212 protein-coding genes, 1 other RNA gene, 4 pseudogenes, 1 riboswitch and 3 other annotated features (1 of these 221 cut by a window edge) are annotated in these 230,686 nt (G+C 40.3%); of the genes and pseudogenes, 183 read left to right on the top strand and 34 right to left on the bottom strand.

Features of this window, described 5'->3' with window-relative positions:
- Positions 1-104 precede the first annotated feature (104 nt).
- The 13 genes and pseudogenes from MHB45_RS15960 to minD all read left to right on the top strand — a co-directional run bounded on the left by MHB45_RS15960 (position 105) and on the right by minD (position 14,109).
- On the top strand, positions 105-674 hold the full coding sequence (locus MHB45_RS15960; protein WP_048688933.1) for a Maf family protein: 570 nt from the start codon (positions 105-107) through the stop codon (positions 672-674).
- A 59-nt stretch (positions 675-733) separates the two neighbouring features.
- Positions 734-1,273 (top strand): annotated as a pseudogene (radC, locus tag MHB45_RS15955) (RadC family protein); the annotation flags it as partial.
- A 131-nt stretch (positions 1,274-1,404) separates the two neighbouring features.
- On the top strand, positions 1,405-2,496 hold the full coding sequence (locus MHB45_RS15950) for a tyrosine-type recombinase/integrase (protein ID WP_161922296.1): 1,092 nt from the start codon (positions 1,405-1,407) through the stop codon (positions 2,494-2,496).
- Positions 2,493-4,385, top strand: a complete 1,893-nt coding sequence (locus MHB45_RS15945; RefSeq protein ID WP_161922297.1) for a tyrosine-type recombinase/integrase — start codon at positions 2,493-2,495, stop codon at positions 4,383-4,385. The genes MHB45_RS15950 and MHB45_RS15945 overlap by 4 nt, the downstream gene beginning before the upstream one ends.
- Positions 4,386-4,748 (top strand): DUF6262 family protein, encoded by a 363-nt coding sequence (locus MHB45_RS15940; RefSeq protein WP_161922298.1) that lies wholly within the window; start codon positions 4,386-4,388, stop codon positions 4,746-4,748.
- Between the two features lie 83 nt (positions 4,749-4,831).
- Entirely contained in the window at positions 4,832-6,769 is a 1,938-nt protein-coding gene (locus tag MHB45_RS15935) for a site-specific DNA-methyltransferase (RefSeq protein WP_338566096.1), read from the top strand.
- Positions 6,766-9,378 carry a DEAD/DEAH box helicase family protein gene (locus tag MHB45_RS15930; protein ID WP_161922300.1) on the top strand — a complete coding sequence of 871 codons (2,613 nt, stop codon included), beginning with the start codon at positions 6,766-6,768 and terminating at the stop codon, positions 9,376-9,378. The genes MHB45_RS15935 and MHB45_RS15930 overlap by 4 nt, the downstream gene beginning before the upstream one ends.
- A gap of 292 nt (positions 9,379-9,670) precedes the next feature.
- A pseudogene (locus MHB45_RS15925) lies at positions 9,671-9,811 on the top strand (JAB domain-containing protein); the annotation flags it as partial.
- Positions 9,812-9,959: 148 nt separating this feature from the next.
- Positions 9,960-10,979 carry a rod shape-determining protein gene (locus tag MHB45_RS15920; protein ID WP_034308871.1) on the top strand — a complete coding sequence of 340 codons (1,020 nt, stop codon included), beginning with the start codon at positions 9,960-9,962 and terminating at the stop codon, positions 10,977-10,979.
- A gap of 136 nt (positions 10,980-11,115) precedes the next feature.
- On the top strand, positions 11,116-11,988 hold the full coding sequence (gene mreC, locus MHB45_RS15915) for a rod shape-determining protein MreC (RefSeq protein ID WP_034308869.1): 873 nt from the start codon (positions 11,116-11,118) through the stop codon (positions 11,986-11,988).
- Positions 11,985-12,503, top strand: a complete 519-nt coding sequence (mreD, locus tag MHB45_RS15910; protein ID WP_048688936.1) for a rod shape-determining protein MreD — start codon at positions 11,985-11,987, stop codon at positions 12,501-12,503. Before mreC ends, mreD begins: the two co-directional genes overlap by 4 nt.
- A 116-nt stretch (positions 12,504-12,619) precedes the next feature.
- The gene (gene minC / locus MHB45_RS15905) at positions 12,620-13,303 is read left to right on the top strand and encodes a septum site-determining protein MinC (RefSeq protein WP_048688939.1); all 684 of its coding nucleotides are present in this window, start codon (positions 12,620-12,622) and stop codon (positions 13,301-13,303) included.
- A gap of 2 nt (positions 13,304-13,305) precedes the next feature.
- Complete coding sequence (gene minD / locus MHB45_RS15900) at positions 13,306-14,109, top strand: septum site-determining protein MinD (protein ID WP_034308862.1); 804 nt, start codon at positions 13,306-13,308, stop codon at positions 14,107-14,109.
- A gap of 128 nt (positions 14,110-14,237) precedes the next feature.
- Here the strand turns inward: minD and MHB45_RS15895 are convergent, their stop codons facing one another.
- Positions 14,238-14,681: a S1 domain-containing RNA-binding protein gene (locus tag MHB45_RS15895; protein WP_034308861.1), complete on the bottom strand. Its 444-nt coding sequence runs from the start codon at positions 14,679-14,681 to the stop codon at positions 14,238-14,240.
- Positions 14,682-14,938: 257 nt separating this feature from the next.
- Here MHB45_RS15895 and MHB45_RS15890 point away from each other — a divergent pair, with 257 nt between their 5' ends.
- From MHB45_RS15890 to MHB45_RS15840, 11 genes are all read left to right on the top strand, one after another.
- Positions 14,939-15,688: a M23 family metallopeptidase gene (locus MHB45_RS15890; RefSeq protein ID WP_072273329.1), complete on the top strand. Its 750-nt coding sequence runs from the start codon at positions 14,939-14,941 to the stop codon at positions 15,686-15,688.
- Positions 15,681-16,547: a M50 family metallopeptidase gene (locus tag MHB45_RS15885; RefSeq protein WP_072273328.1), complete on the top strand. Its 867-nt coding sequence runs from the start codon at positions 15,681-15,683 to the stop codon at positions 16,545-16,547. Before MHB45_RS15890 ends, MHB45_RS15885 begins: the two co-directional genes overlap by 8 nt.
- Before the next feature lie 42 nt (positions 16,548-16,589).
- The gene (locus MHB45_RS15880) at positions 16,590-18,062 is read left to right on the top strand and encodes an Rne/Rng family ribonuclease (RefSeq protein WP_161922303.1); all 1,473 of its coding nucleotides are present in this window, start codon (positions 16,590-16,592) and stop codon (positions 18,060-18,062) included.
- Positions 18,063-18,137: 75 nt separating this feature from the next.
- Positions 18,138-18,221, top strand: a sequence feature (ribosomal protein L21 leader region).
- Positions 18,222-18,234: 13 nt separating this feature from the next.
- On the top strand, positions 18,235-18,543 hold the full coding sequence (gene rplU / locus MHB45_RS15875) for a 50S ribosomal protein L21 (protein ID WP_034308849.1): 309 nt from the start codon (positions 18,235-18,237) through the stop codon (positions 18,541-18,543).
- Between the two features lie 13 nt (positions 18,544-18,556).
- Positions 18,557-18,889 (top strand): ribosomal-processing cysteine protease Prp, encoded by a 333-nt coding sequence (locus MHB45_RS15870; protein ID WP_048688952.1) that lies wholly within the window; start codon positions 18,557-18,559, stop codon positions 18,887-18,889.
- A 12-nt stretch (positions 18,890-18,901) separates the two neighbouring features.
- Positions 18,902-19,192, top strand: coding sequence for a 50S ribosomal protein L27 (gene rpmA, locus MHB45_RS15865; RefSeq protein ID WP_048688955.1), 291 nt, complete (start codon positions 18,902-18,904; stop codon positions 19,190-19,192).
- Positions 19,193-19,729: 537 nt separating this feature from the next.
- Positions 19,730-20,269: a Spo0B domain-containing protein gene (locus MHB45_RS15860; protein ID WP_048688958.1), complete on the top strand. Its 540-nt coding sequence runs from the start codon at positions 19,730-19,732 to the stop codon at positions 20,267-20,269.
- Between the two features lie 48 nt (positions 20,270-20,317).
- A complete protein-coding gene (gene obgE / locus MHB45_RS15855; protein ID WP_048688961.1) occupies positions 20,318-21,607 on the top strand; it encodes a GTPase ObgE in 1,290 nt (429 codons plus the stop codon).
- Between the two features lie 40 nt (positions 21,608-21,647).
- Positions 21,648-22,097, top strand: a complete 450-nt coding sequence (locus tag MHB45_RS15850; RefSeq protein ID WP_034308837.1) for an ACT domain-containing protein — start codon at positions 21,648-21,650, stop codon at positions 22,095-22,097.
- Positions 22,098-22,605: 508 nt separating this feature from the next.
- Positions 22,606-23,481 (top strand): prephenate dehydratase, encoded by an 876-nt coding sequence (pheA, locus tag MHB45_RS15845; RefSeq protein ID WP_034308835.1) that lies wholly within the window; start codon positions 22,606-22,608, stop codon positions 23,479-23,481.
- Between the two features lie 316 nt (positions 23,482-23,797).
- The gene (locus MHB45_RS15840; protein ID WP_072273327.1) at positions 23,798-24,496 is read left to right on the top strand and encodes a DUF6944 family repetitive protein; all 699 of its coding nucleotides are present in this window, start codon (positions 23,798-23,800) and stop codon (positions 24,494-24,496) included.
- Positions 24,497-24,549: 53 nt separating this feature from the next.
- Here the strand turns inward: MHB45_RS15840 and MHB45_RS15835 are convergent, their stop codons facing one another.
- Both MHB45_RS15835 and MHB45_RS15830 read right to left on the bottom strand, forming a co-directional pair.
- A complete protein-coding gene (locus MHB45_RS15835; RefSeq protein WP_048688970.1) occupies positions 24,550-25,080 on the bottom strand; it encodes a transcription repressor NadR in 531 nt (176 codons plus the stop codon).
- 49 nt (positions 25,081-25,129) lie between these two features.
- The gene (locus MHB45_RS15830; RefSeq protein WP_063594284.1) at positions 25,130-26,257 is read right to left on the bottom strand and encodes an IscS subfamily cysteine desulfurase; all 1,128 of its coding nucleotides are present in this window, start codon (positions 26,255-26,257) and stop codon (positions 25,130-25,132) included.
- Between the two features lie 103 nt (positions 26,258-26,360).
- Here MHB45_RS15830 and nadB point away from each other — a divergent pair, with 103 nt between their 5' ends.
- The 5 genes from nadB to MHB45_RS15805 all read left to right on the top strand — a co-directional run bounded on the left by nadB (position 26,361) and on the right by MHB45_RS15805 (position 31,417).
- Positions 26,361-27,944: an L-aspartate oxidase gene (gene nadB / locus MHB45_RS15825; protein ID WP_072273326.1), complete on the top strand. Its 1,584-nt coding sequence runs from the start codon at positions 26,361-26,363 to the stop codon at positions 27,942-27,944.
- Positions 27,925-28,776 (top strand): carboxylating nicotinate-nucleotide diphosphorylase, encoded by an 852-nt coding sequence (gene nadC, locus MHB45_RS15820; RefSeq protein WP_072273325.1) that lies wholly within the window; start codon positions 27,925-27,927, stop codon positions 28,774-28,776. Before nadB ends, nadC begins: the two co-directional genes overlap by 20 nt.
- Positions 28,773-29,879 (top strand): quinolinate synthase NadA, encoded by a 1,107-nt coding sequence (gene nadA, locus MHB45_RS15815; RefSeq protein ID WP_072273324.1) that lies wholly within the window; start codon positions 28,773-28,775, stop codon positions 29,877-29,879. The genes nadC and nadA overlap by 4 nt, the downstream gene beginning before the upstream one ends.
- A 306-nt stretch (positions 29,880-30,185) precedes the next feature.
- The gene (locus MHB45_RS15810) at positions 30,186-31,133 is read left to right on the top strand and encodes an IS110 family transposase (protein ID WP_340908005.1); all 948 of its coding nucleotides are present in this window, start codon (positions 30,186-30,188) and stop codon (positions 31,131-31,133) included.
- Between the two features lie 92 nt (positions 31,134-31,225).
- Positions 31,226-31,417 carry a hypothetical protein gene (locus tag MHB45_RS15805; protein ID WP_199777166.1) on the top strand — a complete coding sequence of 64 codons (192 nt, stop codon included), beginning with the start codon at positions 31,226-31,228 and terminating at the stop codon, positions 31,415-31,417.
- Between the two features lie 470 nt (positions 31,418-31,887).
- On the opposite strand, the gene ypfJ is transcribed toward MHB45_RS15805, so the two are convergent.
- A complete protein-coding gene (gene ypfJ, locus MHB45_RS15800) occupies positions 31,888-32,733 on the bottom strand; it encodes a KPN_02809 family neutral zinc metallopeptidase (protein ID WP_072273323.1) in 846 nt (281 codons plus the stop codon).
- Positions 32,734-33,068: 335 nt separating this feature from the next.
- Between ypfJ and safA the strand changes: the two genes are divergently transcribed.
- From safA to MHB45_RS15780, 4 genes are all read left to right on the top strand, one after another.
- Positions 33,069-35,621 carry a SafA/ExsA family spore coat assembly protein gene (safA, locus tag MHB45_RS15795; protein WP_340908004.1) on the top strand — a complete coding sequence of 851 codons (2,553 nt, stop codon included), beginning with the start codon at positions 33,069-33,071 and terminating at the stop codon, positions 35,619-35,621.
- Positions 35,611-36,558 carry a phosphotransferase gene (locus MHB45_RS15790; protein WP_072273321.1) on the top strand — a complete coding sequence of 316 codons (948 nt, stop codon included), beginning with the start codon at positions 35,611-35,613 and terminating at the stop codon, positions 36,556-36,558. Before safA ends, MHB45_RS15790 begins: the two co-directional genes overlap by 11 nt.
- A gap of 102 nt (positions 36,559-36,660) precedes the next feature.
- Positions 36,661-37,260, top strand: a complete 600-nt coding sequence (locus tag MHB45_RS15785; protein ID WP_161922306.1) for a YhcN/YlaJ family sporulation lipoprotein — start codon at positions 36,661-36,663, stop codon at positions 37,258-37,260.
- Between the two features lie 100 nt (positions 37,261-37,360).
- Positions 37,361-37,870 (top strand): BofC C-terminal domain-containing protein, encoded by a 510-nt coding sequence (locus MHB45_RS15780; RefSeq protein ID WP_373689759.1) that lies wholly within the window; start codon positions 37,361-37,363, stop codon positions 37,868-37,870.
- A gap of 81 nt (positions 37,871-37,951) precedes the next feature.
- On the opposite strand, the gene MHB45_RS15775 is transcribed toward MHB45_RS15780, so the two are convergent.
- Positions 37,952-38,113: a hypothetical protein gene (locus MHB45_RS15775; protein ID WP_176702869.1), complete on the bottom strand. Its 162-nt coding sequence runs from the start codon at positions 38,111-38,113 to the stop codon at positions 37,952-37,954.
- Positions 38,114-38,168: 55 nt separating this feature from the next.
- Here MHB45_RS15775 and ruvA point away from each other — a divergent pair, with 55 nt between their 5' ends.
- The 6 genes from ruvA to yajC are packed head-to-tail and all read left to right on the top strand — an operon-like array spanning position 38,169 to position 42,567.
- Positions 38,169-38,783: a Holliday junction branch migration protein RuvA gene (gene ruvA, locus MHB45_RS15770; protein WP_048683713.1), complete on the top strand. Its 615-nt coding sequence runs from the start codon at positions 38,169-38,171 to the stop codon at positions 38,781-38,783.
- A gap of 11 nt (positions 38,784-38,794) precedes the next feature.
- On the top strand, positions 38,795-39,793 hold the full coding sequence (gene ruvB / locus MHB45_RS15765) for a Holliday junction branch migration DNA helicase RuvB (RefSeq protein ID WP_048683716.1): 999 nt from the start codon (positions 38,795-38,797) through the stop codon (positions 39,791-39,793).
- A complete protein-coding gene (locus tag MHB45_RS15760; protein WP_048683720.1) occupies positions 39,790-39,996 on the top strand; it encodes a DUF2905 domain-containing protein in 207 nt (68 codons plus the stop codon). The genes ruvB and MHB45_RS15760 overlap by 4 nt, the downstream gene beginning before the upstream one ends.
- Positions 39,997-40,034: 38 nt before the next feature.
- Positions 40,035-41,063: a tRNA preQ1(34) S-adenosylmethionine ribosyltransferase-isomerase QueA gene (gene queA, locus MHB45_RS15755; protein WP_340908003.1), complete on the top strand. Its 1,029-nt coding sequence runs from the start codon at positions 40,035-40,037 to the stop codon at positions 41,061-41,063.
- A gap of 36 nt (positions 41,064-41,099) precedes the next feature.
- Positions 41,100-42,239 (top strand): tRNA guanosine(34) transglycosylase Tgt, encoded by a 1,140-nt coding sequence (gene tgt, locus MHB45_RS15750; RefSeq protein WP_034308807.1) that lies wholly within the window; start codon positions 41,100-41,102, stop codon positions 42,237-42,239.
- Positions 42,240-42,282: 43 nt separating this feature from the next.
- Entirely contained in the window at positions 42,283-42,567 is a 285-nt protein-coding gene (yajC, locus tag MHB45_RS15745) for a preprotein translocase subunit YajC (protein ID WP_048683727.1), read from the top strand.
- A 46-nt stretch (positions 42,568-42,613) separates the two neighbouring features.
- On the opposite strand, the gene MHB45_RS15740 is transcribed toward yajC, so the two are convergent.
- Positions 42,614-42,985 carry a TIGR04086 family membrane protein gene (locus tag MHB45_RS15740; RefSeq protein ID WP_096337820.1) on the bottom strand — a complete coding sequence of 124 codons (372 nt, stop codon included), beginning with the start codon at positions 42,983-42,985 and terminating at the stop codon, positions 42,614-42,616.
- Between the two features lie 194 nt (positions 42,986-43,179).
- Here MHB45_RS15740 and MHB45_RS15735 point away from each other — a divergent pair, with 194 nt between their 5' ends.
- Entirely contained in the window at positions 43,180-43,836 is a 657-nt protein-coding gene (locus MHB45_RS15735) for a DUF421 domain-containing protein (RefSeq protein WP_048683772.1), read from the top strand.
- A gap of 29 nt (positions 43,837-43,865) precedes the next feature.
- On the opposite strand, the gene spoVB is transcribed toward MHB45_RS15735, so the two are convergent.
- Positions 43,866-45,428 (bottom strand): stage V sporulation protein B, encoded by a 1,563-nt coding sequence (gene spoVB, locus MHB45_RS15730; protein ID WP_048683730.1) that lies wholly within the window; start codon positions 45,426-45,428, stop codon positions 43,866-43,868.
- Between the two features lie 170 nt (positions 45,429-45,598).
- On the opposite strand from spoVB, the gene MHB45_RS15725 reads away from it, so the two are divergent.
- The 6 genes from MHB45_RS15725 (at position 45,599) to dtd (ending at position 54,361) form a co-directional block, all read left to right on the top strand.
- Positions 45,599-45,904, top strand: coding sequence for a post-transcriptional regulator (locus MHB45_RS15725; protein ID WP_034308797.1), 306 nt, complete (start codon positions 45,599-45,601; stop codon positions 45,902-45,904).
- Between the two features lie 196 nt (positions 45,905-46,100).
- Positions 46,101-48,362, top strand: a complete 2,262-nt coding sequence (gene secDF, locus MHB45_RS15720; RefSeq protein WP_048683737.1) for a protein translocase subunit SecDF — start codon at positions 46,101-46,103, stop codon at positions 48,360-48,362.
- 145 nt (positions 48,363-48,507) lie between these two features.
- Positions 48,508-50,883: a single-stranded-DNA-specific exonuclease RecJ gene (gene recJ, locus MHB45_RS15715; RefSeq protein ID WP_072273318.1), complete on the top strand. Its 2,376-nt coding sequence runs from the start codon at positions 48,508-48,510 to the stop codon at positions 50,881-50,883.
- Positions 50,874-51,386: an adenine phosphoribosyltransferase gene (locus MHB45_RS15710; RefSeq protein ID WP_034308789.1), complete on the top strand. Its 513-nt coding sequence runs from the start codon at positions 50,874-50,876 to the stop codon at positions 51,384-51,386. Before recJ ends, MHB45_RS15710 begins: the two co-directional genes overlap by 10 nt.
- A 317-nt stretch (positions 51,387-51,703) precedes the next feature.
- The gene (locus MHB45_RS15705; RefSeq protein WP_034308787.1) at positions 51,704-53,902 is read left to right on the top strand and encodes a RelA/SpoT family protein; all 2,199 of its coding nucleotides are present in this window, start codon (positions 51,704-51,706) and stop codon (positions 53,900-53,902) included.
- A gap of 15 nt (positions 53,903-53,917) precedes the next feature.
- On the top strand, positions 53,918-54,361 hold the full coding sequence (gene dtd, locus MHB45_RS15700; RefSeq protein WP_072273317.1) for a D-aminoacyl-tRNA deacylase: 444 nt from the start codon (positions 53,918-53,920) through the stop codon (positions 54,359-54,361).
- A 64-nt stretch (positions 54,362-54,425) separates the two neighbouring features.
- Here dtd and MHB45_RS15695 read toward each other — a convergent pair whose 3' ends face one another.
- Positions 54,426-56,195 carry an SH3 domain-containing protein gene (locus MHB45_RS15695; RefSeq protein ID WP_072273316.1) on the bottom strand — a complete coding sequence of 590 codons (1,770 nt, stop codon included), beginning with the start codon at positions 56,193-56,195 and terminating at the stop codon, positions 54,426-54,428.
- A 129-nt stretch (positions 56,196-56,324) separates the two neighbouring features.
- Here MHB45_RS15695 and MHB45_RS15690 point away from each other — a divergent pair, with 129 nt between their 5' ends.
- The 4 genes from MHB45_RS15690 (at position 56,325) to ssrS (ending at position 60,241) form a co-directional block, all read left to right on the top strand.
- On the top strand, positions 56,325-56,498 hold the full coding sequence (locus MHB45_RS15690) for a hypothetical protein (protein ID WP_053535815.1): 174 nt from the start codon (positions 56,325-56,327) through the stop codon (positions 56,496-56,498).
- 79 nt (positions 56,499-56,577) lie between these two features.
- Positions 56,578-56,816 (top strand) — a binding site (T-box leader).
- Positions 56,817-56,915: 99 nt separating this feature from the next.
- Complete coding sequence (gene hisS / locus MHB45_RS15685; protein WP_072273315.1) at positions 56,916-58,187, top strand: histidine--tRNA ligase; 1,272 nt, start codon at positions 56,916-56,918, stop codon at positions 58,185-58,187.
- 12 nt (positions 58,188-58,199) lie between these two features.
- A complete protein-coding gene (gene aspS, locus MHB45_RS15680; RefSeq protein ID WP_072273314.1) occupies positions 58,200-59,969 on the top strand; it encodes an aspartate--tRNA ligase in 1,770 nt (589 codons plus the stop codon).
- A gap of 86 nt (positions 59,970-60,055) precedes the next feature.
- Positions 60,056-60,241: non-coding RNA, 6S RNA (gene ssrS / locus MHB45_RS15675), on the top strand.
- Positions 60,242-60,263: 22 nt separating this feature from the next.
- On the opposite strand, the gene MHB45_RS15670 is transcribed toward ssrS, so the two are convergent.
- Both MHB45_RS15670 and MHB45_RS15665 read right to left on the bottom strand, forming a co-directional pair.
- Positions 60,264-60,431, bottom strand: coding sequence for a hypothetical protein (locus MHB45_RS15670; protein ID WP_340908002.1), 168 nt, complete (start codon positions 60,429-60,431; stop codon positions 60,264-60,266).
- A complete protein-coding gene (locus MHB45_RS15665; RefSeq protein ID WP_253349708.1) occupies positions 60,409-60,618 on the bottom strand; it encodes a hypothetical protein in 210 nt (69 codons plus the stop codon). Before MHB45_RS15665 ends, MHB45_RS15670 begins: the two co-directional genes overlap by 23 nt.
- A gap of 122 nt (positions 60,619-60,740) precedes the next feature.
- Here MHB45_RS15665 and MHB45_RS15660 point away from each other — a divergent pair, with 122 nt between their 5' ends.
- The gene (locus MHB45_RS15660) at positions 60,741-61,712 is read left to right on the top strand and encodes an NERD domain-containing protein (RefSeq protein WP_072273313.1); all 972 of its coding nucleotides are present in this window, start codon (positions 60,741-60,743) and stop codon (positions 61,710-61,712) included.
- Here the strand turns inward: MHB45_RS15660 and MHB45_RS15655 are convergent.
- A complete protein-coding gene (locus tag MHB45_RS15655; protein ID WP_340908000.1) occupies positions 61,669-62,118 on the bottom strand; it encodes a hypothetical protein in 450 nt (149 codons plus the stop codon). The genes MHB45_RS15660 and MHB45_RS15655 overlap by 44 nt on opposite strands.
- Positions 62,119-62,266: 148 nt before the next feature.
- On the opposite strand from MHB45_RS15655, the gene MHB45_RS15650 reads away from it, so the two are divergent.
- From MHB45_RS15650 to MHB45_RS15595, 12 genes are all read left to right on the top strand, one after another.
- Positions 62,267-63,373: a M20 family metallopeptidase gene (locus MHB45_RS15650; protein ID WP_340907999.1), complete on the top strand. Its 1,107-nt coding sequence runs from the start codon at positions 62,267-62,269 to the stop codon at positions 63,371-63,373.
- Between the two features lie 111 nt (positions 63,374-63,484).
- Positions 63,485-64,246, top strand: a complete 762-nt coding sequence (locus MHB45_RS15645) for a tRNA threonylcarbamoyladenosine dehydratase (RefSeq protein WP_054400119.1) — start codon at positions 63,485-63,487, stop codon at positions 64,244-64,246.
- Positions 64,247-64,432: 186 nt separating this feature from the next.
- The gene (locus MHB45_RS15640) at positions 64,433-65,623 is read left to right on the top strand and encodes an ABC transporter substrate-binding protein (RefSeq protein ID WP_072273312.1); all 1,191 of its coding nucleotides are present in this window, start codon (positions 64,433-64,435) and stop codon (positions 65,621-65,623) included.
- Positions 65,624-65,699: 76 nt separating this feature from the next.
- Entirely contained in the window at positions 65,700-66,578 is an 879-nt protein-coding gene (locus MHB45_RS15635; RefSeq protein ID WP_034308761.1) for a branched-chain amino acid ABC transporter permease, read from the top strand.
- A gap of 13 nt (positions 66,579-66,591) precedes the next feature.
- Positions 66,592-67,563: a branched-chain amino acid ABC transporter permease gene (locus MHB45_RS15630; protein ID WP_072273311.1), complete on the top strand. Its 972-nt coding sequence runs from the start codon at positions 66,592-66,594 to the stop codon at positions 67,561-67,563.
- On the top strand, positions 67,538-68,317 hold the full coding sequence (locus tag MHB45_RS15625; RefSeq protein ID WP_053535808.1) for an ABC transporter ATP-binding protein: 780 nt from the start codon (positions 67,538-67,540) through the stop codon (positions 68,315-68,317). The genes MHB45_RS15630 and MHB45_RS15625 overlap by 26 nt, the downstream gene beginning before the upstream one ends.
- Complete coding sequence (locus tag MHB45_RS15620; RefSeq protein WP_072273310.1) at positions 68,317-69,024, top strand: ABC transporter ATP-binding protein; 708 nt, start codon at positions 68,317-68,319, stop codon at positions 69,022-69,024. Before MHB45_RS15625 ends, MHB45_RS15620 begins: the two co-directional genes overlap by 1 nt.
- A 549-nt stretch (positions 69,025-69,573) precedes the next feature.
- Positions 69,574-70,752 (top strand): ABC transporter substrate-binding protein, encoded by a 1,179-nt coding sequence (locus tag MHB45_RS15615; protein ID WP_072273309.1) that lies wholly within the window; start codon positions 69,574-69,576, stop codon positions 70,750-70,752.
- A 163-nt stretch (positions 70,753-70,915) separates the two neighbouring features.
- On the top strand, positions 70,916-71,794 hold the full coding sequence (locus tag MHB45_RS15610; protein ID WP_072273308.1) for a branched-chain amino acid ABC transporter permease: 879 nt from the start codon (positions 70,916-70,918) through the stop codon (positions 71,792-71,794).
- Between the two features lie 13 nt (positions 71,795-71,807).
- The gene (locus tag MHB45_RS15605; protein WP_072273307.1) at positions 71,808-72,773 is read left to right on the top strand and encodes a branched-chain amino acid ABC transporter permease; all 966 of its coding nucleotides are present in this window, start codon (positions 71,808-71,810) and stop codon (positions 72,771-72,773) included.
- Positions 72,745-73,527: an ABC transporter ATP-binding protein gene (locus tag MHB45_RS15600; RefSeq protein ID WP_034308746.1), complete on the top strand. Its 783-nt coding sequence runs from the start codon at positions 72,745-72,747 to the stop codon at positions 73,525-73,527. The genes MHB45_RS15605 and MHB45_RS15600 overlap by 29 nt, the downstream gene beginning before the upstream one ends.
- Positions 73,527-74,234 (top strand): ABC transporter ATP-binding protein, encoded by a 708-nt coding sequence (locus MHB45_RS15595; RefSeq protein ID WP_072273306.1) that lies wholly within the window; start codon positions 73,527-73,529, stop codon positions 74,232-74,234. The genes MHB45_RS15600 and MHB45_RS15595 overlap by 1 nt, the downstream gene beginning before the upstream one ends.
- A gap of 78 nt (positions 74,235-74,312) precedes the next feature.
- Here MHB45_RS15595 and MHB45_RS15590 read toward each other — a convergent pair whose 3' ends face one another.
- A complete protein-coding gene (locus tag MHB45_RS15590) occupies positions 74,313-74,447 on the bottom strand; it encodes a hypothetical protein (RefSeq protein WP_318260746.1) in 135 nt (44 codons plus the stop codon).
- A gap of 767 nt (positions 74,448-75,214) precedes the next feature.
- On the opposite strand from MHB45_RS15590, the gene MHB45_RS15585 reads away from it, so the two are divergent.
- Positions 75,215-77,098: a S8 family serine peptidase gene (locus tag MHB45_RS15585; RefSeq protein ID WP_340907998.1), complete on the top strand. Its 1,884-nt coding sequence runs from the start codon at positions 75,215-75,217 to the stop codon at positions 77,096-77,098.
- 286 nt (positions 77,099-77,384) lie between these two features.
- Here MHB45_RS15585 and MHB45_RS15580 read toward each other — a convergent pair whose 3' ends face one another.
- The 3 genes from MHB45_RS15580 to MHB45_RS15570 all read right to left on the bottom strand — a co-directional run bounded on the left by MHB45_RS15580 (position 77,385) and on the right by MHB45_RS15570 (position 78,370).
- The gene (locus tag MHB45_RS15580; protein ID WP_340908160.1) at positions 77,385-77,765 is read right to left on the bottom strand and encodes a helix-turn-helix domain-containing protein; all 381 of its coding nucleotides are present in this window, start codon (positions 77,763-77,765) and stop codon (positions 77,385-77,387) included.
- Between the two features lie 180 nt (positions 77,766-77,945).
- A complete protein-coding gene (locus tag MHB45_RS15575; protein ID WP_340907997.1) occupies positions 77,946-78,053 on the bottom strand; it encodes a VOC family protein in 108 nt (35 codons plus the stop codon).
- 125 nt (positions 78,054-78,178) lie between these two features.
- The gene (locus MHB45_RS15570) at positions 78,179-78,370 is read right to left on the bottom strand and encodes a hypothetical protein (protein ID WP_048681418.1); all 192 of its coding nucleotides are present in this window, start codon (positions 78,368-78,370) and stop codon (positions 78,179-78,181) included.
- A gap of 1,040 nt (positions 78,371-79,410) precedes the next feature.
- Between MHB45_RS15570 and MHB45_RS15565 the strand changes: the two genes are divergently transcribed.
- Positions 79,411-79,881, top strand: coding sequence for an SGNH/GDSL hydrolase family protein (locus tag MHB45_RS15565; protein WP_340907996.1), 471 nt, complete (start codon positions 79,411-79,413; stop codon positions 79,879-79,881).
- Positions 79,882-80,138: 257 nt separating this feature from the next.
- On the opposite strand, the gene MHB45_RS15560 is transcribed toward MHB45_RS15565, so the two are convergent.
- Positions 80,139-80,456, bottom strand: a complete 318-nt coding sequence (locus MHB45_RS15560) for a helix-turn-helix domain-containing protein (protein WP_340907995.1) — start codon at positions 80,454-80,456, stop codon at positions 80,139-80,141.
- Positions 80,457-80,920: 464 nt separating this feature from the next.
- On the opposite strand from MHB45_RS15560, the gene MHB45_RS15555 reads away from it, so the two are divergent.
- From MHB45_RS15555 to galE, 13 genes are all read left to right on the top strand, one after another.
- On the top strand, positions 80,921-81,601 hold the full coding sequence (locus MHB45_RS15555; protein WP_340907994.1) for a YveK family protein: 681 nt from the start codon (positions 80,921-80,923) through the stop codon (positions 81,599-81,601).
- A 38-nt stretch (positions 81,602-81,639) separates the two neighbouring features.
- Positions 81,640-82,317 (top strand): CpsD/CapB family tyrosine-protein kinase, encoded by a 678-nt coding sequence (locus tag MHB45_RS15550; protein ID WP_340907993.1) that lies wholly within the window; start codon positions 81,640-81,642, stop codon positions 82,315-82,317.
- A gap of 134 nt (positions 82,318-82,451) precedes the next feature.
- Entirely contained in the window at positions 82,452-83,216 is a 765-nt protein-coding gene (locus MHB45_RS15545; protein WP_340907992.1) for a tyrosine-protein phosphatase, read from the top strand.
- 106 nt (positions 83,217-83,322) lie between these two features.
- The gene (gene galU, locus MHB45_RS15540) at positions 83,323-84,198 is read left to right on the top strand and encodes a UTP--glucose-1-phosphate uridylyltransferase GalU (RefSeq protein ID WP_340907991.1); all 876 of its coding nucleotides are present in this window, start codon (positions 83,323-83,325) and stop codon (positions 84,196-84,198) included.
- Positions 84,199-84,227: 29 nt separating this feature from the next.
- Complete coding sequence (locus MHB45_RS15535; RefSeq protein WP_340907990.1) at positions 84,228-84,908, top strand: sugar transferase; 681 nt, start codon at positions 84,228-84,230, stop codon at positions 84,906-84,908.
- A 213-nt stretch (positions 84,909-85,121) separates the two neighbouring features.
- Positions 85,122-86,240 carry an EpsG family protein gene (locus MHB45_RS15530; protein ID WP_340907988.1) on the top strand — a complete coding sequence of 373 codons (1,119 nt, stop codon included), beginning with the start codon at positions 85,122-85,124 and terminating at the stop codon, positions 86,238-86,240.
- A gap of 22 nt (positions 86,241-86,262) precedes the next feature.
- Positions 86,263-87,264: a glycosyltransferase family 2 protein gene (locus tag MHB45_RS15525; protein ID WP_340907987.1), complete on the top strand. Its 1,002-nt coding sequence runs from the start codon at positions 86,263-86,265 to the stop codon at positions 87,262-87,264.
- Between the two features lie 24 nt (positions 87,265-87,288).
- On the top strand, positions 87,289-88,248 hold the full coding sequence (locus MHB45_RS15520) for a hypothetical protein (RefSeq protein WP_340907986.1): 960 nt from the start codon (positions 87,289-87,291) through the stop codon (positions 88,246-88,248).
- A gap of 6 nt (positions 88,249-88,254) precedes the next feature.
- A complete protein-coding gene (locus tag MHB45_RS15515; protein ID WP_340907985.1) occupies positions 88,255-89,166 on the top strand; it encodes a glycosyltransferase family 2 protein in 912 nt (303 codons plus the stop codon).
- Between the two features lie 247 nt (positions 89,167-89,413).
- A complete protein-coding gene (locus tag MHB45_RS15510; RefSeq protein ID WP_340908159.1) occupies positions 89,414-90,517 on the top strand; it encodes a glycosyltransferase family 4 protein in 1,104 nt (367 codons plus the stop codon).
- Positions 90,518-90,995: 478 nt separating this feature from the next.
- Complete coding sequence (locus MHB45_RS15505) at positions 90,996-92,261, top strand: oligosaccharide flippase family protein (protein WP_340907983.1); 1,266 nt, start codon at positions 90,996-90,998, stop codon at positions 92,259-92,261.
- A gap of 91 nt (positions 92,262-92,352) precedes the next feature.
- The gene (locus MHB45_RS15500) at positions 92,353-93,684 is read left to right on the top strand and encodes a UDP-glucose dehydrogenase family protein (RefSeq protein WP_340907982.1); all 1,332 of its coding nucleotides are present in this window, start codon (positions 92,353-92,355) and stop codon (positions 93,682-93,684) included.
- 137 nt (positions 93,685-93,821) lie between these two features.
- The gene (gene galE / locus MHB45_RS15495) at positions 93,822-94,862 is read left to right on the top strand and encodes a UDP-glucose 4-epimerase GalE (protein WP_340907981.1); all 1,041 of its coding nucleotides are present in this window, start codon (positions 93,822-93,824) and stop codon (positions 94,860-94,862) included.
- A 3,581-nt stretch (positions 94,863-98,443) separates the two neighbouring features.
- On the opposite strand, the gene MHB45_RS15490 is transcribed toward galE, so the two are convergent.
- Positions 98,444-100,174, bottom strand: coding sequence for a hypothetical protein (locus MHB45_RS15490; protein WP_340907980.1), 1,731 nt, complete (start codon positions 100,172-100,174; stop codon positions 98,444-98,446).
- 1,747 nt (positions 100,175-101,921) lie between these two features.
- On the opposite strand from MHB45_RS15490, the gene MHB45_RS15485 reads away from it, so the two are divergent.
- The 20 genes and pseudogenes from MHB45_RS15485 (at position 101,922) to tagH (ending at position 130,919) form a co-directional block, all read left to right on the top strand.
- Positions 101,922-103,085 carry a nucleotidyltransferase domain-containing protein gene (locus MHB45_RS15485; RefSeq protein WP_340907979.1) on the top strand — a complete coding sequence of 388 codons (1,164 nt, stop codon included), beginning with the start codon at positions 101,922-101,924 and terminating at the stop codon, positions 103,083-103,085.
- 839 nt (positions 103,086-103,924) lie between these two features.
- Complete coding sequence (locus tag MHB45_RS15480; protein WP_340907978.1) at positions 103,925-105,862, top strand: lasso peptide isopeptide bond-forming cyclase; 1,938 nt, start codon at positions 103,925-103,927, stop codon at positions 105,860-105,862.
- 14 nt (positions 105,863-105,876) lie between these two features.
- Positions 105,877-106,011, top strand: coding sequence for a paeninodin family lasso peptide (locus MHB45_RS15475; RefSeq protein WP_340907977.1), 135 nt, complete (start codon positions 105,877-105,879; stop codon positions 106,009-106,011).
- 93 nt (positions 106,012-106,104) lie between these two features.
- Positions 106,105-107,040, top strand: a complete 936-nt coding sequence (locus MHB45_RS15470; RefSeq protein WP_340907976.1) for an aldolase — start codon at positions 106,105-106,107, stop codon at positions 107,038-107,040.
- Positions 107,034-107,333 (top strand): lasso peptide biosynthesis PqqD family chaperone, encoded by a 300-nt coding sequence (locus MHB45_RS15465; protein ID WP_340907975.1) that lies wholly within the window; start codon positions 107,034-107,036, stop codon positions 107,331-107,333. Before MHB45_RS15470 ends, MHB45_RS15465 begins: the two co-directional genes overlap by 7 nt.
- Positions 107,334-107,378: 45 nt before the next feature.
- Positions 107,379-107,867 (top strand): lasso peptide biosynthesis B2 protein, encoded by a 489-nt coding sequence (locus tag MHB45_RS15460; RefSeq protein ID WP_397330404.1) that lies wholly within the window; start codon positions 107,379-107,381, stop codon positions 107,865-107,867.
- 361 nt (positions 107,868-108,228) lie between these two features.
- The gene (locus MHB45_RS15455) at positions 108,229-110,028 is read left to right on the top strand and encodes an ABC transporter ATP-binding protein (protein ID WP_340907974.1); all 1,800 of its coding nucleotides are present in this window, start codon (positions 108,229-108,231) and stop codon (positions 110,026-110,028) included.
- A gap of 208 nt (positions 110,029-110,236) precedes the next feature.
- On the top strand, positions 110,237-113,209 hold the full coding sequence (locus tag MHB45_RS15450) for a hypothetical protein (RefSeq protein WP_340907973.1): 2,973 nt from the start codon (positions 110,237-110,239) through the stop codon (positions 113,207-113,209).
- A 253-nt stretch (positions 113,210-113,462) separates the two neighbouring features.
- Positions 113,463-113,819: pseudogene (locus MHB45_RS15445) on the top strand (ATP-binding cassette domain-containing protein); the annotation flags it as partial.
- Positions 113,820-114,220: 401 nt separating this feature from the next.
- A riboswitch (cyclic di-GMP riboswitch) is annotated at positions 114,221-114,304 on the top strand.
- 18 nt (positions 114,305-114,322) lie between these two features.
- Positions 114,323-114,427 carry an anti-repressor SinI family protein gene (locus MHB45_RS15440; protein ID WP_082162823.1) on the top strand — a complete coding sequence of 35 codons (105 nt, stop codon included), beginning with the start codon at positions 114,323-114,325 and terminating at the stop codon, positions 114,425-114,427.
- Between the two features lie 1,437 nt (positions 114,428-115,864).
- Positions 115,865-116,977 (top strand): non-hydrolyzing UDP-N-acetylglucosamine 2-epimerase, encoded by a 1,113-nt coding sequence (wecB, locus tag MHB45_RS15435; protein ID WP_048681347.1) that lies wholly within the window; start codon positions 115,865-115,867, stop codon positions 116,975-116,977.
- 179 nt (positions 116,978-117,156) lie between these two features.
- Complete coding sequence (locus MHB45_RS15430; RefSeq protein ID WP_202187060.1) at positions 117,157-118,413, top strand: glycosyltransferase family 4 protein; 1,257 nt, start codon at positions 117,157-117,159, stop codon at positions 118,411-118,413.
- Complete coding sequence (locus tag MHB45_RS15425) at positions 118,410-119,714, top strand: glycosyltransferase (protein WP_260089048.1); 1,305 nt, start codon at positions 118,410-118,412, stop codon at positions 119,712-119,714. Before MHB45_RS15430 ends, MHB45_RS15425 begins: the two co-directional genes overlap by 4 nt.
- A complete protein-coding gene (locus MHB45_RS15420; RefSeq protein WP_048681331.1) occupies positions 119,698-120,090 on the top strand; it encodes a hypothetical protein in 393 nt (130 codons plus the stop codon). Before MHB45_RS15425 ends, MHB45_RS15420 begins: the two co-directional genes overlap by 17 nt.
- Positions 120,090-122,249 (top strand): CgeB family protein, encoded by a 2,160-nt coding sequence (locus MHB45_RS15415; protein ID WP_340907972.1) that lies wholly within the window; start codon positions 120,090-120,092, stop codon positions 122,247-122,249. Before MHB45_RS15420 ends, MHB45_RS15415 begins: the two co-directional genes overlap by 1 nt.
- 11 nt (positions 122,250-122,260) lie before the next feature.
- Positions 122,261-124,387, top strand: coding sequence for a glycosyltransferase (locus tag MHB45_RS15410; protein ID WP_048681323.1), 2,127 nt, complete (start codon positions 122,261-122,263; stop codon positions 124,385-124,387).
- A 26-nt stretch (positions 124,388-124,413) separates the two neighbouring features.
- Positions 124,414-127,158: a heparinase II/III domain-containing protein gene (locus MHB45_RS15405; protein WP_340907970.1), complete on the top strand. Its 2,745-nt coding sequence runs from the start codon at positions 124,414-124,416 to the stop codon at positions 127,156-127,158.
- A 50-nt stretch (positions 127,159-127,208) separates the two neighbouring features.
- A complete protein-coding gene (locus MHB45_RS15400; RefSeq protein ID WP_072273267.1) occupies positions 127,209-128,486 on the top strand; it encodes a nucleotide sugar dehydrogenase in 1,278 nt (425 codons plus the stop codon).
- The gene (locus tag MHB45_RS15395; protein WP_340907968.1) at positions 128,483-129,286 is read left to right on the top strand and encodes an ABC transporter permease; all 804 of its coding nucleotides are present in this window, start codon (positions 128,483-128,485) and stop codon (positions 129,284-129,286) included. Before MHB45_RS15400 ends, MHB45_RS15395 begins: the two co-directional genes overlap by 4 nt.
- Positions 129,287-129,302: 16 nt before the next feature.
- On the top strand, positions 129,303-130,919 hold the full coding sequence (tagH, locus tag MHB45_RS15390; protein WP_340907967.1) for a teichoic acids export ABC transporter ATP-binding subunit TagH: 1,617 nt from the start codon (positions 129,303-129,305) through the stop codon (positions 130,917-130,919).
- Positions 130,920-131,151: 232 nt separating this feature from the next.
- On the opposite strand, the gene MHB45_RS15385 is transcribed toward tagH, so the two are convergent.
- Both MHB45_RS15385 and MHB45_RS15380 read right to left on the bottom strand, forming a co-directional pair.
- On the bottom strand, positions 131,152-132,186 hold the full coding sequence (locus tag MHB45_RS15385) for a serine acetyltransferase (protein WP_340907965.1): 1,035 nt from the start codon (positions 132,184-132,186) through the stop codon (positions 131,152-131,154).
- 75 nt (positions 132,187-132,261) lie between these two features.
- Positions 132,262-133,635: a right-handed parallel beta-helix repeat-containing protein gene (locus tag MHB45_RS15380; protein ID WP_340907964.1), complete on the bottom strand. Its 1,374-nt coding sequence runs from the start codon at positions 133,633-133,635 to the stop codon at positions 132,262-132,264.
- Between the two features lie 490 nt (positions 133,636-134,125).
- Between MHB45_RS15380 and MHB45_RS15375 the strand changes: the two genes are divergently transcribed.
- The 4 genes from MHB45_RS15375 to MHB45_RS15360 all read left to right on the top strand — a co-directional run bounded on the left by MHB45_RS15375 (position 134,126) and on the right by MHB45_RS15360 (position 136,737).
- Positions 134,126-134,521, top strand: coding sequence for a triple tyrosine motif-containing protein (locus MHB45_RS15375; protein ID WP_063594221.1), 396 nt, complete (start codon positions 134,126-134,128; stop codon positions 134,519-134,521).
- 1,218 nt (positions 134,522-135,739) lie between these two features.
- Positions 135,740-135,877, top strand: a complete 138-nt coding sequence (locus tag MHB45_RS15370) for a hypothetical protein (RefSeq protein ID WP_153246104.1) — start codon at positions 135,740-135,742, stop codon at positions 135,875-135,877.
- A gap of 260 nt (positions 135,878-136,137) precedes the next feature.
- On the top strand, positions 136,138-136,269 hold the full coding sequence (locus tag MHB45_RS15365) for a hypothetical protein (RefSeq protein WP_255294649.1): 132 nt from the start codon (positions 136,138-136,140) through the stop codon (positions 136,267-136,269).
- Between the two features lie 276 nt (positions 136,270-136,545).
- Positions 136,546-136,737, top strand: coding sequence for a hypothetical protein (locus MHB45_RS15360; protein ID WP_340907963.1), 192 nt, complete (start codon positions 136,546-136,548; stop codon positions 136,735-136,737).
- A gap of 631 nt (positions 136,738-137,368) precedes the next feature.
- Here the strand turns inward: MHB45_RS15360 and tagU are convergent.
- A complete protein-coding gene (gene tagU, locus MHB45_RS15355; RefSeq protein WP_048681289.1) occupies positions 137,369-138,298 on the bottom strand; it encodes a polyisoprenyl-teichoic acid--peptidoglycan teichoic acid transferase TagU in 930 nt (309 codons plus the stop codon).
- Positions 138,299-138,953: 655 nt separating this feature from the next.
- Here tagU and MHB45_RS15345 point away from each other — a divergent pair.
- Complete coding sequence (locus MHB45_RS15345; RefSeq protein ID WP_340907962.1) at positions 138,954-139,163, top strand: hypothetical protein; 210 nt, start codon at positions 138,954-138,956, stop codon at positions 139,161-139,163.
- 141 nt (positions 139,164-139,304) lie between these two features.
- Complete coding sequence (locus tag MHB45_RS15340) at positions 139,305-139,721, top strand: hypothetical protein (RefSeq protein WP_340907960.1); 417 nt, start codon at positions 139,305-139,307, stop codon at positions 139,719-139,721.
- A gap of 322 nt (positions 139,722-140,043) precedes the next feature.
- On the opposite strand, the gene MHB45_RS15335 is transcribed toward MHB45_RS15340, so the two are convergent.
- Positions 140,044-141,315: a replication-associated recombination protein A gene (locus MHB45_RS15335; protein ID WP_340907959.1), complete on the bottom strand. Its 1,272-nt coding sequence runs from the start codon at positions 141,313-141,315 to the stop codon at positions 140,044-140,046.
- 317 nt (positions 141,316-141,632) lie between these two features.
- Between MHB45_RS15335 and cymR the strand changes: the two genes are divergently transcribed.
- The 22 genes from cymR to MHB45_RS15225 all read left to right on the top strand — a co-directional run bounded on the left by cymR (position 141,633) and on the right by MHB45_RS15225 (position 164,824).
- Complete coding sequence (cymR, locus tag MHB45_RS15330; RefSeq protein WP_034308657.1) at positions 141,633-142,052, top strand: cysteine metabolism transcriptional regulator CymR; 420 nt, start codon at positions 141,633-141,635, stop codon at positions 142,050-142,052.
- Between the two features lie 60 nt (positions 142,053-142,112).
- Positions 142,113-143,258, top strand: a complete 1,146-nt coding sequence (locus tag MHB45_RS15325) for a cysteine desulfurase family protein (protein WP_340907958.1) — start codon at positions 142,113-142,115, stop codon at positions 143,256-143,258.
- A 29-nt stretch (positions 143,259-143,287) separates the two neighbouring features.
- Positions 143,288-144,403 (top strand): tRNA 2-thiouridine(34) synthase MnmA, encoded by a 1,116-nt coding sequence (gene mnmA / locus MHB45_RS15320; RefSeq protein WP_340907956.1) that lies wholly within the window; start codon positions 143,288-143,290, stop codon positions 144,401-144,403.
- A gap of 121 nt (positions 144,404-144,524) precedes the next feature.
- Positions 144,525-145,190: a tetratricopeptide repeat protein gene (locus tag MHB45_RS15315; RefSeq protein ID WP_048681430.1), complete on the top strand. Its 666-nt coding sequence runs from the start codon at positions 144,525-144,527 to the stop codon at positions 145,188-145,190.
- A gap of 36 nt (positions 145,191-145,226) precedes the next feature.
- Positions 145,227-147,632: an SF1B family DNA helicase RecD2 gene (gene recD2, locus MHB45_RS15310; RefSeq protein ID WP_340907955.1), complete on the top strand. Its 2,406-nt coding sequence runs from the start codon at positions 145,227-145,229 to the stop codon at positions 147,630-147,632.
- 81 nt (positions 147,633-147,713) lie between these two features.
- Positions 147,714-148,283: a LemA family protein gene (locus tag MHB45_RS15305; RefSeq protein WP_372464783.1), complete on the top strand. Its 570-nt coding sequence runs from the start codon at positions 147,714-147,716 to the stop codon at positions 148,281-148,283.
- Positions 148,283-149,056 (top strand): TPM domain-containing protein, encoded by a 774-nt coding sequence (locus tag MHB45_RS15300; RefSeq protein WP_202187075.1) that lies wholly within the window; start codon positions 148,283-148,285, stop codon positions 149,054-149,056. The genes MHB45_RS15305 and MHB45_RS15300 overlap by 1 nt, the downstream gene beginning before the upstream one ends.
- Positions 149,057-149,195: 139 nt before the next feature.
- Positions 149,196-149,654, top strand: a complete 459-nt coding sequence (locus MHB45_RS15295; protein WP_202187076.1) for a PRC-barrel domain-containing protein — start codon at positions 149,196-149,198, stop codon at positions 149,652-149,654.
- Entirely contained in the window at positions 149,644-149,859 is a 216-nt protein-coding gene (locus tag MHB45_RS15290; protein WP_034311361.1) for a hypothetical protein, read from the top strand. The genes MHB45_RS15295 and MHB45_RS15290 overlap by 11 nt, the downstream gene beginning before the upstream one ends.
- A gap of 226 nt (positions 149,860-150,085) precedes the next feature.
- Positions 150,086-151,162: an AI-2E family transporter gene (locus MHB45_RS15285; protein WP_095389837.1), complete on the top strand. Its 1,077-nt coding sequence runs from the start codon at positions 150,086-150,088 to the stop codon at positions 151,160-151,162.
- Between the two features lie 308 nt (positions 151,163-151,470).
- Positions 151,471-154,107 carry an alanine--tRNA ligase gene (gene alaS / locus MHB45_RS15280; protein ID WP_323066134.1) on the top strand — a complete coding sequence of 879 codons (2,637 nt, stop codon included), beginning with the start codon at positions 151,471-151,473 and terminating at the stop codon, positions 154,105-154,107.
- A 65-nt stretch (positions 154,108-154,172) separates the two neighbouring features.
- Positions 154,173-154,442 (top strand): IreB family regulatory phosphoprotein, encoded by a 270-nt coding sequence (locus tag MHB45_RS15275; protein ID WP_034311358.1) that lies wholly within the window; start codon positions 154,173-154,175, stop codon positions 154,440-154,442.
- The gene (gene ruvX, locus MHB45_RS15270; RefSeq protein ID WP_034308633.1) at positions 154,442-154,867 is read left to right on the top strand and encodes a Holliday junction resolvase RuvX; all 426 of its coding nucleotides are present in this window, start codon (positions 154,442-154,444) and stop codon (positions 154,865-154,867) included. Before MHB45_RS15275 ends, ruvX begins: the two co-directional genes overlap by 1 nt.
- Before the next feature lie 11 nt (positions 154,868-154,878).
- Entirely contained in the window at positions 154,879-155,169 is a 291-nt protein-coding gene (locus MHB45_RS15265; protein WP_034308630.1) for a DUF1292 domain-containing protein, read from the top strand.
- 1,260 nt (positions 155,170-156,429) lie between these two features.
- Complete coding sequence (gene mltG / locus MHB45_RS15260) at positions 156,430-157,566, top strand: endolytic transglycosylase MltG (protein WP_370021597.1); 1,137 nt, start codon at positions 156,430-156,432, stop codon at positions 157,564-157,566.
- A 257-nt stretch (positions 157,567-157,823) separates the two neighbouring features.
- Positions 157,824-158,489 (top strand): O-methyltransferase, encoded by a 666-nt coding sequence (locus MHB45_RS15255; RefSeq protein WP_034308624.1) that lies wholly within the window; start codon positions 157,824-157,826, stop codon positions 158,487-158,489.
- Positions 158,476-159,405 (top strand): peptidase U32 family protein, encoded by a 930-nt coding sequence (locus tag MHB45_RS15250; protein WP_048682757.1) that lies wholly within the window; start codon positions 158,476-158,478, stop codon positions 159,403-159,405. The genes MHB45_RS15255 and MHB45_RS15250 overlap by 14 nt, the downstream gene beginning before the upstream one ends.
- A 32-nt stretch (positions 159,406-159,437) precedes the next feature.
- Complete coding sequence (locus MHB45_RS15245) at positions 159,438-160,709, top strand: peptidase U32 family protein (RefSeq protein ID WP_034308621.1); 1,272 nt, start codon at positions 159,438-159,440, stop codon at positions 160,707-160,709.
- 1 nt (position 160,710) lies between these two features.
- Complete coding sequence (udk, locus tag MHB45_RS15240; RefSeq protein WP_034308619.1) at positions 160,711-161,349, top strand: uridine kinase; 639 nt, start codon at positions 160,711-160,713, stop codon at positions 161,347-161,349.
- A gap of 302 nt (positions 161,350-161,651) precedes the next feature.
- A complete protein-coding gene (gene greA / locus MHB45_RS15235; protein ID WP_034308617.1) occupies positions 161,652-162,128 on the top strand; it encodes a transcription elongation factor GreA in 477 nt (158 codons plus the stop codon).
- 124 nt (positions 162,129-162,252) lie between these two features.
- A complete protein-coding gene (locus tag MHB45_RS15230; protein WP_048682763.1) occupies positions 162,253-164,004 on the top strand; it encodes a peptidoglycan D,D-transpeptidase FtsI family protein in 1,752 nt (583 codons plus the stop codon).
- Between the two features lie 88 nt (positions 164,005-164,092).
- On the top strand, positions 164,093-164,824 hold the full coding sequence (locus tag MHB45_RS15225) for a YrrS family protein (RefSeq protein WP_072273249.1): 732 nt from the start codon (positions 164,093-164,095) through the stop codon (positions 164,822-164,824).
- Between the two features lie 71 nt (positions 164,825-164,895).
- Here MHB45_RS15225 and MHB45_RS15220 read toward each other — a convergent pair whose 3' ends face one another.
- Entirely contained in the window at positions 164,896-165,108 is a 213-nt protein-coding gene (locus MHB45_RS15220) for a DUF2536 family protein (protein WP_048682770.1), read from the bottom strand.
- 154 nt (positions 165,109-165,262) lie between these two features.
- On the opposite strand from MHB45_RS15220, the gene MHB45_RS15215 reads away from it, so the two are divergent.
- From MHB45_RS15215 to MHB45_RS15190, 6 genes are all read left to right on the top strand, one after another.
- Positions 165,263-165,901, top strand: a complete 639-nt coding sequence (locus tag MHB45_RS15215; RefSeq protein ID WP_048682774.1) for a class I SAM-dependent DNA methyltransferase — start codon at positions 165,263-165,265, stop codon at positions 165,899-165,901.
- Positions 165,902-165,917: 16 nt separating this feature from the next.
- A complete protein-coding gene (gene mtnN / locus MHB45_RS15210; protein ID WP_048682777.1) occupies positions 165,918-166,613 on the top strand; it encodes a 5'-methylthioadenosine/S-adenosylhomocysteine nucleosidase in 696 nt (231 codons plus the stop codon).
- A gap of 94 nt (positions 166,614-166,707) precedes the next feature.
- Positions 166,708-167,631, top strand: coding sequence for a PLP-dependent cysteine synthase family protein (locus MHB45_RS15205; protein WP_048682779.1), 924 nt, complete (start codon positions 166,708-166,710; stop codon positions 167,629-167,631).
- 1 nt (position 167,632) lies between these two features.
- Positions 167,633-168,769, top strand: coding sequence for a bifunctional cystathionine gamma-lyase/homocysteine desulfhydrase (locus MHB45_RS15200; protein ID WP_048682783.1), 1,137 nt, complete (start codon positions 167,633-167,635; stop codon positions 168,767-168,769).
- Positions 168,770-168,882: 113 nt separating this feature from the next.
- Positions 168,883-169,149, top strand: coding sequence for a YrhC family protein (locus MHB45_RS15195; RefSeq protein WP_048682786.1), 267 nt, complete (start codon positions 168,883-168,885; stop codon positions 169,147-169,149).
- 682 nt (positions 169,150-169,831) lie between these two features.
- Positions 169,832-169,972, top strand: a complete 141-nt coding sequence (locus tag MHB45_RS15190) for a YrzI family small protein (RefSeq protein ID WP_072273247.1) — start codon at positions 169,832-169,834, stop codon at positions 169,970-169,972.
- 150 nt (positions 169,973-170,122) lie between these two features.
- On the opposite strand, the gene MHB45_RS15185 is transcribed toward MHB45_RS15190, so the two are convergent.
- On the bottom strand, positions 170,123-170,293 hold the full coding sequence (locus tag MHB45_RS15185; RefSeq protein ID WP_161802088.1) for a hypothetical protein: 171 nt from the start codon (positions 170,291-170,293) through the stop codon (positions 170,123-170,125).
- Between the two features lie 341 nt (positions 170,294-170,634).
- Between MHB45_RS15185 and sigK the strand changes: the two genes are divergently transcribed.
- Together sigK and MHB45_RS15170 are read left to right on the top strand one after the other, a co-directional pair.
- Positions 170,635-171,357 (top strand): RNA polymerase sporulation sigma factor SigK, encoded by a 723-nt coding sequence (gene sigK, locus MHB45_RS15175; protein WP_048682796.1) that lies wholly within the window; start codon positions 170,635-170,637, stop codon positions 171,355-171,357.
- 652 nt (positions 171,358-172,009) lie between these two features.
- Entirely contained in the window at positions 172,010-173,800 is a 1,791-nt protein-coding gene (locus MHB45_RS15170) for a M3 family oligoendopeptidase (protein WP_340907952.1), read from the top strand.
- 64 nt (positions 173,801-173,864) lie between these two features.
- Here MHB45_RS15170 and pssA read toward each other — a convergent pair whose 3' ends face one another.
- On the bottom strand, positions 173,865-174,404 hold the full coding sequence (gene pssA, locus MHB45_RS15165) for a CDP-diacylglycerol--serine O-phosphatidyltransferase (RefSeq protein ID WP_048682807.1): 540 nt from the start codon (positions 174,402-174,404) through the stop codon (positions 173,865-173,867).
- A 145-nt stretch (positions 174,405-174,549) separates the two neighbouring features.
- Here pssA and MHB45_RS15160 point away from each other — a divergent pair, with 145 nt between their 5' ends.
- The gene (locus MHB45_RS15160) at positions 174,550-175,335 is read left to right on the top strand and encodes a phosphatidylserine decarboxylase (RefSeq protein WP_048682810.1); all 786 of its coding nucleotides are present in this window, start codon (positions 174,550-174,552) and stop codon (positions 175,333-175,335) included.
- Positions 175,336-175,388: 53 nt separating this feature from the next.
- Here the strand turns inward: MHB45_RS15160 and MHB45_RS15155 are convergent, their stop codons facing one another.
- Positions 175,389-175,529: a sporulation histidine kinase inhibitor Sda gene (locus MHB45_RS15155; RefSeq protein WP_034311351.1), complete on the bottom strand. Its 141-nt coding sequence runs from the start codon at positions 175,527-175,529 to the stop codon at positions 175,389-175,391.
- A gap of 466 nt (positions 175,530-175,995) precedes the next feature.
- Between MHB45_RS15155 and MHB45_RS15150 the strand changes: the two genes are divergently transcribed.
- The 8 genes from MHB45_RS15150 to MHB45_RS15115 are packed head-to-tail and all read left to right on the top strand — an operon-like array spanning position 175,996 to position 181,009.
- Positions 175,996-176,517, top strand: coding sequence for a YqeG family HAD IIIA-type phosphatase (locus MHB45_RS15150; RefSeq protein ID WP_034308582.1), 522 nt, complete (start codon positions 175,996-175,998; stop codon positions 176,515-176,517).
- Positions 176,514-177,623, top strand: coding sequence for a ribosome biogenesis GTPase YqeH (gene yqeH / locus MHB45_RS15145; RefSeq protein WP_222619913.1), 1,110 nt, complete (start codon positions 176,514-176,516; stop codon positions 177,621-177,623). The genes MHB45_RS15150 and yqeH overlap by 4 nt, the downstream gene beginning before the upstream one ends.
- Before the next feature lie 20 nt (positions 177,624-177,643).
- On the top strand, positions 177,644-178,486 hold the full coding sequence (aroE, locus tag MHB45_RS15140; RefSeq protein WP_048682814.1) for a shikimate dehydrogenase: 843 nt from the start codon (positions 177,644-177,646) through the stop codon (positions 178,484-178,486).
- Positions 178,480-178,770: a ribosome assembly RNA-binding protein YhbY gene (gene yhbY, locus MHB45_RS15135; protein ID WP_034308574.1), complete on the top strand. Its 291-nt coding sequence runs from the start codon at positions 178,480-178,482 to the stop codon at positions 178,768-178,770. Before aroE ends, yhbY begins: the two co-directional genes overlap by 7 nt.
- 11 nt (positions 178,771-178,781) lie before the next feature.
- The gene (locus MHB45_RS15130) at positions 178,782-179,351 is read left to right on the top strand and encodes a nicotinate-nucleotide adenylyltransferase (RefSeq protein ID WP_048682820.1); all 570 of its coding nucleotides are present in this window, start codon (positions 178,782-178,784) and stop codon (positions 179,349-179,351) included.
- Positions 179,341-179,913 carry a bis(5'-nucleosyl)-tetraphosphatase (symmetrical) YqeK gene (gene yqeK / locus MHB45_RS15125; RefSeq protein WP_048682826.1) on the top strand — a complete coding sequence of 191 codons (573 nt, stop codon included), beginning with the start codon at positions 179,341-179,343 and terminating at the stop codon, positions 179,911-179,913. The genes MHB45_RS15130 and yqeK overlap by 11 nt, the downstream gene beginning before the upstream one ends.
- On the top strand, positions 179,913-180,269 hold the full coding sequence (gene rsfS, locus MHB45_RS15120) for a ribosome silencing factor (RefSeq protein WP_034308569.1): 357 nt from the start codon (positions 179,913-179,915) through the stop codon (positions 180,267-180,269). The genes yqeK and rsfS overlap by 1 nt, the downstream gene beginning before the upstream one ends.
- Positions 180,266-181,009, top strand: a complete 744-nt coding sequence (locus MHB45_RS15115) for a class I SAM-dependent DNA methyltransferase (RefSeq protein WP_048682831.1) — start codon at positions 180,266-180,268, stop codon at positions 181,007-181,009. Before rsfS ends, MHB45_RS15115 begins: the two co-directional genes overlap by 4 nt.
- 97 nt (positions 181,010-181,106) lie before the next feature.
- On the opposite strand, the gene comER is transcribed toward MHB45_RS15115, so the two are convergent.
- Entirely contained in the window at positions 181,107-181,937 is an 831-nt protein-coding gene (comER, locus tag MHB45_RS15110; RefSeq protein WP_226990443.1) for a late competence protein ComER, read from the bottom strand.
- Positions 181,938-182,047: 110 nt separating this feature from the next.
- Between comER and MHB45_RS15105 the strand changes: the two genes are divergently transcribed.
- From MHB45_RS15105 to MHB45_RS15095, 3 genes are all read left to right on the top strand, one after another.
- Positions 182,048-182,683 (top strand): helix-hairpin-helix domain-containing protein, encoded by a 636-nt coding sequence (locus MHB45_RS15105; protein ID WP_053087384.1) that lies wholly within the window; start codon positions 182,048-182,050, stop codon positions 182,681-182,683.
- A gap of 68 nt (positions 182,684-182,751) precedes the next feature.
- Positions 182,752-183,312, top strand: a complete 561-nt coding sequence (locus tag MHB45_RS15100; protein WP_048682834.1) for a ComE operon protein 2 — start codon at positions 182,752-182,754, stop codon at positions 183,310-183,312.
- Positions 183,313-183,330: 18 nt separating this feature from the next.
- Entirely contained in the window at positions 183,331-185,637 is a 2,307-nt protein-coding gene (locus MHB45_RS15095) for a DNA internalization-related competence protein ComEC/Rec2 (protein ID WP_340907951.1), read from the top strand.
- A 76-nt stretch (positions 185,638-185,713) separates the two neighbouring features.
- On the opposite strand, the gene MHB45_RS15090 is transcribed toward MHB45_RS15095, so the two are convergent.
- Positions 185,714-185,848 (bottom strand): YqzM family protein, encoded by a 135-nt coding sequence (locus tag MHB45_RS15090; protein WP_034308559.1) that lies wholly within the window; start codon positions 185,846-185,848, stop codon positions 185,714-185,716.
- Positions 185,849-186,187: 339 nt separating this feature from the next.
- Between MHB45_RS15090 and holA the strand changes: the two genes are divergently transcribed.
- Entirely contained in the window at positions 186,188-187,201 is a 1,014-nt protein-coding gene (holA, locus tag MHB45_RS15085; RefSeq protein ID WP_048682840.1) for a DNA polymerase III subunit delta, read from the top strand.
- A gap of 89 nt (positions 187,202-187,290) precedes the next feature.
- Here the strand turns inward: holA and rpsT are convergent, their stop codons facing one another.
- A complete protein-coding gene (gene rpsT, locus MHB45_RS15080; RefSeq protein WP_034308554.1) occupies positions 187,291-187,557 on the bottom strand; it encodes a 30S ribosomal protein S20 in 267 nt (88 codons plus the stop codon).
- A 274-nt stretch (positions 187,558-187,831) separates the two neighbouring features.
- On the opposite strand from rpsT, the gene gpr reads away from it, so the two are divergent.
- The 13 genes from gpr to deoC all read left to right on the top strand — a co-directional run bounded on the left by gpr (position 187,832) and on the right by deoC (position 202,996).
- Positions 187,832-188,950 (top strand): GPR endopeptidase, encoded by a 1,119-nt coding sequence (gene gpr, locus MHB45_RS15075; RefSeq protein WP_072273242.1) that lies wholly within the window; start codon positions 187,832-187,834, stop codon positions 188,948-188,950.
- Positions 188,951-189,036: 86 nt separating this feature from the next.
- Complete coding sequence (gene spoIIP, locus MHB45_RS15070; RefSeq protein WP_072273241.1) at positions 189,037-190,236, top strand: stage II sporulation protein P; 1,200 nt, start codon at positions 189,037-189,039, stop codon at positions 190,234-190,236.
- Positions 190,237-190,257: 21 nt separating this feature from the next.
- Positions 190,258-190,581, top strand: a complete 324-nt coding sequence (locus MHB45_RS15065; protein ID WP_048682851.1) for a YqxA family protein — start codon at positions 190,258-190,260, stop codon at positions 190,579-190,581.
- A gap of 176 nt (positions 190,582-190,757) precedes the next feature.
- Positions 190,758-192,593, top strand: a complete 1,836-nt coding sequence (gene lepA / locus MHB45_RS15060; protein ID WP_034308543.1) for a translation elongation factor 4 — start codon at positions 190,758-190,760, stop codon at positions 192,591-192,593.
- An 89-nt stretch (positions 192,594-192,682) separates the two neighbouring features.
- Positions 192,683-193,834: a radical SAM family heme chaperone HemW gene (gene hemW, locus MHB45_RS15055; protein WP_072273240.1), complete on the top strand. Its 1,152-nt coding sequence runs from the start codon at positions 192,683-192,685 to the stop codon at positions 193,832-193,834.
- A 124-nt stretch (positions 193,835-193,958) separates the two neighbouring features.
- Positions 193,959-194,987 carry a heat-inducible transcriptional repressor HrcA gene (gene hrcA, locus MHB45_RS15050; protein ID WP_048682856.1) on the top strand — a complete coding sequence of 343 codons (1,029 nt, stop codon included), beginning with the start codon at positions 193,959-193,961 and terminating at the stop codon, positions 194,985-194,987.
- Between the two features lie 99 nt (positions 194,988-195,086).
- Positions 195,087-195,677: a nucleotide exchange factor GrpE gene (gene grpE, locus MHB45_RS15045; protein WP_318260715.1), complete on the top strand. Its 591-nt coding sequence runs from the start codon at positions 195,087-195,089 to the stop codon at positions 195,675-195,677.
- A gap of 38 nt (positions 195,678-195,715) precedes the next feature.
- Positions 195,716-197,548 carry a molecular chaperone DnaK gene (gene dnaK / locus MHB45_RS15040; RefSeq protein WP_034308533.1) on the top strand — a complete coding sequence of 611 codons (1,833 nt, stop codon included), beginning with the start codon at positions 195,716-195,718 and terminating at the stop codon, positions 197,546-197,548.
- Positions 197,549-197,835: 287 nt separating this feature from the next.
- A complete protein-coding gene (gene dnaJ, locus MHB45_RS15035) occupies positions 197,836-198,951 on the top strand; it encodes a molecular chaperone DnaJ (RefSeq protein WP_048682866.1) in 1,116 nt (371 codons plus the stop codon).
- 37 nt (positions 198,952-198,988) lie between these two features.
- The gene (gene prmA, locus MHB45_RS15030; RefSeq protein WP_034308530.1) at positions 198,989-199,930 is read left to right on the top strand and encodes a 50S ribosomal protein L11 methyltransferase; all 942 of its coding nucleotides are present in this window, start codon (positions 198,989-198,991) and stop codon (positions 199,928-199,930) included.
- Between the two features lie 138 nt (positions 199,931-200,068).
- Positions 200,069-200,821: a 16S rRNA (uracil(1498)-N(3))-methyltransferase gene (locus MHB45_RS15025; RefSeq protein WP_034308528.1), complete on the top strand. Its 753-nt coding sequence runs from the start codon at positions 200,069-200,071 to the stop codon at positions 200,819-200,821.
- Between the two features lie 6 nt (positions 200,822-200,827).
- Entirely contained in the window at positions 200,828-202,165 is a 1,338-nt protein-coding gene (gene mtaB, locus MHB45_RS15020) for a tRNA (N(6)-L-threonylcarbamoyladenosine(37)-C(2))-methylthiotransferase MtaB (RefSeq protein ID WP_072273238.1), read from the top strand.
- 159 nt (positions 202,166-202,324) lie between these two features.
- On the top strand, positions 202,325-202,996 hold the full coding sequence (gene deoC, locus MHB45_RS15015; RefSeq protein WP_048682875.1) for a deoxyribose-phosphate aldolase: 672 nt from the start codon (positions 202,325-202,327) through the stop codon (positions 202,994-202,996).
- A gap of 531 nt (positions 202,997-203,527) precedes the next feature.
- On the opposite strand, the gene MHB45_RS15010 is transcribed toward deoC, so the two are convergent.
- Complete coding sequence (locus MHB45_RS15010; RefSeq protein ID WP_072273237.1) at positions 203,528-204,460, bottom strand: Na/Pi symporter; 933 nt, start codon at positions 204,458-204,460, stop codon at positions 203,528-203,530.
- A 236-nt stretch (positions 204,461-204,696) separates the two neighbouring features.
- Between MHB45_RS15010 and rpsU the strand changes: the two genes are divergently transcribed.
- The 5 genes from rpsU to MHB45_RS14985 all read left to right on the top strand — a co-directional run bounded on the left by rpsU (position 204,697) and on the right by MHB45_RS14985 (position 208,504).
- Complete coding sequence (gene rpsU, locus MHB45_RS15005; RefSeq protein ID WP_028391853.1) at positions 204,697-204,870, top strand: 30S ribosomal protein S21; 174 nt, start codon at positions 204,697-204,699, stop codon at positions 204,868-204,870.
- 14 nt (positions 204,871-204,884) lie between these two features.
- Entirely contained in the window at positions 204,885-205,328 is a 444-nt protein-coding gene (locus MHB45_RS15000) for a GatB/YqeY domain-containing protein (RefSeq protein WP_048682886.1), read from the top strand.
- A 299-nt stretch (positions 205,329-205,627) separates the two neighbouring features.
- A complete protein-coding gene (locus MHB45_RS14995) occupies positions 205,628-206,947 on the top strand; it encodes an NfeD family protein (protein WP_397330407.1) in 1,320 nt (439 codons plus the stop codon).
- A 50-nt stretch (positions 206,948-206,997) separates the two neighbouring features.
- The gene (gene floA / locus MHB45_RS14990) at positions 206,998-207,987 is read left to right on the top strand and encodes a flotillin-like protein FloA (protein ID WP_373567482.1); all 990 of its coding nucleotides are present in this window, start codon (positions 206,998-207,000) and stop codon (positions 207,985-207,987) included.
- Between the two features lie 22 nt (positions 207,988-208,009).
- A complete protein-coding gene (locus tag MHB45_RS14985) occupies positions 208,010-208,504 on the top strand; it encodes a hypothetical protein (RefSeq protein WP_048682893.1) in 495 nt (164 codons plus the stop codon).
- Between the two features lie 284 nt (positions 208,505-208,788).
- On the opposite strand, the pseudogene MHB45_RS14980 reads toward MHB45_RS14985, so the two are convergent.
- Together MHB45_RS14980 and MHB45_RS14975 are read right to left on the bottom strand one after the other, a co-directional pair.
- A pseudogene (locus tag MHB45_RS14980) lies at positions 208,789-209,034 on the bottom strand (recombinase family protein); the annotation flags it as partial.
- 64 nt (positions 209,035-209,098) lie between these two features.
- Entirely contained in the window at positions 209,099-210,265 is a 1,167-nt protein-coding gene (locus tag MHB45_RS14975; RefSeq protein WP_142398460.1) for a cupin domain-containing protein, read from the bottom strand.
- Positions 210,266-210,501: 236 nt separating this feature from the next.
- On the opposite strand from MHB45_RS14975, the gene MHB45_RS14970 reads away from it, so the two are divergent.
- Positions 210,502-210,816 carry a recombinase family protein gene (locus tag MHB45_RS14970; protein ID WP_081088669.1) on the top strand — a complete coding sequence of 105 codons (315 nt, stop codon included), beginning with the start codon at positions 210,502-210,504 and terminating at the stop codon, positions 210,814-210,816.
- Here MHB45_RS14970 and MHB45_RS14965 read toward each other — a convergent pair.
- The 3 genes from MHB45_RS14965 to MHB45_RS14955 form a co-directional block, all read right to left on the bottom strand.
- Entirely contained in the window at positions 210,809-211,195 is a 387-nt protein-coding gene (locus MHB45_RS14965) for a recombinase family protein (RefSeq protein ID WP_340907949.1), read from the bottom strand. The genes MHB45_RS14970 and MHB45_RS14965 overlap by 8 nt on opposite strands.
- A 799-nt stretch (positions 211,196-211,994) precedes the next feature.
- Positions 211,995-212,480 carry a hypothetical protein gene (locus tag MHB45_RS14960; protein ID WP_142953095.1) on the bottom strand — a complete coding sequence of 162 codons (486 nt, stop codon included), beginning with the start codon at positions 212,478-212,480 and terminating at the stop codon, positions 211,995-211,997.
- Between the two features lie 1,545 nt (positions 212,481-214,025).
- Positions 214,026-214,241: a hypothetical protein gene (locus MHB45_RS14955; protein ID WP_048686960.1), complete on the bottom strand. Its 216-nt coding sequence runs from the start codon at positions 214,239-214,241 to the stop codon at positions 214,026-214,028.
- Between the two features lie 102 nt (positions 214,242-214,343).
- Here MHB45_RS14955 and yqfC point away from each other — a divergent pair, with 102 nt between their 5' ends.
- The 17 genes from yqfC to rpoD all read left to right on the top strand — a co-directional run.
- Entirely contained in the window at positions 214,344-214,628 is a 285-nt protein-coding gene (yqfC, locus tag MHB45_RS14950; protein ID WP_034308511.1) for a sporulation protein YqfC, read from the top strand.
- A 15-nt stretch (positions 214,629-214,643) separates the two neighbouring features.
- Positions 214,644-215,831, top strand: a complete 1,188-nt coding sequence (yqfD, locus tag MHB45_RS14945) for a sporulation protein YqfD (protein WP_072273235.1) — start codon at positions 214,644-214,646, stop codon at positions 215,829-215,831.
- 3 nt (positions 215,832-215,834) lie between these two features.
- Positions 215,835-216,797, top strand: coding sequence for a PhoH family protein (locus MHB45_RS14940; RefSeq protein ID WP_034308506.1), 963 nt, complete (start codon positions 215,835-215,837; stop codon positions 216,795-216,797).
- 190 nt (positions 216,798-216,987) lie between these two features.
- Positions 216,988-219,153 carry an HD family phosphohydrolase gene (locus MHB45_RS14935; RefSeq protein ID WP_048685713.1) on the top strand — a complete coding sequence of 722 codons (2,166 nt, stop codon included), beginning with the start codon at positions 216,988-216,990 and terminating at the stop codon, positions 219,151-219,153.
- Positions 219,150-219,626, top strand: coding sequence for an rRNA maturation RNase YbeY (ybeY, locus tag MHB45_RS14930; protein ID WP_034308501.1), 477 nt, complete (start codon positions 219,150-219,152; stop codon positions 219,624-219,626). The genes MHB45_RS14935 and ybeY overlap by 4 nt, the downstream gene beginning before the upstream one ends.
- On the top strand, positions 219,604-219,981 hold the full coding sequence (locus MHB45_RS14925; protein ID WP_048685711.1) for a diacylglycerol kinase family protein: 378 nt from the start codon (positions 219,604-219,606) through the stop codon (positions 219,979-219,981). The genes ybeY and MHB45_RS14925 overlap by 23 nt, the downstream gene beginning before the upstream one ends.
- 39 nt (positions 219,982-220,020) lie before the next feature.
- Positions 220,021-220,419, top strand: coding sequence for a cytidine deaminase (locus tag MHB45_RS14920; RefSeq protein WP_048685709.1), 399 nt, complete (start codon positions 220,021-220,023; stop codon positions 220,417-220,419).
- Positions 220,412-221,341 (top strand): GTPase Era, encoded by a 930-nt coding sequence (era, locus tag MHB45_RS14915; protein ID WP_034308493.1) that lies wholly within the window; start codon positions 220,412-220,414, stop codon positions 221,339-221,341. The genes MHB45_RS14920 and era overlap by 8 nt, the downstream gene beginning before the upstream one ends.
- A gap of 98 nt (positions 221,342-221,439) precedes the next feature.
- Positions 221,440-221,583, top strand: coding sequence for a YqzL family protein (locus MHB45_RS14910; protein ID WP_065310843.1), 144 nt, complete (start codon positions 221,440-221,442; stop codon positions 221,581-221,583).
- 33 nt (positions 221,584-221,616) lie between these two features.
- Positions 221,617-222,369, top strand: coding sequence for a DNA repair protein RecO (gene recO, locus MHB45_RS14905; protein WP_048685708.1), 753 nt, complete (start codon positions 221,617-221,619; stop codon positions 222,367-222,369).
- A gap of 58 nt (positions 222,370-222,427) precedes the next feature.
- Positions 222,428-222,603 (top strand) — a binding site (T-box leader).
- 98 nt (positions 222,604-222,701) lie between these two features.
- Positions 222,702-223,598, top strand: a complete 897-nt coding sequence (gene glyQ / locus MHB45_RS14900) for a glycine--tRNA ligase subunit alpha (protein WP_034308488.1) — start codon at positions 222,702-222,704, stop codon at positions 223,596-223,598.
- A complete protein-coding gene (gene glyS / locus MHB45_RS14895) occupies positions 223,585-225,654 on the top strand; it encodes a glycine--tRNA ligase subunit beta (RefSeq protein WP_048685706.1) in 2,070 nt (689 codons plus the stop codon). The genes glyQ and glyS overlap by 14 nt, the downstream gene beginning before the upstream one ends.
- Before the next feature lie 161 nt (positions 225,655-225,815).
- The gene (locus MHB45_RS14890; RefSeq protein WP_034308483.1) at positions 225,816-226,454 is read left to right on the top strand and encodes a helix-turn-helix transcriptional regulator; all 639 of its coding nucleotides are present in this window, start codon (positions 225,816-225,818) and stop codon (positions 226,452-226,454) included.
- A 28-nt stretch (positions 226,455-226,482) separates the two neighbouring features.
- Positions 226,483-227,292 (top strand): pyruvate, water dikinase regulatory protein, encoded by an 810-nt coding sequence (locus MHB45_RS14885; protein WP_048685721.1) that lies wholly within the window; start codon positions 226,483-226,485, stop codon positions 227,290-227,292.
- A 512-nt stretch (positions 227,293-227,804) separates the two neighbouring features.
- Complete coding sequence (locus MHB45_RS14880) at positions 227,805-228,260, top strand: YaiI/YqxD family protein (RefSeq protein WP_048685719.1); 456 nt, start codon at positions 227,805-227,807, stop codon at positions 228,258-228,260.
- Positions 228,261-228,311: 51 nt separating this feature from the next.
- Positions 228,312-230,117, top strand: coding sequence for a DNA primase (dnaG, locus tag MHB45_RS14875; RefSeq protein WP_105718784.1), 1,806 nt, complete (start codon positions 228,312-228,314; stop codon positions 230,115-230,117).
- A 35-nt stretch (positions 230,118-230,152) separates the two neighbouring features.
- Positions 230,153-230,686: the beginning of an RNA polymerase sigma factor RpoD gene (gene rpoD, locus MHB45_RS14870; RefSeq protein ID WP_034308477.1), read on the top strand. Its footprint extends 600 nt past the window's final position; 534 of the gene's 1,134 nt are visible here — the first part of the coding sequence; the start codon lies at positions 230,153-230,155; its stop codon lies off the right edge, out of view.

Raw genomic sequence — 230,686 nt, 5'->3', positions numbered from 1 at the left:
TACAGGCATTTGTCGATTCCTAGTAAACAATAATTGTGGATTGCACCATTATTTGATAGGATAGATATGTATCTCCCTATGTAAAGAAAGGTGACTTTTATATTATGCAGCCATTGATTTTAGCTTCTTCATCACCACGTCGTAAAGAACTTCTGCAATTTCTTCAAATCCCCTTTGAAAGCATGAATTCCAATGTTGATGAAAGTATTGATGAAAACATGTGTCCTGATGCAGCGGTGAAAGAACTGGCATCCCGTAAAGCGGAAGCCATCGCAGCAAAATTTCAGGATAGCTGGGTAATCGGCTCGGATACCGTTGTAGTCCTTGATGGTGAGATCTTGGGTAAGCCGGTAAGCAGGGCCGACGGAAAAAGAATGCTGGAAATGTTATCAGGACGGACACATGAAGTATACACAGGTGTCGTCATCCTGTTCGGCAAGCATCGCAGAGTATTCGCAGAAAAAACGGAAGTGACATTTTGGGAGCTGCCAGAAGCTGAAATCGAACGATATCTGGATAGCGGGGAACCTTTTGACAAAGCTGGCGGCTATGGGATTCAAGGATACGGATCTCTTCTTGTCAAACAAATCAAAGGGGACTATTTCTCAGTCGTCGGGCTTCCGGTCTCAAGGCTGGCCCGGGAACTTAAAGCGATGCAGGAAGAGTTAGGATAATCTGATTTCCTCTGGCATCTTCCCTTTTCTAAGGAAGGGTTGATCTTTTGAGCGAAAAAATGTTAATACGGGATTACCCGAAAGAAGAGAGGCCGCGCGAAAGGTTTCTACAGGACGGGCCACAAAGTCTTTCCAATCAGGAATTGCTTGCTTTGCTATTGAGGACAGGATCAAGGGAAGAATCAGTCCTGCAACTATCCGGCAGACTCATCAATTCCTTCAAGGGCCTGCGCCTGTTAAAAGAAGCCTCAGTGGAAGAACTGACCGTGATAAAAGGGATTGGTGAAGCAAAAGCGATACAAATCCTGGCCTCCGTCGAACTTGGCAGGAGAATTAACAATTTGAATGACCAAGACCGTTATGTGATTCGATCTCCTGAAGATGGAGCTAATTATTGCATGGAGGAAATGCGGTTTTTATCACAGGAACATTTCGTCTGTCTCTATTTAAATACGAAAAATCAAGTGCTACAAAAAACTACGGTATTCATCGGGAGCCTCAATGCCTCGATCGTGCATCCGCGCGAGGTCTTTAAAGAGGCTTTCAAAAGGTCAGCTGCCTCTATCATTTGTCTTCATAACCACCCCTCCGGAGACCCCTTAAACATAGTATCCTAAACTAGAGTGCTCTAAGTATTCAAGGTTTAGGTTTTTTTATTTTTGGTTCTTTAGCTACGAAATATATAATGGTAATATTAATAGTAGTTAAAGTACTTAAGGTTGGTGTGGAAATGAAGGTACAAAAGGTGTTAGTAGAGGACAAACAGTATCCACTATTTATACTGTTGGATAAGAACTATGAAGTTGTAGAACCGGTATTGAGATATATAAAATTTTTAGACAATACAGGGAAAGCTCCAAATACGATAAAAACATACTGTTATCATTTAAAACTGTTTTACGAATATATGGACCAAAAGGAAATTACATTAGGGAATCTTAACTTTGAAGAGCTGGCAGGTTTTATTGGGTGGCTAAGGAATCCAACGGGGGATGTAAAAGTAATCAACTTACAACCTAAAGAAGCAAAAAGAGAAGAAACAACGGTTAATTCAATACTCGATGCTACAGTTAGCTATTTAGAGTACTTAGGGCGTTCAGGGGACTATAAAACAGTTAATATGTCTAAAGAAGCAAGGGGTAATAACTTTAAAGGACTTTTACACCATATTAACAAGGGGAAATCATATCAGAAAAACATACTGAAATTAAGGGTTAAAAAGAAAAAACTTAAGACATTGGGGCATGAAGATGTTAAAACTCTTGTGAATGCATGTTATACAAAAAGAGATAAGCTGCTCATTATGTTGATGTATGAAGGCGGATTACGTATAGGAGAAGTGCTATCTCTTTGGCTTGAAGACATTGTTACTTGGGATAATGAGATTCGTATCACACCAAGAGAGGAAAATGAAAACGGAGCTTACATAAAGCAGAGAAATGAAAGAGTAATACATGTTAGTAAAGAATTAATGACGCTATATACAGACTATATAGTACATGAATATGGAGACGATTTAGAACATAACTACATTTTTATTAATCTTAAAGAATCTTACTTCGGAAAGCCATTAAAGTATCAAAGTGTATTGGATCTTATTCGGAGGTTGTCCAAACGAACAGAGATACCATTTACTGCTCATATGCTTCGTCATACACATGCCACAGAACTAATTAGAAGTGGCTGGGATACGGCGCATGTGCAAAAGAGATTGGGACATGCTCAAGTGCAAACAACACTCAATACCTACGTTCATCTCTCTGACCAAGATATGAAAAAAGAATTCAAAAAATATCTACAGGAGAGAGATGAAAAACAATGAAACCATCAACCAACCGTAAACTTATAAGCAGCACAAGTATTAATAAAAAAATTGCTGAAATGAATAGTTCATTGCAAGGGTTTTGGGCTTCAGATAGTTGGGATATAAGACTTTGTCCACATCCTAGTGCTATTGAATTATGTAAAAATCCAACTTTGAGAAATAGGTGGGTAAGATTCGGAAAAGTGGAAAACATCTGGTTAAGAACGGAATTAAAATACTTTTTTTATGTTCATTTAATTAATGGAACTTGGAACGCAAAAGCTGTTTGGATTAGAAAAGGAACTGTCATAAATAGAATGTTGGGGTTTCTGAATTTAAAATATCCCAATATTAATTCCATTACTGATGTTCCAATTAGTAAAGCTATGACTGAATATCGCACCTACTTATCAGAAAGAGGTGTGAGAACGACCATTACAAACTACAAACTTGACGTTAATCAAAATAAAGTTCCTGTACTGGCAAACTCTTATTATGTCACTAATCTTAAGCAATTTATGGAGTATTTTGAGGATTTTTATTTTGATGGAGAGGAATGGGATAAAGACGTTTGGGACAGAAGAAAACTCTCTATACCAGTAGATAAGGTCAATCCTACATCCTATGGGTACAAAGTCAACTTTAAAAACTTTGAAAGTGATTATTTTAAAGAGATTGTTAAACGTTATTGCAAACTTAAGTTAAACACTGTCAGTTTTTCTCATGTACATGATTTTGCCTCAAGATTAAAAGAGTTTTTTAATTTTATTAGTAAAAATTATAAGGAAATCCGTAGAATTAAACAGCTTACGAGAAAAGAGATTGAAGCCTATTTATCGGTAGTGAATCAAATGGGGTTAAGTTCAAGCACTATTACGGGGAGAATATCCTGCTTAGAAGTATTCTTCTCAACGATAAATAGATTTGAATGGGAGGATTCTCCTTCTAAAATGCTAATCTTTCCGGAGGATTATCCGAAATTAGTTAGGGCACAACCTCGTTATATAGACGAATATGTACTTGAACAGTTGAATGGGAAATTAGATAAATTAGAACCCTATATTGCAACTATGGTTATGGTTTTACAAGAATGCGGAATGCGTATAAGTGAACTTTGCACTCTCAAAAAGGGCAGCATTATAACAGACACCGAAGGTGATTATTTTTTAAAGTATTATCAGTGGAAAATGAAAAAGGAACACGTTATTCCCATTTCGAGAGAGGTTGCAGCATTACTTGAGTATCAAGAAAATTTTGTGACAGACAACTGTGAATATGTGTTTCCGCGAAAAGATGGCTCTCCACTAAAACAGGATACTTTTAGGCGTAAATTAAATGAATTAGCCTATGCTGAGAAAATAACTGATAGAGCTGGAAATATTTTTAGATTCCATGCACATGCCTTTCGGCATACAGTTGGAACTAGTATGATTAATAACGGAGTCCCTCAGCATATTGTACAAAAGTTTCTGGGGCATGAATCCCCAGAAATGACGGCTAGATATGCTTATATTTTTGATGAAACATTAAAAAAAGAATTTTCGAAATTCAAAGAAACACTTGTTACTAATAACGGTAGCATTCTTGATCTGGAGCAACTGGAAAGTGAAGCTGATAGCACTGATCTTCAGTGGTTTAAAAAGAATATCAATGCACAAGCCCTTCCTAATGGTTTTTGTCGTCTGCCGGTTATCGCGGGGCCTTGTCCACACGCGAATGCTTGTTTAGATTGCACAAACTTTTGTACAAGCAAACAGTTTTTGGGAGAACATGAAGAACACTTAAAACGTACTAAACTGTTATTGGACAAAGCAAAAGTAAATCAATGGAAACGTCAAATTGAAACGAATGAACGTGTTAAAGATAGATTAGAGACAATTATCCACACTTTAAAGGAGTCCAAATAAGTGGAAAAGCGTAATACAAAAGAGATTGTTAAATTAGCAAAAGAAAAATCGGATAAAACTAAAACAAAAGTAGAAAAAACAATATCGGAAATGGCAATAAAGAGCGAAACGATTAATTTTAATTCTGTATCCATTAGAGCAAATGTATCAAAATCCTGGTTGTATAAAAATAAAGACATTCGGGATAGGATCGAAACATTACGTAACCAACAGGTCAGAAAAGTGATGAGCCTGAAAAATAAGAAGAACTCACGTTCGGAGAGTATTTTGATTAAGTCTTTAAAAGAACGCATAAAGACTCTCGAGGCTGAAAACAGGGATTTAAAGCATGAAGTGGAGAAACTATATGGAAAGTATTTTTAGTTTGTCTTTGGGCTTATATAGAGCTTAGTACTACTTTCCTGATAAGTCATTATCTAAATAATAAAGAATTAGGGAGTTTTGAAATGGAAACTAAATTATTATTACAGGTAAAAAAAGTTCTTTCTACATTTCCACAATATTGGGATGGAGAGACATTAATAAAAACAAAAGTAATTGAGGATATAAGGAGTTATAAACAAGAGCTTTTCGAACGTCTTCTTGAAAACGAATTGGTTAATAAAACATATTCTCTTAACTTTAAAGGTGGTCATGTTTTTAAAACTGATGAATTTATAAGTATGTTACGTTATAAAAATTATTGGGATAACAGCTATACAAAGTTCAGTAATGAAATTGGATTAACGAGTAATGAAAAATATTTAAAATACAATACTGATATTGTACTAGACTTCCCATATAAAGATTGTGTCCTTGAGGGTGGAATGACAAAAGAAAAGCAGGGAAAGAAAGAGTTGTATTATCACAAAGTCTTAGCTCGAGAAGAAATTGATGTAATGTTGGCGCCAAAAGTGTTTTCAAAGATTAAAAGATTCAGTGAAAATGGGATAGATCCAGTAACCAACTTTGATATCAATGATAATTTCGTTATTAAAGGAAATAATTTAATAGTATTACATACTTTAAATGAAAGGTTTGCAGGACAAGTAAAATTAATCTATATCGATCCACCTTATAACACTGGTGATGATAGCTTTAAGTATAACGATCGTTTTAGTCATGCATCATGGTTAACTTTTATGAAAAATAGATTAGAAATAGCATCAAAGCTTCTTCGGGAAGATGGGCTAATTTTAATCTCTATAGATGACGGAGAACAGGCAGAATTGAAATTGCTTTGCAATGAGATTTTTGGGAAAGGGAATTTCTTAGCTAACCTGGTTTGGAATTTAAAAACAGGAACGCAAGCAGGACACTTTACGAGATCCCATGAATATGTTTTAGCATTCGCCAAGAATAAAGCAAAACTACCGAATTTTGAAGGTGGAGAAGGCTTTATAGAGCATAGTGCTCTAAAAAAAATAAGTGTAAAAAACCCATCAAGTACATTTACCTTTCCTAAAGGAACAAGGTTTGATGCCGAAGATGGAACGGAACTTATTGATTCTTGGGGTGATAGCGAAAAGACTTTTCTGATTTCAGGTAGAATGAAAGCAAAAGATGGAGTTTTAGAAGAAGAGGTTGAGCTTGAAGCAGGATGGGCTATGAAAACCCAAATGAAAAATTGGTTCAAAGGTGAAAACACATTTGATTCTAAAGGTCAAAAAGTAGTTGAGTTTTATTTTAACAAAAGTGGCATTCTGAAATATAAAAAAGAAAGAGGAGTTATTAATCCTAAAACTGTATTAGATGATGTTGGATCTACTAAAACTGGAACTAACCACTTAAAAGAGTTGTTTGATGAATCTGATACGTTTGCATTTCCAAAAAACGAGTTATTAATTGAGCGATTAATATCTCTTACAACAAAAGAAGGAGATTTGTTCCTTGACTTTTTTGTTGGTAGTGGTACGTCTATCGCTGTTGCAAATAAATTAGGGAGAAGATACATTGGCGTTGAACAAATGGATTATATTGAAAATATTACAGTCGAAAGATTAAAAAAAGTTATTGATGGTGAAATGGGCGGTATATCTGTAAGTGAAAACTGGTCAGGCGGTGGAAGTTTTGTTTTTGCAGAACTTAAAGAATTAAATCAACAATTTGTAAATCAAATTCAATTGTTGGAAACAACTGATCAATTAATTAGTCTACTCAACGATATTAAAGAAAAGGCTTTTTTCGATTATAGGGTGTCACTTGATGTTTTAACAAATGATGACAGTGAATTTAAAAGTCTAACTTTAGATGAACAGAAAAAAATAGTTATAAATTCTCTAGATGCTAATCAACTCTATCTCAACTATTCTGAAATAGATGATACTGATTATGATGTTTCTGATATAGAAAAAGAATTCAATCGAACTTATTATTCTAATACTACACAAGGTAAGCAATCATGAGCGATGAAATTTTATACACACAAATAAAAAAGCAGTTTAACTTATTTGTTAACCCTCCAACTATACCTAATTATATTATCAATAATCTAAATCATGAAATACGTCCATATCAGGAAGAGGCCTTGCAACATTTCATATTTGTTCAGGATTCTGATAATGCTGACATGTCGTTTAATCATTTGCTGTTTCATATGGCAACAGGTGCTGGTAAAACTTTAGTTTTAGCAGCAACGATACTGTATTTATTTAAAGAAAAGGGACAACAAAATTTTATTTTCTTTGTAAATAGTGATGCTATTATCAAAAAAACATATGACAACTTAACTAATGTAGCTTCACCTAAGTTTCTGTTTAAAAGTTCTGAGATAGAAATTGACGGGGAACAAGTTTTGTTACAAATTGTAGATGTGTTTCCGATAACGCCTTCCGAAAATACAATCTATTTAAAATTAACGACTATTCAAAAGTTGCATATTGATCTAACAAATCCAAAGGAAAATAGCCTTACCTATGATTCTTTAGAAAATATGAAGATTGTCTTATTAGCTGATGAAGCTCATCATATTAATTCTATGACCAAAAGTGATAAGCGAAAATTAAACACAAAAGAAGCTGAGGAACGTACGTGGGAAAATACTATTAGTCGTTTATTGAGATTGAACCCAGCCAATCGACTGATTGAATTTACAGCAACCATTGACTTAAACAATGATGCCCTATTCAACAAGTATAGTAATAAAATTGTATATCAATATGATTTAAAACGGTTCATGGAAGATGGATACTCAAAAAACGTTGTTCTGTTACAAACAAATGAAGATGATTTAAATAAGATGTTAAGTGCTATGTTATTAAGTCAATATCGTAAATATGTAGCTCGAGACAATGGAATAGACTTAAAACCAATTATTTTGTTTAAATCCAATAAAGTTGCCACCTCTATGAATGCAAACATAGAATTCTTAACGTTGGTTGAGAATATAACTATAGATCAATTACAAGATATTATTCAAAAGGGTCTTATTATCCATCAAAGTGAAAAAAGTATTTGGCGTAAAATGTATAGTTATTATGATGGTAAGGATTTAGAACAAGTTATACGTGACTTAAAATGGGACTTTACAAAAGAAACGACATTAAATGCAAATGAACAGTCTTTATTATCCGAAAATAATGCATTGCTTCTGAATACCTTAGAGGACTTAAATAATCCTATTCGTTCTATATTCGCCGTAGCAAAGCTAAATGAAGGTTGGGATGTATTAAACCTTTTTGACATTATTCGTATCAGTGAAGGGGCTGCAGGAACGAAAACAGCAACAGATAGTGAAGCGCAATTAATTGGTCGTGGAGCTCGTTACTATCCTTTTGTTCTTGAGGGGGAAAAATCATATCTAAGACGATTTGATTTTGCCGGAAGCGATCTAAAAATTATCGAAACCCTTCATTATCACACCATTAATGAGAGTGCCTATATTAAGAACTTAGAACAGTCTCTTGCTGCTGCTGACATACAAGTTAAAGAAGATAAATATTACCGTTTAGAGGCAAAGGTTAAACCAAAAATCCGTAAATTAGAAATGTTTAAAAACGGAAAAATTTATATTAATAGGATTACTCCTACAACTTCTGGTGACTATCAATCATTTAAAGATTACGATGTTTCAACCTCCTATGAGGTAGAATATGACGCTGCTGTTGAAAAACAATATGGTTCCAAGTACGAAACTTTATCCGGAACTAAGAGACACGAAGAACAACTATTAGTTAGCGTAGCTATATTACAAAAAGCTCTTCAACGAAATAAGTTTTTTCGATTTAACAATTTAAAAAATTATGTTCCTAGCATTTCAAGCATGAAAGAATTTATTGTAAGTAATAATTTCTTAGGTGCTCTAACGATTAAGCTATCATTACCGGTAGGTCTTTCTGTGAATGAGCTATCTCCAAAAGAACGATTAAATGTTGTTGAAAAGTTTTTGTCTAATGCTGAAAGTAAGATTCGATTAAATTACATGAAAGAACGTGGAACACCAGTATTTGAAGGCGTAGCCTTCTCTCAACTAATAGATGATTATGTTGTTGAAATAAGTACAGTTTCTCATACAAGTCAAATCATTGAATCACGTCCTATGGGGAATTTTGACTGGTATGTCTTTGATAATGCTATTGTAAATGGTCTAGAAAAAAGCATGCTTGATTTTATTATTGATTATATAGAACAATTAAAAGCAGTTTATGATGAAGTCTATTTAATTCGTAACGAGCGTAAAGTGAAAATTGTTGAAATAGATGGAGTAAGAGGGTTCATGCCTGATTTCTTGTTGTATTTGAAAGACACTGATTATACTTATCAAGTTTTTTTAGAACCTAAGGGAGATGACCGAATAATTCAAGATAAGTGGAAAGAGGATTTTCTACTGTCCCTATCTACAAACCCTGATGTTGAAGTTTTAAGCGAAAATGAAAATGTCCGGATACTTGGAATAAAGTTTTACACATCAAATTCAGATTTAAAACGTGAGTTTAAAGAAGATTTCACAGAAAAATTGTTAGACAATAAACTTGAAAAGGTTGAGTTTAATTCCGATGATATTGATTTAGACTGATGCTTTATTTATTTTTATGTAAGTTAAGTCAATTGTCTAATTGCAGAAGTTCTAGAGCTTTTTAAAATTTTTATTAATTAGAAGTTCTACGATTTAGTTAAGGCGGAGAACAGAACGTTTCATTAATCAATATAAATATTAGGAAAAAAAGCTATATTGATACATAATAAATGTGAAACGTGAGGTTGAAATGGGGTTGATGTTTAATATGAGAAAAAGAAAAACGTTGAGGATATGTAGTTAAAGTAAAAATCTTAATTTAATAAGATTTTTACTTCTTTACTATTGATAAGACCCATCTCCCAGCAGAGAAGATATTGAAGTGACGAAAAGGTTAGTCGAATGTGGTAAAATAATCGGGATTGAAGTATTGGACCATATCATCATCGGGGAACATAAATATGTTAGCTTGAAGGAAAAAGGTTATTTATGACACTATCAAAATTTTTGACGATACGATATAATATTGTTTATGATTTTTAAAAGAGGAAACTTTTTCAAAACTCTTATTGTCAAAAAACGACAAATTATTATTTGAACTTATAAAAAGGCATTTTTGTTTACGAAAGGGAGATACCATAATGTTTGGAATTGGAGCAAGAGATATAGGGATTGATTTAGGAACGGCGAATACGCTTGTATATGTGAAGGGAAAAGGCATCGCAGTACGTGAACCATCGGTTGTAGCGGTGCAAACAGATACAAAGCAAATCGTTGCAGTCGGAAACGATGCGAAAAACATGATCGGCCGTACACCTGGTAACGTGGTTGCCCTGCGCCCGATGAAGGACGGAGTAATTGCCGATTATGAAACGACGGCTACCATGATGAAGTACTATATGAAGGAAGCTCAAAAGAAGGGCGTATTCGGCAACAAGCCATATGTCATGATTTGTGTGCCTTCTGGAATTACGGCAGTCGAGCAGCGTGCAGTCATCGATGCAGCAAGACAAGCTGGAGCCCGTGACGCATATCCTATCGAAGAACCGTTTGCAGCAGCGATCGGTGCGGATCTTCCCGTTTGGGAGCCTACAGGCAGCATGGTCGTTGATATCGGCGGAGGAACGACGGAAGTGGCCATCATTTCCCTTGGCGGAATCGTTACAAGCCAATCGATCCGTATTGCCGGTGACGAAATGGATGATGCCATTATCGTATACATCCGTAAGAACTACAATTTGATGATCGGTGAGCGTACTGCTGAAGCGATCAAAATGGAAATTGGTTCTGCTGGAGACACCGAAGGCGTCGAAAACATGGAAATTCGCGGCCGTGACCTATTGACTGGATTACCGAAAACGATCGAAATTACAGCTGAGGAAATATCCAAAGCATTAAGCGACACCGTTTCTGCAATTGTGGATTCCGTGAAAAACACTTTAGAGAAAACACCACCTGAATTAGCCGCTGACATCATGGACAGGGGCATAGTACTGACAGGCGGGGGTGCTTTGCTGCGCAATTTGGATAAAGTCATCAGTGAAGAAACGCAAATGCCGGTGATCATCGCTGAAAATCCGCTGGATTGTGTTGCGATCGGAACGGGAAAAGCGCTGGACCACATTCATTTATTCAAGACTAAATCAAGAGATTCGCGATAAGCATCACTTCTCAAATAGGGCCGGCTCAACAAAAGGTGCAATTTTGAGCCGGTTTTCTTATGTTTTGCTGTTTCATTAAATCCATAGTGTAATTTTAAAAACCATAGAGTAAATTTTAGATAGAGGTGTAATCACCATGCCACAGTTTTTTAATAAAAAGCTCCTTCTCTTGCTCGTTAGTATTATCGTTCTCGTGGCATTGATCGGTTTTTCATTAAGGGAGAGAGAAGAGTTGACCTGGCCGGAGCAATTCCTGAAAGATACGACAGGCTGGGTCGGAAATGTGTTTAATAAGCCAGTATCGGGTATAACAGGTTTTGTAGGGGGCTTAAAAGACCTTCAACATACATACGATGAAAACAAAAAATTGAAAGCCCGCTTGGATGAATATGTATTATTGAAAACCCAAGTCCAAGATTTAAAGGAAGAAAATGAAGAACTTCGCGACAACCTCAAAAAAGAAGATGACCTGCGGAAGTATTCGCCCACTCAGGCGACTGTCATCGGACGTAATCCCGACCGCTGGCATGAAATGCTGACGATCAATAAAGGGAAGCGTAATGGGGTAGAAAAAAACATGGCGGTCATCACGTCCAATGGGTTAGTCGGTAAGGTGAAATCAGCGACGGATTTCACGGCCTCGGTTCAACTTTTAAGTTCGATCGATAAAGCCAACCGTGTCTCAGCCATCGTTCAAGGTGATGATAAAGCATATGGCTTGATTGAAGGGTTCGATGATAAGAAGAACCTTTTGCTGATGAAGCGGATTCCATATGATAAAAAGATCAAGAAAAATTCATTGGTCATCACATCCGGTTATGGAGGAATCTTTCCGAAAGGTCTGCTGATCGGGAAAGTTGTCGATGTCAAAGTGGATCAATATGGATTGAACCAGACTGCATATATCGAACCTTCGACGGATTTTTATGATATTAATAATGTAATGGTCGTTCAGCGTGAAGTGGACGGTGTACCGAAAGAAAGTGAAGGGGAGGATGAAGCTGAGTGAGATATTTCATCCTTTCTTTCATAGCCTTGGTTTTTTTTGTTTTTGAAAGCATCTTCGCCCAGATGTTCGCTGGGGATGCATTCGGTGCCGATAAAATCCTCGTGCCCCATTTCATGATGATATTCGTTTTTTTCCTGACCATGTACGGGTCCAGGAAAATGGGTATGCTTTATGGGGCGATTCTAGGGTTGACTTATGATGTCGTATATACGGAAATCCTTGGAATTTACATGTTCCTGCTGCCTTTTCTTGCCTATCTGATATCGAAAAGCATGAAAATCCTGCAAAATAATATTTTGATTGCCTGCCTTACGGCACTATTATTCACGGCAGTTTTAGAGATTGTCATCTTTCAGATGAATATCATCCTATCGTTTGCAGATATGGGATTTGGTGAATTTGCGGAACGGAGATTGATTCCGACATTATTATTGAATCTCGCATTCATTATCATCAGCTGCTATCCTTTAAAGAGAATCATTGAAAAGCTTGATTTGCAAGGAGAAACGGAATAACGTTCCTGTGTCTTAAGAAGCAGGTGGGAAATGTATTTTCTCTTTTCCGTGTACGTAGAAAAAGGAAATTTGTTTTCCTATGTCGAATTATATTTCATTGAGGTGAAACAAACGTCATGAATAAAAGAATTCAGCAAAATGTCATGATTAAGGGAACAAAAGACGGGTTTATGCTTCATCTCGATGATTCTTGCTCATTTTCCGAATTATTGAAAGAGTTAGAAGTGAAGCTTTCGGCAAACTATCAGTTTCAAGAAAATGACCCGTCCATTTCCGTAAAAGTACATACAGGGAACCGCTATCTTGATGAACAACAAGAAGAAAAGATTAAAGAGGTCATCCATAAAAAGAAGAAGCTTTTCGTGGATGAGATAATTTCGAATGTCCTGACGAAGGATGAAGCGAAACGATGGAAAGATGAAAACCAAGTGACTACCGTGACCAAGGTGATAAGGTCGGGACAGGTTTTTGAAGTTCCCGGTGACTTACTGTTAATTGGGGATGTCAATCCCGACGGAACGGTTCGTGCGGGTGGCAACATATATATCATGGGACAGCTAAAGGGAATAGCCCATGCCGGATATAAAGGGAATAATGAGGCCATCATAGCTGCCTCTGTCATGAAGCCTGCCCAGCTGCGCATTGCCGGACAAGTGAATCTATCTCCTGATCAATATACAAAATGGGGACATGACTTGGAATGTGCCTTCATGGATGAAGAAGAAAATATCATTATAGAAAAACTGCAAGTTTTAAAGAAATATAGACCTAATTTAAATAGATTAGAAGGGGGTCTCTAATCGTGGGAGAGGCAATAGTTATAACATCCGGTAAGGGTGGTGTCGGGAAAACGACCACCTCCGCCAATTTAGGAACATCTTTAGCTCTTCTAGGCAAGAAGGTTTGCTTGATTGATACGGATATTGGTCTTCGGAATTTGGATGTGATCATGGGATTGGAGAATCGCATCATCTATGATTTGGTCGATGTGGTCGAAGGGCGCTGCAAGATACACCAGGCGCTCATTAAGGATAAACATTTCGAGGATTTGCTTTATTTGCTTCCTGCTCCGCAAAATAGTGATAAAACAGTGGTGAATGAAGAGCAGATGAGGAAACTCATAAGCGATATGAAGCCTGACTATGATTATGTCATCATTGATTGCCCTGCAGGCATCGAACAGGGTTTCAGGAATGCCATAGCTGGGGCAGACAAGGCAATTATCGTTACGACGGCAGAGAGACCGGCTGTAAGGGATGCTGACCGTATTATTGGCCTGCTTGAAAAAGAAGAGCATATTGAACCGCCTCAATTGATCATCAACCGGATACGCGGCCATTTGCTTCATGAGGATGAAGAAATGGATATCGATGGAGTTGCCGATTTTCTTAAGATTGATTTGATCGGTGTCATTCCTGATGATGACCAGGTCATCGTGGCAGCTAATAAAAAGGAACCCATTGCCTATAATCCGGACAATAGAGTCTCGCTTGCCTATCGGAACATTGCCAGAAGGATCCTTGGTGAATCTGTGCCCTTGACTCCAATTGGCAGCGAACCAAAGGGCTTCATGTCCAAGTTGAAAAAATTCTTTAGCGTGCGGTAAATCTATATTCTTTTTGTCAAGAAGCGGGGAGCATTTGCCCTCGCTTTTTTTTTGCACGGAACTTCATGAAAATAAAAAAGGCAAGCCGTATCCCGGCTTGCCTGTTCTATATGCTAAAATGCAGCGGGTTATCCGCGTCTTCCGCCTCTTCCGCCGCGTTTTGATTCAGTGCTGCGTTTAAGAGTCGATAAATTTTCTTCGCTAGTCTTTAAAAAGCGCACCATTTTATCTTCGAAATTTTCCTTTGGTTGGAAATTACCTTTTGAACGAAAATCTTTAGAACGGCTATCCCCTTGGCGTGGTGGGCGTTTGGTATAAGAAGAGGTTTGCCCTTCGGGTCTATCTATAGCCTTTTTGATGGACAAGGCAGTTTTTCCGTCTTTCTCACTAATCACTTTTACTTCAATTTGGTCGCCTACTTTAAGATGGTCATTTACGTCTTTTACATAGCTATCTGCTACCTCACTGATATGCACAAGACCTGTTGAGCCTCCTGGTAATTCTACGAATGCTCCAAAATTAGTGATACCTGTTACTTTACCTTGTACTTTGCTGCCTATTTCGATTGACATAAAAAAATGTTCCCCCTCAATAATGTTAAAACCACTTTATTATAACAAATTTCGGGGAACAATATCAATCTCAATTATTAGATTTTCTGAATCGATACAGAAATCACCTTGGAAATTCATTGGTTTCCGGATGATTTTTCATTGGAAAAAATTTTACAGGATGTGCAGAAAGAATATCTTTTCTCCGTCATAGTCTGGACAAGTTGCTCATACGTTGTAATATAGCGCTTTGACATGAGCAGGGGGGGAAGTCTGGAATGGATGATCGCAGGAAAGATATCCGCAATCGTATCGCCAAGAGACGCAAGTTTAATGATAAGCCGGCAGGAAGCAGTAGTTGGACGGAGATCAACAATGAGGAACCATATGGGATTGATTCATATAACGGGTATTCCGAAAAAGACCATCCGCTCTTCAAGAAAGAATATTTTTTCTTTAAAATCCTTGCCAGTGTATGCCTGTTCCTGATTGTCGCGGTGATGTTCAAACACCCTTCTGTGCGGCTTGACCCTGCCAGGAGTTTTGTCATGGAGAACATGAACAAGGAATTTCAGTTCGCTTCAATCTCCAATTGGTACGAAAGTGCGTTTGGTAAACCAATCGCTTTTTTACCGAATGAAGCCAATACGGAAACTGTTGATTCGAATGAAGAATATGCAATGCCAGCTTCTGCGAAGATTACCCAAAACTTCGAGACGAACGGTGAGGGAATCATATTGGAAACGAGCAAAGGCTCAAAGGTCGAGGCCGTTAATGAAGGGGTAGTCATTTTTGCCGGTGAAAAGGAGGGGATCGGAAAGACGGTCGTCATTCAGCATGCCAATAAAACTGAATCTTGGTATGGGCAGCTGAAAGATATTGATGTGAAATTGTATGAGTTCGTTAAAAAGGGCAATGTAGTCGGACAGGTTACACTAAGTGAAGATGGATCCAAGGGCAGATTTTATTTAGCGATAAAAGAAAATGATGCTTTCGTCGATCCTAAAAAGGTGATTTCCTTTGAGTGAATATGGGAAGTTACTGTTTAAAATCAGGGTGCACCCGACACTGTGGTTTGTCATTGGCATTGCCATCCTCACAGCCCATTTCGTTGAAGTGATGATGCTGTTGCTTATCGTCTTCATACATGAGATGGGGCATGCCGTCTGTGCGCAGCACTTCAAATGGCGGATAAAGTCAATCCAGCTTCTTCCTTTTGGCGGGGCTGTCGAGACTGAGGAATATGGAAACAAGAGTTTGAAGGAGGATTTGGCGGTGGTGCTTGCCGGTCCGCTTCAACATGTTTGGCTCATTGGCGTAGCTTTTATGCTCTATTTCTTTACCATTATCCCATATGAGCTGTACCAGCCATTTTTGTATATGAACCTTATGCTGCTGATTTTTAATCTGCTGCCAATTTGGCCCTTGGACGGGGGACGCTTGCTATTCATCGGTATTTCCCTATACTGCACCTTTTTGGAAGCGCAGAAGCATACCCTTCACTTTTCTGCAGTATTCGCTGTCCTGGCTTTTTTGACCTGGATCATACTGGATCCGCTCAATTTGAACATCTGGCTCATCATCTTTTTCATAAGTCTCTCACTCGTCATGGAATGGCGGCAGAGGTATTACGCGTTCATCCGCTTTCTTCTGCAGCGCCATTACGGGCATACGAATGATTTGGCGAAACTGAAGCCGATATCGGTGGATTCACAAGAACCGATTTATAAAGTGCTGGAACTGTTTCAACGCGGCTGTAAACACCCCGTCATCATCATGAAAAACGGGAAAGAGAGCGGCTCATTGGATGAAACGGAAATCCTTCACGCCTATTTTTCGGAGAAAATGACGAACGGGAAAATCGGCGACCTATTATATTCTTATTAAATATGTTATCCTTTCTTCAAATTGAGGAGAGGATTTTTTTTGATGAAAAAAATGATCGCGAACCTAGCTTCACGCGAAAAAAGAGTGGCCGTCCTTGAGAATGGTGTTTTACGTAAACTTGAAATCATGCCGCCTCAAAAGCGCAGTACGGTCGGTAATATATATCTTGGGAAGGTTACGAAGGTGCTGCCGGGAATGGATGCCGTCTTCATTGATTATGGTGCAGAGAAGAATGGTTTTTTACACCGTGACGAGATTCCCTCCTTCCAGCTTACAAAAAAAAGTGATGGGAAAGCATCCATCGGTCAATTTGTCCGTCAGGGAGAAAAGCTGCTAGTTCAGGTGACTCGGGATGAAACGGGAACAAAAGGAGCTAAATTGACGGGGCTGATCGAGTTTTCAACGGAGTCCCTCGTATACATACATGGAATAGATTATGTTGGTGTTTCAAAGAAATTCAAAAACGACGATCTTCAGAAGCAATGGCGGGAAACGGCCATGCTGCATAAAAATCCTGATGAGGGATTGATTGTCCGCACCTCGATGGAGAACGAAAGTGAATCGGTTTTCCTTGACAGGTTAACTGGATTGCGGGAGCTCCATAAAGGGCTTGAAGTCAAGGCTGCATCCCTAAAGGCCCCGTCCCTTCTCCATGAGAGGGACGCTTACCTTGATATGATCATTTCCGAAATGTCGGGAACGGCGACCGGGGAACTTGCCATCGATGACTTCGAGGCCTATCGCGAGTTGAAAAAGTGGATACAGGAAAACCGTAAGGAGTGGGAAATATCCCATGTATCGGGTACCAGGAATATTTTTTCCGAATGGAATGTGGAAGCGCAAGTTGAGAAAATGGCCAAGAAAATCGTTTGGCTTGATAATGGCGGATATTTAATTTTTGAAGAAACGGAAGCTTTCACCGTAATCGATGTCAATTCAGGTAAGTTCACCGGCAAGGTGGAGAAGGAAGCAACATTGTTTGCGGTTAATCAGGCTGCGGCGAAAGAGGTCGCCCGTCAACTGAGATTGAGGAATATCAGCGGAATCATCCTGATAGATTTCATCAATATGGACCAGTCCCGGCATAAGCAGGAAATCATCGAAATCGTCAAAAAGGAAGCGGTGAGGGATGAGAAGCGAATCCAGGTCATCGGTTTTACGGAACTGGGCATTTTACAAATGACGAGAAAGCGAACCTCCCCGTCTTTAAGTGAAATGACGACGGTGCCTTGCCCTGTGTGCAGTGGAAGCGGTAAAATCGAGAGCCCGGAAACGGTGGCCTTCCGGTTGGAACGTGAGCTGCTGGAACACAGGAAGACGGATGATGAAGCGGTATGGGTGGAGGTCAGTAAAGCGGTGGCGGACGTGCTGCTTGGTGAAAAGGAATCATATCGGCCGGCATTGGAGGAATTGATCGCTAAAAAGATATTCCTGTCTTTTATCCCAGGTTTGACGAATGCCTATTCCATCAAGCGATTCGGAAGCATTCAGGAAATCGGGCGGGCTTTCGAGTGAAGGGCGGGAATTGTTATAAATATATTGACAGCCTTTCCTGTTTCATGGTAGGATTTTAATGTTATGTTTGTAGCACCCGTGCTACAACCGCTCAACATCAGGTTTTAAGCTTTTGCCTTTTTGGTAAAACGCCTGTGATTGGCGAGTCTGAGACATTTAAGGAGGTGCAAGTATGTACGCAATTATCGAAACTGGCGGTAAACAAATTAAAGTAGCAGCTGGCGAAGCGGTTTACATTGAAAAATTAAACGCAGAAGCAGGCGAAACTGTTACATTTGACAAAGTTTTATTCGTAGGTGGCGAAGACGTGAAAGTCGGTGCTCCACTAGTTGAAGGCGCTACTGTAACAGGTACTGTCGAAAAACAAGGCAAGCAAAAGAAAATCACTGTTTTCAAATACAAAGCGAAGAAAAACAATCGTAAAAAACAAGGTCATCGTCAACCATACACTAAAGTTGTTATCGAAGCAATCAACGCGTAAGGGCTGATTCTAGATGATCAAAGTTGTATTTGATGCTCCGCAGGAACGGATTGCTTCGTTCACCTTAAGCGGACATGCTAATTTTGCTAAAAAAGGTTCTGATATCGTTTGTGCAGGTGTATCGGCTGTTTCCTTCGGGGCAGTCAATGCCATCATGTCCTTAACGGACGTAGAGCCTGAGATTGAGCAAGGGAGAGAAGGCGGCTATCTTCGCTGCGCCATTCCGGGGAATCTTTCGCCGGAATCGGAAGAGAAGGTTCAGCTGCTTTTGAACGGAATGCTCATATCGCTGCAAACCATCGAACGTGATTATGGTAAATACATGAAAATTATCCTCAACCAATAGGAGGTGGAACAAATGTTAAGATTAGATCTTCAGTTCTTCGCTTCGAAAAAAGGAGTAGGTTCTACAAAGAACGGACGTGACTCAATCTCCAAGCGTCTTGGCGCTAAACGTGCAGATGGTCAATTCGTATCTGGTGGTTCTATCCTTTACCGTCAACGCGGAACAAAAATCTATCCTGGTGAGAACGTAGGCCGTGGTGGAGACGATACTCTATACGCTAAAGTAGACGGTGTTGTTAAATTCGAACGTTTCGGACGTGACCGTAAAAAAGTAAGCGTATATCCAGTTGCACAAGAAGCATAATTGGCATCTTTGAACAGAGGCTGACTCAAAAGGGTCTGATTCCTTCTACAAGACACTATATACCGCGTCATTTTTAATAATGGTAGGCTATATAGTGATGAAGGGGTCCGGCCCTTTATTTATACTATAGGAACGAACCAGCATTTTGCAGGAGACTTTAGTCATTAGTATAAGGAAACAACCTCTGACTTACAAAAGGCTCGCCAATAGGCGGGCTTTCTTAAACTTTCAGGGGGTAAATCCTAGATTATTCATCCATCCGATTTGGTTAAACCAAATAGACACTCCAATTCAACTATAATATCTCCAATTGGTGCATAAATAAGGCCCATTCTCTTTTTTAGTTCAAATGGCTCTACCATCGTCCAAAGAACTCAGGGTGTGCGGCTGTATTTTTTGGACGGGGGCTTTCATGTGAAGGCATGTGAATCGAGCTTCATTTCCTGTTTGTTGTTTTTTTGATATACTGTACAAATGGAAGTATTCAACATGATAGAGCTGAAAAAAGTTTCTTTATCATAATTGAAGGTGTTAATAATGGATAAAAATTGGACGACTATTGAAACTCTGCGTCAAACCAGGCATGACTGGTTGAATAAAATTCAAATCATCAAAGGGAATCTGGAGTTGAACAGAATTGATCGTGTCAAGGGCATCATTGATGAAATCATTGTTGAAACCCAGAATGAAGCACGACTTTCCAGTTTGAATTTACCCAAGTTCACCGAGATGCTATTGACGTCGAATTGGAATAATGGATCATTTTATTGCGAATATGAAATCATTGATGTTTTTGAAGGCTCAACCGAGATGGACGGGCTGATGTATCGCTGGACAAACGATTTCTTCAAGATTCTGGATAAAAACCTGGATCCGTTTTTTGAAAATATACTGGCTGTTTCTATGTGTAAAAAAGAAGAGAGCGATATGCACTGTACATTTCATATGCAAGGCAGGTTCATTGATCAATCCCCAGTGATCGAGTTTTTGGAAAGTTCATTAACGGCCGAGCAATCAATTGAAATTCTTGAATGTAATGAGGATGAAATATTTTTTAAGATGGATATTAACTTTTAGAGAAGTATACAGCAAGAATTGACTTGCAGAAAACAAGGAAGTGATAGCATGTTTGTCGATCAAACGAAAGTCTATGTAAAAGGCGGAGACGGTGGTAACGGGATAGTTGCTTATCGTCGTGAGAAATTCATACCTAAAGGCGGACCAGCTGGCGGAGATGGCGGTAATGGGGCCAATGTCGTATTTGAAGTGGAAGAGGGCTTGCGTACATTAATGGATTTCCGTTACCAACGTCACTTTAAGGCACCTCGCGGAGAACATGGCATGTCGAAAAACATGCATGGTGCGGCTGCAAAAGATATGGTCATCAAGGTTCCACCTGGCACCGTTGTCATCGATGATAAAACGAAGGAAGTCATTGCTGATTTAGTTGAGCACGGACAACGCGCCGTTATCGCCAAAGGTGGCCGCGGAGGCCGGGGAAATTCCCGTTTTGCCACGCCTGCCAATCCTGCTCCCGAAATCGCGGAGAATGGCGAACCCGGCCAAGAACGCGATATCGTCATGGAATTGAAACTGTTGGCTGATGTCGGTTTGGTTGGTTTCCCAAGTGTAGGGAAATCCACTTTGCTTTCTGTCGTATCCGCAGCAAGGCCTAAAATTGCCGAATATCATTTTACAACGATCGTACCGAACCTCGGAATGGTGGAAACGGAAGATCACCGCAGCTTCGTCATGGCCGATTTACCTGGTCTGATCGAAGGTGCTTCAGAAGGAGTGGGACTTGGACATCAATTCCTGCGCCATATTGAAAGAACGAGGGTAATCGTTCATGTAATCGATATGTCTGGTCTCGAAGGCCGGGATCCATACGAAGACTACCAAACAATCAATAAAGAATTGGAAGAGTATAACCTGCGCTTGACTGAACGTCCGCAAATCATTGTTGCAAGTAAAATGGATATGCCGGACTCAGAAGATAACTTAGCTGCTTTCAAAGAAAAGCTGGAAGAAGACTATCCTGTCTTCCCTATTTCTGCCGTGACGCGTGAAGGGATCCGTGAGCTTCTTTATGCAATCGCTGATAAAATCGAAGAGACCCCTGAGTTCCCTCTTGAACATGAAGAAGAGAATACTGGAATCCACCGGGTTCTATATAAACATACATCACAGTCGGATGAATTTAACATTGAACGCGAACCCGATGGCAGCTTTGCCGTATCAGGATTCAAGATCGAGCGTCTATTCAAAATGACTGACTTCACCCGTGAAGAGTCCATACGTCGTTTCGCCAGACAGCTTCGTTCATTCGGAGTCGACGAAGGCCTTCGCCAAAAAGGTGCGACAAATGGCGATATCGTCCGTATCCTTGAATATGAATTTGAATTTGTTGATTGATTGGAGACCATGATGGCAGGCAAAAGGAGGCGTGCGGAGTTTGAATAAGTCCGATCAGAAATTTTTCCTCGTTCGAGAGGATGTTCTTCCCGAAGCGATGAAAAAAACGCTGGATGCAAAAGAAATGATTGAACGGGGAAAAGCGGAATCAGTTTGGGAAGCGGTACAGCGAGTGGACCTAAGCAGGAGTGCTTTTTACAAATACCGTGACACGGTTTTTCCGTTTCATACAGTTGTTAAGGAAAAGCTGATTACACTGTTCTTCTATCTTGAAGATCGTTCTGGTACTCTATCGGAGCTTTTACGGCTCGTCGCCTCATCCGGTTGCAACATCATGACCATCCACCAAACGATTCCTTTACAGGGACGTGCAAATGTCACCTTATCCCTGAATACGGGTGGGATGACGATGGATATTAATGAACTGCTCACTAAACTGCGTAAAATGGAGTTCGTCGAAAAAGTCGAAATCATTGGTAACGGCGCATGATAACAGCCTGTACATTACACATGTACAGGCTGTCAGTTTGTAGATAAAAGGTTTCCCGAACCTTTTCCAACTGATACTGAACAAAAAAGTTTGCCTATTCGTTTCATGCGGTGCAGACCGTAATGGATTTATGTTGGGGACGATAGTAGCTCCGCGAAATAATCCGGAAGCCTTCATTAAGATGCAATAGTAAATCTGTTCAAACAGGTCGGTATCTTTAAAGCGTGGCTCATAATTTTAGCGAACGTTGAGAAGCAAGGCATTTATCATGGAAACCGTAACCTAAAGACCAACGGGCTACCGGACCGCCCGCGGAAAGCGAGTCCTGGAGCGGAAATCAACGTCAACGTTTAAAAACCTAAAGCAGCCTGAATATAAACTCATTTATTATCGGGTTTGTCTTCAGGCTGTTTTCATTTGTAAGAGGAAATTAACGATTAACTATTGTAAAAAATCAGAAAATGTCATAACATAAACAATAGATTTTCCGTGAAAAGGAGTTTATAATATGACAGCAAAAATTGCATTTCTTGGACCAAAAGCAACGTTCACGGATTTAGCTGTATCGCGACTATTTCCTAATGATATAAAAATACCGATGAACACGATTCCGGACTGCCTTGATGCTGTTCGGGACGGGGAAGTGAATCACGCACTCGTGCCGATCGAGAATGCTTTGGAGGGTTCGGTAAATATAACGATGGATTACTTAGTTCATGAAGTCACATTGCCGATGAAGGGCGAAGTGACGATTCCAATCCAACAGCATTATATGGTGCATCCGGATCATGCATACCCTGGTTTCAAACCTGACATGGTTTATTCGCATTCCCATGCCATCGCTCAATGCCGCAAATTTCTACATAATGAGCTAAGGGGCATTCCATATGAGTATGTCACATCCACAGCAGCCGCTGCTAAGATGGTGATGGAGAATCCCGATATCAATATTGCTGCCATTGCAAATGATATGGCTGCAGAGGAGTACGGTTTGACGATTGCCAAACAAAATATTCACGATTATGAACATAATCACACCAAGTTTATCGTCGTATCCAACAGTGAAGTCGACTATGAAGGGCATTTGACCGTTGAAGGGGATAAGAAAACGACCTTGATGATTCAACTGCCTGCCGACCACTCAGGGCAGCTGCACCAAGTGCTTTCCGCTTTTTCCTGGAGAAAACTTAACCTTTCCAAGATTGAATCAAGACCCATGAAAACTGGATTAGGCAATTACTTTTTCATCATCGACATAGAAATGTCCCTTGACGATGTCCTGATCCCAGGAGCGATCTCTGAGCTCGAGGCCTTAGGATGTACGGTATCGATCATGGGAAGCTATACATGCTTTAAAGTCCAAACTGGTGTACCGCAACGGTAATTCATCATTTGTGAGATTTTTTTCAAAATGATGAATGGTACAAACTCAGCTAAGTTTTATCCAATGAATAGGAAGATGCCCCGGGAGTTTTCCCAGGGCATTTTTTAGTGAGTATTCGTTAAGCTTTGTATGAAATATATATAGATAGGCAGCAGGATTCTGGAAGCAAAACAAACACAGATTGTGCAAAAAGCAAATACAATAAGTAAATCTCGGTAGGCCACATATGGAACAAACAAATACATATTTTGGAAACTAATTCAGTGGATGCGCCTTTTTAATCAAAAATGCAGAGAGAGGGTGGTGGTCAGCAGAGATGGATAATCAATTCAAAGAAACTTTCGGTTCGTGGACCCAAGCGATAGGAACCGTCATTTCAGCTATTGCTGGTACACCATCCAATGTCTTGGACGAAGAATTTCGTAAGAACTTGGATTTGATTGGAAATGAACTTCAAGCAACAGGAAATGCCTTATTGGCCGACGCGGAAGAAACCTGGTCTCTAGATAAATTCGGGAATATAATACAGGCGATCGGGAATTCGACTGTTATCTTAGGTTTAGTCATTGATTTTGATGAAATAACGAAACAGGAATTAATCATCAAAGGCAATCTGATCCAAGCGTTGGGCGGAGGAACCGCTTTGGCGGGGGCATACGAAAATCCGGATGAACCGGAACAGGCCTTCAATGCTACGGGAAATTTGTTGCAGGCGATTGGGAATTCGATGCAAGCGATGGGTGGAATTGCCGAACTTAAAAATAGCATTCTAGAAAAAGACCAAGATAAGGATCAAGAACAAGAAGAACAAGATAAGGAGCGGGAACAGCAAAAATATCAATATCCTTATTTGGAAGAGAAGCAATCTGATGCAGAATTAATCCAAGTGATGGGGGGCTGGGTTCAGGCGGTCGGTTCCGTCATTAGCCTTATTGGGCAGTTGAGAAGTAACGAAGATGAAAACTCCGGCGATGGAAGCTCAAATGAAAGCAATTCCAATGATGAGTTAGCATGAGGGCCCATAAAAAAATCCTCAAAAGCCCTATCTTTTGAGGATTTTTCGTTCATTCAATCGACTAAAATGCCGGCATCCCTCAAAGCGCTCTCCGCTTCGTCGAGCAGTTCTTCAGATGATGCGCTCAGTGTATGGAGATGGATGCCGCTCGTTAGTTCCGATAAAAACGATGCATTCGTTGCCGTCACCCTTGAAAGGAATTGCTGGACCTCCTTACGGCTGCTGACCATGATGGAAGCGGTCAGGTCGCCGTATACGGGGTGCTCGATTTTGACATCTTTCACCGTGATGCCGATATCCACTAGTAAATATAGTTCTTCTTGGGTCCGGGAAGGATCGTGCTGGCAAGCGATGATCCTTTCCGGCTTCTGCGTGCTCCCCGTTTGTAGGTACAGATAGCCTTGGCTTGTGGCAATGATAGGTTCATTCCGCGCTTTCAGGAGGGTTATGTCACCAACGATAACCTGCCGGCTTACATTCGTTATCTGCGAAAGCTCGCTGCCCGTTACAGGCTCCGTGCTTGTTTGCAATAAATGTAAGAGTTTCGTCCGTCTTTCTTCCCCAAGTAATTTCTTTCTTTCCATAAACATTCACCTCTTTAATTACAAACATTCTAACACAGATTGGAGGGTATTATCGAATGGAAGCTATTCCTTCGATGCAGTCCGCCAACTTGTGAATGTCGTCGGCCGTCGTGTTTTTGCCAAAGGAAAAGCGGACGAATTGATGGGCTTCATCTTCGCTTTTTCCAATGGCCATCATCGTTTTTGAAGGATCCTGTTTACCGATTTGACAGGCGCTTCCCGTCGAAACGGCAAATCCTTTCTGGTTTAATTCCAGCATGATGTACTGTCCTTGCAATCCAGCGAAGGTCAGCGCCAGTATGTGAGGCAATTGCTCGTATTTTGCTTCGATGATTTGAAAATCGATTTTCCTTTCCGTCAGCCGTTGAATCAATTGCGTCCTAAGTGCTGAAATCCGTTTTCGTTCATCTTCCATGATGTCGCCCAATTTCTTAGCAGCGGTCACGAAGGAGGCTATCCCGGGGACGTCCACTGTTCCTGGTCTGAAACCATATTCATGAGTGATGTTCGGTACCGAAGCCTTCAACTGATGGATGGCCGGGAAAATGACGGCCCCAGTCCCTTTTGGACCATAAACTTTATGACTGGAAACGGATAGTCCATCACATGAGGCGGCTATCTTGCCAAGCGGTAATTTAGCAAATGATTGGACGCAATCCACATGAAAAAAAGCCTGGTGTTTTCGAACGATTTCACTTATTTGCTCAATGGGTTGAATGACCCCGATTTCCGAATTCACATGTTGGACAATGACCAAGCATGTTCTCTCCGACATGCATTCCTGCAGATGTTCAATATCAACACGGCCATCTTCCAAATGCCGTAAATAAGTAACCTCAAAGCCATCTTGTTCAAGCTTTTCGACGAAATTGGCAAGAGATGCATGTTCAGTCCGGCTTACAATCAAGTGGTTCTGCCAGGATGGTTTCGAAGCGATGAATGTATCTATCGCAAGCATGTTGCTTTCTGATCCGCCGCTCGTAAAGATGATTCCTTCCTTTTTTATGTTCAGCATTTCTGCGAGTTGCTGCCGTGACATATCCAATAAACGTGCCGCTTCAGAGCCAATATCATGCAAACTGCTCGCATTCCCGAAAAACTTCCGGGATGCTTGGCTGAATACGTCGAGAGCCTCCTCGTCAATCGGTGTTGTAGCGGCGTAATCCAAATAAATCAAGAAATCACTTCCATCCTTTAATCTTAAAAAACTCTTGATAATAGTTTAATAATATGTAAATATAGTTGTCAAGACACCTGTCATAAACAGGAGGAATGAAATAATGGTAAAAGCGGAAATCATCGTGATAGGCAGCGGGATTGCTGCCTTGAAAACGGCATTGGAAGCAAGTGAGCATAAGCATGTGATACTCATCACAAAATCAAATATCCGTCATGGTAATTCATATTTAGCTCAGGGCGGGATTGCTGCTGCAATATCTGATCGTGACAGAGTATCCTTACATAAAAAAGATACGCTGGCGGCTGGTCAGAGATATAACAAAGTGAAGGCAGTGGAAAAACTCGTCGAAGAGGCACCTTCGGTTATAGCTGAACTTATAGAATCGGGTATGCAATTTGACCATGATCATGACGGAACTCTATTGCTTGGCATGGAGGGCGCCCACAGTGAACGAAGAATCCTCCATAGTCACGGTGATGCTACCGGAAAGTACATCATTGAACATCTTATAGGCTGCTTGAAAAAATCATCGATTACTGTGATGGAGGATGTTACTGCAGTGGAGTTGATCATCGGGAAAGATGTTTCTTGCATAGGCGTCAAAGCACTTGATAAGGCAGGGGAACTCGTAACCTATCATGCTGAACAGACGGTTTTGGCAACAGGCGGCTGTGGCTCCCTATACCATTTCACTTCAAATTCACAAATGGTTTCAGGTGATGGAATCGCACTTGCATTCAAGGCTGGTGCAAAAGTTCGTGACATGGAATTCATACAGTTCCATCCGACCCTGCTTTTTGTAAATGGCAAAGCGAAAGGTCTGGTTTCAGAAGCGGTTCGCGGGGATGGTGCGAGATTAGTGACGGAAACGGGAAAGCCAATCATGGAGGATGTCCATAGCTTGAAGGATCTAGCACCAAGGCATATTGTTGCACAGACGATCTTTTCTTATATACAGCGCGGTGAAAAGGTATTTTTGGATATTTCGATGATCAAGGATTTTAAAAATCGTTTTCCGACAGTGACCTCATTATGTGAAAAAAGCGGGCTGGACCTTGAATTGGGGAAAATTCCGGTTGCACCTGGAAACCATTTTCTAATGGGAGGGATTGAAGTGGATGAATCGGGGCAAACCTCAGTACCCTCTTTGTATGCAGTTGGTGAAGTGGCATGCACTGGTGTACATGGTGCAAACCGATTGGCAAGCAACTCGCTTCTCGAAGGACTGGTTTTTGGAAATACGCTAGGCCGTTTCCTTGCTAAAGTGCCGTCAAGGTCAATACCGCAAGAAAAAGAGCAGTCCAAGTGTTCCAGCCAAATTTCCTTTTTACCTGATTTCACGACATTGCAGGAAAAATTAATGAACGAAGCGGGAATCGTTCGAAATGAAGCGGGTTTAACTCGTCTGAAGGATTATCTTGAAACGTTTAATATCGAAAAATTGCTGCATGTGGAAGTAACGGCATTATCGATACAAGAAATAACGAAAATCAATGCCTTAATCGTGGCGTGGCTGATTGCCGAATCCGCATTGACCAGGACGGAAAGCAGGGGCGGTCATTTCCGCAGTGACTATCCAAGCGAAGATGACACCCAATGGCTTGATAATTCGGTTATCCTTGCCTGCACGGATGTGAAAAACCGAGTGAAGGGGAGACAACTATATGAATATATTGAAGCTTAAGCAGATGCTGCAACAATTTTTAATGGAAGATATAGGGGAATGCGATGTAACGAGTGATACGATTTTTGATCAAGGTGAACAAGGAACCTTGACATTCATCGCAAAAGAAGGCGGGGTCTTCAGTGGAGGGGACGTAATCCAGACGGGATTTGCATTGTTGGATGAGCAAATAGAGGTTTTCCTTTTTGTTCAAGATGGCGAAGTTTTCGAAGAAGGACAGCAGCTTGCAAAAATGACCGGCGATATGGCCTCTCTTTTAAAAGGGGAACGGGTCGTTTTGAATTTGCTGCAGCGTATGTCCGGCATTGCGACACAGGCTCATAAAGCTGCCATGATATTAGCGGGGACGAAGACGAGAGCATGTGATACGAGGAAAACTACACCAGGCCTGCGGATGCTTGAAAAATATGCGGTCCGCTCAGGCGGGGCATTCAATCACCGTTATGGTTTATATGATGCAGTCATGATAAAGGACAACCATATTTCTTTCGCTGGGTCCATAACGAAAGCGGTACAAACGGTAAAATCCAAACTGGGACATACCACTAAAGTGGAAGTGGAAACGGAATCACCACAACAGGTGCTTGAAGCAGTGAAAGCCGGTGCAGATATCATCATGTTCGATAACCGGAGCCCCGAAGAAATCAAGCAACTGATCAAATTGGTTCCCGCCCACATCATTACTGAAGCTTCTGGAGGAATCCATTTAGACAATCTAGCCTCATATCGGGAAACAGGGGTAGATTATATTTCGTTGGGCAGCTTGACGCACAGTGTCAGGGCACTTGATATCAGCGCAAAGGTCAAAGAGCAGGAGGGGATATTGAAATGAACATATTGGAGATGGCTAAAACAGCAGGAAATACATTGCCTGAAAAGTATAAAACGATGACAAAGGAAGAGATGGAGAATCGGGTCCATGACATCAAGAAGCGACTCGGGAACCGTCTTTATATCCCAGGTCATCATTATCAACGGGAGGAAGTCATTCAATTTTCGGATTCAACGGGGGATTCACTTCAATTGGCCCAGCTTTCCGCGCAAAATCGAGAAGCGGATTATATCGTGTTTTGCGGCGTGCATTTCATGGCGGAAACAGCCGATATTTTGACCGAAGAAGGGCAGACGGTTATCCTTCCTGATATGCGTGCAGGCTGCTCCATGGCGGATATGGCGGATATAGAACAAACGGAACGGGCGTGGACAAAGCTTCAGGAATTATTTGGCGATACGATCCTTCCGCTTACTTATGTTAATTCCACTGCGGCCATCAAAGCTTTTGTAGGGAAAAATGGCGGGGCAACGGTGACATCTTCCAATGCACAAGGGATGGTCTCGTGGGCCCTCGCGCAAAAAGAAAGAATCCTTTTTCTTCCCGATCAGCATCTTGGGAGGAATACAGCCTTTGACCTTGGAATCCCATTGAATGAAATGGCTGTTTGGGATCCGCATAAAGATGAATTGATCTATGAAGGGGAACTCGAAGATCTGAAGGTACTTCTTTGGAAAGGACATTGTTCAGTCCATGAAAATTTCACTACGGCGAATATTGAAACGCTTAGAGCGGAGCAGCCTGAAATGAATATCATCGTTCATCCCGAATGCCGCCGTGAGGTAGTCGCCCTGTCAGATTATGCAGGTTCGACATCGTACATCATAAAAATGATCGAAAGCGCAGAACCGGGCAGTTCCTGGGCAATCGGCACGGAAATGAACCTTGTCAAGCGACTTATCGCCAATAATCCTGACAAGAACATCATCTCGTTAAATCCGAATATGTGTCCATGCCTAACAATGAACCGGATTGATCTGCCTCACCTGCTGTGGGCACTTGAATCCATTGAAGAAGGTATAATCATCAATCCGATAAAAGTGGAGAAGAGCATTGCGGATAATGCCATCCTGGCTTTAAACAGAATGCTGGAACGCGTTTGAGTTAGTGCAAAAGACTTTGAATCATAAGAAACTCCTATGGCGGCGCTCCTCGCCGCCACCATCTACTACGAAAATCTAAACTCAAAAATAGAGTCTAACCCATTAACCCCTTGACAATAATGGATGATAACAATACAACCAGGCTGAACTTTTTTTGGTGGATCTTAAGGAAGATACCCTGTATAAGAAACTGGTTGTGACAGTATGGAAGAACCATTTAGTGTACTGCTAGTACGTATACAAAAATTTTTGTAACAAATCTCCTGTCATATGTATTGTTAATCTTTTTTTGAGGTGATTTCTCCTATGGAAGCAATGATTGAACGGTGTGCTGGCCTAGATGTACACCAAGAAACAGTAGTGGCCTGTGTATTATTTGGTCCATTAGATCAAAAGCCAAAGACCTCTATTGAAACATTTTCAACTACAACAACAGGACTCTTGGCTTTAAGTGATTGGCTCGCTACCCTTCAGGTATCCGATGTTGTGATGGAAAGTACCGGAGTCTACTGGAAACCAATATGGAATATACTCGAAGGTTCTTTTCACCTTGTTCTTGCCAATGCAAGACATGTCAAAAATGTTCCAGGACGTAAAACTGATGTGAAAGATGCCGAATGGCTTGCCAAGCTTCTAAGATGTGGACTTATTGAAAGCAATTTTGTACCACCGGAGGATATTCGTGATTTACGAGATCTTACTCGTTATCGAAAAAAATTGATTCATCATCGCACATCAGAACAGAATCGCATTCACAAAATTCTTCAAGATGCTAATATCAAGCTAACATCCGTATTATCAGACATTTTTGGTGTATCGGGACGCCGTATCCTTGAAGCGATTCTAAACGGTGAAAAAATAGAGACCGATGGTCTTCGAAAAATGGTGGATTGGCGAACAAAGGCAAGTATTACTAACATTGCCAGTGCAATTAATGGTCGTATTCGCCGTCATCATCGTGATATGTTGCGTTACCATTGGGAGCATATGAGTTATTTAGAAAAAGCCATAGAAGAATTGGAAAAACAAATCGATCAACTCCTGTCCCCCTATCGTAAGGAAGTAGGATTATTGGATGGAATACCTGGTGTGAACAAAGCTGCCGCAGCTACTTTTATTGCAGAGATGGGCGTTGATATGTCCGTATTTAAGTCAGCTAAACATCTTGCCTCTTGGGCTGGTGTGAGTCCTGGAAATTACGAAAGTGCTGGTAAAAAAAAACGAGTAAAACCACACAAGGTAACAAAGCTTTGAAAACGATGGCTGTAGAGTGTGTACTAGCGACATCAAGGCAAAATAATCGAATTGCTTCACATCGAAAAAGGATTACCAAAAGGCAGGGAAAAATGAAGGGACGAATCGCTTCTGCTCATTTACTACTAACGATTGCTTACAACATCTTAAAAACAGGGGAACCCTATCAAGAACTAGGCTCAAATTACCTTGAAGAAAAACAAAATAACAAAGAATTAAAAATGATCGAATACCTAAAAAAGAAAGGCTATACAATCGATCCATCTGAACAACAAACTGCATAACCAGTTAAATTAACGGCATAGTACATTTACGTCCTTCAAAAAAATTAGAATATGGTGGGCTTATTTAAGTATGGCCTTTCACTAAAGTGTTTTCATACAAAAAAAGAGGGGTAAGACACCCGTTCAGTTAGCCGACCTAATGAGGATTGAATGGTTTATCCCGAATACAATTTTATCAAGGGATTATTGCCGTGATTTTAAAACAAGACCGAGTAATCCACGTGTATTTTTACTGTTTTAGCTGAAACTCACCAGATGGAAGGAAATTGCGACACACCTGCCGAATAACTGGCTAGCCGAGACCCCACAGACGCTTGGCGGACAGTCGGCGGAAAGGGAGCGGATTCCTGAAATCGACTATAATTTTCACCATAAAAAAAGTAGACAAACTCGCTTTTCTTCGAATTTGTCTTCAGTCGGGAAAGGGGGACAAGCTCCCCCTTTTTTTGTTTTGAAACAAGTAAGAACTTTTAGAGGTTATTCGCTTTAAAAGTATTGCCTTCATTCATATCACCGGATTTAAATCCTTTATTGAACCACCGTTTTCTCTGTTCGGATGTACCGTGCGTGAAGCTGTCTGGAACCACGTACCCCTGTGCCTTTTTTTGGATACGGTCATCTCCCACACCACTTGCTGCATTCAAGGCTTCCTCAAGATCGCCTTCTTCAAGCAAATTCTCTCCTTGGACATGATGTGCCCAAACTCCAGCCAAATAATCGGCCTGTAATTCAAGACGGACAGAATGCTTATTATATTCAGTCTCGCTGACCTTTGACCGATCTGGCATTTCCTTTTCCGTTGTCCCTAAAAGTGTCTGAACATGATGTCCGACCTCGTGGGCAATGACATAGGCCATGGCGAAATCCCCGGGTGCCTGGAATTCTTGCTTCAACTCTTGATAAAAGCTGAGATCAATATATAGTTTCATGTCACCAGGACAATAAAATGGCCCTACCGAAGAAGCCGCCATCCCGCATGCAGATTCGACACTATCTGAATACAGGACAAGGGTAGGTTCCCTATATTCCAGTCCATTTTTACGGAATTCTTCTGTCCAGACCTGCTCCGTTTCTGCAAGGACGACAGATACGAACTGCGCAAGCTCCTTCTCTTCATCCGTTTCGACATAAGAGCTGCCATTGTTCGATTCAGTAGAATTCAAACTTCCCAGCAATTCGCTTGGATTACCGCCAAGGAGCGTCACGATCAAGACAATTACCAATCCGACCCCTCCGCCGATTCCGGCCATGCTTTTTCCGCTCATCCCTCTTTTGTCCTCGACGTTCGAGCTGCCCTGTCTACCTTTCCATTTCATTATTATTCCCCCCAGGAATGTAAGATAAGTACCTGAAGACAAAGCCTTAGGCCATTTACTTTCTTATACCCGGATTTCCCTGAATTTAGACAGAAGCTTGAAAGAAGCATTTCAGAACATAACTAAAAAACCATTGCCTCCTCTCTAGGATGAATGCAATGGTTAAGATGTCATATCATTTATTTCTTCTCCAAAAAAGTACCTTCCATGTCCCTAAATCATTGATCCAATCATAAAAGTCATTTTTCACGCATAAGTTTTCATGATAAAAATAATAGCATTTCACCCACTGCTTCATAGAATATATGGACATATGCACAGGAGGGGTTAACAGCGTGAAAATTCATATAGTCCAAAAAGGCGATACACTTTGGAAACTCGCCAAAAAATACGGCGTCAGTTTTGAAGAACTTAAAAAAGTTAACACGCAATTGAGCAACCCGGACATGATGATGCCCGGAATGAAAATTAAAATTCCAGGGACATCCGGAGCTGTAATAAAAGAAACAGGTAAACCAAACGTGAATATTCAGCCGGGAATGAAAGAATCCCAAATTCTACCGTATCAGGCTCAGCCAGCACCAATGAAAGAGCAGCAAATTATGCAAAAACCGGCAGTAAAAGAACAACCGAAATTTCAACAACCGGTAAAAGAACAGCCAAAATTTCAACAACCGGTAAAAGAACAGCCAAAATTTCAACAGCCCGTAAAAGAGCAACCGAAATTTCAACAGCCTGTAAAAGAGCAACCAATCGTTGAAAAACCAAAAAAAGAGCAGCAAATCATTCAGCCAAAGCCTATCATTAAAGAAAAGGAAAAAGTCGTTCCAAAAGAAATGCCGGTGCCGATGCCGGTAATTCCAGAAATCGATGTCAATAATTATTATATGGTCAACATGACCAATATGAGTGTGCAAAAGCCTCCTGCACCACCGCCTTTGCCAAAGAAAAAAGAAGAGCCAGCAGTCACTAAAAAGAAGAAGAAAAAGCCAGCTGTACAGTCAGCTCAGGATGAGCCGGTGGATGATTGTATTCCAGTAACGCCAATCTTGCCTGGAAGCGGCTATTGCATTCAACCGCCACCGTGGGCGCAGATGCACATGCAAGGCATGCAAGCCCCATACCAAGGCGTTCAAGGGTATCAGGCGGCTCCGGAAATGCATGGTTATCAAATGATGGAAGAGAGCTCTGATATTTGGGGAGAATCTCCTGACATGCCAATGATGGATCAAGGATTTGTCCAAGGGGCGAGCATGAATGCACCAAGCCAGCAATATTATCCATATCAAGCCTCCGCACCGGTTCCGCACCATTATTATGGAGGGATGAATCAACAACCCCAAGCAGGTTCATATATGCAACAAGATTATGAGTCATCAGGCGAATCACCTTCCTATAATCAAAACTTCCCTCAGTTTTCACAGACTGCCGGTGAGGAAGAGGAAGATTGCGGCTGTAATAAGGGGCTGCTTGGAACTTATGGACCGGAAGTGAAGGGACAGTATCAAGGGAACCAAGGGATGGATGCCAATGCACATCACCATCCGGATTATCACCAATATCAATCCGTTCAATCACAGCAACAGGCCCCATCCCCTGGGATGTCACCTAAAGAATCTCAGATGGGAATGGATATGCAATATCCATTTGATGATGAGTCAGTAGAATCGGAAGCATTCATGATGATGGACGGCCAAAACGGAGGTCAGCCACCAGGCATGATGATGGGCGGCCAAAACGGAGGTCAGCCACCAGGCATGATGATGGGCGGCCAAAACGGAGGTCAGCCACCAGGCATGATGATGGGCGGTCAAAACGGAGGTCAGCCACCAGGCATGATGATGGGCGGTCAAAACGGAGGCCAGCCACCAGGCATGATGATGGGTGGCCAAAACGGAGGTCAGCCACCAGGCATGATGATGGGCGGCCAAAACGGAGGTCAGCCACCAGGCATGATGATGGGCGGCCAAAACGGAGGTCAGCCACCAGGCATGATGATGGGCGGCCAAAACGGAGGTCAGCCACCAGGCATGATGATGGGTGGCCAAAACGGAGGTCAGCCACCAGGCATGATGATGGGTGGCCAAAACGGAGGTCAGCCACCAGGCATGATGATGGGCGGCCAAAACGGAGGTCAGCCACCAGGCATGATGATGGGCGGTCAAAACGGAGGTCAGCCACCAGGCATGATGATGGGCGGTCAAAACGGGAGTCAGCCACCAGGCATGATGATGGGCGGTCAAAACGGAGGTCAGCCACCAGGCATGATGATGGGCGGCCAAAACGGAGGTCAGCCACCAGGCATGATGATGGGCGGTCAAAACGGAGGTCAGCCACCAGGCATGATGATGGGCGGCCAAAACGGAGGCCAGCCCGGCATAAAGGAGATGCAAATAGGAGGTCCTCCAGGCATGATGGGTGGCCAAAACGGAGATCAGCCAGAGATGATGGGCGGTCAAAACGGAGGCCAGCCCGGCATGATGATGGGGGGCCAAAACGGAGGCCAGCCAGGGATGATGGGCGGCCAAAACGGAGGCCAGCCGTGGATGATGGGCGGCCAAAATGGAGGCCAGCCGTGGATGATGGGCGGTCAAAACGGAGGCCAGCCGTGGATGATGGGCGGCCAAAACGGAGGCCAACCTGGGATGATGGGCGGTCAAAACGGAGGCCAGCCCGGCATGATGATGGGTGGTCAAAACGGAGGTCAACCAGGAATGATGCCTGGACAATTTGGTGGTCAGCCGGACATGATGCGCGGACAGCTTGGGGGGCAGCCTGAAGCTATGTTACCTGGACAAATGGGAGGCCAGCCAGGCCAATTCGGGGGCGTTCGTGCACCTGAAACATTTGGGATACCGACATATGTAGATGAAAGCGATGACTACTAATCATCAAGGAGACAGTGTTTTTAACACTCGTCTCCTCTCTTATTTAAATCGTAAGCCAAAGAATGTCCACCATATTCAAAGCAGTGTCTATTTAATAACTTTTGAAAAAGGTCATTCAATAATCCTTAAAGGATTTGACAGTTTTGAAAAATGGGATCGGCAAAGGGAACTGACTTCTTTATTAAAACAAAAGGGATTTCATCAAACGTATTATATTCATCAGAATTTAATGCCCTTTCAATTTAAAGGGAAATGGTATGGCAGTATGGACTATTTTCCGCCGAACAAGAAAAAATTCAGGTTTTCCAATGATAAGGACCGCTTAGAAGGCATTCAGTTACTGGAAAGCTTCCATGATGTGTCGGAAAATCTCTCCATTAACGCGCCTGTGTTCAATCAATCAAAAAAGTGGAAAGAACGCTTATCACTATTTAAAAAGAACTTTTCTTATGTTCGCCAATATGTTTCCGAAGATATTATCAAGGAATGGATTAGATGGGGGGAATGGTCGCTAGAGGGGTTTGATAAATATCAGTCTTTATGGGATAAGGAAAAGAAAGTCATCATTCATGGTGATTGCGCCCACCATAATTTCTTGCGGAGAGCGGACGGCACTTTGACTTTAATCGATTTTGACTTAATGGCAAATGCCCCAAGGTGCATTGATTATTTACAGTATGCAAATCGAATTTCGCAACATCTGGAAGATGCGGCCAACGAGCTGTGGGAAGTGCCGCAATTGCAAAGGTATCAGTCAGACCTGGCCTTTTTATATGCTTTAACTTACCCTACCGATATCTTCCGTGAATGGAATCGTCTTAATAAAAGTTCTTCCCAGCTTCATTCGGTCTGGAAAATGACCGTGGAAGGTTTTTCGGAGCGGATGGAGATGAATGAAAAATTGGCGAAAAGGATTTCTTCCCTTAATAGGAATTAAAACGGGTTTTTGGCCGTATCTTACAGAGTACATTTCCCTTTCGACACCCATGCTAATTATGAGCGGAATATAGCTCATTCTATTGCAATGGGAGGGTTATTGGTGCAGAAAATAAAATGGGCACAGCCGCTTTGTACGGTATTGGCCGCCGTCAGTTTGGTTGGATGTGCTAATAATGATACAGCGGAAAATGAAAATATCACGAATGATACAGGGTACCATGAAAAAGATGCATTGGTACGAAACATCAATTATGAGAATATGGTGCAAGGTTTATACAATAAAGATGATGCGTACAGTAAGAGTGACCGTAACTACCATGGACATGAAAGTAAGCCGCTAAAGGCAAAATCATCTTATTATAATTCTTATGAAGGCTCTTTAGCCGACAGAGTAAATGGTGTCGCCAATAAAGTGGAGCAGGTTAGCGATGCCAGGACAATCATCATGCAAGATGAAATGCTGGTAGCCTTGCTGCTTGATGACTACAGCCAAGCAAAAGATGTCAAACAAAGAATCAAGAAGGAGATCGGACCGCTTACCAATGGCCGTACCCTATATGTAACCACGGATGAAGGTGTCTATTTCAGGACGATGACACTTGATAACAATCTTCGGGATGGCGATACGAGGGAAATGATCATTTTGGATGCCAATGACATGTTCGATAACCTTAACATCCACGAAAATCACTTAAAATAATTTGTGGGCTGACCCGACTTGGAGTCAGCTTTTTTTGATTTTTTTCTGGTTAATAATCCTTATTTGGGTCAAACTACATAAAAAGTAAACGCCTTAAGAGGTGAGTATATTGTTTAATCAACTTAGAATCCAATTTTTCATGGCACTTTTCATATTGCCATTTTGCTTAACCGTTTTTGCGGAAGAAACCGTTCAAAAGGAAAATGATCCAATTGAAAGGAAGGTCATTCTTCAGCGTATGTATTTGGATGGCGAGTTAAGTGAAGAGAAATTGACAGAAACAATTTGGTCGATGGAGGACTTTTGGGCAAAATATGAAGGATGGCAAGTAGTCGATCAAAATGAAGAGCAGATTGTCATGAAGAAAATTGAGAATGACATATCTCCGCTGTTAAAAGCGAATGGTTACCTTGGGATGAGGGAAGATGGTACATTATCCATTTTTATCGGCAGGCCTGAGCACGCCAAGATCATTCATACATTCTACCAAATAGACGTTGGTAAACTTGAAGCATACAAGCAGGAGGAACTGCAAAAAGGGATTCCGATCATGAATAAAGACCAATATAAACAGCTCATTAAAGAATATGAGCCATATTCGGTAAACTAGGGTGGGATGATGTCCCACCCTTCAAGCTGTAGACTAACTCGATAATGATGGAGTTGTCTACAGTTTTTTTTGTGTTTACCATTACCGTTGATTTCCACTGCAGGCATGCTTTCCGCGTACGGTCCACCCTTGGTGCTTTTGCGCCTGTCGGGTCTCCCTTGGACGCTGGTCTTGCACACCTGTTTCAATCAACTTTGTTTTAAGCATTACTTTGCCGATTATGAAATAACTTTTAATGAACAACACCCCCTTTTTATGATAAAATGAGAGGTACAGCAAAATCAGGGAGAGAATTAATTTGTATGATTATATAAAAGGCAAGGTCGATTATATTGGACCTGAATACATAGTTGTGGAAAATGGGGGGATCGGATATCAAGTCATGACGCCGAATCCTTTTATTTTTTCCGCTCAATACCAGAAAGAAATCCAAGTTTTTTTGTATCATTATGTTCGTGAGGATCTGGCGGCATTATACGGATTTCAGACTCGTCAAGAAAAGGCGTTATTCACAAAATTATTGAATGTAACCGGAATCGGGCCGAAGGGTGCTCTAGCCATATTGGCATCAGGCCAGGTTGACCAGGTGGTACAGGCGATCGAAAATGAAGATGAATCATTTTTGGTGAAATTCCCGGGAGTCGGAAAGAAAACGGCACGGCAAATGATTCTCGACTTAAAAGGGAAACTGGAGAACATTATTCCGGATGCGTTTCCAAGCTTGTTTAACGAAGGCGTCACGGCTGCGATCAGTCCAAATGGTTATACGGAGGAATTGGATGAAGCCATTCTTGCATTGAAGGCTCTTGGTTATTCTGAAAAGGAAGTTCAAAAGGTTGCCAAGAAATTGCAGGCTGAAGATATGACGACCGAGCAATATATTAAGAAAGCATTGCAAATGATGTTAAGATAAGGAGTGGCGCAATGGAGGAGAGAATATTCAATCAGGAAGCCGATTTGAACGAACTGTCCTTTGAACAAAGCCTGCGGCCGCAAAACTTAAAGCAATATATCGGACAGGATAAAGTGAAAGCGAATTTGAGTGTATACATCGAGGCGGCAAGGATGCGTGAAGAAACGCTCGATCATGTACTTTTATATGGACCGCCTGGTCTTGGCAAGACGACGCTTGCCGTCATCATCGCCAATGAAATGGGTGTAAATATCCGCACGACTTCCGGTCCCGCCATTGAGCGGCCGGGAGATCTGGCGGCCATTTTGAGTGCACTTGAACCAGGTGATGTATTGTTCATTGATGAGATTCACCGTCTTCCCCGTGTCGTCGAGGAAGTGCTTTATCCGGCTATGGAGGACTTTTGTCTGGATATAGTAGTCGGTAAGGGACCGGAAGCCCGTTCGATCAGGATCGACTTGCCGCCGTTCACCCTCGTAGGGGCCACGACACGGGCAGGCTCACTGTCTGCACCGCTCAGGGACCGTTTTGGTGTTTTGAGCCGTCTTGAATATTATACGGAAAACCATTTGACTGATATCATCATCCGTACAGCAAGAATCATGGATACGGAAATGGATGGTCAAGCAGCGGCAGAGCTTGCAAGAAGGTCAAGGGGCACCCCGAGAATTGCCAATCGGCTTTTACGGAGGGTCAGGGATTTCGCCCAGGTACGCGGTGATGGGACGATAACGGCCGAGCTTGCCGATTATGCGCTTGAATTAATGCAGGTCGACCGTTTAGGACTCGATCATATTGACCATAAATTACTTAAAGGGATCATTGAAAAATTCCGTGGCGGGCCCGTGGGCCTGGAAACGATTGCGGCAACGATTGGCGAAGAGGCACATACGATCGAAGATGTGTATGAACCATATCTGTTGCAAGTCGGTTTTCTTCAGCGTACCCCTAGAGGCCGGATGGCAACACAGCTTGTTTATGAGCATTTCGGAATGGAGATGCCTGAATGATGAATATACCAAAGATGGTCATGATTCTGGGAGTGGTTATATTCGTGATTGGTTTTGCGATGAAATACATTCATCTCGGCAGGCTGCCGGGAGATATTTTTCTGAAAAAGGGGAATACGACTTTTTACTTTCCTATCGTTACATCAATCATCGTCAGTGTTGTGTTGTCCGCGATTTTTTATTTGATCGGCCGTTTTAAATAATGATTACAGCTTGATAGACATGTAAGGAAGTGGAACAGATGAAATTGGATATGTTTGATTTTCATTTACCGGAGGAACTGATTGCCCAAGTTCCTTTGGAGGATAGGGAAGCAAGTAGATTGATGGTACTGGACAAAGAAACCGGTAAGCTCCAGCATGATGTATTCAGCCATATCACGGAATATATCAAACCGGGAGATTGTCTGGTGTTGAATGATACAAAGGTGCTTCCGGCCCGACTATACGGCAGTAAAGAAGGGACGGGTGCAAAAATCGAGGTATTGCTGCTTAAGCAAGAGCATGATGATGTCTGGGAAACGCTTGTGAAGCCGGCCAAGCGGATTAAGGAAGGCTCGACGATCGTTTTCGGCGATGGTAAGCTGAGTGCCGTCTGTACAGGTGTACTCGAGCATGGCGGCCGAATCCTTGAATTTAAATATGAAGGCATATTTTATGAAATACTGGAGAAGCTGGGCGAAATGCCGTTACCTCCATACATCAAGGAACAACTCGACGATCAGGACCGCTATCAAACCGTTTATGCGCGGGAACGGGGATCTGCAGCGGCACCTACCGCTGGCCTGCATTTTACGGAGGATTTGCTTGAGAAACTTAAAGGGATGGGTGTCCACATCGCCTTCATCACGCTGCATGTCGGGCTTGGTACATTCCGTCCGGTAAGTGTCGACGATATTGACAGCCATGAAATGCATTCGGAATTTTATCAAATGACGGAAGGCACTGCCAGATTACTGAATGACGTGAAGGAAAAAGGCGGGAAAATCATTACGGTCGGCACTACGTCCACAAGGACATTGGAAACGATTGCGTCCCGTAATGACGGGGTTTTCAAGGAAGAGAATGGCTGGACGAGCATCTTCATCTATCCTGGTTATGAGTTCAAAGGGATCCATGCGATGATAACGAACTTCCATTTGCCTAAATCGACTTTAATCATGCTTATTTCTGCACTTGCAGGCAGGGAGCATGTCCTTCATGCCTATGAAACGGCTGTGGAAGAAAAATACAGGTTCTTTAGTTTTGGAGATGCAATGTTAATTAAGTAATATTAGAGTGAGAAGCTCTTGAAGGGAGTTATTGCGTTGACTGCAATACGATATGAGTTAATCAAAACATGTAAACAGACAGGGGCACGGCTAGGCCGGGTCCATACGCCGCATGGTTCTTTTGAAACGCCGGCATTTATGCCGGTTGGAACGATGGCTACTGTCAAAACGATGTCCCCGGAAGATTTGAAACAAATGGGGGCAGGCATCATCCTGAGCAATACGTACCACCTATGGCTGCGTCCGGGGCATGAAATCATCAAGGAAGCTGGCGGATTGCATAAGTTCATGAACTGGGATCGGGCGATTTTGACCGACTCAGGCGGCTTTCAAGTCTTCAGTTTAAGCGAGTTCCGCAAAATTGAAGAAGAGGGTGTGCATTTCAGGAACCATCTGAATGGCGATAAATTATTTTTATCCCCTGAAAAAGCGATGGAAATACAAAACGCGCTTGGCTCCGATATCATGATGGCATTTGATGAATGTCCGCCATTTCCGGCGACTGAAGAGTATATGAAGAAGTCGGTTGAACGGACATCGCGCTGGGCGGAACGCTGCTTGAATGCGCATGAGCGTCCAAATGACCAAGGGTTGTTCGGAATCGTTCAAGGCGGGGAGTTTGAAAATCTTCGCAAACAAAGTGCAAAAGACCTTGTCTCCCTTGACTTCCCGGGTTATGCTATTGGAGGACTATCCGTAGGGGAACCGAAGGACATCATGAACCGCGTCCTTGAGTTTACTACTCCGCTGCTGCCATCTGACAAACCGCGCTATCTTATGGGGGTCGGTTCACCGGACTCATTGATCGATGGTGCACTCCGCGGTGTTGATATGTTTGACTGTGTACTGCCGACGCGAATCGCGCGTAATGGTACACTCATGACGAGCAATGGGCGGCTGGTTGTGAAAAATGCGAAGTATGCACGCGATTTCGGTCCAATCGATGAAAATTGCGATTGCCATGTTTGCAAGAATTATAGCCGGGCATATATCCGCCACTTGATTAAATGTGAAGAAACCTTTGGAATTCGCCTAACGACTTACCATAATCTTCATTTTCTGTTAAACTTGATGGAACAGGTCAGACAAGCTATTCGAGAAGATCGTCTTGGAGACTTTAGGGAAGAGTTTTTTGAGCAGTATGGTTTCAATGAACCAAATGCGAGAAACTTCTAATTCCATAAATATTTTAATGAACGAAAGGAGTGAATATACTTAAATGGGTTCTTTAACACAAATACTTCCGTTGATTTTAATGTTCGTATTGTTCTATTTCTTATTGATCCGTCCGCAGCAAAAACGCCAAAAGGCTACGCAAAACATGCAAAGCAGTTTGAAAAAAGGTGATAAAGTTGCTACTATCGGCGGCATGCACGGAACAATCGATGCAATCGATGAACTGCAAATCGTCATTAAATCACCAGACGGTACAAAACTGACTTTTGACCGTGCAGCAATCCGTGAAATTACGGAAAGCGCACCGAATAAAGAAACATCCCTATAAAACAAACGAAAACCGGGCCATGCGCCCGGTTTTTTGCTGTCTTTTTTTAATCGGAGCGTGAGTCGGAACTCATGTTGACCCCAAGAACGCCACCCATCATGGCCGTAATCACGAAACAGCCATAGTATATCCATTGCTTGATGGTGAAAAGGGCATCGTGACCTAAATATTGAAAAAGGAACACGACCAACAGATAAAGCAGCCCAGTGCTTCCGCCCAGGAATAGTCCTTGCTTTTTCCCTTTGCCTCCTGATATGAATCCACCAATGAACAGCGATAAAAAGGACACGATCATGACCACGTATGTCAGGGATGATTCCGTCAATGAAGTAAAGCGAAGAAGGATGGAAACGATTAAACTAGCAATCATCGCTATGGCAAAGATGGAGCCTACGCCATAAATTACGGCGACACTCATTTTTTTAGTTTCGATGGGTATTCCTCCTTTTTAAAAGGCTGATACGTATAGCCTGTTTATGTGTTTGTACAAGCATATTCCCGATATCGAACCTTTAGACCAGGTTTAAGAAGCTTCACGTAAAATTAGAAAAGATTTATGGAGTAATTTTTCATTTCCCAAGCCATGCTATGGATGAAGGAAGTGTTGTTGAATTGGATATCTATCTAGGGATTATTTTTCGAACGACGGTAATCTATCTGGTTATCTGGTTCCTTTTTCGAATGATGGGTAAGCGGGAAGTTGGGGAACTGAGCGTTCTCGATTTAGTGGTATCCATCATGATAGGGGACATTGCTGTGCTATCCTTTGAAGATTTGGAAAAACCGTTTATCCGACAGACTATCCCGATGTTTGTTCTCGCGTTCCTCCAAATCACATTGGCATTTGCCTCATTGAAAAGTGTCAAATTACGCAATTTCATGGACGGTAAGCCACAGATCATCATTAATCAGGGGAAAATAGATGAAAAAGCGATGCGCAAACAACGATATAATTTTGATGACTTATTGACGCAACTTCGTGAACAAGGAATTATTGATATAAACGAAGTGCAATTTGCCATCCTTGAAACTTCAGGAAAGCTCTCGGTGATTAAAAAAAGCGACAAAGAAGGGTCGGAAAGTCAGGTACCATTCCCGCTGATTGTCGATGGGGAGATACAGGAAAAAAATCTTGATAAAATTGGGAAAAACCATTTTTGGCTTCTGGATCAGTTAAAAGAACATGGAGAAACGAAGGTTAAAGAGATTTCGATTTGCGGGTACATAGATGGCCAGATTTACATCGATAAAAATGAAACGAAGAAATGAACCGAAGCCTTTGAGTGCTTCGGTTCATTTTATTTCCAAGCTAATTTTGACAAGAAGCCGCCCACTACAGGAATCCTGATCAGATCGGCCTTTTTTATGCTGCCGGTCATGAGCAGGAAAAATGTGAACAGCAGGATAACGACGGTTACGGAAAGCAAAAGCCGTATGCCGATAGGCTGTGAGGAGAGCGGGAATTGATAAAGATAATAACCGCCCCATCCTGAAATTAAAGCAAGGACCAGAGCTGACATATAGCTTCGGAAATGAAGCGTGAAAGGGACGACCTTCAGCACGGTTGAAAAATGCAGGAAAGTAACGAGCATCGTACCGACAGCTATCCCGATTGCGGCTCCCATGATCCCGAAACTTTCCTTTGAAGCCAGCAGCCAGATCACACCGATTTTAAGAATGTTCCCAGCCAGGCTGTTGAACATTGCGGCCTTTGCAAGGTCCAGTGCTTGCAGCATGGATTGCAGCGGATATTGAAAATAATAAAGGATGAAAAAAGGTGCCAGGAATTTAATGAAAACAGCAGCATGCGAAGATCCATACATGACTTGTAAGATCGGTTCGGCAAAGATGAACAGAATGACGATAGCTAAACAGCCTGTGATAAAGGTGATTTTCAGGGCTTGTTGAAGCCTGTGTTCAACGAGTAAAAAGTTTCCGGTCGTACGGGCTTCGCTCACTGCCGGGACAAGTGCCGTCGCCAATGATGATGTAACGAAGGAAGGAAGCATGAGTAAAGGCAGAGCGTATCCAGTCAACTCCCCGTATTGACTGGTGGCTGCGGCCGCGGTGACCCCGGCAAGTGCCAAACTCTGGGCGACCACTATCGGTTCGAAAAACCACGATATCGATCCAATCATCCTGCTTCCGGTGGTAGGAAGGGCGATCCCCATCAATTCGGTGAACGTTCCTTTTCCGGATTTGACATTCTTGAAGAAACCCTTCCTGAACTTAAAATGTTTCTTTATTTTAAAGCTGGTCAATAAGTAAATGAGAGAGACGAGCTCACCGATAATCGATGCAAGCATTGCCCCGGCTGCCGCATATTCGATTCCATATGGCAAAAAGGCCTTGGTCAGGACGGCAATGAAAGTGATTCGGGCCACCTGTTCGATAACTTGTGAGAAAGCGAAGGGCTTCATATTTTGCTTGCCTTGGAAATAACCGCGCAGTACGGATGAAATGGCGATGATCGGTACGATTGGGGCAATAGCCATGAGCGGCCATAACGTCCGTTCGTCCGTGAATAGGTATTCTGATAGAACCGGCGCGAAAAGCAGCATCGCAGGAGTGAAAATCATCGATAGAGTAAAGGTGCAGGCCAAAGAGACGACAAGGATTTTCTTGATTTTCCGTTCATCACCTCTGGCATTGGCCTCAGCCACGTATTTAGAAATGGCGATAGGCAGGCCTAACTGGGTTATGTTCACGACGAGAAAGAGTGTCGGTAAAGCCATCATATATAAACCAACGCCTTCTTCGCCGATGAAGCGGGCGATGACAATACGGTTAATGAAACCAAGAACTCTTGTAATCAGGCTTGCGATTAATAAAATCAGCGTCCCTTTTAAAAATTTGGACATTGAACTCCCTCCCTGCCTTCTCAAAAAAGCGGTTATGCTATACAATTATCTATATGCTTGTACTTGAACAAAGCATGACAAAAGTGTTTGTTTGCGTTCTAACAAATGATAAGAAACCCTTCTAAGAAAATGCGCATTCATTTGAGAATCATTTTACTGGAGGCAAAATGATGGCAAAAAAGAATCATCCCTATCAAAGGTATTATCTAAAGGTGCGTCCATTTTTAAAGAGTAAGCGTGAGGAATTCCAAATGGTCGGATTGAATGCCGTAACAGAGGAAGACATATGGGGAACCTTAACCAAAAATAAATGGAAGCGCCCGCAGGAAAACATTCATCTTCATGAACTTGTCGCAGATATCGTGACATTTTCGAGCAACCAGTTCATGACCTTCCAAATGGTCGAAGCTTATAAATCACCGAACCTATTCGAGCCGCTTTCTGAAGAGGAACTGAAGGAGCTTTTGAAAGAATAACGCAAAGATATACTTAAATTGACAGCTGTTTGTATATGACTCATAATAGATATGGTTATGCTTTTTTTGGAAAAAGTATGGAAAGCTGTGTCTTTTTTCTCAAAAAGCAAAGGGTATGCAGTGATCATATAAACAAAAAATGACGGTTTTATTAACTTCAGGAACAGGCGTATTATAGAAAGGGGCCTACTACATAATGGTAAAAAGAAGCAGGATCGTTGCGTTTTTTCTAATCGCACTTTTGATTTTCGCAGCGATGGGTACGACTTCAAAAGGAATCCTAAAGGATATCAAGCTGGGTCTTGATCTTCAAGGCGGGTTTGAAGTGTTATATGAAGTAAAACCGCTGTCAGGGGAAAAGATCACCCCGGAAGTTTTACGGGCTACAGTAAGCTCACTTGAACGGCGTGTCAATGTGTTGGGGGTTAGCGAGCCTAACATACAAATAGAGGGGAAAGACCGGATCCGCGTTCAATTGGCTGGGGTCAAAGACCAAAACAACGCTCGTGAAATCCTTTCTACACAAGCTAAATTATCCTTCCGTGATTACAACGATAAGGAAATGATGACCGGTGCCGACCTGAAAGAAGGCGGCGCGAAACAAACGTTCCAAGATAATAAACCGGTTGTCGAAGTCACATTGAAAGATGTGGATAAATTTAAGGACATCACTCAAAAAATATCTTCGATGGAAAGTCCGACCAATGTACTTGCAATCTGGCTGGATTTCGAGGAAGGAAAAGATTCCATTAAGGATACGGCTTCACAAGACAATATGATTTCAGCTCCAGCAGTCAGTGAAGTTTTCAATACGAAGAAGGTGTATATCACCGGTCAATTTACGTTAGAAGAAGCGAAAGAGCTTGCAGCCCTTCTGAATGCAGGTGCCCTGCCTGTTGATTTGAAAGAAAAATACTCCACTTCAGTAGGTGCCCAATTCGGTGCAGGTGCACTGAATGATACTATTTTTGCGGGAATCATCGGAATTGCACTTGTTTTCATCTTCATGCTTGTGTATTACCGCTTCCCGGGATTCATTGCAGTCGTCACTTTAAGCATCTACATTTTCTTGACGCTATTAGTGTTTGATTGGATGAATGCGGTGCTCACGCTGCCAGGTATTGCGGCATTGGTTCTCGGGGTCGGGATGGCTGTCGATGCCAATATCATTACTTATGAGCGAATCAGGGATGAATTGAAACTAGGCAGATCGGTCAAGGCAGCATATAAAGAAGGTACCAAGAATTCACTTGCTACAATCACGGATGCCAACTTAACGACCCTGCTGGCTGCGGCCGTCCTGTTCTATTATGGAACTAGCTCGGTTAAAGGGTTTGCCACCACTTTGATCATTTCGATCCTAATGAGCTTCATCACAGCCGTTTATGGTACACGCCTCTTCATGAGCCTGTGGGTGAATAGCGGGTTCCTGGACAAACGTACAGGATGGTTTGGCGTGAAGAAGAAAAATATTCACGATTTATCCGAGAAAATGGATTTAATGTCATTGCCAACCCGCTTTGATAAAATTGATTTCGTGAAACATCGGAAAGTTTTTTACGGCATTTCAATCGGTGTCACCATTATCGGAATCATCTTCCTGCTCGTCTTCAGATTGAATCTTGGGATTGATTTCACGAGCGGCACCCGAATCGAGATTGCATCCAAAGACGTCTTGACGACTCAGCAAGTCAAAACCGAAATGGAAAAGGTCGGTATCGACGAAGATGATATCAAGGATGTCAGGCTCGCTGGACAAGACAATAAAAATGCTGTCGTTCGGACAGTCGGTGTCCTTGATAAGCAAGAGATTGCTGAATTGAAGGACCATTTCAAGAAGGATTACGGAGCAGAACCGAATGTCAGCACCGTATCACCGACAGTAGGAAAAGAGCTTGCGAAAAATGCCATGTTTGCGTTAGCGATTGCCTCAATCGGAATCATATTGTATGTATCGATACGATTTGAATGGCGAATGGCTGTACCTGCCGTGGTTGCGCTTGTACATGATGCATTCTTCATCATCACGATTTTCAGCTTGCTCCGGCTCGAAGTGGATATCACCTTCATTGCTGCGGTTCTGACGATCGTCGGTTATTCGATCAATGATACGATCGTAACCTTTGACCGCATTCGTGAAAACCTGCGCTTCAGCCGTAAAATCAAAACCGTCGAAGAACTTGAGAACATTGTGAACATCAGTATCAGGCAAACGCTGACTAGATCCATTAACACGGTTCTGACCGTTCTCATTACGGTCATCGCGTTGATGATCTTCGGCAGTGAAGCTATTCGTAACTTCTCCATTGCCCTGTTTATCGGTTTAATATGCGGCGTGTATTCATCGCTATTGATCGCTTCCCAATTCTGGCTTGATTTGAAAATCAGGGAATTGAAGAAGAAAGGTCCGCTGAATACCGCTAAAGAAAAGAAACAAAGTCTTGAAGGACAAGTTTAATAGGTGAAAGGGGGCTGGCGTGTTGCCAGCCTTCTTTTTGTTGAACTAGCTTATTGAATAGGGAATTACAGCCAATTATGAGTTTAAAATAAAATTGAAACTGGTATATTCGTTTTGTATAATGAGTAGGTTGAGGGGTGAATAAATGTTAAAACCAAAAACCCGGTGGAACTTGCGAACTGCCGATGAAAACAAAGTTGCTGTACTAGCTGAAGAGCTTCATATCACACCTTTGGTTGCAGCCCTGCTTGTGAATCGAGGCCTTGATACGATTGAAAGTGCCCGATCGTTTTTATTTGTAAAAAATCAAACTTTTCATGACCCATTTTTATTGAAGGATATGGATAAAGCAGTATATAGAATAAAGGAAGCCATTCAAAATGGAGAAAAAATACGTATATTCGGTGATTATGATGCGGATGGCGTGACATCGACCACAGTGATGATGACGGCGCTGACGAGATTGGGGGCCGATGTTGATTTTTATATCCCTAATCGGTTTACAGAAGGATATGGTCCGAATCCGATGGCATTCCGCCTTGCCGCCGAGCAAGGTGTGAAGGTATTAATAACCGTCGATACCGGAATCTCCGCAGTCGCTGAAGCGAAACTTGCCGCCGAGCTAGGCATGGATTATATTTTGACTGACCACCATGAACCGGGACCGCAATTGCCTGAGGCATTGGCGATCATCCATCCTAAACTGGAGGACAGTTCCTATCCATTTAAAGAACTTGCCGGAGTAGGAGTCGCATTTAAGCTTGCACACGCCTTGCTTGGGGAATTGCCTGATGATTTGCTAGAAATAGCGGCAATCGGGACGATAGCGGATTTAGTGCCTTTACAAGGGGAAAACCGCGTCATTGCTGCGAAAGGCATCGAGCAGTTACGATTGACTCGCCGCCCGGGACTTGTTGCGTTAATGAAAGTGGCGAATGTTCAGCAGGAAGCATTGAATGAAGAATCGATCGGATTTGCAATGGCACCGAGGATCAATGCTGTCGGGCGCCTTGGAGATGCCGATCCCGCTGTTGATTTATTGATGTCCGCAAATCTGGAAGAAGCAATGGAACTTGCTAATGAAATCAACGATATCAATAAAGAGCGGCAGGAAATGGTTGCAGCAATGGCTGAGGAAGCGATTGCTGAAGTCGAGGAAAACTTCCCGCCGGAGTCCAATGGCGTGCTCATCATCGGCAGGGAAGGCTGGAATGCCGGAGTTGTGGGGATTGTGGCCTCTAAACTTGTTGAACGCTTTTACCGGCCGACGATTGTATTGAGCTATGATCGGGATAAGGGATTAGCTAAAGGTTCTGCTCGGAGCATCGTTGGTTTCGATCTTTTTCAAAGTCTTTCCCAATGTCGTGAAATGCTGCCTCATTTCGGTGGACATCCCATGGCAGCTGGAATGACGTTGAAAATAGAAGATGTTCAGGAGCTTAGGGACCGCATGAACTTGATTGCTAAGGAAGAACTGAACGAAGAGGACTTCACACCGATTACAAACTTGGACGGTGCTACGACTTTAGCTGAAGTTTCCGTTCAAACGATTCAGGAAATGAGCTTGCTTGCACCATTTGGTGTTACGAATCCCAAGCCGAAGATTTTGATAGATTCCGTACAACTTTCAAGTGTCCGCAAAATTGGTGCCAACCAAAATCACTTGAAGGTTCAGCTGGAAGATGGTGAAAAACACAAACTTGACGGTGTGGGCTTCGGTCTCGGTCATTTTGTCGATGAAATAGCTCCGCATGCTGAAGTTTCGGTGATTGGAGAGCTCTCCATCAATGAGTGGAATAATATGAAAAAGCCCCAGATCTTTGTCCAGGATGTCTCGGTGGACCATTGGCAGTTATTCGATTACCGCGGCAAGGGACAGGCAGAGAAGTGGCTTGCCGACATTCCTGCACAAAACCGGAAAATCGTCATTTTCTCGGAAGATATTTATAGCAGATATCCATTTTTGCAAAACCATCCAGATCTCGTTCATATCGAGAATGAACTGGATGCTGAGCAGCTCGACTGCTTCGAAGGGCATTTGGTACTCATGGACATGCCGCCGTCCAGGGAATATTTGAAACGGGCGGTTGCCAAAAAGAACCCTTCCCGTATCTACGCTCACCTTTCCCATGAACAGGACCATTTCTTAAGTACGATGCCGACAAGGGATCATTTTAAATGGTTTTATGCCTTCCTTGCCAAGAAGGGTCCGCTTGATGTGAAAAGATATGGTGATGACCTGGCCAAATATCGCGGCTGGTCAAGAGATACAGTGGATTTCATTTCTAAGGTGTTTTTTGAGCTTGATTTTGTTACAATAGAAAATGGGTTAATTATGCTCACAACCAATGCGAAAAAACGCGATCTCAGTGAATCTGAATCGTATACAAGAAAGAAAGAGCAATTTGAGCTTGAACAAGAGCTTGTTTATTCTTCCTATCAGCAATTATTCGATTGGTTCAATCATTATTTAGTTCATGAGGCAACAGACCTTGAGGAGGAAATAAAGCAATGGATTTAAAGCAATATGTAACAATTGTGCAAGACTGGCCAAAACCGGGTATCGTCTTCAAAGATATTACAACATTAATGGATAACGGCGCAGCTTATAAATACGCAACAGACCAAATCGTCGAGTATGCCCGCGATAAAAATATCGACTTGGTGGTCGGGCCGGAAGCACGCGGATTCATTATCGGATGTCCAGTCGCATACTCATTGGAAGTGGGCTTTGCACCAGTGAGAAAAGAAGGAAAACTTCCACGTGAAACGATAAAAGTCGAATATGGTTTGGAATACGGCAAGGATGTATTGACAATCCATAAAGATGCCATTAAACCTGGACAGCGTGTCCTGATTACGGACGACTTGCTTGCTACCGGGGGAACAATCGAAGCGACGATCAAATTGGTTGAACAGCTTGGCGGAATTGTAGCCGGGATTGCCTTCCTTATTGAATTGACTGACTTGGATGGAAAAGATAAATTAGACGGCTATGATGTCTTGACATTAATGAGCTTTTAATAAAGGAGAGCACTCTGACCAGGGTGCTCTCTTTCTGTTTTCCCCATTTTAGCTGGATTTTGTCGAATTTCCAGTGAAAAAATGCACGATTCTTAATAAAATACACGTTTAACTCTTTACATCCTTGCCTTTTTTTTCGATAATAGTAATAATAAAGAGTTTTTCTGCTAATAAGTTTATTTGCACTTTTATCCGTTTAAGCGGATTTATTTTTTTTCGCAAAAATTGTCACGTTTTGCAGAATAAAGGGAGTGCTACCAATCATACTCAATCCGGATCATATCCGGTGGCAGTTAAAGTGGGGTTAAGGTGATTAAATGGCTAATGATCAAATATTGACTGCCGAGCAGGTTGTAGAACGGGCCAGCTTATATCTTCAGCCGGAAGAAGCTGAATTTATTCATAGAGCGTTTAAGTATGCAGAGTATGCTCACCGAGAACAATTCCGTAAATCGGGAGAGCCGTATATTATTCATCCGATTCAAGTGGCGGGCATTCTGGCTGATCTTGAAATGGACCCTGCAACCATTGCGGCAGGTTTTTTACATGATGTTGTTGAAGACACGGAGATCACTTTGAAGGATATTGAAGAAAATTTCAGTCCTGAAGTCGCCATGCTTGTGGATGGCGTGACCAAGTTAGGGAAAATCAAATACAAATCACAGCAGGAGCAACAGGCGGAAAACCATCGGAAAATGTTCGTGGCGATGGCCCAGGATATACGGGTCATCTTGATCAAGCTTGCGGACAGACTGCATAATATGCGGACATTGAAGCATCTGCCGCAGGAAAAGCAGAGAAGGATATCGAATGAGACGTTGGAAATCTTCGCACCGCTTGCCCATCGTCTTGGTATCAGCACGATTAAATGGGAACTGGAAGATACTGCACTAAGGTATTTGAATCCTCAGCAGTATTACCGAATCGTCAACCTGATGAAGAAAAAGCGTGCAGAACGTGAAAACTATCTGGAAGAAGTCATAGATGAAGTGCGTAAAAACGTTGAGGAAGTCAACATTAAGGCTGACCTATCCGGAAGGCCGAAACATATATACAGCATTTATCGCAAAATGGCTTTGCAGAATAAACAGTTCAGCGAAATTTATGATTTGCTTGCCGTTCGGATCGTCGTCAATAGCATAAAAGATTGCTATGCCGTTTTAGGGATCATCCATACATGCTGGAAGCCGATGCCTGGCCGATTCAAAGACTATATCGCGATGCCGAAGCCGAATATGTATCAATCGCTCCATACGACGGTGATCGGACCGAAAGGCGATCCGCTGGAAGTGCAGATCCGTACTTCCGATATGCATCGCATTGCCGAGTTCGGGGTTGCTGCGCACTGGGCTTATAAAGAGGGAAAAGATGTCGGTGAACAGCCTTCACTGGAAGAAAAATTGACATGGTTCCGGGAAATTCTTGAATTCCAGGATGATGCGACTAATGCCGAGGAATTCATGGAATCCCTTAAAATAGATCTTTTTTCTGATATGGTATTCATTTTCACTCCAAAAGGCGATGTCATCGAACTGCCATCAGGATCCAACCCGATTGATTTCGCTTACCGGATTCATTCGGAAATCGGAAACAAAACGATTGGTGCCAAAGTGAACGGGAAAATGGTACCGCTGGATTATAAACTGAAAACTGGCGATATCATAGAAATCTTAACATCGAAGCATTCATATGGTCCAAGTCAGGATTGGCTTAAACTAACGCAAACATCTCAAGCGAAAAATAAGATCCGCCAATTTTTCAAGAAGCAGCGCCGGGAAGAAAATATCGAAAAAGGCAAAGAGCTTGTTGAAAAGGAAATCAAGGATATGGAGTTCGACCTGAAGGAAATCCTTGCTGCCGAGAATATCAGGCGTGTTGCGGATAAATTCAACTTCCTGAATGAAGAGGATATGTATGCAGCAGTCGGATATAACGGAATAACAGCCCTTCAGGTAGCTAACCGCCTTACCGAAAAATGGCGTAAGCAGAAAATGGTCGAGCAGGAAGCGGATATTTCTGAAGCGGTAGCCGATCTGAAAACCTTCTCCAATACATCTAAAAAACGTGACTCGGGCGTACAGGTACCAGGGATTGATAACCTGCTTATCCGCTTATCACGCTGTTGCAACCCAGTACCAGGGGATGAAATCGTTGGTTATATAACCAAAGGCCGTGGAGTTTCAGTTCATAGGCAAGATTGCCCGAACCTGGATAGCGGGGATGCCGATCATCGCCTTGTACCGGTTGAATGGGAAAGTACGATTAACGAACGCAAGGAATACATCGTGGAAATTGAAATCAGCGGCTATGACCGTCGCGGCTTATTGAATGAAGTCCTTCAAGCCGTCAATGAAACCAAGACCAACATTTCTGCGGTCTCGGGTAAATCCGACAGGAATAAGGTGGCGACCATTCACATGTCGATTTATATTCATAACATTGCCCATTTGCAAAAGGTTGTCGACCGTATTAAACAAATTTCAGATGTTTATTCCGTTAGAAGGATCATGAACTAAGGAGTTTTTATTGCCATGCGTGTTGTTTTACAACGTTCCAAAGCGGCAAAAGTAGTTGTCGCAGACCAAATAATCGGACAAATCGACAGCGGTCTCGTCCTGTTGGTTGGTGTCACCCATGGAGATACGATCGATGACGTCGCCTATTTGGCCGAAAAGATTGTCAATCTTAGAATATTTGAAGATGAAAATGAAAAGATGAACCACTCACTATTGGATGTGGGAGGTTCGATTTTATCCGTTTCACAATTCACCTTATACGGCGATTGCCGTAAAGGCCGTCGACCGAACTTCATGGACGCCGCCCGTCCTGAAGAGGCGAATGAATTATATGAAGCATTTAACGAAGAACTCCGCAAAAAAGGCGTCCATACGGAAACAGGTCAATTTGGTGCCATGATGGATGTTCAGCTTACTAATGACGGTCCCGTCACATTAATACTTGAAAGCAAAAAATGACCTGCTGCGGCAGGTTTTTTTTGTAGAAAAGCCAGCTTCGATGCGAAGCTGGCTTTTCTAGTCCTTATTTAAAATACCGTGCCAGGCCATTATAGATGGCCGATGTGATTTTTTCTTGATACTCATTCGACGTTAATGTCAACTCTTCCACTGGATTACTTAAATAACCTAGTTCAATGAGTGTAGCTACCCGTTTATTTTCACGGGTAACATGATAATTCCCGTATCGAGATCCGCGATTGGGCACCTGCATGGTGGAACCGAGTGAATTGGCCAGTGTAGCCGCCAACGCACGCTGGTAGTCATGATAGTAGTATGTGGTTATCCCGCTGGTGATCTGGTCCTTGGTGCTATCATAATGGAGGCTGATGAAAGCATCCGCATTATGTATATGAGAAGTGCTGACCCGGGAAGGGAGTGGAACATAAGTATTTCCGCTCCTGGTCAGGATCACTTTAGCTCCTGCCGCCTGAAGTTTGTCCCGCAGCAATTCTGCCGTTCGAATCGTCAGGTTTTTCTCAAGTGTTCCACCGACCCCGATTGTACCGCTATCCCTGCCGCCATGTCCGGGATCGATGACAATCGTTTTATCCTTTAGGTATTTCTCAACGCCAGGTCGTTGGATCTGCTCGGCATTCCCTTCGATCGTCACGATCCATCCTGCCACATAAGCTGTTTTTCCGCCCTTTAGTTTAATGGAATACCAGTCGCCTTCCATACCTGATGCCGTGAACGTTTCACCTGCATTGGCCTGCTCTACAATCCCCGAGTTGCCATCCGGCTCATTTCTAAGGATCGTACCATCATGAATGATGGTAATCTTGTTTCCTTTTACATCAACCTTTTTTTCCTTCGCCGTTTGCTCGACATTCTCTTTTTCCAGGTACCAACTCACTACCCAGCCCTTTTTGGAACCAGTGAGCTGGATCTGTGTCATATTTCCCTTTGTTTGGAGCACGGCGTAAGTCTCATCCTTGTTCACCGAACCGATGACCTTGCTTGAGAGCGAGGCTTCATTCCTGACAGTTAAACCTGTGGCGGTCACCCTTGCAGTTGCGCCTTCCGTGTCCTTTTTCATATCAACATGATCTTCGCTTACTTGTATGTAAGGTTCAGCTACCCAACCGCGGGTTCCTTGGAAATCAATTTCAGCCCATTCATTTTCAACCCTGTAGACGGTCACTGACGTATTTTTATTCAGCTTTCCGAGAGCGGCACTGCTTGTCGACGGTTCCGAACGGACATTGAGCCGGTCCACCAAAGTTACTCCGGTTTTCACGGATTGATTCGTTCCTTTTTCCTTAGTTGAATCTTTCTTCGCTGCTTTTTCTGATGCGGAGGGAAGCGTAATGTAGTCAGAAGAGACCCAGCCTTCGATATCCGCCGTTTTGATCTTTATCCAATTCTCATTCTTTTCAATGATGTCAACAAAGGTTCCTTTACTCAAGGAACCAACCGTTTGAAATGTAGTGCCGGGACCTGTTCGGACACGGACGGAGCTGCCTGATATCGTCCCTTGTCCGGATTCCTTTTTGACCTGATTGGTATCAGACCCTGTTTGTCTCTCCACTAACCAATTGGCAACCCAGCCCGTTTTGCCGGTGCCAATCCGGATTTCAATCCAGTCGCCATCTTCATTCAGAATGGGAAACGATTCCCCTTTTGACAGTTTTTTTACGATAGGGAAACTGAGACCTGCACCTTCACGGACATTGACCACTTGGGTCGTCACGATATTTTCCCCATCATCTTTTCCAAAAGCGTGATGGACGGGGAAAATCGCTGAGAATATCAGCATCAGTGTCAGGCCGAATAAACCCGATTTCTTCTTCATAAGTTGTCTCTCCCTTTTAATGTCTATATGTATGTATTCTCGTTCAATGAAAATTTCCCTCTCTCCGTGTGCAAAAAACATTTTTTTTAGGAAAGAATAGAGCTTATATAACTGTAGGAGGGAAACCACATGAAATTCAGCGAAAAAGATCAAACGAGCTTAAGCGGAGGCAACCAAGTACTGGGTGTCGATTTTCACGATTTCATCCAAAAGGAACAAAGCGCAAACCTTGTTGAATTGGCATCCGAATTCGGGGTCAATGTCCGGACGGTCAAAAATTTGAAAAAACGTTTGAACCAGTAAAAAGCGACAAAAATCCTCAGTCTGCCTTGACATTTGATGTTAACGTCCGTATGATTATAAAATATCAGACTTATTACTGCAATAACCAATGATGGAGAAGAGTAATTAAGAAACACATGAAAAGAGAGGAAATGCCGAGGCTGAAAGCATTCCACATGATGACTTAATGAAAGAACCCTCCGTAGGCTTCACTCCGAACGGGTTTACTTAATAGGAGATGGACGTAAAACAGGCGTTAACTGTTTTTGAGCGGGGGCACTTTAATTTTGTGCTTCAACTAGGGTGGCACCACGGGATATCCAAACTCTCGTCCCTTGTAACATATACGTTACAAGGGGCGGGAGTTTTTTGTTTGGAAAAAATCAGTATAGCGTGCCGTATAAGAAAGGGCGCTTTGCTTTAAAGGAGGAAACACATATGTCTATTCAGATTCCTAGAGGTACCCAGGATTTATTGCCTGGCCAAACGGAAATTTGGCAATATATCGAGAACACAGCGCGTGATATTTGTCACCGTTACCAATATAAAGAAATCCGCACACCGATTTTTGAGCACACGGAATTATTTTTACGCGGTGTTGGGGATACAACCGATATCGTTCAAAAAGAGATGTATTCATTTCAAGATCGCGGTGAAAGGAACTTAACCCTTCGTCCGGAAGGCACCGCATCGGTTGTACGGTCATATATCGAGAACAAAATGTTCGGGTGGGCCAATCAACCGGTCAAGCTTTATTATATCGGGCCGATGTTCCGTTACGAACGTCCGCAAGCAGGCCGATTCCGCCAGTTCGTTCAATTCGGCATCGAAGCTTTAGGAAGTAAGGATCCCGGAATCGATGCAGAGGTTCTGTCACTTGCGATGAACCTGTACAAGGAACTTGGTTTGAAAAAGCTGAAGCTAGTCATCAACAGCCTTGGTGATAAGGAAAGCCGGACAGCGCATCGCAATGCGTTAATCAAACATTTCGAACCACGCATCGGCGAGTTTTGCGGCGATTGTCAAAACCGCCTCGAAAAAAATCCTTTGCGTATCCTGGATTGCAAAAAGGATCACGATCACGAATTGATGAACACGGCTCCTTCCATCATTGAATATTTAAATGATGAATCCCGTACTTATTTCGAAAAGGTGAAACAGCACTTAACCGATTTGGAAATCGACTTCGTCGAAGATCCGACTCTAGTGAGGGGCTTGGATTACTATAATCATACCGCATTTGAAATCATGAGTGATGCAGAAGGCTTTGGCGCCATCACTACACTTTGCGGCGGCGGCCGTTATAACGGGCTGGCTGAAGAACTTGGCGGACCGGAAACACCAGGAATCGGCTTTGCACTTAGCATTGAACGCCTGATTGCTGCCCTCCAAGCAGAAAACATCGAGCTTCCGATCAAAAAGGGAATTGACTGCTATCTTGTCTCACTAGGCGAAACAGCCAAGGATTATACCGTCAAACTTGCCCATCAATTGCGGAATGCCGGTTTTACCGTCGAAAAAGACTATCTAGACCGTAAAGTGAAAGCACAATTCAAATCAGCCGACCGCCTCGAAGCAAGATATGTGGCGACACTTGGGGATGATGAATTGGCAAATGATAAAATCAATGTAAAGTTCATGGAAACCGGTGAACAAGTCCAAATGGATCTTGCAACATTCGTTGAACAATTCAAAAAGCTACAGGCTTAAGGGGGAAATACCATGTTTGGCAGAACATACTTCAATGGTGAAGTGACAGAAGCAGCTATTGGTGAAAAAGTAACATTAAAAGGATGGGTACAAAAACGCCGGGATTTGGGCGGGGTCATCTTTATCGACCTACGTGACAGAAGCGGAGTCGTCCAAGTCGTTTTCAATCCGGACATTTCGGCAGACGCGCTTGCCACAGCCGAAAAAATCCGTAATGAATATGTCCTTGATATCCAAGGGACCGTCATCAAACGTGACGAAGCCAACTTCAATCCGAACGTAACAACAGGGACCATCGAAGTTCAAGCCGAAAACGTTACAATTTTAAACGAAGCAAAGACCCCTCCATTCATCATTGATGAAAGAACGGATGTATCAGAAGATATCCGCTTGAAATATCGTTATCTGGACCTGCGTCGTCCGGCGATGTTCGAAACATTGAAAATGCGCAACAAAACAACAAAAGCGATCCGTGATTACTTGGACGGTGAAGGCTTCCTTGATATCGAAACACCTATCTTAACAAAAAGTACACCGGAAGGAGCACGTGATTATTTAGTGCCTAGCCGCGTACACGAAGGGGAGTTCTATGCACTTCCGCAATCACCGCAAATCTTCAAGCAGCTATTGATGGTATCCGGTTTCGAACGTTATTATCAAATTGCCCGCTGTTTCCGTGATGAAGACTTACGTGCTGACAGACAGCCTGAATTCACGCAAATCGATATTGAAACAAGCTTCATGAGCCAAGAAGATATCATTAACACGGCAGAAAACATGATGGCTAAAGTGATGAAAGACGTAAAAGGATTGGACGTAACACTGCCATTCCCTCGAATGACTTACAACGAAGCGATGAGCCGTTACGGTTCCGACAAACCGGATACACGTTTCGGAATGGAACTTAAAGATGTTTCCGAAATCGTCAAAGACAGTGATTTCAAAGTGTTCACCGGTGCTGTTGCAAGCGGAGGACAAGTTAAGGCGATCGTCGTTAAGGAAGGAAATGCGGATTATTCCCGTAAAGACATTGATGGCTTGGCTGAATTTGCAGCGATTTACGGAGCTAAAGGCCTTGCATGGCTAAAAGTTGAAGAAGAAGGTGTAAAAGGGCCAATCGCCAAATTCTTCGCAGAAGATCAACAGCAATTAGTATCTGAACTGGAAGCTGAAGTGGGCGATTTAATCCTATTCGTGGCGGACAAGAAAGGCATAGTCGCAGATGCCCTTGGAGCACTTCGCATCAAGCTTGGTAAAGAAAGAGGCTTGATCGATCAAAGCAAATTCAACTTCCTATGGGTGACGGACTGGCCATTACTTGAATATGACGAAGAAGAAGGACGCTACTATGCAGCACACCATCCATTCACAATGCCATTCCGTGAAGACATGGACAAACTGGAATCAGACCCAGCAAGCGTCCGTGCACAAGCATATGACCTTGTCTTGAACGGCTACGAACTTGGCGGTGGATCACTGCGGATATTCGAACGCGACGTTCAGGAAAAAATGTTCAAAGTTCTTGGATTCTCCGAAGAAGAAGCAAACGCACAATTCGGCTTCCTAATGGATGCATTCGAATATGGAACACCACCACACGGCGGAATCGCCCTTGGACTGGACCGCATGGTCATGCTGCTTGCAGGCCGCACGAACCTTCGCGACACCATCGCGTTCCCGAAAACAGCAAGCGCAAGCGACCTGCTCGTTGACGCACCGAGTACCGTAAGTGACAAGCAATTGGCCGAACTTAACCTAAGGCTTGCTGCACTTAAAAAATAATTCATTTGGGAAAAATATGAAAAAATACCTAGGTGTTTTTCCTTGAAACAGAGTTAAGCAGTATGCTATGATGTTTTCAATAAGTAAGAGTCCTGATGTGTTCGTTCTTTAACCTATAAGTTTTGACCGAACACTTATAGTTACCGGGAGCACTAGTTTCCTGGCCGCGTAAAAGCCTCCCTCGAAGAGGACTTACAAACGCGAGGAACCGAGCACCCACCTGCGGAGAGCGGGTTCAAAACAAAGGCGTAAACGGCACAATTGGGACTCTTACACCTTACAAAGCAACTCATGTTAAATAACATGGGTTTTTTTGTGCGTTAAAATAGTTAATTCACGAGTAAATGGCGTAAACTCACGAGTAAATGGGGTGAATTCACGAGTAAACAGCGGAAATTCACGAGTAAATGGTGCAAACTCACGAGTAAATGGCAGAAACTCACGAGTAAATGGCGAACTCACGAGTAAATGGTGCAAACTCACGAGTAAATGGCGCAAACTCACGAGTAAATGGCGCAAACTCACGAGTAAATGGCGTAAACTCACGAGTAAATGGTGCAAACTCACGAGTAAATGGCGAACTCACGAGTAAATGGTGCAAACTCACGAGTAAATGGCGTGAACTCACGAGTAAATAGCGGAAATTCACGAATAAGCTACAAATCTCATGGATTAAAAAGAGTGAAATTACGGTAAAACGTCTGATTTCAGATCCTAGCAGGAAAAAAGGGCTTTAATAAAGAAGCTAAAGGAGAAGGAGTTGATGTATGGATGTTAAAACCGTGTGAAAGGCCTATGAAAATGCTCAAACTGGAGGCATTAAGCAGGAGGCTATCAGCAAATCATCCAAAACAGGAAAGAATAAAGAACGATTTCCGGAAAATCCGTACAGGATTTAACGGGGAGCGGAGTATCGGAAAGGAGTTGAAGGATCTCCCGAAAGAATATCGAGTATTTCATGATTTGAGGTTAGACCACGCTGGGAGCCGTTATTTTCAAATGGATTTCCTAATTATCACCCGGAATTACTGTATCATCATTGAAGTGAAAAACTTTGCGGGAACGCTCTATTTTGACCGCACCTATCCCCAATTGATTCGTACAAAAGATGGACAGGAACAGGCATATCTGGATCCGCTAATCCAGGTCGACGTGCAAAAATCCCGATTAAATGATTGGCTTACTTTTCACAAATTCCCCTCGTTGCCGATTGAAACGTTAATTGCCAATGCAAATTCGAATACAATTATCAAAACTACCCCAGGTTTTACCCCCATTTTCAAAAAAATCACGGGAAAAGAAACCCTCATCACCAAAATCCATACCCTTGAAGAAAAGTATCCTTCTGAGCAATTAACCCAAAGGCAGAGCACTAGACTTTCGAACACGATTCTGCAAAAGAACACTCCACATAATCCTGATATACTCAAATTATATCAAGTCGATGAGCAAGATCTGCTAAAAAGCGTTCAATGTCCTGAATGCGCTGCTCTCCATATGCACTATCACTGGGGCAAATGGTCATGCAGTCAATGTTCTTACGCCTCCAAAGATGCCCACATTCAAACTCTTCGCGATTTTGCTCTCCTCATAAAACCCAATATAACAAATAAACAAGCACGGCTCTTTTTACAAATAGATTCAATTGATATCATGCAGCGGATGCTGTCTGCACTGGAATTGCCTTATTCGGGGCAATTTAAAAATAGAGCTTACAGACTTGATGGATTAATTCACGAGTAAATGGCGCAAACTCACGAGTAAACGGCGCAAACTCACGAATAAATGGCGCAAACTCACGAGTAAACGGCGTAAACTCATGAGTAAATGGCGTAAACTCACGAGTAAATGGCGTAAACTCACGAGTAAATGGCGTAAACTCACGAGTAAATGGCGCAAACTCACGAGTAAATGGCGCAAACTCACGAGTAAATGGCGCAAACTCACGAATAAATGGCGCAAACTCACGAATAAATGGCGCAAACTCACGAGTAAATGGCGTGAACTCACGAGTAAACGGCGCAAACTCACGAGTAAATTTCGTGAACTCACGAGTAAATGGTGCAAACTCACGAGTAAATGGCACAAACTCACGAGTAAACGATCCAGAATCACGAGTAAAGACCCCAAACTCAAAGAAGACACCCAAAAAACTATCGGATATACTTCAAAAATTCCCATTTAAGTAACATTCCGCAATATAGATTCGTAAATTATAGTAAGGTTGAGCAATAGTCAGCCAAGGATAGAAAGTAGTGAGGGCTTTGAAAGATTTATTGTATGCAAAGAGGATGGAAATGCTTCAATTAGTGGAGCAACTAGTGAATATAGATAGTGGTTCTCATTCGAAAAAGGGTATTGATGAAATTGGTTCGATTTTGAAAACGAAATTTGAAAGCCTGGATTTTATTGTGGATACCGTTGAGCAACAGAGTTATGGTAATCAGCTGGTCATCCAGCATCGTGATGCGCATCAACCGCATATTCTGGTCGTTGCCCATATGGATACGGTTTTTCCGGAGGGCACAGCGCAAAAACGTCCTTTTAAAGTGAAGGGAAATCGGGCATACGGTCCTGGCGTGGCGGATATGAAGTCTAGTTTGGTTGAGCTTTTTTATGCGATCCTTTGCCTGAAACAGACGGGGCAGACAGGCTATAAGCATATCCAGATCATTCTTAATAGTGATGAGGAGATCGGGTCTCCGTCATCCGCTTCACTCATATCGGAAAATGCCGCCAATAAGAAGTTTGCGCTAATTCTTGAACCGGCAAGGACGGACGGTTCGCTTGTAACGGCAAGAAGGGGCTGCGGTCAGTTTAAAGTGGATATTGCGGGGGTGGCCGCCCATTCAGGGATCGAGCCGGAAAAGGGACGAAGTGCAATTGAAGAATTGGCCCATAAGATCATCGCCTTACATCGATTGAATGATCAGCAGAAAGGAATCAGCGTGAATGTGGGCATGATTGATGGAGGTTCCGCTGTCAATACGATCGCTTCCCATGCTGCCGCTTTTGTGGATGTGCGGATTTCGGAAAAAAAGCAGGAAGCCATCATCCTCAAGCAACTGAAAAAAATCTGTGCCGAAACCTATATTCCAGGAACGAAAACGACATTAAGCGGGAAAATGGACCGCTCTCCCATGGAAAAGAATGAGAAAACGAACTTGCTTTTAGAGACGATCCGTCAGGCTGGGAAGGAAATCGGCATCGAAATCACGGATACGGCCACGGGTGGAGGTTCGGATGCTTCCATCACTTCTGATTTGGGAATCGCGACAGTGGATGGACTTGGGCCCATTGGAGGGAATGCACATAGTGAAGAAGAGTATTTGGAAATTCCCAGCCTTACGGAAAGGACACTCCTATTGGCAACCGTCATTCAAAAATTATCAAAAATGACCTAGCACACTAATTCCGATTAGACTGCTCATATTTCGCTTGTCATAAATGATGTTTATGATATATTGTTAATTGGGAAGCTAAATAAGAACAGAATTTATTGGAGTTGAATATATATGCTGCATCAGTTTTCACGTAATGAATTGGCAATTGGCAAGGAAGGAATCGATATTCTGAAAAACACGACCGTTGCTGTCCTGGGTGTTGGAGGAGTTGGTTCATTTTCAGCCGAAGCATTGGCACGCACCGGTGTAGGCCGCATTATTCTTGTTGATAAAGACGATGTCGACATCACAAATGTAAACAGGCAGATCCATGCTCTATTATCAACAGTCGGTCAACCGAAAGCGGAATTGATGAAAAATCGAATTCAAGACATCAATCCTGACTGCGAAGTGATCGCTCTTAAAATGTTCTATACGGAAGAGACGTTTGAGGAATTCTTCAGCTATGGTCTGGACTATGTCATTGATGCATCGGATACGGTCATTTATAAAATGCATGTGATGAAGGAATGCCTGAAACGGAATATCAAGGTGATTTCAAGCATGGGGGCAGCTAATAAGATGGACCCGACGCGTTTTCAAATTGCCGATATCTCCAAAACGCATACCGATCCGCTAGCCAAGGTCATTCGTACTAGATTGCGTAAAGAGGGCATAACAAAGGGAATTCCCGTTGTCTTTTCCGACGAGAGCCCTATTGTCATTCGTGAGGATGTGCGGAAAGAAGTCGGCAATGATGAGGCAAAAATCCGTAAAGCCCAGATGCCTCCGTCTTCGAATGCATTCGTACCATCCGTTGCGGGTTTAATTGCAGCAAGCTGGGTGATCAATGATCTATTAAAAGACATTGAAGTTCGCCGTGTAAACGATTGATAAAATCAACTGACCCTATAATGGGTCAGTTTTTTTGTGTCGAATAGCAGATATTCCCTTTTAATAACTTTTTTATCCATATCATATAGACGGGGTCGAAAGAATGAGATAAACTATTTTCAGAATATTATTTTTATTCAGATATTCTATTTGTTTAAAAGAACATACAAAACAAGGGGGTTTCAAATGAAGAAGAAAAAGCTAGCAGGAGTGTTTTTATCACTTTCATTAGTTGCAGGAGCGCTGGCAGGCTGTAGTGGCGGCGACTCGAAAACTAGCAGTTCAGGCGGGGAATCATCAAAATCGGGTGACACCATAAAAATTGGGGCCAACCTTGAATTATCCGGAGGTACGGCATCATTCGGCCAATCGGCTGCCGATGGTTTGAAACTGGCCATCGAAGAGATTAATAAAGAGGGCATCGACGGTAAAAAACTGGAAATAGTTAAGGTTGATAATAAATCTGATGCAGCAGAAGCTACAAGCGGTTCGATCAAGTTAGTCAGCCAGGACAAGGTTGTGGCTGTAGTCGGATCTGCAACGAGCACGAATACATTGGCACAGGTTCAAGTCGCACAAGATAATAAAGTTCCTCTCCTTACACCAACTGCAACAAATCCCGACATTACCAACAAAGCTGGAAAATTAAATGATTATGTGTTCAGAACTTGCTTTATCGACCCATTCCAAGGTACGGTGGCAGCCAATTTCGCATCTGACGAAATTGGAGCCAAGACGGCTGCGATCTATGTGGATAGCGCAAGTGATTATTCTAAAGGATTGGCCGCAGCTTTTAAAGAAGCATTCACTGCCAAGGGCGGTAAAATCGTGGCGGAAGAAGCTTATGTAACGAAAGATACTGATTTCCGTTCTACATTGACACGTATCAAATCGGCAAAACCTGAGTTCGTTTTCCTTCCTGGTTATTATGAGGAAGTCGGATTGATCTTAAAACAGGCCCGTGAAGACGGCATAGACCTTCCATTCATGGGCGGGGACGGCTGGGATTCCCCGAAGGTCGTTGAAATTGCCGGAGCGGATGCTTTAAAAAATACGTATATCACGAATCACTATTCCCCGGAAGATGAAGATGCAAAAATCCAGGATTTCGTTGCAGCCTTCAAAAAGGAATACGATAAAACACCGGATGCCTTTGCCGCACTTGGCTATGACACTGGGTACTACCTGGCAGACGCCATCAAGAGATCTGGAGATGCTTCTCCCGAAAAAATCAGACAAGCGTTGGAAGATGTCAAAGATCTTCAATTAGTTTCCGGTACGCTGAACCTTGATGAAAATCATGATCCGATCAAATCGGCGACCATCTTGGAATATGTGGATGGCAAACAAACATTCAAGACAAAAATCAATCCATAATACCTTACGTGGATAGGGGGCAAGTCCCCCCTATTCTATATTCACTTAAAAAACACCTTAACGGGGAGAGTGCAATATGGAACTGATTCAGCAATTGGTAAATGGCATTTCACTCGGAAGCATTTATGCTTTGATCGCGCTTGGTTATACGATGGTATACGGAATCGTCAAGCTCATTAACTTCGCCCATGGCGACGTATTCATGGTTGGTTCATTTGTGGGCTTTTACGCCATTACCGTAATGGACTTATCCTTCATACCGGCTTTATTGATTTCAATGGCCACATGTGCCATCTTTGGCGTTTTAATTGAACGCATTGCTTATAAACCCCTTCGTAATGCAACACGGATTGCGGCCTTGATAACGGCCATCGGTGTTTCCCTTCTGATAGAAAATGGGCTGATTTATATCCGGGGCGCCCAGCCGGAAGCCTATCCAAATAATGTCCTTCCGATGGATAAACTCGATATATTCGGAGTTTCCATCAGCAGTCAATCGATATTGATCTTATCCGTATCCATCATTTTAATGATCATCCTACAATTCGTTGTCCATAAAACCAAAATCGGCAAAGCGATGCGTGCCGTTTCATTCGATTCCGAAGCGGCCAAGCTGATGGGAATCAATGTGAACAATACGATTTCAGCTACGTTCGCCATAGGTTCGGCCCTGGCAGGGGCGGCTGGTGTCATTTTTGGCATCTACTATATTAAAATCGAACCGTTGATGGGGGTCCTTCCTGGCCTCAAAGCATTTGTTGCAGCCGTTTTGGGCGGCATCGGCATCATTCCGGGAGCGATGGTTGGCGGTCTGCTGCTTGGAGTGATCGAGGCTTTGGTCAGTGCAGCCGGTTATTCATTATGGCGCGATGGTGTGGCTTTCGTCGTACTTATCTTGATTTTAATTTTCTTGCCGCAGGGACTGTTCGGTAAAAATAAAAGAGAAAAAGTATAGGGGAGACATGGCGATGACTACTTTTAAGAATTCAAAGGGTTTTTGGCTCTCGATTGTGCTCGCACTTATTTTTTTCGGAATCATGCAGTACACCATTTCAAATGGTATCCTCAATCCATTTTATATCAACACGCTGATGTTCATCGGCATCAATATCATGCTGGCGACGAGCCTTCATTTAATCATTGGAATAACCGGGCAGTTCTCGATCGGGCATGCAGGTTTTTTAGCGGTTGGGGCCTATGCTTCGGCAGTCATGACAATGAAGCTGGAACTTCCTTTCATCATAGCTATATTGACTGGGGGCGTCATCGCCGCTGTTGCGGGTATGGTGATCGGGATACCCAGCTTGCGCCTGAAGGGGGATTACCTGGCGATAGCTACCCTTGGTTTTGGGGAAATTGTCCGGATCGTCCTTTTGAATATTGAATATGTAGGCGGGGCAAGCGGGATGCAGGTATCCCATCTGACTACTTGGCCATGGGTTTTTGCCTGTGTGATGATCACCGTCTTAGTCATCAGGAATTTCACCAATTCGACTCACGGGCGTGCATGCATATCCGTAAGGGAAGATGAAACGGCGGCTGATGCGATGGGAATCAATACGACCTATTATAAAGTGGCGGCCTTCGTCATCGGAGCTTTTTTTGCCGGAATTGCCGGATCGCTCTATGCCCATAATTTTTATATTATCCAGCCATCGAATTTCGGTTTCCTGAAATCCTTCGATATCCTGATTTTCGTCGTACTTGGCGGTCTTGGAAGTCTATCAGGTTCGGTTTTGGCCGCCATTTTACTGACGATCGTGACGACATTCCTTCAGGATTACCCGGAAACGAGGATGATCATCTACAGTCTTGTCCTGATCCTGATGATGATCTTCCGCCCGCAGGGTTTAATGGGAACAAGAGAAATCACATCATTGTTCACACATAAAAAAACGAAAGGGGGCCCAAAGGATGGAAGCCACAATACCATTGCTTAAGGTAGATTCGGTGGGTATCCGCTTTGGCGGATTGAAAGCGGTGTCCGATGTGAACGTGGAATTATTTCCAGGGGAACTTGTAGGCCTGATCGGGCCGAATGGAGCTGGGAAAACGACCTTCTTCAATTTATTGACGGGTGTGTATGTCCCTACAGAAGGAACGATTGCCTTGAACGGGGAAAACCTAAATAAGCAGCCGCCTTATAAAATTACCCGAAAAGGGATCTCGAGGACCTTTCAGAACATTCGCCTCTTCAGTGAGTTATCCGTGATCGATAATGTGAAGGTTGCTTACCACTCGCTTGCCAAGCATGGAATTCCAAGCTCCATATTCCGGTTGCCCGGACATTTTTCAGGGGAAAAGGAAATGGATGAAAAGGCGCTCGAATTTTTGCGGATTTTCAATCTGGACCATTTTAAGGATGAAAAAGCGAAGAACCTTCCATACGGACAGCAAAGGCGGCTGGAAATCGCCCGTGCCCTTGCCGCCAATCCGAAACTTCTTTTACTGGACGAACCGGCAGCCGGGATGAACCCCCATGAAACGAAAGAATTAATGAACCTCATTGCTTTTATCCGGAAGGAATTCAACCTTACCGTTTTGCTCATCGAACATGATATGTCACTGGTCATGGGTGTATGCGAACGGATTTATGTCCTTGATCATGGACAGCTCATCGCTCACGGAAAGCCGGAAGAAATCCGCAACGATCCAAAGGTTATCGAGGCATATCTAGGGGAGGAGGTTTCCTAATGCTGAAAATAGAGGACATCAATGTTTATTACGGCAATATCCAAGCTCTAAAAGGGGTTTCCATGGAGATAAATGAGGGGGAAATCGTGACTTTGATCGGGGCGAACGGTGCGGGAAAAAGCACGCTGCTCAAAACGATTTCCGGTCTGTTAAAACCAAAGCAAGGAAAAGTTCTGTTCGAAGGCGATTCGATTGGGGGAAAAGCGGCACAGTCCATCGTGAAGATGGGCATATCACATGTACCTGAAGGACGACGTGTCTTCGCGAACATGACGGTGGCCGAAAACCTGGAGCTTGGAGCTTATTTGCGGAAAGACAAAGCTGGCATCCATAAGGATATGGAAAAGGTATATGAGTTATTTCCGAGGCTGCTGGAGAGGATCAAACAGCAGGCTGGCACGCTTTCAGGCGGCGAACAGCAGATGCTTGCAATGGGTCGGGCCTTAATGGCGAAACCGCGATTATTACTGCTCGATGAACCTTCGATGGGCCTTGCACCGCTTCTGGTGAAGCAAATATTCAACATCATCCAGGAAATCAGTGAGTCCGGCACAACGATCCTTTTGGTCGAGCAAAACGCCAACCTGGCCTTATCCATTGCGGATCGGGCATATGTCGTTGAAACGGGCCGAATCGTCCTGTCGGGCAATGCCGAGGAACTAACATCAAGTGAAGAAATAAAAATGGCCTATTTAGGAGGCCACTAAAACCGCCGTTTGGCGGTTTTTTTGTTTGTTGATCGGGTTATGCAAAATATGCAGGAAGATAAAAAAGCACAGGGTTTCATGCATGATTTTATACATCCAATATAGTATTATTCAATTTTGATATAGGAATTAAGACTAAAAAAACACGAAAAAACTGGGTTTAATTCCCTATCAATATACTTGTATTTTGGTAAAAATGTAATTAATAGGATGAGGAAAATAAGAGAATGAATAAAATTTTTTGATCTGTAAATAAGGATTTTGTAATATCGATATAATTTAATTATCCGTTTTTTCTGATTATATCGCTTGTTTTCGCAATATTTAAAATATATAAAGATAAAAATGATATAGCACTACCTGTGAAAAATATCCTATTTACCGAAATCTTCTCGCAATTATTGTATAGACGGAATGAAAATTATGCGGTAAACTATTTTTCGAAATATTAATTTAATTTGAAACATTTCATCTAATCAATTTTTTTCTGAAGGATCATGAATAAATATTCATGCATCAGAGCTTGATTACAAAATGGGGGGATTATTTATGAAAAAGAAAAAATTAGCAAGTGCATTCCTTTCTCTATCACTTGCTGCAGGAGTGCTAGCGGGTTGTTCCGGCTCTGGTTCATCTGAAAAATCAAGCGGGGATGGAGATACGATCAAAATCGGTGTCAACCTTGAATTATCAGGCGGTGTCGCTTCATATGGACAATCGATTGCAGAAGGTCTGGAGCTTGCAACTGCGGAAATCAATAAAGAAGGCATTGACGGTAAAAAAATCAAACTAATTAAAGTCGATAATAAATCTGAAGCGTCCGAAGCGACAAGCGGGGCGATCAAGCTGACATCACAAGATCAGGTTGCAGCGATCGTAGGCGCAGCAACAAGCACGAACTCGATTGCACAAGTACAGATTGCCCAAGATAATAAAGTGCCGGTCATCTCACCTTCTGGTACAAGCCCTGAAATCACTTTCAGCAAGGATAAATTGAACGATTACGTTTTCAGGACAAGCTTCATCGATCCGTTCCAAGGGACGGTAGCTGCAAACTTTGCCGCTAAAGAAATCAAAGCGAAAAGTGCAGCCATCTATATTGACAGCTCAAGTGATTATTCAAAAGGGTTAGCCGCAGCCTTTAAAGAACAATTCGAAAAGAATGGCGGAAAGGTTGTTGCTGAGGAAGCTTACATTGCGAAGGATACTGATTTCCGTTCCACATTGACTCGTTTGAAATCGGCAAAACCTGATTTCATTTTCCTTCCTGGTTACTATGAGGAAGCTGGTCTGATCGTGAAGCAGGCACGGGAAACTGGACTTGACGTTCCATTCATGGGCGGCGACGGCTGGGATTCTCCTAAGCTAGTTGAAATTGCCGGTGCAAAAGCTCTAAATAATACGTTCATCACGAACCACTATTCTTCAGGTGACCCTGATGAGAAAATTCAGAATTTTGTGTCATCATTTAAAGCGAAGTACAAAGATAAGTCCCCGGATGCATTCAATGCCCTAGGATATGACACAGGATACTTCCTTGCAGACGCGATTAAACGTGCTGGTTCAGCGGATTCGGAAAAAATCAAAGAAGCGCTGGAAAAAACGGCTGACCTTGAGCTTGTTACGGGTACATTCACATTGGATGAAAAACATAATCCAATCAAATCTGCTACCATCCTTGAATTTAAAGAAGGAAAACAGGTATTCAACACAAAAATCAATCCTTAATTTCGGAGAACAACTCCAACCCTTTCGCCGGCCCTTCATTAATAAGAAGGTGCTGGCGAATTCTCATTTTTCAAGCATGCCAGGGTGCTGAACATCCCCTTAGCGGAATGAAAAGAGTCTGGACTAATTACTCATAAAATTAGATTTTCAAGGAGAGTCGAACATGGAATTGATACAACAGTTAATTAACGGGGTTTCATTAGGAAGTATTTATGCCCTTATCGCTCTCGGATATACGATGGTTTACGGGATTGTTAAATTGATAAACTTCGCACATGGCGATGTATTCATGGTCGGCTCATTCGTTGGGTTTTACTCGATAACGGTCCTGGATCTGTCATTCGTGCCCGCCCTATTAATCTCGATGACGGTCTGTGCGCTGTTTGGAGTATTGATCGAACGTATCGCGTACAAGCCATTGCGTAACGCAACACGTATCGCGGCACTTATCACTGCCATCGGTGTTTCCCTTTTGATCGAATACGGATTCATCTACGTCCGCGGTGCACAGCCGGAAGCTTATCCGAATGATGTATTGCCGACAGACAAGTTCGATATTTTTGGAGTTTCCATCAATAGTCAATCGGTTTTGATTTTTGGAGTGGCTGTAGTCTTGATGATCATCCTTCAAATCATCGTTCATAAATCAAAAATAGGAAAAGCGATGCGTGCCGTTTCCTACGATGCGGATGCAGCTAAGCTAATGGGTATAAATGTGAATAACACGATTTCTGCCACCTTTGCAATCGGTTCCGCATTGGCTGGGGCAGCGGGCGTCATTTTCGGTATTTACTATATTAAGATCGAGCCGCTCATGGGTGTGCTTCCGGGATTGAAGGCATTCGTTGCCGCCGTACTTGGAGGGATCGGGATTATACCGGGCGCGATGGTCGGTGGCCTATTGCTAGGTGTCATCGAAGCTTTGGTCAGTGCCGCCGGTTACTCATTATGGCGTGATGCTGTAGCCTTCGTCGTACTGATTCTTATCTTGATTTTCATGCCACAAGGCTTATTCGGTAAAAACAAAAAAGAAAAAGTATAGGGGAGACAAAGCAATGACTACAATTAAGCGAGCAAAAGGTTTTTGGCTCTCGATTTCACTATCATTGATCTTTTTCGCCGTAGTTCAAGTGTTAATCGGCGGCGGATCGCTAAATCCTTTTTATCAAAATACGCTCATGTTCATCGGGATCAATATCATTCTGGCAGCGAGCCTGCACTTGATCATCGGGATAACCGGGCAGTTCTCCATCGGACATGCCGGATTCCTGGCAGTCGGTGCCTATGCTTCAGCCGTCATGACGATGAAGCTGGAAATGCCATTTTATGCGGCATTGATAGTCGGCGGTTTGGCCTCAGCGCTGGCAGGATTGATCATCGGAATTCCAAGCTTGCGCTTAAAAGGTGACTATCTGGCGATTGCGACCCTTGGTTTTGGGGAAATCGTCCGGATCGTGCTTTTGAATATCGATTATGTCGGCGGGGCGAGCGGCATGCAGGTTTCCCATTTGACCACTTGGCCGTGGGTATTCGCTTCCGTCATCGTAACGATCATCGTCATCCGAAACTTTACTAGCTCGACCCACGGAAGAGCCTGCATATCGATCCGCGAGGACGAAACGGCTGCCGATTCAATGGGAATCAACACGACCTATTACAAAGTCGTCGCCTTTGCGATCGGTGCTTTTTTTGCCGGTATCGCTGGGGGGCTTTACGCTCATAACTTCTATATCATCCAGCCATCGAACTTCGGATTCCTGAAATCATTTGATATTTTGATCCTCGTCGTACTTGGCGGTCTTGGAAGTCTTTCCGGTGCCGTGTTGGCCGCGATATTACTGACAGTTGTCACGACTTTCCTGCAGGATTATCCGGAAACACGAATGATCATCTACAGTCTTGTGCTTATCGTGATGATGCTCTATCGCCCGCAAGGTTTAATGGGTACCAAAGAAATAACATCCATGTTCAAACGTAAAGGAGGAAGCAGCCATGAAAAAAATAAAAACACCGCTGCTTAAAGTCGATTCGGTCGGCATCCAGTTCGGAGGGCTTAAAGCCGTTTCCGATGTTAACGTCGAGTTATATCCAGGAGAACTAATTGGCTTGATCGGGCCGAACGGCGCTGGAAAAACCACTTTCTTTAACTTGCTGACAGGAGTTTACGTCCCGACGGAGGGCACCATTTCTTTGGAAGGTGAGAACTTAAGAAAACTGCCTCCATATAAAATCACGCAAAAAGGGATCAGCCGGACATTCCAGAACATTCGCTTATTCAGCGAACTATCGGTGATCGACAATGTAAAAGTGGCCTATCATTCGCTTTCGAAGCATGGCATCTTAAGTTCGATCTTCCGCATGCCGATCCATTTTAAAGGCGAAAAGGAAATGGATGAAAAAGCGATTGAGTTCCTGAAGATCTTCAACCTTGATCAATATAAGGATGAAAAGGCAAAGAACCTGCCATATGGTAAACAAAGACGTTTGGAAATCGCCCGGGCACTTGCCGCCAACCCGAAACTGCTTTTGCTGGATGAACCGGCCGCGGGGATGAACCCCCAGGAAACACACGAACTCATGAACCTGATTGCCCTCATCCGTGAGAAATTCGATTTGACCGTATTATTGATCGAGCATGATATGCCGCTCGTCATGGGTGTTTGCGAACGCATATATGTACTCGATCACGGACAACTGATCGCTCAAGGAAAGCCAGAGGAAATCCGTAACAATCCAAAAGTCATCGAGGCCTATCTGGGCGAGGAGGTTTCATAATGTTAAAAATCGAGGACATCAACGTCTATTACGGAAACATTCAAGCCTTGAAAGGAATCTCGCTTTCTATTAACGAAGGCGAAATCGTAACCCTGATCGGGGCGAACGGTGCCGGGAAAAGCACGTTGCTGAAAAGCATTTCCGGCCTATTAAAACCAAAACAAGGGAAAATCGTATACGAGGGGCAATCCATCGGCGGAAAGGCAGCACAATCCATCGTGAAAATGGGCATTTCGCATGTCCCTGAAGGCCGGCGGGTCTTTGCTAACATGACCGTAGAAGAAAACCTTCAGCTTGGTGCTTATCTACGCAAGGATAAGGCAGGAATCAAGCAGGACATGGAGAAAGTCTATGAATTATTCCCGCGTTTGCTGGAGCGCCTGAAACAGCAATCCGGAACCCTTTCCGGCGGGGAACAGCAAATGCTCGCAATGGGCAGGGCACTCATGGCCAAGCCCCGGCTTCTGTTATTGGACGAGCCATCGATGGGACTTGCTCCATTATTGGTGAAGCAAATCTTTCATATCATCGAAGAAATCAACAAAACAGGTACGACGATTCTTCTGGTCGAACAAAATGCCAACTTAGCACTATCCATAGCGGACAGGGCCTATGTTGTCGAAACCGGCCGAATCGTCCTATCAGGCAAATCAGAGGAACTGACCGCAAGCGAAGAAATCAAGAATGCCTATTTAGGGGGACATTAAACCTGTTACAGACTGCAGCCAAACTCGTGGAAAAACGAGTTTGGCTGCAGTTTTTTATTAAGAAAGTTCCAGTTGATTTCAGAAATCCGCTCCCTTTCCGCCGACTGTCTGCCAAGCCTCCTCGCCTAGCGGCTGCGGTGTCTCGGCTAGCCAGTAATTCGGCAGGAGTGTCGCAAATTTCTTCCATCCAATAAGGATTACAGTTAAAAACATGAAGAATAATCTAGTCTTGTTTTAAAATCATGGTTTAGGATTAGACCATTCTAATCTCCCAGACTGACTGCAGACGAACTCGAGGAAAAATGAGTTTGGCTGCAGTTTTTTTATTTAAAGTTCCAGTTGATTTCAGAAATCCGCTCCCTTTCCGCCGACTGCCTGCCAAGCCTCCTCGCCTAGCGGCTGCGGTGTCTCGGCTAGCCAGTAATTCGGCAGGAGTGTCGCAAAATTCTTCCATCTATTAAGGATTACAGTAAAAAAACATGAAGAATAATTTAGTCTTGTTTTAAAATCATAGTTTAGGATTAGACCAATCGGAACTCCCTTTATTAGACAAAAGTGCTTCTATCTGAATTTTTCAAACGAAGTTGATTGGAACGGAAGGCACGAGACTCCTGCGGGAATAGCGATTCCAGAGGAGACCCCACAGGCGGCGAAGCGCCGAGGAGGCTCCCGGACCGCCCGCGGAAAGCGAGTGCCTGGAGTGGAAATCAAAGTGCAAATTTTAAAGTAATCAATTATTATTAAGTTTGTCTACAGTCAACCCCTTTGTTTTAAAATTAGATAGAACCCCATTTTGTCGACAATCTGGGACCGTTTTATAGCGGTTTTTTTTGTTGTGTAAATAAGTTAATTTAACTAGATAAAAAGGTTAGTAAAACCAAATCGGTCGGTATACAATCTAGTTAGGAATAATAGTAGAATTGGTTCATGATATAACCTCATCGATAGCTATTCTTAATCATATTTTTTGGAGTGATTGTATGCACAAGCTTATTCAGGCCATATTGCCGGTATTATTACTGTTTATGATTCTGCCAATCTACCAGCCAGATGCTGCGTCTGCAGAAGAGACGACGCAATCTGATGGTGTCATCGTTAAGTACAAAGAGACGAGCGATGAGCCGATCAATGAGTTGATAGAAAAGGTGGAGGTTCCTAAAGGAGAATCAACCGATAACCTGATCGAGGAACTTGAAGAACAGAAGGATGTGGAATATGCAGAACCAAACTATCTGTTCAAGAAGATGGAAAGCCCGAACGATCCAGCCTACATAGACCAGTGGCACCATAAAAAGCTTGGTACGGGTGCAGCGTGGACAAAATCAATGGGATCGAAGGAGTTGATCGTGGCCATCATTGACGACGGCATCGATCGCAACCACGAAGATTTAAAAGGGAGGATCGTCAATGCCTATGATACGATACGCAATCGGAAGCATATCGTCCCAAAAGGGGAGCATGGAACGCATATCGCTGGCATCATTGCCGGTTCTGCGAACAACGGCATAGGCGGTACGGGTGTTGCCCCGAACGTTAAACTAATGCCGATCAACGTCTTTGACGGAGAGTATGCCGATACGGCCGATATCATTGACGCGATACATTATGCCGTTCAGCAAAAGGCAAGCATCATCAATATGAGTTTAGGCGACACCAGTTATTCGGAGTCCTTGAACAAGGCCGTCCAGGAAGCCTATAAAAAAGGCGTACTGATCGTCGCGGCTGCCGGGAATGAAGGAGATATGGGGAAAAATGTACAGCGTGTGTACCCAGCTGCATTCAGCCACGTCATTTCCGTTGCTGCCACTAACTCAAGTGACAAGCGTCCCAGTTATTCCAACTACCATTCAACAGTCGATATTGCGGCCCCTGGAGATGATATCCTTTCAACCTTGCCAAATGGTAAATACGGCTGGATGAGCGGAACATCGATGGCGACGCCAATGGTGGCGGGTGTAGCGGCATTGATTTGGTCCCATGAGCCCAAGCTCAACAAAACGGAGGTTGAATACCGTCTCTATGATTCAGCCGTGGACCTAGGTACAAGAGGGAAAGACATATACTATGGAAACGGGCGGGTCAATGCCAAAAAAGCACTGGAAATGAAGACGCTGACCAAACCGTCCGTGACTGCGATATCCGATAAGGACACCAAAATCAATGGGAAAATCCCGGCTGATTTCAAAACGGGGACCGTCTCCATTTATACCGATAAAAAACAACTCGCCACAGTGAAAATCAACGGCGAAAAAACGTTTACAGCGACCATCGCAAAACAAACAGCCGGCACGACCATCTTTACTAGGCTCATCGATAAAACGGGAAATAAAAGTATACCCGTTTCATTTAAAGTGGCAGATAAAACGGCTCCAGCAAGACCGTCCGTAAATACGGTAGGTGACAATACCGTAAAAGTAACCGGTAAAGCGGAAGCAAGCTCTTCCGTCACCGTCAAAACTGGCAGAACGGTTCTAGGCAAAACAAATTCCAACAGCGCAGGGAATTTCACCGTAACGATGTCAAAAAAACAAAAAGCCGGAAAAGTCCTATCCGTTACAGCAACCGATAAAGCGGGCAATATAAGCTCGGTCAAAACCGTGACCGTCGCAGACAAAACAGCACCGAGTAAACCGACGGTCAACACAGTCACGACAAAAACGACAATAGTAACGGGCAAAGCAGAAGCTAACTCCACTGTGTCCATCAAAGCATCAAAAAAAGTGATCGGCTCTGCCACAGCAACGACCAAAGGCACATTCTCGGTTAGAATCCCCAAGCAAAAAGCCGGAAAGAACCTATATATTCATGCCAAAGACAAAGCGAAAAACGTAAGCGAATCAAGAAAAGTAACAGTTAAAAAGTGATAGAAAAACAAGAACAGCCCCCAATTAGATTATTGGGGGCTGTTCCTGTTTCAATTGAAGGGGGGAACGATACCGTTTTGGGCAAAAAATAAGCAATAGCCAAAACAAAGATAAGCAGTCGAGAAAAATGAATGTAATGAAGGTGACGTTCCAGCTTCCAGAAATTCAATAAATCAGATCTTATTGAAAGTGCTATCTTCTTTAAAAAGAAAAACACAAATAAGGTGCTGCCATTACGTAGCCTCAGCTTTTAAAAATTCTATTAGCCATACAAATTCCAAACCATTTATTCTTTCTTTGATTGTAACCAGTCTAAAAAGTCATCCCTGAAAACCCTCTTGGACCTTTTTAAACGAATTAAAGGGAAATCGCGATTTCCCATGTATTCATCAGCAGTTCGTTCACTAACATTTAAATAAGCTGCTAAATGCTCGACAGTTAATAATTCTGGCAGTTGTGAAATCTCATCCGTTTCGTTCGTTATTATTTCTGCCCTTTTTTCATGATTTACGTAATTTATATGCCCTTCTCCCATGCAACCTGCTACTTTCTTAGAACACTTGGGACACGTCAGTATATCAACTTTATCTTCCATAACAGAAAAACGAGAAACTACGCCAAACAGTGTTGAACAATTCTCACATAAATAAGTATAAACACCTTCCACTTTCAAATTTATCACTCCTTAGACTTATCATTTGTTAAACTAACAAATTTTATAAGGAGCTAATCTGATATGTGGTAGGCGTAAGCACTTTTTACTAATTACGTTTCTATTTTATGTTAGGGTCTGTTAATAAGTATTGTTGATTTTCTTGATGAACTCACTCAGTTAATTTAGTCCTTCTTACTCGTAGGATTTCACCAATAACCTGAATCCCAACACCTGCTCATACCACTTAATCGCAGCATAAAAATCAGGCACAGCGAATCCGATATCAGTAATTGCTGTCATATGTATCCCCCCTGATTATAAATACCCTTATAAGGTGAGGGACAGACCGTACAATTTTGGACAAAAAAAAGAAGCAATAGCCAATAATGCTTCTTTGATTACATATATCGACCTCATGAAATTCTTTAAATCTCACCCTCTTCAAGCCTCCTATTATACTCAACTTTACTGATTAATCCTTTTGCATTACAGGTAAGACAATCTGTATAAATATCGTAGGCACCTGTACCTGCACAAACATGGCATTTAACATGAGTTTCCGGTATATCCTTATGCATGAATGAAAAAACTTTTCCAATATACTGCAGAATAATCATTCCCAAAACTCCTTTTTTTTCTATCATATAACGAAAAAGAGAGAAGGAAACAGGAAATACAATAACATTACTTAAAACAAATAAAACCATAACATACTTTACATGGGGTTAAAAAATTGAAAGGGATTCGTTTTTAGTATTAGGTTTCCATGCTCGCAGAGTTTGTCTCGACCAAAGCAAAATAAAAAGAGCCCTAGGGCTCTAAAATAAACTATTAATTATCAATTTTATCCACCCAATAAAAGAAATCCATAACGGTATGCTCAAAGATGTACCAAACAAAAGTCCTTTAAAGAAATTCCCTTCATTTTCACCTACCATATTGAACACACCTCTCGGCTTGGTTTTCTTGTATATATTATAAATGAAAGCGTTTTCCTTGTGTATGAGGCATTAGAAGCAATTACTTTACAATTTAATTCTTAAAAGAAAGCCGACAAGTTGAATCAGCCCCGCTTTCTCATGAAATTAAAATAATCTTTAATATTTCTAACCAGGATATTTATATGATGCTGGATTTTCCGTTAACTGTGAGTTCTCAGAAAAAAAGACCATCGGCTAAGATGTTGAGCATTACAAATAACTTGAATCCCAACACCTGTTCAGGTATAGCTGATCAATGGGAGTAATTGGTATCAAATGTATCCCAAAGGATAATAAAATACCCCTTTAAAAGCGGGGACAAAAGGTACTATTACAATGTCCAGTGATGTTGGAATAAATTGGAGGAATACACTTTATCGCTGAAAAGTTGATAGTTATAATTAATGAGAGAAAAATAAAGAAAAAAGTGAAATGGAGTTTTTATAGCAGGACTCAAAAAAGAGTTTACTCTATTTTATAAGAGTTCCATGTCAGGTATTAATGTTCAAAATATGGGAGGGATGAGGAAATATGGTTTAATCATTTTCGCCACAATTTGCTTAGCAGTATTGGTTTTTGGCCATCTCTATTAGAAAAACGTAAGACACGCGGCAGGGATAGAGGCTAGAAAAGCTGCAGAAAAAGTAAAAGAAAAGGAAAAAGTAGAAAGGGAAGCATTGAAACAAAGTTTAATACCGGAAAATAATAAACAGCAGTCGCTAATAGATTACCTGAATTATAAGTCGCTAACGCAAGATAGGGTTATTGTATCCTTAGTGGGAAGTAATGGTACTTCAGGAACCGGAGTAAGTATATTTTCTAATAGTTGGGCAGGTCGTTTAGAGAAGAGTCTGCGTTCTGATAGTGATGATTTGGAAACACTAAATTTCATTAATCATGGACATGATGGGTATTCAACAGAGGATTTGCTAAAAGATAAGAAAACTGAAGAGGTCATAAAAGATGATCCCGATCTGATTATTTTTGAAAATTCTCTAATAAACAATCATTATCAATCACTTAGCTTGGAACAGACGAAGAAAGATTTGGAAAGCATTATGTCAAAGTTACAAAAAGAGCTGTCGAATGCAAAAATACTAATCATTTCACCAACCCAGTCGCAAATGGTAAAAAGGAGAATAGTTTAGGGTGAATTATTTGGATTATATTTACGCTTCCGAACAGGTCATCAAAACGAATAAATAAATATATGAATAGTAAAGAAGCTAAGTAAAGATATCCTGAATAATGATAACAAACATCCCAATGACCAAGGGCATTAGATATGGTTTGAGGTTATGGAATAAAAGGGGGAAAAGTGGCTATATCCACTTTTCCCCCTTTAAAAGTTTATTCTTTGCACCTAAAAGAAAGCGTTATCATTGTTTCTCAATCCTTAAAGACATCACTTTCTATCTTGAATAAATTCGCGCATTTCCTCTTTCGATATTCCAGACCCCATAACATCTTGCATGATTTCAATCCACTCTTCATCCATGCCCTTGTCTGCTTGCTCATTCAATAGAGCATCGACCTTAATACAAAGGATTCTAGCGATTTTTTCCAAAACTAATATAGTAGGGTTTGTTTGAAGGTTTCTTTCCAGTGAGCTTATATAGGATTTGGCAACGCCGGATTTTGTGGAGAGTTCACTAATTGACATTTTCCTTTCTTCCCTAAGCGACTTACTCGGTAACCTATCATTTTGACCACACCTAACCATTAATATGAAAATTATATACTGATTTAAACTATCACTTTCAGTTTACACATTTTCCTATCATTTTTAATGATAACTAGGCACTAAAATACTTGACACAATTATATGTATAAACGGATTTTTCTGTTTTGGTAGGCATTTAGTTAGGTTTATTTTTAGTAAATATTGTAAAGTGTGACATCAGGCTAGAAAAAATTGGGAATGGGTGTATACTTAAGTTTATTGAAAATTTAAGTCAAAAATATTCTGGTAAATGGGTAATATATATGTGTTCAATGCAATATTTCAAATTTAGGAATTATTTCCTTTGTATTGCCATTTTCTTTTTTGTAAAATTACTTTGGCATATAAATTGAAAAGTATTCTTTCATTGTAAGTTTCATGAAAATTTCCTTGAAAATACATAAATATAGGTAATATATATGGTATAATGCAATAGGTCATTTTTAACATATCAGGAGGATGAAATGGAAGAAACTATTAGTATTAAAGATATTTTTAAAACATTAAAGAAACGTTGGAAGCTAATCATGCTGCTGACATTAATCGCTGCGTTGATTAGTGGTGCAATATCTTATTTTTTATTAACACCTGTTTACGAATCATCCACACAGATTTTAGTTAATCAGAATCAATCGAAGAACCAAATTGATTCATATCAAATACAATCTAATATTGACATGATCAATACATACAGTGTGATCATAAAAAGCCCTGCTATATTAGAGAAGGTCATTGATGATCTTGAACTAGAACAAAGCGTGGATCAACTTAGTCAAAAAATTACGATTAACAGCCAAGAAAATTCTCAAGTCTTCTCTTTAACGGTTCAAGATAGTAATCCATCGAAGGCAGTCGAAATTGCAAACGCAGTGTCTGGAACATTCCAAAAGGAAATCAAAGATATAATGAATGTCGACAATGTTAGCATACTTTCGAAGGCAGAAGTAAAGGAAAATCCTACTCCTGTAAAACCATCTCCATTATTGAATATCGCTATTGCGGTGGTAGTTGGGTTGATGGCTGGAATAGGCTTGGCATTCCTACTAGAATACATGGATAATACGATTAGAGACGAGAAGGATATTGAGACGCTCCTTGATTTGCCATTACTTGGATCCATCCAAAAAATATTGCAACATAAATAAAGAACCATTCAGTGACATTAAGAAAGGAAGTGGGATTTTTGAGAAGTAAAGATGAAAAACAAGTGAAATTAATTGCGCAGACTAATCCTAAATCGCCTATTACTGAACAATATCGATTAATTAGGACAAACATACAATTCTCTTCAGTGGATAAAGAAATCAAAACCATTGTGGTTACTTCCGCGGAGCCTAATGATGGGAAATCGACTACAGCTGCCAACCTAGCGATTGTGCTGGCTCAAGAAGAGAAAAAAGTATTACTTGTGGATGCGGACTTAAGGAAACCATCTATTCATTATGCTTTTAACCTAAGTAATATACATGGACTTACTAGCGTATTGACAAAGAAAATGGACTTAAGAAAAACTATCTTGAATTCAAATGTTTCAAATTTAGACATTTTAACAAGTGGACCGATACCACCTAATCCTTCAGAGTTATTAAATTCCAAAGCGATAGAAACAGCTATTAATGAACTAAAAGGTATCTATGATTATATCATTTTTGATACACCGCCAGTTCTTGTAGTAACTGACTCTCAAATTGTAGCTAATAAATGTGATGGCGTGATCATGGTAGTGGCAAGCGGCAAGACAAACAAACAAAGTGCAGTAAAAGCAAAAGAACTTTTAGAAAAAGCTAATACGGCATTACTTGGAGTCGTTTTGAATGGAATTGAATCAAATACCAGCAATTATTATTACTATCAATCCTAAAAAAAAAAATTCGACAAATTAATACTCTATTTAATAGCAGTTTTTTATGCTACTATTAACAGGGTATTAATTCCTATCTGATTGCTTAGTGATTAAGCCTATTATCCCATTTATATAAAGGAAGTGTGTGAAATTTGATTGACTTGCATTGCCACATTCTCCCTGGAGTTGATGATGGTTCACCGGATATGCAGGAAAGCATAGTCATGGCAAAGAGGGCGGTAGAAGCAGGGATAACCCACATATTTGCCACACCACATCACCTAAATGAGAGATATGTAAATGTGAAGGATGATATTATTGATTGTGTATTTGAGTTAAATGAGTGCTTACAACAAGAGAATATTCCTCTTTCTGTTCATCCTGGACAAGAATTAAGAATACATCGAGAATTATTTGTTTCACTTGAAAAGGGAGAAGTACTAACGCTTGATAATACCAACAAGTATTTATTGCTAGAACTCCCGTCAGGACATGTGCCTTCATACACGCAAGAACTGATTTATGAGCTGTTGTTAAAAGGGATAACACCAATTATTGTACATCCTGAGAGAAATAAGGAATTGATAGAGAATCATAATCTATTATTTAAACTAGTTCAAGAAGGTGCCTTAACTCAACTTACCTCTGATAGTATTATCGGTATCTTTGGGAAAAATGTTAAGTCATTTTCAAAAAAAATTATTGAGAATAATTTAACTCATTTTATTGCAACTGATGCCCATAATGTAACCTCTAGAGGGTTCACATTACAAAAGGCGTATGAAACAATCACAAAAGCTTATGGGATAGAACGTACATTTTATTACAAAAAAAATGCTGAACAGCTTATTCGGGGGCAAGTTCCATCTATTGAAATACCAATCCCGTTTAAAAAGAAGTTCTTAGGTGTTTTTTAGTAATTTAGTCACAAATGAAACGCTTACATTATTATATTATAAATTTCGATTATATAAATCCATATATAGGGGTATTCCCCAAAAAAATAGGAGGTACGGATATTTAATGAAAAAAGTACGTAAAGCGATTATACCAGCAGCAGGATTAGGAACACGTTTTTTGCCAGCAACTAAAGCGATGCCTAAGGAAATGCTTCCAATTGTAGACAAGCCAACAATTCAATACATAGTTGAAGAGGCAATTGCTTCAGGAATTGAAGACATTATTATTGTAACAGGTAAGGGAAAACGAGCGATTGAAGATCATTTTGATAATGCATTTGAGTTGGAAAACAATTTAATGGAGAAAAGTAAATTTGAATTGTTGGAGAAAGTCCAAGCACCTTCTAAAGTTGATATTCACTATATCAGACAGAAAGATCCAAAAGGATTAGGCCATGCGGTTTGGTGTGCGAGAAAATTCATTGGTAATGAACCATTTGCCGTATTGTTAGGTGATGATATCGTCCAAGCAGAAACACCTTGCTTAAAACAGTTAATGAATGAATATGATAAAACCTTATCCTCTGTCATCGGTGTACAAACAGTTCCCGAAGGAGAAACTCACCGCTATGGAATTATAGATCCAAGTAACCAACACGGTCAACGTTATGAAGTAGATAACTTTGTCGAAAAGCCAGCAAAAGGAACAGCACCATCCAACTTAGCGATTATGGGCCGATATATCTTTACTCCAGAAATATTTATGTTTTTGGAAAAACAAGAAAAAGGTGCAGGAGGAGAAATTCAGCTGACAGATGCTATCCAAAAATTAAATGAAATTCAACGAGTTTTCGCGTATGACTTTGAAGGTAAACGATTTGATGTTGGTGAGAAGTTAGGGTTTATTCAAACGACCATTGAGTTTGCTTTAAACGATGAAACGCTTAAAAAGGATCTATTTGATTTTCTAGAGAAATTATTACTTAAACAAAAACTGTGAGAATAATGTCAATTAAGGGAGGGGAAGTTTTGAAAGCAACGGTAATAGAACAAAGAGGAGCGAAATATGATCATTTATTAACACCAGATCAAGTGAATGCCAATGTGATATATTTGAGAATGAAAAGATTAATTGATATTTTTGGATCACTTATCGGACTCATCTTACTATCACCAGTTTTTATGATTGTAGCAATTTTAATCAAAATTGAAGATCCAAAAGGACCAATATTTTTTAAGCAAGTGCGAATAGGTAAAGATGAAATTGAATTTCATATGTACAAATTCAGATCAATGGTCACAGACGCAGAAGACCGGTTGAGATATTTACTTGCATTAAATGAAGTATCAGGGGCAATGTTTAAAATGAAGGATGATCCACGTATAACAAAAATTGGGAAGTTTATACGAAAAACGAGTATAGATGAACTACCACAGTTGTGGAATGTACTTAAGGGTGAAATGAGCTTAGTTGGACCACGTCCACCACTTGTTCGTGAAGTCAAAGATTATACATCATATGATAAACAAAGATTACTTGTAACACCTGGATGTACGGGGTTATGGCAAGTGAGTGGTAGAAATAGTTTGGGATTCGGTGAAATGGTTGATTTAGACATCCAATATATAAATAATCGTACTTTATTTTTTGATATTAAACTAATTTTTAAAACCGTGATAGTTTTATTTGGTTCAAAAGATGCATACTAGATGGGAACTTTTAGTTGAAATATTATTCTGATAAATACACAAAGGTATCTTTTACACATTTGACCAAATTATCCCTCCAATAAACTGTTTAGGTTTAGTAAGCTTAAAAAGGTTGATTATATAGTTAGTATATTACACAATAACTAGTAAATTACAAAGCTATAGTGGAGGGACAATTAAGGAAAATACAGCACAGATAATAAGGAGAAATAAATGCTAATTTATTTATTATTACCTTTAGCAATTTTATATTTTTTATTTCTTTCTAGAGCAATTATTGTTAGGAATAATAATTTTTTTGGCAATGAAATTTTTGTTGCAAGAAATAATATCACATTATTTTTATGGTTTGTAATTCTTTTAGGATTAGCTGTCTTTAAAGGAGTAAACGTTGGTACAGATTATCCGATGTATTATAGATTTTTTCTTAATGGTTCATATATTGATTTAGAGCCAGGAATCAGTTTTTTTTATGCTTTAGCTGCCGAATATGATAACTTTTTTATATTTTCATTTTGTATTTATTTAGTATTTCTCTTTTTTATTTTTCAAGGAATTAAGAAAAATTCCCCTAATTACTTAATTAGTATCCTTTTATTTATTTTAATGTTTATATACTACTCTAGTTACAATGGATTACGACAAATGATCTCTGTTTCAATAATATTTTGTTTTGTAACTTATATTGTATCTAATCAAAAAAAAGATAGAATTAAATTCCTATTCATAATTTTAATAGCACTTATGTTTCATAATAGTGCTATTTTTCTTTTATTATTATTTTTTATACCTATTAAAAAATTCAGCAGTAAGATTGTTATTCCCCTTTTTCTGCTAACAATAGTTTTATATTTTATACCAGCATTTAAAAATCAAGTAGGGGAACTACTTATAAATATCTCGGGATTCTATGCAGAGAAATATGCGCAAAATCAAAATTATTTTTTTGAAGTCAATAAAGAAAAAGGGCTTATGCAATTAGCGCCAGTTATTATCCAAATGGGCATAGTTTTAATTTCTTTATATGTTCCCCAAAAAAATATAAAGTTAAATATCAACTACAACCTATTTAATTTTAGTACTAATATTGTAATAATAAATTTATGTCTTTATTCTTTAGCGGGAGTTGAGGCAATTGACAGAATTCAAATGTATCTTACCTGTTTTAATATTTATTTTTACTCTATTTTTATCCACATTTTATTGAATTATAAAAAGCTCTATGGACAAATTTTGATAATTTTTATTATTGCATTTTGGTTTTTATATTATTCATTGAGGCTTATAAATAATGTGCATGGTATTGTACCATATAGTTTTTTTAAAATCTGATTTGTAGTTAAGGAGAGCATATATGAATGGAATAAGTCTAATCATTCCTATATATAATGTGGAAGATTATATTGACGAATGTTTACAATCTGTTGTAAAAAGTATGGGAAGATTAACCAATATTCAAATTATACTTGTGGATGATGGATCAAAAGATAGATCAGGAGAAATCGCCCAAAAATTCGTTGACAGATATCCAAATTTTTACTATGTGTCCAAAGAAAACGGAGGGCTATCGGACGCTAGGAATTATGGACTTAAATATGTTAATTATAATTACGTTTCCTTTCTAGATAGTGATGACTATATAGCTGAAAATTATTTTTATGAAGTATTCGAAGCAATGAAAAGTCAACCAGATATGATCGTGTTTGATTGGCTGGATATTGGTGAAAATAATTACACAAATATTATTAAGGGAATTGATTTTCCTGACTTTTTGTGGACAGTACAACCAAGTGCTTGTAATAAGGTATTTAAAAAAACTCTATTTAATGAAGTGAATTTCCCTATGGGTAAAATTTATGAAGATGTCGGATCGATGTATAAATTACTTTTCTTTGTAAAGGAATATATTTATATTAAGAAACCGCTATATAAGTATAGGAAAAATAGAGGAGGGAGTATTTTAACAACTATTTCTCCAAAAATAAATGATATATATGAGGTATTGGATGACACATATTCATTTTATAGAACAAAAGATGCACTAACACAAAAAAATATTGAAGGTCTTTGTTATCAGTATGTAAAGTTACTGATGTGGTCTAATATGTATAGACAATTGAAATTATATAAATTTAATTTTGTGGGCTTTCACAAGAAAATGAAAGAAACTAGAGCCCTTATTTATCATCTTTTTAAAGATTGGAAAAAAAATGAATATATTATTAAGAATGAAGAATTTTTTAAAGCAAGACTAGGCAGTAATTTTGTTAATAAACTTGATGGAATAGGTAAAAATTTCTTCAAAACTACATTAATAATCATTTTGTTGGTAATGAAAAATAAAAAAAGATTTTAAAAATATATTTTTAGGAGATAAAAAGTGGAAAGAGTAATTTGTAGCAGTTTCTTTTTTGGTGATAGTGTAACTCATTATGCAAATATGCGAAAGAAAAATCTAGAGTCTCATAATGAAGTATATATTAAAACAGTTATTTGCCTTTTTAGTTCAGCTAGATATTTTTCAGAAGAAGTAAAATTGATTTTCTATGTTAATGATATACAGAGATTAAACCAGATAAGAGAAGGGTATTATAAAAATGTTTTAAAGAATTTACAGGTTGAAGTAGTAGAAGTTTCATCTCATTTTGTAGATGCCACTAAACGATGGTCAGGTTCAATGTTTATTTTTGATATTATAAAATATATAGTTAAAACTGATGATCACATTGGTAAAAAAGGGTATTATTTCTTGGACACAGATGTCATATTTTTGAATGATTTTAATAAAGTAATAGATATTATAGATAAGTATGAGTGGGCTGGATATGCTCAATTTTCTGAATTTGGTAGGTTTAATTGTTGGTTAGAAAACTTTCACGGTATAAATATAGAAAGAGATAATAAAGTAGCTGTACCTTATGGAGGAGAATTCCTTTATTTGAATTCTAGAACAATACCTGCCTTTTTTGAGACGTTTGAATCTTTATATAAAGATAAAAGTACATTTTATTTTACTGAGGAACATTATTATACAGCTATTTTAAATAGTGAAGAATTCCTAAGTAAGAAAAATATTAATGTTAACCCCTTCTTTAAAAGAGCATATCGAGTAAATAGATGCCTAGATGATCAATTTTTATGGGGGTTACATTTTCCTGGAGAAAAGGATTATAAATTAAAATACTTGTTTAAATCTTTAAAAAAGAAAAATTTTGTGTATTCTCCGAAACTTGCAAAAAAAATCTTAGGAGTAAGCACATTTTTTAATGTTTATGATTTTATTAGTATAGGTAAAATAGCAAAGGCTATATATAGAAAAATTATTAGTGGGTGGAGATGAAAGTATATGAAATATCAAGAAGATTTAATAAGTGTAATAATACCCACTTTTAATCGGGCAAGCATAATATTACGAACTCTAGATAGTGTTTTAAACCAAAGTTACAAAAATATAGAAATATTAGTGGTAGATGATGCATCTACTGATGAAACAGAATCAATTATTCAGGGGATAGATGACCATAGAATTCAATATTATAAGCTAAAAGAAAATACAAAGGGAACTATGCCAAGAAACTTTGGTATTGAAAAAAGTAAAGGACAATATATTGCTTTTTTAGATTCAGACGATGAGTGGCTACCGGATAAATTAGAATTACAATGGAAATATATGAAATCATTTGGGTTAGATAGCGATAATGCACTGTGTTTTACGAATGCTAATGTTCGTATATCTAACAAAAAGACAAATAAAGTATTAAATGATAAGTGTTTATTTAATGATGATATTGTAAATTACATTTTTGAAAAAAATAACTTTGTTCAAACGAGTACATTTATGCTAAAAGCAGACTTGGCAAAAAAAGTGAAATTTAATCCTGACCTAAAAAAGCATCAAGATTATGATTTTTGCATTAGATTACAAAATGAAGGTGTGAAATTCCTTTTATTTAAAAATAATTCAACTATATATTATTCAGATAAAAATTCAGATCAAATATCCAGCTTTAGTGAAGAAAAAATTAAGGACTCAATGGATTGGTTTAACAAAAATATAAAGTATTTCAATGAAAACTCACAAACGGTTTTTATTATTCATAATTATCTATATTCCTATATATTGGATAAAAAGAAAAAGTTAGCTTTGAAAATAACATTAGATGCTTATAAAAAAAATATAATTAGTATGAAGAAACTCATTAAGGTATTTTTATCTCTTCTTATACCCAAAAAAAAATTAAGAAAAATGTTGAGATAGTTGATATTTTAATATTTAAAAATTAGGACATAAACAAAAACTTGAAATAATATCGTAATCAAAACGTTGTAAATATATTACAATGATTATTGACCTCTATATAAGATCCAATTACGACTATTTATTAATAGATATGTGAATGTTTTCTAAAATGATAAAAAAATGTGAATGAATTAAGGGTAATAATTAAATATTCTCAATAAAAATACCTTATTGTAGTTTATTTTTATTTTGATTTGAGAGGTGTATAAAAATAAGAGTTTTACATGTATGTGAATATACAAAAGGTGGCATAGCAACGTATTTAACAGAGGTGTTAAGGTATCAACAGAGTAGTGAAAAAATATCTAATGTCAGTGTTGTTCTTAGTGATTATGAAGTAAATAGAAATAAGTTTAGTGGTATAAATTCTTATTTTTATAATTATGTCAGAAAACCACAACACTTCCTTAGTGCAATTAATGAAATCAACAGAGTAATAAAAAAAGACCGTCCCGATATTATACATGTGCATAGCACGTTTGCAGGAGTGTTTACTAGATTACTTTTATTTTTTAAACGAGATAGACCCTTAGTGGTTTATTGTTCACATGGTTGGGCCTTTACTATGGATATCCCTGATTGGAAGAAAAAGATTTATGGGTATATTGAACGCTTCTTAGCAATAAAAACGGATCTTATAATAAATATTTCTAAAAGTGAATTAAAGCATTCTCTTATTTATAAGTTACCATTAAATAGATCATTGGTTATATACAATGGCATAAAAAATGAAGTCTCATCTGTAAGTGAACCAAATGTTAAATTAGATTCTAGTAAAATAAACATTCTTTTTATTGGACGCTTTGATAAACAGAAAGGACTAGATATATTAATAGATTTCTTTTCGAAAAATTATCTTAGTGATATTAGATTATATTTAATTGGGGATAATGTGTTAAATAAATCTACTTTAAAACTCCCAAGCAATATTATTTCCATTGGTTGGATTGATAATGAACTAATAGACAGTTATTATAAGATTTTTGATGCGGTTATTGTTCCATCTAGATGGGAGGGCTTTGGTCTCGTTGCAATTGAAGCGATGAGAAATAAAAAGGCATTAATTGTCAGTGATCGAGGTGCGCTTCCTGAAATTGTAAAAAATGGTGTGAATGGCTATATATTTAATATTGATAATTATGCTTCATTAAAGAACATTTTGTTAAACCTTAATAGAGAAGAGTTGGTATTGATGGGACAAAATGGATACAGTTTGTTTTTAAAGAGATTCACCAGTGAGCATATGAATAGTGAAATCATCAAACAATATGAATTACTCATTCAAAAAAAAGGGAAGAAAAAATCTTGAATTAATTTATCAGGGGAGCAAGATAAACAATTTATTTTATTAGAAAATGTATAATTAAAGTTCTCAAATGTAATTGAAAATAAAATTATATTCTTTCTTAATTTAAGATGTCTTATGTTGTGGCATTTTTAGTATATAATACCCGAATGATTGTGCTACACAATTCATAAGTACCAAGGATATCAAGCATCTTTCGGTGTAAAAAGTCTTGTCAATTATTTTCTAGGCCTTTAATAGTCTAGGTCAAAGGTTTATTCTAGAATTAGAATGATCACTGTTTTTTGCTTCCCTTGAGTATATATACTAATCGTTTTACTCTTTCTGGACTGGTAACTTCAAGATATTAGCCGTACAAGCTAACGTATACGACTCCCCAAAAAGGTAGTATAACAGATTGCCTTTTATGAGGGGAATCAATACATTTGATTAATTGAACCTTCCAATTTCTTGGCATATGAAGTATAAAAGAGGAATCTTAATGGAAAATAAAAATAAAAATAAAAATCGCTTATTTGGAAATATTATATCTTTACTAGTTTTACAAGGAAGTAATTATATCTTCCCTTTAATCACATTTCCATATTTAGTAAGAACTCTTGGAACTGACAATTATGGTATATTGGTATTATGTGTTGCTACCATGCAGTTTTTAAATATTTTTGTTGACTACGGGTTCAATATTTCAGCAACTAGAGATATATCCATTAACAAATATAATAATGAGAAAGTAAATGATATCTATAATCTAATTATGACAATTAAAATCACTCTAACCCTAATTGTTGGAATTGTATTTTTTATTATTATAGAAAGTCTACCTTTTTTTAATGATAGCAAAGTTGCTTTTCTGATAAGTTATTTTATTCTTATTGGAAATACCCTTTTTCCCATTTGGTTATATCAAGGTTTAGAACGAATGAAGTATATAACATATATTAATATTATTGCCAAAATTTTAGTGACTCTATTAATTTTTATATTTATAAGAGACTCCAATGATATTAATATCGCTGTTTTCTTTCAAACACTTTATTACATTATACCTGGGATATTTTCTTGGTTCTTTGTGAAAGTGAAGTTTAAGATAGATTATAAATTTATCATAGATATTCATAAAATAACCCATGAATTAGGAAAGAGTAAACACATCTTTTTGACAAACTTATGGATTAACTTTTATATTCATGGCCCTTTAGTTATTTTAGGCTTTATATCGGGAAATAAAGCAACAGGTAATTATGGTATCAGTCAAAAAGTAATGGGAGCTTTTATTGGTTTGTTCCAGCCGGTTAGTCAAGCTGTTTATCCATATTTATGTGAATTGTATGAAAGTAATAAGAAACAATTTTTTTTATTTAAAAAGAAATTATTGTTTTTAAGCTTTCTATTTTCCATATTAATTTCTTTACTGCTATTTATCTTTTCTTCACAGTTTTCAATAATCGTGACTGGAACAAATAACAACGAAATAAATCAATTAATTCGAGTTTTTTCTATAATTGTTTTCCTAGCTATAATGAATACAATAATGGCTCGAATTATGTACACAATGAATTTGCAAAAGAATTTAAATAAGAGTTATTCGATAGCTGCAATTCTTTTTATTATACTTTCGGTCCCATTAACAATATGGCTTCAAGAATTTGGTATGGCAATAGCTGTTATATTAGCAGAGGGTATCATTTTTGTATTAAATATTCGTAATTTAATAATGGTAAGACGAAGCAGAGGAGAAAATATATAAAGTTTTCTTGTACTAGGTGGCTCGTTGGTTTAACTCTTTAAATATAAACTATAATTATGGTAAATTTATTGAAATAAGGGAGACGTTGAAATTGATTAATATCACAGTAGCAGGGACTGGTTATGTTGGCTTAGTTACAGGTGTTTGCTTAGCTGAAGTAGGCCACAAGGTAACATGTGTAGATAACGTACAAGACAAAATTGATATATTAAATAAGGGGATATCTCCTATTTTTGAACCAGGACTCGACGAATTAATAGTTAAAAACTCTGAGTTGGGTAAACTAACTTTTACCACAGATTATCTAAGCGCTTATGCCGACTCGGATGTTATCCTTGTGGGTGTAGGAACACCTGAAAATGAAGATGGTTCTGCTAATTTAAATTACGTATATACGGTTGCACGCCAAATTGCTGAATCTATTGAACGTGATTGCTTAGTCGTAATTAAATCTACTGTTCCTATTGGTACAAATGAAAAAGTAGAATCCTTAATAAAAGAATACCTTAAAAATAATGTTAAAGTTGAAGTAGCTTCTAACCCAGAGTTTCTAGCACAAGGAACGGCAGTACGTGATACACTTTATGCATCGCGTATTGTTATTGGAGTTGAAAGTGATTCAGCAAAACAAGTATTAACAGATATGTATAAACCTTTTAATCTACCAATTCTCGCAATGAATCGGCGTAGTGCAGAGATGGTAAAGTATGCTTCAAATGATTTCTTAGCATTGAAAATTTCATTTGTTAATGATATCGCTAATCTCTGTGAAGCTGTAGGTGCCAACATAGAAGATGTTACGAATGGTATGAGTTATGATGAACGTATTGGAAATAAGTTTTTAAATCCAGGTATTGGTTACGGTGGTTCTTGCTTTCCTAAGGATACAAAAGCATTACACTGGTTGTCTGAAGAGGAAGGTTATATTCTACGAACGATAAAAGCAGCTATAGAGGTAAATGAAAAACAAAAGTTTAAACTAATAAAAAAGGCAAGAAAAGACTTTACGACTTTCAAAGGGTTAAAAGTTGCCGTTCTCGGTCTCACATTTAAACCAGGTACAGATGATTTGCGTGAAGCACCATCGATTCCTAATATTCGTTTATTATTAAATGAGGGTGCCGAGATTCATGTATATGATCCTGTTGGTATGAATAATTTTAGAGAGGTATATCCAACACAAGTTCACTATGAAGAATCAATTGAAAGAGCTCTAGAAAATGCTGATCTTTGCTTTATTTTTACGGAGTGGGAAGAAATAAAAGGTATGGATTTGAACTTATTTAACAAACTAATGAAAACTCCTTTTGTATATGATGGTCGTAACTGCTTTAGCCTAAATAAAGTAATGAATGTTGATATTAATTATCAATCTATTGGCCGCCCTTATATACAGGAATATAAAGTAAAGAGTGAGGTTTAATATGTACTTGGGATTTAGGTCTGCCAACAAACGGAATTTCTAAAGCAAAGTGGCTTTCCTTATTAACAGTTTTTGTATTATAATTACAACAATCTACTGCAACTTATAATAAACAGACAATAAGTGAGGGGAAATTAATGGCAATCTTAGTAACTGGTGGAGCTGGATATATTGGTAGTCACACCTGTATCGAACTGATAAATTCAGGATATGACATAGTGGTTGTGGACAATTTATCTAATAGTAAATTAGAATCATTACAACGAGTAAAAGAAATAACAGGTAAAGACTTAAAGTTTTATAATATTGATTTAATTGATAAAGATGAGCTAGATGTTGTATTTACTGAAAATACGATATCTGCGGTTATTCACTTTGCGGGTTTAAAAGCAGTGGGAGAATCAGTTAAGATACCGCTTCACTATTACCATAATAATATAACTGGGACTCTTATTCTATGTGAGACGATGAGAGAATTCGGGGTGAGAAAACTGGTTTTTAGTTCTTCTGCAACTGTTTATGGATTGCCAAATCGTGTGCCAATAAAGGAAGAATTTCCATTAAGAGCTACCAATCCTTATGGGAGAACAAAGCTAATGATTGAAGAAATATTACAAGATCTTTATGTTTCAGATCCAACATGGAGTATAGCTTTATTACGTTACTTTAATCCAATTGGTGCACATGAGAGTGGACAAATCGGAGAGGACCCTAACGATATTCCAAACAACTTAATGCCATATATCACACAAGTTGCTGTTGGAAAAAGGGAGCAGTTGAATGTTTTTGGTAATGACTATTCTACAAAAGACGGTACGGGAGTAAGGGATTATATTCATGTGGTAGACTTGGCAATGGGACATGTTAAAGCTCTAGAAAAGGTAAATGCTTTTAATGGGGTAGAGGCTTATAATCTAGGTACTGGTAAAGGATATAGTGTATTAGAACTTGTTGCTTCATTTGAAAAGGCAACCGGTGTCAAGATTCCTTATTCATTTGTGGATAGAAGACCAGGAGATGTAGCTGTTTGTTACTCTAATCCAGATAAAGCAAAAAACGAACTCGGATGGATAGCAACTAGAGGTATCGAAGAAATGTGCAAGGATTCTTGGAATTGGCAAAAAATAAATCCAGAAGGATATAGAGAATTGAGTTCAGCTCCTTTAAACAGAATATGATAAATGATTTCCAAAAGCGTTGCAAACATAAAAGAAAACAAAATATAATATTCGGAATTAACCAAGAACTAGGTTTAAAGGTTATTAATCTTTTTATTCTCATTGTAATTTTGTCAAGGAATATTGTGTTACACACTCTCAACCCTCATATTACAAACGGTTCCTAAAATTAATAAAAACGGTTATGGGATATCATTAAAAGGTTCTTCACTAATTTTGTGATACACACAGAATTCAGGCAAATAGTTAGCTGGATATGAGTTACCAACTATTATCCATCAGAAGAATAAGGGCTAGAATACCAGTTTAAACCTTCGAGTGTACTCTAAAATACACATGTTCTAATCCGTGAAGTTTTCTATACCATTTACTCGCTTTTATATTGTTGATATATAATTTTGTGTCTTTTGTTCGACATTTTACATGGTGTTTTAAAGTGATATAGCTCCTTCGTAGAATGATAGAAATGGGTGCCATCCTATTGGGAATTTCTGTATTGATTCATAATCTGGTGATTTATAAAAGTGTCTGAATATGTCTATGAATATCCATAAGTAAGATTTTCGTCAGTATCTAACAATTCACCTAGTTGTACTAGTTACTCTTTATATACTTTTTTATAGCTCTTTATAGTCATCCAGATATATTCTTACGGATTTTGATCTATTGAGTATACTTAATAATCTGTGCGTTACCAAAAACACTTTTGGTATGGCCCTAAAGTGATCTCACATGTCTACCACAACGTTATACCTGTTCATGATGAAGGACATTAAACGATAAGAGTTCTAATATTGAATCTAATACTGCCCATGATTGCTACCAAGTTATCAACTTAAAAAACGGTCTTCATACTTATGTCCCTTGTAAACAGCTATTTCATAGACTTAGCGTAGTTCTCTATACTCTTTACTTTTTTAGATGACAGTCTGAAAATCATTTTCCTTTTCTGGATATTTTTTGGTAAATTTAGTTCGCTGAGTAAGCAATCTAATAGGTATTTTCGGATTAATATCCTGAAATAGTCGTCCAGGACCTATACTTAGATAAGGAGACAAAAAAGGTAAGTGTAGTGCTGGTGTGCAATAGAATAAAAAGAAGCAGAATAAACCTCCTGTGCAATCAATATCTTTTGACTCAGACCATTAAGAAAAGGAGCATATAACATAGAGAAATCTCTCAATTTTCTTGTCCTTGTAGTGAACAAGTGTTGAGTGGAAGCTGCAATAAGTGCATCGGACTACTCCGGCTTTTTTCTAAACTTTAATAATAAGTGAAGAGAGAATTTTTGATTTGAAACCTAAAATTCTGAAAAATATAGTAAGTGGAAAACGTTGAAGACCTCCTTTTTAATTTGTATTTTGCTAACATTTTTTAAGGAATTCAAAAGTGTTTTCCTCTTTTGTGTTAAATCACAAAAAGTGATGGTAAATCCATTAAGGTGCTTGCGTATCTTATGATGTAATAAGTAAGGCACAGTTGAAGTTAGATTAAATGAATACTCCATTCAATAAGGATCATTCATGCTCAAACTTACTCAATGAAAACTACAACAAATCTAAACCGCATTATTTACTCTTGTATTTATCGTTACCACCTTTTAACTTAAGAATCCCTATTCTTATGATACTTAGTTGCCTTAGCAGGAATATACTGCTTTTTTTCTTTTTTTGAAGCGATAAGATTCCCCTTTAATATTAAAAATGACGGAATGTTAAAGGCGAAAATTTAGAATCTGTAGCCAACACATCACCACCAATTATTTTTTCCCGCATTCATGTTAAGATCCTAGCCTTGTTTTCATATACTATGGACAATGCTTGAAAAAAGATATTTGCTGTATGTTCTTCATCGATGACCAGGTAAATGGGGTCGGCTCGATTTGTTAACTAAACGATTGATCCTCCCTTTTGATTCTGCCTTTCGGCATTCTGATACCACTTCATAAGCCGTGAAAAAACTAGGAAGTGGATGATTGTGTAAGAGGTTTATAGCAAATATATGGCCAAATTGAGTTTTTCCAATACCTGTTAGAACTAATAGTACCATTTTCCTCATTTACGATGTACGAACAATCCTGGAGATGGTCTGTTTTTGTCTGAACTGAAATCCTCCTGTTTGGCAAACTTCTTTACTGTTCTAGAATCTCTTTCTCTTTGTAGGATCTTCGAATAGTTACTTTTTTTTTTGTTGCTACATATCTGATATATTTAATCTCGGGCACTGCCCAAATTAAATGTAATTACCTTCATTTTTAGTCTGCCTATCAAGTCCCTCCTGCCAAATTGTCGAAAAGCTGTACGGCGAACCTTCAAGGACTCTCCTACTCTCTCACTCCTAGTTAACTTAATGTACAATCGAGAAAATTCTTTTGTAATAATACAGATTGTAAGGCAACTGTATGGGAGTATTCTTTATGACCTGAAGATTGGGAAGCCCATTACTCTCTTTGACGGCCTTACAGTAGAAATGGTGAGGGATTGGCACAACGGGCACCTGTCCATTAAAATTGTTGTTTGCTCATTACCTGAAATCGGATAATACGGACATTAAGCATTAATTATTTTTATCCTCGGAGTAATGGACTCATAGAAGGACATGTCAATCTGTTGAAAATGATTTAACGACAAATTTAGGAGGTTAATGTCAATATCGGTTCACTTTTAGTTCTTCCGTAATTGGTGAAAGTCTAGAAAGCGTGTTTTCTAAAAATAGCTAATATTTTTTATAAGTAGAGTATTGGGTAGTATTGGGTTGGTATATGACTTTATTGCAAAGTAAATCGAAGTTTGCCCTCTAGTGTTTTCTTCTCAAACCGAGATTGTTGACTTGGGGGCTAAAGCGTATTATTCATCATAACTTAACGGAGGAGTTCGGACAGATAAAACGTATTTAGCTTGGATTAATGGAGTAAACGCTATACAAGTCAAATGTAATGTGAATTCCATACATTAGCATTACTAGTTAATCGATTTTTAGAAGCAAATGAAAAAGAGATGCTCAATACCTTTTAAGCAAATTGAGAAACTTGAATTTATTAATTTTGGGCGAGTTAAAATATATACCTTTAGATATACATAAAAAATGGGTAGAATTATTATTTCAAAATATTTCTATATGTAATCAAACTAAGTATCATTATGACGACGAATCTTCATATCTGTAAATTTAATCACATTTATGGATAGTTAATCCTAATGGATCAGTCATTCATAATTCTCATTTAATCGTAGTTAAAGGCGATTAAATGAGAATCAGTAATTTAGTAATTTAATTGTTGGCAAGTGGATACATTTTTGATCGCCCAAGGAAGGTTAAGGGTATCGGTAAGAGTCGGCCAGAAATGAAAGTACAAATGTACATCCATAGTAATGAGACAAGTCACTGATTTCCTATTTTTATAGAGCTTTTATGAATCTATTTCCCAAACCTCCTGAGGTAATTGTCTTCTACTATAATTAACCCAAAAGTCTATCACCTAAATAAAAGGAAGAACCATACCAATTTGTACACCTATCTATATTTTTGAACTCAACTTATGCTTTTAAAAGTAAAAAATTTGTTTTGCTTTCTTTCTATACTTAAACCATTTCGAAAAATAGATCATCAAAATTTAGAAAAGCGTTATTTTGATTTCCATCATATGAAATTAAATTAAACTCCACCAATAGGTGAGTAGCCCAACGTGGTGGATTATATACAATTTTACTATCGCCAGTAGAAGTAACCTTAATCCAATCTTTTTGTTTTGCAACGCCTATACTAATAGTAGAAGAAGAGTTAATATATTGAGATTTTAAAATCTTAGGTGCTTGTATATCTGATGTAATAGATAAATTAGCCCAATTAAAGTCAGCTTCAATTGAACCTCCGTTGCCTGCTGTATTTAATTTCGCAATATTCCATTCAATGAAAGGGTATTTTCTTTTATGGTCAAACCTACTCAATGGAAAAGCGACAACAAATCTAGCTGCATTGTTAACACCTGTGTTTTTAGATACTTTTAATGATTTATTTCCTGATTTATAATTAGTTGTATCTAATTCTAATTTCATGTTTGTAGAATTCCATCTGTCAGTGATTGTTCCTGTGTCTCTACTTATCCATATTAAGTCAATAATACTATCTGCTTCAAAACCACCATCCATTAGAGAATTGTGTGACTTTTGTATCTTATTGAGACTAAAACCATGCTGGTTATTGGTATTACCGATAATAACTTCATGAACTCCTAAATCAGATGCAAATTGTCTCGTTGTTGTTCTGAGATTGTGCATCTTTATATCTTCAAATAGAGAATATCCATCACCTTCAACCATATATGAATTAAGTGGAGTATTGGAACCTGTGTTTAGTAACCAACCTCCCTTTACAATTAGTGTCGCTCCATTCCCTGATACTTGAAATGGTGTTTCTATCATTTGATCATTATGAAACTCAAAATGGCAAGCATCCATAAAAGTAACACCATTAGTAGACTTAACAATACCCTTTTTATTAAAATCAAAAGAACATGACTTCATGTGTAACGACCCTTGATTACTGTTATTCAGTACGCTGTAAGCCCCCCCAAAACTACAGTCGATAAATGTAAGCCGTTCCCCATAATTGGTTTTACGACCAGGTATGTGAATTGCGTACTCACCTACGAAAACGCAATGCAGGAAAGATAAAATATAAGCGTTGGAAGAAAAATAAATAGCTGATTCAAAATTTTGTGAACGCATACCAATAAACATAAAGTCGGCACAGTTAGTAATCAAAACTCCTTTGCTTCCTATAATACCTTGTCCTTCACCTTCTATGAAGATGCCCAAGTTCACAGCTTGAATGTTATTATTGGTTGCATAAGTGTCTCCTGTATTCACTTTTAGTGCGGTTAAAAAACCGTTTGTTCCCATTCCTTTTGTTTTTATTTTTGAGCCTCTTGCGTCCCATTCTACCCATTTTGGATTGAAATTTATTGTGGATTTGATAGTGTAAATAACATCAGAGTCAAACTTAATTCTAATTCTTTTTTGGTAAAATGGTGATTTTTTATCATTGTACAGAGAAAATGCTTTATTTATGGCAGGAGCCCAATCCCCATTTACTACATATTCTTCAAATTCCGAGATAGATAAATTATTTTTTGTTCTTTGCGCAGTTTTCGCTGACTGTCCGGTTAATTCCTCAATTTCATGAGCAATAGAATTCGAGTCGTTGCCTTTACTTACTAATACCGTATTTTCACCCTCTTTTTTTACTGTATAGCCAAAAATAAAGGCAAAAACAAATAGTAAAAAATTCTTTATGAAGTTTCTTCGTTTCAAAGTAAATTCCTCCTTACTTAAATATACTAATATCATTTATTGGTGGCAATAATTCCTTTCTTGAAGTTATCATTCATTATATGTATATGTTAATGTAATGATTTTTGTTCTATCATAAACAGCGGTAGTGTTTAAATGGTGTAAAAGACTCACTCACTTTATCCAATAAGAGGAAATCTGTTTTTCCTCTTATTGGATAAAGTGGGTCTTCACCAAAGATATTAGTATGTAGCTTATCACATGAAAAAAAGAGTTCCCCTTAAGCTTAGGTTACAACACCAAACCAATGTAGGGAGAGATTCTGCTTGTTTATTAGGTTTATCATTTATTTGATTAATCTTCTAAATTTCCATCTTCTTAAAATGGTAAAACTTTCGAATAGATGAACAGCTTATCTTGATCCATCTCCTCAGTCTTTTCTTTGCCCTTTTTAAAGGTAAAAGGTGTGTAATAAACAGGGGGAAAGAAGGGTTTTAAGGCACCGAGTGATTCAACATTTCGAGTTATTCATGTCGATAATCCCGTTTTTATCAACAGTGTATGTCATAAAATATTAGGTAGAGGGTAAAATGGGAGGATATTCCCTATTTAGGCAAACCACATGTATAAGGCTATTCCTGATGCACACACAACAAGCCGAAGTATTGGCCCATCACTTATTTTCAAAGAAAAAGGAACGATAATCCAGGATCTACAGCATACCCGTAATCGTTTGATGCATAGTTATGTATTAATGACCATCGTTGAACAGTTTTTGAGCAAGTAGATTTGGGAAAGGCTTCCCTTGAAGAAATACGAAAATAGTATGCTAATCAGCAATGAAGTATTAAAAGAAGGTGTAGATAGAAGTTAGCAAATGAAGTCAGCGATGTTAGCCAGTATGTGAAACATAAACGCCAAGCGGACACTAACATGACCATAGACGCTCCCAACTTAATTACCTATCTTGATGAATATGATCATTTATTTGAGTTTCATAGACAAACCCGTGATGTGAAGGAGTATTTAGAAATTCTTAAAGGATAATCATCGTGAGCCAATTCTATTTTTACGTTCTTTACGTTAATAAGAAACCGCCAATTACTTACAAACTCTTATTCAGAAAGCTGAAGTCATTCATTTAAATGGTGATAGCTAACAGTTGAAAAATCGTTCTACAATTTACGAGTCAAAAGGTTTTCAATAATAATAAACAAAAACTGTGCTATTAAATTTTACAGCCGCCTTTATTGGTGTTCGTAAAAACTGGCAGACTGTGAAAGTATCAGTCATAATTGCTATAAGATACATCCAACAAAGTTACAGGTCGAATATATTTAATGTTAATTCCACATACATGATTGGGGCGCTGAAAAGTTTATTTCTCAATTTACCATTTTTGTTTATACCGTTTGAATAGAATTAGTCATACATGTTCAGCGAATCTACCCGAAATTTGGAAACCATAGTTCTTAGATTTCCACCTTTAATAGAATTAGCTTTGAGCAGGTAATCATTTAAGCAACCTGTGTATAGGTAGTTCATTCTAAGCATCAGTAGTGTAGAGTACTTGCTAAAAAAATATTGGACCTATTATCATATTTAAGTTTAATATTATTATACTTCTTTCTGTTTTCTAATATTTAGCAGTATGAGTTGTAGAAGTATAGAATTTGATAAAATCAAAGGATTACAGGGGAAAGAGATAGTACCGTTGTTCGTAATTTTATCTATGAGAAAAAATGCAAAAACTTGGAAGGGGAAAAAGATGGATAACAATTTTAGTGTAGATTTGACACATATTCCCAAGGAATTAAAATTAATATTAGAAATTTTGAAAAATAGGAATGAAGAAAGTTTATTATTGGATAAATTTCTTACAGATATTAATTGGAGATATTTTTTTGAATTAGTTAAACACCACCGTTTATATCCATTAATTTATTCTCAATTAAAAAAAATAGATGGAAAATTGGTACCTCCGTATATTATTAAGGCTTTACACCAAGAATACAAAAAAAATACATTTCAAATGCTTCTCTTAAGTGGGGAAATGGAGCAAATAAGTAAATTATTTACTGAACATCATATCCGTCTTCTTTTTTTAAAAGGACCAGTAATTGCTGCCGATATTTACGGGGATATTTCCCTGCGAACTTCCAAGGATTTAGATATTCTAATTCCAATAAGTTATCTTAAAAAAGTTGAAGAACTTCTTCTGAGCTTAGGCTACGAGACAGATGAGGTACCAAATGTATTGAACGAGTGGAAATGGAGGTATCACCACGTTGTTTATTTCCATCCTCAAAAAAATATCCAGATTGAAATCCATTGGAGGTTACACCCTTTACCTTCGAAGGAACCAACCTTTAATGAATTATGGACTAGAAAAAGGGTAAGTGCTATCACAAGCTATCCAGTTTATTTTTTAGGTAAAGAGGATTTGTTTTTATATCTCGTATCTCATGGTGCACGTCATGGTTGGTTTCGTCTTCGTTGGTTGCTAGATATTGACCAAATGTTAAGAAAAGGGTTTCCAATAGAAAAAACTAACATATTTTTGAAGAAATATCGATATCGCCATTTAGCAGGGCAAGCACTTATTTTAGCTTCACAGCTATTTAAAACTCCAATTGATGGAGGTTTGAAAAAGTTAACTGAAGGAAATAATTCAAAAATATTGGCAAAAAATTCTTTAGTCTTCATCAAAGGAACTGAATCATTAGCAACCATTATGTCAAGCACATACTATAAACGTTATCTCTTTTCCTTAAAGTCAAATTCACAAAAATTTTTCTTCATTTTGATTTTATTTTATCCCAGTTCTTCTGATCCGATGACATTGCGATTGCCTGAATCCCTTCATTTTTTATATTTTCCGTTACGCCCATTTTTATGGGTTTGGAGAAAGACAAGAAAACCGCATAAATAAAGATATTGTTAAAATAATGTCAGTGTAACTTATAATATAATGAAACTAACTATTAGTTCCCTAAAAGCATTCACTTTTAAGTAAAGAGTGGATGCTTATTTTTCTATCTTAATAACTGGAAAGAAAAATATATTGCAGAAATTTATTAATAAATAGCAAATTGGAAGAAGGTTTAATACCTTGTTAGGTATTCTATATTAATATGGGAATAAAAGTTATTGACATAGGTATAAATAGATGGTAATTTTAGCTTATAAAATTCGTTATAAAGAACGTATCGTTCGTAAAAAAGTATAATTAAATGTTTATTTATAAGCTGAGAGAGACCCTCATCAAGAGATTTTTGAATACAATACACAAGCAAGTAAAAAAGGCCACATAATATCTAAATTTTTCGAATTATTTAAATGAATTTTAAATTGGATTTATAAACTTGAATATAATGAAATTTCTATTATATAGATATAAATTAATTAATTATTATTAAAGACCCGGCAAAGGCAGTTGACTGAGTTGACGAGGAAAGGATGAATGTTAATGCCTCTATTTCACATGAGAGAAATATGGACACCCTTAAAATTAGTTGGGATTAAGTTTTTATAGATCAAATGATAGAAGTATTTTCATAAAGGTTTTTAGCCAGCATCGAAGGAAGATAAAGTAATATGTTTCAAATAAAATAGGAAATTATTTAGTATGTGGTAGGGGTATCATTAAAAAACATCGGGTATTTTTAATAGGTGCTACTAATACTTTAAGTTAATAGAAATCTAGAATGAGTAGAATTTTTTAGTACTCTATGAAATTAATATACATAACAAAGTAAGCAGGGGGAAAACATGAGTGCTATAACCGGTATTTTACACTTAAATGAAGAGCCAGTAAATCCCCAAAATGGCCAAGATATGATGAAAGCATTACAAAAATTCCCTGCAGATAATATTCTAACATGGCATTCAGAAAAGATTTTTTTTGGATGTCACGCTCAATGGATTACCCTTGAATCTGTGGGTGAGCAGCTCCCATTTTATGATTATGAAAGGCAGTGTGCAATTACAGCCGATGCTATTATTGATAATCGTGAAGATTTATTTCAGATGTTGCAAGTAAAACCAATACATCAAAAAGGCATGACTGATAGTGAACTGATTTTACTTTCTTACTATAAGTGGGGAGAAGATTCCCCTAAGTTCTTAGTAGGAGATTTTGCTTTTGTGATTTGGGATGAAAAAAGACAGAAGATGTTTGGGGCAAGGGACTATGGAGGAAGCCGAACGCTTTATTATTATAGGGATCAAAATCGGTTTGCTTTCTCTACGACAATAGAACCTTTATTTACTCTACCGTATGTCCATAAGAAATTGAATGAACAGTGGCTTGCGGAGCATTTAGCTATACCTGATATGGTTGATGCAGCAGAAACATCATCAACAGTCTATCGATACATAGAACAAATACCACCTTCTCATACAATTTCAATAGTGGATAAAAGAGTGTCACTATCCAGATTCTCTGCTATAACAATGGGAAAACAGTTAAAACTAAAGTCCAATGAAGAATATGAAGATGCATTTCGTGATGTATTTCAAACAGCAGTCAACGCAAAGATTCGTACACATAAAAACGTTGGTGCTCAATTGAGTGGCGGGTTGGATTCTGGTTCTGTCGTTAGTTTTGCTGCGAATACCCTTCGCGAAGAAAGGAAACGAGTACATACATTCAGTTATATTCCACCCGATGATTTTGTTGATTTTACACCCAAACATCGAGTGGCAGACGAAAGGCCGTTTATCCAATCCATTGTGCAGCATGTAGGTAATATTTATGATGACTATTTAGATTTTAAAGGGAAAAGCTCTCTTTCAGAAATAGATGAAATGCTTGAAATTATGGAAATGCCTTATAAATTTTTTGAAAACTCCTTTTGGTTAAAGGGTACTTACGAAAAGGCTCAGGAGCAAGGAGTAGGCGTGCTTTTAAACGGGGCAGGGGGAAATTTTACCATATCCTGGGGACCGGCAATGGATCACTATGCAGTGCTATTTAAAAAAATAAAATGGATGCACCTTTATAAAGAAATGAACCTTTACTGTAAAAATATTGGGATAAAAAAGTCAAAAGTTTTTTCTGCAATTAGAAAAACCGCATTTCCAAATATAGTACGAAAATTCCCATGGGAAGACCCATTTCGTTTCCCTATTTTGATAAATCAAGATTTCGCAGACAGGACCAAGGTTTTCGCTAAATTAAACCAGCATGGTATTGATCATACAGGTTCATCTTTAACAAACGCTTATGAAGCTAGGAGCGACTGGTTTGAAAAAGGACACTTTTGGAGTGCTTCTGGTACAGCAGCTACCAAATTATCTTTGCGGTATGCATTATGGAATCGTGATCCAACAAATGATTTACGAGTGATTAGATATTGCTTATCAGTACCTGAAGAACAGTTCGTTAAAGATGGGTATAATCGATCTCTTATTCGCAGATCAACAAAGAATTATTTGCCCGATAACGTACGTTTAAACCAACGTGTCAGGGGTATACAAGCAGCCGATTGGGTTCACCGCATCACCCCTTCTTGGAAACCTTTAATGGATGAGCTTCAACAGTTGACAAAGAGTTCTGTAGTTGCTGAGTTTCTAAACATCGGATTATTGAATACATTGATTTCAAAATTTAAGGAAGAACCTAGAAGCGAATATGCATTTAATCCAGAATTTAGGGTGTTGATGCGTAGCTTAATCGTATATCGGTTCATTAAAAATTTGACTTGAAAGGGGGTGAGAACATGAAAAAGGAATGGGAAAAACCAGTATTAGATGTATTAGATATTAATATGACAATGTTAGGCTCCAGTAACGGAGGGGTTGACTTCTATGCTAAAGATCCGTTTGATGGCGAAGAAGCAATATTGCATAGTTAATTGTTTAGAGATATTACTTCCTTGCCCTTATACGGACTCAAATTAGTATAAGGGCTTTGTTAAATTTATTTATTAGAGTTAGGGTGTGAAGTAATGGTCGGTGTTCACGAAAAAGTCCTTTACAAGGCTTTTGGGTTAAATGTAGAAAGTTCCATCATTCTTCCGGAATTACAAATCATCAATAATTACAATGACCGGGTGGATGTGAAAATAGAATTGAAAGATTTATCAATGGTATGGAAAGAACTCGTACCTATGACGGATAAATATCTTGTGAAAGAAAATATGGTCTTGTTTAGGATCATTAATACCGCCACTTTTTTTATACAAGATGGAAAGAAAATCACTGTTTCCCCAATGAAGGGGGCAGATGAAGATAAAATTCGGCTTTTTATCCTTGGAACTTGTATGGGGGCGCTCTTGATTCAAAGAAAGGTGATTCCTTTACATGGAAGTGCTATAGAAGTTGATGGTAAGGCCTATGCCATTATCGGGGAATCAGGAGCTGGAAAATCGACGCTCGCCTCAGCTTTCATAAACATGGGATACAAACTATTAAGTGATGATGTCATCGCTGTATCTTTTTCTGAAAATAACATTCCTTATGTAACTCCTGCTTATCCACAACAGAAATTATGGGATACAAGTTTAAAAGAGTTTGGAATGAATAGCAACAAGTACCGGCCTATCATTGAAAGAGAGTCAAAGTTTGCAGTCCCGGTCCACTCCGGATTTTCTACGGAAGTACTACCTTTGGCTGGTATTTTTGAATTGGTAAAAACAGAAAGCGAATATATTAAACTTCAAAAGATTGAAGGGATTGAACGATTTCGCACACTATTTACCCATACTTACCGGAATTTTTTAATTGAGTTATTAGATGAAATGGAGTGGCACTTTGTTTGTTCAACTAGACTTGTCGAACTTCTAGATATCTTCCAACTAAGTCGTCCTGTTTCAGAATTCACAGCCAATAGTTTAGCATCAACCGTTTTACAAACTATACAAAAGGAGAAGATAACATGCTAGATATTCAAAAGATTTCATTACATGCGACCATTGAACAAAGTAAAGGAAACATTGCGAGCGATATGGACGGAGAAAAAGTTTTAATGAGTATAAAGAACAGCAAATATTATAATTTGGGTCGAATGGGCGGCGTTATTTGGGACTTAATTGAAAAGTCAATCTCTACTAGTAAGCTGATTGAAACTCTGATGTCCCAATATGCAGTTGAGCAAAGGGAATGTGAGGAACATGTATATTCTTTTCTTGAACTTTTACATAAGGAAGGTTTAATCCAAATAGGGGATGAAAGATAAACCCACGACGTATATTACTAGACTGATTATGGAAGGGTTAATGTAATGATGAAAAAAATAAAGGCATTTCTTTCATTGAATTGGAAAACTAAAAGATTATTCGTTGAGGCACTCTTTTTTTTAGGTTGGGCTCGTATCCTTAAAAGCGTCCCATTTAAAAAGGTGGCTCCATCCCTTGGAGAGCACATGAGTGAGACTTCTTTTTCCTGTGTTGATGGAAATGTGGCCATGCTAAAGAGTATATCAAAGTCCATCAATATCATGAGCCGCTATACACTTTGGGAAAGCCAGTGTCTTGTTAAGGCAATTGCTGCCATGAAAATGTTGGAAAGGCGAAATATTGAAAGTACCCTTTACTTAGGAACGGGTAAGGATGACGACGGGAAGTTTGCTGCCCATGCTTGGCTACGCAGTGGCCCCTACTACATAACAGGAGCTGATGTTATGGAAAGATTCATTGTTGTAGGGATCTTCGGAAAAAAATTATCTGATGCAAAGATTGATGGGAAAAATGAAAACACTAAGGCTACTTGATAAAAGAATGACCTTATCCATCTTGAAAGGACAGTGACAAACTAGAAGTTCAATTTAAAAGGGGTACTTATAGACTAGTCCATTGACTATGGGAAAAACATTAAGCACCTTTTTTTGTTAAGGAAGGTGGCTTTACATACTGAATCTATCTAGAGTAATTGAAAGGCATCCAACGTTATTTATTGGCGAAAATGTCTTTATTTCAAAATTCTTTAATCACGATTAGTTTTTGAATCTTTTGCTCGTAACTTTGAAAACTATCTCCTATTAAAAAACTTCATTTCTACAACTGTAGTTCTGCATCCCTAAATTCTTGAGAAAAAACTTGGAATCTTTTCATGCCATAGGAGGATATATAAAAATGAAACATGTGTTATTTTTCACAAAGAAAATTCATTCCTTTTCAGGTAAAACGCTTTATATCAATCTTTTAGGCATGATTTTAACTAGTTTACTCGAAGGGATTGGGATATTTTTATTGATTCCATTAATCAGCCTGTCTGGAATCATGGTGTTTGATTCAACAAATACCCCAACCATCTCAGGGATTTCCTCTTTTTTTCTTAGCATACCAGAAACACTGAGCCTATCACTCATTTTAGGCATTTATGTAATATTGGTGATCGGACAAAGCTTGTTTCAACGAAGTCAACTTCTATTAAATGCGAAACTTCAACAGAGCTTTGTTCGACATTTAAGGGAACAAACATATAAATCCCTTCTACAAGCAAATTGGAGCCTTTTCTTAAATAAACGAAAATCGGATATTATCAACCTCATGACGACGGAGATTACACGTGTAGGTGGAGGCATACAACTTTTTTTACAGTTCTTGGCCTCCATTGTTTTCACGTTGATGCAGGTAGGGATAGCATTTTGGTTATCTGCAGAAATGACCCTTTTTGTGTTGTTTTTTGGTGTGGCCCTTATGGTTTGTTCTAGGTCCTTCGTTCATAAATCAAACTCATTCGGAAAAGAGACCGTTCTTCTATCAAAATCCTATTTAGCTGTTATAACGGACCATTTTAATGGAATAAAAGACATAAAAAGCAATTCTCTTGAAGAACCGCATTTGGACTGGTTTCAGTTGTTAAACGAAAAAATTGAAGGGAATATCATGAAATTCGTAAAACTCAAAACCACCTCACAGGTCATTTATAAAGTGGCCTCTGCTTTATTGATTGCGGTGTTAGTATTCTTTTCGGTGAAAATGTTTCAAGCCCAGCCAACCCAATTGATCCTCATTATTGTCATTTTCTCAAGATTGTGGCCAAGGTTTTCGGGGATTCAGTCGAATCTTGAGCAATTAGGAGCCACCGTTCCAAGTTTTAAAGCACTCGTGGATTTACAGGAAGAATGTCTAGCGGCTAAGGAAATTCATGATAGAGAAGTAGAAGAAATAAAACCTATTTTCATAGAAAAAGGGATAGATTGCCAAGGGGTCTTTTTCCGTTATAATTCTGAGCAACTTGACTTTGCAATTCAAGATATTAATATTCAGATTCCAGTTAATCAAATGACGGCCATAGTAGGACGGTCTGGGGCGGGTAAAAGTACGCTGATTGATTTATTGATGGGTCTGAATCATCCAGAAAAAGGAGCCGTCTTGATTGATGGGAAACAATTGGGGAGTGAAAATTTATTATCGCTGAGACGTTCTGTAAGTTATGTACCGCAAGATCCATTTTTGTTTAATGCAACTATTAGGCAAAATCTATTAATCATTGATCCAAATGCAACGGAAGAGGAAATCTGGGAAGCGCTTGAGTTCTCAGCTGCAGCTGACTTTGTAAGGAAACTTCCTCTAGGTTTAGATACCCTAATAGGAGATAGGGGGATAAAGCTTTCAGGAGGGGAGCGCCAACGGCTCGTATTAGCCCGTGCTATTTTGAGAAAACCATCCATACTGGTTTTAGATGAAGCGACAAGTGCGTTGGATACTGAAAATGAAGCAAAAATACAAGCTGCAATCGAAACATTAAAGGGAACCATGACAATCATCGTCATAGCCCATCGATTATCTACCATCCGTAATGCGGACCAAGTGGTTGTAATGGATCAAGGGAAAATCATTCAGTTAGGTGGTTTCAATCAGTTGGCAGTAGAAAAAAAGGGAATGTTTAATCAACTGCTAAGTAACCAGATGGAATCAACCATGTAAATGTAATAGGTTACGAGAGATTATAAATTTCAGAGTTTTTATCAATTACACTGAGTTGTATTAGGTATAGAAAAACATCTTATGAGAATCAACCATCCTAGAATTTTTGAGCGAATTGAGGGGAGGTGGTTTTTCGGTTACTAGTAGGTAAATAGAGAAAGGAAGTTGTGTGCTTAAAAGGTTGTAAAATTAGATTAGGAGGTCCCTGATGGATCGAAACTTTGGAATGCGTTTATCTGGTAGTTTATTCGTAGTGTTGGCTTTGTTTATGATGATTCAAAGCATCGCTTTTGGATCTGAACAGCCAAGCTCAAGTAGTAGGAAAGACACCCCATTCCCGACCCAAGCTCCAAGTAACAGAATGTCTTTGAACGCACTGTATGATGGAAACATTGGAAATGACTTTGTTCAAGCTCAAGTAGGTTCCGACGGACGATTCAATGCTGGACTAAGAGCACTGGAAGGAGAAGACGATTGGTTCAATCTCATCTACAGTTGGCCATCAAGCCCTGGTACGTCTTTTACCACTTTACAGGTCGATGGTGCAGACTTGATTTATGGAAATCAACCAGATGGACGTTTTATCCAAACACCCACAAACAATGAAGAAAATACAAGTAATGAATCCGTCTGGAAAACGGGTGATATATCAGTCAAGCAAGTTTTGCAGGCTGGAAACAACCCAGCTACAGGGCAACCAGATGCCCTGCAAATTCGTTACATCATAACGAATACGGGCAATGAAAACCGTGAAGTTGGCCTGAGAATGATGCTGGATACAATGGTAGATAGAAACGATCGTGCACCATTTAAAGTGCCCGGAGCAAATGGTGTGGAATCCGTAGATGTCGAAAGAGATTACCGGGGAGAAGAAGTTCCCGCATTCTGGCAGGCTTTTAATAACTTTGATAATCCGGATATCAGTGCCCAATACAGCATGGGTGGACGTGACGCATCGACTCCAGACCGCTTTACGATAGCAAACTGGGGGAGGATAAATGGAACGAAGTGGGGTTATAACATTTTGCCTGGGTCTGGTACTGGTGACAGTGCAGTAGGTATGTGGTGGAATCCAAAAACACTTGCCCCTGGAGAGCAAAAGATCATCACCACTTATTATGGTAGACCTGGTGTCGGTGGAGAAGAGGCGCTTGTTCTAAGCGGAAGGCAGAAATTAACGTATGATGAATGGTCATCTGCTCCGTTTAATGTCATCTCTTATTTTACCAATAGTACAAGTTCACCGTTAAACAATGTCACACTAAAGATTGAAACGGATTCAGGGGTCTCTCTTGTTGATACGGAGACGGAACAATCATTAGGAGCGGTTCAAAGTGGGGCAACTACTCAATCCACGTGGAAGCTTAAACCTAACAGACAGGGCAAACATAAGATAACGGTTAAAGCATTTGTGGATGGTTCTGATGAACCTTTTGCATCCACAGAATATGAAGTCGAGGCACTAGAGCCTGTAATCCCGCCTAACATTACCTTGGGTGGAAGTTATGGAACATCTGTGGATGGAACCCCAATCGCGGGGCGTACAAGTCCTTTAACGGTTAATGCATCTTTTGATAATCCAAAAGCCATAGGGGTCACGTTAATCGCAACTGATGCGGATGGTGATCGTTATGAGAATGATATGGATTCAACGAATACTGTGGATTGGAAACATACTTTTACACCGAGCGAGGAAGGACTTTGGGAAACACCAATGACTATTAAGGTAATTCCTCGTTATGAAGATGCAACGACGGGGCAAGCACAGGAATTCCCGATTATACTTATAGATCCAAGTGGGTTTATTTATAATGAAGAAAAGGGGACGGATTGGAAACTTCCTGGAGCAAAAGTGGTCCTCCAATACTTCGATCCACAGATTCAAACGTGGGTGAATATGAGTGAAGAGGCCTACCCAGGTATGATGTCGCCGATTACTAATCCTCAAACAACGGGTAATGACGGCAAATATGCTTGGGATGCTGCAGCCGGAAAGTACAGAGTAGTTGTCAGCCGTCCTGGATTTGAAACCACAACGAGTCGTGAAGTGGTTGTTCCTCCTCCTGTAACAGATCTGAATGTTGCTTTGGAGCCGACGGACGATGTAAAACCTACTATCACGTCTGATGGAGTTACTGAAGGTCGCACTTATACAGACCCTGTCAGAATCACCTTCTCTTCAAGTGATAATGAAGCTGGAGTACGTTATGTCAGCTATAAAGTTGATGGGAAAGAGGCAGTCAAAGCGAACGGGGATAGTGATAGTCTCCCGGCTGTTAATAGTCCGGGTCAACACACTATCATTTTGACTTCTGTAGATCATGCAGGAAATGAAGCTATAAAGGAAATAAAGTTTGAAATCATAAATCCTGAGCCTGCTGAGGAAATGTTGCCTTTAGCTACTGCTGCTATTGATAAGAGCAATTCCGCTCAAACGAGTATCAGGGCTGCTTTGGATAAAATTAAGCTTAGCAAAGAGGACCTAAATAAAGCAATTACGGCAAATGCCGAAGAAAAAGCGAAAATAGCATCATTAAAAGAACTTCTGGCAGCTTATAATGGAACGAATATACCTTCTAGCCAATTACAGGTGATTCGTAACTATGTTAAGACTGCAGAAGAACAAAATGCCATAGCCAAGACAAAATTGGAGCAGGCATTGGCAACGGATTCATTGGCGACAGCTAAGGCCCGTATCGATGATGCACTAAGAGCAAATGGGTTATCGCTTAATTCCGTCACATTTGTTAAATCCAATCTAGTTGCCTATCGTGCTGGTGCAGAGTTAGTGGATGCAGCGACTGCTGCAATTAATAAGAGCAATTCTACTCAAACGGGCATAAAGGATGCATCGGACAAAACGAAAGGCATACAAGAGGATGTAAATAAAGCGGTTACCACTAACAATGAAGCAATAGTGAAAATAACTCGCTTAAAAGATCAATTGTCTGCGTATAATGGTACGAAAATTCCTTCAAGCCAGTTACAAGTAATCCGAAACTATGTTAAGACTGCAGAAGAGCAAAACGTCATTGCCAAGACGAAGCTGGAACAGGCATTGGCTAGTGATTCCTTGTCTACCACTAAGGGACGAATTAATGAAGCACTTAGTGCAAATGGATTATCCCTTAATTCCGTAACTTTTGTTAAATCCAACTTAATTGCCTATCGTGTTAAGTAAAAAGTAACGGAGTGTTGAACAAAGGGAGCCTTAATCTTTTATTAGATTTAGGCTCCCTTATTTGGATTTGTACTATTAATAGAATAATTGCGTGCAAACGTGGCGTTTTTAATGGCCTTCTATTGTTCTTGAATTTACATGCTTACACATGCGGATCTAATAACTCATTAAGAAAAAAATAAGGGAGTAAAATGAGTGTTTGCACTTTAATTGCAAAATGTATAAGATTCCTTCCATGATCTCATTATTTATACAGGGTCTTGATACACTAATCGGTGATAGAGTTGTCCGACTATCGGGAGGAGAAAGGCAGCGTCTAGTACTAGCCAGAGCGATCTTACGCAAACCTTCCATCCTGGTATTGGATGAAGCGACAAGTGCATTGGATACAGAGAACGAAGCGAAGATTCAATTCGCTATTGAAAGATTAAAAGGAAAAATGACCATTATCGTCATAGCTCACCGATTATCGACGATTCGCAATGCCGATCAAGTGCTGGTTATGGATCAGGGAGAAATCATTCAGGTCGGTGAATATAACCAGTTAGCCAATGAAAAAAGAGGGATGTTTAGCAATTTATTAGGTATCCAAATGGAATCAAGTGTGTAAATATTTTTACTAGAGTTAAAGTCAGGTTACTGCCAATTATGGTTTGTAATGCTGGCTTTTTTCTTAGGGAAAAAATTAATACAGAATCACTTAGCCCGCTAATTCCGAAGAATATTTTTATAGAATAATAAATTCGAGCTTGTTTATGCTATTATAAATCTATTATTAATAAAAGAGTTGTAAAGAAAGCGCATTATACCAGTGTTTTTACATTGAAGTGTCGCTTTTTGATGAAAGATGTTGAAAAATGACATAAAAAAACGAATAGTATTAAGTACTATTATTACGTTTTAAAGTATAATTAACATTAATATAGTTTTAATTAAGGGGAAATGTTTTAGGGCAAGCTGGTTTATTTAGTACCAAGAGATTTATTAATCTTGGTTAATAATAATGGCAATTCTTGAGAAAGGCAAACCTATTGAAAAGTAGGGACGCAAAATTACAGGTCTAAGGCTTAATGCTAAGACGGCTGTATTACCACAAGTTGGGTGGGGTTTATCATGGAAGCTAACAATGAACGGGAAGAATGGGTTTATCTAATTTTAGAGGCTAAAAATCTAGGATTATCTATTGAAGATGTGCGAGAGTTTATAAAAGGAAAATGAAATGGAAAGGGATAAAAATTATGTTGGAGGCTGTTATACAGTCTTCTTTTTTTGTTTTCATTAACGTAAAAGGTATCCAGAATAAAGAACATGGCGATAATAATAAAAAATGCAACCTTATTGAGGGGGATTTTTATTATGGATGTATCTATTGCCCTTTTGAAGGGATTAATGTGGGGAACTTTATTCAGTGTACCGTTATGGTTGGCATTTTTCGGTTGGATCAAAATTATAATGAATTTTATAAGATAAGAAATTAAAGACTCGAATAAAAAGATGTTTTAACCTCTTCTGTATGGCGGCTAATTCCTTCGTAGTCATTGGACTCTTCCCCTTAGAAGTAAAGTCTCTTACCCCTTTTATAATGTTAACTTCTGATACTCCGTATTCGCCGCGAAATTCCATCAATTACCCTTCTGGAATTCATTATTATTTCTTCCCTGTATTCTTACGTTCCAAGACGGATACATCCTCTCACAAAACGTCTTTCGGACGTAACTAAAATTTTCCCAAACTATATTAACCCCATATTGTTGCTTTTTTTGTCTGTAATCCACTCCCTGACGCAATTAAATTTGTTTTCTAAACTCATTATTGTCTATTTATAAAATTCTCAGCAACATCACTACATTTAAGTAAAAAAACCATTTTTGACGAGTTTCTTCTATTATAAGTTATTTAACGATACCAGCGACCTATTACGAAGGTCAGATGACCATTTTTGTGATAATATCTTCATTAGTGGATAGCAAACTTTAATGTTAATGGTAGGAATTAAGGAGGAATCTTACATAATACAATACCTATCTTTTTTTGTAATACGCTTATCGAAAAAACGAAGACGATTAATACAGTTTTTTTGTTATGGAACTAAACATTTATTTTAACAGTTAATTTTGTTGTAGAAAAAAATTCTAGAAATGTATTTATAGTAAATGTTAAACCATAAATTCCTGTGGTCAGTATTAATATGGTATGATATACTCATTTATGTTATATAAGGGTAATAATGTAATGTTAGTAAATTGTAAGATATACTATGCTTTTTGGTGTATAATAATAAAATAAAAAGGTAGATTTATTACTCTTTTCAGCAAAATGTTAGGCGGATATAAAGCTATATTTTTCAACATCTTATTATACTTATATAAATTACATAGAGCTTTGGTTCCTAATTTTTTATTAAAGAAGGGGTACAATGGTCTAACTTTTGTATGCCATGGGCAATCAAAAGTCTAGACTAGTTGAATTAACCCTTCTTTTTTTGTGTGTGGTAAGGTTTATAGTTATTCTGTATAATTCATATTTGCATGTTTACTTTTGAAAACTGGTGGATTAAACGGAGTTTCCCATTTTCAGATATTAGAAACTAGGATATTGGTTAGAGACTATTTATCGAAAGATATTTAGAAGTATATTTATAGAAGGGTGATAGAAATGGATAGACCTATTAAAGTAATGACGATTTTCGGAACTCGGCCTGAAGCCATTAAAATGGCTCCTTTAGTTCTCGAATTAAAAAATCGACCAGAGGAATTTGAAACCATTGTTACAGTAACTGCTCAGCATAGACAAATGTTAGATCAAGTATTAGATGTTTTTGAAATTATACCTGATTATGATTTGAATATTATGAAAGACCGACAGACGTTAACGGATGTTACAACCCGGGGTCTTCAAGGATTAGATGCTGTTATGAAGGAAGTGAGACCGGATATCGTCCTTGTACATGGTGATACGACTACTACATTTATTGCCGGTTTAGCAGCATTTTATAACCAAATTGTAATCGGCCATGTAGAAGCAGGGTTACGAACGTGGAATAAGTATTCCCCTTATCCGGAAGAAATGAACCGTCAGTTGACTGGAGTTTTAGCTGACCTACACTTTGCACCAACAAAAAAATCCGCTGAAAACTTACTACAAGAGGATAAAAAGGAAGAAGCTATTTTCATTACTGGGAACACAGCTATCGATGCATTGAAAACAACGGTTCTCAAAGAGTACACACATTCAGTTTTAGAGAAGATCGGTAATGATCGACTAATCCTTTTAACAGCCCATAGACGGGAAAACCTCGGCGAACCAATGCGGAATATGTTCCGAGCGGTAAAGAGAATTATTGAAGAACATGATGATGTACAGGTTGTATATCCTGTTCATCTAAATCCTACTGTGCGTGAGATAGCGGATGAAGTATTAGGGAAGGATCCCCGCATTCATTTAATCGAACCATTGGAAGTGATCGATTTTCATAATTTTGCAGAAAGAGCTTTTATTATATTAACTGATTCTGGTGGAGTGCAAGAAGAAGCTCCTTCACTAGGTGTGCCAGTTTTGGTGCTTCGGGATACAACAGAACGACCAGAAGGTATTGAAGCTGGAACGCTAAAATTAGCTGGTGTAGAAGAAGAAAACATTTACCGGCTGACAAAAGAGCTATTAACTGATGAAGCAGAATATGATCGTATGTCTAAAGCTTCTAATCCATATGGAGATGGACATGCATCTAAACGTATTGGGGATGCAATTAGTTTATATTTCAAATAAATATAAGCTAACATCTATGGCACTATGTACTAATAATTTTACATATAGTGTGGATAGCCACCCATTGTTGAGTATGCGATTGAACCTGAGTAGAGGATATCATTACCTTGTCAGAAAATCAATTTTCTCTATCTTTCTATCAAGAAAGCCTTAAACGAAGCATTAACTGGAGGAGTATTTTGAAGAAAAAGGTTTTAGTTATTTCGCAGAATTTTTATCCTGAACTAGGAAGTGCCGGCAATCGGATTAAAAATATATATAAATTATTAAGAGAAGAAAACTATGATGTAAGGGTTTTGACCACTGAACCTACTTATCCGAATAGAAACATCTATGAGGATGAACAATTCTGGGATGATGATTCACTCAATAGAGAAGAGCATGACATTAAGCGGATTAAAGTATGGAATCGAAAATATTCAAGAAGCATTATAAATCGATTGTTTTACTATTTAGAAATTGCCTTTAAAATGCTGTTTCATATTTTACAAGATCGAAATAAATATGATGTTATTTTTGTTACCTCCCCTCCTATATTTATCGCTTTCGCCGGCTTATTTGCTAAGTATCGATTTAGAAGCAGGTTAATACTGGATATAAGAGATTTGTGGCCAGAAACATTGAAAGGAGTAGGAGTGTTTAATTTTCCGACAATCCTTTCCTTCTTTAGCAAATTGGAAAAATTATTATATATAAAGGCAGACCATATTGTTGTAAACAGTAAAGGATTTATAGACTATATTGCGTACACTCGTGGCATTCCCATTGATAAAATTAAATTTTTACCGAACTCTGCAAGAAAAAAAGAATTGGCTTTAAAGCAAGCAGGAGAAGGGGAATTCACGGTTATCTATGCAGGGAATATTGGTCTTGCACAAGATGTTAAGACACTGATGGACCTAGCCAGGCAGCTTAATGAATATTCTATCAACTTAACAGTTATGGGCTACGGTTTTAACAGGTTAGCATTTATTGATTATATAAAAGAAAAAAATCTTACAAATGTTCGATTTGTTAAGCCTTCTACGAGGAAAGAATGCTTGGATGTCATTTCCTCTCATCATGTAGGAATTGTGACGCTTAATGATAAGAAAGTTTTTGAAACGGTGTTGCCCGGAAAAATAGTGGATTATATGACTTGTGGAATCCCTATTGTTGCATCGGTGTCAGGTTATTCTAAAGAAGTAATTGAAAAACATGAAGTAGGCTTTGTGTCAGAATCTCATAATGCAACTAATATGATTAAGCATATTCTTACTTTATCAATGGATTCTGAGGTTAGGGCTAAATTCTCACAAAACGCATTAAAATATGTAGGCCAGCATTTTTTGTGGGAGAAAAATATTCATATATTGATTAGCTTAATAGAGAATAGTGACTCTTTATACCAAGTATCAAAAGGTAAAGATTCAATAGAGAAGGTTGATGGGGTATGAGAAAAAATGTTTGTATGTTCGTTTGGAACCATTTCACAAATGATGCCCGTGTTCTTCGGGAATGTACCACATTATCCGAAGAAAACTACTCAGTGGATTTAATTTGTATACAGGATCCGAAGGATTCGAACTTACCTTTGTATGAGGAGCGCAATCCGAATTTTAGAGTGCATCGGGTAAGGAGATACCCGCTACTATTGGATATGATGAAAATGGGATTCCGATTATGCGTTCAAAAGAAGCAGGTAGGTCTACTTGCCCTTGCCCTTTGGTTAGTTGTTTGCTATTTATTTCCCATTCCGGTTATTACTTTAACTATTCTATGTGTTCTCCTTCTGAAAACTAAATTGCAGGTTGTTTGGGTAAGAGGAAGTATTATATTGAATATGATCAAAAAAGGGATGCAAAAAAATTACGATATCTACCATTCAAACGATTTAAATACATTGCCTCAAGGGTTTATGTGTTCAAAAATCAGATTCAAAAAACGTAAGCTAGTCTATGATTCGCATGAGGTTCAAACTAGTCGAACAGGGTATGATAGTGGGATTTATGGCAAGATGGAATCCTTTTTTATCGATAAAATTAATGCGATGATCGTGGAAAATCATACAAGGGCAAAATACAATGAAGATTTATATGGATTTTATCCAAATGTAGTTCATAATTATCCATTTAAACAAGATATAAATGAGAATGAAACTCTTTCCATTCATAAAATACTTGGCTTACCAGAAGGTGAGAAGATATTATTATACCAGGGTGGCATTCAAACTGGTCGAGGATTAGATAAATTGATTCAAGCAGCTCCGTTATTTAATGAAGGAACACTCGTTTTTATAGGAGACGGAAGAATTAAACCAGAACTTGAGAGAATGGTGAACGAGATGGATTTGAATCATAAAGTAAAATTTCTTCCTAAAGTAAATCTTAGTGATTTACCGAACTATACAAAAAACGCTTATTTAGGATTTCAGGTGCTGAATAATGTATGTTTTAACCATTTCTCTGCTTCTTCAAATAAGCTGTTTGAGTACATTATGAGTCATGTTCCAGTTGTAGCATGTAGCTTTCCAGAGATAAAACGTGTTGTAGAAGGTGAACATGTTGGTTTGTGCGTAGATTCACATAATCATGTGGAGATAGCCAACGCAGTAAATGTTTTATTAGAAAACGAAATTCTCCGGAATGAAATGAGTGAGAATTGTAAACAGGCCAAGCTGAAGTATAATTGGGAAGTTGAAAAAGAGAATTTATTAACTATATATAAAAGAGTGGAGTTGAATGAAGGAAATGCCTGAAAGTAAAGGAACAATATCAAAAAACACTCATAAGGAAAAGGTATATAGTGAAAAGGAATACGTAGAGTTAGAAAAGGAACTTGTTCTTTTTAAAGAAAAAACTTATGAAAATTTGCAACAATATAAAAGACTGTTTGAGATTTTAGAAGAAGAAACAAAAAAGAAGCAAATCGTAGAGAAACAGTTAACAAGTTCTCAAGAGACAATTTCTCAATTGGAAACGAAGATTATCCAGTTAGAGAATAAAAATAAAAAAACCGAGAGAGAGTTGCAAGCGCTCAAAAATTCTAAATTAGGGCGATTGACGAAAAAGTATTGGGCTTTTCGTAAACGCCGGACTTATCGCAAAAGCGTTGTACAAGGAGTTAACAGTTGATGAAAGATATAACGATGTTAAAATCGGAATTATCGAGATTCCAAAAGCAAATCCTTGGAGAGCTAAGACCTTATTTAGTTGATACAAAGTCATTTTTAGATGCTAAGGAATGGTTTTATGACTCTCCAAACATTTTTGTATATAACCAAAATAGTAAATTATATATATCATCAGAAGATAGTGGAAAAGATTATATCTCCTATTTAGAAAAAAATAATAGTTTTAAATACTTACCAAACAATGAGATAAAAATACTGCCTCATGAAGAGTTTGAAGTTGACTTAAAATGTGACCTATTAGGCGATGTTAGTATATGGTTAATGTTGGTTGAGTATTCCAGTCAAGAGAAAATAAAAGTGCACACAATACCGGTTAATAAAAAGATAAAAGTTAGAACAAGTGAGAATACAAGAAAAATACGACTTGCGCTAAGGGTTTCTGGCAGCGGAATAGGAATAATAGAAGATATTCGGATTGAGAGATCTAAAGAGCAAATTATGCAACCGCAAGTGATTACGAAAAAAGGTACAAAGAAAGAAACTCCTAAACGAATCTCTGATATAAAAATGGCATGCATTTTAGATGAATTCAGCATGACATGTTTTGAGCAAGAAGTGAATCTAATCACGTTTAATAAGGGGAACTGGCAGGAAATATTATCTGAAAATATTCCGGATGTGTTATTCGTAGAATCCGCATGGCGTGGTAATTATGGAACATGGGAGAATATGATTGCTAGATATAACAATCAAGATAAAAGCCCTCTTATCAATTTGTTAAACTGGTGCAAGCAGAATAGCATACCAACTGTGTTTTGGAATAAAGAAGACCCGATTCACTTTGATCGTTTTATTGATACAGCAAAATTGTTCGACTATATCTATACGACCGATGCCAATATGATTGAGAATTATCAAAAATCTTCAGGACATAAGAATGTTTTTTCTCTTCCTTTTTCTGCTGAGCCAAATTTTCATAATCCCATAAAGATTCAAGAAAGACGTAACGAGAAGATTTGTTTTGCAGGTTCTTTTTATGCCAATCGACATGAGGAAAGAAAACGGGATATGGAAAACATCCTAGATATAGCAGCAAAGTTCGGATTGGATATATTCGATCGTAATTATGAAAAGAATGCTAAAGGAACGACCCACTTTAGTTTTCCGGAACGCTTCAACGAAAATATAGTTGGCAGCCTGAAATATGATGAAATTGATAAAGCCTACAAAGGCTATAAATTCATGCTGAATGTCAACAGCGTCAAGTATTCTCCTACTATGTTTTCAAGGCGTGTCTTTGAAGGTTTAGCAAGCGGAACACCGATTATCAGTAGCTATTCGGAAGGCGTTAAAAAAATCTTTAAAGATATCGTATTAATCTCCGAAAACCAGCAAGAGCTAGAGAGTAATATTAATAAATTAATGAATGATGAAGGATATTACCGACAGAAATCTCTGGAAGGCATTAGGGAAGTATACTTACACCATACGTATAAACACCGAATACAATATATTTTCAAAAATATGGGGATTGACATAAGCCTAAATCCTAAAAAGGTTACTGTTATGTCCATCGTAAAGTCAAAGGAAGAGTTTTTCTATATACTCGATCAATTCAAGGAACAAACTTGGAAGGAAAAAGAACTGGTGGTTTTCGTGGAAATTTTTGACGGATACATTGATCTGTTAAATGAATATAACAAAGACGACCAAATTAGCACCTATGTTTTAAGTTATATGAACGAGTATTCGCGATTATCAGAAGTAATAAAAAATGAATATGTGGCTTATTTAAATCCAATGAACTTCTACGGCGAAAATTATCTACTAGATTTAATGATCGCGACAGACTATAGCCCAGCTGATATTATCGGTAAAAGCTCGATTTACTCCTATGACCGCAAAAAGAAAACAACCAAAGAGCTAAACAAAAATAAAGAATATGAATATGTTAGTGATTTAGCCATGGATGCTTCTGTAATGAACATGAAGGTTTTCAGCGGAGAAAACGTGTTTTCTATATTAGATAGGATGAGGAATTCTGAAACAACATCTTCTTACTTTAAAAAAGGATTTCGTTTGTTGAGTGTCGATAAATATAACTTCCTGAAAAATGGGTTGAATGCTGAATCGAAAGCACAAAACAAACTTCAAAAATAGGTGAGTACGCAATGACTAGAAAACTGAAAATTCTCCTTTACGGGGATGTAGATATAAATATCATGGATGGTTCAGCTGTATGGCTGACTTCGATGGCAAATGTATTAAATAAAGACGAAAATATTTCAGTGGATGTTCTGTTAAAAGCACGGATTAAAAACAGAAATTTATTATCTGAAATGGACAACCTTCAACAAGTTAATATAATTGATACGTTTACTGACTATAATAGAAAGTTTGCGAATGGAAATAGAATTAATACGCAAGAAGCGGTTCAATTGATGGAGGAATTGGATCAAAGGAATGATTATCATTGTGTGATTGTCCGGGGTTTTCAGATTGTCATGAATTTATTAGAAAGCCCCCTTTCTCGAAAAACCATTCCATATATTACGGATATCAATCATGATAAAGATTCGGTTCAAGAGGACGAAAAAGCAACTTTAAAGAAAATCTACGACCTCTTTCCAAACATGTTTGTTCAAACACCAGAAACTAAGGAATTATTAAAAGAAGTTATTGGAGTAGATGGGAAAAAACTTGCTTTATTAACTCCCATGATTCCAGATTTTGACCAAACCCCCGATTTTACAAACAAAAACAATAGCATGGTTTACACTGGTAAATTTGCTAAGGGGTGGTATACAGAAGAAATTATATCTGCCTTTAAAGTACTTAATGGGAAAGATCGGAGTCTCATTTTAAATGTAGCAGGAGATAAATTTCAGGGGGAATTAATCCCTGAAAAAGAGAAAATAACTAATCTTCTGAAAACGCAGGAAGGAATCAATTGGGTAGGAGCCATTCCGCGTTCTAAGTCATTGAAGTTTATAGATCAGTCAGATATCGGTATTGGCTGGCGAAGTGAATCGATTGATAATGACTCGAGTTTGGAGTTGTCCACCAAGTTATTGGAGTATGGACGTTTTGGAAAACCGGTTTTATTGCGGCGTACCAAAATGTATGAAAAGTTACTTGGAGCAGATTATTTCTTGTTTGTTGATAGTGAAGAAGATTTTGTCGAAAAGACCATGGAAATCATGTACAATCGTTCGCTTTACAGAAAAACGGCGAAGAAAGTTTATGAAGCCAGCAAATACTATACATTTTCATCCGCTTATCAGCGACTGAGACCTGTACTATGGAATTTTTATAATGAAAAAATAAAGCTCGTCTTTGCAGGGCATGATTTAAAGTTTATCAACATGGCCATTGAATACTTTAAACCACATCCAGGTTTTGAAGTGAAAATTGATAAATGGCAAGGACATAATAATCATGACGAAATAAAGAGCAAGGAATGTTTAAACTGGGCAGATGTTATTTTTTGCGAATGGGGATTAGGTAATGCAGTTTGGTATTCGCAAAATAAGAAACAAGGTCAAAGACTCATTGTCAGAATGCATGGACAAGAGAGATTAACTGATTACCCTAACCAATTTAAGATGGAAAATATAAATAAAGTTATTGCCGTATCACCTTTTATATTTGAGAAATTCCATCATCTCTTTCAAATTCCTAGAGAAAAAATGACTATGATTTATAACCTTGTGGATACTAACAAGTTTAATAAGCCTAAAGTGAATTCCCAAATCCAGTATAATCTTGGTATTTGCGGAGTGTTACCAAGCCTGAAACGTTTGGACAGAGCGATCAATATTTTTGAAAGACTCTGGGAAACCGATAATAGATATAAATTATTTGTCAAAAGCAAAATGCCGAAAGATCTACCCTGGTTAATGAACAGAGAATCAGAAAAACAATATTATGAGGATTTATTTGAAAGAATAAATAAGGCACCATGGAAAAAGAATCTCGTCTTCGATCAGCACGGATCTAATATGGAAGAGTGGTTTAGAAAAATTGGGTATATCTTATCCACCAGTGATTTTGAGAGTTTTCATTTAGCTCCTATGGAAGGGATGTCTTCTGGGAGTGTACCCTTGGTGCTGCACTGGACAGGTGCGGAAACGATTTATCCGAGAGAATTTTTGTTTGAAAATGAAGAGCAGGTTGTGAAAGCGATTCTTCAGAGAAAAGGCAAAATGGGTTTAAGTGAAAGTATGAAAAAGTATCCTTATGAAAATTTTGATAAAAAGATCATTATAAAAAAACTAGAAAACTGCATCTTGGCTTAATCCATAAAAGTGGAAATCCGGAAGGATTGCCATTTAATAAAGAAAATAGTGAATTTACAACGGACTGGAGGAAAATTAAGGCCTTGAGTATATATATCCCAGCCTCGTTAACATCAGAACAATTAGAAGCCATTATTTCAGCTTTGCCGGGTAGCCGAAACAAAGATGCCATACTCTCTGCGGATCGAATGGTTCTAGACAATTCTTATATGATTCCACCATTTGGGGTGACAAAGTACGAGAACTCTGATTCTATTTCATGGGAGGATGACCAATCCCGAAGCTTTAAACGATTAATTCATGGCCATACATTTTTAGGTTGTTTAACTGAAGCATACCGTCAAACCCATAATGTGAAATATTTACAAAAGGGAATGAACTTAATTCACGATTGGATTTCCAAATATCCCTATTCAAAAAGTAAGAACACGATGGCCTACCATGATGAAACAACTGCGCTTAGGTTGCAATATTGGTTGAAATTTTACACTTACGCCAGAAAAGAATTAGGTGAGCAAGACCGCCTTGTAATCGAAAAACAAATGCGGTTCACTGCTACCTTATTAGCCGAGGATGATTTTCATTCTACTAATACAAATCATGGAATGTTTCAAGATATTGCTTTACTTCTATTTTCATTTTATTTCGAGAAAGAAATTGATGTATGCCGTCAATTTAAGGAGGTAGCGATAACCCGCTTGAAAAAATACTTTTTGCATATTTTCACATTAGAGGGCGTGCACAAAGAACATTCACCCTCCTATCATTTTCTTGTAGCTAATAATGTTAGGAGAATTGCAGGGTGGCTGAAAGAAATCTCTCCGGATTTAGGTAAAAGTTTTATGGACATTTATCAAGGGAGCGAGAGTTATGCAACACATATCATTCGTCCGGATGGTTACTTGCCTGCGATAGGAGATACAGAGGCCAAACTAGTAAAAACGGCTGGATATGCTAAACTCTATGAAAGTCCAGAGTATTTGTATGCTGTGACAAAAGGGGAACAAGGGAAGCCTTCAAAGAAAAATGACTGTGTATTCAAAGAGTCAGGATATGCAATTTTCCGCGACGACTGGACCAAAAAAGAGGAAGCTACGTATGTGCTATTTTCAGCTGCATATCATACTGCATATCATAAGCATAGTGATGATTTGAGCCTTCATATATATTCAAATGGTGATATCATTACAGAAGCGGGACCAAACGGATACAATTATAAAGATCCATATACACAATATGCTTACTCTTCTTTTGCACACAATACTCTTATCGTAGATGGACAGGGGCTTCCGAGAGTAGATCAACAATATGATAAGGTATATATAGCTGATTATAACCTCTCGCCAGATGAGCCTGAAGCTATGGGAATCAATGAACGGTTTGAAGGTGTAAAGCATAGTCGTAATGTGAAATATTTGAAAACAGAAAAACGTATTATTGTGACTGATCAAATTCAATCCGAACAAAAACATGAATACAAAATTTTATGGCATGTTGCACCTGATATACAAGTATATGTGCGTGATTCCATAGTTTCACTATTTAGAAACGAGGAAAAGGTGGCTGAAATGGAATTTGAAACCACTTCACCGATACGTGTACAGTCTATTCATGGGCAAACAAAGCCGACATTGCAAGGCTGGTTTTTCCCAAAAATGGAATCAAAGCAAGAAGCAACGGTAATAGAAGTGGAATTAAGCGGCGCTAATGTCACATGTACAACCGAATTCCGTTTATCCTCCTTTAAGATTAATAAAGAAGGAAAAGACTTGTTTAAGAGGGACAACCATTTTAATAGTACGGATAAGGTGAGATATCACTTGGTATCAGCTGAGGATGAAAAGTTAAAAGATCAATTAATTATCATCTTTTCTGCTCTTCCTCCCAAATATGGGTATGTCTATAATTATATGAAAACTTTGGATGGTATAAAAGCCAACAAACTTTTTATACTTGATGACTTTGGTGATCAAGGGGCATATTATCTGGGGAAAGACCGCAATCATTCTATTGAATCAACGGTTGCCTCTTTAATCCAGTATATAATGTCCAAGTATCAAATACCTCACAAAAATGTGACAACTGTGGGATCTTCAAAGGGTGGATATGCGGCTTTATACTATGGGATAAAATACTTTTTGGGTAACATTGTTGCTGGGGCGCCTCAAAGTAAGTTAGGTGATTTTTTAATAAAACAAGCAAAACATCATAATATAGCTGAATACATAGCTGGTGGGACTGAGGAAGGCGATTGTTACTATTTGAACAATGTGTTGTACCGTTTATTAGAGCAGCCTGTAGATGTGTCGCCAAAAATTCATTTATATGTTGGTACTGGAGATCATCATTACAAAAATCATGTTATGCCTTTACAAGAAATGCTTAGCTATAAAGGATATGATGTGAAATTGGATATAGAAGAAAATATAACACACGAAGATTTAAAGACATATTTTCCCCACTATCTTAAGAAAACATTAAGTAGTATTCTTAATATCCGATTTGTTGAAGAAATGACCCCAGAAATTAAAAGCACTACTATTCAACAAAGAGATCAAGAGCTAATAGTAAATTGTGAAGCAAAAGGCTTAGGATTAGAATACGCTTATTATTTTTATAAAGATGGAGATATAATAGAAAAATTCTTTTACAGAAAACCATCTCAGCTCACCTATCGAGTCACAGAACCAGGATCTTATAAATGCCGTGTCTTTGTAAGAGATTCAAGGATGCAAAAAACTTCTCAGTATACAGACAATATCTATATTTGAAAAATTGCTAGATTATAAACTCATTTTCGTATTTTTAGGAGGAAATATTTATGAAACTTTGTACAGTAGGATTAGGATATATCGGATTACCAACTTCAATTATGTTCGCAAAACATGGTGTTGATGTAGTAGGTGTCGACATCAGTCCAAGAGTGATCGATTCATTAAATTCAGGAAAAATTCATATCGAAGAACCAGGATTGCAAGAAGCTTTAAATGAAGTGGTTGAGAAAGGGTTGTTCCGTGCAGCTTTACAGCCTGAAAAATCAGATGTTTTTATTGTAGCAGTTCCAACACCAAACCACGATGATGAATATAAATCATGCGACCTTTCTTATGTGTTAAGTGCCGTTAAAAATGTAATACCGTATTTAGAAAAAGGTAATGTATTAATTGTAGAGTCAACGATTGCACCTAGAAGTATGGATGATGAAGTAAAACCATTAGTAGAACAATCTGGTTTTAAAGTAGGAGAAGACATCTATTTAGTACATTGTCCTGAGCGTGTTCTACCGGGTCAAATTCTACATGAACTAATTCATAATAACCGAATTGTCGGCGGAATAACACCTAACTGCACGGAAGCTGGTGCCAAGGTATACAGCACATTTGTACAAGGTGAAATTATTAAAACTAATGCCAAAACAGCAGAAATGTCCAAATTAATGGAGAACACTTTTAGAGATGTAAATATCGCTTTAGCAAATGAACTAGCAAAAGTTTGTAATAATTTAGAGATTAATGCCTTAGATGTAATCCAAATGGCTAATAAACATCCAAGAGTAAATCTTCACACTCCAGGACCAGGTGTAGGAGGACACTGTTTAGCAGTTGATCCTTATTTCATCGTTGCAAAAGAACCGGAAACAGCTCAGCTCATTAATTTAGCTAGGAACATTAACACATCCATGCCTGAATATGTAGTTGAGAATGTGAATACATTAATGGAAAATGTCCAAGGAAAGGTCGTAACTGTGTTTGGTTTAACTTACAAAGGAAATGTCGATGATGTACGTGAAAGTCCGGCAATGGAAATTTTAGAAATACTGAAAAACCAAGACAAATATGAAGTCAGAGCATTTGATCCGCATGTGGAAAAAGAGTGGGTTATTTCTAACCTTGAAGAAGCGGTAAATGATTCTGATTTAGTTTTAATTTTATCAGACCACAGTGAATTCAAAAACCTGGATTGGAATCAATTTACGGGCATGGCTACTAAGCGGATTTTTGATACAAAGAATGTGGTTGAAAATCGCTCATTAGATTTTGATTATATTCACTACGGTAACTTATACGAGTTCACTAAGAAAGCTACCGTAATGGCATGAGTTTCGTTTGGAGAGTTTTGAAAGAGCAATACTCGAACTTTCATCTTATTGTTCGTTTATCTTCATATGATGTAAAAAGTACTTACCAAATGCATTATTTAGGTGTTCTATGGCAATTTTTAGTTCCTGCAATACAAATTTTTCTTTACTGGTTTGTTTTTGGCTTAGGTATCCGTGGCGGTCAACCAGTAGAGGGAGTGCCATTCTTTATTTGGTTAATTGTTGGGCTTATACCTTGGTTTTTTATCAGCCCTTCAATTATCCAAGGATCAAATAGTATTTATTCAAGAGTTAATTTAGTATCGAAAATGAAGTTTCCTGTAAGCTTGCTGCCATCAATTACAATCATGAGTAATGCTTTCCAATTTCTTATGATGATGGCTGTATTAGTTCTTATTCTTTTCATTTATCATATAAATCTAGGTATTTATTTTATTCAATTACCTTATTATATGCTCTGTTTATTAACTTTTTTATTTGCTATTACTCTGTTATGTTCGACGATTTCAACAATTGTACGTGATTTTCAGTTGGTCTTGCAGGCTCTCATGAGAATGTTGTTGTATTTATCTCCTGTTTTATGGGATACGAGTCAGCTTAACAATGTTCTTCAGTTCATTTTAAAATTAAATCCTCTTTATTATATAATTGAAGGATTTCGTAATACGTTCTTGGGATATGGATGGTTCTATGAAGACTGGGCATATACGTTGTATTTTTGGGCGTTTACGCTTTTTATCCTATCGATAGGGTCTGCTGCACATATAAAGTTTAGGAATAAATTTGTTGACTACTTGTAGTCTAGGAGTTTAAGTTATGACGCTAAAAGTTCAATTTAAGAATGTTACGAAAAAGTATTCATTATATAAGAAAAAATCGGATAAGCTCAGGGAAATTTTTTTTTCCAATAAGAAAAATGAAGATTTTTATGCGTTAAACAATATTTCTTTTGAAGTATTTAAAGGAGAAACCATTGGGATAGTCGGGGTGAATGGATCCGGTAAATCTACTCTTTCTAACCTCTTAGCTCAAGTAGTTCCACCAACGTCAGGTACCATAAAAATCGACGGGGAAACTTCTCTCATTGCCATTTCTGTTGGCCTAAATAATCATTTAACAGGAATGGAAAATATCAAACTGAAATGTTTAATGCAAGGTTTTACTAAAAATGAAATTAAGGAGATTACTCCAAAAATCATAGAATTTGCAGATATTGGAAAGTTTATTCATCAACCTGTTAAAAACTATTCTAGCGGTATGAAATCAAGATTGGGATTTGCTATCTCTGCGCATACAAATCCTGATATTTTAGTTGTAGATGAAGCTTTGTCTGTAGGCGATCAAACCTTTTATCAAAAGTGCTTACAGAAGTTCGATGAATTTAAGGCTTCTGGAAAAACCATCTTCTTTATTAGTCACTCTTTATCCCAAATAAGCTCTATTTCCGATAAAGTTTTATGGCTGCACTTTGGTCAACTTAAAGAATTTGGAGAGACGAAGACGGTCCTGGAAAATTACCAAGCCTTTATTAAATGGTTTAATGCTTTGAGTGAAGAAGAAAAAAAGCAATATAAAGTGGAGATGCATCAAGCACAATCATTCGAAAACCAAGGCACCTCAAATTTGTCTGAAGCACAGCAAATTAAAAGGACCGACAAAGCAAGAAAGAAGAAACAATATCCGTTCTTGTTTTTATTTCAAATTGGCTTTTTATTAATGGGTATGTTCCTCAGCGCGTTGTTTATGTTTAACGAAACGTCCAGTGCTTCCATTCTTGGCAAAATACCGGACCTTTTTGCAGAAAAGCAAGCAATAAAGAAAGAACAGGTAAACATTAAGAAAGTTGACAGTAAGGGTATAGTTAAGGAGCGGACAGCCGTTATTTACAGTGATCAAGCTTTAACAAATAAAGCATTAGAGGTTCCGTTTACAACAACTCTTTTTGTAGAAGAAAAAGCCAATGATGTTTATAAAATAAAGGTGAATGATTCGATAGGATATACGAGCGTTAAAAACGTTGAATTAGTTGACAACAGCAAAGATATAACCGTTGAGTTAACAACAGAGGATTTAAAAACGCTCTTTCCTTTAGCTGTAGCAAATTCTTATGAATATTTTCTTGCACAATTAGACCTTGATTATGGAGAAATTGGTGATAAATTAAGGGGCCTTACTAATAGAGGGTTTGATGAATTCGGGAATAAAATTCTATTTTATGATACAGATCACATCTCTATTCTTTTTAATGAGGATAATGTATCAGAGGCCATAACCATTCACGATATAGTACTAGACGAGCAATTGCTAGAAGATATCCAAAGTAGGGCGGAAGTCAAATCAGATGATAAAAGTCTTTACTATATCTCAATCCAAAATTATTACGTAACAATAAACATTAAGGATAGAACACTATCTTTTGCAAAACATGACTAAGCATTGATTATTGCAGAAATCTTTTATTCCTCCAAAGGAATAAGGGATAAGACCGTAGAAAACCCAGGCTCCAATCCTTAGATTGGGGCCTGGGTTTTTCTTAAATAGATGATGATCACTTATTATTACGCTGGACATCGTTTCTTACATTCCAGTTTGCCGGTTTCTTGAGGTTCATGGCAGCAATTTAAGTAAGCATCGCCTGCATGGACCATTTATAGTTGTTTCCATTTTATTTTTTTCTAAAGTAATTTTGGTATTTCTCCATATCGGTACTAACAATTTTCGCTGGTACACCTGCAACGACACAGTTATCAGGAATCTCTTTAGTCACTACTGAGTTTGCACCGATCACTACATTGTTACCTATTTGCCCTCCTATACATTTTGATCCAGGGGCTATATATACATTATCTCCTATAATAGGGAGGGGCCCTTTGGAGCCAATTGTTACATTCTGAGAAATAACACAGTTTTTCCCTATCTTTGCTTTCTTGTGAATAATCATCCCTACAGCCCCATAACCAAATCTTGTCCCCTCTGCAATCTCTGCAGTGTAGGGGATAAATGAATTAAACTTGAATTGGATAAAGCTTTGGATGAATTCGGCTTCATCCTTCAAACCGTTTTGATAACAGAACCTCGATATTCTATACAATTCAATTGCGGACTGATCATACATCGTTTTGATAACTAAATTATTAGGAGCTAAACTAAAATTGAAAAATTCATAGTTATTTATCCCGTGACTCATTAAACTTTTTTCAAGTTGAGCTGAATAGGGATTGCTAATTATAACATTTACATCTCCTAGATCTTTTATAGAAACTAGATTACTAACTTTTAATCCAAAAAATTCATCACCAAATTTATTTACATCGTCGTCCACAAAACAAAGAACCTTGTATCGTTTCTCTAAAATGGATTTAATAAATATACTGTTTTTAGAAACTCCATATATTACTACCTGTAAAGGTTCCTCTTGGATACTTGTTTGATCAAACCCTATAAAATCAATGGTTTTACTTGTCTTTGCTATTTTATTCCCGCTTTTGTCTCTAATATAAGTTCTTACTCTATAGCTGCCTTCTTCAGATAAGTTATATAGAAAAGATGAGTTACCATCATAGGGAAACTTCTCTATGACCTCATCATTTTTGTATACATAGTAGGCAAATTCCAAGTCTTCTCCTTGCGCATTACAAGTTAATTTGATTTGGTAATAGTTTTCCAGTCTTACATTAACACTTTTAAAGATAATAGACACTTTTAAATTCCCTTCCTTGCAAGATATTTTTACCCATTAAGGGTGAATTAGTAAATATTTCTTCTCTAAGAAGAGCTATTGTGATTTTATTTTATTTGCTTCTAATTTTATGTCACTTAGTTGATTGATATTTCCTTTTAAAAATAGACCATTTTGGTCAGCTGCTATATTTTCTGTGGCAATTATTGAACCCAGGTAACTGACGCGGAGCAAAATAAAACTTTCCAACTGATTTCCGTTCTTACTCTTATATACATTATTTAGAAGTTTTAAATTATCTCCATAAGAAGCAAATACAAACCTTGAGCTAATTCCCTGAAGTGTATTCTGTTTAATTGTAATATAATTTCCTCTTGCCACAAAAGCTTGATCAAAATTCTCTATATAGTTTTTTTCGAAGGTGATGTACTCAGCAGTCGAATGTGTACCGAATCCACTATTGCCCAATGCAAGTGTACCTTTACCCGACCCATATGCTCTAGAATTTTTTACTATGCCATAGCGCGAAGGAATATCACCTGAAAAATCCACTCCCCGTCGGACTTTTTTAAACGTACTTTTCGTAATTAGGGTTCCCGTACCTCCGTAATCCTGTATACCATAACCAGTTGATATCTCCTTTGTAGTTCCTAATTCTACTCGGACATTGCTTATGCTAGTCCCATAGGTTTTGTTAAGAAAGATACCGGTTTCTTTTGAATTCAATATTGAAACATTATCAATTTTAGTATCACTGGCATAGTTAACCTTTACCATGACTGTATTAGAAGGATTGGGATGTTTGAAGGTGATATTATGTAGCCTCAAATAATGGCTTTTGAAGGTAGCAGCTTTAACTGTCTCACCCTCATGAATATTATAATTGTCATGAGCAGGACGATCTAAGTAAACTTTATTTCCTTCAATTTTAGTAATCTTGTGGAGTTCTCCTTTATGTAATACACTTCGGTTATCCCAATACCAAAGCTTTTTTGATTTCAAATGAAATAAATCTCCTGGTTCCATATCATTTGTACTTTTCACTACTACATAAGATTGTTTCTTAGAAACATTCTCCGTGACATAGGTAGAATTAATTCGTTTATTATTAAAAATAAGGGCACTTTGATTATTCTTTTGCAAAATAATTGCCGATTTTTTAGCCCCTTTCTCTGTAGAGATTGTAATAGAATGATTGCTTATTAAAGGTTTATCAATGATATAGGTCGCACCATCTTTCAATTTTATAGAGGAGCTATTATCAATAGCTTTTTGTAATGATTGAGTATCTGGTATATTATCAAATCCATTCGCACCAAATTCTTCAGGCGTTTTAACAACTTCCTTATTATTTCTATTACCAATTTCAGGTGTTTTTACATTTTGTTTTGTATAAAGACTCCAAACAGCTACAGCCATTAGTAATAAAATAGCAATATAAGGCCATATTTTTTTTCGGTATTTCAGCATAACGTTTCTCCTTTGTTTAATTCCAGTTATAGCTTAGAGGAGTATAAATGAAATTCATATTAAGCTATTATACTATTTTCACTTGTTTTACTTCTGTATTAATATAGCAGAGTGTGGACAAAACGTATAGACAACAAATAGTCTGGGCGTAAAAGACTTAGTACCATGGGATTAATTGCTCTTATACCCTAAGATGACATGTAATATGCTGAAAATGAAAAAGGATATATGTTTTTATTCAATGCATAAAAATACTTAGGTTATATTTTTGTTAATATGAACCCCTTTCTTATCATTTTTTAACTTTTTTTGTTATAATTTTAGCAGTGGAAAATTAGGGGATAAATCAAAATACATAAGAGTTACTATGGAGAAAAGAGGGTAAAAAAAAGGCCGCAGAGTGAGTAATTATAACAGTGATTGTACATAGGTGGTTTTTAAGTAGGAATCTTTAGCCGCTGTTTGTTTGAATTTCAGGAGGGAAAAATCTATGAAAAGAAGTCTAATTATGTTATTGGTAATGTTATCACTAGTGGTAGCTGGTTGTGGGAAGGATACATCCAAAGAAACAACAAACGAAGATTCAAAAACAGTATCAAGTAGTGAGTCTAAGGAAAAACCACCAAGGATTAAAGGAGTCACTTTAGAGCAAATTAATGCTAAAACACTTGAAGTTAAAAGTGAAGCAATAGGAGAAAATCTGCAATATTCTTTTTATATTTTTAAGGATGGTGAAATACTAGAGAAAATCCCCTATAAATCAACTAATCACTTATCATATACCGTAAAAGAACCAGGTGAATATATGGTGAGAGTATATGTGAAAAATAGTGAGAAAAAAATTGTTACAGCAAATACGGATAAAATCGACTTTGATTTAAAATAAGGTGGAAGTGGGTCATTTAAAGGAGAAGAGTTACATTAGGCAGACTCTTTTATTCATAGTGTTGCCTGCAGGTCCCGAACAGTAGTGAAGACATTAGTAACCGGATCTTAAGACCAAGGGGAAGGTTGGGTGACCTTCATATCTTAAGGAAGTCGGCGGCAAAAATTCGCTCCTGGTAACACGAATCTCTTAAATACCGATTTACTTGAAGACCTTAAAAAAAGTTGCCTAAATAAGTGTAGCCCATCCATTTGTAGAGAGTAAGAATGAGAGAGAAAACATTGACAAAATCCAAGGTTTAATATTAAGAAAATGGCAGGCATCACACAAAGATAATTGTTTTTGTGGGGTGCCTGCCATTTTTATCCTAATTTAGCTTAATCACTTCAAATTTTAGTTGGGTAAGCACCACTAAAACAGGCTAGACAGCGGCTGCTAGTTTCTCCAATATCCACATCTACTACCTCTAATAACCCTTTGGTACTAAAAAAGCTAATGAATTTGCCCCAATAACCTGTCCCATAGCTTGTTCGTGTTTGTTGGTAAATAGTTATGCCCATAACAATTATCGACTAACACTACCCTTTTTTCTTTCAAATTCTTGCACAGTCCTTAATATCAGTCGAACAGCTAAGTCGCTCAATTTTTACGTAAACTTCATAAATGAACGCCCAGCATTAGGATTTTCATAATTCACATTTTATATGGAGTTCCTGATAGTTGAGAAAAACCAATCGGCAGGGACTTGATTTGGAAACTGCAACCTCAACATCATCTTAAATCAGGTGATTAAATACTCCAAATACTCCGCATTTCCCCTCATTTCTGAATCCATTTATTTCTTCCTCTCGTTGATATCATTTTTGGCAAAAGGTGAATTTCTATCCTTTTTATTTACTAATCGGTAAATGGATATGGATATGGATTAAGAACAGTTCTATGCAACAGGTAGGAATGATTGCTTTGCATTATAGAATGAATACCTAGGAATAAAGATTTTTTGGTATCATGGAATATTTTAAATAATGTACTTTGTATGATTTGACTATATAGTTAGAAACAGATGTTAATTTTAAAAATTCAGCTCATTATAAAAATAGTTAATAATACCTAAAAGTTTTTGGTTATGTGCCGATACTAAATTATAGAGATCAAGCAAAGGGACTTCGTAAAAGGCGATGTCAGATAGCTGCCATCAAAATATAAGGAGACTATTTGATGACAAAAAACAAATTCATTACGTTCGAGGAAGTTTATGAAAAGAAACAGAGAAGTAAGAAAATTTTTATTGGCACTTATATTACCATTACATTAGTTTTGATTTCATTAATGACATATTTTATGGGACAATCATAATATGGGTATCGAAAGGACTGAAGAATCGGTCCTTTTTTGTTTTTTATCTATACATATTGACAAGTAGTATTCCTTCCCTTGAATATTAAAGGAATGTTAAACTTTAGTTACTTTTCTTATAATATAGTAGAATCCGCTTGCCAATCCCTACTATATATGTGATTATCAAATAAATGAGCTATATTCCTTATTTTTGAAAAAAGGATTAGGACAACAGTATGAAATGGTGGCTCAATTAAATATTGGAGTGGAAATTTCGAATGGATTTTTTTGATATTTTAAAAGACACTTTTGCCAAGGGTGAGTCTGGACAAGATGTTACTGTAAATGAACTTGTGGAAGAGATTAAGGAGAAACTAAGCGGGATCATTGAACAACCTGATAGTATATGATCGTAGATATACATATTGAACATTTTGCTCGTGTCATGGGCAATGGTCACCTTCTTTTCTTTTATCGATGGAGGATGCGTCAATGAATCTAAGAAATCATTATTGATACATATACTTAAGGAGCATGTTTCACAACATGCTTCTTTTTTATGGTTTTCCATTAAATAGATTAATGATACATAAGAGGGTGATGAGGGGGAGGAAACAAAATTAGATTCCAATAGGAGTATTGACGGCTATTCTTATGGTTTTAGCTATAGGAGTGCCTCAAAAAGCGTGGTTGAAGATTTCTATCAGTATGAAAGTGAAGCGGAGTTCGGGAAGTACTGGGAATTGATAAGTTCTGAAATAAAGCAGCGGTTTCCGAATCGTGCAGATTATGTGCAATATCGGGAGCATGTATTTTTACAGCATATGGCTGTGCAGATGTTTCAGTATGATAATGTAGATCGTTATTTAAGAAAGTGAAAAACTAGTGTCTGGATTAGGTTGGGAGGCAGCATTAACCGGCCTATGAAATACCAGAGCTACACAGGTCTTCAAATCTCGCTATGGGGTGTTTACTTTGGAACAAAATTGCTATGTCGTCAAAGAAAAAGGCGAATGGTGTTTGTATGGGTTACCAGTTTAAATAGGTTCCTCTCCTTTTTCAGGCTCAAGTTCGTTTTATTGAAAAGGGAGAGGCAATGCTCTCATATAATGCCGAAAAGATCTACTTCTCATGAAACATATTTCATTCTTGAACGGTCACTGATGGCTTTCAGAATAAACATTTTGTCCTGTTTGCTTAGCATAGCCCAGCTGCCTGCTTTGATTTTCATTTAAATCCACTCCTTTTGTTTAGGATCATTTATTATAGTTGGTGAATGATGGTTGATGGAATTCCGGGTCCAAAGAATAATAGTGTCAAGTGATGAAAGGGGCAAGGGGAAGATATAATTGTCAGCTCATATTAGATTATACCGTCTTTTCATGCCTAATAAACAACAAAAATTCCAACAAATCTCTACAATTGGTGTTCGTTTTTTGTCAGATTATTGGACGGGCAAAATGAAAAAGCTGTCAGGATGCGGGTCCGTACAGCTCTTTTCATTTTTTCTTATTTGATGGATAATTGTTCTTTTAATTCGGATTGAACCTTTTCTTTTTCTTCATCCGACACGATATTATAGTAGACTCCGTCGATTTTCGTTCCATTTCCTGGAATGGTTGCTTGAGTTATGCTTTTGCTTGCGTCCCTGTAGTTCTTTTGGATGTCCATCATGTCATCAAACGTCAAATTCGTCTGGATATTTTTACTTAATGCATCGAATACATCATCGTATTTCGTCAGGGATGAAAGGCTAGCGCCTTCCTTAATGACAGCCTCAATGATGGAACGTTGTCTGGATTGACGGCCATAATCACCATTCGGATCATCATATCTCATTCGTGAATATTTAAGCGCATCTTCTCCATTAAGATTAATGCTTCCCTTTGCAAAATGGACGCCTTCATAAGTGAAGTCCAAATCGTTTTGAACGGTTACACCGCCGACTGCGTCAACGATATCCTTAAAGCCTTCCATATTGATCTTCATATAATAGTCGATTGGGATATCCAGGAAGTTTTCAACGGTATCCATGGACATTTTCGCGCCCCCGAAGGCAAATGCATGGTTGATTTTATCCTGTGTCCCATGACCGACGATCTCGGTCCGTGTATCACGCGGAATGCTTAGCATTTTGACCGATTTCTTTTGTGGATTGACTGTCAAGACGATCATAGTATCTGAACGGCCTTTGTCGCCATCACGTTCATCGACACCAAGCATGAGCATCGAGAATGGCTCCTGATCTGACAGTGCAAGGTCTTTCGTTCGTTTATCCGTGGTACGGTCTATTGGTGTATGCATCGTGTCAACGGTTTTTGTCAGTGAATTCCATACGGAGTAGGCAAAGGCTCCCCCAGCTAGTATAAAAAGTAGGACAATTATCCCGACTACCTTCAGCCATGTCCGTTTCTTTTTCTTCTTTTTTTCATGTCTCATAGTTTACTTCCTTCCTCTTTTTGTAACCACTTCATCTATTATATTTAATTTCATAGTAAAAGAATAGTATATTTTGCTATTTTATAATACCTTTGGCATATTTTGGTGCTAATAACTGAACAATCTTGAAGGGGTTGGGAAGTTAGATAAAGGGGTGGCTGATTGGAAAATCTACACTTCTTTGGTTATTAGTTGTGCAATTTGGCCTAGTGTTTATTTCTTTTTTAGATTCATATATTTAGAGGCTGCAAGTCTATTTCATAAGTATTGTCGTTGCCGTGCTGATAACTATTTGCCTTTCAAATTTGATATATGACAGCAAGCTCCGTCCAATCGACTCCTGGACCATAACGTACAAGTCTGAGAATGGTTCAGCCATTAAACGACTGATGTCTTCCGAGACAGAGCTAGCACTAATTAGTAAAAATAATAAAGTAGCTTCGGAAAAGAGTCCGAGGTTATTTTTTTGTTTGCAAGGAGAAAAACTATGACTCTAATGAATTTGATCAGGTGAAATGGATTATCCAAATATATCTAGGTGTATGAAGTTTTACTTCAAAATGGGTGATAAGCAAAGTCCCTCCAAGAAAGAAGGTGCATATATATGCAATACGGATATCCTTAAAGAATAAATAAATCTTGGAGGCTAAGCACAATGGAATATTTAACTGAAAGTTCATCATACGAAGAAAGTAATTCAACGGAAAGTTCATCATACGAAAGTGATTCAGCGGAAAGCTCATCGTACGAGAGCGATTCAACGGAAAGCTCATCGGACGAGGGCGATTCAACGGAAAGCTCATCGGACGAGGATGATTCAACGGAAAGCTTATCAGAAGATGAAAGTAGTTCAACGGAAAGCTAATCAGATTTAACAACTAGTTAATTTAGAATGATGATTTATTTAAAATGGGTGATAAGCAAAGTCCCTATTAGAAAGTAGGAACATATATATGCAGTACGGATATCCCTAAAGGATAAATAAATTTTGGAGGTTAAAGAATAAATGGAATATACAACTGAAAGCTCATCGTACGAAAGCGATTCAACGGAAAGTTCCTCGTACGAAAGCGATTCAACGGAAAGCTCATCGTACGAGAGTGATTCAACGGAAAGCTCATCGTACGAAAGCGATTCAACGGAAAGCTCATCGTACGAAAGTGATTCAACGGAAAGTTCATCAGATGAAAGCAGCTCAACGGAGAGTTCATCAGATGAAAGCAGCTCAACGGAAAGCTCATCAGATGAAGGCAATTCAAATGAAATCCTTTCCGAGGCTGCAGAAGAAGCAGAAGAAGAAGAAACTGAAAATTCAGCCGAGGGTGAGGAGAATGGCAGTCCTCGTCGTGTGAATATATTTAAGAAAATGTGGCTGGATAATATGATTAAAGCATCGAAGGGGATCTATAAAGACGAAGAGTGACCATACAGGTGCAGCAACCAAAGAGTTGTTGTGCCTTCTTTTGTAAAGGGACATGCCGCTAGACTCTTAATTGACGCTAGGATTGTAATCCATTTAGTAGATACGAGAAGCCTGTTTTTTTTTGCGGGGAAAATTGGCCAAGCAAGGGAATTCAAAGGGAATTTAGCCTAAGTGGTTTCTTAAGAAAGGACCTAGCCGGAGTGTTTGGCTGACTATTGTACATATTGCCTGGAACACAATTGGTTTACTGGTGGTTTTTTCAATATATTGAAAGCATGTTGCAAGTTCAATAAAAAAACTCCGGATTTGAAGTGATCCGGAGTTATTTCTTTTTCTCGATATTTTCATAGACCGAGGCAAGGGCTTGTTCAAATTTCCCGCTCTTTTTCGGTTTGTAATATTTTTTGCTGCGCAGTTTGTCCGGTAAGTATTGCTGCTTCACCCAGCCATTCTCGTAGTCATGCGGATAAAGGTAGTCGATGCCGCGGCCGAGTTCGCTGGCCCCTTTGTAATGGGCATCCTTAAGATGATCTGGTACATCGCCGCTATGGCCGCTCCGAATGTCTGATAGGGCTGCATCGATTGCGACAATGGCCGTGTTCGATTTAGGTGATAGGCATAATTCGATCACTGAGTTGGCAAGTGGGATCCGAGCTTCAGGGAAACCGAGTCGTTCAGCGGCTTCGACGGCAGCGAGGGCCCTGGGGCCAGCCTGGGGATTGGCCAGAGCTATGTCTTCGTAAGCGATGACTACCAAGCGGCGGGCGATGCTTACAAGGTCGCCGGCTTCGACTAAGCGACCCAAATAATGAAGGGCTGCATTCACATCACTGCCGCGAATGGATTTTTGGAAAGCCGACAGAACATCATAATGGGCATCTCCATCCTTGTCATGCGAGAAGCTTTTTTTCTGCATGCATTCCTCGGCAATTTGCAGATCTATATGAATGGATCCGGACTCATCGGGTTCTGTGGAAATGACGGCGAGCTCAAGTGCGTTAAGGGCACTGCGGACATCCCCGTTCGAAGCAGTCGCGAAATGGGTAAGGGCATCATAGCTGACCTCGGTTTTATACGCACCAAGTCCCCGCTCTTCATCATGAAGTGCCCGTTCCAGCGCTTTGGTTATATCATCGGTTACCAATGATTTGAGTTCGAAAATCTGGCACCGGCTTCTGATGGCCGGGTTGATGGCATGATAGGGATTGCTGGTCGTTGCACCGATCAGGGTGATCATCCCGTTTTCAAGATAAGGCAATAGGAAATCCTGCTTCGCCTTATCGAGTCGATGAACCTCATCAAGCAGCAGAATCACTTTACCGGACATTTTAGCTTCGGCTGCCACGATTTCCATATCCTTTTTATTATTGGTCACTGCGTTCAGCGTCCGGAACGCAAACTTCGTGCTTCCGGCAATCGCACTTGCTATAGATGTCTTGCCAATTCCCGGGGGACCATACAGGATCATGGAAGAAAGCTGCTTGGCTTTCACCATCCTTGCGATAATTTTTCCTTCACCGACCAGATGCTCCTGCCCGATGATCTCATCAATCGATCGAGGCCGCATCCGGAAAGCAAGCGGTTTAATATTCATTGCGCACCTCTCCTTTTTATATAAGGTATCACAACTGATGGGGGAAATGCGCTGATTATGCTATAAAAAGAGGGTGATTTCCTATTATGGCAGTCTCTTTGGGAATTTAATGTGTGCTGTAGGGTTATCAATCGAGCTAGCCTCACGAGCGAATAATTCGATCATGCCCCTCGAACGGTTTTCTTTATTTTCACTTTTCCTACCTCTCCAATTAGGATAATTTGACAAAGGAAGGGCGGGTGAATGCATTTCCGGCGGGAATATGCTATAATTTCAAAAGAATTTAGAAACGGATAAATAATTTGAGGTGTATATGTATGAAGATATCTACTAAAGGCCGTTATGGTTTGACGATCATGATCGAGCTTGCTAAACATTATGGAGAAGGCCCGAAGAGTTTGAAGTCGATTGCCCAGACGCATAATCTGTCGGAGCATTATTTGGAGCAGTTGATTGCGCCGCTTCGTAATGCGGGGTTGGTGAAGAGTGTCCGCGGTGCTTATGGCGGGTATGTCCTGTCTAAAGATCCTCAGGAGATTACTTCGGGTGATGTCATTCGTGTATTGGAAGGGCCGATTACGCCTGTTGAGGGAATCGAGGATGAAGAGCCGGTGAAGCGTCAGCTTTGGATCAGGATTCGCGATGCCGTGAAGGATGTATTGGATAATACGACGCTTATGGATTTGGCGAGCTACAAGGATACGGGTGAAATCGATTCTTATATGTACTATATTTAATTGATCAGCAATGCGCCTCTTATGTAGGCGCTTGCGTTTTTTAATGGAGGCGACAAAAAAGTGGACAGAATATATTTAGATCATGCTGCGACTTCACCGATGCATCCGAATGTGATCGATACGATGATGAGGGTCATGAGCAATGATTTCGGAAATCCGTCGAGCATTCATGCTTTCGGACGGGAGGCGCGGCATGTTTTGGATGAGGCGCGTTCGAGTATTGCAGCGAGCATCGGTGCCGGGCGGAATGAAATCATTTTCACGAGCGGCGGAACCGAGGCTGATAATACGGCGATCATTGGTGTTGCGAATGCTTATAAAGAACAAGGGAAGCACATCATTACGACGGAGATTGAGCATCATGCGGTCTTGCATACTTGCCAATACCTAGAGAAGTCTGGCTTTGAGGTCACATATTTACCTGTGAATGAAGCGGGGCTTATTTCAATTGCCGATTTAAAGGCGGCATTGAGGGATGACACGATTTTGGTTTCGGTCATGTTCGGCAATAATGAGGTGGGTACGATCCAGCCGATTGCTGAAATAGGGCAGGTGCTCAAGGGTCATCCAGCCATTTTCCATACGGATGCGGTTCAGGCATATGGTTTGATCTCAATCGACGTTCATGAGTTGGGTGTGGATTTGCTGAGTGTATCCGCGCATAAAATCAACGGTCCCAAGGGAATCGGCTTTCTTTATATTCGTGAAGGATTGAAGCTGAATCCGCATTTATATGGCGGGGAACAAGAACGCAAGCGCCGTGCTGGTACGGAGAGTGTGCCGGCAATTGCCGGTTTTTCAGAAGCTGTTTTAATTGCACAGAGCACGATGGAAAAGAAAAAGGAGCAATACAAGCGATTCAAAGACGTATTGCTTGCCGTCTTTGATGAGGCGGATGTACAATATGAAATTAACGGATCCATGGAACAGTCGCTGCCGCATTTGCTGAATGTCAGTTTTCCGGGTACGAATGTGGAATCGATGCTCGTAAATATGGACTTGGCAGGTGTTGCTGTATCGAGCGGGTCCGCTTGTACTGCCGGGTCAATCGATCCGTCGCATGTGCTTGTGGCGATGTTCGGGAAAGATTCGGAGCGGACGAAGAATTCGATTCGTTTCAGCTTCGGTTTGAACAACACGGAAGAGGAAGTAAGGCAGGCGGCTGAAACCACCGTTAAAATCGTTAATAGATTAGTGAGAAGATAATTCTTACTTTAAATAAATGAGGTGACAGAATGAGAAAAGCACCACAGGACACCCGCGTCGTCGTGGGTATGTCAGGAGGCGTGGATTCTTCTGTGTCAGCCCTGCTATTGAAGAATCAAGGCTATGATGTGGTCGGGATTTTCATGAAGAACTGGGATGATACAGATGAAAACGGAGTCTGTACGGCAACGGAAGATTACAATGATGTAATTGCCGTTTGTAATCAAATCGGCATCCCTTATTATGCGGTCAATTTTGAAAAGCAGTATTGGGATAAAGTTTTCACTTATTTCCTGGATGAGTATAAAGCGGGCCGTACCCCGAATCCGGATGTAATGTGCAATAAGGAAATCAAGTTCAAGGCTTTTCTTGAACATGCGGTAAGCCTTGGTGCCGACTATGTGGCTACAGGTCATTACGCACAGGTTGAATACCGGGATGGCGAATACAAAATGCTGCGCGGTGTCGATAATAATAAAGATCAAACGTACTTCTTGAACCAGCTTACTCAAGAACAGTTGGAAAAAGTCATGTTTCCGCTTGGACATATTGATAAGAAGGAAGTCCGTGAAATTGCGAAAGAAGCGGGTCTTGCCACGGCAACGAAAAAAGATTCTACAGGGATCTGTTTTATCGGTGAACGCAATTTCAAAGAGTTTTTAAGCAATTACCTCCCAGCTCAGCCCGGTGATATGGTCACGATGGATGGCAAGGTTATGGGCAAGCATGACGGTTTGATGTATTACACGATCGGTCAGCGTCACGGTCTGGGAATTGGCGGCAGCGGCGATCCTTGGTTTGTTGCGGGAAAAGACTTGAAGCGCAATGTACTGTATGTGTGTCAAGGCTTTGATAATGATGTGCTGTATTCCAATTCCCTTCGTGCAGTGAATGTCAGCTGGGTAGCGGAACATGCGCCTGCCGATGAATTTACATGCACGGCAAAGTTCAGGTACCGTCAAGACGATAGCGGTGTTAAGGTGAAGGTCTTGGACGATGGTGATGTCGAAGTCATCTTTGACGAGCCAGTCCGTGCGATCACACCTGGACAAGCAGTCGTCTTCTATGATGGTGAAGTGTGCCTTGGCGGCGGTACGATTGATGAAGTATTTAAAAAAGGTGAAAAACTGACTTACGTAGGGTAAAATAATCATGTCCCCAGCTGTGTTTGCGGTTGGGGACTTCTTTTGGATTGCGGGTGACCGCCTGAATTCGACCACTGGCTTATGCTATACTTTTTAATATAAAAATGGAGTGTGAATGGATATGGATAAGAATCAACAAGGTATTGAATTTATGCAGCAAGGGAAATACGAAGAAGCGGCGAAAGTTTTTAATGAGGCGATCGAGGAAAATCCGAATGAGCCTGTTGCTTACATAAACTTTGGGAATGTATTGACTGCCGTGGGTGAAACGGATAAAGCGGTCAAGTTTTACAAAAAGGCGATCGAGCTGGATGAAAATGCAGCAGCGGCGTACTATTCATTAGGAAACTTATATTATGAATCCGATTCTAAACTGGTCGAAGCGAAGGATATGTTTGAAAAGGCCATCCGTCTGGGACTGGATAACAGCGATGCTTACTTCATGCTTGGATTGACATTGATGGCATTGGATCAACCGAAATTGGCGATGCCTTATCTGCAGAGAACGGTGGAGCTGAGCCCTGAGGATGTTGATGCGAGATTCCAATATGCGTTATGTCTTGCTAATGCGGAATTGTATGATGAATTGATCAATCAACTGAATTTAGTTGTGGAACAGGATCCGGGCCATGCGGATGCTTATTATAATTTAGGCGTTGCGTTTGCAGGGTATCGTGAGGATGCGAAAGCCGCGATGGTTTATTTTGATAAGGCTTTGGAAGCACAGCCTGACCATATGCTTGCTGCGCACGGTAAGAAACTGTTGGAAGAGATGAATGCTGAGTAAATAAAAAGCATATGCATGGAAAGGTGGGGAGAAGCGTTGAGCCAGCAAGATTCGTTGGATTTGTTTTCAGAAGAGAAAAAGTTCATGAAAGGCAGTCATTTAGTGACGATCTTTCATAATGAAGAAAATATGTACTCGGTTGTTAGAATTCGTGTGCATGAAACGAATCTGAATTATGAAGAGAAGGAAGCGGTCGTAACAGGTTATTTTCCAAGGATGCATGAGGATGAAATCTATATTTTTTATGGGGCCATGAAGGAACATCCGCGTTTTGGCCTTCAATTCCATGTAGAGCATTTTCGCAAGGATTTGCCTCAATCCAAGGAAGGCATCGTCAGTTATTTATCAGGTGACCTTTTCAAGGGCATTGGGAAAAAAACAGCTGAAAGCATTGTTGAGACACTGGGTGAAAAGGCCATTTCAAAAATTCTGGCTCAGCCTTCGCTGCTTGATGATATCCCGAAGCTATCAGGGGAAAAGGCAAAGGGCCTCTATGATACATTAGTCGAACATCAAGGTCTGGAGCAGGTGATGATCGCCCTGAATCAATATGGCTTCGGTCCGCAGCTGTCGATGAAAATTTATCAAATGTATAAGCAGGATACAATCACGATGATTCAGGGAAATCCGTATAAGCTCGTCGAGGATATTGAAGGGATTGGGTTTGGACGGGCGGATGAGCTTGGGCATCAGCTGGGCATTTCCGGCAGCCACCCCGACCGAATCAAGGCTGCGTGCTTGTATACACTTGAATCCCAATGCCTCCAGGACGGAAATATCTACATAGAAGCCGAGCAGCTATTGGAAGCGGTCAAACGGCTGCTGGAGGAAAATAAACGGGATCGCATTGAGTTCACCAACATTTCCTCGGAAATAATCGAATTGACGCAAGAGGGGAAAATAGTTGTCGAGGATCAACGAATTTATCCGCCTTCGCTTTTCTATTCGGAAAAGGGAATCGTGATGAACATCAAGCGGCTGCTTGCTCAAACCGAGTATGAGGACCAGTTCCCCGAATCTGAGTTCTTGCTGGCACTTGGTGAGCTGGAAGAGCGGCTGGATGTTTCCTATGCCCCGGCTCAAAAGGAAGCGATCCAGACAGCCCTGCAATCACCGATGTTAATCTTGACGGGGGGACCGGGTACCGGTAAGACGACAGTCATCAAAGGCATCGTTGAGCTATATGCAGAGCTGCATGGTGTATCCATGGACATTAACGATTATAAAAAAGAAGGAAGCGATCCCTTTCCATTCGTACTTGCGGCTCCTACCGGGCGTGCGGCGAAACGGATGGCTGAATCGACCGGGCTCCCCGCAGTCACGATCCACCGTTTGCTGGGGTGGAACGGGAGTGAAGGCTTTTCCCATGATGAGGATAATCAGCTGGATGGCCGTATCGTGATCATCGATGAGGTTTCGATGGTGGATACGTGGCTGGCCCATCAATTGTTTAAAGCTCTGCCGGAAAATGTCCAAGTGATATTGGTTGGTGATGAAGATCAGCTTCCATCTGTTGGACCTGGGCAGGTTTTAAAGGATTTGCTTGCATCGAATTGTGTACCGACTGTCAGTCTCGAACATATATATCGTCAAGCTGATGGGTCATCGATCATTGAATTGGCCCATGAAATCAAAAAAGGAAGGCTTCCGGATGATGTCACGAAACAGCAGGAAGATCGATCGTTCATTCGCTGCCAAACCAATCAAATCCCCCAAGTAATCGAGAAAGTGGTTGCCAATGCCAGGACGAAAGGCTTCACGGCCAAAGATATACAGGTGCTGGCTCCCATGTATAGAGGGCCTGCCGGAATTGATGCACTGAATAAAATGCTTCAGGAAGTGTTCAATAGCAATGCGAATGAAAAGCGGCGGGAAATAAAATTCGGAGATGTGATATATAGAACCGGAGATAAGGTGCTTCAACTGGTGAACCAGCCAGAGGAGGGTGTCTTTAATGGCGATATGGGGGAAATCGTGTCCATATTGTTCGCTAAAGAAAATACCGATTCTGTCGATAAAGTGATCATATCGTTCGAAGGCATCGAAGTGACTTACACGAAACAGGATTTGAACCAGATTACACATGCCTATTGCTGCTCCATCCATAAATCGCAGGGAAGCGAATTCCCCATCGTCATTTTACCTGTAGTGAAAAGTTATTACCGGATGCTCCGCCGTAATTTATTGTATACGGCGATTACCCGCAGTAAAAATTTCTTGATCCTATGTGGTGAAGAAGATGCATTCCGTTTAGGGATCGAGCGTAATGATGAGATGAGCCGGAAAACGACTTTGCGTGAAAAGCTGCGGGAGATCTTGAGTGAAGAAGAAATGCCGGTTGAAAAGGGAGAGGTGCATCAAGAGGCAAGTTATCTTGATATTCTTATGCATGCTGACCCGATGATCGGGATGGAGAATGTCACGCCATATGATTTTATGTAGGTTCTTTTTGATAATTTTGTTTAAAATTCATGGTTTTGGTGGAACTAATAAGGATATAACTTATATGTGAGCAGGGGGGATTTGATGAAAAAAGGTTGGATAATCGGGATAGTCGTTGTCGTTCTACTGGTCATTTATGGCGCATCTTCGTACAACGGACTTGTTAGTGCCAGTGAAGACGTCGATAATAAATGGTCACAGGTGGATAACCAATTAAAACGAAGAGCGGATTTGATTCCGAATCTTGTTGAAACGGTGAAGGGTTATGCCTCGCATGAAACGGAAGCCATTAAAGCGGTGAGTGATGCACGCTCGAAGCTGGCAGGTGCCAATTCGACCGAAGATGCGATTGAAGCCGATCAAGAATTGAGCGGAGCCTTGAGCCGTCTCTTGGTTGTTGTCGAGAACTATCCGGACTTAAAGGCCAATGAGAACTTTAAGGGCCTCATGGATAGTTTGGAAGGAACGGAAAATCGGCTGACGGTAGCACGAAAAGACTATAATGATGAAGTTACCAACTATAATAAGATGATTAAACGCTTTCCGAAGAATATGATGGCAGGAGCGTTCGGGTTCGATGCAAAACCATATTTTGAAGTGACCGATCAAGAAAAAGAAACGCCAAAGGTTGATTTCGGGAGCGATAAATAATGAAAAAACTCGCTGTGTTTGCGCTATTCTTCATTCTTACGTTCAGTTTAGCAAACGTGGCCGCAGCACAACCTAACATTCCTGAACCAGTTGGGGATATATATGTTCAGGACTTCGCCGGAGTCCTGGATGATCAGGAAAAATCCGAACTCATCGAACTTGGGAAACGACTGGATGATGCCACAAAAGCACAAATTTCCGTTTTGACGGTTGATTCGATGGAAGGATCCGAGATCGAGGAGTACTCGGTCGAGGCATTGAGATCATTCAAGCTTGGTGATGCCGAGCTGAACAATGGAGTCCTTATCGTGCTGGCCATGGAAGAACAGAAAATCCGAATTGAAGTGGGGTACGGTTTGGAAGGGGCCATTACCGATATAAAATCCGGACAGATTTTGGATGATGTGGCTATCCCCGCGCTGAAAGAGGGTAAATATGATGTTGCCCTGACGGAGACCTATAAGGCTGTATATAACGACGTCACGAAAGAATACAACCTAGGTGACGAGTTTTATCAAGATCTCTCCGTTCAGCCCGAGTCAGAAACCTTTCAGCCATCAGGTTTACAGATTTTCCTCATTATCATCGTCGTCATCATCGTATTCATCCTCGATGCCAAGTTCTTTAAAGGGTTTTTCCTTCAAACGCTAATCAATATCCTTTTGATATTCATAAGTCGCGGAGGCGGCGGCGGCCGTGGAGGCGGCAGCGGCGGTCCACGGGGCGGCGGCGGAGGAAGTTCCGGTGGCGGAGGTGCCAGCAGGGGCTGGTGAAAGCAGGTGGATCTGACCGGGAAACCGGTCTTTTTTTTATGTATGGCCCCCTGTGTTGGACCAACAATGGAAAACCTTTCAGCACATCTATTTTCAGTAGTAAAGAGATAATAAAAATGTTCGGAAAGGCGGGATGACCTTGCGGACGTTTTCTTTATTGAAAGGAATGCCGGTTTTTACAATCAAAGGAGATAGAATCGGCACGGTCCACGATTTATCAATTTCTGAAATGGGACAGGTAACGGGGTTGGTCGTTCATCAGCAAGCATTGTTCAAAAGAGCTTTTCATTTAAAACTTGACGATATTTCTTCATTCGGTCCAGATGGGATCGTCATCAGCCAGCAAGATTCACCCCTTACGAAAGTGCCTGCGGATTCCATTTGCCTATCGAAGGACGAATTATTGGGACGCATGCTGCTTTCAGAAATGGGCGAAGAACTTGGTTTACTGCAGGATGTATATTTCAAGGAAAAAATGGGCACGATTATAGCGTATGAAACAACGGATGGGTTTTTCTCGGAGTCGACAGTGATAGAATCAAAACAGCCGCCTGCATTAGGGAAGGACACCATCATTGTTTCAGTTTATGAACAGTGAGGTGTCCATTTTGGAAATTAAATGTCCGAATTGCCGCAGTAAAGATGTTGGGAAGATTGGCGTAAATCAATATTATTGTTGGAATTGCTTTATTGAAATGACTCTGTCCGAAGGGCTCATCAATACGCACCAAGTCGAGGAAGATGGAAGTTTAAGCTCATTGGACGATTTGTTTGAGGAAAACGACCGCCGCTTCGGTATGTAAATAACGGAAGAGGTGTTTGCAATGGCTAGACGTTCACGCAATACTCTAATGAATATGGGTTCGGACTTGATGAACTCGAAGATGATCAAACGGAACATGAAGAAAATACGCAAAAGATTAAAGTCATTATTATAGCAGGAATGGGTGTCCTGATAATGAGGGCACTCTTTTTTATGTATGAAAACCTTCCGCCTTTCGAAGAATAAATGAGCGGGGGGTGTTTATTGTGAGTATTCGGCTAAAGTGGTTTTATCGCCTGGGTTTTTTATTGCTCTTATTTTTCGTCATCTATATTTTTATGAAACTTAAGCCCATGTGGGGACCTGCCGTTACTGTATGTGTGACGGTGCTGCTGCCCTTTTTGATCGGTGCGTTCATCAGTTACTTGCTGCACCCTGTAGTGGAATATTTGAATGAGAAAGGGATGCGTCGCTGGCTTTCGATCACGATCATCTATTTGTTGTTTTTCGGGGGGATCGGTTTTGCTGTTTATAAAGGGATTCCAGTGATCGTCAGCCAGGTTCGCGAGCTGTCGGAAAGCGTGCCGGAACTGGTTGAACAGTACCGGGGCAGGATTGATAAGCTCAATCATCAAACGGCGGCCTGGCCGTTCGGAATTCATGAAAGATTCGAAGAGGGTGTCACCCTTTTCGAAGGCTGGCTGAAGCGTATACCTGAAAAGGCGATGGAGTATGCAATGAAGATGATTGATTTCATCGTCCTGATTGCATTGATTCCATTCATTGCTTTTTATATCCTGAAAGATTTCACCGTTTTAAAAAAAATGGCATGGTATATGACCCCGAAAAAATGGCGCAATCAGGGACGGGCATTCGTTCGTGACGTCGATGCATCGCTTGGCGGCTATATCCGCGGACAAATCATCGTCTGTGTCGTGATCGGTTTGATTTCCTCGCTGCTCTTCTGGATAGCCGGAATGAAATATCCGCTTCTTTTGGGGGCGATAATCGGAATAACGAATGTCATTCCGTATTTCGGACCGATTATTGGGGCCATTCCTGCGGTGGTCATCGCCGCGACAATGTCAGTTAAAATGGTGTTGATCATCGCGGTCATCGTGCTTGTCCTTCAATTTCTTGAGGGAAATATCCTTTCGCCGCTAATAGTCGGTAAAAGCCTTCATATGCATCCGCTGTTCATCATGCTTGCATTATTGGCCGGAGGCGAAATAGGCGGTATCGTCGGCATGGTCCTTTCGATTCCCATCTTGGCTGTGTTGAAAGTTTTTGTACTTCATGCCCGCGTTCACTTTAGAAAGAAGCCGCCCCTTATTGACAAATAAAAGTCTTGTGAATATAATCCATAACATAAGATAATTCGTTGAAGGATGAAGTATGCTGAAGTCCATCTAAAGAGAGGGGTCCCCCAGGCTGAAAGGGACTGCCAGGTGAAGAGCAGCAGAAAGCTAGTCCTGAGAGCAGCTAATACCTGCCGTCACGCCGCGTTAAGGCTTTTATGAAGGTGATGGGCCTGGGATGAATTCCTGCGTCCATAATCAGGGTGGTACCGCGAGTCAACTCTCGTCCCTGTTTTTGGGATGGGGGTTTTTTGTGTGCTCAAAATTACATAATTTTTATAAGGAGGATATATATGAAGTATTTAACTGGTGCTCAAATCCGCCAAATGTATTTAGACTTTTTTAGTGAAAAAGGACATAACATCGAACCAAGTGCGTCATTGGTTCCTCATGAAGATCCATCATTGCTTTGGATCAATTCCGGGGTGGCGACGTTAAAGAAATATTTTGATGGACGGGTGATTCCTGAAAATCCAAGGATTACGAATGCTCAAAAGGCGATCCGAACAAACGATATTGAAAACGTGGGGAAAACGGCACGTCATCATACGTTTTTCGAAATGCTCGGAAACTTCTCCATTGGTGAATATTTCAAAGAAGAAGCCATCACATGGGCATGGGAATTTTTGACCGATGAAAAATGGATTGGGTTCGACAAAGATAAATTGGCTGTGACGATCCATCCTGAAGATGATGAAGCATTCGAACTTTGGAATAAAAAAATCGGTGTACCTGCTGAAAGGATCATTCGCCTGGAAGAAAACTTCTGGGATATCGGGGAAGGTCCAAGCGGTCCGAATACGGAGATTTTCTATGACCGCGGACCAGCATATGGCGATGATCCGAATGATCCGGAACTATATCCGGGTGGGGAAAATGAACGTCATCTGGAAGTATGGAATCTTGTATTTTCTCAATTCAACCATAATCCGGACGGTTCATATACACCGCTTCCAAAGAAAAATATCGATACAGGGATGGGCCTTGAACGTATGGCTTCCGTCGTTCAAGATGTGGCGACGAACTATGATACAGATTTATTCATGCCAATCATCCGCGCAGTCGAAGAGATATCCGATGTGAAATATGGTGTTGATACAGAAAAAGATGTGGCATTCAAAGTCATTGCCGACCATATTCGTACGGTAGCCTTTGCAGTAGGTGACGGGGCTCTTCCATCCAACGAAGGCCGCGGTTATGTATTGCGCCGTTTACTTCGCAGAGCGGTTCGATATGCTAAGCAAATCAACATCAACCGACCATTCATGTTCGAGCTTGTGACGGTCGTCGGTGAAATCATGAAAGACTTCTATCCTGAAGTCCTCAAGAATAAAGAGTTCATTGCAAAAGTAATCAAAAATGAAGAGGAACGCTTCCATGAAACCCTGAATGATGGACTATCCATCCTTTCTGAGGTCATTAAAAAGGAAAAGGAAAAAGGCAATACGACCATTCCAGGCAGCGATGCATTCCGTTTATATGACACATATGGCTTCCCGATTGAGTTAACTGAAGAATATGCAGAAGAAGAAGGCATGACCGTCGATCAAGCTGGATTTGAAAAAGAGATGGATGCTCAGCGTGAACGTGCCCGTTCAGCGCGTCAAGATGTTGATTCCATGCAAATCCAAGGCGGGGTATTGGGCGATATTAAAGTTGAAAGTGAATTTGTCGGGTATGATCAAGTTGCTGTCGAAGCCAAAGTTGCTGCCATCATACAAAATGGCGAGCTTGTAACGGAGGCACAAGAAGGAAAAGAAGTTCAAGTGATTCTGGACAAGACTCCTTTCTACGCGGAAAGCGGCGGACAAATAGCCGATATAGGAACGATGGCAAGTGAATCGGTGAAGGTCGATGTCCTTGATGTCCAAAAAGCTCCTAATGGCCAAAATCTGCACCGTGTAACAGTTACTGCGGGAACATTAACAGCAGATTCCCATATCGTTGCTGCGGTAAATCAAGAAAATCGCATCCATATCACGAAAAACCATACAGCGACGCACCTTCTGCATCAGGCGTTGAAAGATGTGCTTGGTACACATGTCAACCAAGCGGGTTCACTCGTACAGGCTGAGCGCCTTCGCTTCGATTTCTCTCATTTTGGCCAGATAACGGCGGAAGAGATTGAACAAATCGAAACGATTGTAAATGAAAAGATTTGGCAAAGCTTACAAGTGAATACGGACTATAAAAACATCGAAGAAGCCAAGGCTATGGGCGCAATGGCCTTGTTCGGCGAAAAATACGGCAAGATTGTACGTGTCGTTCAAATAGGCGATTACAGCTTGGAACTTTGCGGCGGTGTCCACGTTCCGAATACAGCGGTGATCGGCTTATTCAAAATCGTTTCCGAAAGCGGCATCGGTGCAGGGACTCGCCGTATAGAAGCGGTAACGGGTGCCGGGGCGTACAAATTGATGACCGATCAAATCGGTGTCCTGAAAGATGCGGCTGCTAAATTGAAAACGAACTTGAAAGACGTACCTTCAAGAATTGAAACGGTACTGGCTGAAGTGAAGGATCTTCATCGTGAGAATGAAAGCCTTACTGCAAAATTAAGTAATATTGAAGCAAGCAGCCTTGTTTCTAACGTAAAAGACGTAAATGGTGTTCAAGTATTGGTGGCGAAGGTTCAAGCTACCGACATGAATAATCTGCGTGCCATGGCGGATGATTTGAAACAAAAGCTCGATTCTGTCATTATCGTATTAGGTTCTGCCCAAGGCGATAAAGTCAATTTGATTGCCGGGGTGACCAAGGATTACATCGACCGCGGTTTCCATGCCGGTAAATTGGTCAAAGAAGTTGCTTCCCGTTGCGGCGGCGGCGGTGGCGGACGTCCAGATATGGCCCAAGCCGGCGGAAAAGACCCTGAAAAATTGGACGCAGCACTTAATTTTGTTGAAGAATGGGTCTTATCGATTTCATAATCAATGGAAAGTGTTGTACAATGTAGGTAATAGTGGATTTGGACGCTGAGGAGAGGTGCATGTTAATGAGTTCCTTTGATAAAACGATGAAATTTAATTTTCCCGAAGAACCATTCGAAAGAGATGTACAAGAAGTATTGTCTCAAGTGTATGTTGCACTTCAGGAAAAAGGTTATAACCCGATAAACCAGATTGTCGGTTATCTATTATCTGGTGACCCGGCCTACATCCCGCGCCATATGGATGCTCGAAACATTATTCGTAAGCTTGAACGCGATGAAATCATCGAAGAATTGGTTAAATCGTATCTTAAGAACCATCGAGAGGAATACTAATGCGCACAATGGGACTTGATTTAGGTTCAAAAACCATCGGCGTTGCCTTGAGCGACGCGATGGGTTGGACTGCACAAGGATTGGAAACGATCAAAATTAACGAAGCTGGAAATGACTTCGGCTTTAAACGCCTCAATGAAATAATAAAAGAGCATGATGTTTCTAAAATTGTCCTCGGTTTACCTAAAAACATGAATGGGACTGTTGGACCGCGAGGCGAGATCAGCCAAGATTTCGCTAAACGATTAGAAAACAAATTCAAGCTGCCGGTGTTTCTCTGGGATGAACGGTTGACAACTATGGCGGCTGAACGTGTCCTTCTTGAGGCGGACGTGAGCCGAAGCAAACGCAAGAAAGTCATTGATAAAATGGCAGCTGTCATGATTCTGCAAGGATTCTTGGACAGACAAACAAATTCAATATGAGGTGAATACAAATGGAACACGGCGAAAACAACATTACAGTAGTAGATGAAAACGGAAACGAGCAGCTTTGCGAAATCCTTTTCACATTCGACTCAGATAAATTCAACAAATCTTATGTACTTTACTATCCGATGTCTGCAGAAGATGAAGAGGAAGAAATTGAAATCCACGCTTCATCATTCGTACCGAGCGAAGATAATAAAGATGGTGAACTTACACCGATCGAAACAGAAGAAGAGTGGGATCTTGTCGAAGAAATGTTAAATACATTCCTTGACCAAGAAGAAGCTGAAGAAGAATAAAAGAAAAAAACCGGCCCCTAGAGGTCGGTTTTTTTTTTGAAAAGAGACTCAATCTAAAATTTAATAACAAAATTGATTGGAGCGGGTGTGCGAGACTCCTGCGGGAAAAGCGTGTCTAAGGAGACCCCGCAGGCGGAAGCCGGGGAGGCTCCCGAGACCGCCCGCGGAAAGCGAGTGCTTGGAGTGGAAATCAAGTCCACAACCAAATAATATTTCATGGTTCGGGTTTTGACCGTCATTCCGAGCCGCTTTTTTAGACAAAAGGGTTTCAATCTGAATTTTTTATAAAAATTTTATTGGAACGGAAGGTGCGAGACTCCTGCGGGAAAAGCGTGTCTAAGGAGACCCCGCAGGCGGAAGCCGAGGAGGCTCCCGAGACCGCCCGCGGAAAGCGAGTACCTGGAGTGGAAATCAACGTTCAAATTGTACAAACCCATTAAAAACTGTGGACATGAAGGTCGTTTTTTTCATTTATGTACCAGTAACCCCTTATCTTTTCTTTGCTAATAAAAGCATAAAAGTAGCGAACGGGCCCAAAAATAATGATAGCAAGAACCAATTCAGCGCCGTTCTATTTTTCCCTTGAGCAAGTCCGGCGTTTATGAGTGCCAATGTCCCCCAACCTACAAAATAAGACTGATCCAACTCCTCCACACCTTTCCTTTTCCTTAAATCATTATGGCATTCCTATATGAATAATTCCCTAAAATGCCAATATGCAGGAAACATTTTAAGCTGAGTATAATTAAAACAAAGTTGATTGGAGTGGAAGGTACGAGACTCCTGCGGGAAAAGCGCGTCTAGGGGAGACCCCGCAGGCGTAAGCCGAGGAGGCTCCCGGACCGCCCGCGGAAAGCGAGTGCCTGGAACGGAAATCAACGTCTAAATTGTACAAGCTATAAAATTGACTGTAGGCAATCCGAACTCCTGCGGGAAAAGCGTGTCTAGGGGAGACCCCGCAGGTGTAGCCGAGGAGAGGCTCCCGGACCGCCTGCGGAAAGCGAGTGCCTGGAGCGGAAATCAATATACCCTCAAAAAAACTTTAGACAAAGATATCACTATTTTCCTATTAAATAAATACCTGTATGTTGACGAAAGTAGTGCATTTTTACCATAAATAGAGTATTGATGAATGTAGTTTTGCAAAAAACATGTAATTATTTGTTGATTTTAGTATAATGTTCGAAGCAAAGATTAATTAGAGAAAGCATCATCTAGAAACCATTCTGTAGTTGGTGTGAGTTTGCAGGGGGAATGAACATGGATGAAAAAGATAAAAATCTATCTAAAAAGGAACATATCCGAATGAAATTGTTAGAACAGCAAGGAGAAGCCAAGCTGGTTCGTAAAATCATCATGATTACGATCGCTTCGCTTATTTTACTAATTGGGATAGTTGGTCTTGTGGGCTTTTTATATATCAACTCAGCCATGAAACCAGTCGATCCGGATGATGACACCATCAAGAAAGTGAAAATCCCAATCGGTTCATCCGTTAACGGAATTTCAACACTGCTTGAAGAGCAGGGAATAATCAAGGACGCACGCGTATTCAAATATTATATTAAATTCCGCAATGAATCCGGTTTTCAGGCAGGGGAGTATAAATTATCACCTTCCATGCCGATTGAAGATATCGTCACAAGCATCAAAACCGGAAAACTCATGAAGGAAGCGGCAATGAAGATAACGATTCCTGAAGGAAAGCAGCTTATACAAATTGCCGATATCATAGCAGGGAAGACGGGTGAAGATCCGAAAAAGGTCTTTAAGAAATTGAATGATAAGAAGTTCGTTAATTCCATGCAAGAGCAATTTCCGCAGCTATTGACCTCGGAAATTGAAAATGAAAAGGTTTTATATCCGCTTGAAGGGTACCTTTTCCCGGCTACTTATGATTTTTATGAGGAAAAGCCGACCCTGGAATCGATCGTCATCGAGATGCTGAAGAAAACGGAAGAGACATTGCAGGCTTACGAAGGCCAAATGGATAAGAACGATTATTCCGTACACGAGATGCTGACCTTCGCTTCGCTTGTCGAAGAAGAGGCGACGGCACAAGTCGATCGCGGAAAGATAGCTTCCGTCTTTTACAATCGTATTGAGGAAGATATGCCGCTTCAAACGGATCCTACCGTCTTGTATGCGAAGGGTTCACATAAGAGCAGGGTATATTATAAAGACCTTGAGGTGAAATCCCCTTATAATACGTATAAGAACAAGGGGCTGCCGCCAGGGCCGATTGCAAATGCCGGAACGACATCGATCGATGCGGTGCTGAAACCTGAGAAAACGGATTACCTGTACTTTTTGGCAACACCTGAAGGGGAAGTCCTTTACTCCAAGACCTTGGATGACCACAATAATAAAAAGGCAGAGCATATTTCCAATAAATAAATAAAAAAATGCAAGGACACTGAGGGGGGAGAGATATTACTTTCCCCTTGTTTTTATGATAGAATAGTACAAGTGAATTTTTGATCCGATTCTTATCGGTGACGTAACTCGGCGAATGCCGGGTTTTATTTTGAAAGATAAGGAAATGTAGATCGTCAAGCATACTTGTTTCAGCTCCTTGTGAAGAAATTGTTCAATCAATTTTTTCATGTTACTGACCAAGCGCTTTTGTTTTCCTTATAAATGGAGGAAACGTTTTGAACGGAAAAATAGAACAATATCTTCATTCCTTAATTCCGGAGCGTACGGGTTTGCTTAAGGAGTTGGAAGATTTTGCGATGGAAAATAATGTGCCGATCATGGAGCCCGAAGGAATTGAAGTGCTGCTTCAGATTTTAAGGCTTCATCAGCCAAAGGCGATATTGGAAGTAGGTTCGGCAATTGGCTATTCGGCCATAAGGATGGCTGAGACCCTTCCGGAAGCAGAAATCGTCACACTTGAACGGAATGAAGCCCGTATTGAGCAGGCAAGGGCTAACTTCAAGAAGGCGGGACTGTCGGAAAGGATCACCCTCATTGAAGGGGATGCCCTTGAAGCGGGACCGAAAGTGATGGAGCATGGCCCGTTCGATATCATCTTCGTAGATGCAGCTAAAGGGCAGTACAAGCGATTCTTTGAACTGTTTGAACCATTCCTTGCTGATGCTGGCATTATCATTACTGACAATGTTTTATTTAAAGGCTTGGTTGCCGAAAACATTGAAGAAATGGAAATGACGAGAAGAAAGCGAGCTCTTATCAAAAAAATCAGAGACTTTAACATCTGGTTACATGACCATCCCCATTTCGATACCGTAATTTTGCCGATTGGTGATGGTGTGGCCATCAGTAAACATAGAGGTGACAAAAATGAAAAAGCCTGAATTACTCGTGACTCCGACAAGTGTCGATCATATAACAGAACTCATCGATGCTGGCGCTGACGCCTTCGTCATTGGCGAACAACGTTATGCGTTAAGGCTGGCAGGGGAGTTCAATCGTGAAGATGTAGAGAAGGCGATTGAGCTTGCACATGCTGCGGGCAAGAAAGTGTACGTATCCATGAACGCCATTTTTCATAATGAAAAAGTGGACGAGCTTGAAGGGTATGTTACATTCCTTAAAGAGGCTGGTGCCGACCGGATCATTTTCGGTGATCCCGCGGTCTTGATGGCTGTCCGTGCCGTGGCACCTGATATGCCCCTGCACTGGAATACAGAGATGACGGTAACGAACTGGTACACATGTAATTACTGGGGAAAACGCGGTGCTGTCCGCGCCGTTGCTGCCCGTGAGATAAGTCTGGACGAGATCGTGGAAATGAAGGAAAATGCCGAAGTGGAGATTGAAGTGCAAGTGCATGGCATGACATGCATGTTCCAATCGAAGCGTACGCTCCTAGGTAATTACTTTGAATACCAAGGCAAGGCATTGGAAGTGGAAAATCGGAAGGAACAAAGAAATATGTTCTTGCATGATAAGGAACGCGAAAATAAATACCCGATTTATGAAGATGAAAATGGTACACATATCATGAGTCCGAATGATATGTGCATGATTGATGAACTTCAGGAATTGATTGAAGCGGAAATTGATTCACTGAAAATCGAAGGGTTACTGCAAACACCGGAATATGTCATTGAAATGACAAAGTTATATCGGGAAGCGATTGACGTATGTGCTGAAGACCCTGACCGCTATGAGGATATCAAATCGGAACTTTTTGAAAAAGTCAAAGCGGTTCAGCCGGATAACCGTGAGTTGGATACCGGGTTCTTCTTTAAAGAATCGGTTTATTAAAGAAAAGGGTAAGAGAAAGAGGAGGAATAGCCTTGAATGCTATTGCTGATAAAATTTCCAAGATCGTTGATGGAAAGAGAGTCATTGTAAAAAAACCGGAATTGCTGGCTCCGGCCGGCAACCTGGAAAAATTAAAAATTGCCGTCCATTACGGCGCGGATGCCGTGTTCATTGGCGGTCAGGAATATGGTCTTCGTTCCAATGCCGGTAACTTCACGTTTGAGGAAATGAAGGAAGGCGTCGAATTCGCTAATAAGTATGGTGCCAAAGTATATGTAACTACAAATATCTTCGCACATAATGAAAATATCGATGGTCTGGATGAATACCTGGAAGGTCTTCAGGAAGCAGGGGTTCATGGTATCATCGTCGCCGATCCATTAATCATCGAAACCTGTAAAAGGGTCGCTCCGAAAGTCGAGATCCATTTAAGCACACAGCAATCGCTATCGAACTGGAAGGCTGTTCAGTATTGGAAAGAGGAAGGCTTGGAGCGTGTTGTTTTGGCACGTGAGACGAGTGCTGATGAAATCCGTGAAATGAAGGAGAAGGTCGATATCGAAATCGAGGCTTTCGTTCATGGGGCCATGTGCATTGCCTATTCCGGACGCTGCACCCTTTCGAACCATATGACGGCTCGTGATTCGAACCGGGGCGGCTGCTGTCAGTCTTGCCGTTGGGATTATGATTTATATGAGTTGGATCAAGATGGGGAAAAGGCTTTATTCGATAAAGAAGATGCTCCATTCGCAATGAGTCCAAAAGACTTGAAACTGATTGAATCACTGCCTGGCATGATTGAAATTGGCATAGACAGCTTAAAAGTCGAAGGAAGAATGAAATCGATTCATTATATTGCAACGGTTGTCAGCGTGTATCGTAAAGTGATTGATGCGTATTGTGCCGATCCTGACAATTTCAAAATTAAACAAGAATGGCTGGAAGAGCTTGATAAGTGTGCGAACCGTGAGACGGCATCATCGTTCATGGAAGGGGAAATTCCTGGGTATAAACAGCAAATGTTCGGGAATCATACCGTAAAGACTCGCTTCGACTTCGCAGGATTGGTGCTTGATTACAACGAGGAAACTAAAATCGTCACCATGCAGCAACGTAATTTCTTCAAGCCTGGGGATGAAGTGGAATTTTTTGGACCGGAAATCGAAAACTTCACTCAAAAAATCGGTACGATCTGGGATGAGTCAGGTAAGGAGCTGGAGGCAGCCCGCCATCCGCTTCAAATTGTCCGCATTCAAGTAGATAATAGAGTTTATGTGAACAATATGATGCGGAAGGAGAATTGATATGACAAGAAAGAAACCAGTGGTCATCGGAGTTACCGGAGGGTCGGGATCAGGTAAAACAAGTGTTACCCGTTCCATTTTTGAATTCTTCCAAGGACATTCCATCTTGATGATCGAACAAGATTATTACTATAAAGATCAAAGTCATCTGCCTTTTGAAGAGCGCCTGAAAACGAACTATGATCATCCGCTTGCATTTGATAACGATTTGCTAATCGATCACATTAACGCTTTGCTGCGCTATGAAACGATAGAAAAACCCGTTTATGATTATTCGATCCATACGCGTTCGGAAGAAGTCATTACAGTTGAGCCCCAGGATGTCATCATCCTTGAAGGCATTCTTGTACTGGAGGATGAGCGCCTCCGAGACCTGATGGATATGAAGCTATATGTCGATACGGACGCAGACCTGCGGATCCTTCGCCGGATGACCCGTGATATTAAAGAACGCGGCCGTTCTATAGATTCCGTCATCGAACAATACATCAGTGTCGTCCGTCCGATGCATAATCAGTTCATAGAACCGACGAAGCGTTATGCCGACATCATCATACCAGAAGGCGGTCAGAACCATGTGGCGATTGACCTTATGGTGACAAAAATTCAAACAATCCTTGAACAAAAGTCTTTTTTGTAATAACATAGCATAAATAATGATAGGTGCCATTTTCCTCCGTTTATTTAAAAATCCCATTTATTTAATGGGAAAGACTGGACAAATGTTGGAAAACGCAATACTCTATTCTTGATACAGAACGAACCGGCTGCTCACCGCAGTCGGTTTATATACTAAGGAACGGATTGTTTCTTAGTATCGAAGCGCGACTTTTTAAGTCGCGCAATTATATATTTTGACTCGATTTAGGGTTAAGCACGATATAGTACATAAACTTGTCACAGCGAATGCTTGCTGTAAAGAATTTGAAGGAGTGAAGGGTTTTGGCAATTGAAAAAGAGTATCCAATGACTAAAGAAGGTAAGTTAAAGCTTGAACAGGAACTGGAACAGTTAAAAACGGTTAAACGTAAAGAAGTGGTGGAAAGAATCAAAATCGCCCGCAGTTTTGGGGACCTTTCCGAGAACTCAGAATACGATTCCGCAAAAGAAGAGCAGGCTTTCGTTGAAGGACGTATTACAACAATCGAAAACATGATCCGCAATGCAAAAATCATTGAAGGCAATGATTCGAATACAGATACAGTTTCACTTGGAAAATCGGTAACATTCGTGGAACTTCCAAATGGTGATGAAGAAACATATTCCATCGTAGGAAGCGTTGAAGCGGACCCATTCGAAGGAAAAATCTCCAATGATTCCCCAATTGCGAAAAGCCTGATAGGGAAAAGGGTCGGCGACAAGGTATCGATCATGACACCTGGCGGCGAAATGAGCGTCAAGATTGTATCCATCGACTAAATAAAATGCAAAAGGGGATGTCCATCGGGGCATCCTCTTTTTTATGGAAAAGTGCCGCATTAAATTTGTTCATAATTGTTTAAAAATTCGCACCTCGTCAACAATGGTTACCGAGGTGTATTTTATGAAAAAGAAACGAATGAGGTTGCTGGCTCTTTTTTTGACCGCTTTCATGCTGATGCTCATAGGCAGGCTTGCCTACATCCAACTTGTATCGACAGAATCTTTTTCAAAGCATGATGTGAACCTGTTGGAAGCAAGCGTGAATCAACGTTCACAGATATTAAAGATTGATGATGGACGCGGAAAGTTCTATGACAGAAATGGAGAACCGCTAGCACATGAAGAAATCCCGACGCTCGTCCTTTTTCCATTTTTGAAAAAAATGACATGGCCCATAGATGATGTGGCTTCGATAATAGGAAAATCGGAAGCGGAGTTAAAACGGGCGATAGAAGAGGCGGATGAACCATTCGTATTTGGCGGGGATGAACCGATAGAGTTGACGTCCAGCCAATCGAAGGCAATCAATGAATTGAAGATTCCCGGGGTCTTTGCCGTGAATGAGAAATTATATCATGATCAAACGCCTGCAGCACAATTGATCGGAACGACGAACATATCTGATGCGGAAAAGAAAAAACGTTATCCGGACATGAATTTATCTCCTGAAACGAAAATAGGCAATACGGGACTGCAAAGGACCTTCGATGAGTTCTTGCTTTCCGCTGGGGAATCGAAGCTCGTTTTTCACGTGGACGCCAGCGGAGGACCAATGTTCGGTGTCGATGTTAAATATGTGGAACCTGCAAATCCGCTTTACCCGGTGAAGGTCATGACGACGATCGATAAAGAAATTCAGGAGAAAGCGGAGAAGCTAGTCGATGAACGCGGGATAAAAAAAGGCGGTCTCGTATTGATCGATATCGAAAAAAGTGAAATCGTCGCCATGGTATCACGTCCGGCGCTTAATATAAAAGATCCGAATGGCGAAGGGGCCGTCAATATGATGCTGACTCAAAAAACGCCGGGTTCCGTCTTTAAAACGGTCACGGCAGCAGCGGCCATCGATTATGAAGCGGCCAGCCCAACCCGGACATTTAATTGTAATTTGACGATAGACGGCAAAACGGATAAACAGAGGGAACTGGGCGTACTTAATTTTGAAAATAGCTTTGCCCAAAGCTGTAATAGGACGTTTGCCGAATTGTCACAGGAAATAGCCGAGAAGGATCCGGACTTTTTGGACAAATATGCAAAAATGTTAGGGCTGGTTGGTGAAACGGGCTGGCAAGGGGACGTATATCACACGGAAGTCACTCAGCTGCATCATGAGCAAACAGGAAAGGTCTGGCATGATGACGATTTAAAAAAAGATCCCAAAATGGTTGCCAAAACGGCAATTGGCCAGCAGGATGTCCAAACGACGCCGCTCGCGATCGCGAATATGATGGCAACGATTGCCCGCGGCGGCAAGAAGGAACAGGTCAAAGCCGTTTCCAAGGTCGAATTCAACAATAGTACGACCGTAGTCGATTTTCCCAATCAAAGTATTGGCGGGGAGACACTGTCTCCATATACGACGATGAAGATGCAGCATCTTCTTAGGAAGGTCGTGACGGAAGAGAAAGGGACGGGTGCTTCTTTGAGAGATTTGCCTGTGGAAGTCGCCGGCAAGTCCGGGACAGCTCAGACCAATATCGAAAAAGGGGAGCTTAATAAATGGTTTGCGGGCTACTTTCCATATAAAGATCCCAAATATGCTCTTGTTACCGTAAGTTTTGAAACGAAGGAAAACAGTTCCAGCATGACGCCTCTTTTTTCAGATATTGTAAAAGTCCTGTACTCGAAGGACCAGGACAATATCGAGAATTGACGAAAAGTGTAGGAAACCCTTCCCTTCTATCTCTGGCTAAATCATGTTAAAATGAGGCAGTAAGAAATGGTAAGGGGAGGAATGGACCTTGGGCTCACGTTTCAATCAGAGAGATCAAAAAAGAAAAGTAAATAAAATATATAATATTGCAATCACCATCGTTTCCATTTTAATCGTCATTGTCGCAGTCTCGATTTTCTTAAGTGATGATGGCACCGATTCAAAAAAAGCCACGACTGAACCAAAGCAAGTCGCCGAGACAGAAAAAGGCAAAGTAGTGGACAAACCTTCTGGCAAAGAGGAAGAAACGGATTCAGAGAAGGAAGACGCAGTAGGTGATAGTGAAGCAACAGAAGAAGATGCCGAAAAAGAAGATAGTAAAGCAACAGAGGAAGATGCAGAAGAGAAGGCTGAAGATGATTCAGAAGAGAAGGCTGAAGATGATGCAGATCCAGAAAAAGCAGGAGATGCCGAACTTGTGGAAGTGGAAGGCAGCGGCGATGGCAATGTTGCGTCTACATATACAAGTGAGAGTTGGAAACCAGTAGGAACGGAGCAATCCGGGGAGCACACTACCAGCTTCGAAAAGGGCTCGGTCGATTGGAATGAAATGAGTAAAGCGATAGCAAGCGGAGCTGGAATCGATGAAGGCAACATGAAGCTATGGTGGCTGCAAAACGGCGGTTCGCCGACCACGGCAATCGGTACGGTTTCTGAAGGAGACAACCCTAAAACCTTCCGGGTTTATATTGAATGGGTGGACGGATCAGGTTGGAAACCTGTAAAAGTCGAAGAGCTGAAGACAAACGATAAAAGGTAATGTTCAGAAAAAATGTATAAACGAAAAAACCCCCGAAAGGAATTCCGCTTTTCGGGGGTTTTTCATGGTGATCATTTTTTAGCTTTAAAGTGGACGACTGCACTATAAAAACGTCTGCCTTCTTCACTTACATACATTTGGTGTGACACGGATTCCACCTGGAGCATGATCGCTTTATTGATTTCAATTTGTGATTGGATTTTTTCTTCAAGATTCTTGATGCTTTCTGCCTCGAAAAATTCTATTTTATCTTCGAATAAGTTTAAGTCGAGTTGAAAACTCATGACTGTTCCCCTCCAACATTCAGATACTGTTAGTTTACCACCATTTTGTCCGAATCTGAACCTAATGAATTTGCCTAAAAACAAGAACTGTTTCTCTGTTTATTTCATATTATGCTTATAGGTTTTATTATCTTATTATAAAAGGTGATTAAAAATGGGCAGAGAATTTATCGATTTATTTGAAGAATGGTCGAAATCGTATGATGATACGGTTGGTGGACACGATATTGAGTATCAAGAGGTTTTTAAACATTATGATGGCATATTGGACAGCGTCACAGATCGGGCTTTTGGTCATGTGCTTGAGTTCGGAGTGGGTACCGGGAATTTGACGGAAAGACTTTTGAAGAAGGGCCTAAAGGTATCGGGAATAGAACCTTCACCTGCGATGAGGGAAATAGCGGTAAGCAAGCTGAGCGGAAAAACGGAAATTGTAGATGGCGATTTTATTGATTTTCCGAAGCCGGACCAGGTTGATTCGATCGTGAGTACGTACGCGTTTCATCATTTAACCGATGAAGAAAAAGAAAAAGCGATAGCCAACTATGGAAAGTTACTGAATACTGGTGGTAAAATAGTGTTTGCTGATACAATGTATCAATCAAAGGAAGCGCATGAACGAGCGATTCAAGATGCAAGGCAGGCAGGCTTTCATAATTTGGCGAACGATTTGCAAACGGAATATTATACTACGATTCCTTTTTTGGAAAAAGTGCTTGAAGCAAATGGATATAAAGTGAACTTCGAGCGCTGCAATCAATTCGTCTGGATCATGGAGGCGGAAAAATTATAGGAAGAGGTTTTTACTAATGAAGGTAGCCATAATCGGAGCAATGGAAGAAGAAGTTACGATTTTACGTGACAAATTGGAAGGGTTGGAGCAGGTGACCATTGCCGGTTCCGAGTTCAATACAGGCACACTGAATGGTATCGAGGTCATTTTACTTAAATCGGGTATCGGTAAAGTGAATGCGGCAATGTCCACTGCAATCCTGTTAGAAAAATTCAAACCGGATGCAGTCATCAATACTGGCTCTGCCGGCGGTTATCATCCAGAACTGAATGTAGGGGATGTGGTCATATCCACGGAAGTGCGGCACCATGATGTCGATGTGACGATTTTTGGATATGAATACGGTCAAGTCCCTCAGCTGCCTGCAGCTTTCACACCGGATGAAAAGCTTTTTGCAATCGCAGAAGAAGCAGCAAAAGAAATCGAGGATATACAAGTGGCGAAAGGATTGATCGTGACGGGGGATTCTTTCATGAATGATCCTGACAGGGTTGAATTCGTCAGAGGGAAATTCTCTGATTTATACGCGGTGGAAATGGAAGCGGCAGCCATTGCACAGGTAGCCTTCCAATTCAAAACACCGTTTGTCATCATTCGTTCCCTTTCGGATATCGCAGGTAAGGAGTCCAATATTTCCTTTGATAAATTCCTGGAAACTGCGGCTCTTCATTCAGCGGCACTGATTTTGAAAATGGTTGAAAAAATGAAATGAATGGTAAGTGATCAGCGGAAGCTTTTCTGCTGATCATTCTTTATTGCATAATCCTCATTAAATTGGTAGGATAACTATGAAAGGATGTCCGAATATGAAAGTCTTTAAAAACATTCATGAGCTGATAGGGGAAACGCCGATGATGGAAATCACCCATTTCCCGCTTCCGGATGAAGTCCGTATCTTTGCCAAACTGGAATACTTCAATCCGGGAGGCAGTGTGAAGGACCGGCTTGGTCAAGAACTGTTAGCCAAAGCGCTGCAGACAGGGAAGGTGAAAAAGGGCGGTACGATCATCGAACCGACTGCCGGGAATACCGGGATTGGCTTGGCGTTGGCTGCGATAAACAGTGGAGTGGACGTGATATTTTGCGTTCCGGAGAAATTCAGTACCGAGAAACAGGAATTGATGCGTGCCCTTGGAGCGAATGTGATCCAAACCCCGACAGAGGAAGGGATGACAGGAGCAATCGCCAAGGCTAAGGCGCTGCTGGCTGAAATACCGGGATCATATTGTCCCCAGCAGTTCGCCAACCCATCCAATCCTGATGCCTATTATAAAACACTGGGACCTGAAATATGGGAACAGATGGAAGGCGATGTGGATGTGTTTGTTGCCGGTGCCGGGACGGGCGGGACATTCATGGGAACATCGCGATATTTGAAAGAAAAGAACGCTGCTGTCAAAACGGTCATTGTCGAACCAGAAGGATCGATTTTAAACGGCGGAAAAGCCGGACCCCATAAAACAGAGGGGATCGGAATGGAATTCTTACCTGCCTATATGGATGAAACGTATTTTGACCAAATCCATACGATAAGCGATCATGACGCTTTCGATATGGTAAAGGAATTGGCGATTAAAGAAGGCCTTCTTGTCGGCAGTTCTTCAGGTGCGGCATTTGCAGCGGCCATGAAAGAAGCGGCCAAGGCTTCCCCGGGGGCGAATATCGTCGTCATATTTCCGGATTCAAGTGAACGTTACTTAAGTAAAAAAATTTATCAGGGAGGAATGTAAAATGAGAAAAAAAACACAATTGATCCATGGCGGCATTTTTGGTGATGAACAAACAGGGGCGGTTTCGGTGCCGATTTATCAAGTGAGCACCTATAAACAGGATGGTCCGGGAAATCATCGGGGCTATGAATATTCCCGTACAGGCAACCCGACCCGCCATGCCCTCGAAGAATTGATCAAGGATCTCGAGGAAGGAAAAAGAGGTTTCGCCTTCGGATCAGGAATGGCAGCGATGACTGCGGTTATGATGCTGTTCAGTCATGGTGATCATGTATTGATGACAGATGATGTTTATGGAGGTTCTTTCCGGGTCATCACTAAAGTGCTTAACCGCTTCGGGGTGGAAGCTACTTTCATTAATACGAGTGACATACACTCGATCGAAAAAGAGATAAAGGACAATACGAAAGCACTGTTCATTGAAACTCCGACGAATCCATTATTGAAAATCACCGATTTGGAACAAGTATCAAAAATAGCTAAAGAAAACGGCATCCTCACCATTGTGGACAATACCTTCAGTACGCCATACTGGCAAAATCCGCTTTCACTTGGAGCCGATATCGTGCTTCATAGCGCAACGAAGTATCTGGGGGGACACAGCGATGTTGTAGCGGGTCTTGTCGTGGTGAATGATGAAAAGATTGGCAATGACCTTCATTTCATCCAAAACTCCACAGGAGGCGTGCTAGGGCCCCAGGATTCATGGTTGCTGATGCGGGGCATTAAAACGCTGGGAATCAGGATGGAAGAACATGAAAAAAATACATCTCAAATCGTTCGTTTCCTATCCGGGCATGAAGGCGTTTCGAAAATCTATTACCCAGGTCTTGAAAACCACCCAAATCATGATATTGCAAAAAAACAATCGCGTGGATTCGGCGGTATGGTTTCATTTGATGTCGGGAGTGCGGAAAAGGCCGAGTCCGTTTTGAACAAAGTGAGATACTTTACACTTGCGGAAAGTCTGGGGGCAGTGGAGAGCTTGATTTCCATTCCGGCTTTGATGACACACGCTTCCATTCCGGCTGAGCGTCGTGCAGAACTTGGGATAACGGATGGGTTGATTCGTATTTCAGTAGGTCTGGAAGATGTTGAAGACTTATTGGAAGACTTGGAACAAGCGCTGCAAGGATAATCGTTTAGGGACCGCTTTATAGCTGACTGCCATTATTTACACCCTGTCATTTGGAATAAATATGGTAGAATGAGATATCGATATCTTATTAGCTTGAAAGAAGGTGGAATGGCATGAAAAACCGCAAAAAACAAACGGCTGCAATGCTGCGTTCGAAAATGGTGGATTTTAAACAATTTGCGATCACTTTGTTATGTGTGGGTTCGTTCTTCTATATAGGAACCATCCTTCCCACTGGCGACAAAGCGATGATTGGCACATATGTCTATATGGGAGCGACAATCATGTTCCTGGGCATATCCATAGTATTTTTCTCATTATCAAAAAAATATAAGAAGATCTTGGCCGAAATGGATGACCAGGACACTTTACAACAATAGAAGCAAACCTTAGTTTAGACAAAGGGGTTTTATCTAAATTTCAAAACAAAGTCGATTGGAACGGAAGGTGCGAGACTCCTGCGGGAAAAGCGCCGAGGGCGGACCGCCCGCGGAAAGCGAGTGCCTGAAGAGGAAATCGACGTTCGAGATTTTACAAACCCTCATTAAATCTGTAGACAAACTCGAGTTTGTCTACAGTCTGTCCTGATTCTTTTAAAGAATCAGGTTTTTTATTTTTCTAGTGTTGTATCCCATTAACGGGCAGATTTAACATACCAATTACCTCCTTTAGGTAATAATAGCTCATGAAAATGGGTAGAAAGATTGAAATTTTCAAATAAATAGGCAAAAGCCGTTTACAAATATCGAATTTGTGGATATACTTACCAAGTAATAAAAAATATTCCAAAGGAGGTCGAAGAAAATGACATTGTATCTACATGGAGTCGTCGCAATCAGCCGGTCCGTTTCAAATGACAATCACATAACATTCGACCTGTGCCAAGCGGAATATTTCTAAAGCAATTTGGCTTTATTAATCATTCAGACATAGCGGCCGCAGGGAGAAGTGTTTTATCCTGCGGTCTTTTTATATTCTCTAAAAAAGCCCGCAGGAGGACGTAACTTTCTGCGGCCTTTTTATGCCTTTTTGTTGGGCCGCTCCCTTAAAGGAGGTGATATTATGACACTGAATATGCTTTTTTTCACAATCACGATTAAAATGAAAAAAATGACTGCCGAGGAATGTTTGCAACAGGAGAGAATCCACAAGATTCGAGAAGAACATCTAGATAAAGCGATGAAGCATCGTCCTTTTTTCTAAAAACATATGAGGTAGGTATTCCGTTCATAAAAAATTAAAGAAAGGTGGAGGTTAATATGTTTAACTTGTTTTACGTAAAAGGAGAGAAGCGTTGCTATTGGCAGGAGAAGGATACCGGCTAACGGATTTGCCGGTGCATGGGCAGCATTGTCATGGTTTGTATGTATTGAAGAGATGTTGATCAAGATGTTCATGACGCTGATCAACTCGAAACGGCAACGTTAGATATAAATAGGTAAAATGGGAAAACTCGGCCCTCGGGCCGAGTTTTTCTTTGCCTGAATCAGCAGCACGGACCTGATCCTCCATAACCAAATCCACATCCCGGCAACCACCAAAACCCGAAAATGAGCAATAAAATCAGGAGGACAATAAACAGGCCATAACCAAAGCCGTAACCAGACCCTGCATAACAAGGCGCAGGAGCCGGATAACCATAGCTGCATCCGTATTGTCCGTAGTTATATCCCATCGAAAAAACCCCCTTTCCCTAAAAAATTCCCTATCATTATATGAACATTTGCCTTCGTTCGTTTGTGAATTCATCCAGGCTGGTTTGAACATTTAACACTTTCGTGATTTCTTTTGGTGGGACAGACACGAACAAGCCCACCGTTGCATAGGTATGAATAGGGAAACCAAAGAAACGGGGGATGAAGCCAATGCCCGGAATACTTACAGTTGTCGGTTATATTATCAAAGAATTTTACTTATTTGTTTCCTATGTGAAAAACAATGCTTTTCCCCAGCCCTTGTCATCTCAGGATGAAAAGAGATATCTGAAGCTTATGAGTGAAGGGGACGGTGATGCCCGCAACATCCTGATTGAACATAATCTCAGGCTTGTTGCCCATATCGTCAAGAAATTCGAGAATACGGGCGAGGATACAGAGGATTTGATTTCGATTGGGACTATTGGTTTGATAAAGGCCATTGAGAGTTATTCGGATGGTAAGGGTACGAAGCTTGCCACATATGCGGCGCGATGCATTGAGAATGAGATCTTGATGCATTTACGTGCGACAAAGAAAACGAAGAAAGATATTTCCCTGCATGATCCGATCGGTCAGGATAAAGAAGGTAATGAAATCAGTTTAATCGATGTACTGAAATCGGAATCGGAAGATGTCATCGATACGATTCAGCTCAATATGGAAATTGAAAAAGTGAAAAAGTATATTGATATTTTGGATGAACGCGAAAAGGAAGTCATTGTAGGCAGGTTTGGACTGGATTTGAAAAAGGAGAAAACCCAGAGGGAAATCGCTAAAGAGCTTGGCATTTCCCGCAGTTATGTATCAAGGATCGAAAAACGTGCTTTGATGAAGATGTTCCATGAATTTTACAGGGCAGAAAAAGAGAAGGAAAAGAAAGCTAAAGGATAGGAATGGTAAACAAAGAGAGTGCGGGGAAATCCCCCGCACTCTTTTTTTAATATTTATTTCTGATCAAATCCGTAAATGCATGATAAATCTCGATTCCCTGAAAAAGGAACAGACGTGAAGCGGTTAAAGAAAAGACCCCTATCATAATTAGTCGAAACCACATATGAATCACTCCTCCATTTTATTTTTTATAAAATGTCAGAGCGTGAGGCTACGTAATTCGCCTGATAAAAAACGGGACTGAGATATCGCCGTCGAAGATTCGAGTGAAAATAAAGAAAGCCCAAAATGGAAAATTCGAAAATGAGTATTACGATAAGTGACTGCCATGAACTAAAGGACGGCACGAAAGGCTGTTTCTTGTCGGCCTTATCCCAATGGTGAACATCGGTATGTTCTTCAATGGTTAGCTGCTGTGCATGATGGTGGAACTGTACGGGCAGTGTCCAGAGGAGCAGGATGATGGCAGACATGTGAATAAAGAATTTCATATGAATCAACCACCCCTTTCCCAAGAATATATTCATCATAACATGCTTTTAATCTGGGATATAGAAAAATGTTCTGAAAGATACTGAAAATTCCTTTTAGTTAGAAAAATATTGAATGAACCTCTATAATGGGGTTAGTGATAAAAAGGGGGCAATGCGGGATGGGATATTCTATGACATGGGATTTGGATATCTTTTTTAAAGGAGGAAGCTCTTCAAATGAGTTCCTGACTTTTTTAGATGAAATCAACGAAGAGGTAAAAGAATTAGACCGACTTGTAAGCAATATCAATCCAGAAGGAAATGATGAAAGCAGTTTAATCCAGGCATTTGATCTTTATAAAAATACAAATATGAAATCTTCGCAGGCAAGTGCTTTCATTGGATGCCTGGAAGCTCAAAATGCGCAGGATAAAAAGGCTGGTCAGCTGCGGATCAAACAAATGAAGATAGTCGCTTCACTAAAAATGGTGTTAAGCAAGCTGGATGAAAAGTTGATACAGCATGATGATGCATTTTTTGAAAAAATCCTCGAAAAAGAACCATTGAATGAATTGAAATTCGTATTGAATGAACGTCGGGAAAAGGCAAAGGAAAAGCTTTCCGTGAAGGAAGAAGCATTGATCACCCAATTGGCCATGGACGGTTTCGAAGGTTGGAGCCAGATGTATGATACGATCGTCGGTTCAATGACCATCCCTTATAAGGGTGAAAAGCTTTCTATAGGCCAAGCGGCGAATAAATTTTCCGATCCTGATGAAAGGGCCCGGAAAGAATTATTTACTGCGTGGGAACAGGCTTGGGAGGAAAAAAGTGACCTGTTTGCCCGGACTTTGAACCACTTGGCTGGCTTCCGTCTCAGTGTGAATGAAAAAAGGGGCTGGGATGATATTTTGAAAGAGCCTCTTGAAATAGGAAGGATGAAAAAAGAAACCCTCGAAAGCATGTGGAATGTAATTGCCGATCATAAAGAGCCGCTTGTGAGGTTTTTAAAAAGGAAAGCGGAGTTACTGGATTTGGATAAATTAAGTTGGGCGGATTTGGATGCACCGCTCGCTGTTACGGCAGAATCCAAAGTAATGGATTATCAAGAAGGTGCAGACTTCATCATCCAACAATTCGCTAAGTTCGGCTCTCAATTAGCGAACTTCACCCAAAAAGCTTTTGAAGACAGCTGGATTGAAGCTGAGGACAGACCAGGTAAGAGACCAGGCGGTTTTTGCACCGGCTTTCCATTAAATAAGCAGTCAAGAATTTTCATGACGTATTCGGGCACACCGTCCAATGTATCGACATTGGCTCATGAATTGGGTCATGCATTCCATTCTTATGCGATGAGGGATATCCATCCATTGAATCGGTCATATGCAATGAATGTGGCGGAAACCGCCTCCACTTTTGCTGAAATGGTCGTAGCGGATGCAGCTGTTAAGGAAGCAGCCAGTGAGGAAGAAAAACTGGTGCTTTTAGAAGATAAAATTCAGCGTTCCGTGGCATTATTGATGAATATCCATGCCCGCTACTTATTCGAAACTAGGTTTTATGACGAGAGGAAGCAAGGATATGTCAGTGCCGAACGGTTGAATGAACTGATGGTCGATGCACAAAAAGAAGCTTATGGCGATGCTTTAAGTGATTATAATCCAACGTTCTGGGCTTCAAAGCTCCATTTTTATATTACAGGTGTACCATTTTATAATTTTCCGTACACATTCGGTTACTTATTCTCATTAGGCATATACGCGAATGCCCTGAAAGAACCTGCAGGTTTCGAAGAAAAATATATCGCTCTATTAAAGGATACCGGTTCCATGAAGGTCGAGGATTTGGCGGAGAAACATTTAGGCGTCGATTTAAAGACCCGGGATTTTTGGGAAGAAGCGGTCAATGCCTGTATGGAGGATGTAGAAGAATTCATGCGTTTGACCGACCCATTAGTCCGAAAAGCATAAGATGGGTTTAGGCTGGAATAGGAACAAAAAAGCGGATGTCCGGTTTAGGACATCCGCTTTCTTATTAAACTTTCTTCAGTTTAAATGGACTGACCATAAGTAATGATAATATAATCATGAGGGATAAGAAAAAGACCGGATGGAAATACGGGATGGCTAGATAACTTAAAGTAGCGATGCAGCCCGCAACCGTAATGGGCACTCCTGTAAAATATCCATTGCTTTCACTTATATTGAAGCGGGCGAGACGAAACGCGCCACAGCCAATATAGAAAACCGTGAAGAGTGTGCCAGGTGCTCCGAATTCTATCAATATTCCTTGGTATAATAATAGAGCCGGTGCGACGCCAAAGGATATGATGTCACACATGGAATCAAGTTGCTTACCCAATTCCGATTCAATGTTGAATTTCCGTGCAACCATACCGTCAAAGCGATCTGCAAGGGCAGCCAGGAAAATTAAAAGCAAGCTTAAATTCAATTGGCCGTTCATCACGGCAATTATCGCAAATCCACCAAGGGATAAATTAATTAAGGTAAGTATATTTGCTGTTTGTGCTTTCACTTTTTTAATGGTTTGATCTAGGGCGTGTAATAAAAACATCTTTTCACTCCTTTCAAATGAAACAAATTAAAACAAAATATAGTAAACATAAGTATTTATTATATAATAATATTTTATTTAATACAATTTATGCAAGGGAATTTTAGAATAATTTTACAATTTTACAATTTGGAGTGGTTATATTTTGTTTCAGTCTTTGTATCGCGTTCTTATTGAACTGACGAATGGTCAGTATTCATCAGGTTTATTAAAGCACTTTAGCCAATCTCGTTGGAGCAGGCCCTTAATTTTACTATATGTAAAAACATTCAACCTTAATCAACAGGAATTTGGTAAGGAGTTAAAAGCATATACCAATTTGCACGAGTTATTTACAAGGCAGTTAAAGGCTGACGCGAGGCCAATTACGGCAGTTCCGTCTGCGGTAGCTTGTCCCGTGGACGGTGTACTTGAGGACTCAGGGGAGATACGCGCTGATAAAAAGATCGTCGTTAAGGGAAAGGTATATTCAATGGAGGAAATGCTCGGGGATGAGCTTTTATTGGAAAAGTACTTAGGCGGCAAATATCTCGTGTTATACTTAAGCCCGAGTCATTACCATAGGATCCATGCGCCCATCAAGGGTTCCGTGGTCAAACGATGGACGCTTGGAAGGAAATCATACCCCGTTAATAAATGGGGGATGAAATATGGAAAAGAGCCTTTATCAAAAAATTACCGGACAATAACTGAACTTCAAAATGAGGCGGGAAATCTGGCAATGGTGAAAGTCGGGGCCATGTTCATAAATTCGATCGTCATTACAGATGATTCGGATGAATTGGAAAAAGGGCAGGAGTTTTCTTATTTCAGCTTTGGGTCCACAGTTGTGCTTCTTTTTGAAAAAGGAAGTTTTGAACTTGAAGGAAACATATCCATTCCCGCAGATGTCCGTGTAGGTGAAACAATTGGATTCATGAGAGCGGTCTAACTTCAAAATGAAAATAAGAGGCTGACATTTGATGTCAGCCTATGTATTTCATATTAAAATATGGATCGGATTTTATGTGTTAGGGACCTTCGATGAATTTCCGTTTCTATGAGGCGGATGAAATCGGTACTCAACTTTAAATTCTGTGCTTTAAAATAGGATTCAAGCAACAGGTCATCAGATAGTTTTTGCATCAGAACGCCACTTAAGGGCTGCTCACCTCCAGTAGGAATTGCGAGGAATAATTTGGTGTTTACTTGCATATATTGATAAGTCTTCCTTGATGTACCCCTACTGTATCAGAAATAAACGTGGAGAACAATCGTTCTGTTATCCACAGATAAAAGTGGATAACCTGTGGTTAAGTTGTTTGCAAAGTGAACGAAATGGTGCCCATCAGTATGGAAAATGTTAGTAAAGTTATCCACAGGTTGAATAAATGAAATTTTTGTCGAAATCTTTTATGAATAATTAGTTCTTTGGTTCTGGTCTGCCTGCAAATTTCCCATTATTTAATGAAAAATGCCTTTCCATATCAGAAAACATACATTATGATGTTTCTTTACCGTCAGCCATTCTTTCCTAATTTTTTTTGAAAGTGGGCTGAAAATTCGATATGATGGAAACGGTAAATTTTAATGAAAATATAGAGGTGCCAATATGCTTAAATTATTTTTGCCGAGTGAACATGTTAAAAGCATTTTTAATATAGATCCTCAAGAATTGAAAAAAAGAGGGATTAAGGGCGTCATTACCGATTTGGATAATACTCTCGTTGAATGGGACAGGCCGACTGCCACCCCCGATTTAATCAAATGGTTCGACAATATGCGGGATCATGGGATTTTAGTGACGATTGTGTCCAATAATAATGAAAATCGGGTTCGGGCTTTTTCCGATCCGCTTCACATTCCGTTTATCTTCCAGGCCAGAAAACCGATGGCAAGGGCTTTCCATAAAGCCCGTAAGACAATGGGGTTGAAATTAGAAGAAACGGTGGTAATCGGCGATCAGTTATTGACGGATGTATTGGGAGGGAACAGAGGCGGGTTTCATACGATCTTAGTGGTCCCTGTCGCACAGACCGACGAATTCAGAACAAGGATCAATCGTTATTTTGAAAGAAAGATCATGGCGTTTTTTAAACGAAAAGGAATGATAGAATGGGAGGATCACAATTGAACAATCATCAAGAATTAGTGTGCATCGGCTGCGGTGTGAAGGTCCAGACTGAAGATCCGAAGGAGTTGGGCTTTGCCCCTAAATCGGCTCTGGAAAAAGAGAGCATCGTTTGTCAGCGCTGCTTTAAATTGAAACATTATAACGAAGTTCAGGATGTATCCTTAACAGACGATGACTTCTTGAAAATCTTGAATAAAGTAGGCGAAACCGACTCTTTAATCGTCAAAATCGTCGATATTTTTGATTTCAATGGAAGCTGGCTGCCTGGCCTTCATCGATTTGTAGGAAGAAATGATGTTCTTCTGATCGGAAATAAGGTCGATTTATTGCCTAAATCGGTAAAACCGAACAAGTTGATCAATTGGATGAAGCAATCGTCCAAGGAATTGGGTCTTAACCCGATCGATGTCCTGCTTGTCAGTGCGGAAAAGGGAAAGCACATACTTGAAGCGGCGGATGCGATCGAGCGGTATCGCAGAGGAAAAGATGTCTATGTGGTGGGCTGTACGAATGTAGGGAAATCGACTTTCATCAACCGTCTTATAAAAGAAGTGAGCGGTGAAAGTGATATCATCACGACTTCCCACTTCCCTGGAACTACCTTGGATATGATTGAAATTCCTTTGGATGATGAACAGGCATTGATCGATACACCTGGAATCATTAATCATCATCAAATGGCTCACTATGTGGACAAACGGGACTTCAAGGTGATTATGCCGAAAAAGGAAATCAAGCCGAGAGTGTACCAACTGAATGAAGGGCAGACGTTATTTTTCGGAGGGTTGGCCAGGTTGGACTATGTCTCAGGCGGAAGACGTTCATTGACTTGCTACCTTTCGAACGAATTGAATATTCACCGTACGAAACTGGAAAATGCCGATGAATTGTATAAAAACCATGCCGGGGAATTACTGACTCCCCCAAGGCCGGAACAAATCGAGGAGTTTCCGAAGCTGATTCCACATGAATTTTCCTTGAAAGATGGTAAAATGGATATTGTGTTTTCTGGTCTTGGCTGGGTGACGGTCAATGAGCCAGGGGCTAAAATCGTTGCACATGTTCCAAAGGGCGTCAATGTGATCGTTCGCAAATCATTAATCTAAATATAGGGGTCGTCTAGTCTATGAAAAAGATATATGGGGTAATGGGAGATCCAATTGCACATTCGATGTCACCGGACATTCATAATGATGCATTTGAAAAAGAAAATATAGAAGCGGTTTATCACCATTTTCATGTGACGAAAGAAGGTTTGAACGATGCCGTGAAAGGCATGAAAGCCCTTGGTATAGTAGGGTTTAACATCACGATCCCTCATAAGACTTCAATCATCCCTTTCCTTGATGAAGTGGATGAACTGGCCCTGGCAATCGGGGCTGTAAATACGGTTGTTAACAAAAATGGTCGGTTTATAGGGTATAATACAGACGGAAAAGGATTTTTTAAATCTTTATGCGATGAAATATCAGGTGACATCAAGGCTAAAAAAACGTTAGTGATCGGAGCGGGCGGTGCTGCGCGTGCGATTTATTTTACCCTCGTGAAAGAAGGGGTAAAGCAAGTTGATATTGCAAACCGGACAAAGGAAAGAGCGGCCCAGCTTGTTTCTGATTGCCCTTATGATAAAGTATCGAAGGCACTCTCGATTATCGAAGCGGAAGAAAGCTTATCACAATATGATTTAATCATCCAAACGACTTCTTCTGGAATGAGTCCTGAACTGGATCATTCGCCGTTAAAGGTCGACCAGCTTAAAACCGGTGCAATTGTCAGTGATATCATCTATAACCCTCTGCAAACCAAGCTGCTGCGTGAAGCTGGGGAAAAAGGGGCGGAAACGCAAAATGGTCTGGGAATGTTCATCAACCAGGCTGCGCTTGCATTTGAGATATGGACAGGCATTATGCCGGATACAGCAAGAATGACAGATATTGTCTTGAACAAACTAGGAGGTAACACATGTTAACAGGAAAACAAAAAAGATTTTTACGATCAAAGGCCCATCACCTCAATCCAATTTTTCAAGTTGGTAAAGGCGGAGTCAATGATAATCTCATCAAGCAAATTGGTGAGGCGCTTGAAGTACGTGAATTAATCAAGGTAAGCATCCTGCAAAACTGTGAAGAGGACCGCAATGATGTAGGGCTTACTTTATCAAAAGGTGCACGGGCGGAATTGGTTCAGATTATCGGCAACACAATTGTGCTGTATAAAGAATCAAAAGAAAACAAACAACTTAAATTACCTTAAGGAACCTATCTATGAAAAAAATTGGAATTCTTGGCGGTACATTCAATCCTCCGCATATCGGGCATTTAATTATAGCCAACGAAGTGCTGGATGCCCTTGAGCTAGATGAAATCAGGTTCATGCCAAATCACGTTCCTCCACATAAGGAAAAATCGGAGGAAGTAACCGATATGGACAGGCTGGCCATGTTGGAAAACGCGATAGCCGGAAACCCATCTTTTTATATTGAGGGTATTGAAATAGAAAGAAAAGGCACATCTTATACGTATGACACGATAAAATTGCTTAAAGAACTTGAGCCAGCCAATGAGTTCTATTTCATAATTGGCGCAGATATGATTGAGTACTTACCGAATTGGCATCGTATCGACGAGCTGGTGCATATGGTCAATTTCGTCGGGGTGAAGCGCCCTGGATATAATGAGAATACCGTATACCCGATCACGATGGTGAAAGTCCCGCAGATGTTCATTTCGTCTTCCATGATACGTAGGAAGTTAAGAACAGGGAAAACCGTGAAATATTTAATAGCAGATCCAGTGGTGAAGTATATTAAAGGGAATGGTTTATATGAATCGTGAGAAAGCATTGGCGCTGGTCAAAGAACAAATCACCGAGCGCAGGTACATTCATACCTTGGGTGTGGTCGAGTCAGCGATTGAACTTGCTGAACGGTATGGTGCCGACGTCAAAAAAGCGGAACTTGCAGCCATTTTCCATGATTATGCAAAATTTCGTCCTAAAGAAGAAATGGAGCAAATAATCATCGCTGAAAAAATGGACCCGGCGTTACTTGAATACAATATGGAGCTGTGGCACGCTCCTGTCGGGGCTTATCTGGTGAATAAGGAAGCAGGCATTCAGGACGCTGAAATCTTGGATGCGATTGCCCATCACACGTCTGGCAGGGTTGGCATGAGTCTTTTGGATAAAGTCGTATACCTTGCTGATTATATCGAGCCGGGACGTTCTTTCCCCGGTGTCGACGAAGTCAGGCAGACAGCAAAGCAAAATTTGGATCATGCTGTCATCCAGGCTTTAAGGAATACAGTTGTTTTTTTAATGAAAAGAAATCAGGCAATTTACCCTGACACATTTAAGACATATAATGATTTGATCATGAATTTGAAGGAGAAGATGTAATGACTGAACGTGAACTTCTTGTAATTGCAGCAAAAGCGGCGGATGATAAAAGAGCGGAGGATATCGTGGCATTGAACATGCAAGGTATTTCCCTTGTAGCGGATTACTTTTTGATCTGCCACGGTAATTCTGAAAAACAAGTACAAGCAATAGCTCGTGAAATGAAGAGCAAAGCTGATGAATCAGGAATCAATGTAAAGCGTCTTGAAGGTTTTGACGAGGCAAAATGGGTGCTTGTGGATCTTGGCGATGTAGTGGCCCACATTTTCCATAAAGATGAAAGAAACTACTATAACCTTGAACGTCTATGGGGCGATGCACCTTTTGAAGATCTAGAGAGTGAACTGACTTCATGACTTACGAACGCTTTGCCTATGTATACGATGAATTGATGAAGGACGCACCTTATGAAAAATGGCTGATGATCCTTACGGCGAAGCTGGAACAGTATGGAATTGGTGGAAAGAAAGTTCTGGATTTAGCGTGTGGAACCGGGGAAATGACAGTAGAATTGGCGCAGCACGGATTCGAAGTCACCGGCGTGGATTTATCTGATGAAATGCTTCTTGTTGCTAATGAAAAAGCGGTTAAGCTTGGATTATCGATTCCGCTTTTCCAGCAGAATATGGCAGAACTCGAAGGACTTGGCCAATTTGATTGTGTCACGATTTTTTGTGATTCGCTGAACTACCTTCGCGACGAAGAGGATATAGTCAAGACGTTCAGCCGGGTTCATGAGCATTTGAAGGATGGCGGATTATTCATGTTTGATATCCATTCCCTTTATAAAATGGAAGAAATCTTTCGTGATCATACGTTTGCTGTCAATGGTGAAGAAGTATCCTATATATGGGATTGCTTCCCGGGTGAAGAACCCTACAGCGTGGAACATGATTTAAGTTTTTTCGTAAGGGATGATGAAAGCGGCCTTTATGACCGTTTTGATGAGTTGCATTATCAACGGACCTATCCGGTTGAACAATATAAAAAGTGGTTGGAGCAAGCAGGTTTCACGGTTTCTGAAATTCTGGCGGATCTAGAAGAAGCACCGCTCGTAACGGAAACCGAAAGAATCTTGTTTGTAGCCAGTAAATGATAAAGAGGTCAAGATCCCCGTTCGTACAAGTACGAGTGGAGGTCTGACCTCTTCTTTTTTTTACTTTTAGAAGGAATTGAGATCTTGATTACGAATATTAATAAGGATGGCCGAACTGTTTTTCAACTTCGTGAAGATCCTCTGCAAACTTTTCATGTGTCGCTTGAAAAAGATGGTGGAACATTTCCCCGGTTTCAGCTTCTAAAACCTTGATCCCCTCACCTGTTATTCCACCTTTTACACAAACCTTTTCCTGTAAGGTCGGCAATGTATAAACCCCTTTACCGAGCAATTCCCCTAAGCCAACCAGCATATTCTCAGTCAAAGTCGTAGCCGTTTCTTTATCTATCTTCGTCGTTTGGCAAGCCGCGTCAATGAAAGCTTGAGCTAAATAGCTGAAGAAGGCAGGGCCGCAGCTGACAATATCGGAAGCTACCCGGGTGATATCATTCTCAATGATGACCGGTGCCGATATGGCGGAGGCCAAATCGAATAAAGCTGACACTTTCTCCTTACTGCAGCTCTCGCTGAAACTCAGTAACGATACGCCTGAACCCACACGGTTCGTTATGCTCGGGATAAAACGGGCACAGGGTGCATTCACTGCCGATTCGAGCTGGGAGACGGAAACCGGGCTTGTGATGGAAATAACCAGCTGATCCCTTTTTATATGCTGTTTGATGCCTTGTAATAGGCTGTTAATTTGCAATGGTTTTACACAGAGAAAGATAAAGTCCGCTTGTTCGACGATTTCGGCTGCGCTTTCCGCAACCTTGATACCCGGGTGTTTCTCTTTCAGCACCAATGCTTTGGAAAGTGTGCGATTTGTAATGATTAGATCTGCCGGATTCAATATTTTTGCCTCCAGCCATGCCTCGATTAAAATGGTACCCATATTTCCGGTTCCGATAACACCGATTTTCTTCAATTCCGATCAACTCCTCTCACTTAAAGCGATTGATTCTCCTAAAAACACTATGTATTTTTAATCTGTCCTATGACAATGTATCGTGCGAAATCCAATAAGGAGGTAAAGAAATGGAAGGGATTTCAAAAAGGAAAATGACGATGATTACCGTTGCCGTTGCATTTGTGGCAGGGGGCATTTACTTTTTTTCTCAACAAGGGGAGGATCCGGCAGATACGGAAGATATATTTTCCGTTACTGCAAAAGAAGCTGAAATGGAACAAAGTGTAAATGAATCGGCTGCCGAACCTGAGATCATTAAAGTGGACGTTAAAGGAGCGGTCAAGTCCCCGGGCATATTTACTGCACAGGCAGGTGACCGGGTGATTGATTTGATTTCGTCTGCGGGCAGTTTTACGGAAAAGGCTGACACGGATAAAGTGAATTTTGCCCAAATCATCGAAGATCAAATGGTCATTTATGTTCCGGAAATAGGTGAAGAAGACAAAGGGGACTTGGAGAATATACAAGTCGGGACGTCTGGTGGTGCCGTCACTAAGGGTACGTCAGGAGGGCTGGTGAACTTGAATACTGCTACACAGGAAGATTTGCAAACCTTGACGGGAATTGGACCATCCAAAGCGAATGCGATCCTGGAATACAGGGAGACGGCAGGGAAATTCAAGGAGGTCGATGAATTGAAGCAGGTTACGGGAATCGGCGATAAAACGTTTGAAAGGTTACGGGATTCCATTTCGGTGAAATGAATGCTACACAAATGGACAGGAAGAGGGTAAAATTGAAGAAAATCATTCTAGTGGTAAGGGGATACAACATGAACAGAATTAGTTGGGATCAATATTTCATGGCACAAAGCCATTTATTAGCTTTAAGAAGCACATGTACACGCCTCACTGTAGGGGCGACCATCGTCAGGGACAACCGAATCATTGCCGGGGGATATAATGGGTCCATTGCGGGAGGGACGCATTGTATTGATGACGGCTGTTATGTAATTGATAATCATTGTGTCAGAACGATACATGCAGAAATGAATGCACTTTTACAATGTGCGAAATTTGGGGTGCCGACTGATGAGGCGGAAATATATGTGACGCATTTTCCGTGTCTTCAGTGCTGTAAATCACTCATCCAAGCTGGCATAAAGGCCGTTTATTATGCCGAGGATTACAAAAATCATCCATATGCCCTCGAATTATTCAAACAGGCGGGTGTCAAGACCGAGAAGGTTGAAGCAAAAGGCGCCATCGATGTTAATGGAAAACAAAAAAAGGACTTTGTATTCTCATTGCTAGCTCAACTTGAACAAAACGGTCTGGGAAAAGAAGATTTATTGGAACTGGAAAAGCAGGCCAATCAGATATTCGAAAATTAAATAGGACGGGGGGCAGGCATGGCCAGACATCTTATCTTACTGGCCGTTTCAGCCACATTAGGTGTTACGGCCCATTCTCTTTTAAATGTAAGGCTGCTGATCATTATCCTAATTTTTCTCTGTTTCCTTTATTTTTCGGTGGGCTTAAGTGTGAAGGCCCTTAGTTTTCATTTGGTGATCATGGGGATATTTTTAGGGGCCGCCTCCTTCTCCGATCACCGAAACAAAACTGCCTATCATGGAACGGAAAGCCAATTTATCATCACATTTACCGATCAACCGAATATAGATGGAAATTCATTAAAAGGGTTCATTGGCAGTGAGAAAGGCGAACGGCTAGTGCTTCGTTATAAAATCACGACCGAATTGGAACAGGAAAAGCTGAGTCAGTTTCTTCGAATCGGTTTATCTTGTCCGGCTGAAGGGACATTGCAAATTCCCGAGAAAAACAGGAATGAAAACAGTTTCGATTACCAGCGTTATCTTTTCCGCCAAGACACCCATTGGATATTCAAAGCGGATTCCATTTCATTTCAAGAATGCAAAGAAGGTGGAAACTCGATTCTGGTTTCGATCCGTAATTTGCGGCTGAAGGGGATTGCATATATTAGAGAACACTTTCCTGAAGAGTCGAGCGGATTTGTCACAGCGCTCATATTCGGTGACCAGAGATATATAGATGAAGGGGACCTTACTAATTATCAGCGGTTGGGGTTGGTTCATTTACTGGCGATTTCCGGCCTTCATGTCAGTTTTTTAACGGGGGTGTTATTTTACATCGGCATCAGGGTTGGGATTACACGGGAAAGAATGATGATGGCCATCTTACTCTTCCTTCCGGTTTACATGTTACTTTCAGGTGCCAGTCCATCCGTAGTGAGATCCTGTTCAATGGCTATGCTTTTCTTTCTACTCCTGTTATTCAAGAAGCGGATTTCGGCGGGTGCCGCAATTGGATCGACTTATTTGGCACTTTTGTTTTTTCGGCCTAATATGCTCTATGATATAGGTTTTCAGCTTTCATTCGCGGTCACATTCTCCATTATCATGTCTTCAAGCATCTTCTTGCAATACCCGAAGAAATCGATGCAGCTGTTCATCCTCAGTTCCATCTGCCAACTGGCAGCCCTTCCGATTTTGCTTTTTCATTTTTTTGAAGTATCTTTACTTGGCGTGTTTCTGAACGTATTGTATGTTCCGCTTTATTCCATCATATTGCTGCCATTTTCACTGATTTCCCTCCTCATTCATTTATTACTGCCTTCCTTTGGTCAACCTCTCCTATCATTATTGAATTTCACTTTTGTACTCTGCAATAAAGCCGCTGATGCAGCATCGGAATTACCGCTCGCCTCCATACCGTTTGGAAAGCCGCCTTTCCTCATGATGTTCCTACTTGTTATTTCCCTTATAGGGTTATGCCTGACTTGGGAAGTATCCTTTGAAAAAAGTAAAATCTGGTGCGGAATGATAATCGTCCTTTTACTTTTGCAATTTAACTTACAAAGGTTCTCGCCTTTTGGTGAAGTGCAAATCATCGACGTTGGACAAGGTGACTCCATTTTAATTATCCTGCCTTTCAATCGCGGTAATTATTTGATTGATACGGGCGGGCATATTACATTTCCAATCGATACGTGGGCGATAAAGCGAAAAAAGTTCAACACGGCGGATGATATCATTATTCCATTATTGAAAAGTAAAGGAATCCACCAATTGGACAAACTGATTTTAACCCATCCGGATGCAGATCATATGGGAAGTGCAAAAGAGTTAATAGATAATTTTAAAGTTGCGGAGATCATCATTGGAGGCTGGAGTGAAGAGCAATACAGGGATATGGATTTTGTAACCGTGGCGAGAGAGAAAAAAGTGAAAATGACCGTCCTGAAAAGGGGGGACCAATGGGTGGCGGGCGGAGCGCGGTTTGCTGTGCTAAGTCCACTTGAGCAAGAAGAAAATAAGAATGATTCATCCATCGTTCTATTCACGGAGCTTGGGGGAGTGTCGTGGTTATTGACCGGCGATATGGGAGAAGAAGGGGAAAGGGAACTTTTGAGAACATTTCCGCAGTTGCAGGCGGATATCTTGAAGGTCGGTCACCATGGCAGTAAAACTTCTTCTTCCGCGCCCTTCCTTGAACAGCTGCAGCCAAAAGCGGCGCTTATTTCAGTTGGAAAAGATAACCGCTACGGTCACCCTCATGGAGACGTAATTGGGAATCTGGAGGGGAATGGCATAAAGGTGTTCAGGACGGACGAGGATGGTTCTATTATTTACAAGTATTACAAAAGCAGTGGAACCTTTCGGAAGACTCTCCCATAGTATATAGAAAATCAAAAAGAAAGAGACTGCAGCAGCAGCCCCCATCAGGAAAAATAAGTGCATGTAATGACTGAAATCAGGATCCGACAGCTTTAATGACGACAGCTATGGTGAACATGGCAGCGAAAAATACAAAAGAACCGATGAATCCTATAGCGGAATCAGCGACGTCATCTGTCTTTGATTGAACATTCTTTTCGAATTCGTTCATTATTTACCCCTCCTATTTCTGCTAATAGTATAAAACATTACCAAAAAAAAATCTACAGGCTTCCTTCCTTCATTTCCTTTACTGACAAGAGTTGTCACAAATAGTTTCGGATTTTGAGGTCAAAATAAAAGTACAAACAAAGCAAGCGAAAACGAAAAGCTCATTTGTTCTACATGAATACTCTACCCGCTTTCAAGGGAGATTACCCGGGCCTTTCTTGAAAGTGTTCATATAGATCCGGAATTAGCCCTTTTAAGGGCTAGTTCCCTTTATAGCTTGTCAAATGGTCCATCCACCTATACCATTAGAGAAGAATACATAGTAAAGAGGCGGATTCTATTGGTATTAGACGTTTGGAAAAGTATAAAAAAAGGGCAATTCGCGCCAGTATACTTGTTATACGGGACGGAAGCCTATCTAATTAATGAAACGAAGCAGCTATTGATCGAGAATGTCCTTCACGAAGATGAGATGGATTTTAACTTTTCTCAATTTGATTTAGAAGAGACGCCTGTTGAAACTGCGCTTGAAGATGTCGAAACCCTCCCGTTTATCGGGGAAAGGCGCCTAGTCTTCATGCAAAACCCATTTTTTTTGACAGCTGAAAAAACGAAGTCAAGAGTTGAGCATAATGTGAAAAGACTGGAAGCGTACTTGGCTGACCCAGTTCCATATTCTATTGTCGTATTGACCGCACCTTATGAGAAACTGGATGAACGGAAGAAAATCACCAAGGAACTGAAGCGTAAGGCGGTTCTCGTTGAAGCGAAGAAGCTTGGTGATCATGAGTTAAAGGGGTGGGTGAAGGAGAGGGTCGAAGCTTCTTCAGTCCGAATAGATGAGCAGGCTACAGAGCTTTTACTTGAACTTGCAGGAACGAATCTGATGATGCTGACGAATGAACTGGATAAAATGGTGCTTTATACGGAAACTGAGAAGCACATTACAGTCGAGGTAGTGGAAAAGCTGGTCGCTAAATCCCTTGAACAGAATATCTTCACACTCGTTGATCATGTGTTACAGAGAAAAATGGAGAGTGCCATGACGATACTGCACGATCTTCTCAGGCAGAATGAAGAGCCGATCAAGATCTTGAGTGTCATGGCAGGTCAGGTCAGGCTCATGTATCAAGTGAAGGAGCTTTCCCGTCAGGGCTATAGCCAGCAAAAAATTGCGGGTCAACTGAAGGTGCACCCTTACAGGGTAAAGCTGGCACTTGAAAAGACGGGGAAATTCCAGGAACGCGAGTTGTTGAGCATCATGAACGACTTAGCGGAAGCGGATTATAAAATGAAGACCGGCCAAGCAGATAAGGCAATCACGCTTGAGCTGCTGCTTTTAAAAATTAGATGATAAAAAAGGTGGCAGATATCCTGTCACCTTTTTTATGCAAAAAACGGCACAAAAAAAACGATCCGATTGGATCGTTTAATTTTTTGTCATTATGCGTTAAGAGCGTTAAGTCTTTTCGCTAAACGAGATTTTTTACGGGCTGCCGCATTTTTATGGATTAATCCTTTAGATGCAGCTTTGTCTAATTTCACAGCAGCTGTTAAAAGAGCTTCTTTAGCAGCTTCAACGTTTTCACCAGCTAATGCAACTTCAGCGTTTTTCACTGTAGTACGCATAGTTGATCTAACAGTAATGTTATGAACGCGTTTTTTGTCGTTGATTTTTACACGTTTAATAGCAGATTTAATGTTTGGCATTCCGTTCACCTCCTACAAAGAAATCGAGATTATATGAACTCGACTTTTCAAATCCATATCAAATAGCACAAGTGATATTCTATCAGACTGCTCATAAATATGCAATACTTCAGATTGAGAATCGAAAAGGAATTATAATTTCGGGAAAAAATTCATCTCGTCATCATTCATTGTACCAAAAAAATGAATAATAAAAAAGCAAAAACGACAGAATGTTTAAGAGAGACTATTGAAAATACTAGATTAGATACAATTCAAACATCAGGAGGCCGTTATGGAAAATAATTTGGACCTTAGTGAATACGGAATTCGAACAGATTTGGCGATTGAAGCAAAGGAGATTGCCCTTGAACATAAAGGTGTAGTAGAGGAAGTGGATGTTTCCCGCATCGAAGGGGTCATTATTAAGGAAAAAGAAGTGGATGATCTGAAGGTATCCTTAGTTGAGGTCACGGCTGAGGGAGAAAAAGAAATCGGTAAGAAACAGGGCAGTTATTTGACCATCGAAGTGCAGGGAATCCGCCAGCAGGACACGGATACGCAGCAACGGGTGGAAAAGGTGTTCGCCAACGAACTGGCTTACTTTTTGAAACGGAATAAAATCACAAAAGAAAGCAGTTGTTTGGTTGTCGGTCTTGGTAATTGGAATGTTACCCCCGATGCCTTGGGGCCTGCAGTTGTTGAGAACCTTGTGGTCACAAGACATTTGTTCGAATTGCAGCCAGAGTCCGTCAAGGAAGGCTATCGGCCGGTCAGTGCCATTTCCCCTGGGGTGATGGGGATTACGGGAATCGAGACAAGTGACATCATAAAAGGCGTCATCGAAAAAAGTAATCCTGATTTCCTTATCGTCGTTGACGCATTGGCTGCCCGTTCGATCGAACGGGTGAATTCTACGATTCAAATTACGGATACAGGCATCCATCCAGGGTCTGGTGTGGGAAATAAACGAAAAGAATTGAGCCAGGCTACGCTGGGAGTTCCTGTTATAGCAATTGGAATACCTACTGTCGTGGATGCCGTATCCATTGCCAGCGATACGATAGATTATATTTTGAAGCACTTTGGCAAGGAACTGAATGAAGGGAACAGGCCATCACGCTCGTTGGCACCAGCTGGTTTCAGTTTTGGGAAGCGCACAAAGCTGACCGAAGAGGATATGCCAGGTGAAAAGGAGCGCCAAACCTTCTTGGGAATGATAGGTGTCCTCCCTGATGAAGAGAAACGGAAATTGATTTATGAAGTACTGTCACCGCTTGGTCAAAATTTGATGGTTACACCGAAAGAAGTCGATGTTTTCATTGAGGATATGGCCAATTTGATAGCTAATGGTTTAAATGCAGCCTTGCATCATTCAATAAATCAAGATAATGCCGGCTATTACACCCGTTAAATCACTTTCAGTGCCCAAAAATGGTGTTCTACCCTTTCTAGCAAAGTCATAGGTATTAATAGACAAGCTATAGAGAGGGTGGAAAGATGAAAAGAAGAAATTCCCCAGGAATCATAACAGCCATTCACGGATCAACAATAATAAAAACTTTTCTAGGTATTCTCGCCTTGCTTCTTTTTGTTTTTTCAGTCAGTGGGGTCATGACTTCCCTAAGACCGGAGTATCGGATATCTTCTAACTCCGTACATACTGTAGCCAATCAATTCTCGGGAAAAATGCTGTTTTCGATGCTGGCCAACGAAAATCATTATCTTTTTAATGCCCTGCCGGAAGGTAAGCAGGAATCGATCATCACGAATCAATTGATAAAAGTCTCGACCAACATTTCACTCGAGGACCCGCGAAGTTTACTGGGAAGGGAACTTCCTGGCTTTTCGATTTTTGATAATGAGATCCTCGTTGCTGGGGAAGGGACGAATTATACGAATATGCCGTATGAATCCTCACCGCCAGTAGATGTCCTGAATGAAGAAAGGGATGCATCCCTGCAAAACCTGGATGAGATTGAAGAACCGGATAAAGGAGTGACCAATCAGCCGAATCAAACGACCAATGGCCGGAAAGTGGTCGAGATATACCATAGCCATAACCGGGAGTCCTATCTTCCATATTTAAAAGGGGTGACCAATCCCGACCTAGCCTACCATTCTAAAATCAATATTACGAAACTTGGGGAACGGATGGTTGAAGATTTGGCTGATAAGGGGATCGGCTCCTCGCTCGATAAAACGGATATCATGGGAAATCTGAATAATAAAGGTTTGAATTATGCCAAATCGTATCAAGAATCACGGAAATCCGTCCAGACGGCATTGGCCACTAACAAAGATTTAGAATATCTGATTGATATCCACCGCGATTCAAAGCGGAAGAAACATACGACAATTACAATCAAAGGTAAAGAGTATGCCAAGATCGCCTTCGTGATCGGGGGGAATAACCCGAACTATGAAAAAAATGCGGCGCTTGCCAATAAAATTCATAAAGCTCTGGAAAAAAAATATCCCGGAATTTCACGAGGGGTTATGAAACAGGGCGGAGCGGGTCAAAATGGAGTATATAATCAGGATTTATCAGGCAATTCCATGCTACTTGAAATTGGCGGTGTTGATAATACTTTCGAGGAAATGTACATGACCGTTGATGCTTTTACCGAGGTTTTCAGTGAATTTTACTGGGATGCCAAAGCAGTGGATAACCCGACCGGGGATTCGGAAGCGCAGTAATTTGAAAGGAGTTCTTTTATCATGGTTCGATTTTGGTTGAAATGTACAGGGATTGTGCTCATATTGTTTTTAGGTGTTTTAATCGGGATGCAGCAAGCCAACGACGGGATGAAAAAAATGAAGGGGTATGAAGATCCCTCTTTGAATAGTGCATTCATCATTAACCAATCGGACCAAGGGGAGATGGAAGCGGATATCCTTGGCGAAAAAGTGACGAGTCATGATTTGGAAACGAAAAAAGAAAAGCTTGAAGAAATGAAAGCTTTCAACTTTTTCTCATCGATCGGCAAATCGCTTGGAGAGACCATATCAGGTGCCTTTCAGGCCCTTATTGATATGATTTAGGTAGGAAATAAGTTGATTGTGCCCTGCAAAAGGCTGCATCCGAATCCGGGGATGCAGCCTTTTTTTATACTTTGTCCTGCAATGATGCTTCTTTTGTAACTATTCTGTTGAATCTTGCATTTTCTATTGATATAATAAAAAATAGTGTATTGTGTCGACTAGTGGGAGTGAACGTCATGAATAGAGAAGAAAAATTAAAAAGACAATCAAAAATTCGTAACTTTTCCATCATCGCTCATATCGATCATGGTAAATCTACATTGGCGGATCGTATCATTGAAAAAACGAACGCCATGACTCAGCGTGAAATGAAGAGTCAGCTGTTGGATTCCATGGATTTAGAGCGTGAGCGTGGAATTACGATTAAATTGAATGCGATTCAATTGAAATATAACGCGAAAGATGGAGAAGAATACATCTTCCATCTTATTGATACACCGGGACATGTCGATTTTACGTATGAAGTGTCACGAAGCCTTGCAGCTTGTGAAGGCGCTGTCCTTGTTGTCGATGCGGCACAGGGAATAGAGGCCCAAACGCTTGCAAATGTGTATTTAGCTTTGGACAACAACCTTGAAATCATTCCGGTCATCAATAAAATTGATTTGCCGAGTGCAGATCCGGAACGGGTGCGCGGAGAAATCGAGGAAGTGATCGGATTGGATGCTTCCGATGCAGTTTTGGCTTCGGCTAAAGCGGGAATCGGAATCGAGGAGATTTTGGAACAGGTAGTTGAATTGGTTCCAGCTCCGCAAGGTGATCCGGATGCTCCTTTCAAGGCGCTTATTTTCGATTCACTGTTTGATGCGTACCGCGGTGTAGTTGCCTATATCCGTGTTGTTGAGGGGTCCATTAAAGTGGGCGACAAAATCAAAATGATGTCCACTGGCAAGGAATTCGATGTTACCGAATTGGGTGTTTTCAACCCTAAAACACAGCTTTTGGATGAACTGAACGTCGGTGATGTAGGTTTCCTTACGGCATCCATTAAAAACGTTGGTGATACGACTGTCGGTGATACGATCACGAGTGCCGTGAATAGTGCAACAGAACCATTGCCGGGTTACAGGAAGATGAATCCGATGGTATATTGCGGTCTATACCCAATTGACGCATCGAAATTCAATGATTTACGGGATGCATTGGAGAAATTGGAATTGAACGATTCAGCGCTTCAGTTCGAAGCGGAATCATCGCAAGCATTAGGCTTCGGTTTCCGTTGCGGATTCCTTGGGCTCCTTCATATGGAAATCATCCAGGAACGGATTGAACGTGAATTCAAAATCGATCTGATCACCACTGCACCGAGTGTTATTTATGATGTGGTGCAAACGGACGGAACGGTCCTGAAAGTGGATAACCCGTCCAATATGCCTGATGCTCAAAAGATCGAACGTGTCGAGGAGCCATATGTCAAAGCGACGATGATGGCACCGACGGAGTTTGTCGGGGCGATCATGGAAATCTGTCAAAATAAACGCGGTAACTTCATTGATATGGAATATATCGATGAGACTCGTGTGAGCATTCATTATGAAATTCCATTATCGGAAATCGTGTATGATTTCTTCGATCAATTGAAATCCAATACAAGAGGCTATGCTTCATTCGATTATGAGCTGATTGGCTACCAACCGTCCAAGCTTGTGAAGATGGATATCTTACTGAATGCTGAAACTGTCGATGCTTTAAGTTTCATCGTTCATAAGGACTTTGCTTATGAACGCGGTAAAGTCATTGTTGAAAAATTGAAGAAATTGATTCCAAGGCAACAATTCGAAGTGCCGATCCAAGCGGCGATCGGGCAAAAAATCATCGCCCGTTCTTCGATTAGTGCAATGCGCAAAAACGTATTGGCTAAATGTTACGGCGGCGATATTTCCCGTAAACGTAAGTTGCTCGAAAAACAGAAAGAAGGTAAAAAGCGGATGAAACAAGTAGGTTCAGTTGAAGTTCCGCAAGAAGCTTTCATGGCTGTTTTGAAAATGGATGATACGACACCAAAAAAATAAATAAAATAAACGATAGGTAGAAAAAAGAGGGTAGAGGAGATCTAGCCTCTTTTTCTATCGACTCATTCGATTAAAAGGTTGTGAACACAATGATCAAAAGCGCCTACCTCCATATACCATTTTGTGAACATATTTGTCACTATTGTGATTTCAATAAAGTATTTTTGCAGGGACAGCCGGTCGACGAATATTTACAGATGATGAAAAGGGAAATGGCGATGCAGCTTTCCAAATACCCGACTGCAGGTTTGGATACGGTTTTCGTCGGTGGAGGGACACCGACCTCACTGGATGAAAAGCAGCTTGCATTCTTATGTGAAGCAATCAATGAAACCCTGCCCTTTGATCCCAAGAATGCTGAATATACATTTGAAGCCAATCCCGGGGATCTTTCAAGGGAAAAACTCAAGATACTTTATGATTCAGGGGTCAATAGACTTAGCTTTGGAGTGCAAAGCTTCAATGATGAATTATTAAAACGAATTGGCCGGACCCACCGGGCTTCAGAAGTATATGAAACGATCCATTTGGCTCAAGAAGTTGGCTTTACGAATATAAGCATCGACTTGATTTATGGATTGCCGGGCCAAACGATGGAAGATTTCAAGGATACGCTGGATAAAGCGATCGCCCTTCAATTGCCGCACTACTCAAGCTACTCGTTGATCGTTGAGCCGAAGACGGTTTTTTATAATCAGATGCGAAGAGGTAAATTAAACCTGCCGCCGCAGGAGCTCGAGGCTTCGATGTATGAGAGGCTGATGGAAGAGATGGAGAAGCATGGTCTGCATCAATATGAAATCAGTAATTTTGCCCGGGCTGGGTTTGAAAGCAGGCACAACCTGACATATTGGGATAATGTGGAGTATTATGGGATTGGTGCCGGTGCACATGGCTATACTGGAGGTAAAAGGGTGGCCAATCATGGGCCTGTGAAGAAATATATCACCCCATTGCTTTCGAACGAGCTGCCTGTGTTGGAAGAACACCCAGTACCGCTTCATGAACGGATGGAAGAGGAGATGTTTTTGGGTCTCCGGAAAACGCAAGGAGTTTCATTGGAAATCTTCAAGAATAAATTTTTTGTAGAAATGACGGATATTTTCAGGAAACCGCTCGAAGAAGGATCGGCAAAGGGTTTGCTTAAGGTGGAAGGCGGGTTCGTGCGCTTGACTGAGCGGGGCAAACTGCTGGGAAATGAAGTGTTCCAAACATTTTTAGGCGTTATTGATTCCGACTGAAGGAAATCCATGTTATTTTAACGATGAATTAGCGGTTTTCATTGTTGACATCATAAGCTGCATTTGATAATTTATTAGTATATTAGCACTCGATGAGACAGAGTGCTAACAGAGGTGATCATACATGCTAACTGATCGTCAATTATTGATTCTACAAGTGATAATCGAGGATTTCATCCATTCTGCCCAGCCAGTCGGGTCACGAAGCTTGTCGAAGAAAGATGAAATCACGTTCAGCTCTGCCACAATTCGCAACGAAATGTCTGACCTTGAAGAAATGGGGTTTTTAGAAAAAACCCATACTTCTTCCGGTAGGATCCCCTCTGAAAAAGGGTATAGATATTATGTGGATCATTTACTTTCTCCTCAAGCTCCGAAAAAGAATGAAGTGAAGATATTAAAATCCGTTTTTGTAGAACGAATTTATGAATTGGAAAAGATCGTTCAGAAGTCAGCGAAAATCCTTTCGGAACTGACGAATTATACGGCGATTGTACTCGGACCAAAAGTGAATGAGCATAAGCTGAAAAAAATCCAGATCATTCCCTTAAGTCCTGAAACGGCAATAGCCATCATTATTACGGATACAGGTCATGTGGAAAATCGAATGATTTCCTTACCGCCTTCTTTTGATATAAACGAAATCGAAAAGATGGTGAACATATTGAATTCCCGTTTGGTCGATGTTCCGCTAGTTGATCTAAAGGATAAGATCTATAAGGAAGTTGCCGTTCTATTGAGCCGCCACATTCATAACTATGGATCGATGGTCTCGGTCCTTGCGGAGACCCTGACGGACACAAAGCCCGAAAAAATATTTTTCGGCGGGAAAACGAATATGCTGAGGCAGCCGGAGTTCCATGATATTGCGAAAGTAAGCACGCTTTTATCGATGATTGAGCAGGAACAGGGATTTTATGAACTAATTACTCAAAATCCATCGGGCATCCACGTCAAGATCGGCCGTGAAAATCAAAACACAGTGCTCGATGACTGCAGTTTGATTACGGCAACCTACTCAATCGGGCAGGAGCAAGTTGGCACATTGGCCATATTGGGTCCAACGAGAATGGAATATTCGCGAGTGATCAGTTTGCTTTCGTTTTTCTCGAAAGATTTAACGGCCCTGATGACCAAACTGTATCAAAAATAGTAGCAAAGGTAATATTGTTAAGGTGGCGGAGGAGTGTATTCCGCGGCCTGGCATATTACTTTAGCATAAATTGTATAACCCTTTTAGGGAGGTGAGATTGTGACAGAAAATAAAAACGAAGAACAAATATTGGGAAATGAAACAATCGAGGAAAGCGCTGCAGAAGCAGTTTTCGCTGAAGAAGAAATTCCAGCGGAAGAAAACGATGGTCCGGTTGAAAAAGATGAACTTCAATTGGCTCATGAAAAAATTGCCGAACTTGAGGCGAAAATCGAAGAAATGGATAACCGTTATCTTCGTCTGCAGGCCGATTTTGATAATTCAAGACGCCGTGCCAAGCTTGATATGGAGGCGGCTCAAAAATATAGAGTTCAAAGTATTGCTAGTGATTTAGTGGAGGCTCTTGATAATTTTGAAAGAGCAACAAAAATCGAAGCGGAAAATGAACAGACGAAATCCTTGCTATCCGGCCTGGAAATGGTCTATAAAGCGATTACTGGTGCATTGGCTAAAGAAGGCATCGAACCGATCAGTTCGGTTGGCGAAGAGTTCGATCCGCGTTTGCATCAAGCGGTCATGCAAGTTCAAGATGAAAACTTCGGTTCGAACATCGTCGTCGAGGAATTCCAAAAAGGATACCTTCTTAAAGACCGTGTGATTCGACCTGCAATGGTAAAAGTGAACGAATAGGATTTTTTACATATAAATAATTGGGAGGTAGTGAAACTATGAGCAAGATTATTGGTATTGACTTAGGTACAACAAACTCTTGTGTATCTGTACTTGAAGGCGGGGAACCAAAAGTAATCCCGAATCCGGAAGGAAACCGTACAACACCATCCGTAGTGGCATTCAAAAATGGAGAAAGGCAAGTAGGGGAAGTGGCAAAACGCCAAGCGATTACAAACCCTAACACGATCATTTCCATTAAACGCCATATGGGTACCAACCATAAAGAAGTAATTGAAGGAAAAGAATACTCACCTCAAGAAGTTTCTGCAATCATCCTTCAATACTTGAAATCATACGCTGAAGAGTATCTTGGCGAAAAAGTCACAAAAGCGGTTATCACTGTACCTGCTTACTTCAATGATGCAGAACGTCAAGCAACTAAGGATGCTGGTCAAATTGCCGGCCTTGAAGTGGAACGTATCATCAACGAACCGACAGCTGCAGCACTTGCATACGGTTTGGATAAAACGGAAGAAGATCAAACGATCCTTGTATTCGACCTTGGCGGCGGTACATTTGACGTGTCGATCATGGAACTTGGAGACGGCGTTTTCGAAGTTAAGTCCACAGCTGGCGACAATCGTCTAGGTGGGGATGATTTCGACCAAGTCATCATCGATTACCTGGTTGAAGCATTCAAGAAAGAAAACGGCATCGACCTTTCAAAAGATAAAATGGCGGTTCAACGTTTGAAAGATGCAGCTGAAAAAGCGAAAAAAGATCTTTCCGGCGTAACGTCAACTCAAATTTCTTTACCATTCATCACTGCTGGGGAAGCTGGACCGCTTCACTTGGATGTTACGATGACTAGAGCTAAATTCGATGAGCTTTCCACAGGTCTTGTGGAACGTACTATGGGACCGACTCGTCAAGCATTGAAAGATGCTGGTCTTTCAGCATCTGAAATCGACAAAGTAATCCTTGTTGGTGGGTCTACACGTATTCCTGCTGTCGTTGAAGCGATCAAAAAGGAAATCGGTCAAGAACCAAGCAAAGGTGTAAACCCTGATGAAGTGGTGGCTATGGGTGCTGCAATTCAAGGTGGCGTATTGACAGGTGATGTTAAAGACGTTGTCCTTCTTGATGTAACTCCACTTTCACTTGGAATTGAAACGATGGGCGGAGTATTCACGAAACTGATTGACCGTAATACTACGATTCCGACAAGTAAATCACAAGTATTCTCGACAGCGGCTGATAATCAAACGGCAGTTGATATCCATGTCCTTCAAGGTGAGCGTCCAATGTCAGCGGATAACAAAACTCTTGGTCGTTTCCAATTGAGTGACATTCCACCGGCACCGCGTGGAGTTCCGCAAGTTGAAGTGACATTCGATATCGATAAAAACGGTATCGTGAACGTTCGTGCGAAAGATCTTGGTACGAACAAAGAACAAGCAATCACCATCAAATCATCTTCTGGCCTTTCTGATGAAGAGATCGAACGCATGGTACGTGAAGCGGAAGAAAATGCCGATAGCGATAAACAACGTAAAGAAGAAGTTGAACTTCGTAACGAAGCAGATCAATTAGTTTTCCAAACGGAAAAAACGCTTAAAGATCTAGAAGGTAAAGTGGACGAAGCGGAAGTGACAAAAGCGAATGAAGCGAAGGATGAACTGAAAGCTGCAATCGAGAAAAATGAGCTTGAAGAAATCCGCGTGAAAAAAGATGCACTTAACGAAATCGTTCAAGCTTTGACAATGAAGCTTTATGAAGAAGCGGCAAAGGCTCAGCAAGCTGGCGAAGCGGGTGCTGGCGAGTCTGCTCAAGACGATAATGTCGTTGATGCTGAATACACTGAAGTAAACGAAGAAGAGAAAAAATAAAAAGTGCCCCAATCGGGACACTGATATATCGGGCAGTATTCTGCTCCATTGTAAAAAAGTCAAAGTCAGGTTATCTTGACTTTGGCTTTTTTTACAGTGAATGGAAACATTGTTGCAATCACTGATGGGGAATCGTGGGATTTTAGAGAAAAATGTGTGCAAATTGGGGCTGGCAATGCCATTTTCAAAAATGTGTTAAAGCCGTTTGTACTTTTCTAGTTGATTATTATCTTCGTTCAGTGATAATATTACCTTTATGTGAATCGAATCGGGAGTGGATTTTAGATATGAGTAAACGCGATTATTATGAGGTGTTAGGCCTTTCGAAAAGTGCTTCGAAGGATGAAATCAAAAAAGCGTATCGAAAGCTCTCCAAACAATATCACCCTGATATTAATAAAGCGGACGATGCTGCGGATAAATTCAAGGAAATCAAGGAAGCTTACGAAGTATTGAGTGACGAACAGAAAAAAGCCCATTATGACCAATTCGGACATACAGATCCCAATCAAGGCTTTGGCGGTCAGGACTTTGGCGGTTTCGGCGGTTTTGAAGATATTTTCAGTAGCTTCTTTGGTGGCGGCGGACGCAGGAGAGATCCTAATGCACCGCGTCAAGGAGCGGATTTACAGTATACGATGACGCTTTCGTTTGAAGAGGCTGCATTCGGAAAAGATACCGAAATCGAAATTCCGCGTGAAGAGGATTGCGGTACATGTAAAGGATCCGGTGCCAAACCAGGTACAAAGGTGGAAAACTGTTCACATTGTCAGGGAACCGGTCAATTGAATGTTGAACAAAACACAGCGTTCGGAAGGATTGTGAACCGGAGAGCATGTCACCATTGTCAAGGAACAGGAAAAATCATTCCTAATAAATGTTCAACATGCGGCGGCGACGGAAAAGTCCAAAAACGCAAAAAAATCCAAGTCAAGGTACCAGCAGGAATTGATGATGGCCAGCAGTTGCGTGTAACAGGCCAAGGCGAGCCTGGAATCAATGGCGGTCCCGCAGGAGACCTGTATGTAGTCTTCCATGTGCGCAGCCATGAATTCTTTGAACGGGATGGCGATGATATTTATTGTGAAATGCCGGTTACTTTTGCCCAGGCAGCATTAGGCGATGAAATAGAAGTTCCGACGCTGCATGGAAAAGTGAAGCTGAAGATTCCAGCAGGTACACAAACTAGCACTCGTTTCCGTTTAAAGGGCAAAGGAGTTCCGAATGTCAGAGGATATGGCCAAGGAGATCAGCATGTGGTCGTATTAGTGGTCACCCCTAAGAAATTAACGGAAAAACAAAAGGACCTGCTTCGTGAGTTCAGTGATATCAGCGGACAAGGTGTTGATGAACAAGAAGATGGCTTTTTCTCAAAAGTAAAGCGTGCTTTTAAAGATAGGTGAATAAAAGTAAAAAGAACAAATTGGGAGTTGGTAGATTATGAAGTGGTCTGAATTTGCAATCCAAACAACGAATGAAGCGGTTGAACCTGTTTCGAATATTCTTCATGAGGCAGGTGCGAGCGGTGTTGTCATTGAGGATCCTCTAGAATTAGTCAAGGAACGTGAAAATGTTTTTGGCGAAATCTACCACTTAAACCCCGATGATTATCCGGATGAAGGTGTAGTCATTAAGGCTTATCTGCCCGTTAACAGCTTCCTTGGCGATACCATTGATGCTATTAAGGAATCAATCAATAATCTCCTTCTTTTTGATATTGACCTTGGGAAAAATGTTGTTTCAATTAGTGAAGTGAATGAAGAAGAGTGGGCGACGGCTTGGAAAAAATATTATAACCCCGTCAAGATATCCGAACGTTTTACCATCGTGCCAACGTGGGAAGACTATACTCCGGTAAGCAGTGACGAATTGATCATTGAACTTGATCCAGGCATGGCCTTCGGAACGGGAACACACCCGACGACGGTCATGTGCATCCAAGCGCTGGAACGAACAGTAACGCCTGGGGATTTAGTCGTTGATGTAGGAACTGGTTCTGGTGTTCTAAGCATTGCAGCTGCATTATTGGATGCAAAACGAATCCAGTCACTTGATTTGGATGAAGTGGCAGTACAGTCAGCCAAGCAAAACGTTGAAATAAATAACGTGCAGGATAAAGTGTCCGTGTCACAAGGCAACTTACTGGATGGTGTAAATGAACAAGCGGATATCGTCGTGGCTAATATTCTTGCCGAAGTGATCATGCGTTTTACGGATGATGTAGCGAAAGTCGTTAAACCTGGCGGATATTTCATCGCTTCCGGAATCATTCAAACTAAGAAACAAGATGTGAAGGAAGCGATTATAGCATCTGGTTTCACCGTTGAGGAAACGATCTTGATGGAAGATTGGGTGGCAATAATCGCAAAAAGAAATGCTTAATTGGAAAAGTTACTCTGATTATCGGTTTTTTTGATAGTCAGAGTACCTTTTTTTAGCTTGAATCTTTGCACGGCTTGCATTCTGGATTCCTGACTGTTAGCCTGTGAGTTATTTAGACTAGACGAAGTAGGTGGCAGTGTGCAACGGTATTTTCTTAACGAAGCAGATATCAATGGAAACATGGTGACGATATCAGGTGATGATTTTCACCATATCGCCAGGGTGATGAGAATGGGACCAGGTGAGCGGATCATCACGGTGAAAGGTAATGGCATGACGGCTATCGCGGAAATTTCGGAAATTACTGATGATGCCGTAATAGGTACGGTAACCGAATGGAAGAATGAAGAAAAGGAACTTCCTGTAAGGGTAGTGATTGCGAGCGGTCTGCCTAAAGGGGATAAATTGGAATATATCGTTCAAAAGGGCACTGAACTGGGTGCCGTTGAATTTATCCCTTTTATTGCTGCTCGTTCGGTGGTAAAATGGGACCACAAAAAGGTAGGCAAGAAATTGGAGAGGCTCCAGAAGATTTCAAAAGAGGCGGCTGAGCAATCTCACCGCACGGTTATCCCTGCCATCAAGGAACCGATGACGGCAGATCAGCTAGCTGGGTATGCTTCCGGTTTCGATCATAAATTAATCGCTTTTGAAGAAGAGGCAAAACGGGGGGAAACTTCTGTACTCGCTTCTGTCTTGAAAGATATTACTGCTGGGCAATCCATCCTATTCGTTTTTGGGCCTGAAGGTGGTTTAGCAGATAAGGAAATTGAAAAACTGACTGATGCCGGTTTTATGGCTTGCGGTCTTGGACCAAGAATATTAAGAACTGAAACAGCACCTTTATATGCACTTTCCGCTGTTTCTTATCATGTAGAACTTTTGAGGTGATGAAAAATGGCAACGGTCGCTTTCCATACATTAGGCTGTAAAGTGAATCATTATGAAACAGAGGCTATATGGCAATTATTCAAAACTGGGGGATATGATCGTGTTGAGTTTGAAAATACATCAGATGTATATGTCATCAACACATGCACGGTGACAAACACTGGCGATAAGAAAAGCCGTCAGGTCATCCGTCGTGCCATTCGTAAGAATCCGAATGCCGTCATAGCGGTAACGGGATGTTACGCACAGACATCGCCGGCAGAAATCATGGCCATACCAGGTGTGGATATTGTTGTAGGAACACAAGACAGGGTTAAACTGCTTGATTACATTGAGCAATTCAAGGTTGAGCGTGAACCAATCAATGCCGTAGGAAATATCATGAAAAACCGTGTCTACGAAGAGTTGGATGTACCTGCTTTCACAGACCGTACACGCGCTTCACTGAAGATTCAGGAAGGCTGCAATAATTTCTGCACTTTCTGCATCATTCCTTGGGCACGTGGCTTGATGCGTTCCCGCGATCCAAAGGAAGTCGTTCACCAGGCTGAACAGCTTGTCGAGGCAGGCTATAAAGAGCTAGTCCTTACCGGAATTCATACGGGCGGCTACGGAGATGATTTGAAAGACTATAATTTGGCGATGCTGCTGCGGGACTTGGAAAAAGTCGATGGGCTGAAGCGTATCCGTATTTCATCCATTGAAGCCAGCCAAATTACAGATGAGATCATTGAAGTGCTGACGAATTCGAAAAAAGTGGTACGTCATTTGCATATACCAATCCAATCGGGTTCCGATACCGTTCTAAAACGGATGAGACGTAAATATACGATGGATTTCTTCGGTGATCGAATCGAAAAGCTGAAAATTGCACTTCCGGGTCTTGCTGTTACCTCTGATGTCATCGTAGGTTTCCCGGGTGAAACTGAAGAAGAATTCATGGAGACATATAACTTTATAGAAAAATATAAATTCTCCGAACTTCATGTTTTCCCTTATTCAAAACGGACAGGGACTCCAGCTGCCCGTATGGGAGATCAAGTGGATGAAGATATCAAAAATGAACGAGTCCACCGCCTTATTACGTTGTCGGATCAGTTGGCAAAAGAGTATGCCTCCCGATTCGAGGGGGAAGTTCTGGAAGTCATTCCTGAAACGAAGTTGGAAAATGGACTTTATGAGGGCTACTCAGATAATTACATGAAAGTCGTCTTCCAGGCATCGGAAGAAATGGTCGGTGAAATCGTCAAAGTTAAAATCACAAAATCTGGCTATCCATTTAGTGAAGGTCAGTTCGTGACGGTCGTGAAGGATTTTCCGTTGCAACAAGCATCCAATATCTAAGACAGCGGTTTATCGCTGTCTTTTTTTATTATCCTTTTTTAGATGTGTTTTCTTGGCACTTTCGGGTAAAGACTATATATATCGTCAAACTGGTTAAACTATGGTATCATGAGAGGTACGTACAACTAGGTATAGATTGTTTTTGAGGAGGATTTATTAATGTCACAAAATGTAGCAGGTTTAATTGACCACACGTTATTAAAAGCAGATGCAACCAAAGAGCAAATAAAGGTATTATGCGAAGAAGCGAGAGAGTATAACTTTGCTTCCGTATGCGTAAACCCAACTTGGGTGAAATATGCAAGTGAACTTTTGGAAGGTTCAGAAGTGAAGGTTTGTACGGTTATCGGCTTCCCTCTAGGTGCAACCACACCGGAAACCAAAGCTTTTGAAACGAAAGATGCCATCGCCAATGGTGCTCACGAAGTCGATATGGTGATCAATATCGGCGCATTGAAGGACAAGGATGATGAGTTGGTAGAGCGGGATATTCGTGCTGTGGTAGCGGCATCCACTGGTAAGGCTCTTTCAAAAGTGATCATTGAAACTTCTTTATTGACCGATGAAGAAAAAGTCCGTGCATGTGAATTGGCCGTAAAAGCCGGAACGGATTATGTGAAAACATCAACTGGTTTTTCGACCGGCGGAGCGACAGTTGAAGATATCGCGCTTATGAGAAAAACGGTTGGCCCTAATATCGGTGTCAAAGCTTCAGGCGGGGTCCGCAACACGAGCGATGCCCAGAATGTGATTGAAGCTGGTGCAACAAGAATTGGAGCGAGTGCAGGTGTCTCCATCGTGAAGGGCTTAACAGCTGATTCCGATTATTGATATTGTAAGGACCGTATAATTCCCTAAAACAAAGCAGGCGGAGAAAAATGAATTATTTTTTCTCCGCCTGTTTTTTATTGATTCCAAAAATAATTCAACTGGCAATTTTATTGGCTTATTTCTTCCATAAAAAAGAGGACCTGTATCATTTTTGGAACCCATACATTCAAAAATAAGTTTATTGTGGATTTAATAGATATTAGGAGGTATCAAACAGGGAGTAAACATGCTTATATTAAATTGGGTTTTCATTTTGAATGGTTTAATGCATGGTGAAATTTTACACTTCAATAACCGTTTTATTTATAATGGCAGTAACTGCTTTTTATCTAACATCATTCTCTAATGAAAGTTTGCTGATTTTGATAGTAGCTGTTGTATTATTGAGTGGTTTGAGCTTATTGAACCATAAAACTAATTATAAAAAGATTAGCTGAAATCGTTTACCGCCCTTAATATCCATGCGTTTAGGTTATGTCTATCTTATTTATGGCTGTCCCATAGTCAGTTGCCAATGACTTTTGGACAGCCTTATTTTTTTAAGTGTGGCCGATGCACCAAAAGAATGAGGTTGGAGAATCGCCGTGCGAATGGCAAGACGGCCAAAGAAGTCAAGATATTGAAAATGACACTGGCATGCGCGAGCTGTGTCCCTTTGTTTTCGGTGAAATAGGCAGCCGTACTTTCCAGGATGTCCACAAAAGGCAGGAATGCGGCAACCCCGATGATGTTCAGCCAAATATGTGCATAAGCTGTGAAGGCAGCTTGTCTGCCAGAACCGATGCTGGCCATGTATCCGGTGATGCAAGTGCCGATATTCGATCCGAGCATGATGATGATTGCCGAGGACACGGATAACTCCCCATTCATCAAAAAACTCATGGCTATCCCGATGGTTGCAGAACTGGAGTGAATGAGTGCCGTCAATAATAACCCGGCAATCAGGGCATAACTCATATGGCCCTCTATGTACTGGATAAGCGTTTGTATGGATGGATAGGCTGCAATAGGTGTCGAAAGCGTTTTAAAACCGCTCATCGCCGCGAAGATGGCCGAGATTCCGATCAGGGACATTCCTAGGCTTCTCGGTAATGCTTTTGGCATGAAGCAAAGGAAAGCGCCGCTTACGACACCGGGAATGATCCAACGATCCAAAGAGAAAGTCATGAACTCTGCTGTAAAGGTGGATCCGATATTCGTTCCAAGAATAATCCCGATTGTTTGCGGGAATGTTAAGCTTCCTGCGGAAACGAGGCCGACCGTCATGACCATGACCGCCGAGCTGCTCTGCAGGATCCCGGTAAAGATGGTTCCGGCCAAGAAGCCTTTCCATGGCTTATCGGTAACCTTTGAGAGAAAGGTTTTTAATGCTGCACCGGACATATTGAACAGTCCGATACGTAAAACTGACATACCTGCCAAAAATATCGCAATGAATAAAAGGAATAAAAATAGCTCATGCATGACTGTCACCTCATAGTAAGCTTATGGCCCATTAACGGGAGACATGCTATAAATTGGATTTTCATGCAAGTTGAATCATCGTTTGGTGAAAAAATATGATAATAACATGATTATATTCAAAATAAGTTTGATTTTATTGGTTGACCTGCTAAAGATGATATATTATAATTGTTTAGTACATGTATAACATGTTGACAACTTGAGTTAGTGTGTTGTTTTCGGAGGGAGGGAAAGAGATGTCTAAAACCGTCGTTCGTAAAAACGAATCGCTTGAAGATGCTCTTCGTCGTTTCAAACGTACTGTATCTAAAGCAGGATCGCTTCAGGAAGCTAGGAAGCGTGAATTTTATGAAAAACCAAGCGTAAAACGTAAGAAAAAGTCTGAAGCTGCAAGAAAACGTAAATTCTAAGAGAGGGTGGAAAGATGAGTCTTCTCGAGCGTTTAAATAATGATATGAAACAAGCGATGAAGAACAAGGAAAAGGACAAACTATCTGTTATTCGGATGCTGAAAGCTTCTATTCAAAACGAAGCCTTGAAGCTGAGACAGGATTTAACAGATGATGAAGAATTGACAGTGCTCTCTCGCGAATTAAAACAACGCAAAGACTCCCTCCAGGAGTTTGAAAACGCAGGTCGTTCAGATCTCGTGGATAAAGTCCGCACCGAACTAGTATACGTAGAGGCATATATGCCTCAGCAACTTTCAGAAGAAGACATTTCTAAAATCGTTAACGAAACGATTTTAGAAGTCAATGCAACATCCAAAGCAGATATGGGCCGAGTTATGGGAGCTTTAATGCCTAAAGTTAAAGGTAAAGCGGATGGTTCTCTAGTTAACAAATTAGTACAACAACATCTATCTTAAACTCTAAACTTAAAACTCGAAACCTAACCGCAGGCAAATTGCCTGTGGTTTTTGTGTATTTCATGAATTTTATGCGTATATTATTGAAACGAAGCCCAAGATAATTGTGGCACTTTTAATTTTATTTGCTTTTTTTGAAACCTTTTTCATATACATACGTAATAACTAAAGAACAGGGTAAAGGGTTGCTTCAATTGCTCCTTATTCGAATTTTAGTTGCGGGCTGAATTTACTGGTAGGTTCCTGGATAATGGGACACTTACCGCGTTTAATACGGGAAAGGGGGCGTTCCGTTGAAAATTTGGCGTTATTTATCTGTACTCCTATTTGGATTGCTGTTCACCATGTCTTCCTTTGGTGGAGCGACGGTATCTGCAAACGAGAAGATCGTTTACCATGTACCCATTGAAGAAACGGTGGAAAAGGGACTCTCGGCCTTTTTGGAACGAGCACTGACCACTGCTGAAGCAGCAGATGCAGATCTTGTCGTTTTCGAGGTGAATACCCCTGGAGGTGCTGTGGATGCAGCAGGGGAAATTGCAAAGTTACTGGCGGATTCACCAATAAAGACAGTTGCCTATGTCAATAATAGGGCTTTATCTGCAGGGGCATACATTTCTTTAAGTGCGGATGAGATCTATATGGTTCCGAGTGCCACCATGGGATCTGCAGCTGTGATTGATTCAACAGGGAACGCTGCAAGTAAGAAAGCGCAATCTTATTGGTTGGCTGCCATGAAGACTGCTGCTGAACAAAATGGACGTGATCCCATATACGCCCAGGCGATGGCGGATGTTGACATCGATCTACCCGAATATGGAGCGGAAAAAGGGAAGTTGCTGACATTTACAGCCGAACAGGCAAAAAAGGCTGGGTATAGCGAAGGCACTGTCTCTGGAAAAGCGGAGCTGTATAGTATACTTGGGGTTGAAGATGCTGATATTCGGTCAATCGAAGAAAGCTTTCCTGAGAAGCTAGCCCGCTTTTTGACCAACCCGATCGTCGTTCCCATTTTATTGACGATAGCGGGAATCGGGATTGTGATGGAATTGTTTTCACCCGGCTTTGGAATTCCGGGCGTAATTGGAATCACCAGTCTTGTCTTATTCTTCTATGGTCATCTTGTCGCCGGTATCACCGGATACGAATCGTTAGCGCTGTTCATCATTGGGGTCATTCTCGTACTAATTGAATTTTTTATCCCAGGGGGGATTATCGGGCTGCTCGGGTTTACAGCGGTAGTGGGGAGTCTATTCCTCGCGACGGGTGATCCGGTCCATATGACGATCTCCTTGCTAATTGCGGTCACCGTATCCATTTTGGTATTCATCCTACTTGTAAAGGTGTTTGGAAAACAGATGAAATTTTTCAGGAAAATGATATTAACCGATGCAACAAAAACGGAACAAGGATATGTCAGCAATCCGAATCGTTTGGATTTATTAGGTGTAGAAGGGAAGGCCCTTACAGATTTGAGGCCTTCAGGAACAGCTTTGGTCAAAGAAGAAAGAGTGGATGTCGTGACCGAAGGAAGCTTTATTTCCAAAGGTTCGTCAATCATTATCGTTAAAGTTGAAGGATCAAGGGTAGTCGTCCGGGAAATTCCGGATTCAAATTAAAATTATAAGATACAGGAAGGATGAATCATTAAGTGATAACTTCAGGAACGATATTTATTGTACTGGCAGTGATTGCTGCTATCATCGTATTGGCAGTGTTTTTCACATTCGTACCAGTCATGTTATGGATTTCCGCTTTAGCGGCAGGAGTCAAAATCAGTATATTTACATTAGTTGGGATGAGGCTTCGCCGTGTTATACCAAGCAGGGTCGTCAATCCCCTTATCAAGGCCCATAAGGCTGGAATCAATGTTTCGACGAATCAATTGGAGAGCCATTACCTTGCAGGCGGTAATGTCGATCGAGTGGTGAATGCATTAATTGCTGCAGAACGCGCCAATATCACGTTACCATTCGAACGGGGTGCAGCCATTGACCTTGCCGGTCGTGATGTACTGCAAGCCGTTCAAATGAGCGTTAACCCGAAAGTGATCGAAACTCCATTCATCTCAGGTGTAGCGATGAATGGTATTGAAGTGAAAGCGAAGGCAAGGATCACGGTCCGGGCCAATATTGAACGCCTGGTCGGTGGTGCCGGTGAAGAGACGATCATTGCCCGTGTAGGGGAAGGGATCGTATCGACGATCGGTGCTTCGCAAATGCATACGGATGTACTGGAACATCCCGATTTGATTTCAAGAACGGTTTTATCGAAAGGGTTGGATTCAGGGACGGCATTCGAAATTCTTTCCATTGATATTGCTGAAGTGGATATCGGTAAAAATATCGGGGCCATCTTACAGACGGACCAAGCCGAAGCCGATAAGAAAATAGCCCAGGCAAAGGCCGAAGAACGACGTGCGATGGCTGTTGCACTTGAACAGGAAATGGTTGCCCGTGTTCAGGAAATGAGAGCGAAGGTTGTTCAATCCGAAGCGGAAGTTCCGCTGGCCATGGCCGATGCACTGAAAAGCGGAAACCTTGGAGTGATGGATTATATGAATATCCAAAATATCACGGCCGATACGGATATGCGCGGTTCCATCAGTAAAATATCCGAAAATCCAAAAGATAACAACAATAACCATAATAATAATTAGGTCAGGGAAGGAAGGTCTTTAAATGGGAGATTTTATTGATTTCTTTCTCAAGAACCCATTCCTTATCATTGTCTTGATCGGTATTTTAACGTCCATGTTAGGAAAGAAAAAACAGGCTCAAAATCCTAACACCCCTCCGAAAAAGAAATGGCAGGAGGTCATGCAGGAGCTTCAAGGTGAAATGCAGCAAGGGAATCAGCAGCAAACGCCTGCTCCTGCTCCCGTAAGGAAAGTCGAACAGCAGCCAGCACAGGCTGCAGAAGTGATCGATGAGACGAAGAACGAAGCGAATGAAAGGATTGCGGAGCTTAGACGGATTCAACAGAAGTATGATCAAGAGCGTTTGTATCAAAAAGCGAAGGCAGATCAACTTACATCAACGATTTCTGATAAAAACAGTCCGGTCTATCGGAAAGGACCGTCTTTCGGCAAAAAGCAGCTGATTGATGGCATCATCATGTCAGAAGTGCTGGGACCGCCAAGGGCGAAGAGAAGTCTTCAGAGGTCCAGAAGGTGATTCGGAGCCCCGGCCTTATTTTAGACCGTCATCTAATGAGCATGAAAAAATAGACTTTCATTCACTTATAATTTTGTGCTAGAACCCTCTTTCATTTCATACATATGAAATGTTTTAAAGAGGGTTCTTTTTTTTCTCTACTCTAGCTAAAGAAAGTCTGAATTTTTTATGGCGTGTGATGAACCGACTATGGGTATAACCTGCCAAAGACACCAGTGAAAATGTTGAAATATACCCCCCATGTGGACTTGTTAAACAAAAAGAGACACCTTGATGGAGTCTCCTTAGTTTGCTTCATATTCCTTAACCTTACGATAGAATGTAGCCTTAGTCATATTTGATTTCTTCATTGCTTCAACTGCAGTGGTATCTCCTGCTTTCCATTACTTATAAGCCTCTTCAAATTCGGATGTAATAGATGTTTTAGGTCTTCCTAGGTGTTTACCCTGTGCCTTTGCCGATGCTATGCCTTCAGCTTGGCGAGCCTTTATCTTAGTTCTCTCTTCCTCAGCAACCCGATCGTGGATTTGACATTTTGTTTTATGTCTTTAATGTAGTAATAAAAGGGATTCGCCAATCCAAAATTCTCTAATTCTACATGTTTTTGCTTTGCTGAAGAAGTTTTGATTCTCCTGTACGTTCCCATTCTTCTACTGTTTCATATGCTTTTTCGGGAGAATATCCTTTCCCTACAAGAACTCCCATTAGAATAAATTCTTGAAGAATGTGTGTTGCATTTATTCCTCTTTTAACATCCTCTAACCCTTCTTTTACCAAAAATTCAGTGTACCGTATCCATTCATCTGGAGTCTTACCAGAAATAACTGTTGTATCTCCATTGCCATGACCGTAGCCTTCTTCCGCAGCTATTGCATCTTCTTTAGTTACATGAACCGTACCCAATGGATGTTGTGGAGGAGCATATATCGAGTAAAGTTTTAAAGGGGTATTACCTGTATTGGTTACATTGTGCCATGTTCCTGCAGGTATCATAATGGCAGAATCATCATAAACGTTTCTTACAAAGTCTAAATTATCCTTTCTCTTGCCCATTTGAACAATCCCTTGACCTTCTTCAATACGTAAAAATTGGTCAAGGTTAGGGTGAATTTCTAAACCAATATCTTCACCAACGTTAAGACTCATCAATGTAACTTGCAAATGTTTTCCTGTCCATAAAGCGGTACGATAGGTACTGTTTTGCTTCGTAGCCTCATTGATATTCACTACAAATGGTTTCGGTCCATAATCTTTTACCTCAATTTTATTTCTGACTTGCCGTTCGGTGTGCGTTACCTTTGGATTTATTGAAAAATATAACAAAAACCATACAGCGTGATTTTGTTCGTCTGCTGCTGCACGTCGAAATCTTTCTTTAATGAAAGTATCCTGTGCCTTATCTGCTATATCTAAATAAAAATCAACGGCTTCTTGTTCATCTTTAAAGGCAAATTCGATTCCTGCTCTATACTTTTCAGGACATTCTTCAGTGATTTTATAAGTGGGCTGCCTACCTGTTAAATTTGTATAAATTCCGCTGAACTCTTCAAGATGACGTCTTTCATCTTTTTGAATCTCAAGTATTTTGTTCCTTTCATCCTGTGTAGGTGCGTTATTGGCTAACTTTTCATAACAAGCAATAGCACTAAACTCCGCATTAATTGCTTTCTGAATATCGCTTGCTAATTGGGTGTCATTCGTTTGACGAAAATATCCATTATAATATGGATGATAATTATAGAAATCTTCATTTGAATACATTATTGATTGTCCTCCAGATGTTAAATAGTCAACTTATCATATGCTTTGTAAATAGGTGGGTGTGCAAGGACAAGGACAAGGAGGGATTAGTTAGTTAAATAGGAGGTCATAAAAGGTATTATATTTAGTTTGCACCCAGGTTGACTTCAGCTACATTGTTTTATACTGTTTTAGTCTAATAACACTTGTGAAGAGTTAGCTCTACAAACTCGAAGCATTACGCACGTTATGAATCGATGATATCAAGTAAAGAGTTAAAAACTATCATTCGCAGAATGAGGAACGGTAAAATAGAAGGTGTAAGACGAGGTCAATGGGTGCAAGGTGTCCCTCCCGTTGGATACATACGAGGGGATGACAAGAAGCTTGTAATAGTTGAATCAGAAGCTAACCTTGTTCGACAGATATTCAACTATGCTGAGAACGGTAATGGAATCCCCACTATCGTTAGAAAGCTAACAGGACAAAAAACGAGAACTGGTAAAGCATTCACTTTAACTTCTATTAATACCATACTTAAAAATGAAACCTACACAGGAAGAATTATATAAATGTTAAAGATACATCTAACATAAAACGGTCTGATTCATCGTTCAGATTGAATATTCTGCTTGGAGTGATGATAGGTACATCATTCTCTTCTAATACCTTTGCAATCATTTGTGAATAGAGATTATCACGAGCAATCCTACTGAGTTCAACTACAACTAGTCCATCATACAAGCCTTGTGCAATATCTTTAAGTAATTGTAATAGGACTTTTCTCTCTTCAAACTTGCCTCCCGATTCAATCTCTTCATATAACTTGTACTTATATGATTTTGATTCGCATAATCTTTTAGTAATTGTCCTGTGATTAAGTAGAACATCTTCAGATTCGTTATTATCCCTTGAGATTCGATTATAGATGGCTACTGTTTTAATTAGCATGTTATGAACTCCTAAAGAATAGTAGGGTATTAAGATTAACTTATATCATAGCTACAGTCTGTAAGTAATCTCATACATCGAGATGAAAGGGGGTTCTTTGCTTTGTCGATAACTTTAGGATTTTTTGGGAAGTGAGATGAGGTCACCTTTGGTATGTTCACTTTTGGTAACTTCAATCGTTCATGCTAGATGGTAAAACCGATGGTAAAGTAACCACAACCCAAGGTATTTCTTCTTAACGCAACCTTTGGTTTGTTAGGAATGCTTGGCTTTATCATTAATGGTCTGGAAATATCAGGGAAAATTGGTTATTGGATTATACGGCAGATGGTTAAAGAAGATAAATTCAATCCTTATTATCACTTTTTTTAGTTTCTTTTACATGAAAAACTGAAATGTTGAAGCTCTAGTAACTCGATTGTATATACCTGGAAACAGTGATTCTCTTTGTAGGCAGAGTATTATTTAATCCTATAGTTGAATATTGGCGATACTAGAAATACAAATTATAATAACTTTATTACATGTCGTTTGAATAGGGGGCTTTCTCTTACTGAAGTACTATTCAACTAACGAGTGCTTTACTTCAGTTACAGCTGCCATTTTCGGCGGTTTTTTTATGGACGAACGGGGAAGTTCAGGTGAAGAAGGGATGAGACTTCGTTTAATTTACCTGTGAAACTAAAAACCACAACGGTCAATAAGCATCTGAAAGTTGTAAAACAGAAAAAGCCCACAACCTTGAGGGTGGACTCTTCGTTCTCCTATTTACGGACTTTGGCTTGTCCCATTTAGGGAATTAGTTGGCGATTTTTGTAACCACTATTGAAGGATACCTATACATTACATTGAGAGATGCAGCTATTACCCTAATACTTAGCCTATCGTTTGCGGCTAATCGCAGTTGGATTGTTCTTCCTATCGTGTTTCTAATTTCAAGTTGCGGCGGGTTACCGCCTGGTCCGCCTGTAATACGATTAAAGGATTCAAAAGTGCTTTCAAGAACTGGAGTTGTATCGTTTATGAATAACCTGAACTGTACTTCGGTATTAAACGCCAAGTTAGAAGCATTAATAAGGCTAGCTGTTAAATCCATGCTGATCTCATATACCCCAGCAGTCAAAACCTCAAGATCAGTATAAGGGCCAGGACCAGGAGGAAATGGAGCTGTTTCTAATAACGGCCCAGGAGTAGTGAATACAACCTTCTGCCCCAAAGCAAGTGGACTTACCTGAGACACTGTGACAAAAATTTCAGACGGATTATACAATGATCCATAAGCCAAAGCACCCCCTGGCCCCTGAGGCCCCTGAGGCCCTTGAGGCCCCTGAGGCCCCTGAGGCCCCTGAGGCCCCTGAGGCCCTTGAGGCCCCTGAGACCCTTGAGGCCCCTGAGGCCCTTGAGGCCCCTCAGGCCCTTGAGGCCCCCGAGGCCCTTGAGGACCTGTTTTCCCTTGAGGCCCCTTAGGTCCGCACGGAATACATGTGCTGCATTGTCTGCATGAGCATTTATTGTTACTTAGATCCATATCTATCATCTCCTTTCAAATTATGTTATCAATATATTTAAAATAGAAGGAATTGGCTTGTGTGCATTTCTTATTACAGAAAAAAAGTCTTATATCGTAGGCCTTATAGCCATAAACTAAAAGGTGGCCATCGGATATAGCTCTCTCCTAGTTGTTTCTCTGATTTATCCATTCGAACAGAAATCCCTACCATGTTAGGTTGGGGATTTACCTTAAAACAATAACTGATTTAAATACGAATTAGAAAAGCCATTTCTGCTTAGTGATACGGATAAAATACAAGAAGATTTTCAAACAGAGTTATTAAATTTATCAGAGGACTGTATTACGGGTGATTTTGACACTTACATATAAAACCCTTTTCCTTCAAACATATAACAAAATTCTTAACTGTAAATTGACTTTGCTTAATCAAAATGCGCTTCGTATCGGTTTTTTCACACCATCATGGGTGTATACAGATGCTTTCCTCCAATACGTTCAATGATCCGCTCCAATATACAAAAAGAGCCTCAATTAAGAGACTCCTCTTTCGTCTATACTCTAGGCGCTCCATCTTTAAATTTGCTTTTATCAGTCTTGTAATGGGATTCTACAAGCGATATTGCCCATTCAGCAGTTTGTTCTTTATGAACCCATCTTGTGTAGTAGTTCTTTGTAATTGAATGATTGATTTGAAAGTATACACAGTATAGGATTTCCTCTTCAAACAACGCTTTAAGATATTCTACAACAGACTTTCTGTTAATTCCTGTATCGTTCTCCTTCTGTATTGTTTATAACTTTCCCAGACGATAAATAGAGATGTTGTTTTGGGCAAATGGAGGCTTTGCCACTTGCGCCATACATCTCTATCTATCCCCTTCTGAAAGTGTCCGATCCCTCTCAAAAGTACTAGTGTTTTCGAGGATAGGGGGACACCTAATTATTTATCTTCATCGATTGCATTAGCGAATTTCCTTAAAAACATTGGTCCTAAATTTCATTTGGTATGGTTCGAATCACTTCTATTAGGATTCGTGTTCCTTTTGCATTATTGCAACCTTTAACAACATCCAAGTATTGTCGTCATTACTAGCTGTATGAGAATTACATACCTTTTGTGGAAGTTTATGATTTACATCAAAATTACTAGTGCTTTTGCAGATTTGACAGTATCTACCGTACTTCTTAAAGGCTGCTAGCTTCTGCTCGTTGGTAAAATTATCACCATTTTCCTTTCGTTTTTACTCTCGGTTGTTATTACATTCCCGACAAGCACTAGTAAGACCATCTGTTTTATTTCTGTCTTTACTGAATTCTTTAATACAAGCCTTGTGCAATATCCTTAAGTAATTGTAATGGGACTTTTCTCTCTTCAAACTTGCCTCCCGATTCAATCTCTTCATATAACTTGTACTTATATGATTTTGATTCGCATAATCTTTTAGTAATTGTCCTGTGATTAAGTAGAACATCTTCAGATTCGTTATTATCCCTTGAGATTCGATTATAGATGGCTACTGTTTTAATTAGCATGTTATGAACTCCTAAAGAATAGTATGGTATTAAGATTAACTTATATCATAGCTACAGTCTGTAAGTAATCTCATACATTGAGATGAAAGGGGGTTCTTTTTTATGGCACGCAATTGGGGAAAAAAAGTGAAACAGCTTATGACCAAAACAATGGACCTTCCGCAAGATGTCATGATGGACCTGCCGCGAATTACAATGATCGGACAATTACATATTTATATTGAAAACCATCGTGGCCTATTGGCTTTTACAGACAGCGAAGTACGATTGATGCTGAAAAATGGGCAGTTGCTGATAAAGGGAAATGCCTTTGTCATAAAGACGATTTTGCCGGAAGAAATCATGCTCGAAGGCAAAATTGACAAGGTTTATTTTATCAATGAATGATCCCGGGAGGTCTCCATGAAAAACCAATGGACAAACTATTATACAGGCTATGTAAAGGTGAAGGCTTATGGAAAAGGTGCAGAACGGTTAATTAATATGCTGACGAGAAGGGGGCTTCATATCTGGGAAGTGAAGCGTGTCGGAAGTGAAGCCCTGATTTTCCATATGGATATCAGGGATATCCCCAAACTACGTCAGGTCATGCGTAAGAGTGATTGTAAAGTAAAGTTCATGCAGGGAAAGGGTTTCCCTTTCCTGATGAAGAGAGTCATGAAAAACAGCGGGTTTTTAGCGGGGATGATCGCTTTCCTGCTATGTATATTTGTACTTTCCAATATGGTATGGGGCATCGAGGTTCAAGATGCCAAACCGGCAACCGAGCATGCCATCCGGAAAGAATTGGACAAGATGGGCGTGAAGATCGGTAAAGTGCAATTCTTCGTTGATGATGTGGATACGATTCAGCGTAAGCTGTCGGACCGGATTGGTGCATTGACATGGGTGGGGGTCGAGCTAAAGGGAACGACATATCATTTTCGGGTTGTGGAAAAACGGCAGCCTAAAGAGGTCGAGAAAACATCTCCACAGAATTTGGTAGCATCAAAAAAAGCGATCATCGCTGATATGTTCGTTGAAAAAGGACAATCTATTGTTAATGTGAATGATTATGTAGGAAAAGGACAACTTCTTGTTTCAGGATTGATTGGTAAAGAGGATAAACAGGAAATTGTATCCGCAAAGGGAGTAATAAAAGGGAAAACGTGGTATAAAGCGAAAGTGGAAGTTCCGTTAAAAACTAAGTTTTCTGTTTTTAACGGAGATGAAACGAGCAAGCACTTTTTGAAAATGGGGGGCTTTTCCCTTCCGGTATGGGGCTTCAAGGATCCGGGATATGAAAAACAGGAAAAGGAAACGACAGTGAGGCCTTTTCACTTTCTTCAATGGGAACTGCCGATTTCTTATAAACAAGTGACCTTAAGGAGCAAGGAAGATATTGTACGAAGCTATACGGAGAAAGAAGCGGTGGAGGAAGGCAGGAAAATGGCTAAAGCGGAATTAAACAAACATTTAGACGAGGAAGATGAAATCGTCGAAGAAAAAATTTTGCACGAAAGCATGGAGAATGGTAAAGTTAAATTGTCTATACATTACCAAGTTATTGAAGATATAGCGATTGGACAGCCAATCATTCAAGGAGACTAACGAATGGCAGATGATGTGAAAGTAATTAAGCTCGAAATCGAATCACCCAATGAAGCGATCGCGTTATTGGGCAATGGGGATTCAAATGTAAAAGTGCTTGAAGAGGAACTTGGCATTTCCGTCATAACCCGAGGTGAAGCGGTGAGTGTTGCCGGGGATATCGAGCGGGTAACGATGGGGGAAGAGATCCTCAAGGCATTATTGACTGTAGTCAGAAAAGGAATTGCAATCAGTTCCAGAGATGTGCTTTATGCAATTGAATTGGCAAGAAAAGGCACATTGGAGTATTTCGGTGAATTATATGATGAGGAAATCGCTAAAACGGCTAAGGGGAAATCCATTAAAGTCAAAACAATCGGGCAGAGATACTATATCCAGGCAATTAAGAAACAGGATCTTGTATTTGGAATTGGGCCTGCCGGAACCGGGAAGACCTATCTTGCTGTAGTGATGGCCATCAATGCTTTGAAAAATGGACATGTTAAACGGATCATCCTGACACGGCCTGCCGTCGAAGCAGGGGAGAGCCTTGGTTTTCTGCCTGGTGATCTGAAGGAAAAGGTAGATCCTTATCTAAGGCCGCTGTATGACGCTCTCCATGACCTCCTGGGGATGGAACAGACGCAAAGGATGATAGAGCGCGGAACGATCGAAATAGCTCCCCTGGCTTATATGAGGGGCCGTACGCTTGAAGATGCCTTTGTCATATTGGATGAAGCCCAGAATACGACGGAAGCCCAAATGAAGATGTTCTTGACCAGGCTTGGTTTCGGATCGAAAATGGTCATTACGGGAGACCGGACCCAGATTGACCTTCCAAAAGGCATGAAGTCAGGTCTTGTCCGGGTAGAAGAGATATTGAAGAATGTTAAAGGCCTTTCCTTTGTTTATTTTGAACAAAGTGATGTAGTAAGGCATCCGCTTGTCGCTAAAATCATTACTGCTTACGAGCAGGCGAAGTCATAAGAAAAAATCCGCCATTTCAATCGGCGGATTTTTCGTGATGTGTCTAAATGACGAACTTTATGGTGAAAAAGTGGATATGAAATGACAGAACCTTTACATTTATCAATACGAAGGTGAAAATTCATATGAAAACTGTTATGATTTTACATATCTAGAATAATAAACATCATTTTTTTTAGGAGGACCTTCCTTGAATCGTATCCAGAAATTCTTCACTCAAATAAAAGGGCTGTTGGTCCATCGTTTTTTTCAAGTGCTTTTGTTCATCATACTTGGTTTGTTTGCGTATGGTTTAATGTTCTCCAATGTGAAGCCGGAAAGGGTTCAGGTAGAGCTTTTTAAGCCTGCGGAACAAACGATCCGATCAACCAAAACTGTGGAAGATACCTATAAGACGGAACAGGAAAAAGAAGAGATTTCAAAACAGGTGGCGGATGTTTATTCTTTAAAAAAAGAATATGCCAAAAATAAAGTCGATCTGATTTCATCCATTTTCGATTCAGCGATTGAGGTGAATAAGGAAACGGACCCCGATGAAGATCATAATGAAGATGGGGATAAAAAAGAGACCGTAAAGACGGATGCTCAAAAAGTTTCGATATTAAAAGAAAAATTGACTGATGAAGTGAATAAGAATATCGAGGAATCCGTTTTCCTTGCATTAGTGCAGGCGGATGAAGATGAGTTGAAAATAGCGAAGGATTCGACCATTACGGCAGTGAATAATGTGATGAGCTCCCGAATCGCTGCAAGTGACGTCGAAAATGCCAAGAAAAAGGTTGTAGAGGAATTAGGGTATATGAGCATTAGCGGCGATATGAAAAAAGCCTCCACTTCCCTTGCGCGTACGGCAATCATTCAGAATGTATTTTTCGATAAGGACAAAACCGAGGAACAGCGAAGGAAAGCGGTTGAAAGCGTGGAGCCGATCAGGATCCTTCAAGGTCAGATCATCGTTGAAGAAAATCAGTTAGTGGACAGGGATGTATATAGGCAGCTTGAACTGGCAGGCTTCTTAAATACGGAGTCTACCATTTACCCGTATATCGGCCTGCTGTTATTCATATTCCTGACTTTTGCCGCTTTTTATTACTATTTCTACTATTCCGTTTCCAAAAAGGATAACAAGTACAATCAGTTATTGATCTTCAGTCTTGTCTTTATCCTTTCAATGGCTACCATGAAAACGGTCAGCATTCTGGCAGACCTGAAAAACTCGAACTTGGAATACATTTTTCCGGGTGCCATGGCGGCGATGCTCATCAAGATATTATTGAATGATAGGTTAGCGGTAGCGATGATCATATTGTTAGGTTCGTATGGTACGATTATATTTAATGGTGATACACCTGGAAATCTGGATTTCTCGATGGGGCTTTATATCATTTTCGGGGGATTGACGGCAATCATCATCCTATCCAGGCCAAATTTCAAATCAAAGGTGCTGGTAGCGGGGCTGCTATTGTCTTTAATCAATATGGCATTTGTTTTTTCGCTCATCTTTATTATGGACAGCCATTATACTAGAATGGAGTACTTGTATTATGCTTCTGCTGCCATAGGTTCTGGAGTCGGTGCAGCCGTTTTGACAATGGGCCTGTTACCGTTTTTCGAGGCTGGTTTCGGGATTTTATCATCGATTAAGCTTATCGAGCTCGCGAATCCCAATCATCCGTTATTGCGGAAGATCTTGATTGAGGCTCCGGGGACATATCATCATAGTGTAATGGTCGCCAATTTGGCGGAATCGGCTTGTGAAGCCATCGGCTCGAATGGTTTGCTGGCAAGGGTCGGCAGTTATTATCATGATATCGGTAAAACGAAGCGGCCGCACTTCTTCATCGAAAATCAGATGAGTGAAGAGAACCCGCATGATCGGCTTCAGCCGGAAACGAGCAGGGATATCATCATTTCCCATGCTGTAGATGGCGGGGAGATGCTGCGCAGTCACAAATTCCCGAAGGAGATTGTGGATATTGCAGAGCAGCATCATGGGACCACATTATTGAAATTTTTCTACCATAAGGCAAAAAAACAGGATGAGGCCACACTCGAGGCGGCCTATCGATATCCCGGGCCGAGGGCGTTAATGAAGGAAGTGGCCGTCATCGGCATAGCCGATAGTGTGGAAGCTGCAGTGAGATCGATGAAGCACCCAACTCCGGAGAAGATTGAAGAGCTGGTAAGTTTCATCATTCAGGACAGGATTTCTGATGGTCAATTTGATGAATGTGACATTACTATGAGAGAATTAAGTATCGTGAAGCATTCCTTATGTGAATCGCTGAATGGTATCTTCCACTCCAGGATTGAATATCCGGAGCCGGATAAATTAGGACAGAAGGTGAAAGAATGATTTTAGCTATCGATTTAATGGATGAAACGAATGAAGTAACGGAGGAAGCTCAGCAGCTTGTTGAAAGCATTCTTCAATTTGCGGCAAGAAAAGAAAACATTGAAAAAGACACCGAGCTGTCTGTTACATTTGTAGACAATGATAGGATTCGGGAAATCAATAAAGAATATCGTCATAAAGATTCAGCTACAGATGTCATTTCTTTTGCGCTTGAAGAAATGGGAGAAGATGAAGTGGAAATTGTCGGAGCGGAAATGCCCCGCATGTTAGGGGATATCATCATTTCCATTGAACGCACGAAAGAACAAGCTGAAGAATATGGTCATTCATTTGACCGGGAACTTGGATTTTTAGCACTGCATGGTTTTCTTCATTTATTGGGATTCGACCACATGAATGAAGAAGATGAAAAAGTGATGTTCACAAAACAAAAGGAGATCTTGGAAGAATATGGACTTTCAAGAGAAGGATAAAAAAAAGTATCCTTTATTAAAAAGTTTCTCTTTTGCCTGTCAGGGAATTTTGGAGGCTGTTCGGACTGAACGCAATATCAAGATTCATTTCGCGTTAACGGCAATCGTCGTATTCTTTGGTTGGCACTTCTCATTGAATGGGATGGAGTGGCTTTTCATTTTGGCGGCCATAGCCGGTATGATTACGTTGGAGCTCGTTAATTCCGCGATTGAAAGGGTAGTGGACCTGGTAACGGACCAAATCCATCCGCTTGCCAAGCAGGCAAAAGATATTGCAGCCGGAGCTGTATTCATATATGCTATATTTTCTATAATAGTTGGATTGATTATCTTTTTGCCTAAGGTTGGCCTGTAGGTTGCCGAAATGGTACTCAATTTGAAAGGAAGATGTGAATTGAATACAAAAGAATTGATTGAGGAAGCTAAAAAAGCAAGGGATAAAGCTTATGTGCCTTACTCCAAGTTTAAGGTGGGGGCAGCCCTTTTAACCGCTGATGGAAAGGTCTATCATGGTTGTAATATAGAAAATGCTGCATACAGCATGTGTAATTGCGCCGAAAGGACAGCTTTATTCAGCGCTTATGCCCATGACGATAAAAAATTCACCAAACTTGCAGTCGTGGCGGATACCGATGGTCCCGTCGCTCCATGCGGGGCATGCAGGCAGGTTATTTCAGAACTGTGCGAAAAGGATATGCCGGTCGTTTTGACCAACTTACATGGGGATATAAAAGAACTAACAGTACAGGAATTGCTTCCAGGAGCTTTTTCACCGGAGGATTTAAATGGATAAACTATTTGACGATACACAAGTAAAAGGTTACAAATCAGGTTTCATTTCAATAATTGGACGACCTAATGTAGGAAAAAGTACATTTCTGAATCGGGTCATCGGTCAAAAGATCGCCATTATGAGTGATAAACCGCAAACCACAAGAAATAAGGTCCAGGGTGTACTTACGCAAAACGATTCACAAATGATTTTCATCGATACACCCGGCATTCATAAACCAAAGCATAAGCTTGGCGACTTCATGATGAAAGTGGCAACGAATACATTGAAGGAAGTCGATTTGATTCTCTTCATGATCAATGCGACTGAAGGATACGGACGCGGGGACGAGTTCATCATCGAAAAACTTCAATCCGTAAAAACGCCTGTTTTCCTGGTCGTAAACAAAATCGATGCGATGCATCCAGATGATTTACTTCCGATCATTGAAAAATACCAACAGCTTTACCCTTTTGCGGCAGTCGTTCCGATTTCTGCGCTTGAAGGGAATAATGTTGATACACTGCTTGAACAAATCAAAGAGCATCTGCCTGAAGGTCCCCAGTTTTATCCAGCTGACCAAGTGACCGACCACCCGGAACGTTTTATCATTTCCGAATTGGTCCGCGAGAAGGTACTGCACCTGACAAGGGAAGAAATTCCACATTCAGTGGCTGTTGTCATCGATTCCATTAAAAAAATGGACAACAGCGACACCATCAATGTCATGGCGACGATCGTTGTCGAACGTGATTCACAAAAAGGCATTGTCATCGGAAAGCAAGGGAAAATGCTTAAAGAAGTCGGCAGCCGTGCCAGGGTAGATATCGAAAACCTATTGGGTTCTAAAGTCTTCTTGGAACTGTGGGTCAAGGTACAGAAGGATTGGCGTAACAAAGCAAGCCAGCTTCGCGATTACGGCTTCAATGAAAGCGAGTATTAATTAACAAAATTTACGCGTCATGAAAGTTAGGAAAACGGTCAAGCTAATCATATGGTCGGATATTCATATTGCTAGTAAAAATGAAAGGTGGGCTTTATATGTTGGATTTTACCTGGGAATTATTCACTGAAACAGGTAATGTGGACACCTATTTGCTGTTTAAGGAGATAGAAGTCGAAAGACAGGAAAGACACTTGGGATTGAATGATGAGCTAGCAGAAATTGATTTTCCTGTTTCATAGGTTAGCCTTGGCGAGCATGGGTGGTGTCTTGGTATGCTCCAAAAATGTGAGGGCATTGTCATAAGGCGAACTGCATATGGAGAAAATAACAAAATCATTACTATATATACCCGTGAGCTAGGGAAAATTGGCGTCATGGCGAGAGGGGCCAGTAAACCTAACAGCAGGCTTTCAGCCGTCACACAGCTTTTTTGCTCCGGGTATTTTCTTGTAACCACATCAACCGGACTCGGCAGTCTTCAGCAAGGCGAAATGGTCGATTCACTCCGTTTCATAAGGGAGGATCTTTTTGCCACCGCTTATGCTTCATATATTGTTGAATTGCTTGATAAAAGCGTCGAGGATAAGAAACCGAATCCATATTTGTATGAATTGCTTTCGCAAACTTTGCATTACATAAACGAGGAATATGACGCGGAGGTTTTGACATTCATTTTTGAAATGAAGATGCTGCCCGTCAATGGGATTAACCCAGTGCTGAATCAGTGTGCAGTATGTGGTGAAACGGAAGGGGAATTCTCCTTCTCGCTTCGGGAAGCGGGCTTTATCTGTCACCGCTGTCTGGGGAAAGACCCATATCATTATAAAATTTCACCTGCAGCCGTCAAATTGCTTCGGATTTTTTATTATTTCGATTTATCAAGGCTCGGAAACATTTCCGTCAAGCCTGAAACGAAAAAAGAACTGCGGAAGATCATCGATGCATATTATGAGGAATATTCCGGTCTGCATTTGAAATCAAAAAAGTTCCTGAAACAGATGGATACGATGAAAGATATGTTTTAGGTTCTGACCTATTGACATTCCATGCTAGTTTGTATAAAATTCTAATCATCAAAATAAGAAGATTGCGTTGATGGAAAAGAGTATCTGTCATTCTCCATAAAAAGCGAACCCGGGACGGTGGAAGCCGGGATATGGATTTACAGGGAAGGGCGTTCCGGAGCATGTTGCTTTGAAAAGAGGCCGTTTTGTAAACGGCAATTAGGGTGGAACCGCGGGTATACTCTCGTCCCTATGCATTTCGCATAGGGACGGGAGTTTTTTGTTTGCCAAAATGTAATGGGTTCCGACCTTTAATCTTAATAAGAGCCGTTTAAATAACCTGGAGGTGTACGATGAATATTCAAAATATGATTTTAACGTTACAAAAGCATTGGTCTGAACAAGGCTGCATATTGATGAATGCTTATGATGTCGAGAAAGGGGCAGGAACAATGAGCCCATACACGTTCCTGAGAGCCATTGGACCGGAGCCTTGGAGCGTTGCTTACGTAGAGCCTTCCCGCCGTCCTGCTGACGGTCGTTATGGTGAGAACCCTAATCGACTGTATCAGCATCATCAGTTCCAAGTGATCATGAAGCCGTCGCCTGACAATATCCAAGAGTTGTATTTGGATTCATTACGCGCTTTAGGGATAAATCCGCTTGAGCATGATATTCGCTTTGTCGAGGACAACTGGGAAAATCCATCACTAGGGTGTGCCGGTCTTGGTTGGGAAGTGTGGCTTGATGGAATGGAAATCACGCAATTTACATATTTCCAACAAGTGGGCGGCCTTGAGTGTAAGCCGGTTTCCGTGGAAATTACATACGGGATCGAACGTCTCGCCTCTTACATTCAAGATAAGGAGAACGTATTTGACCTAGAATGGACAGATGGATTCACTGTTCGGGATATATTTGGTCAGCCGGAATACGAACATTCGAAATATACGTTCGAAACCTCCGACCTTGATATGCTGTTTCAGCTTTTCACGATGTATGAAAAGGAAGCGCATCGACAAATGGAAGAAGGACTTGTACATCCTGCATATGATTATGTTTTGAAATGTTCCCATACATTTAACCTTTTGGATGCCAAAGGTGCCATCTCGGTGACGGAAAGAACGGGTTATATTGCCCGGTGCCGTAACTTAGCGCGTAAGGTTGCCAAAACCTTCTATGAAGAGCGGGAAAAATTAGGCTTCCCGATCCTGAAAGTGAAAGGGGAGAATACAAATGAGCAAGCGTGATTTGTTATTGGAGATTGGATTGGAAGAGCTGCCTGCCCGTTTTGTGACAGCATCAATGAAACAGTTGTCAGATAAAGTGCAGCAATGGCTAACGGAAAAAGCGATAGAATTCGGGACGGTTGAAGCTTTTTCCACACCAAGACGTTTGGCCGTATTGGTGAAGGACGTGGAAGAATCCCAAAAGGATATCGAAGAAGAGGCAAAAGGTCCGGCCAAAAAAATCGCGTTGGACAGCGAAGGCAACTGGTCTAAAGCAGCATTGGGATTCGTCAGGGGTCAAGGCATGACTTCAGAGGACATTTATTTTAAAGAACTCAAGGGTGTGGAATATGTCCATGTGAATAAATTCATAAAAGGACAGCAGACCGTTCAGCTTTTATCTGAGCTTGCTGAAATCATCAGCGGCATGACGTTCCCCAAAAATATGCGCTGGGCCAATCAGGAGCTCCGCTTCGTCCGTCCGATTAAATGGCTGATTGCCTTATTTGGCAATGAAATAGTGCCATTCAGCATTGCTGATGTGGAAACGGGCCGTGAAACAAAAGGACATCGTTTCTTAGGCAATAGCGCCATCATCGAGCAGCCGCAACGGTACGAAGATACGCTGAATGAACAATTTGTAATGGCAGATCCAGATAAACGCCGGCAAGTTATATTGGATCAGATTAAAGAGCTTGAGCAGGAGAAAGGCTGGATCATCCCTGTCGATGAAGATCTGCTTGAAGAGGTAAATAATTTGGTAGAGTATCCAACGGTGTTATTTGGACATTTTGAAGAAGAATTCCTTGAGCTTCCTGCTGAGGTACTAATCACATCAATGAAGGAACACCAACGTTATTTCCCAGTTAAAGATCAGGAAGGGAACCTGCTTGCTTACTTTGTAACCGTGCGCAACGGCGATGACCGCCATTTGGATAAGGTTTCTAAAGGTAATGAAAAAGTATTGCGTGCCCGCTTATCGGATGCAGCATTTTTCTATAAAGAAGATCAGAAAAAAGAGATTTCGGATGCTTTGAAAAAGCTTGACAGCATCGTTTATCATGAAGAAATCGGTACATTGGCCGAGAAAACTGCCCGGGTAACTGAAGTGACCGGTGCTCTTGCGGATGCTTTGAATTTAAAGGCGGAAAAAGAAATGGCGCTTCGTACAGCGGCAATTGCCAAGTTCGATTTGGTAAGTAATATGGTTTATGAATTCCCTGAATTGCAAGGGTATATGGGTGAAAAATATGCTCTCTTAAAAGGGGAAGCCAAAGAAGTGGCCGCAGCTATCAATGAACATTATATGCCAAGGCATGCGGATGATGATGTACCGCCTTCAGTCATTGGCGCGGTTGTGAGTTTGGCTGAAAAAATTGATACTTTGTCTTCGTTCTTCGCTATTGGCGTCATTCCGACAGGTTCCCAGGATCCTTACGCATTAAGAAGGCAGGCGAGCGGTGTCGTCCAAATTCTAGCTGAGAAGAAATGGAATATTTCATTAGAGGAGCTTATTGTTTTAGGTCTTAAAGGACCGGAATCAAAAGGTATCTTAAAACGTGATCTTGAAGAAGTTAAAACGGACATGTTCACATTCTTTAAAGCTCGTGTCAAACACATGCTTCAAGAACAGCAAATCCGTTACGATTTGATTGACGCAGTTTTGTTCAATGAAATCGGTTATATCCACTCAATCGTGGAACGTGCACATGTATTGGATGCGAAGAAAGAAGAAGCAGGCTTTAAGGAAAGCCTGGAAGCTTTAAGCCGGGTCATGAACATTGCCGTAAAATGTGACAATCAGGTGACAGTCGACCCTGCTGCCTTTGAAAATGATCAAGAAAATGCGTTATATGTAAAATATCAAAAAGTGGCAATGCGTTATATGGAATCTAAAGATGAGAATGAGCGGTTTGAAGAGCTTGTTTCGCTTCAATCGGAAATAGAGTCATATTTCGAGAATACAATGGTCATGGCAGAGGATGAAGCAATCCGCAACAACCGTTTATCCCTAATGAAGGAAATCAGTGATTTGGTTGCAGGTTTTGCTGCCATGAATAAAATCATCCTTACATGATCGAAAGGGTGTATGGTATCGGAAACCCTTTGAATATGGGTTTCCGATTTCTTAAAAAGATAAATGGTCAATAAATAGGACAAAAATGCCCTAATTAAATTATTTAGTATATAATTATTAAATGAATAACTTTTGTTACTTTACTCTGCGAAAGCAGTGGGGTGGTGATTATAATCCAATTGAATAAGCGTCAGGAACAAATTTTACAAATTGTAAAAGAAAATGGACCGATTACTGGAGAACATATTGCGGATAGATTGAACCTTACCAGGGCGACACTTCGCCCGGATTTAGCGATTCTAACGATGGCAGGTTTTCTTGATGCCCGGCCCAGAGTGGGGTATTTCTATACAGGCAGGTCAGGGACACAGCTTTTGACAGATAGCCTTAACCATCTTTATGTACGGGACTACCAATCGATACCTGTCGTCGTTGACGAGGGCATTTCCGTATACGATGCAATCGTCATGATGTTTTTAGAAGATGTCGGAACAATGTTCGTCGTCGATAAGCATGCATTGCTTGTTGGTGTCTTATCAAGGAAAGACTTATTGCGTGCGAGTATTGGGAAACAAGAGCTTAACTCCATTCCAGTCAATATCATCATGACTAGGATGCCCAATATTACAATGTGTTCAAAAGAAGACCTTTTGATTGATGTTGCCAAAAAACTTATTGATAAACAAATCGACTCATTACCGGTCGTCAAAGACACAGAAAAGGGCTATGAAGTAATTGGAAGGATTACAAAAACCAATATTACGAAAGCATTCGTAGCTTTGGCTGATGAAGGCTATTAGGGGGCTTGCAAAAGGAATGACGGAGAATATGAACGGTTCTATTATATATGTTGTATCGGATTCAGTAGGGGAAACAGCGGAATTGGTCACAAAAGCCGCTGCAAGCCAGTTCTCGGGATCTGCTTTTTCAATAAAGAGAATTCCGTATATTGAAGATGAACAAAACGTGGATGAAGTGATATCACTGGCTAAGTTGGACGGGGCTATCATTGCTTATACTCTGGTGAAGCCAGCTATTAGAGCGTATATGAAAGCACAGGTCGAAAAAGAAAACCTGGCTGCTTATGACATTTTAGGGCCGCTCATGGACATCCTTCAGGAAAGGGCGCCAAAAGGGCCGCTTAATGAACCTGGTCTGGTAAGAAAGCTGGATGATGACTATTTCAAGCGTGTGGAAGCCATTGAATTTGCTGTAAAATATGATGATGGACGTGACCCTCGCGGCATTTTACGCGCAGATATCGTCCTTGTGGGTGTTTCACGCACTTCCAAAACGCCATTATCACAATATTTAGCACACAAACGCTATAAAGTGGCGAACGTACCTTTAGTGCCTGAAGTGGAACCGCCAGAAGAGCTGTTCCTGGTACCTCCTGAAAAATGCATTGGTTTAAAGATCAGCCCGGAAAAGCTGAACCATATTCGTAAAGAACGATTAAAGTCTCTTGGGCTCAATGATCATGCCATTTACGCAAATGTGGAGCGCATAAAAGAAGAATTGACATACTTTGATACAATCATATCAAGGTTGAATTGTCCTATCATTGATGTAACCAATAAAGCTGTTGAAGAAACAGCCAATTTGATCATCAATATCCTTCAAAATAAAAACCGTTGATCCCTAAATTAAGGCAAATCAAAATGTGAGCTAGACACTTTATGTGTCAGCTCACATTTTAATGCCAAGGTCAAATAAGGGATTAATAAGAATAAATTCAAAATAATTACATAAAATTCCTCTTAGTTTCCTCGTGCAAATCCATTGATTTGCATGAAAACACATTCGGAATTTAAATGTTGGCATCTTCTAATCAAATAGACTATAATAAAAAATTGTGAGAAAAAAGTAATCTTAAGGTTTAGACTTAATTAATAAGGAATAAACTAAAGGTTAATGAGATGTCAAGGTTTTTATCATAAAAATAATTCGACATGTTCCGTATAATTCAGGAGGGGCTGGTCTTTTTCAAGGCAAATGAGGTGCTTTCACTTGAATAAACAGGTATTCTTTGAAGAATAATGTTTGCTCGTTTAGAGGGAACGCTCTGAATCAATGCTGGAAATTCACCATATCTTCATAAAGTTTAGGGGAGAAAAAGGATTATGCAGAAAGATGTAGAATTAGAAGGTATGAATAATAAACCTACGATACACGTCGATGCCGATGCATGCCCGGTGAAAGACGAAATCCTTCATTGTGCAAGTTTGCACGAAATTGAAGTCTGTTTTGTTGCATCATATAAAAATATGATGAATAACCCTGAAGGTAAATGGGTATATGTCGATGCAGACAAAGAAGCGGCAGATCTTTATATAGTAAACTCAGTAAAAAAGGGTGATATTGTCGTTACTGCAGATATTGGTTTGGCTGGGACACTGCTTCCTAAAAACGTTTATGTCCTTTCGCCAAGGGGAAAAGAATACACGGAAGAGAATATTTTCATGCTCTTGGATATGCGTTATCAGTCGGCTAAACTCCGCAGGCAGGGTAAGCATACGAAAGGGCCAAAAGCATTCACAAAGGAAGATCGTATATGTTTTACTAATAAACTTATGAAAACATTGTCGAACTTTGCAGGGAATTAGGAAACAGTATCGAATAAGAAACTATCACCAATATTGCAAGGTGGAAAAATGATAAATGGCCGTATAGAAGATGAGAAAATTAATCAAATTCGTGAAGCTGTTGACATTGTTGATTTAATTGGGGAGTATGTCCAGCTGAAGAAGCAGGGGCGCAATTACTTTGGCCTATGTCCTTTTCATGGTGAAAACTCGCCCTCGTTTTCCGTTTCAACGGAAAAACAAATCTTTCACTGTTTCGGTTGCGGGGCAGGCGGAAATATTTTTACCTTCTTAATGGATATAGAAGGCTACAGCTTTGTGGAATCTGCAAAAGTTTTAGCTGAAAAAGGAAATGTTCCTTTGGAAGTTGAAATCAATAAGGATTCCAAGCGTTCCAACATGCCGGCAGGCGCTCAGCAAATGATTGAAGCCCATGACCTGCTGAGGAAGTTTTATCATCATCTCCTCGTTAATACGAAAGAGGGGCAGGATGCTCTCGAATATTTACTTAAACGAGGGTTTACTGAAGAGACGATAGAAAAGTTCCAAATTGGCTACTCTTTGGATTCATGGGACTTCGTGTCCAAGTTTCTGTTAAAACGCGGGTTTCCAGCGGAATACATGGAGCAGGCAGGGCTTATTATTTTCAGGGAAAAAGACGAGTCATATTTTGACCGTTTCAGAAATAGAGTCATGTTTCCAATTATGGATCATCAAGGAAATACGATTGCGTTTTCAGGAAGAGCGATGGGGGACGATGAGCCCAAATATTTGAATAGTCCTGAAACGCCAATCTTTAATAAAAGTAAAACTTTATATAATTTCCATCATGCAAGACCACACATACGTAAGAAAGAACAAGCAGTCATTTTTGAAGGCTTTGCCGATTGCATTTCAGCAGTTGGCGCAGGTGTGGAGAATGCGGTCGCTACAATGGGCACTGCCCTGACGGACCAGCATATCCAGCTTTTAAAAAGAAATACTGACCAGATACTTATTTGCTACGATTCGGACTCAGCGGGATTGAACGCTGCCAATCGTGCAGTCAATATGCTACAGGACCATGAGTTTTCCGTGAAAGTCGCTCTCATGCCTGATAACCTGGACCCCGATGACTACATAAAGGAATTCGGTGAAAAAAGCTTTGTTTCTGAAGTAATAGGGGCCAGTTTAACCTACATGGCATTCAAAATGCATTATTTGCGTCGAGGGAAAAATGTAAATAATGAAGGAGATCGAATTCAATATATCGAAGAAGTCCTTAAAGAAATTTCGCGATTGCCCAATGCAGTGGAGAGGGATCATTATCTCCGGCAGCTATCCTCTGAATTTTCCCTTTCATTGGATGCGCTGGAACAGCAGCAGCGTCAGGTGTTCTTTACGGAACGCAAGAAGGGGACATTGCCGCAGCCAGCAGCCCAAAAGAAAATGGCCCTGCAATATGAGCATAAGTTAAAGCCTGCTCACCATAATGCTGAAATGAAGTTGATTGCCCATATGCTGAAAAGCAGGGATATGACTTTCAAAATTCAGCAGTTGCTTGGGCAAACGGTCTTTCATGTAGATGAACATCAGGCAATCATCACCTATTTATATGCGTTCTATGAAGATGGACACGAACCGGATACAAGCTTTTTCCTTACTTATTTACCGGATCCAAACTTGAGAAGGATCGTTTCGGAAATAGAAATGATGTCAGTGAATGAGGAAGTTACCGATAAAGAACTGACCGATTGTATAAATCAAGTGTTGAAATATGAAAAGTTGTTAAAGATAAAAGAAAAACAAGTTGAAGAAAAAGATGCAGTTAGACGAAGTGATTATGTCACTGCTGCACAAATTGCCATGGAAATCATTAAATTGCGTAAAATGTTGTAGTCGTTTAGGTGTAAGTCCTGGAAGGAGGGGAACTAATGGCTGAAAAACCAGCACGTTCCAAACAAGTTGATAATGAATTTAGCCTTGAACAGGTGAAAGAAAAATTACTGGAGCTAGGTAAAAAACGAGGCTCTTTGACTTTAGAAAAAATCGCTGAAATGATTGGCGGTTTTGAGTTGGATTCCGATCAAATGGATGAGTTCTATGAGGTGTTAGCAGAAAACGGCGTCGAAATACTCACTGATGGTGAGGAAGACGAAGATGAAGATGATCCAGATGAGAAGAAACTTGCAAAAGAAGAAGAGTTTGACTTAAATGATTTAAGTGTTCCTCCTGGCGTAAAAATTAATGACCCAGTACGCATGTATTTAAAGGAAATTGGTCGGGTCGACCTTTTATCGGCAGAAGAGGAAATCTCTTTGGCGACGAGAATTGAAGATGGAGATGAAGAAGCGAAACGCCGTTTGGCAGAAGCTAACCTACGTCTTGTTGTCAGTATCGCCAAGCGTTATGTCGGACGCGGAATGCTTTTCCTTGATTTGATTCAGGAAGGTAATATGGGACTTATC

This window comes from Peribacillus sp. FSL K6-5616 (assembly GCF_038008245.1).
GTDB classification, from domain to species: Bacteria; Bacillota; Bacilli; order Bacillales; family DSM-1321; genus Peribacillus; species Peribacillus frigoritolerans.
This window is presented reverse-complemented; position numbering and strand designations above follow the sequence as displayed.

Bases quoted from the DNA above. Each gene is read 5' to 3' on its own strand.
- MHB45_RS15960 (WP_048688933.1), top strand. From the start codon at position 105: ATGCAGCCATTGATTTTAGCTTCTTCATCACCACGTCGTAAAGAACTT.
- MHB45_RS15950 (WP_161922296.1), top strand. From the start codon at position 1,405: ATGAAGGTACAAAAGGTGTTAGTAGAGGACAAACAGTATCCACTATTT.
- MHB45_RS15945 (WP_161922297.1), top strand. From the start codon at position 2,493: ATGAAACCATCAACCAACCGTAAACTTATAAGCAGCACAAGTATTAAT.
- MHB45_RS15935 (WP_338566096.1), top strand. From the start codon at position 4,832: ATGGAAACTAAATTATTATTACAGGTAAAAAAAGTTCTTTCTACATTT.
- MHB45_RS15930 (WP_161922300.1), top strand. From the start codon at position 6,766: ATGAGCGATGAAATTTTATACACACAAATAAAAAAGCAGTTTAACTTA.
- MHB45_RS15920 (WP_034308871.1), top strand. From the start codon at position 9,960: ATGTTTGGAATTGGAGCAAGAGATATAGGGATTGATTTAGGAACGGCG.
- mreC (WP_034308869.1), top strand. From the start codon at position 11,116: ATGCCACAGTTTTTTAATAAAAAGCTCCTTCTCTTGCTCGTTAGTATT.
- minC (WP_048688939.1), top strand. From the start codon at position 12,620: ATGAATAAAAGAATTCAGCAAAATGTCATGATTAAGGGAACAAAAGAC.
- MHB45_RS15895 (WP_034308861.1), bottom strand. From the start codon at position 14,681: ATGTCAATCGAAATAGGCAGCAAAGTACAAGGTAAAGTAACAGGTATC.
- MHB45_RS15890 (WP_072273329.1), top strand. From the start codon at position 14,939: ATGGATGATCGCAGGAAAGATATCCGCAATCGTATCGCCAAGAGACGC.
- MHB45_RS15880 (WP_161922303.1), top strand. From the start codon at position 16,590: ATGAAAAAAATGATCGCGAACCTAGCTTCACGCGAAAAAAGAGTGGCC.
- rplU (WP_034308849.1), top strand. From the start codon at position 18,235: ATGTACGCAATTATCGAAACTGGCGGTAAACAAATTAAAGTAGCAGCT.
- MHB45_RS15870 (WP_048688952.1), top strand. From the start codon at position 18,557: ATGATCAAAGTTGTATTTGATGCTCCGCAGGAACGGATTGCTTCGTTC.
- rpmA (WP_048688955.1), top strand. From the start codon at position 18,902: ATGTTAAGATTAGATCTTCAGTTCTTCGCTTCGAAAAAAGGAGTAGGT.
- MHB45_RS15860 (WP_048688958.1), top strand. From the start codon at position 19,730: ATGGATAAAAATTGGACGACTATTGAAACTCTGCGTCAAACCAGGCAT.
- obgE (WP_048688961.1), top strand. From the start codon at position 20,318: ATGTTTGTCGATCAAACGAAAGTCTATGTAAAAGGCGGAGACGGTGGT.
- pheA (WP_034308835.1), top strand. From the start codon at position 22,606: ATGACAGCAAAAATTGCATTTCTTGGACCAAAAGCAACGTTCACGGAT.
- MHB45_RS15840 (WP_072273327.1), top strand. From the start codon at position 23,798: ATGGATAATCAATTCAAAGAAACTTTCGGTTCGTGGACCCAAGCGATA.
- MHB45_RS15835 (WP_048688970.1), bottom strand. From the start codon at position 25,080: ATGGAAAGAAAGAAATTACTTGGGGAAGAAAGACGGACGAAACTCTTA.
- nadB (WP_072273326.1), top strand. From the start codon at position 26,361: ATGGTAAAAGCGGAAATCATCGTGATAGGCAGCGGGATTGCTGCCTTG.
- nadC (WP_072273325.1), top strand. From the start codon at position 27,925: ATGAATATATTGAAGCTTAAGCAGATGCTGCAACAATTTTTAATGGAA.
- nadA (WP_072273324.1), top strand. From the start codon at position 28,773: ATGAACATATTGGAGATGGCTAAAACAGCAGGAAATACATTGCCTGAA.
- MHB45_RS15810 (WP_340908005.1), top strand. From the start codon at position 30,186: ATGGAAGCAATGATTGAACGGTGTGCTGGCCTAGATGTACACCAAGAA.
- MHB45_RS15805 (WP_199777166.1), top strand. From the start codon at position 31,226: ATGAAGGGACGAATCGCTTCTGCTCATTTACTACTAACGATTGCTTAC.
- ypfJ (WP_072273323.1), bottom strand. From the start codon at position 32,733: ATGAAATGGAAAGGTAGACAGGGCAGCTCGAACGTCGAGGACAAAAGA.
- MHB45_RS15790 (WP_072273321.1), top strand. From the start codon at position 35,611: ATGACTACTAATCATCAAGGAGACAGTGTTTTTAACACTCGTCTCCTC.
- ruvB (WP_048683716.1), top strand. From the start codon at position 38,795: ATGGAGGAGAGAATATTCAATCAGGAAGCCGATTTGAACGAACTGTCC.
- MHB45_RS15760 (WP_048683720.1), top strand. From the start codon at position 39,790: ATGATGAATATACCAAAGATGGTCATGATTCTGGGAGTGGTTATATTC.
- queA (WP_340908003.1), top strand. From the start codon at position 40,035: ATGAAATTGGATATGTTTGATTTTCATTTACCGGAGGAACTGATTGCC.
- yajC (WP_048683727.1), top strand. From the start codon at position 42,283: ATGGGTTCTTTAACACAAATACTTCCGTTGATTTTAATGTTCGTATTG.
- MHB45_RS15740 (WP_096337820.1), bottom strand. From the start codon at position 42,985: ATGAGTGTCGCCGTAATTTATGGCGTAGGCTCCATCTTTGCCATAGCG.
- spoVB (WP_048683730.1), bottom strand. From the start codon at position 45,428: ATGTCCAAATTTTTAAAAGGGACGCTGATTTTATTAATCGCAAGCCTG.
- MHB45_RS15725 (WP_034308797.1), top strand. From the start codon at position 45,599: ATGGCAAAAAAGAATCATCCCTATCAAAGGTATTATCTAAAGGTGCGT.
- secDF (WP_048683737.1), top strand. From the start codon at position 46,101: ATGGTAAAAAGAAGCAGGATCGTTGCGTTTTTTCTAATCGCACTTTTG.
- recJ (WP_072273318.1), top strand. From the start codon at position 48,508: ATGTTAAAACCAAAAACCCGGTGGAACTTGCGAACTGCCGATGAAAAC.
- MHB45_RS15710 (WP_034308789.1), top strand. From the start codon at position 50,874: ATGGATTTAAAGCAATATGTAACAATTGTGCAAGACTGGCCAAAACCG.
- MHB45_RS15705 (WP_034308787.1), top strand. From the start codon at position 51,704: ATGGCTAATGATCAAATATTGACTGCCGAGCAGGTTGTAGAACGGGCC.
- dtd (WP_072273317.1), top strand. From the start codon at position 53,918: ATGCGTGTTGTTTTACAACGTTCCAAAGCGGCAAAAGTAGTTGTCGCA.
- MHB45_RS15695 (WP_072273316.1), bottom strand. From the start codon at position 56,195: ATGAAGAAGAAATCGGGTTTATTCGGCCTGACACTGATGCTGATATTC.
- MHB45_RS15690 (WP_053535815.1), top strand. From the start codon at position 56,325: ATGAAATTCAGCGAAAAAGATCAAACGAGCTTAAGCGGAGGCAACCAA.
- hisS (WP_072273315.1), top strand. From the start codon at position 56,916: ATGTCTATTCAGATTCCTAGAGGTACCCAGGATTTATTGCCTGGCCAA.
- aspS (WP_072273314.1), top strand. From the start codon at position 58,200: ATGTTTGGCAGAACATACTTCAATGGTGAAGTGACAGAAGCAGCTATT.
- MHB45_RS15660 (WP_072273313.1), top strand. From the start codon at position 60,741: ATGTTAAAACCGTGTGAAAGGCCTATGAAAATGCTCAAACTGGAGGCA.
- MHB45_RS15650 (WP_340907999.1), top strand. From the start codon at position 62,267: ATGCTTCAATTAGTGGAGCAACTAGTGAATATAGATAGTGGTTCTCAT.
- MHB45_RS15645 (WP_054400119.1), top strand. From the start codon at position 63,485: ATGCTGCATCAGTTTTCACGTAATGAATTGGCAATTGGCAAGGAAGGA.
- MHB45_RS15640 (WP_072273312.1), top strand. From the start codon at position 64,433: ATGAAGAAGAAAAAGCTAGCAGGAGTGTTTTTATCACTTTCATTAGTT.
- MHB45_RS15635 (WP_034308761.1), top strand. From the start codon at position 65,700: ATGGAACTGATTCAGCAATTGGTAAATGGCATTTCACTCGGAAGCATT.
- MHB45_RS15630 (WP_072273311.1), top strand. From the start codon at position 66,592: ATGACTACTTTTAAGAATTCAAAGGGTTTTTGGCTCTCGATTGTGCTC.
- MHB45_RS15625 (WP_053535808.1), top strand. From the start codon at position 67,538: ATGGAAGCCACAATACCATTGCTTAAGGTAGATTCGGTGGGTATCCGC.
- MHB45_RS15620 (WP_072273310.1), top strand. From the start codon at position 68,317: ATGCTGAAAATAGAGGACATCAATGTTTATTACGGCAATATCCAAGCT.
- MHB45_RS15615 (WP_072273309.1), top strand. From the start codon at position 69,574: ATGAAAAAGAAAAAATTAGCAAGTGCATTCCTTTCTCTATCACTTGCT.
- MHB45_RS15610 (WP_072273308.1), top strand. From the start codon at position 70,916: ATGGAATTGATACAACAGTTAATTAACGGGGTTTCATTAGGAAGTATT.
- MHB45_RS15605 (WP_072273307.1), top strand. From the start codon at position 71,808: ATGACTACAATTAAGCGAGCAAAAGGTTTTTGGCTCTCGATTTCACTA.
- MHB45_RS15600 (WP_034308746.1), top strand. From the start codon at position 72,745: ATGAAAAAAATAAAAACACCGCTGCTTAAAGTCGATTCGGTCGGCATC.
- MHB45_RS15595 (WP_072273306.1), top strand. From the start codon at position 73,527: ATGTTAAAAATCGAGGACATCAACGTCTATTACGGAAACATTCAAGCC.
- MHB45_RS15590 (WP_318260746.1), bottom strand. From the start codon at position 74,447: ATGTTTTTAACTGTAATCCTTATTGGATGGAAGAAATTTGCGACACTC.
- MHB45_RS15585 (WP_340907998.1), top strand. From the start codon at position 75,215: ATGCACAAGCTTATTCAGGCCATATTGCCGGTATTATTACTGTTTATG.
- MHB45_RS15575 (WP_340907997.1), bottom strand. From the start codon at position 78,053: ATGACAGCAATTACTGATATCGGATTCGCTGTGCCTGATTTTTATGCT.
- MHB45_RS15570 (WP_048681418.1), bottom strand. From the start codon at position 78,370: ATGATTATTCTGCAGTATATTGGAAAAGTTTTTTCATTCATGCATAAG.
- MHB45_RS15560 (WP_340907995.1), bottom strand. From the start codon at position 80,456: ATGGTTAGGTGTGGTCAAAATGATAGGTTACCGAGTAAGTCGCTTAGG.
- MHB45_RS15555 (WP_340907994.1), top strand. From the start codon at position 80,921: ATGGAAGAAACTATTAGTATTAAAGATATTTTTAAAACATTAAAGAAA.
- galU (WP_340907991.1), top strand. From the start codon at position 83,323: ATGAAAAAAGTACGTAAAGCGATTATACCAGCAGCAGGATTAGGAACA.
- MHB45_RS15530 (WP_340907988.1), top strand. From the start codon at position 85,122: ATGCTAATTTATTTATTATTACCTTTAGCAATTTTATATTTTTTATTT.
- MHB45_RS15525 (WP_340907987.1), top strand. From the start codon at position 86,263: ATGAATGGAATAAGTCTAATCATTCCTATATATAATGTGGAAGATTAT.
- MHB45_RS15515 (WP_340907985.1), top strand. From the start codon at position 88,255: ATGAAATATCAAGAAGATTTAATAAGTGTAATAATACCCACTTTTAAT.
- MHB45_RS15505 (WP_340907983.1), top strand. From the start codon at position 90,996: ATGGAAAATAAAAATAAAAATAAAAATCGCTTATTTGGAAATATTATA.
- galE (WP_340907981.1), top strand. From the start codon at position 93,822: ATGGCAATCTTAGTAACTGGTGGAGCTGGATATATTGGTAGTCACACC.
- MHB45_RS15485 (WP_340907979.1), top strand. From the start codon at position 101,922: ATGGATAACAATTTTAGTGTAGATTTGACACATATTCCCAAGGAATTA.
- MHB45_RS15480 (WP_340907978.1), top strand. From the start codon at position 103,925: ATGAGTGCTATAACCGGTATTTTACACTTAAATGAAGAGCCAGTAAAT.
- MHB45_RS15475 (WP_340907977.1), top strand. From the start codon at position 105,877: ATGAAAAAGGAATGGGAAAAACCAGTATTAGATGTATTAGATATTAAT.
- MHB45_RS15470 (WP_340907976.1), top strand. From the start codon at position 106,105: ATGGTCGGTGTTCACGAAAAAGTCCTTTACAAGGCTTTTGGGTTAAAT.
- MHB45_RS15465 (WP_340907975.1), top strand. From the start codon at position 107,034: ATGCTAGATATTCAAAAGATTTCATTACATGCGACCATTGAACAAAGT.
- MHB45_RS15460 (WP_397330404.1), top strand. From the start codon at position 107,379: ATGATGAAAAAAATAAAGGCATTTCTTTCATTGAATTGGAAAACTAAA.
- MHB45_RS15455 (WP_340907974.1), top strand. From the start codon at position 108,229: ATGAAACATGTGTTATTTTTCACAAAGAAAATTCATTCCTTTTCAGGT.
- MHB45_RS15450 (WP_340907973.1), top strand. From the start codon at position 110,237: ATGGATCGAAACTTTGGAATGCGTTTATCTGGTAGTTTATTCGTAGTG.
- MHB45_RS15440 (WP_082162823.1), top strand. From the start codon at position 114,323: ATGGAAGCTAACAATGAACGGGAAGAATGGGTTTATCTAATTTTAGAG.
- wecB (WP_048681347.1), top strand. From the start codon at position 115,865: ATGGATAGACCTATTAAAGTAATGACGATTTTCGGAACTCGGCCTGAA.
- MHB45_RS15425 (WP_260089048.1), top strand. From the start codon at position 118,410: ATGAGAAAAAATGTTTGTATGTTCGTTTGGAACCATTTCACAAATGAT.
- MHB45_RS15420 (WP_048681331.1), top strand. From the start codon at position 119,698: ATGAAGGAAATGCCTGAAAGTAAAGGAACAATATCAAAAAACACTCAT.
- MHB45_RS15415 (WP_340907972.1), top strand. From the start codon at position 120,090: ATGAAAGATATAACGATGTTAAAATCGGAATTATCGAGATTCCAAAAG.
- MHB45_RS15410 (WP_048681323.1), top strand. From the start codon at position 122,261: ATGACTAGAAAACTGAAAATTCTCCTTTACGGGGATGTAGATATAAAT.
- MHB45_RS15400 (WP_072273267.1), top strand. From the start codon at position 127,209: ATGAAACTTTGTACAGTAGGATTAGGATATATCGGATTACCAACTTCA.
- MHB45_RS15395 (WP_340907968.1), top strand. From the start codon at position 128,483: ATGAGTTTCGTTTGGAGAGTTTTGAAAGAGCAATACTCGAACTTTCAT.
- tagH (WP_340907967.1), top strand. From the start codon at position 129,303: ATGACGCTAAAAGTTCAATTTAAGAATGTTACGAAAAAGTATTCATTA.
- MHB45_RS15380 (WP_340907964.1), bottom strand. From the start codon at position 133,635: ATGCTGAAATACCGAAAAAAAATATGGCCTTATATTGCTATTTTATTA.
- MHB45_RS15375 (WP_063594221.1), top strand. From the start codon at position 134,126: ATGAAAAGAAGTCTAATTATGTTATTGGTAATGTTATCACTAGTGGTA.
- MHB45_RS15370 (WP_153246104.1), top strand. From the start codon at position 135,740: ATGACAAAAAACAAATTCATTACGTTCGAGGAAGTTTATGAAAAGAAA.
- MHB45_RS15365 (WP_255294649.1), top strand. From the start codon at position 136,138: ATGGATTTTTTTGATATTTTAAAAGACACTTTTGCCAAGGGTGAGTCT.
- tagU (WP_048681289.1), bottom strand. From the start codon at position 138,298: ATGAGACATGAAAAAAAGAAGAAAAAGAAACGGACATGGCTGAAGGTA.
- MHB45_RS15345 (WP_340907962.1), top strand. From the start codon at position 138,954: ATGGAATATTTAACTGAAAGTTCATCATACGAAGAAAGTAATTCAACG.
- MHB45_RS15340 (WP_340907960.1), top strand. From the start codon at position 139,305: ATGGAATATACAACTGAAAGCTCATCGTACGAAAGCGATTCAACGGAA.
- MHB45_RS15335 (WP_340907959.1), bottom strand. From the start codon at position 141,315: ATGAATATTAAACCGCTTGCTTTCCGGATGCGGCCTCGATCGATTGAT.
- cymR (WP_034308657.1), top strand. From the start codon at position 141,633: ATGAAGATATCTACTAAAGGCCGTTATGGTTTGACGATCATGATCGAG.
- mnmA (WP_340907956.1), top strand. From the start codon at position 143,288: ATGAGAAAAGCACCACAGGACACCCGCGTCGTCGTGGGTATGTCAGGA.
- MHB45_RS15315 (WP_048681430.1), top strand. From the start codon at position 144,525: ATGGATAAGAATCAACAAGGTATTGAATTTATGCAGCAAGGGAAATAC.
- MHB45_RS15300 (WP_202187075.1), top strand. From the start codon at position 148,283: ATGAAAAAACTCGCTGTGTTTGCGCTATTCTTCATTCTTACGTTCAGT.
- MHB45_RS15290 (WP_034311361.1), top strand. From the start codon at position 149,644: ATGAACAGTGAGGTGTCCATTTTGGAAATTAAATGTCCGAATTGCCGC.
- alaS (WP_323066134.1), top strand. From the start codon at position 151,471: ATGAAGTATTTAACTGGTGCTCAAATCCGCCAAATGTATTTAGACTTT.
- MHB45_RS15275 (WP_034311358.1), top strand. From the start codon at position 154,173: ATGAGTTCCTTTGATAAAACGATGAAATTTAATTTTCCCGAAGAACCA.
- ruvX (WP_034308633.1), top strand. From the start codon at position 154,442: ATGCGCACAATGGGACTTGATTTAGGTTCAAAAACCATCGGCGTTGCC.
- MHB45_RS15265 (WP_034308630.1), top strand. From the start codon at position 154,879: ATGGAACACGGCGAAAACAACATTACAGTAGTAGATGAAAACGGAAAC.
- mltG (WP_370021597.1), top strand. From the start codon at position 156,430: ATGGATGAAAAAGATAAAAATCTATCTAAAAAGGAACATATCCGAATG.
- MHB45_RS15250 (WP_048682757.1), top strand. From the start codon at position 158,476: ATGAAAAAGCCTGAATTACTCGTGACTCCGACAAGTGTCGATCATATA.
- udk (WP_034308619.1), top strand. From the start codon at position 160,711: ATGACAAGAAAGAAACCAGTGGTCATCGGAGTTACCGGAGGGTCGGGA.
- MHB45_RS15230 (WP_048682763.1), top strand. From the start codon at position 162,253: ATGAAAAAGAAACGAATGAGGTTGCTGGCTCTTTTTTTGACCGCTTTC.
- MHB45_RS15220 (WP_048682770.1), bottom strand. From the start codon at position 165,108: ATGAGTTTTCAACTCGACTTAAACTTATTCGAAGATAAAATAGAATTT.
- MHB45_RS15215 (WP_048682774.1), top strand. From the start codon at position 165,263: ATGGGCAGAGAATTTATCGATTTATTTGAAGAATGGTCGAAATCGTAT.
- mtnN (WP_048682777.1), top strand. From the start codon at position 165,918: ATGAAGGTAGCCATAATCGGAGCAATGGAAGAAGAAGTTACGATTTTA.
- MHB45_RS15205 (WP_048682779.1), top strand. From the start codon at position 166,708: ATGAAAGTCTTTAAAAACATTCATGAGCTGATAGGGGAAACGCCGATG.
- MHB45_RS15200 (WP_048682783.1), top strand. From the start codon at position 167,633: ATGAGAAAAAAAACACAATTGATCCATGGCGGCATTTTTGGTGATGAA.
- MHB45_RS15195 (WP_048682786.1), top strand. From the start codon at position 168,883: ATGAAAAACCGCAAAAAACAAACGGCTGCAATGCTGCGTTCGAAAATG.
- MHB45_RS15190 (WP_072273247.1), top strand. From the start codon at position 169,832: ATGACACTGAATATGCTTTTTTTCACAATCACGATTAAAATGAAAAAA.
- sigK (WP_048682796.1), top strand. From the start codon at position 170,635: ATGCCCGGAATACTTACAGTTGTCGGTTATATTATCAAAGAATTTTAC.
- MHB45_RS15170 (WP_340907952.1), top strand. From the start codon at position 172,010: ATGGGATATTCTATGACATGGGATTTGGATATCTTTTTTAAAGGAGGA.
- pssA (WP_048682807.1), bottom strand. From the start codon at position 174,404: ATGTTTTTATTACACGCCCTAGATCAAACCATTAAAAAAGTGAAAGCA.
- MHB45_RS15155 (WP_034311351.1), bottom strand. From the start codon at position 175,529: ATGCAAAAACTATCTGATGACCTGTTGCTTGAATCCTATTTTAAAGCA.
- MHB45_RS15150 (WP_034308582.1), top strand. From the start codon at position 175,996: ATGCTTAAATTATTTTTGCCGAGTGAACATGTTAAAAGCATTTTTAAT.
- aroE (WP_048682814.1), top strand. From the start codon at position 177,644: ATGAAAAAGATATATGGGGTAATGGGAGATCCAATTGCACATTCGATG.
- yhbY (WP_034308574.1), top strand. From the start codon at position 178,480: ATGTTAACAGGAAAACAAAAAAGATTTTTACGATCAAAGGCCCATCAC.
- MHB45_RS15130 (WP_048682820.1), top strand. From the start codon at position 178,782: ATGAAAAAAATTGGAATTCTTGGCGGTACATTCAATCCTCCGCATATC.
- yqeK (WP_048682826.1), top strand. From the start codon at position 179,341: ATGAATCGTGAGAAAGCATTGGCGCTGGTCAAAGAACAAATCACCGAG.
- rsfS (WP_034308569.1), top strand. From the start codon at position 179,913: ATGACTGAACGTGAACTTCTTGTAATTGCAGCAAAAGCGGCGGATGAT.
- MHB45_RS15115 (WP_048682831.1), top strand. From the start codon at position 180,266: ATGACTTACGAACGCTTTGCCTATGTATACGATGAATTGATGAAGGAC.
- MHB45_RS15105 (WP_053087384.1), top strand. From the start codon at position 182,048: ATGGAAGGGATTTCAAAAAGGAAAATGACGATGATTACCGTTGCCGTT.
- MHB45_RS15100 (WP_048682834.1), top strand. From the start codon at position 182,752: ATGAACAGAATTAGTTGGGATCAATATTTCATGGCACAAAGCCATTTA.
- MHB45_RS15095 (WP_340907951.1), top strand. From the start codon at position 183,331: ATGGCCAGACATCTTATCTTACTGGCCGTTTCAGCCACATTAGGTGTT.
- MHB45_RS15090 (WP_034308559.1), bottom strand. From the start codon at position 185,848: ATGAACGAATTCGAAAAGAATGTTCAATCAAAGACAGATGACGTCGCT.
- rpsT (WP_034308554.1), bottom strand. From the start codon at position 187,557: ATGCCAAACATTAAATCTGCTATTAAACGTGTAAAAATCAACGACAAA.
- gpr (WP_072273242.1), top strand. From the start codon at position 187,832: ATGGAAAATAATTTGGACCTTAGTGAATACGGAATTCGAACAGATTTG.
- spoIIP (WP_072273241.1), top strand. From the start codon at position 189,037: ATGAAAAGAAGAAATTCCCCAGGAATCATAACAGCCATTCACGGATCA.
- MHB45_RS15065 (WP_048682851.1), top strand. From the start codon at position 190,258: ATGGTTCGATTTTGGTTGAAATGTACAGGGATTGTGCTCATATTGTTT.
- lepA (WP_034308543.1), top strand. From the start codon at position 190,758: ATGAATAGAGAAGAAAAATTAAAAAGACAATCAAAAATTCGTAACTTT.
- hemW (WP_072273240.1), top strand. From the start codon at position 192,683: ATGATCAAAAGCGCCTACCTCCATATACCATTTTGTGAACATATTTGT.
- hrcA (WP_048682856.1), top strand. From the start codon at position 193,959: ATGCTAACTGATCGTCAATTATTGATTCTACAAGTGATAATCGAGGAT.
- dnaK (WP_034308533.1), top strand. From the start codon at position 195,716: ATGAGCAAGATTATTGGTATTGACTTAGGTACAACAAACTCTTGTGTA.
- dnaJ (WP_048682866.1), top strand. From the start codon at position 197,836: ATGAGTAAACGCGATTATTATGAGGTGTTAGGCCTTTCGAAAAGTGCT.
- prmA (WP_034308530.1), top strand. From the start codon at position 198,989: ATGAAGTGGTCTGAATTTGCAATCCAAACAACGAATGAAGCGGTTGAA.
- mtaB (WP_072273238.1), top strand. From the start codon at position 200,828: ATGGCAACGGTCGCTTTCCATACATTAGGCTGTAAAGTGAATCATTAT.
- deoC (WP_048682875.1), top strand. From the start codon at position 202,325: ATGTCACAAAATGTAGCAGGTTTAATTGACCACACGTTATTAAAAGCA.
- MHB45_RS15010 (WP_072273237.1), bottom strand. From the start codon at position 204,460: ATGCATGAGCTATTTTTATTCCTTTTATTCATTGCGATATTTTTGGCA.
- rpsU (WP_028391853.1), top strand. From the start codon at position 204,697: ATGTCTAAAACCGTCGTTCGTAAAAACGAATCGCTTGAAGATGCTCTT.
- MHB45_RS15000 (WP_048682886.1), top strand. From the start codon at position 204,885: ATGAGTCTTCTCGAGCGTTTAAATAATGATATGAAACAAGCGATGAAG.
- MHB45_RS14985 (WP_048682893.1), top strand. From the start codon at position 208,010: ATGGGAGATTTTATTGATTTCTTTCTCAAGAACCCATTCCTTATCATT.
- MHB45_RS14975 (WP_142398460.1), bottom strand. From the start codon at position 210,265: ATGTATTCAAATGAAGATTTCTATAATTATCATCCATATTATAATGGA.
- MHB45_RS14970 (WP_081088669.1), top strand. From the start codon at position 210,502: ATGATATCAAGTAAAGAGTTAAAAACTATCATTCGCAGAATGAGGAAC.
- MHB45_RS14965 (WP_340907949.1), bottom strand. From the start codon at position 211,195: ATGCTAATTAAAACAGTAGCCATCTATAATCGAATCTCAAGGGATAAT.
- MHB45_RS14955 (WP_048686960.1), bottom strand. From the start codon at position 214,241: ATGCTAATTAAAACAGTAGCCATCTATAATCGAATCTCAAGGGATAAT.
- yqfC (WP_034308511.1), top strand. From the start codon at position 214,344: ATGGCACGCAATTGGGGAAAAAAAGTGAAACAGCTTATGACCAAAACA.
- yqfD (WP_072273235.1), top strand. From the start codon at position 214,644: ATGAAAAACCAATGGACAAACTATTATACAGGCTATGTAAAGGTGAAG.
- MHB45_RS14940 (WP_034308506.1), top strand. From the start codon at position 215,835: ATGGCAGATGATGTGAAAGTAATTAAGCTCGAAATCGAATCACCCAAT.
- ybeY (WP_034308501.1), top strand. From the start codon at position 219,150: ATGATTTTAGCTATCGATTTAATGGATGAAACGAATGAAGTAACGGAG.
- MHB45_RS14925 (WP_048685711.1), top strand. From the start codon at position 219,604: ATGGACTTTCAAGAGAAGGATAAAAAAAAGTATCCTTTATTAAAAAGT.
- era (WP_034308493.1), top strand. From the start codon at position 220,412: ATGGATAAACTATTTGACGATACACAAGTAAAAGGTTACAAATCAGGT.
- MHB45_RS14910 (WP_065310843.1), top strand. From the start codon at position 221,440: ATGTTGGATTTTACCTGGGAATTATTCACTGAAACAGGTAATGTGGAC.
- recO (WP_048685708.1), top strand. From the start codon at position 221,617: ATGCTCCAAAAATGTGAGGGCATTGTCATAAGGCGAACTGCATATGGA.
- glyQ (WP_034308488.1), top strand. From the start codon at position 222,702: ATGAATATTCAAAATATGATTTTAACGTTACAAAAGCATTGGTCTGAA.
- glyS (WP_048685706.1), top strand. From the start codon at position 223,585: ATGAGCAAGCGTGATTTGTTATTGGAGATTGGATTGGAAGAGCTGCCT.
- MHB45_RS14885 (WP_048685721.1), top strand. From the start codon at position 226,483: ATGAACGGTTCTATTATATATGTTGTATCGGATTCAGTAGGGGAAACA.
- MHB45_RS14880 (WP_048685719.1), top strand. From the start codon at position 227,805: ATGAATAATAAACCTACGATACACGTCGATGCCGATGCATGCCCGGTG.